This window comes from Mycobacterium sp. 050272 (assembly GCF_039023525.1).
Lineage (GTDB): Bacteria > Actinomycetota > Actinomycetes > Mycobacteriales > Mycobacteriaceae > Mycobacterium.
Map to the genome: position 1 here is coordinate 170964 of NZ_JBCHKV010000001.1, position 229453 is coordinate 400416.

General features: G+C 66.7%; 226 protein-coding genes, 4 tRNA genes and 2 pseudogenes (2 of these 232 only partly in view). 90 read left to right on the top strand and 142 right to left on the bottom strand.

All coding sequences use genetic code 11. From position 1 onward, the window contains the following. From AAHS21_RS00835 to AAHS21_RS00900, 14 genes are all read right to left on the bottom strand, one after another. A protein-coding gene (locus AAHS21_RS00835) for a hypothetical protein (RefSeq protein WP_342925855.1) crosses the window boundary here: on the bottom strand, positions 1-197 show its start. 502 nt of this gene lie to the left of the window's left edge; the window shows 197 of its 699 coding nt (coding positions 1-197); the start codon lies at positions 195-197; the stop codon falls past the left edge of the window. Next, entirely contained in the window at positions 190-2550 is a 2361-nt protein-coding gene (locus tag AAHS21_RS00840) for an arylsulfatase (RefSeq protein WP_342925856.1), read from the bottom strand. The genes AAHS21_RS00835 and AAHS21_RS00840 overlap by 8 nt, the downstream gene beginning before the upstream one ends. A gap of 140 nt (positions 2551-2690) precedes the next feature. Then, positions 2691-3020 carry a 30S ribosomal protein S17 gene (rpsQ, locus tag AAHS21_RS00845; protein ID WP_342925857.1) on the bottom strand — a complete coding sequence of 110 codons (330 nt, stop codon included), beginning with the start codon at positions 3018-3020 and terminating at the stop codon, positions 2691-2693. Next, positions 3020-3265 (bottom strand): 50S ribosomal protein L29, encoded by a 246-nt coding sequence (rpmC, locus tag AAHS21_RS00850; protein ID WP_267731980.1) that lies wholly within the window; start codon positions 3263-3265, stop codon positions 3020-3022. Before rpmC ends, rpsQ begins: the two co-directional genes overlap by 1 nt. Next, positions 3265-3681, bottom strand: coding sequence for a 50S ribosomal protein L16 (rplP, locus tag AAHS21_RS00855; RefSeq protein WP_096284779.1), 417 nt, complete (start codon positions 3679-3681; stop codon positions 3265-3267). Before rplP ends, rpmC begins: the two co-directional genes overlap by 1 nt. A 3-nt stretch (positions 3682-3684) precedes the next feature. Continuing rightward, on the bottom strand, positions 3685-4515 hold the full coding sequence (rpsC, locus tag AAHS21_RS00860) for a 30S ribosomal protein S3 (protein WP_096284777.1): 831 nt from the start codon (positions 4513-4515) through the stop codon (positions 3685-3687). Continuing rightward, positions 4515-5075, bottom strand: coding sequence for a 50S ribosomal protein L22 (gene rplV, locus AAHS21_RS00865; protein ID WP_342925858.1), 561 nt, complete (start codon positions 5073-5075; stop codon positions 4515-4517). Before rplV ends, rpsC begins: the two co-directional genes overlap by 1 nt. Next, positions 5072-5353 carry a 30S ribosomal protein S19 gene (gene rpsS, locus AAHS21_RS00870; protein WP_025738376.1) on the bottom strand — a complete coding sequence of 94 codons (282 nt, stop codon included), beginning with the start codon at positions 5351-5353 and terminating at the stop codon, positions 5072-5074. Before rpsS ends, rplV begins: the two co-directional genes overlap by 4 nt. A gap of 18 nt (positions 5354-5371) precedes the next feature. After that, positions 5372-6214: a 50S ribosomal protein L2 gene (rplB, locus tag AAHS21_RS00875; protein WP_342925859.1), complete on the bottom strand. Its 843-nt coding sequence runs from the start codon at positions 6212-6214 to the stop codon at positions 5372-5374. Positions 6215-6243: 29 nt separating this feature from the next. Then, entirely contained in the window at positions 6244-6546 is a 303-nt protein-coding gene (gene rplW / locus AAHS21_RS00880; protein ID WP_096284771.1) for a 50S ribosomal protein L23, read from the bottom strand. Next, on the bottom strand, positions 6546-7202 hold the full coding sequence (gene rplD, locus AAHS21_RS00885; RefSeq protein WP_342925860.1) for a 50S ribosomal protein L4: 657 nt from the start codon (positions 7200-7202) through the stop codon (positions 6546-6548). Before rplD ends, rplW begins: the two co-directional genes overlap by 1 nt. Beyond that, positions 7202-7855, bottom strand: coding sequence for a 50S ribosomal protein L3 (gene rplC, locus AAHS21_RS00890; RefSeq protein WP_342925861.1), 654 nt, complete (start codon positions 7853-7855; stop codon positions 7202-7204). Before rplC ends, rplD begins: the two co-directional genes overlap by 1 nt. A gap of 15 nt (positions 7856-7870) precedes the next feature. Beyond that, on the bottom strand, positions 7871-8176 hold the full coding sequence (rpsJ, locus tag AAHS21_RS00895; protein WP_003873519.1) for a 30S ribosomal protein S10: 306 nt from the start codon (positions 8174-8176) through the stop codon (positions 7871-7873). A gap of 657 nt (positions 8177-8833) precedes the next feature. Beyond that, a complete protein-coding gene (locus AAHS21_RS00900) occupies positions 8834-9439 on the bottom strand; it encodes a helix-turn-helix domain-containing protein (RefSeq protein ID WP_342926524.1) in 606 nt (201 codons plus the stop codon). A 189-nt stretch (positions 9440-9628) separates the two neighbouring features. Here AAHS21_RS00900 and AAHS21_RS00905 point away from each other — a divergent pair, with 189 nt between their 5' ends. Continuing rightward, positions 9629-11212 carry an MFS transporter gene (locus tag AAHS21_RS00905; RefSeq protein ID WP_342925862.1) on the top strand — a complete coding sequence of 528 codons (1584 nt, stop codon included), beginning with the start codon at positions 9629-9631 and terminating at the stop codon, positions 11210-11212. A gap of 1006 nt (positions 11213-12218) precedes the next feature. On the opposite strand, the gene mftG is transcribed toward AAHS21_RS00905, so the two are convergent. From mftG to mftA, 7 genes are all read right to left on the bottom strand, one after another. Further along, entirely contained in the window at positions 12219-13649 is a 1431-nt protein-coding gene (gene mftG, locus AAHS21_RS00910) for a mycofactocin system GMC family oxidoreductase MftG (protein ID WP_342925863.1), read from the bottom strand. Between the two features lie 8 nt (positions 13650-13657). Next, positions 13658-15070 carry a mycofactocin biosynthesis glycosyltransferase MftF gene (mftF, locus tag AAHS21_RS00915; protein ID WP_342925864.1) on the bottom strand — a complete coding sequence of 471 codons (1413 nt, stop codon included), beginning with the start codon at positions 15068-15070 and terminating at the stop codon, positions 13658-13660. Then, the gene (mftE, locus tag AAHS21_RS00920) at positions 15067-15798 is read right to left on the bottom strand and encodes a mycofactocin biosynthesis peptidyl-dipeptidase MftE (protein WP_342925865.1); all 732 of its coding nucleotides are present in this window, start codon (positions 15796-15798) and stop codon (positions 15067-15069) included. The genes mftF and mftE overlap by 4 nt, the downstream gene beginning before the upstream one ends. A gap of 250 nt (positions 15799-16048) precedes the next feature. Beyond that, entirely contained in the window at positions 16049-17230 is a 1182-nt protein-coding gene (gene mftD / locus AAHS21_RS00925) for a pre-mycofactocin synthase MftD (protein ID WP_342925866.1), read from the bottom strand. Between the two features lie 2 nt (positions 17231-17232). Continuing rightward, positions 17233-18426: a mycofactocin radical SAM maturase gene (mftC, locus tag AAHS21_RS00930; RefSeq protein WP_342925867.1), complete on the bottom strand. Its 1194-nt coding sequence runs from the start codon at positions 18424-18426 to the stop codon at positions 17233-17235. Then, entirely contained in the window at positions 18423-18752 is a 330-nt protein-coding gene (mftB, locus tag AAHS21_RS00935; protein ID WP_342925868.1) for a mycofactocin biosynthesis chaperone MftB, read from the bottom strand. Before mftB ends, mftC begins: the two co-directional genes overlap by 4 nt. Continuing rightward, positions 18737-18826, bottom strand: coding sequence for a mycofactocin precursor MftA (gene mftA / locus AAHS21_RS00940; protein ID WP_036466690.1), 90 nt, complete (start codon positions 18824-18826; stop codon positions 18737-18739). The genes mftB and mftA overlap by 16 nt, the downstream gene beginning before the upstream one ends. A gap of 98 nt (positions 18827-18924) precedes the next feature. On the opposite strand from mftA, the gene mftR reads away from it, so the two are divergent. From mftR to AAHS21_RS00960, 4 genes are all read left to right on the top strand, one after another. Next, positions 18925-19521 carry a mycofactocin system transcriptional regulator gene (mftR, locus tag AAHS21_RS00945; RefSeq protein WP_342925869.1) on the top strand — a complete coding sequence of 199 codons (597 nt, stop codon included), beginning with the start codon at positions 18925-18927 and terminating at the stop codon, positions 19519-19521. Continuing rightward, the gene (locus tag AAHS21_RS00950; protein ID WP_342925870.1) at positions 19518-20570 is read left to right on the top strand and encodes a DUF2332 family protein; all 1053 of its coding nucleotides are present in this window, start codon (positions 19518-19520) and stop codon (positions 20568-20570) included. Before mftR ends, AAHS21_RS00950 begins: the two co-directional genes overlap by 4 nt. A 66-nt stretch (positions 20571-20636) precedes the next feature. After that, a complete protein-coding gene (locus AAHS21_RS00955; protein ID WP_342925871.1) occupies positions 20637-21158 on the top strand; it encodes a sigma-70 family RNA polymerase sigma factor in 522 nt (173 codons plus the stop codon). Next, positions 21155-22429, top strand: a complete 1275-nt coding sequence (locus tag AAHS21_RS00960; RefSeq protein ID WP_342925872.1) for a VOC family protein — start codon at positions 21155-21157, stop codon at positions 22427-22429. Before AAHS21_RS00955 ends, AAHS21_RS00960 begins: the two co-directional genes overlap by 4 nt. Before the next feature lie 61 nt (positions 22430-22490). Here AAHS21_RS00960 and AAHS21_RS00965 read toward each other — a convergent pair whose 3' ends face one another. From AAHS21_RS00965 to AAHS21_RS01010, 10 genes are all read right to left on the bottom strand, one after another. Next, a complete protein-coding gene (locus tag AAHS21_RS00965) occupies positions 22491-23474 on the bottom strand; it encodes a D-2-hydroxyacid dehydrogenase family protein (RefSeq protein ID WP_342925873.1) in 984 nt (327 codons plus the stop codon). A gap of 4 nt (positions 23475-23478) precedes the next feature. Continuing rightward, complete coding sequence (locus tag AAHS21_RS00970) at positions 23479-24651, bottom strand: FAD/NAD(P)-binding oxidoreductase (RefSeq protein WP_342925874.1); 1173 nt, start codon at positions 24649-24651, stop codon at positions 23479-23481. Between the two features lie 25 nt (positions 24652-24676). Further along, positions 24677-25504 (bottom strand): mycofactocin-coupled SDR family oxidoreductase, encoded by an 828-nt coding sequence (locus tag AAHS21_RS00975; protein ID WP_342925875.1) that lies wholly within the window; start codon positions 25502-25504, stop codon positions 24677-24679. A gap of 79 nt (positions 25505-25583) precedes the next feature. After that, positions 25584-26408, bottom strand: coding sequence for an SHOCT domain-containing protein (locus AAHS21_RS00980; protein ID WP_342925876.1), 825 nt, complete (start codon positions 26406-26408; stop codon positions 25584-25586). A 95-nt stretch (positions 26409-26503) separates the two neighbouring features. Continuing rightward, positions 26504-27289, bottom strand: a complete 786-nt coding sequence (locus AAHS21_RS00985) for a PE family protein (protein ID WP_342925877.1) — start codon at positions 27287-27289, stop codon at positions 26504-26506. A 173-nt stretch (positions 27290-27462) separates the two neighbouring features. After that, on the bottom strand, positions 27463-28653 hold the full coding sequence (gene tuf / locus AAHS21_RS00990) for an elongation factor Tu (RefSeq protein WP_036466681.1): 1191 nt from the start codon (positions 28651-28653) through the stop codon (positions 27463-27465). Positions 28654-28753: 100 nt separating this feature from the next. Continuing rightward, a complete protein-coding gene (fusA, locus tag AAHS21_RS00995; RefSeq protein ID WP_342925878.1) occupies positions 28754-30859 on the bottom strand; it encodes an elongation factor G in 2106 nt (701 codons plus the stop codon). Positions 30860-30946: 87 nt separating this feature from the next. Beyond that, positions 30947-31417 carry a 30S ribosomal protein S7 gene (gene rpsG / locus AAHS21_RS01000; RefSeq protein ID WP_096284731.1) on the bottom strand — a complete coding sequence of 157 codons (471 nt, stop codon included), beginning with the start codon at positions 31415-31417 and terminating at the stop codon, positions 30947-30949. After that, positions 31417-31791, bottom strand: a complete 375-nt coding sequence (gene rpsL, locus AAHS21_RS01005; protein WP_007167812.1) for a 30S ribosomal protein S12 — start codon at positions 31789-31791, stop codon at positions 31417-31419. The genes rpsG and rpsL overlap by 1 nt, the downstream gene beginning before the upstream one ends. A 279-nt stretch (positions 31792-32070) precedes the next feature. Beyond that, positions 32071-32718 carry a WHG domain-containing protein gene (locus AAHS21_RS01010; RefSeq protein WP_342925879.1) on the bottom strand — a complete coding sequence of 216 codons (648 nt, stop codon included), beginning with the start codon at positions 32716-32718 and terminating at the stop codon, positions 32071-32073. A 188-nt stretch (positions 32719-32906) separates the two neighbouring features. Between AAHS21_RS01010 and AAHS21_RS01015 the strand changes: the two genes are divergently transcribed. After that, positions 32907-33284 (top strand): DUF3060 domain-containing protein, encoded by a 378-nt coding sequence (locus tag AAHS21_RS01015; protein WP_342925880.1) that lies wholly within the window; start codon positions 32907-32909, stop codon positions 33282-33284. A gap of 43 nt (positions 33285-33327) precedes the next feature. Next, the gene (locus AAHS21_RS01020) at positions 33328-33801 is read left to right on the top strand and encodes a DUF3060 domain-containing protein (protein ID WP_342925881.1); all 474 of its coding nucleotides are present in this window, start codon (positions 33328-33330) and stop codon (positions 33799-33801) included. Between the two features lie 4 nt (positions 33802-33805). Here the strand turns inward: AAHS21_RS01020 and AAHS21_RS01025 are convergent, their stop codons facing one another. The 5 genes from AAHS21_RS01025 to AAHS21_RS01045 all read right to left on the bottom strand — a co-directional run bounded on the left by AAHS21_RS01025 (position 33806) and on the right by AAHS21_RS01045 (position 39023). Next, positions 33806-34573, bottom strand: coding sequence for a crotonase/enoyl-CoA hydratase family protein (locus tag AAHS21_RS01025; RefSeq protein WP_342925882.1), 768 nt, complete (start codon positions 34571-34573; stop codon positions 33806-33808). Beyond that, positions 34570-35292, bottom strand: a complete 723-nt coding sequence (locus AAHS21_RS01030; RefSeq protein WP_342925883.1) for a PaaX family transcriptional regulator C-terminal domain-containing protein — start codon at positions 35290-35292, stop codon at positions 34570-34572. Before AAHS21_RS01030 ends, AAHS21_RS01025 begins: the two co-directional genes overlap by 4 nt. A gap of 2 nt (positions 35293-35294) precedes the next feature. Continuing rightward, positions 35295-36233 (bottom strand): crotonase/enoyl-CoA hydratase family protein, encoded by a 939-nt coding sequence (locus AAHS21_RS01035; RefSeq protein ID WP_342925884.1) that lies wholly within the window; start codon positions 36231-36233, stop codon positions 35295-35297. Positions 36234-36318: 85 nt separating this feature from the next. Further along, positions 36319-37947 (bottom strand): acyl-CoA dehydrogenase family protein, encoded by a 1629-nt coding sequence (locus AAHS21_RS01040; RefSeq protein WP_342925885.1) that lies wholly within the window; start codon positions 37945-37947, stop codon positions 36319-36321. A gap of 317 nt (positions 37948-38264) precedes the next feature. Continuing rightward, positions 38265-39023: a deoxyribonuclease IV gene (locus tag AAHS21_RS01045; RefSeq protein ID WP_342925886.1), complete on the bottom strand. Its 759-nt coding sequence runs from the start codon at positions 39021-39023 to the stop codon at positions 38265-38267. Between the two features lie 274 nt (positions 39024-39297). Between AAHS21_RS01045 and AAHS21_RS01050 the strand changes: the two genes are divergently transcribed. Beyond that, on the top strand, positions 39298-41076 hold the full coding sequence (locus tag AAHS21_RS01050) for a hypothetical protein (protein ID WP_342925887.1): 1779 nt from the start codon (positions 39298-39300) through the stop codon (positions 41074-41076). Positions 41077-41176: 100 nt separating this feature from the next. Here the strand turns inward: AAHS21_RS01050 and AAHS21_RS01055 are convergent, their stop codons facing one another. The 4 genes from AAHS21_RS01055 to AAHS21_RS01070 all read right to left on the bottom strand — a co-directional run bounded on the left by AAHS21_RS01055 (position 41177) and on the right by AAHS21_RS01070 (position 51790). Beyond that, positions 41177-45127: a DNA-directed RNA polymerase subunit beta' gene (locus tag AAHS21_RS01055; protein WP_342925888.1), complete on the bottom strand. Its 3951-nt coding sequence runs from the start codon at positions 45125-45127 to the stop codon at positions 41177-41179. Between the two features lie 42 nt (positions 45128-45169). Continuing rightward, positions 45170-48670, bottom strand: coding sequence for a DNA-directed RNA polymerase subunit beta (locus AAHS21_RS01060; RefSeq protein ID WP_342925889.1), 3501 nt, complete (start codon positions 48668-48670; stop codon positions 45170-45172). Between the two features lie 421 nt (positions 48671-49091). Continuing rightward, positions 49092-50102, bottom strand: a complete 1011-nt coding sequence (locus AAHS21_RS01065; protein WP_207768459.1) for an ABC transporter ATP-binding protein — start codon at positions 50100-50102, stop codon at positions 49092-49094. A gap of 173 nt (positions 50103-50275) precedes the next feature. After that, positions 50276-51790, bottom strand: coding sequence for a carotenoid oxygenase family protein (locus tag AAHS21_RS01070; RefSeq protein ID WP_342925890.1), 1515 nt, complete (start codon positions 51788-51790; stop codon positions 50276-50278). 94 nt (positions 51791-51884) lie between these two features. On the opposite strand from AAHS21_RS01070, the gene AAHS21_RS01075 reads away from it, so the two are divergent. Then, positions 51885-52559, top strand: coding sequence for a TetR/AcrR family transcriptional regulator (locus AAHS21_RS01075; protein ID WP_342925891.1), 675 nt, complete (start codon positions 51885-51887; stop codon positions 52557-52559). 63 nt (positions 52560-52622) lie between these two features. On the opposite strand, the gene rplL is transcribed toward AAHS21_RS01075, so the two are convergent. From rplL to AAHS21_RS01100, 5 genes are all read right to left on the bottom strand, one after another. Beyond that, positions 52623-53018 carry a 50S ribosomal protein L7/L12 gene (gene rplL / locus AAHS21_RS01080; RefSeq protein ID WP_096284709.1) on the bottom strand — a complete coding sequence of 132 codons (396 nt, stop codon included), beginning with the start codon at positions 53016-53018 and terminating at the stop codon, positions 52623-52625. 33 nt (positions 53019-53051) lie between these two features. Continuing rightward, the gene (gene rplJ, locus AAHS21_RS01085) at positions 53052-53672 is read right to left on the bottom strand and encodes a 50S ribosomal protein L10 (RefSeq protein WP_342925892.1); all 621 of its coding nucleotides are present in this window, start codon (positions 53670-53672) and stop codon (positions 53052-53054) included. Between the two features lie 327 nt (positions 53673-53999). After that, a complete protein-coding gene (locus AAHS21_RS01090; protein WP_342925893.1) occupies positions 54000-54905 on the bottom strand; it encodes an ROK family protein in 906 nt (301 codons plus the stop codon). Between the two features lie 6 nt (positions 54906-54911). Next, positions 54912-55529 carry a malonyl CoA-ACP transacylase gene (locus tag AAHS21_RS01095; protein ID WP_342925894.1) on the bottom strand — a complete coding sequence of 206 codons (618 nt, stop codon included), beginning with the start codon at positions 55527-55529 and terminating at the stop codon, positions 54912-54914. Then, positions 55526-59695, bottom strand: a complete 4170-nt coding sequence (locus tag AAHS21_RS01100; protein WP_342925895.1) for an NEW3 domain-containing protein — start codon at positions 59693-59695, stop codon at positions 55526-55528. Before AAHS21_RS01100 ends, AAHS21_RS01095 begins: the two co-directional genes overlap by 4 nt. 137 nt (positions 59696-59832) lie before the next feature. On the opposite strand from AAHS21_RS01100, the gene AAHS21_RS01105 reads away from it, so the two are divergent. The 10 genes from AAHS21_RS01105 (at position 59833) to AAHS21_RS01150 (ending at position 69780) form a co-directional block, all read left to right on the top strand. Then, entirely contained in the window at positions 59833-60429 is a 597-nt protein-coding gene (locus AAHS21_RS01105; RefSeq protein ID WP_342925896.1) for a DinB family protein, read from the top strand. 61 nt (positions 60430-60490) lie between these two features. Continuing rightward, positions 60491-61837, top strand: coding sequence for an AarF/ABC1/UbiB kinase family protein (locus tag AAHS21_RS01110; RefSeq protein ID WP_342925897.1), 1347 nt, complete (start codon positions 60491-60493; stop codon positions 61835-61837). Beyond that, entirely contained in the window at positions 61838-62755 is a 918-nt protein-coding gene (locus AAHS21_RS01115) for an alpha/beta fold hydrolase (RefSeq protein ID WP_342925898.1), read from the top strand. A gap of 95 nt (positions 62756-62850) precedes the next feature. Further along, entirely contained in the window at positions 62851-63714 is an 864-nt protein-coding gene (locus AAHS21_RS01120) for a cyclopropane mycolic acid synthase family methyltransferase (protein WP_342925899.1), read from the top strand. Between the two features lie 140 nt (positions 63715-63854). Next, positions 63855-64718, top strand: a complete 864-nt coding sequence (locus AAHS21_RS01125) for a cyclopropane mycolic acid synthase family methyltransferase (protein ID WP_342925900.1) — start codon at positions 63855-63857, stop codon at positions 64716-64718. Positions 64719-64810: 92 nt separating this feature from the next. After that, entirely contained in the window at positions 64811-65674 is an 864-nt protein-coding gene (gene mmaA2, locus AAHS21_RS01130; protein WP_342925901.1) for a cyclopropane mycolic acid synthase MmaA2, read from the top strand. A gap of 144 nt (positions 65675-65818) precedes the next feature. Next, entirely contained in the window at positions 65819-66700 is an 882-nt protein-coding gene (locus tag AAHS21_RS01135) for a cyclopropane mycolic acid synthase family methyltransferase (protein WP_342925902.1), read from the top strand. 144 nt (positions 66701-66844) lie between these two features. Continuing rightward, positions 66845-67744 carry a hydroxymycolate synthase MmaA4 gene (gene mmaA4 / locus AAHS21_RS01140; RefSeq protein WP_342925903.1) on the top strand — a complete coding sequence of 300 codons (900 nt, stop codon included), beginning with the start codon at positions 66845-66847 and terminating at the stop codon, positions 67742-67744. A gap of 110 nt (positions 67745-67854) precedes the next feature. After that, positions 67855-68553 (top strand): YciI family protein, encoded by a 699-nt coding sequence (locus tag AAHS21_RS01145; RefSeq protein ID WP_342925904.1) that lies wholly within the window; start codon positions 67855-67857, stop codon positions 68551-68553. Between the two features lie 9 nt (positions 68554-68562). After that, positions 68563-69780, top strand: a complete 1218-nt coding sequence (locus tag AAHS21_RS01150; protein ID WP_342925905.1) for a sigma-70 family RNA polymerase sigma factor — start codon at positions 68563-68565, stop codon at positions 69778-69780. Between the two features lie 135 nt (positions 69781-69915). Here the strand turns inward: AAHS21_RS01150 and rplA are convergent, their stop codons facing one another. From rplA to AAHS21_RS01210, 12 genes are all read right to left on the bottom strand, one after another. Continuing rightward, entirely contained in the window at positions 69916-70623 is a 708-nt protein-coding gene (gene rplA, locus AAHS21_RS01155) for a 50S ribosomal protein L1 (protein ID WP_096284683.1), read from the bottom strand. Between the two features lie 86 nt (positions 70624-70709). Continuing rightward, positions 70710-71138, bottom strand: a complete 429-nt coding sequence (rplK, locus tag AAHS21_RS01160) for a 50S ribosomal protein L11 (protein ID WP_090600218.1) — start codon at positions 71136-71138, stop codon at positions 70710-70712. Between the two features lie 61 nt (positions 71139-71199). Continuing rightward, the gene (nusG, locus tag AAHS21_RS01165) at positions 71200-71967 is read right to left on the bottom strand and encodes a transcription termination/antitermination protein NusG (RefSeq protein ID WP_096284679.1); all 768 of its coding nucleotides are present in this window, start codon (positions 71965-71967) and stop codon (positions 71200-71202) included. Between the two features lie 27 nt (positions 71968-71994). Further along, positions 71995-72471, bottom strand: coding sequence for a preprotein translocase subunit SecE (gene secE / locus AAHS21_RS01170; protein ID WP_342925906.1), 477 nt, complete (start codon positions 72469-72471; stop codon positions 71995-71997). Between the two features lie 138 nt (positions 72472-72609). Beyond that, a tRNA-Trp gene (locus AAHS21_RS01175) sits at positions 72610-72682 on the bottom strand. A gap of 150 nt (positions 72683-72832) precedes the next feature. Continuing rightward, a complete protein-coding gene (gene hadC / locus AAHS21_RS01180; RefSeq protein WP_342925907.1) occupies positions 72833-73348 on the bottom strand; it encodes a (3R)-hydroxyacyl-ACP dehydratase subunit HadC in 516 nt (171 codons plus the stop codon). Between the two features lie 3 nt (positions 73349-73351). Next, the gene (hadB, locus tag AAHS21_RS01185; RefSeq protein ID WP_096284673.1) at positions 73352-73780 is read right to left on the bottom strand and encodes a (3R)-hydroxyacyl-ACP dehydratase subunit HadB; all 429 of its coding nucleotides are present in this window, start codon (positions 73778-73780) and stop codon (positions 73352-73354) included. Further along, positions 73767-74246, bottom strand: a complete 480-nt coding sequence (hadA, locus tag AAHS21_RS01190) for a (3R)-hydroxyacyl-ACP dehydratase subunit HadA (protein ID WP_096284671.1) — start codon at positions 74244-74246, stop codon at positions 73767-73769. Before hadA ends, hadB begins: the two co-directional genes overlap by 14 nt. 47 nt (positions 74247-74293) lie before the next feature. Next, positions 74294-74461, bottom strand: a complete 168-nt coding sequence (rpmG, locus tag AAHS21_RS01195) for a 50S ribosomal protein L33 (RefSeq protein ID WP_003898538.1) — start codon at positions 74459-74461, stop codon at positions 74294-74296. A 35-nt stretch (positions 74462-74496) separates the two neighbouring features. Continuing rightward, positions 74497-74570: transfer RNA gene (locus AAHS21_RS01200), tRNA-Met, on the bottom strand. Positions 74571-74606: 36 nt separating this feature from the next. Beyond that, positions 74607-74679, bottom strand: a tRNA-Thr gene (locus tag AAHS21_RS01205). A gap of 86 nt (positions 74680-74765) precedes the next feature. Then, on the bottom strand, positions 74766-74972 hold the full coding sequence (locus tag AAHS21_RS01210) for a type II toxin-antitoxin system VapB family antitoxin (protein WP_342925908.1): 207 nt from the start codon (positions 74970-74972) through the stop codon (positions 74766-74768). A gap of 111 nt (positions 74973-75083) precedes the next feature. Here AAHS21_RS01210 and AAHS21_RS01215 point away from each other — a divergent pair, with 111 nt between their 5' ends. The 3 genes from AAHS21_RS01215 to AAHS21_RS01225 all read left to right on the top strand — a co-directional run bounded on the left by AAHS21_RS01215 (position 75084) and on the right by AAHS21_RS01225 (position 77449). Continuing rightward, a complete protein-coding gene (locus AAHS21_RS01215; RefSeq protein ID WP_342925909.1) occupies positions 75084-75806 on the top strand; it encodes an MBL fold metallo-hydrolase in 723 nt (240 codons plus the stop codon). 79 nt (positions 75807-75885) lie between these two features. Beyond that, a complete protein-coding gene (locus AAHS21_RS01220) occupies positions 75886-76728 on the top strand; it encodes a hypothetical protein (protein ID WP_342925910.1) in 843 nt (280 codons plus the stop codon). A 25-nt stretch (positions 76729-76753) separates the two neighbouring features. Next, positions 76754-77449: a crotonase/enoyl-CoA hydratase family protein gene (locus tag AAHS21_RS01225; RefSeq protein WP_342925911.1), complete on the top strand. Its 696-nt coding sequence runs from the start codon at positions 76754-76756 to the stop codon at positions 77447-77449. Between the two features lie 110 nt (positions 77450-77559). Here AAHS21_RS01225 and AAHS21_RS01230 read toward each other — a convergent pair whose 3' ends face one another. Continuing rightward, positions 77560-78567, bottom strand: a complete 1008-nt coding sequence (locus AAHS21_RS01230; RefSeq protein ID WP_342925912.1) for a patatin-like phospholipase family protein — start codon at positions 78565-78567, stop codon at positions 77560-77562. Then, positions 78567-79037 carry a cyanase gene (gene cynS / locus AAHS21_RS01235; RefSeq protein ID WP_342925913.1) on the bottom strand — a complete coding sequence of 157 codons (471 nt, stop codon included), beginning with the start codon at positions 79035-79037 and terminating at the stop codon, positions 78567-78569. The genes AAHS21_RS01230 and cynS overlap by 1 nt, the downstream gene beginning before the upstream one ends. Positions 79038-79210: 173 nt before the next feature. Here cynS and AAHS21_RS01240 point away from each other — a divergent pair, with 173 nt between their 5' ends. The 3 genes from AAHS21_RS01240 to AAHS21_RS01250 are packed head-to-tail and all read left to right on the top strand — an operon-like array spanning position 79211 to position 82101. Further along, the gene (locus AAHS21_RS01240; protein WP_342925914.1) at positions 79211-79411 is read left to right on the top strand and encodes a ferredoxin; all 201 of its coding nucleotides are present in this window, start codon (positions 79211-79213) and stop codon (positions 79409-79411) included. Between the two features lie 9 nt (positions 79412-79420). Further along, the gene (locus AAHS21_RS01245; RefSeq protein WP_342925915.1) at positions 79421-80800 is read left to right on the top strand and encodes an FAD/NAD(P)-binding oxidoreductase; all 1380 of its coding nucleotides are present in this window, start codon (positions 79421-79423) and stop codon (positions 80798-80800) included. A 14-nt stretch (positions 80801-80814) separates the two neighbouring features. After that, positions 80815-82101 carry a cytochrome P450 gene (locus tag AAHS21_RS01250; RefSeq protein WP_342925916.1) on the top strand — a complete coding sequence of 429 codons (1287 nt, stop codon included), beginning with the start codon at positions 80815-80817 and terminating at the stop codon, positions 82099-82101. On the opposite strand, the gene AAHS21_RS01255 is transcribed toward AAHS21_RS01250, so the two are convergent. The 4 genes from AAHS21_RS01255 to AAHS21_RS01270 all read right to left on the bottom strand — a co-directional run bounded on the left by AAHS21_RS01255 (position 82102) and on the right by AAHS21_RS01270 (position 85959). Further along, positions 82102-82860, bottom strand: a complete 759-nt coding sequence (locus AAHS21_RS01255) for a class I SAM-dependent methyltransferase (protein WP_342926525.1) — start codon at positions 82858-82860, stop codon at positions 82102-82104. 23 nt (positions 82861-82883) lie between these two features. Beyond that, positions 82884-83399 (bottom strand): nitroreductase family protein, encoded by a 516-nt coding sequence (locus AAHS21_RS01260; protein ID WP_342925917.1) that lies wholly within the window; start codon positions 83397-83399, stop codon positions 82884-82886. Between the two features lie 58 nt (positions 83400-83457). Next, the gene (locus tag AAHS21_RS01265; RefSeq protein ID WP_342925918.1) at positions 83458-84870 is read right to left on the bottom strand and encodes a CehA/McbA family metallohydrolase; all 1413 of its coding nucleotides are present in this window, start codon (positions 84868-84870) and stop codon (positions 83458-83460) included. 141 nt (positions 84871-85011) lie between these two features. Then, complete coding sequence (locus AAHS21_RS01270) at positions 85012-85959, bottom strand: class I SAM-dependent methyltransferase (protein WP_342925919.1); 948 nt, start codon at positions 85957-85959, stop codon at positions 85012-85014. 204 nt (positions 85960-86163) lie between these two features. Between AAHS21_RS01270 and AAHS21_RS01275 the strand changes: the two genes are divergently transcribed. Beyond that, positions 86164-88539, top strand: coding sequence for a flippase-like domain-containing protein (locus AAHS21_RS01275; RefSeq protein ID WP_342925920.1), 2376 nt, complete (start codon positions 86164-86166; stop codon positions 88537-88539). 8 nt (positions 88540-88547) lie between these two features. Here AAHS21_RS01275 and AAHS21_RS01280 read toward each other — a convergent pair whose 3' ends face one another. Beyond that, entirely contained in the window at positions 88548-91184 is a 2637-nt protein-coding gene (locus tag AAHS21_RS01280) for a GH92 family glycosyl hydrolase (protein ID WP_342925921.1), read from the bottom strand. Between the two features lie 277 nt (positions 91185-91461). On the opposite strand from AAHS21_RS01280, the gene AAHS21_RS01285 reads away from it, so the two are divergent. Beyond that, positions 91462-92052 carry a hypothetical protein gene (locus AAHS21_RS01285; protein ID WP_342925922.1) on the top strand — a complete coding sequence of 197 codons (591 nt, stop codon included), beginning with the start codon at positions 91462-91464 and terminating at the stop codon, positions 92050-92052. A 22-nt stretch (positions 92053-92074) separates the two neighbouring features. Beyond that, complete coding sequence (locus AAHS21_RS01290) at positions 92075-92563, top strand: hypothetical protein (protein ID WP_342925923.1); 489 nt, start codon at positions 92075-92077, stop codon at positions 92561-92563. 65 nt (positions 92564-92628) lie between these two features. On the opposite strand, the gene AAHS21_RS01295 is transcribed toward AAHS21_RS01290, so the two are convergent. Further along, positions 92629-93717 carry a galactokinase gene (locus AAHS21_RS01295; RefSeq protein ID WP_342925924.1) on the bottom strand — a complete coding sequence of 363 codons (1089 nt, stop codon included), beginning with the start codon at positions 93715-93717 and terminating at the stop codon, positions 92629-92631. After that, entirely contained in the window at positions 93714-94826 is a 1113-nt protein-coding gene (gene galT / locus AAHS21_RS01300) for a galactose-1-phosphate uridylyltransferase (RefSeq protein WP_342926526.1), read from the bottom strand. The genes AAHS21_RS01295 and galT overlap by 4 nt, the downstream gene beginning before the upstream one ends. A gap of 134 nt (positions 94827-94960) precedes the next feature. Here galT and AAHS21_RS01305 point away from each other — a divergent pair, with 134 nt between their 5' ends. The 5 genes from AAHS21_RS01305 (at position 94961) to AAHS21_RS01325 (ending at position 102386) form a co-directional block, all read left to right on the top strand. Then, positions 94961-97183 carry an FUSC family protein gene (locus AAHS21_RS01305; RefSeq protein WP_342926527.1) on the top strand — a complete coding sequence of 741 codons (2223 nt, stop codon included), beginning with the start codon at positions 94961-94963 and terminating at the stop codon, positions 97181-97183. Positions 97184-97367: 184 nt separating this feature from the next. Further along, a complete protein-coding gene (locus tag AAHS21_RS01310) occupies positions 97368-98600 on the top strand; it encodes a cytochrome P450 (RefSeq protein ID WP_342926528.1) in 1233 nt (410 codons plus the stop codon). 115 nt (positions 98601-98715) lie between these two features. Further along, positions 98716-99951 (top strand): cytochrome P450, encoded by a 1236-nt coding sequence (locus AAHS21_RS01315; protein ID WP_342925925.1) that lies wholly within the window; start codon positions 98716-98718, stop codon positions 99949-99951. Between the two features lie 66 nt (positions 99952-100017). Continuing rightward, the gene (locus AAHS21_RS01320) at positions 100018-100962 is read left to right on the top strand and encodes a DUF1214 domain-containing protein (protein WP_342926529.1); all 945 of its coding nucleotides are present in this window, start codon (positions 100018-100020) and stop codon (positions 100960-100962) included. Between the two features lie 92 nt (positions 100963-101054). Beyond that, a complete protein-coding gene (locus AAHS21_RS01325; RefSeq protein WP_342925926.1) occupies positions 101055-102386 on the top strand; it encodes a hypothetical protein in 1332 nt (443 codons plus the stop codon). Here the strand turns inward: AAHS21_RS01325 and AAHS21_RS01330 are convergent. Both AAHS21_RS01330 and AAHS21_RS01335 read right to left on the bottom strand, forming a co-directional pair. Beyond that, positions 102383-102676, bottom strand: a pseudogene (locus AAHS21_RS01330) (TetR/AcrR family transcriptional regulator); the annotation flags it as partial. The gene AAHS21_RS01325 and the pseudogene AAHS21_RS01330 sit on opposite strands and share 4 nt — an antisense overlap. An 81-nt stretch (positions 102677-102757) precedes the next feature. Next, positions 102758-103621 carry an FkbM family methyltransferase gene (locus AAHS21_RS01335; RefSeq protein WP_342925927.1) on the bottom strand — a complete coding sequence of 288 codons (864 nt, stop codon included), beginning with the start codon at positions 103619-103621 and terminating at the stop codon, positions 102758-102760. Positions 103622-104087: 466 nt separating this feature from the next. On the opposite strand from AAHS21_RS01335, the gene AAHS21_RS01340 reads away from it, so the two are divergent. The 4 genes from AAHS21_RS01340 (at position 104088) to AAHS21_RS01355 (ending at position 107544) form a co-directional block, all read left to right on the top strand. Continuing rightward, positions 104088-104678, top strand: a complete 591-nt coding sequence (locus tag AAHS21_RS01340; protein ID WP_342925928.1) for a TetR family transcriptional regulator C-terminal domain-containing protein — start codon at positions 104088-104090, stop codon at positions 104676-104678. 71 nt (positions 104679-104749) lie between these two features. Then, positions 104750-105487, top strand: a complete 738-nt coding sequence (locus AAHS21_RS01345) for a cysteine hydrolase (protein ID WP_342925929.1) — start codon at positions 104750-104752, stop codon at positions 105485-105487. Between the two features lie 15 nt (positions 105488-105502). Then, a complete protein-coding gene (locus AAHS21_RS01350; RefSeq protein ID WP_342925930.1) occupies positions 105503-106447 on the top strand; it encodes an aldo/keto reductase in 945 nt (314 codons plus the stop codon). A 92-nt stretch (positions 106448-106539) separates the two neighbouring features. After that, the gene (locus AAHS21_RS01355) at positions 106540-107544 is read left to right on the top strand and encodes a zinc-binding dehydrogenase (RefSeq protein ID WP_342925931.1); all 1005 of its coding nucleotides are present in this window, start codon (positions 106540-106542) and stop codon (positions 107542-107544) included. A 68-nt stretch (positions 107545-107612) separates the two neighbouring features. On the opposite strand, the gene AAHS21_RS01360 is transcribed toward AAHS21_RS01355, so the two are convergent. Beyond that, positions 107613-107698: transfer RNA gene (locus AAHS21_RS01360), tRNA-Tyr, on the bottom strand. Positions 107699-107778: 80 nt separating this feature from the next. Here AAHS21_RS01360 and AAHS21_RS01365 point away from each other — a divergent pair. The 4 genes from AAHS21_RS01365 (at position 107779) to AAHS21_RS01380 (ending at position 111140) form a co-directional block, all read left to right on the top strand. Then, positions 107779-108270, top strand: coding sequence for a YajQ family cyclic di-GMP-binding protein (locus AAHS21_RS01365; RefSeq protein ID WP_096284629.1), 492 nt, complete (start codon positions 107779-107781; stop codon positions 108268-108270). Between the two features lie 153 nt (positions 108271-108423). Next, positions 108424-108933, top strand: coding sequence for a hypothetical protein (locus AAHS21_RS01370; protein ID WP_342925932.1), 510 nt, complete (start codon positions 108424-108426; stop codon positions 108931-108933). Then, entirely contained in the window at positions 108930-109544 is a 615-nt protein-coding gene (locus AAHS21_RS01375; protein ID WP_342925933.1) for an RES family NAD+ phosphorylase, read from the top strand. The genes AAHS21_RS01370 and AAHS21_RS01375 overlap by 4 nt, the downstream gene beginning before the upstream one ends. 84 nt (positions 109545-109628) lie before the next feature. Then, on the top strand, positions 109629-111140 hold the full coding sequence (locus tag AAHS21_RS01380; protein ID WP_342925934.1) for an NAD(P)/FAD-dependent oxidoreductase: 1512 nt from the start codon (positions 109629-109631) through the stop codon (positions 111138-111140). A 28-nt stretch (positions 111141-111168) separates the two neighbouring features. Here AAHS21_RS01380 and AAHS21_RS01385 read toward each other — a convergent pair whose 3' ends face one another. Then, positions 111169-112620: a trypsin-like peptidase domain-containing protein gene (locus AAHS21_RS01385; protein ID WP_342925935.1), complete on the bottom strand. Its 1452-nt coding sequence runs from the start codon at positions 112618-112620 to the stop codon at positions 111169-111171. 205 nt (positions 112621-112825) lie between these two features. Between AAHS21_RS01385 and AAHS21_RS01390 the strand changes: the two genes are divergently transcribed. Then, a complete protein-coding gene (locus AAHS21_RS01390) occupies positions 112826-113851 on the top strand; it encodes an NAD(P)H-dependent glycerol-3-phosphate dehydrogenase (RefSeq protein ID WP_342925936.1) in 1026 nt (341 codons plus the stop codon). A gap of 173 nt (positions 113852-114024) precedes the next feature. Here AAHS21_RS01390 and htpX read toward each other — a convergent pair whose 3' ends face one another. Together htpX and grcC1 are read right to left on the bottom strand one after the other, a co-directional pair. Further along, positions 114025-114885: a zinc metalloprotease HtpX gene (htpX, locus tag AAHS21_RS01395; protein ID WP_096290863.1), complete on the bottom strand. Its 861-nt coding sequence runs from the start codon at positions 114883-114885 to the stop codon at positions 114025-114027. An 88-nt stretch (positions 114886-114973) separates the two neighbouring features. Then, a complete protein-coding gene (gene grcC1 / locus AAHS21_RS01400) occupies positions 114974-115981 on the bottom strand; it encodes a nonaprenyl/(2E,6E)-farnesyl/geranylgeranyl diphosphat synthase (protein WP_342925937.1) in 1008 nt (335 codons plus the stop codon). Between the two features lie 39 nt (positions 115982-116020). On the opposite strand from grcC1, the gene menJ reads away from it, so the two are divergent. From menJ to AAHS21_RS01415, 3 genes are all read left to right on the top strand, one after another. Beyond that, positions 116021-117235, top strand: a complete 1215-nt coding sequence (gene menJ / locus AAHS21_RS01405; RefSeq protein WP_342926530.1) for a menaquinone reductase — start codon at positions 116021-116023, stop codon at positions 117233-117235. Between the two features lie 72 nt (positions 117236-117307). Beyond that, the gene (locus AAHS21_RS01410) at positions 117308-117982 is read left to right on the top strand and encodes a class I SAM-dependent methyltransferase (RefSeq protein ID WP_342925938.1); all 675 of its coding nucleotides are present in this window, start codon (positions 117308-117310) and stop codon (positions 117980-117982) included. A gap of 44 nt (positions 117983-118026) precedes the next feature. Beyond that, positions 118027-118434 (top strand): DUF732 domain-containing protein, encoded by a 408-nt coding sequence (locus tag AAHS21_RS01415; RefSeq protein ID WP_342925939.1) that lies wholly within the window; start codon positions 118027-118029, stop codon positions 118432-118434. A gap of 1 nt (position 118435) precedes the next feature. Here AAHS21_RS01415 and AAHS21_RS01420 read toward each other — a convergent pair whose 3' ends face one another. Continuing rightward, positions 118436-119128 carry a demethylmenaquinone methyltransferase gene (locus AAHS21_RS01420; RefSeq protein ID WP_342925940.1) on the bottom strand — a complete coding sequence of 231 codons (693 nt, stop codon included), beginning with the start codon at positions 119126-119128 and terminating at the stop codon, positions 118436-118438. Between the two features lie 71 nt (positions 119129-119199). Between AAHS21_RS01420 and AAHS21_RS01425 the strand changes: the two genes are divergently transcribed. Further along, positions 119200-120024, top strand: a complete 825-nt coding sequence (locus tag AAHS21_RS01425; RefSeq protein WP_342925941.1) for an SDR family oxidoreductase — start codon at positions 119200-119202, stop codon at positions 120022-120024. Between the two features lie 10 nt (positions 120025-120034). On the opposite strand, the gene AAHS21_RS01430 is transcribed toward AAHS21_RS01425, so the two are convergent. From AAHS21_RS01430 to AAHS21_RS01455, 6 genes are all read right to left on the bottom strand, one after another. Next, entirely contained in the window at positions 120035-121195 is a 1161-nt protein-coding gene (locus AAHS21_RS01430) for a glycosyltransferase family 1 protein (protein ID WP_342925942.1), read from the bottom strand. Between the two features lie 76 nt (positions 121196-121271). Beyond that, positions 121272-121796, bottom strand: a complete 525-nt coding sequence (locus AAHS21_RS01435) for a DUF3592 domain-containing protein (protein ID WP_342925943.1) — start codon at positions 121794-121796, stop codon at positions 121272-121274. Then, entirely contained in the window at positions 121793-123436 is a 1644-nt protein-coding gene (gene menD, locus AAHS21_RS01440; RefSeq protein WP_342925944.1) for a 2-succinyl-5-enolpyruvyl-6-hydroxy-3-cyclohexene-1-carboxylic-acid synthase, read from the bottom strand. The genes AAHS21_RS01435 and menD overlap by 4 nt, the downstream gene beginning before the upstream one ends. A gap of 116 nt (positions 123437-123552) precedes the next feature. Then, positions 123553-124335 carry an alpha/beta hydrolase gene (locus AAHS21_RS01445; RefSeq protein WP_342925945.1) on the bottom strand — a complete coding sequence of 261 codons (783 nt, stop codon included), beginning with the start codon at positions 124333-124335 and terminating at the stop codon, positions 123553-123555. After that, positions 124332-125303, bottom strand: coding sequence for an o-succinylbenzoate synthase (locus AAHS21_RS01450; protein WP_342925946.1), 972 nt, complete (start codon positions 125301-125303; stop codon positions 124332-124334). The genes AAHS21_RS01445 and AAHS21_RS01450 overlap by 4 nt, the downstream gene beginning before the upstream one ends. Then, positions 125300-126904, bottom strand: coding sequence for an amidohydrolase (locus tag AAHS21_RS01455; RefSeq protein ID WP_342925947.1), 1605 nt, complete (start codon positions 126902-126904; stop codon positions 125300-125302). Before AAHS21_RS01455 ends, AAHS21_RS01450 begins: the two co-directional genes overlap by 4 nt. A 77-nt stretch (positions 126905-126981) precedes the next feature. Between AAHS21_RS01455 and fadD8 the strand changes: the two genes are divergently transcribed. Next, positions 126982-128583, top strand: coding sequence for a fatty-acid--CoA ligase FadD8 (gene fadD8, locus AAHS21_RS01460; protein WP_342925948.1), 1602 nt, complete (start codon positions 126982-126984; stop codon positions 128581-128583). A 63-nt stretch (positions 128584-128646) separates the two neighbouring features. Here fadD8 and AAHS21_RS01465 read toward each other — a convergent pair whose 3' ends face one another. Continuing rightward, entirely contained in the window at positions 128647-129228 is a 582-nt protein-coding gene (locus AAHS21_RS01465; RefSeq protein ID WP_342925949.1) for a TetR/AcrR family transcriptional regulator, read from the bottom strand. Between the two features lie 83 nt (positions 129229-129311). Between AAHS21_RS01465 and AAHS21_RS01470 the strand changes: the two genes are divergently transcribed. From AAHS21_RS01470 to AAHS21_RS01535, 14 genes and pseudogenes are all read left to right on the top strand, one after another. Then, positions 129312-130250, top strand: coding sequence for an aldo/keto reductase (locus AAHS21_RS01470; RefSeq protein WP_342925950.1), 939 nt, complete (start codon positions 129312-129314; stop codon positions 130248-130250). 13 nt (positions 130251-130263) lie between these two features. Further along, positions 130264-130713, top strand: a complete 450-nt coding sequence (locus AAHS21_RS01475) for a nitroreductase family deazaflavin-dependent oxidoreductase (RefSeq protein ID WP_342925951.1) — start codon at positions 130264-130266, stop codon at positions 130711-130713. A gap of 13 nt (positions 130714-130726) precedes the next feature. Next, positions 130727-131629, top strand: a complete 903-nt coding sequence (locus tag AAHS21_RS01480; RefSeq protein WP_342925952.1) for a 1,4-dihydroxy-2-naphthoyl-CoA synthase — start codon at positions 130727-130729, stop codon at positions 131627-131629. Positions 131630-131708: 79 nt separating this feature from the next. Continuing rightward, a complete protein-coding gene (locus AAHS21_RS01485) occupies positions 131709-132605 on the top strand; it encodes an SDR family oxidoreductase (RefSeq protein WP_342925953.1) in 897 nt (298 codons plus the stop codon). 74 nt (positions 132606-132679) lie between these two features. After that, a complete protein-coding gene (locus tag AAHS21_RS01490) occupies positions 132680-133087 on the top strand; it encodes a VOC family protein (RefSeq protein ID WP_342925954.1) in 408 nt (135 codons plus the stop codon). Positions 133088-133184: 97 nt separating this feature from the next. Beyond that, positions 133185-134321 (top strand): annotated as a pseudogene (locus tag AAHS21_RS01495) (inorganic phosphate transporter); the annotation flags it as partial. Positions 134322-134396: 75 nt separating this feature from the next. Continuing rightward, positions 134397-134696, top strand: a complete 300-nt coding sequence (locus tag AAHS21_RS01500) for a hypothetical protein (RefSeq protein ID WP_342925955.1) — start codon at positions 134397-134399, stop codon at positions 134694-134696. 51 nt (positions 134697-134747) lie between these two features. Continuing rightward, entirely contained in the window at positions 134748-135071 is a 324-nt protein-coding gene (locus AAHS21_RS01505; protein ID WP_342925956.1) for a DUF3349 domain-containing protein, read from the top strand. 68 nt (positions 135072-135139) lie between these two features. After that, positions 135140-136219 (top strand): o-succinylbenzoate--CoA ligase, encoded by a 1080-nt coding sequence (gene menE / locus AAHS21_RS01510; protein WP_342926531.1) that lies wholly within the window; start codon positions 135140-135142, stop codon positions 136217-136219. Further along, positions 136216-137568: a hypothetical protein gene (locus AAHS21_RS01515; protein WP_342925957.1), complete on the top strand. Its 1353-nt coding sequence runs from the start codon at positions 136216-136218 to the stop codon at positions 137566-137568. The genes menE and AAHS21_RS01515 overlap by 4 nt, the downstream gene beginning before the upstream one ends. A 6-nt stretch (positions 137569-137574) precedes the next feature. Continuing rightward, positions 137575-138816, top strand: coding sequence for an APC family permease (locus AAHS21_RS01520; RefSeq protein ID WP_342925958.1), 1242 nt, complete (start codon positions 137575-137577; stop codon positions 138814-138816). A 517-nt stretch (positions 138817-139333) separates the two neighbouring features. Beyond that, positions 139334-140590: a PPE family protein gene (locus tag AAHS21_RS01525; protein ID WP_342926532.1), complete on the top strand. Its 1257-nt coding sequence runs from the start codon at positions 139334-139336 to the stop codon at positions 140588-140590. A gap of 14 nt (positions 140591-140604) precedes the next feature. Then, positions 140605-141966, top strand: a complete 1362-nt coding sequence (locus AAHS21_RS01530) for a PPE family protein (RefSeq protein ID WP_342925959.1) — start codon at positions 140605-140607, stop codon at positions 141964-141966. Between the two features lie 52 nt (positions 141967-142018). Further along, on the top strand, positions 142019-142369 hold the full coding sequence (locus AAHS21_RS01535; RefSeq protein WP_342925960.1) for a DUF732 domain-containing protein: 351 nt from the start codon (positions 142019-142021) through the stop codon (positions 142367-142369). A gap of 159 nt (positions 142370-142528) precedes the next feature. On the opposite strand, the gene AAHS21_RS01540 is transcribed toward AAHS21_RS01535, so the two are convergent. From AAHS21_RS01540 to AAHS21_RS01550, 3 genes are read right to left on the bottom strand one after another with little or no spacing between them, the layout of a single operon-like run. Continuing rightward, positions 142529-143185 (bottom strand): DUF2064 domain-containing protein, encoded by a 657-nt coding sequence (locus AAHS21_RS01540; protein ID WP_342925961.1) that lies wholly within the window; start codon positions 143183-143185, stop codon positions 142529-142531. Beyond that, positions 143182-143838, bottom strand: coding sequence for a glycosyltransferase family 2 protein (locus AAHS21_RS01545; protein WP_342925962.1), 657 nt, complete (start codon positions 143836-143838; stop codon positions 143182-143184). The genes AAHS21_RS01540 and AAHS21_RS01545 overlap by 4 nt, the downstream gene beginning before the upstream one ends. A gap of 9 nt (positions 143839-143847) precedes the next feature. Further along, a complete protein-coding gene (locus AAHS21_RS01550; RefSeq protein WP_342925963.1) occupies positions 143848-145620 on the bottom strand; it encodes a hypothetical protein in 1773 nt (590 codons plus the stop codon). Between the two features lie 269 nt (positions 145621-145889). Here AAHS21_RS01550 and AAHS21_RS01555 point away from each other — a divergent pair, with 269 nt between their 5' ends. Continuing rightward, positions 145890-147503 (top strand): hypothetical protein, encoded by a 1614-nt coding sequence (locus AAHS21_RS01555; RefSeq protein ID WP_342925964.1) that lies wholly within the window; start codon positions 145890-145892, stop codon positions 147501-147503. 6 nt (positions 147504-147509) lie between these two features. Here AAHS21_RS01555 and AAHS21_RS01560 read toward each other — a convergent pair whose 3' ends face one another. Both AAHS21_RS01560 and AAHS21_RS01565 read right to left on the bottom strand, forming a co-directional pair. Beyond that, complete coding sequence (locus tag AAHS21_RS01560; protein ID WP_342925965.1) at positions 147510-148538, bottom strand: NAD-dependent epimerase/dehydratase family protein; 1029 nt, start codon at positions 148536-148538, stop codon at positions 147510-147512. Further along, complete coding sequence (locus AAHS21_RS01565; RefSeq protein WP_342925966.1) at positions 148535-149311, bottom strand: S-methyl-5'-thioadenosine phosphorylase; 777 nt, start codon at positions 149309-149311, stop codon at positions 148535-148537. The genes AAHS21_RS01560 and AAHS21_RS01565 overlap by 4 nt, the downstream gene beginning before the upstream one ends. 136 nt (positions 149312-149447) lie before the next feature. On the opposite strand from AAHS21_RS01565, the gene AAHS21_RS01570 reads away from it, so the two are divergent. Next, positions 149448-150320 carry a 1,4-dihydroxy-2-naphthoate polyprenyltransferase gene (locus AAHS21_RS01570; RefSeq protein ID WP_342925967.1) on the top strand — a complete coding sequence of 291 codons (873 nt, stop codon included), beginning with the start codon at positions 149448-149450 and terminating at the stop codon, positions 150318-150320. A 165-nt stretch (positions 150321-150485) separates the two neighbouring features. Beyond that, on the top strand, positions 150486-151493 hold the full coding sequence (gene fabH, locus AAHS21_RS01575) for a beta-ketoacyl-ACP synthase III (protein ID WP_342925968.1): 1008 nt from the start codon (positions 150486-150488) through the stop codon (positions 151491-151493). Positions 151494-151495: 2 nt separating this feature from the next. Here fabH and AAHS21_RS01580 read toward each other — a convergent pair whose 3' ends face one another. Continuing rightward, on the bottom strand, positions 151496-151789 hold the full coding sequence (locus AAHS21_RS01580) for a DUF4229 domain-containing protein (RefSeq protein WP_342926533.1): 294 nt from the start codon (positions 151787-151789) through the stop codon (positions 151496-151498). Positions 151790-151910: 121 nt separating this feature from the next. On the opposite strand from AAHS21_RS01580, the gene AAHS21_RS01585 reads away from it, so the two are divergent. Further along, positions 151911-152072 (top strand): hypothetical protein, encoded by a 162-nt coding sequence (locus AAHS21_RS01585; RefSeq protein WP_342925969.1) that lies wholly within the window; start codon positions 151911-151913, stop codon positions 152070-152072. 8 nt (positions 152073-152080) lie between these two features. Here the strand turns inward: AAHS21_RS01585 and AAHS21_RS01590 are convergent, their stop codons facing one another. From AAHS21_RS01590 to AAHS21_RS01625, 8 genes are read right to left on the bottom strand one after another with little or no spacing between them, the layout of a single operon-like run. Beyond that, on the bottom strand, positions 152081-153358 hold the full coding sequence (locus AAHS21_RS01590; protein WP_342925970.1) for a MinD/ParA family protein: 1278 nt from the start codon (positions 153356-153358) through the stop codon (positions 152081-152083). 38 nt (positions 153359-153396) lie between these two features. Next, positions 153397-154371, bottom strand: a complete 975-nt coding sequence (ccsB, locus tag AAHS21_RS01595) for a c-type cytochrome biogenesis protein CcsB (protein ID WP_342925971.1) — start codon at positions 154369-154371, stop codon at positions 153397-153399. Then, positions 154368-155987, bottom strand: a complete 1620-nt coding sequence (locus AAHS21_RS01600; protein WP_342926534.1) for a cytochrome c biogenesis protein ResB — start codon at positions 155985-155987, stop codon at positions 154368-154370. Before AAHS21_RS01600 ends, ccsB begins: the two co-directional genes overlap by 4 nt. A 29-nt stretch (positions 155988-156016) precedes the next feature. Continuing rightward, a complete protein-coding gene (locus AAHS21_RS01605; RefSeq protein WP_342925972.1) occupies positions 156017-156796 on the bottom strand; it encodes a cytochrome c biogenesis CcdA family protein in 780 nt (259 codons plus the stop codon). After that, positions 156793-157431 (bottom strand): TlpA disulfide reductase family protein, encoded by a 639-nt coding sequence (locus AAHS21_RS01610; RefSeq protein WP_165796296.1) that lies wholly within the window; start codon positions 157429-157431, stop codon positions 156793-156795. The genes AAHS21_RS01605 and AAHS21_RS01610 overlap by 4 nt, the downstream gene beginning before the upstream one ends. Before the next feature lie 2 nt (positions 157432-157433). Beyond that, the gene (locus tag AAHS21_RS01615; RefSeq protein ID WP_342925973.1) at positions 157434-158045 is read right to left on the bottom strand and encodes a histidine phosphatase family protein; all 612 of its coding nucleotides are present in this window, start codon (positions 158043-158045) and stop codon (positions 157434-157436) included. Then, positions 158045-159376, bottom strand: a complete 1332-nt coding sequence (hemL, locus tag AAHS21_RS01620; protein ID WP_342925974.1) for a glutamate-1-semialdehyde 2,1-aminomutase — start codon at positions 159374-159376, stop codon at positions 158045-158047. The genes AAHS21_RS01615 and hemL overlap by 1 nt, the downstream gene beginning before the upstream one ends. A gap of 51 nt (positions 159377-159427) precedes the next feature. Beyond that, positions 159428-159769 (bottom strand): hypothetical protein, encoded by a 342-nt coding sequence (locus AAHS21_RS01625; RefSeq protein ID WP_342925975.1) that lies wholly within the window; start codon positions 159767-159769, stop codon positions 159428-159430. A 79-nt stretch (positions 159770-159848) separates the two neighbouring features. Between AAHS21_RS01625 and AAHS21_RS01630 the strand changes: the two genes are divergently transcribed. Next, on the top strand, positions 159849-160244 hold the full coding sequence (locus AAHS21_RS01630) for a nitroreductase family deazaflavin-dependent oxidoreductase (protein WP_342925976.1): 396 nt from the start codon (positions 159849-159851) through the stop codon (positions 160242-160244). Here the strand turns inward: AAHS21_RS01630 and AAHS21_RS01635 are convergent. Next, complete coding sequence (locus AAHS21_RS01635) at positions 160241-161587, bottom strand: amino acid permease (protein ID WP_342925977.1); 1347 nt, start codon at positions 161585-161587, stop codon at positions 160241-160243. The two genes, AAHS21_RS01630 and AAHS21_RS01635, sit on opposite strands and share 4 nt — an antisense overlap. Positions 161588-162014: 427 nt before the next feature. Between AAHS21_RS01635 and AAHS21_RS01640 the strand changes: the two genes are divergently transcribed. Beyond that, the gene (locus AAHS21_RS01640) at positions 162015-163214 is read left to right on the top strand and encodes a PPE family protein (RefSeq protein ID WP_342925978.1); all 1200 of its coding nucleotides are present in this window, start codon (positions 162015-162017) and stop codon (positions 163212-163214) included. On the opposite strand, the gene AAHS21_RS01645 is transcribed toward AAHS21_RS01640, so the two are convergent. From AAHS21_RS01645 to AAHS21_RS01655, 3 genes are all read right to left on the bottom strand, one after another. After that, positions 163211-163951 (bottom strand): class I SAM-dependent methyltransferase, encoded by a 741-nt coding sequence (locus AAHS21_RS01645; protein WP_342925979.1) that lies wholly within the window; start codon positions 163949-163951, stop codon positions 163211-163213. The two genes, AAHS21_RS01640 and AAHS21_RS01645, sit on opposite strands and share 4 nt — an antisense overlap. 87 nt (positions 163952-164038) lie before the next feature. After that, positions 164039-165373, bottom strand: coding sequence for an MFS transporter (locus tag AAHS21_RS01650; RefSeq protein WP_342926535.1), 1335 nt, complete (start codon positions 165371-165373; stop codon positions 164039-164041). 2 nt (positions 165374-165375) lie between these two features. Continuing rightward, positions 165376-166524 carry an LLM class flavin-dependent oxidoreductase gene (locus AAHS21_RS01655; RefSeq protein ID WP_342925980.1) on the bottom strand — a complete coding sequence of 383 codons (1149 nt, stop codon included), beginning with the start codon at positions 166522-166524 and terminating at the stop codon, positions 165376-165378. A 214-nt stretch (positions 166525-166738) separates the two neighbouring features. Between AAHS21_RS01655 and AAHS21_RS01660 the strand changes: the two genes are divergently transcribed. Both AAHS21_RS01660 and AAHS21_RS01665 read left to right on the top strand, forming a co-directional pair. Continuing rightward, positions 166739-167614, top strand: a complete 876-nt coding sequence (locus tag AAHS21_RS01660; protein WP_342925981.1) for an alpha/beta hydrolase-fold protein — start codon at positions 166739-166741, stop codon at positions 167612-167614. 20 nt (positions 167615-167634) lie between these two features. Further along, on the top strand, positions 167635-169824 hold the full coding sequence (locus AAHS21_RS01665; RefSeq protein WP_342925982.1) for an acyltransferase family protein: 2190 nt from the start codon (positions 167635-167637) through the stop codon (positions 169822-169824). Between the two features lie 276 nt (positions 169825-170100). On the opposite strand, the gene AAHS21_RS01670 is transcribed toward AAHS21_RS01665, so the two are convergent. Both AAHS21_RS01670 and AAHS21_RS01675 read right to left on the bottom strand, forming a co-directional pair. Next, complete coding sequence (locus AAHS21_RS01670) at positions 170101-170796, bottom strand: GDSL lipase (RefSeq protein ID WP_342925983.1); 696 nt, start codon at positions 170794-170796, stop codon at positions 170101-170103. A 215-nt stretch (positions 170797-171011) separates the two neighbouring features. Then, complete coding sequence (locus tag AAHS21_RS01675) at positions 171012-172259, bottom strand: acyltransferase (protein ID WP_342925984.1); 1248 nt, start codon at positions 172257-172259, stop codon at positions 171012-171014. A 307-nt stretch (positions 172260-172566) separates the two neighbouring features. Between AAHS21_RS01675 and AAHS21_RS01680 the strand changes: the two genes are divergently transcribed. Further along, positions 172567-173001 carry an STAS domain-containing protein gene (locus AAHS21_RS01680; RefSeq protein ID WP_342926536.1) on the top strand — a complete coding sequence of 145 codons (435 nt, stop codon included), beginning with the start codon at positions 172567-172569 and terminating at the stop codon, positions 172999-173001. Here the strand turns inward: AAHS21_RS01680 and AAHS21_RS01685 are convergent. The 7 genes from AAHS21_RS01685 to AAHS21_RS01715 all read right to left on the bottom strand — a co-directional run bounded on the left by AAHS21_RS01685 (position 172985) and on the right by AAHS21_RS01715 (position 179209). Continuing rightward, entirely contained in the window at positions 172985-173245 is a 261-nt protein-coding gene (locus AAHS21_RS01685; RefSeq protein WP_342925985.1) for a hypothetical protein, read from the bottom strand. The two genes, AAHS21_RS01680 and AAHS21_RS01685, sit on opposite strands and share 17 nt — an antisense overlap. Continuing rightward, a complete protein-coding gene (locus tag AAHS21_RS01690) occupies positions 173242-173784 on the bottom strand; it encodes a DUF3093 domain-containing protein (RefSeq protein WP_342925986.1) in 543 nt (180 codons plus the stop codon). The genes AAHS21_RS01685 and AAHS21_RS01690 overlap by 4 nt, the downstream gene beginning before the upstream one ends. A gap of 40 nt (positions 173785-173824) precedes the next feature. Beyond that, entirely contained in the window at positions 173825-174805 is a 981-nt protein-coding gene (gene hemB / locus AAHS21_RS01695) for a porphobilinogen synthase (RefSeq protein ID WP_342925987.1), read from the bottom strand. Next, positions 174805-176475, bottom strand: coding sequence for a uroporphyrinogen-III synthase (locus AAHS21_RS01700; RefSeq protein ID WP_342925988.1), 1671 nt, complete (start codon positions 176473-176475; stop codon positions 174805-174807). The genes hemB and AAHS21_RS01700 overlap by 1 nt, the downstream gene beginning before the upstream one ends. A 32-nt stretch (positions 176476-176507) precedes the next feature. After that, positions 176508-177455, bottom strand: a complete 948-nt coding sequence (gene hemC / locus AAHS21_RS01705; RefSeq protein ID WP_342926537.1) for a hydroxymethylbilane synthase — start codon at positions 177453-177455, stop codon at positions 176508-176510. A gap of 14 nt (positions 177456-177469) precedes the next feature. Further along, the gene (locus tag AAHS21_RS01710; RefSeq protein ID WP_342925989.1) at positions 177470-178837 is read right to left on the bottom strand and encodes a glutamyl-tRNA reductase; all 1368 of its coding nucleotides are present in this window, start codon (positions 178835-178837) and stop codon (positions 177470-177472) included. Positions 178838-178948: 111 nt separating this feature from the next. Then, positions 178949-179209, bottom strand: coding sequence for a glutaredoxin family protein (locus AAHS21_RS01715; RefSeq protein ID WP_342925990.1), 261 nt, complete (start codon positions 179207-179209; stop codon positions 178949-178951). A 77-nt stretch (positions 179210-179286) separates the two neighbouring features. Between AAHS21_RS01715 and AAHS21_RS01720 the strand changes: the two genes are divergently transcribed. From AAHS21_RS01720 to AAHS21_RS01745, 6 genes are all read left to right on the top strand, one after another. Next, positions 179287-179598 (top strand): WXG100 family type VII secretion target, encoded by a 312-nt coding sequence (locus AAHS21_RS01720; RefSeq protein WP_342925991.1) that lies wholly within the window; start codon positions 179287-179289, stop codon positions 179596-179598. Then, entirely contained in the window at positions 179591-179881 is a 291-nt protein-coding gene (locus tag AAHS21_RS01725; protein ID WP_342925992.1) for a WXG100 family type VII secretion target, read from the top strand. The genes AAHS21_RS01720 and AAHS21_RS01725 overlap by 8 nt, the downstream gene beginning before the upstream one ends. A 15-nt stretch (positions 179882-179896) precedes the next feature. Further along, on the top strand, positions 179897-180529 hold the full coding sequence (locus tag AAHS21_RS01730) for an ADP-ribosyltransferase (protein ID WP_342925993.1): 633 nt from the start codon (positions 179897-179899) through the stop codon (positions 180527-180529). A gap of 316 nt (positions 180530-180845) precedes the next feature. Beyond that, on the top strand, positions 180846-181763 hold the full coding sequence (locus AAHS21_RS01735) for an HAD-IB family hydrolase (RefSeq protein ID WP_342925994.1): 918 nt from the start codon (positions 180846-180848) through the stop codon (positions 181761-181763). A gap of 45 nt (positions 181764-181808) precedes the next feature. Beyond that, on the top strand, positions 181809-182342 hold the full coding sequence (locus AAHS21_RS01740) for a MaoC family dehydratase N-terminal domain-containing protein (protein WP_342925995.1): 534 nt from the start codon (positions 181809-181811) through the stop codon (positions 182340-182342). A 10-nt stretch (positions 182343-182352) separates the two neighbouring features. Continuing rightward, positions 182353-183279 (top strand): cyclopropane mycolic acid synthase family methyltransferase, encoded by a 927-nt coding sequence (locus AAHS21_RS01745; RefSeq protein WP_342925996.1) that lies wholly within the window; start codon positions 182353-182355, stop codon positions 183277-183279. 59 nt (positions 183280-183338) lie between these two features. Here AAHS21_RS01745 and AAHS21_RS01750 read toward each other — a convergent pair whose 3' ends face one another. From AAHS21_RS01750 to AAHS21_RS01790, 9 genes are all read right to left on the bottom strand, one after another. Next, positions 183339-184418, bottom strand: a complete 1080-nt coding sequence (locus tag AAHS21_RS01750; RefSeq protein WP_342925997.1) for a lysophospholipid acyltransferase family protein — start codon at positions 184416-184418, stop codon at positions 183339-183341. Continuing rightward, complete coding sequence (locus AAHS21_RS01755) at positions 184400-185473, bottom strand: SDR family oxidoreductase (RefSeq protein WP_342926538.1); 1074 nt, start codon at positions 185471-185473, stop codon at positions 184400-184402. The genes AAHS21_RS01750 and AAHS21_RS01755 overlap by 19 nt, the downstream gene beginning before the upstream one ends. A gap of 138 nt (positions 185474-185611) precedes the next feature. Next, positions 185612-185713: an AURKAIP1/COX24 domain-containing protein gene (locus AAHS21_RS01760; RefSeq protein WP_003402602.1), complete on the bottom strand. Its 102-nt coding sequence runs from the start codon at positions 185711-185713 to the stop codon at positions 185612-185614. Positions 185714-185895: 182 nt separating this feature from the next. Further along, positions 185896-186150 (bottom strand): cell division/environmental response transcriptional regulator, encoded by a 255-nt coding sequence (locus tag AAHS21_RS01765; protein ID WP_036466538.1) that lies wholly within the window; start codon positions 186148-186150, stop codon positions 185896-185898. A gap of 140 nt (positions 186151-186290) precedes the next feature. Continuing rightward, on the bottom strand, positions 186291-187169 hold the full coding sequence (proC, locus tag AAHS21_RS01770; RefSeq protein WP_342925998.1) for a pyrroline-5-carboxylate reductase: 879 nt from the start codon (positions 187167-187169) through the stop codon (positions 186291-186293). A 35-nt stretch (positions 187170-187204) separates the two neighbouring features. Next, complete coding sequence (locus AAHS21_RS01775) at positions 187205-188029, bottom strand: thioesterase family protein (RefSeq protein ID WP_342925999.1); 825 nt, start codon at positions 188027-188029, stop codon at positions 187205-187207. Between the two features lie 25 nt (positions 188030-188054). Then, positions 188055-188897 carry a sugar phosphate isomerase/epimerase gene (locus AAHS21_RS01780; protein ID WP_342926000.1) on the bottom strand — a complete coding sequence of 281 codons (843 nt, stop codon included), beginning with the start codon at positions 188895-188897 and terminating at the stop codon, positions 188055-188057. Between the two features lie 15 nt (positions 188898-188912). Beyond that, positions 188913-189971, bottom strand: a complete 1059-nt coding sequence (locus AAHS21_RS01785) for a hypothetical protein (RefSeq protein ID WP_342926001.1) — start codon at positions 189969-189971, stop codon at positions 188913-188915. Then, a complete protein-coding gene (locus AAHS21_RS01790) occupies positions 189968-190984 on the bottom strand; it encodes a Ppx/GppA family phosphatase (protein ID WP_342926002.1) in 1017 nt (338 codons plus the stop codon). The genes AAHS21_RS01785 and AAHS21_RS01790 overlap by 4 nt, the downstream gene beginning before the upstream one ends. Before the next feature lie 128 nt (positions 190985-191112). Here AAHS21_RS01790 and AAHS21_RS01795 point away from each other — a divergent pair, with 128 nt between their 5' ends. Further along, a complete protein-coding gene (locus tag AAHS21_RS01795) occupies positions 191113-191898 on the top strand; it encodes a hypothetical protein (protein ID WP_096284494.1) in 786 nt (261 codons plus the stop codon). Positions 191899-191909: 11 nt separating this feature from the next. Here AAHS21_RS01795 and AAHS21_RS01800 read toward each other — a convergent pair whose 3' ends face one another. Then, a complete protein-coding gene (locus AAHS21_RS01800; RefSeq protein WP_342926003.1) occupies positions 191910-192629 on the bottom strand; it encodes a FadR/GntR family transcriptional regulator in 720 nt (239 codons plus the stop codon). Between the two features lie 51 nt (positions 192630-192680). Between AAHS21_RS01800 and AAHS21_RS01805 the strand changes: the two genes are divergently transcribed. From AAHS21_RS01805 to AAHS21_RS01820, 4 genes are all read left to right on the top strand, one after another. Beyond that, positions 192681-193628, top strand: coding sequence for a hypothetical protein (locus AAHS21_RS01805; RefSeq protein WP_342926004.1), 948 nt, complete (start codon positions 192681-192683; stop codon positions 193626-193628). After that, positions 193625-193954, top strand: a complete 330-nt coding sequence (locus AAHS21_RS01810; protein WP_342926005.1) for a hypothetical protein — start codon at positions 193625-193627, stop codon at positions 193952-193954. The genes AAHS21_RS01805 and AAHS21_RS01810 overlap by 4 nt, the downstream gene beginning before the upstream one ends. After that, a complete protein-coding gene (locus AAHS21_RS01815) occupies positions 193951-195822 on the top strand; it encodes a GMC family oxidoreductase (protein WP_342926006.1) in 1872 nt (623 codons plus the stop codon). The genes AAHS21_RS01810 and AAHS21_RS01815 overlap by 4 nt, the downstream gene beginning before the upstream one ends. Before the next feature lie 85 nt (positions 195823-195907). Further along, entirely contained in the window at positions 195908-196408 is a 501-nt protein-coding gene (locus tag AAHS21_RS01820; protein ID WP_342926007.1) for an NUDIX domain-containing protein, read from the top strand. A gap of 106 nt (positions 196409-196514) precedes the next feature. Here AAHS21_RS01820 and AAHS21_RS01825 read toward each other — a convergent pair whose 3' ends face one another. The 7 genes from AAHS21_RS01825 to AAHS21_RS01855 form a co-directional block, all read right to left on the bottom strand. Next, positions 196515-198386 (bottom strand): PPE family protein, encoded by a 1872-nt coding sequence (locus AAHS21_RS01825; protein WP_342926008.1) that lies wholly within the window; start codon positions 198384-198386, stop codon positions 196515-196517. A 569-nt stretch (positions 198387-198955) separates the two neighbouring features. Continuing rightward, on the bottom strand, positions 198956-199639 hold the full coding sequence (gene regX / locus AAHS21_RS01830) for a two-component sensory transduction protein RegX (RefSeq protein WP_090599796.1): 684 nt from the start codon (positions 199637-199639) through the stop codon (positions 198956-198958). 49 nt (positions 199640-199688) lie between these two features. Then, positions 199689-200918 (bottom strand): ATP-binding protein, encoded by a 1230-nt coding sequence (locus tag AAHS21_RS01835; protein WP_342926009.1) that lies wholly within the window; start codon positions 200916-200918, stop codon positions 199689-199691. Between the two features lie 162 nt (positions 200919-201080). Beyond that, positions 201081-201830: a phosphoglyceromutase gene (locus AAHS21_RS01840; protein WP_342926010.1), complete on the bottom strand. Its 750-nt coding sequence runs from the start codon at positions 201828-201830 to the stop codon at positions 201081-201083. A 117-nt stretch (positions 201831-201947) separates the two neighbouring features. Next, positions 201948-202460 (bottom strand): YbjN domain-containing protein, encoded by a 513-nt coding sequence (locus AAHS21_RS01845; RefSeq protein WP_342926011.1) that lies wholly within the window; start codon positions 202458-202460, stop codon positions 201948-201950. Next, entirely contained in the window at positions 202457-203791 is a 1335-nt protein-coding gene (mshA, locus tag AAHS21_RS01850) for a D-inositol-3-phosphate glycosyltransferase (protein ID WP_342926012.1), read from the bottom strand. The genes AAHS21_RS01845 and mshA overlap by 4 nt, the downstream gene beginning before the upstream one ends. A gap of 48 nt (positions 203792-203839) precedes the next feature. Continuing rightward, a complete protein-coding gene (locus tag AAHS21_RS01855; protein WP_342926013.1) occupies positions 203840-205147 on the bottom strand; it encodes an ROK family protein in 1308 nt (435 codons plus the stop codon). A 177-nt stretch (positions 205148-205324) separates the two neighbouring features. Between AAHS21_RS01855 and AAHS21_RS01860 the strand changes: the two genes are divergently transcribed. Beyond that, positions 205325-206086: an SDR family oxidoreductase gene (locus AAHS21_RS01860; RefSeq protein ID WP_342926014.1), complete on the top strand. Its 762-nt coding sequence runs from the start codon at positions 205325-205327 to the stop codon at positions 206084-206086. Here the strand turns inward: AAHS21_RS01860 and AAHS21_RS01865 are convergent. Next, entirely contained in the window at positions 206058-207428 is a 1371-nt protein-coding gene (locus tag AAHS21_RS01865; RefSeq protein WP_342926539.1) for an Ig-like domain-containing protein, read from the bottom strand. The two genes, AAHS21_RS01860 and AAHS21_RS01865, sit on opposite strands and share 29 nt — an antisense overlap. 51 nt (positions 207429-207479) lie before the next feature. Beyond that, positions 207480-208553 carry a UDP-N-acetylmuramate dehydrogenase gene (locus AAHS21_RS01870; RefSeq protein ID WP_342926015.1) on the bottom strand — a complete coding sequence of 358 codons (1074 nt, stop codon included), beginning with the start codon at positions 208551-208553 and terminating at the stop codon, positions 207480-207482. 26 nt (positions 208554-208579) lie between these two features. Between AAHS21_RS01870 and AAHS21_RS01875 the strand changes: the two genes are divergently transcribed. Genes AAHS21_RS01875 through AAHS21_RS01885 form a run of 3 tightly spaced genes read left to right on the top strand, consistent with a single transcriptional unit; the run spans position 208580 to position 210918 of the window. Next, positions 208580-209101, top strand: coding sequence for a DUF2505 domain-containing protein (locus AAHS21_RS01875; protein WP_342926016.1), 522 nt, complete (start codon positions 208580-208582; stop codon positions 209099-209101). A 21-nt stretch (positions 209102-209122) separates the two neighbouring features. Then, positions 209123-209965, top strand: coding sequence for a carbon-nitrogen hydrolase family protein (locus AAHS21_RS01880; RefSeq protein ID WP_342926017.1), 843 nt, complete (start codon positions 209123-209125; stop codon positions 209963-209965). Continuing rightward, a complete protein-coding gene (locus AAHS21_RS01885) occupies positions 209962-210918 on the top strand; it encodes a DUF2993 domain-containing protein (protein ID WP_342926018.1) in 957 nt (318 codons plus the stop codon). The genes AAHS21_RS01880 and AAHS21_RS01885 overlap by 4 nt, the downstream gene beginning before the upstream one ends. 55 nt (positions 210919-210973) lie before the next feature. Here AAHS21_RS01885 and deoC read toward each other — a convergent pair whose 3' ends face one another. The 6 genes from deoC to AAHS21_RS01915 form a co-directional block, all read right to left on the bottom strand. Further along, a complete protein-coding gene (gene deoC, locus AAHS21_RS01890) occupies positions 210974-211639 on the bottom strand; it encodes a deoxyribose-phosphate aldolase (protein WP_342926019.1) in 666 nt (221 codons plus the stop codon). Then, on the bottom strand, positions 211639-212070 hold the full coding sequence (locus tag AAHS21_RS01895) for a DUF2599 domain-containing protein (RefSeq protein WP_342926020.1): 432 nt from the start codon (positions 212068-212070) through the stop codon (positions 211639-211641). Before AAHS21_RS01895 ends, deoC begins: the two co-directional genes overlap by 1 nt. 4 nt (positions 212071-212074) lie before the next feature. Further along, entirely contained in the window at positions 212075-212362 is a 288-nt protein-coding gene (locus tag AAHS21_RS01900) for a DUF2516 family protein (RefSeq protein ID WP_207768449.1), read from the bottom strand. Between the two features lie 73 nt (positions 212363-212435). Further along, positions 212436-213044 (bottom strand): heparin-binding hemagglutinin, encoded by a 609-nt coding sequence (locus tag AAHS21_RS01905; protein ID WP_096290847.1) that lies wholly within the window; start codon positions 213042-213044, stop codon positions 212436-212438. 313 nt (positions 213045-213357) lie between these two features. Then, positions 213358-213765, bottom strand: coding sequence for a helix-turn-helix transcriptional regulator (locus tag AAHS21_RS01910; RefSeq protein WP_342926021.1), 408 nt, complete (start codon positions 213763-213765; stop codon positions 213358-213360). Positions 213766-213851: 86 nt separating this feature from the next. Beyond that, entirely contained in the window at positions 213852-215141 is a 1290-nt protein-coding gene (locus tag AAHS21_RS01915) for a DUF445 domain-containing protein (protein WP_342926540.1), read from the bottom strand. Between the two features lie 214 nt (positions 215142-215355). On the opposite strand from AAHS21_RS01915, the gene AAHS21_RS01920 reads away from it, so the two are divergent. After that, a complete protein-coding gene (locus AAHS21_RS01920; RefSeq protein WP_342926022.1) occupies positions 215356-216057 on the top strand; it encodes a TetR/AcrR family transcriptional regulator in 702 nt (233 codons plus the stop codon). Between the two features lie 180 nt (positions 216058-216237). Beyond that, on the top strand, positions 216238-217101 hold the full coding sequence (pcaA, locus tag AAHS21_RS01925) for a cyclopropane mycolic acid synthase PcaA (protein WP_342926023.1): 864 nt from the start codon (positions 216238-216240) through the stop codon (positions 217099-217101). A gap of 49 nt (positions 217102-217150) precedes the next feature. Here pcaA and AAHS21_RS01930 read toward each other — a convergent pair whose 3' ends face one another. The 4 genes from AAHS21_RS01930 to AAHS21_RS01945 all read right to left on the bottom strand — a co-directional run bounded on the left by AAHS21_RS01930 (position 217151) and on the right by AAHS21_RS01945 (position 221538). After that, positions 217151-218011 carry a cyclopropane mycolic acid synthase family methyltransferase gene (locus tag AAHS21_RS01930; protein WP_342926024.1) on the bottom strand — a complete coding sequence of 287 codons (861 nt, stop codon included), beginning with the start codon at positions 218009-218011 and terminating at the stop codon, positions 217151-217153. 109 nt (positions 218012-218120) lie between these two features. Further along, the gene (locus tag AAHS21_RS01935) at positions 218121-218984 is read right to left on the bottom strand and encodes a 3-hydroxybutyryl-CoA dehydrogenase (protein WP_342926025.1); all 864 of its coding nucleotides are present in this window, start codon (positions 218982-218984) and stop codon (positions 218121-218123) included. Positions 218985-219193: 209 nt separating this feature from the next. Beyond that, positions 219194-220480 carry an isocitrate lyase gene (gene aceA / locus AAHS21_RS01940; RefSeq protein WP_342926026.1) on the bottom strand — a complete coding sequence of 429 codons (1287 nt, stop codon included), beginning with the start codon at positions 220478-220480 and terminating at the stop codon, positions 219194-219196. Positions 220481-220743: 263 nt separating this feature from the next. Then, positions 220744-221538, bottom strand: coding sequence for an acyl-[acyl-carrier-protein] thioesterase (locus tag AAHS21_RS01945; RefSeq protein ID WP_342926027.1), 795 nt, complete (start codon positions 221536-221538; stop codon positions 220744-220746). Between the two features lie 163 nt (positions 221539-221701). On the opposite strand from AAHS21_RS01945, the gene ramB reads away from it, so the two are divergent. Then, the gene (gene ramB, locus AAHS21_RS01950) at positions 221702-223117 is read left to right on the top strand and encodes an acetate metabolism transcriptional regulator RamB (protein WP_342926028.1); all 1416 of its coding nucleotides are present in this window, start codon (positions 221702-221704) and stop codon (positions 223115-223117) included. Then, positions 223114-223692 carry a carboxymuconolactone decarboxylase family protein gene (locus AAHS21_RS01955; RefSeq protein ID WP_342926029.1) on the top strand — a complete coding sequence of 193 codons (579 nt, stop codon included), beginning with the start codon at positions 223114-223116 and terminating at the stop codon, positions 223690-223692. The genes ramB and AAHS21_RS01955 overlap by 4 nt, the downstream gene beginning before the upstream one ends. 4 nt (positions 223693-223696) lie before the next feature. Here the strand turns inward: AAHS21_RS01955 and AAHS21_RS01960 are convergent, their stop codons facing one another. The 6 genes from AAHS21_RS01960 to AAHS21_RS01985 form a co-directional block, all read right to left on the bottom strand. Further along, positions 223697-223972, bottom strand: coding sequence for a hypothetical protein (locus AAHS21_RS01960; RefSeq protein WP_342926030.1), 276 nt, complete (start codon positions 223970-223972; stop codon positions 223697-223699). 6 nt (positions 223973-223978) lie between these two features. Beyond that, entirely contained in the window at positions 223979-225376 is a 1398-nt protein-coding gene (lpdA, locus tag AAHS21_RS01965) for a dihydrolipoyl dehydrogenase (RefSeq protein ID WP_342926031.1), read from the bottom strand. Between the two features lie 70 nt (positions 225377-225446). Then, positions 225447-226076, bottom strand: coding sequence for a hypothetical protein (locus AAHS21_RS01970; RefSeq protein WP_342926032.1), 630 nt, complete (start codon positions 226074-226076; stop codon positions 225447-225449). Next, positions 226069-226347, bottom strand: a complete 279-nt coding sequence (locus tag AAHS21_RS01975; protein ID WP_342926033.1) for a putative holin — start codon at positions 226345-226347, stop codon at positions 226069-226071. The genes AAHS21_RS01970 and AAHS21_RS01975 overlap by 8 nt, the downstream gene beginning before the upstream one ends. Positions 226348-226365: 18 nt before the next feature. Continuing rightward, positions 226366-226854, bottom strand: coding sequence for a DUF779 domain-containing protein (locus AAHS21_RS01980; RefSeq protein WP_342926034.1), 489 nt, complete (start codon positions 226852-226854; stop codon positions 226366-226368). Next, positions 226854-228377 (bottom strand): aldehyde dehydrogenase family protein, encoded by a 1524-nt coding sequence (locus AAHS21_RS01985; protein WP_342926035.1) that lies wholly within the window; start codon positions 228375-228377, stop codon positions 226854-226856. The genes AAHS21_RS01980 and AAHS21_RS01985 overlap by 1 nt, the downstream gene beginning before the upstream one ends. An 82-nt stretch (positions 228378-228459) precedes the next feature. Here AAHS21_RS01985 and AAHS21_RS01990 point away from each other — a divergent pair, with 82 nt between their 5' ends. Continuing rightward, positions 228460-229453 carry the 5' portion of a prolyl oligopeptidase family protein gene (locus tag AAHS21_RS01990; RefSeq protein WP_342926036.1) on the top strand. Its footprint extends 1043 nt past the window's final position, so the window shows 994 of its 2037 coding nt (coding positions 1-994); its start codon is at positions 228460-228462; the stop codon falls past the right edge of the window.

The following is a 229453-nucleotide window of genomic DNA, read 5'->3' on the forward strand; positions in this document are numbered from 1 at the left end:
TCGACGCCGGGCACCGGCTCAGCCGGGTCGGACTTGCGCGGTGCGCTGGACGCCGTCGTCGAGGCGGCCGTCGTGCCGGCCCGAACGGCGTTGCCGCCCGTGGTTTTCCCGCAACCGCAGACCCCACCTACCAGCACGCAAATCACACCCGCCGTGGCGAGCGGGACAAACGCGGCTCGTCGCGATTGTTCAGTCACGCGAGAATGCAAGCGCAAGTTCGGTTTCCACGTCTTGGTAAGGGCGCCCGGACAAGTCGATGGTGACCGCGGCGATGGTGCCGCCGGTGAAGACGAACGGTGCCTTGTACCGGCTGGATACTCCGGATCCGCCGTTGCGGCCGACGGTGATGCCGGCCCCCGCCAAACCGAAGGTTCCGGGGTGGGTGGTCACATCGGCGAGCGTGCCAACTACCTCGTCATCGATGAACAGGGTGACGTCACCCAGTGGCGTATGACTGTTCGGCACCGTGCCGGTCCGCGTGTAACCGGCGCCGAAGAGGTGTCTGCCCAACGGCACCGCGTCCGACGAGGACACCAGCTGCTGGCGCTCGCCCAAGAAGTTGTAGACGTAATGCAGGCGCCCGTCCTGGATGAACAGCACATGACCGCCGTGCGCACCGCCCTGTTTGAACAACACGCCTTCGGCACCGGTGGTGTCCACGGTCACGTCGGCCAGCACGCCGAACGAGCGGCCACGGATTTCGGCGGCGGCGCCGATTCCGACGTCGGCGCAGTCGGGGTAGTAGATGTAGCTGGTCCGCTCCCCCACCAGGTAGGGCCGGGAGCGCGTCAGCGTCTCCATCAGGTTCAGGTCCGCCAGTGGCAGTCCGTTGTACTTGGCGGCCTCGGAAAACCACAGTGCCTTAAGCTCTTCCAGCTTCTCGGGTTGCTCGGCAGCCAGATCGTGGCACTGGCTGCGGTCGGCCTCGATGTGGAACAGCTCCCAGCGATCGGCGTCGAAGTGCGACCAGCCCGCCGGCGTGGCGGCGTGCACGGTGTTGGCGAACCAACCGTTGTGCCAGATCCCGCGGGTGCCCAGCATCGTGTAGAACTGGGTCTGCTTGCCGGTGTCTGCGGCCGGATCATCAAGGGCCACTTTGAAACTCACACCGTCTAACGGCTTCTGCGAAATACCTTTGACCGTGTCCGGCGCGGTCATGTCCAGCAGGTCGTAGATGGTCGGAGTGATGTCGGAAACGTTGACGTAGTTGTCGCGCACCTCTCCGTGGGCCGCAATTCCGTTGGGCCACGAGATGATTGCCGAGTCGGCAATACCGCCTTCGTGCGAGGCGTAGCGCTTATAGAGCTTGTAGGGCGTATTGAAGGCCATCGCCCAGCCGATCGGGTAATGGTTGTAGGTCGCGGGCCCACCGAGCTGATCGAAGAGCTTCATGCTCTCCTCGACGGTGTCGATGTACCCGTTGAAGAATTTGCCCTCGTTCACCGAACCGTTCGGCCCGCCTTCACCGCTGGCGCCGTTGTCGGAAATCACCACGACGATGGTGTTGTCGAGCTGGCCGGACTCCTCGAGATAGTCCAGGACGCGGCCGATCTGGGCGTCGGTGTAACTGAGGAAACCGGCGAACACCTCGGCCATCCGCGAAAACAGCATCTTCTCTTCGTCATTGAGCGAGTCCCACGGTCGAACGGTGTCCTGCAGCGGCCACGGCTCGCCGCCCGGCCCCGTGACGTCCAGATACGGGTTGATCGGGGACAGTTCGGTGTCCGGCGGCACGATCCCCAACGACTTCTGGTTTTCCAGCACGACCTCGCGGTAGCGTTCGTAGCCCATGTCGAACCGGCCGGCGTACTTGTCGGCCCACTCCTTGAAGACATGATGCGGCGCGTGTCCGGCGCCGGGGCACAGATAGGTGAACCAGGGCTTGTCGGGCGCAATCACCTTGGCATCGCGGATGAATTCGATGGTCTTGTCGGCGAGATCCTTCGACAGGTGGTAGCCGTCTTCGGGCGTGCCGGGCGGGTTCACCGGGTGGTTGTCGTAGACCAGGTCGGGGTACCACTGGTCGGTCTCACCGCCCATGAAGCCGTAGAACCGCTCGAAGCCGCGCGAGGTGGGCCAGTGCCGTTTCGTCGAGGCCATGCTGCATTCTTCGAGCGGCGTGAGATGCCACTTGCCGACACAGTAAGTGTTGTAACCACGTTCGGCGAGCACCTCGGAGATCAGCGCGGTGTCGGTCGGGATCCGGCCGTTGCAGTTCGGGAAACCGTCGGTGAATTCTTCGATGGTGGCCATGCCGACCGTGGTGGCATTGCGACCGGTCAGCAACGACGCGCGGGTCGGCGAGCACAGTGCGGTGGTGTGGAATTGCGACAGCCGGATGCCACGCTCGGCAATCCGCGTCATCGCGGGCATCTCGACCAGGCCACCGAAGCAATCCCAGGTCGCGATGCCGGTGTCATCCCAGACCAGATACAGGATGTTCGGCGAATTCTCCGGGGCGGTCGGTGCCGCATACGGGCCCCAGTCCGGCTCCGAATCGCGAATGTCCAGCTCGATCTTGCCTTGAAAGCCTTGCGCGTCAGGGGACATGCGCCGAGCGTAACCCCACTGCGAAATTTCCGACCTTTTTTCGCGGTGGGATTACGCTCGCGAACGCTGCGTGGACCCCGGCTCGCGAATGCAAAACGCCCGAGACCGCGAGGTCCCGGGCGTTGCATGCCACTCGGAAGTTACTTGGCCTTTTCCCGTACTTCGACGAGCCGCCACCGCTTGGTGGCCGACGTCGGCCGGGTCTCCATCAGCAGGACGCGGTCGCCGACGCCGGCGTCGCCGTTCTCGTCATGCGCCTTGACCTTCTTGGTCGTCCGGATGATCTTGCCGTACAGCGAGTGCCGCGTACGCTCCTCCAGCTCGACGACGATGGTCTTCTGCATCTTGTCGCTCACCACGTAGCCGATGCGCGTCTTGCGCCGGCCACGCGTCTTCGGGTTCGCCGGAGTGTGCTGCGGGCCCTTCTCTTTCGAAGCGCCATCCTTCGCAGCGGCTTTAGCTTCTGCCATCACGATTCCTTATTTCCGTCGGATCCGTCAGGACCACTGGCCAGGCCCAGCTCTCGTTCACGCAGCACCGTGTAGACACGGGCGATTTCCGAACGCACCGTGCGCAGCCGGCGGTTGTTGTTGAGCTGTCCGGTCGCCATTTGGAAGCGGAGGTTGAACAGCTCCTCCTTGGATTCGCGCAGGCGCTCGGTCAGCTCCTCGTCGGTGAGCTCGCGCAGTTCGCCAGGCGAAATACCCACTGCCATCAGAACTGATCCTCTCGGGTGATGATGCGTGCCTTGATCGGCAGCTTGTGGATTGCTCGGGTGAGCGCCTCGCGAGCGGTCTGCTCGTTGGGGTAGCTGAGTTCGAACAGCACCCGGCCCGGCTTGACGTTGACCACCCACCACTCCGGCGAGCCCTTACCCGAACCCATGCGGGTTTCGGCGGGCTTCTTGGTCAGCGGACGGTCGGGGAAGACGTTGATCCACACCTTGCCACCACGCTTGATGTGCCGGTTGATCGCGATACGAGCCGACTCGATCTGCCGGTTGGTGACATAGGCGTGCTCGAGGGCCTGGATGCCGAAGTCGCCGAAGTTCACCTCCGTGCCACCGCTGGCGATGCCGCGCTGGCGTGGATGGTGTTGCTTGCGGTGCTTAACTCTGCGGGGAATCAACATGATTCAGCTCTCCGTGCTCTGCGGTTCCGCTGCAGGCGTCGCCTCCACCGGAGCCGCACTCTCTTCGGCGCCCGCGGCTCGTCCAGCCTCAGTGCTGGTGGCCGTGGTACCCGATGCGCCACTGCGGCGTGGGCGGGTGCCCGACGGCCGTTCGCGGCGCGGACGGTCGGCGCCCGCCGGTGCGGCAGCGGCCAATTCGCGCTTGCCGCCGACGATGTCGCCCTTGTAAATCCACACCTTCACGCCGATCCGGCCGAAGGTGGTCTTGGCCTCGTACAGGCCGTAGTCGATGTCGGCGCGCAGGGTGTGCAGCGGAACTCGGCCCTCGCGGTAGAACTCCGAGCGGCTCATCTCGGCGCCACCGAGGCGGCCCGAGCACTGCACCCGGATGCCCTTGACGTTGGGCTGACGCATCGCCGACTGGATGGCCTTCCGCATCGCGCGACGGAACGCCACCCGGTTGCTCAGCTGCTCGGCAACGCCCTGAGCCACCAATTGTGCTTGCGACTCCGGGTTTTTCACCTCGAGGATGTTCAGCTGCACCTGCTTTTTGGTCAGCTTCTCCAGGTCCGCGCGGATCCGGTCGGCCTCGGTGCCGCGGCGGCCGATGACGATGCCGGGACGCGCTGTGTGGATGTCGACGCGGACGCGGTCGCGGGTGCGCTCGATCTCCACGTCGGCGATGCCGGCGCGCTCCAGACCGGTGGACAGCAGCCGGCGGATCGCCACGTCTTCCTTGACGTAGTCGGCGTACTGCTTGTCGGCGTACCAGCGGGACTTCCAGTCGGTGGTGATGCCCAGCCGGAAGCCGTGCGGATTGATCTTCTGGCCCACTAGTCTGAGCCTCCCTTCGCGTCAGAGGTCTCAGACGTCTTGGCTTCGGCTTGCGGCGCAGCCTTTTTCGCGGGCGCCTTCTTGGCGGCGGGCGCCTTCTTGGCAGGCGCGGTCGCGGCCTTCTTGGCCGGAGCCTTCGCGGCGGCCTTGCTGCCCTCGGCGCGGCGGGTGCGCGACGACTTCGAAGACTGCTGGTCCTTGCTCGGGCGGCTTTCCACCACAACGGTGATGTGGCTGGTGCGCCGGCGGATCCGGAACGCACGGCCCTGGGCGCGCGGACGGATGCGCTTGGCAGTGGGGCCCTCGTCGGCGTAGACCGAGGCGACCACCAGGGTCGCCGGGTCCAGGCCATCGTTGTTCTGCGCGTTGGCGGCAGCACTGGCGATCACCTTGGCGACCGGCTCACTGGCGGCCTGCGGCGCCCAGCGCAAGATGTCGAGCGCGTCGGCCACCGACTTGCCGCGCACCAGGTCGATAACCCGGCGCGCCTTGGTCGGCGAAACCCGCACGAACCGTGCTTTGGCGACGGCCGACGGATATTCAGTCGTCGTGGTGCTCATCGGCGCTTGGCCTTTCGGTCGTCCTTGATGTGGCCCTTGAACGTGCGCGTCGGCGCGAACTCACCGAGCTTGTGCCCGACCATCGCCTCGGTGACGAACACCGGGACGTGCTTGCGGCCGTCGTGCACCGCAAAGGTGTGGCCGATGAAGTCGGGAATGATCGTCGAACGACGCGACCAGGTCTTGATGACCTGCTTGCTGTTCTTCTCGTTCTGCACGTCCACCTTCTTGAGCAGGTGGTCGTCGACGAACGGTCCCTTTTTCAGGCTGCGTGGCATCTGTTACTCCTCGACTTCCTAGCGACCGTGCTTCTTGCCGGTGCGCCGGCGTCGGACAATGAGCTTGTTACTGGCCTTGTTCGGCTGACGGGTACGGCCCTCGGGCTTACCCCACGGGCTGACCGGGTGGCGACCACCGGAGGTCTTACCCTCACCACCACCGTGCGGGTGGTCCACCGGGTTCATCACGACACCACGGACGGTCGGGCGCTTGCCCTTCCAGCGCATACGACCGGCCTTGCCCCAGTTGATGTTCGCCTGCTCGGCGTTGCCCACCTCGCCGACGGTGGCGCGGCAGCGCACGTCGACGCGGCGGATCTCACCGCTGGGCATACGCAGCGAGGCGTAGGTGCCCTCTTTACCGAGCAGCTGGATGCTGGATCCGGCCGACCGCGCCATCTTGGCGCCACCGCCCGGCCGCAGCTCCACGGCGTGGACCAAGGTACCGGCCGGGATGTTGCGCAACGGCAGGTTGTTACCGGGCTTGATGTCGGCGTTGGCGCCGGACTCCACCACGTCGCCCTGCGAGAGTCCCTGCGGGGCGATGATGTAGCGCTTCTCGCCATCCAGGAAGTGCAGCAGTGCGATGTTGGCGGTGCGGTTCGGGTCGTACTCGATGTGAGCGACCTTGGCGTTGACGCCGTCCTTGTCGTTGCGCCGGAAGTCGATCTCCCGGTAGGCGCGCTTGTGGCCGCCACCCTTGTGACGAGTGGTGATGCGGCCGTGCGCATTACGTCCGCCGTGTCCGTGCAGCGGACGCACCAACGACTTCTCCGGCTCCGTCCGAGTGATCTCGGCGAAGTCGGAGACGCTGGAGCCGCGGCGACCGGGGGTCGTCGGCTTGTATTTGCGAATTGCCATGTCTTATCAGGTCTTTCTCTCGCGCGCGGCTAGGCCGGTGCTCCGAACAGGTCAATCGGCTTGCTGCCCGCGGCCAGGGTGACAATCGCGCGCTTGGTGCCCTTGCGCTTGCCGAACCCGGTGCGGGTGCGCTTGCGCTTGCCCTGCCGGTTCGCGGTGTTCACCGATGCGACCTTGACGGAGAAGATCTTCTCGATAGCGATCTTGATCTGCGTCTTGTTCGAATCGGGGTGCACCACGAAGGTGTACACGTTGTCGTCGAGCAGTCCGTAGGACTTCTCCGAGATGACCGGAGCCAGGATGATGTCGCGTGGGTCGGTGACGGTCGCCATCAGGCCGAAACCTCCTCGGTGCTAGCCGTGTTCGCCGCGATGTATGCGTTGAGCGCCTCGACGCTGAACACCACGTCGTCGGCACGCAGCACGTCATAGGTGTTGAGCTGACCCGGCGCCAGGATGTGCACACCCGGAAGGTTGCGCACGCTCTTGGCACCGGCCTCGTCGGTGCTGCCGATGACGACCAGCACCTGCTTGCGGTCGGTCAGCGTGTTCAGAAATGCCTTGGCGCTCTTGGTCGACGGCGTCTGACCCGACACGAGCTCGGTCACCGCGTGGATGCGGCCGTTACGGGCCCGGTCGGACAGCGCCCCGCGCAGCGCGGCCGCGATCATCTTCTTCGGCGTGCGCTGGCTGTAGTCGCGCGGCTTGGGGCCGTGCACGGTGCCACCACCGGTGAACTGCGGGGCGCGCGTCGAACCTTGCCGCGCACGCCCGGTGCCCTTCTGCCGGTAAGGCTTACGACCACCACCGCTGACCTCGCCGCGCGTCTTGGTCGAGTGAGTACCCTGGCGAGCCGCCGCGCGCTGCGCGGTGACCACCTGGTGCATCAACGCGATATTGGCTGGGGCGTCGAACAATTCGGCGGGCAGCTCGATCGAGCCGTCGACCTTGCCGTCCGGCGTCTTGACGTCAATCTTTACCGCTGCCATTACTTCTCACCTCGTTTGATCGCAGTGCGAACCACAACGAGTCCGCCGGTGCGTCCGGGGACCGCACCCTTGATCAGCAGCACACCGTTCTCGGCATCGACCTTGTGCACCAACAGGTTCTGCACGGTCACCCGGTCGTTACCCATCCGGCCCGCCATCCGCGTGCCCTTGAAGACGCGCGCGGGAGTGGCGCAGCCGCCGATGGAACCCGGACGACGGTGCACCGCCTGGGCGCCGTGGCTGGCGCCCTGGCCACGGAAGCCGTGGCGCTTCATGGTGCCGGCGAAGCCCTTGCCCTTGGAGGTACCGGTCACGTCGACATAGGCGCCGTCGGCGAAAATCTCCGCCGTCAGCTCCTGGCCGACCTCGTACTCGGCGGCCGCCTCCGGGTTGTCCAGACGCAGCTCGGCCAGGTGACGGCGCGGGTTGACGCCCGCGGCGGTGTACTGGCCGGTGACGGGCTTGTTGACTTTCCGCGGGCTGATTTCGCCGTAGGCCAACTGCACGGCGCTGTAGCCGTCGAGTTCCGGGGTGCGGATGCGCGTGACCACGTTGGGACCCGCCTTGACCACAGTCACCGGCACGACCCGGTTGTTCTCGTCGAACACCTGCGTCATGCCCAGCTTGGTACCCAGAATGCCTTTTCTTGCCATGAGTTCGTCGATCCCCTACTGGATGTTGACGTCGACACTGGCCGGCAGATCGATGCGCATCAGTGCGTCAACGGTCTTCGGCGTCGGATCAAGAATGTCGATCAACCGCTTGTGGGTGCGCATCTCGAAGTGCTCCCGCGAGTCCTTGTACTTGTGCGGGGAGCGGATGACGCAATACACATTCTTCTCGGTCGGCAGCGGCACCGGCCCTACGACGCTGGCACCCGTACGGACGACGGTCTCGACGATCTTGCGCGCCGAGGCGTCAATGGCCTCATGGTCGTAGGCCTTAAGCCTGATGCGGATCTTCTGTCCCGCCACGCTTCTCCTACCCTCACTCCTCTTGAGGCCCGGATATCCGGGCCTGGTGCCCCCGGCGCGCCGACTCGACCCGGCCCATCTGGGGCCGATCGAGCGCCGCGCCGGATACTGCGCCGCTGTTTACCTGTCGTGGTTCACCGGCCCCCGCGGTCGGGCGTGTCACCCTCACACAGCCTTGTTCGCGGCCAAAATAGTCGCTCCAAGGATGGGACCGGACGCGCCCGTTTTGGGCGCTGGTCGTATGCCCGGCCAGGCGCGAACCCGGCTCAAGGCAACCCGAACAGTATGCCCTAGATCGTGGCCCAAACAAAATTCCGCCCAAATCTCGGCCAGAATCGGTACTGCGTTAGTTCGAGCCGGTCATATCGCTGGTCTGACCTGGGGCGTAAGCTCCCTGTCTTCGCCCTTGAGCGGAGTCCCGATAGGCCCCAGCGATGCTCACTTTTCGGCGTTGGCTATCCCGCAAGTTCTATCTTTGGTCATGCCGCATCTATGAGGACTGGCACGAAGTCGAGCTCGCCTCTGGCGATGGCGAATGCATCTACTTCTGCTGCTACGGCGACCTCACGGGTTCGTGGCCCGAGCGCTGGGAGTTCCACTGCTCATGCGAAAAGCGTGAAAGGTGAAAGGACCGCGCCACGACGTTCGTCGGTGGACTCACGCACCTGCCGATTCGATACTCGCTGCGCTAGCCCTGCCCTGCGCGCGCTGAACGTGCAGGAAACCATCGACGGCCGCGAACGCGCATTCCCGATAGTCGAAATCCGGCAGGGTGGACAGACGCCCCAGCACCAGCGGGCCGATCAGCAGGGCGATGGCCCGGGATCGGTCCACCTCGCCCAGTTCCGCGGCCTCCGGACTGTCGAACAGGGCGTCGAACGGCGCCGCGTACTGCTGGGCGATGCGTTCGCGAAGCGTGGTGATCGCCGGGCTGTCGGTGCAGCTGTCGTGGTGAGGTTCTGGCATACCTTCCAGGTCGCGACCCAGCGCCAACCAGGACATGGCGGTCATCAGCGCCGGGGCCTGGGCCACCGATTCGGCTTGGGCAAGCATCAGGGCGACAAGCCGATCCCGCAGCGAGCCCTCGTCGGGCGGAGTCGGAGACGGCGGAATCAGGCTGTTGAACGCCGCGGCCAGCAAATCATTGCCACTCGGAAAGTGGCGATACAGGGTGGCTCTGGCTACGTTGGCGGTACGGGTGACCGCTTCCACGGTGACCGCGCTGGGGCCTCCGGAGTTCAGCAGCGTCGCGGCGGCTTCCAGTAAACGCGCCCGCGATCGTGCGGGGCGGGGATCCGTACTTCCCTCGGTGATTGTGACTCACCTCCCTGTTTAGAAACAAGACCATCGGTCTATCTACGAGACTATTGGTCTCGAAAGTTCGCACGCCCCCGAAGGAAGGCGCATCTCATGGTCGATGTCTTGATCCGGCCTGACCAGCGTACTGATCCAGTGAGCATTGGCGATAGCCCGCGCGCGCGAGTCTGGACCCTGGCGGTCGCGTGCATGGGGGTCGCGCTGGTGGTCGCATCCATGACCGCCCTGAACACCGCGTTGGGCGATCTTGCGGTGGCAACCTCGGCGACGCAGTCGCAGCTGAACTGGATCGTCGACGGGTACACCGTGGCGCTGGCCTGCCTGCTGCTGCCGGCCGGGGCGATCGGTGACCGCTACGGCAGGCGCGGCGCGCTGCTGACCGGCCTGGTGGTGTTCGCGCTCGGCTCGGTGACCCCTGCGATGCTGCACGCTCCGATGCAGATCATCGCTGGGCGCGCGGTGGCCGGTGTCGGCGCGGCGTTCGTCATGCCCGCGACGCTGTCACTGCTGACGGTGGCCTACCCGCGGGACGAACGGATGAAGGCCGTCGGCATCTGGGCCGGCACCGCGGGATCCGGCGGGGTCTTCGGCTTGATCGGATCCGGCCTGCTGCTGCACTTTTGGGATTGGCACGCGATCTTCTGGTCACTGGGCATCGCGGGGCTGGTGATCTTCGCCCTGGCGTGCACCGTCTCGCCGTCGCGGGACAACAACGCTCCCCGCGTCGACGCGCTGGGGGCGGTTCTGATCGGGGCCGCCGTCGCGATCGCGGTGGCCGCCATCCTGGAGGCTCCCACTCGCGGCTGGGACGATCCTCTGGTCTGGGGCGGGATGGCCGCCGGGGCCATCATCGCGGTGCTGTTCGGTGTCGTCGAATTCCGGCGGCGTCAACCACTTCTCGACGTGCGGCTGTTCGCCGATCCCAATTTCGCCACCGGGGTGGCCGCGATCGTCGTGCTGTTCGGCGCGACGTTCGGGTTCTTCTATATCGGCATGCAATACGTCCAGCAGATCATGGGTTATTCACCGCTGACGACGGCAATTGCCTTCGGCCCGTTCATGATTCCGCTGGCCATTTTCTCGGCGCTGTCGTTTTGGTATGTGCCGAAGCTCGGACTGCGACTGGTGCTGTTCATCGGCACCCTGCTGATGGCGGTTGGTTTCGCATGCATGTCCACCCTCGACCTGCACTCGAGTTACTCACAGTTCGCGTGGCCGACGTTGATCCTGGCCACCGGCATCGGGATCTGCACGGCACCAACGACTTCGGCAATCATGGGTGCGGTCCCCGACGAAAAGCAGGGCGTGGCCTCCGCGGTGAACGACACCTCGCGCGAGATGGGTGGGGCACTGGGCATCGCCGTCGCGGGTTCGATCCTGGCCGGACGGTATTCCCACGAGCTGGCGCCGCAACTGGCGAGCTTTCCGCCGGCGGTGCGGGGCCCGGCCACCGACTCGCTCGCCAAGGCCGTCGAGGTGGCAGGCCGGCTCGGGCCGCAGGGGGCCAAGCTCGCCGAGCTGAGCAAGACTGCCTTCATGACCGCCATGCATGCGTCGACGATCGTGATGGCGGTGATCGTGGCCGTGATCTCAATCCTGATCGGGCTGTGGGCGCCGGGGCGAGACGGCAAGCAGCTGCGCCTGGTGCGCCGGATCGGGCCGGTGTCAGGCCGCGGCGACGGCGGATCAGACGCTCGCGAACCGGCCGTCCATCGGTAGCCCGCCCGACCGCCGAACCAATTCGCGGGCACACCGGCCGATCACCACACCGCAGGTGCGGGCCGAAAAGCCGGGCTGCAGAACGAAAGACGGAAAACACTGGCGGCCAAGGCTCGATCCGTGCGGTCGCTGCGGGTGGCCGAAATTCACGCCCGAGAGGTACTTGAAACGGCCAATTCGTTCTGGTATCAGAGATATATATCGACAGGGACAGGTCATCTCGCAGGATGAGGTGGATGTGATGTTGATGAGTACTGACTCACGCAGACAACGAGTACGCCGGTCGTCACCGGTGCCGGGCGCCATTGCGCGGTCCGCATTGTCGAGGCTGCCACATGCAGCGCTATCGGCTCGCTGGTCGCCACACCCAGTCCGCTTGTCTCGGTGGGCAATTCGCTGTGCATCGATGCCCGCGCCGGATCGGCCGTACAGCGGGGTGATCACGTGAGCGTGGCGATTGAGCCGTGCTGCCCGGCGGTGGAGGAGGCAGCGGCCATCGTGGAGGCCGAGTGGATACGCATGCGCTGCTCGAGCGACCAGGACCGTCATGTTCCCGGTGAGCTACCCGCGCGACGGTCGTGTCCGCGTCGACCAAGCACCGTAGTGACCGTGGGACCCACGCCGCACGCGGGCTCAGTCGAGCACGCCAGGCCGGACGCACGCTGGCAGGTGAGCATGGTGTGGCCGCGCCAGCGATCGCCTCCGCTGCAATCGTGATTGCCACTGCGACAAGCCCGTTCGAGCTAAAGGAGGTGGTCTTCTAGACGAGCCATTGCACACCACGGTGATACGGCTGTCATGCCGTCCACGAATATTGCGACGCATAACTCGCGCATGACGCACCATTATCTGCGCGCGCACCGCCACTGGTCGTGGCCGTTTACGTGGAACGCATGAACGCAGTCTCATCGGGCGGGTCGCGCTCTGTCGACATCTCGGCCAGCCGAGCGCGGCCCGCCCAGCCACCGTTGCCCGGGCAACCGGAAGGCCTGGCATAGCCGCAGGTTCAGCGGACGAATTCCACGGCGCGGTGGCCGATCATCACGATGGTGGCGTGCGGACCGCGGCTGGTGATGGCGGGCAGGACGGAGCCGTCGATCACCCACAGGTTGTCCATCCCGCGCACCCGGCACCGAGAATCGACGACCGCGTGCGGGTCACCGTCGGGACCCATCGGTGCGCTGGAGCACAGGTGCTGCGATGTCGCCCATACCGGCTGCCCGACGTATGTTGCCGCACTGGCAAGTTCGCGCGCCAGCTCGCTGCCTCGGCGCAACGCGGCGATGTCTTCAGGTTCGCTGTCGTAGCGGTGCTCGATGCGCGGGGACACGGCCGGATCCGTCGACACCAGCGAGATGCGCCCGCGCGCCCGCGGCTGCATCAGCGCGACCCCAAGATGCGGCCAGTCGGGATGCCCCGCGGTGCCGTCACCGGTCATTGCGACGAACCCACCCGTGTACGGCCGGATCTCGATATCGTCGGTGGTGTTGAGCACCACCTCCAGCACGGGCCGCCCGGTGGCCACCGTCCAGTCGGTGGCCAGTACCCATTCGGGGTGATCGCGGCAGTTCATCCCCACCGGAAGCGGTGCCATCACCGGCACGCCGAGTGCCCGCAGCATCGCCTCGTCGCCAATGCCGGACAGCATCAGCAGCTGCGCTGATTGAATGGCGCCGCCACACAAGATGATTCGGTCAGCGGTCAGCGCCATCGGGCCTTGCGGGCCGACGACGTCGACCCCGACGGCAACGGTGCCGTTGAACCGTAGCCGCACTGCCCGAGTCTGCGACAGCAGGGTCAGGTTGGATCTCCGCAGCGCCGGAAGCAGATAGCCGGCACCCGACCCGATGCGGACGCCGTCGACGATGTTGAGCGGCACCGCACCGACGCCCGGTGCCGGCTCGGGACCGCAATCGTTGAGATCGGCAATCCAGGAAAACCCTGCGCTTTGCGCTGCGGCAATGAAACGCTCAGTGGTACCGGTCATTTCGTGGGTGCGGCGAACCAGGATCGGCCCGCTGTCGCCATGGGCGGGACCGGTGAAGTCCAAGTCGGTCTCGATAGCCCGGAAATGGCCGATCACGTCGGACCACGCCCAGCCCGGTATCGCGGCCTGATCGAAGTCGCGCGGCAATCCGCGGCAGAAGTATCCGCCGTTGACCGCCCCCGAACCGCCGATCGTCGCCCCCCGCACGATCGGCAGTTCGCGAACGGGCTGATCGGTGATGCGGCTCGTATAGCGCGCCACTAGCGGGCTGCCCGCCCCGATCGGCAGCTGCAACCCGTTGGCGGTTTGCGCCAGCAGCGCCGGATCAGCAAGCGCGGGACCCGCTTCCAGGACCGTCACGGTCCGCGCGGGGTCGGCGCAAAGACGTTCGGCAACAACGGATCCAGCACTTCCGGCGCCGACGATCAGCACATCGCTGTGCGTTGTCAAGGCGCCGGCTAGCTCCGGATTTGCGGTTTGAGCGCGCGCAGGTTGCGCTCGCGGACCACGCCCCACCACAGCCCGAGGCCGTACGCCAGGTCGTCGACGCGCTTGAGCAACAGATAGGTCAGCAGGCCGATCGGCTCGGCCTCGTCGCCGGTGGTGTCGCGGCGACGCAGCCAGTCGACCACGCCGTCCATCACGGCGGCCACCACGACGACGCGTCTACAGTGCCGGGACGCGATCGCGGCGAGCAACGCCACGGGCCAGTAGTGCCGGCAGATGGCCGAGGCCAACTGCAGCGCCGCCGACCACAGGCCGCGGGTCGCGATCACCACGACGTCGGAGAAAGCGGTATCGGCGCTGCGCATGGCCTTGGCGATGCGCCGGCCGGTCAGCACGGCGATCACGATCGACGCCAGCTGCGACAGGCTGGTCCCGAGCGCCATCAGGATCCAGGCCATCAGCGCCCACCCGGAGATCACCACCGGGGCGGTCTTGTCGGGGTGGCGTACCGACAGCGGGGCGGCCGAACCGCCATAGAATGCCTTGCGCGCAAGCCAATCCCGCAATTGGGTGCGGTGATCGTGCGCGACCAGCGCGATCGGCTCGTAGCGCAGCCGGGCACCCGCCTCGATCAGTCGCCAGCACAGGTCGACGTCCTCGCCGGACTGCATGGTCTCGTCGAACCCGCCGACATCAGCGAGTGCCGAGCGGCGGCAGATGATGGCCGCACTGGGCACGTAGGACACCGTGCTGTGCGGCAGCACCGGCGCTTCGCGCTGTCCGAGGTCCAGGGAGGAGTGCACCGCCTCGTACCGGGCGACCACGTTCTCGCTGTGAGCCAGGCCCACGATGCGGGGCGCCACCAGGGCCACGGTCGGGTCGCAGAAGTGGCCGAGGAGAGCTTCCAGCCAGCCGCGGCGCGGCGTCACATCCGAGTCCAGGAAGGCGACGAAGTCGGTGGTGCACGCCGCCAGCCCGGTGTTGCGGGCCGCCGCGGGCCCCTTGCTGCGAGGGTGGTGCAGCACCTCGATGTCGCAGTGCGTGCCGACGAAGTCTTCCTGATCGATGGGCGACAGCGAGCCGTCGTCCACCACGATCACGCGCAGTCCGCGCAGCGAGCTCACCAGTCGTCGCACACCAGAAACATTGTCCCGCACTGGAATTACCACGGTGACGTCGCGATGGGACGGTCCGCCGGCCGGGCGCGGATGCGCGACGGTGGCGTCCAGCAGGGTGCGGGCCAGCTGGGCACTGACGTCATCGCGGACCTTGAGCCGGCCATCCGAGAGCATGTCCTGGGCGGCGGGAGCCAGCTTGAGCAGTCGGGTCGGCGAGCCGCCCAGCAAGGCCGAGCCGTCGCCGAGTACCCGCACGCGGCGATCGACCTGAACGGCGAACCCGTCCGGCAGTCGAGGCTGACTCATGTCAGCATCCCGTCGGGGCCGGGCGCCCAACCCACGATGCGGCGCACACAACCGTCGACCATCTCCGAGAAGATGCGCCTGCCCTCGGCCGCGGTGGCGGTGGTGGGGTCTCCCAACACGCCTACCGGGCTGACTGCCGCCACTCCGCCGGTGCGCATCGCCGGGAGCAATTCGGGCAGTGGCGCCCGGTTCCCGGCGAGCCACCGGTCGGTCAGCACATCGGACGGCGAGATATGCAGCAACACCGATGTTTCGGTATGGCCGGCGTGGGCGTCGGCGCCGGCGGCCGCGCACGGGCACCAGGCGACGTCGCGGCCTTCGGTACGAAGTGTCCGCACGGCACGGTGCAATGCCTGCGTGTTGCCGCCGTGGCCGTTGACGAAGACCAGGCGCCGGGCCCAGCCGGCGGCCGACCTACCGTACTCGACCAGCAGCATCGTCAAGGCGTCGGTGCCGATGGAGATTGTTCCGGCGAAACTTTGATGCTCACCGCTGGCGCCGTAGGAGATAGCCGGCGCCACCAACCAGGCCTGCTCAAGGCTGGCCCGGGCCCCCCGGGCGACCGCCGTCGCGATGCGGGTGTCGGTGTCCAACGGCAGGTGCGGACCATGTTGCTCGGTCGACCCCAGCGGGATCATTATCGACGGCGATGTGGGAAATAGCTCCGTCGACGTCGCAGCTCCTAATTCGCCGAGTTCGGGCACTCGGTGATGGTAGGCCGAATTCACCTGGCGTGCACCAATTGTTGAGCGTTCAAAGTTAATTTTTTTCTGGGCTGTTCATCGGGGCGCCGAAATTCGGCTCGTCCGTCACGGTTGCCACGCGCGTCTCACAATTTTCGCATACGTCGATTTTCGCTCGCAATCCCGCAACCGCCTGAATTCGGCGGTGCCGCGACACGGTCAGGCGCGGCAACCGGGCCGCTAAATATGGCAAAGCCGCCCGACATGCTGCGGATTAACTCGGGCGCTGCCGAGCTCAGGCCGGCGAAACGCCGAGCGCGCGGGTGAAGCCGTCCGGCACCAGAATGTCGTCCGGGCGCAAGTCGTGAACCGAGGCATGCCCCAGCCCCATCAGCGCCGAGTCGATACCCCCGCGCAGGACGTCGAGGACGTTCTCGACGCCGGCTTGACCGTTCGCGGCCAGGCCCCACAGATAGGCGCGGCCGATCATCACCGCCCGCGCTCCCAATGCCACGGCCTTCACCACGTCGCTGCCGCGCCGGATGCCGCCGTCCAGCAACACCTCGACCTGGTCGCCGACCGCCGCCACCACCGGGGGCAGCGCCCGGATGGACGCGGGCGTTCCGTCCAGGTTGTTGCCGCCGTGGTTGGACACCGATATCGCCGAAACACCAGCATCCACAGCTCTTTTCGCGTCATCGACACGCATGACGCCCTTAAGCATGAATGGTCCGCCCCACAGCTCGCGCAGCCAGGCGATGTCCTCCCAGGTCGGCGGGGGTGTGCCCATCCATTCGCCGTAGGCCTGGAAGAACGGCGGACCGGCCTCCCCGCGCGCCGCCTGGTTCGGCACCGACAACGCCGGCGGACGCATGGTCTTGGCCCACTTCAGGAACCACCGCGGCTTAAAGGCCGCTTCCGGCGACAGCCGCAGAATAGTGCGCAAGTTCATTTCTTCGGGAATCTTGGGGCTGCCCCAGTCGCGCCCGTGCGAGAAGGACCAGTCGGTCGTGACGATCAAACCGACCGCACCGGCCGCGCGGGCCCGCTCCACCCGGTCGGCGATCGCGTCGCGCCCGCCCAGCCAGTACACCTGGAAGAACAGTTTGGAGTTTGCCGCGATCACTTCCTCGATCGGCTTGCTGGCGAACGAGGACAGCCCCATCGCCGTTCCCCGCGCCGCCGCCGCTCGCGCGACAGCAACCTCACCGTCCGGGTCGACCGCCTGAACGCCGGTCGGCGAAATCAGCACCGGCATGGAGATATCTTGTCCCATAACGGTTGTCGACAACTCGCGCTTTTCCTGCGCACCTACCACATGCGGCGCAAATCCCAGTTCGCCGAAAGCTTCGACATTGTCGGAGACCGTAATTCCTTTTTCGCTGGCCGCAACGAGGGCCGCATAAACGGATTTCGGCAACCGGCGCTTTGCGCGCTGCTGCGCGATGGCGACTGTTTCAAACCACTCGTCGGCCACGACTACACGGGGCTTTCGTTACACAGCCGCGCCGGCGGGTGCTGCGGCGGCCGCACCGATAGCGTCAGCGGCACCGGCTGGCGGACCTGCTGGCCGCGCGAGTGGTCGGCCCGCGGGCGCGGAGTCTCCCGATCCCGGGCCAGTGCCGACTCGCTGTACCCCTGGACGCATTCGGGATCCGGTCCATCCATCGGCAGGCCCGTGAAGAACTTGGCCGCCATGCAACCACCACGGCAGCTGTCGTAGTGCCCGCAACTTCCGCAGGCGCCCGCCGATTGGGGCTCGCGCAGCTCGCGGAACAGCGCAGCATTCTTCCAGACGTTGTCAAAACCACCATCGGACAAAACGTTTCCGGCCAGGAAGCGGTCGTGGATGGCGAACGGGCAGGCGTACACGTCGCCCACCGGATCGATCAGGCACACCACCCGGCCGGCTCCGCACATGTTCAAGCCGGACAGGGCGCCGGACGCGCCCAGCGGGGCCAGATGGAAGAAGGAGTCGCCGGTGAGCACCCCCTCCCCCTTGGCGACCAGCCAGTCGTAGAGCGCAACCTGCTGGGCCGCGGTCGGGTGCAGTTCTTCCCAGACGTCCGCGCCACGCCCGGACGGACGCAGCCGGGTGATCCGCAGGGTCGCGCCGTAACGGCTTGCCAGGGCTGCGAATTCGTCGAGCTGGTCGACGTTGTGCCGGGTGACCACGACGGAGATCTTGGCGTCGGTGAAGCCGGCGGCGGCCAGGTTCTCCAGCGCGCGCACCGCCATCGCGAAGGACCCCGGCCCGCGGACCGCGTCGTTGACCTCGGCGGTGGCGCCGTCCAGCGAGATCTGGACATCGACGTAGTCGCTGGCCGCCAGTCGCGCGGCGACCTCCGGGGTGATGCGGACCCCGTTGGTCGAGAACTTCACCCCGACGTGGTGCGCGGTGGCGTAGTCGACCAGCTCCCAAAAGTCCTGGCGCACAGTCGGTTCGCCGCCACCGATGTTGACGTAGAACACCTGCATGCGTTCCAGCTCATCGATGATGTCCATGCACTGTCGGGTGGACAGCTCGCGTGGATCGCGCTTGCCCGACGAGGAAAGGCAGTGCACGCAGGCCAGGTTGCAGGCGTACGTGAGTTCCCATGTCAGGCAGATGGGCGCGTCCAGCCCGTGCTCGAACTGCTCGATGAGCCGGGGTACGGGGGCCGCTGTTGTCATTGATGGTCCTCCTGGGGCACCAGCATGCGGGAATCGACCAACACACCCAACGCGTGCAGGTATGGGCCCTGCGCTGAGTCGTCGACTCCCTCGGCCCGCAGGGCGGACCGGACGTCGGGGTGGTCGGCCAGCGACTGCACCACCGCAAGGATGGTGCGGTTCTTCAGAAACGAAAGCTTGCGGGTGCCGAAGTGATAAAGCAGTGCGCCGAACGGTTCTGGACGAACCGCGACCTGCGGGTGCAATCGCCAACCGCGATCAGCGTCGAACCGGCTTTCGGTCGGTCGAGCCTGCGCGGACGCAGGCACGGTCAGTAGACCCCGCACATGCCGTCGATGGACACCTCTTCAACCAGAGTCTCGGTGACGAGCTCGGCGTCGGTTTCGATTTCGCGGTCCATTTGAATTGCCTCTCCTACGCTATCGACAACGATGGTCGATCTTGTCAGAATCGTCGTCAGAATATGGCGTCGAGTGCCGAAATGGAAGGGCGGGTCTGATGCATCCGCAGGCGCGGGTCGGCCGGCGCCGCTCGACGACGCCGGACCACATCACCGACGTCGCCATCGCGTTGTTCACCGCGCGGGGATTCGCCGAGGTGAGTGTCGACGACGTCGCCCAAGCCGCCGGGATCTCGCGCCGCACGTTGTTCCGCTACTACGCCTCCAAGAACGCCATCCTGTGGGGCGACTTCGACAGCCACCTCGCGCATCTTCGCGAGCTGCTCGACGCCGTCGGCCCGCGAGTTCGGTTGGGCGAGGCATTGCGGGCAGCACTGTTGGCGTTCAACACCTTTGACGATTCCGAGACCGTCCAGCACCGCCAGCGGATGCGGGTCATCCTGCAAACCGCCGAACTGCAGGCGTATTCGATGACGATGTACGCCGGCTGGCGCGCGGTGATCGCGGAGTTCGTCGCCCGGCGCTGCGGCGCCGAGACGACCGACTTGGCGCCGCAGACCGTGGCCTGGACGCTGCTGGGGGTCGCGCTCTCGGCCTACGAGCATTGGCTGCGCGACGAGGCCGTCACGCTGCAGGCCGCGCTCGGCAACGCCTTCGACGTCGTCGGTGCCGGACTGAACACGCTGACGCCATGACCGCCGACCGCGCGCACCTGGTGCACACCCTGCGCTCGCAGGGGCGGTTCTGCGGTATCTCCGGATCCCCGATGTACGACGAGCTGTTCGAGCTGGTGGCCACCGATGTCGAAACCGGTGGGATCTTCGCGGCGATCCTGTCCGGTCGCGAGGACGAACCGGCGCGCGCGGCGGTGCCGCTGCGGCTGCTGGGCGGCCTGCACCGGTTGGTGCTCGACGGACGGGCCGAGGTGTTGCGCCAGTGGTATCCCAGTACCGGCGGCACCTGGGATGCCGCCGGCGCGTGGCCCGAGATCAAGCTCGCCGCCACGGCCCATGCCGAGTCGCTGCGCACGGCGCTGGGGCAGCCGCCGCAAACCAATGAGGTGGGCCGATCCGCCGCACTGATCGGTGCGCTGCTGCGTATCAATCACGAAACCGAGTTACCGATAAGGCTTTTCGAGATCGGGTCGAGCGCCGGGCTGAACCTGCGGGCCGACCGATACCACTACCGCTACGGCGGCGGGCAGTGGGGACCCATCGACTCGCCGGTGATCATCGACGACGCATGGCTGGGCCGGGTGCCGCCGCCCGGTTCGGTGCGGATTGTCGAACGACGGGGCTACGACATCGCTCCGGTGGATGTCACGGGCACCGACGGCGAGATGACCGCGCTGAGCTACGTCTGGCCCGACCAGTCCGCGCGGCTGGAGCGGCTGCGCGGCGCCATCGCGGTCGCCCGCAGGGTGCCCGCGCTCGTGGTGCGGCAAAGCGCCGGCACCGCCGTGGGCGGCCTGACACTGGCCGACGGCGCATTGACGGTGCTGTGGCATTCGATCACGTGGCAGTACCTGTCGCAGGACGAACGCGTCGCCGTACGCGATGGGATAACCACGCTCGGCGAACGAGCCGACGCCTCAGCGCCGTTCGCGCACCTGACGATGGAACCCGAGCGCGACGGTCCGGGCGGCCCGCTGAAGTTCCTGGTGCGCGCCCGTCGCTGGCCCGGCGGCGAGGTTGTGGTGCTGGGTGAATGCCATCCGCACGGGCCACCGGTGAACTGGCGATAGCCGCAATCAGAAGAAATTTCTCCCGCTACCCGTCGGAGTTCGCGGTGCCGCGGCGACGATAAGGGTGTGGGCGCCGGCACGGATCACCAATCCGACCCTCGACGCGCGCTTTTGGCGCTCTACGACGAGGCGTTGCCGGTGGTTTACGGGTACTTCGTGCGACGTTGCGGCGAACGTGCCGCGGCGGAGGACCTGACGTCGGAGACCTTCCTCGCGGCGATGGACGCCGCACGCCGGCCCGAGCCGCCGCCGATCTCGGTCGCGTGGTTGGTCGGCGTGGCGCGACACAAATTGGCCGACCATTATCGGCGCGGGCAGGACCGGCTCAGCGTGCCGGTGGCCGAGCTGCCCGAAGCCGTCGACACCGTCGACGACTGGGACGCCGAGCTGGATCGTATGGTCGCCGAAGCCGTCCTCGCCCGGCTGGCCGAGCCGCACCGCACAGTGCTGGTGCTGCGCTACATGGACGACCGCAGCGTCGGCGAATGCGCCGAGCTGATCGGGCGCACGGTGCATGCCACCGAAGCGTTACTGGTCCGCGCGCGCCGCGCCTTCAAGAAGCACTACCCGGAAGGAGGCACGTCATGAACCAGCGCGACCATAGCGACCCGCTGCGCGTACTGCGCTCCGATGACCTTCCGGTTCAACCTGATCCGGCCTTTGCCGCGCGGTTGCGCCGGCAACTGGAATCCGCACTGTCGCTACCCGAAGGAGTTGTCATGAGCGGCACCACGACTGCCCTTGCCGACCTGTCCGAACCCGTTGCGCCGCAGCGGCCGCGGCCGGCGGCGTTGCCCTACCTCAGCGTGGCGAACGCACGCGCGGCCATCGACTGGTACGCCGACGCATTCGGCGCCGTGGTGGTCGGCGACCCAATCGTGATGGACGACGGGCGCATCGGGCACGCCGAGATCGCAATCGGTGACGGCGTGCTGTACCTGGCCGACGAGTATCCCGAGATCGGCCTGAAAGCACCCGCCGCCAAGGCAGTTTCGGTCAGCCTGATGTTGCACGTCGCCGACACCGACACCGCCCTGCAGCAGGCGCGCGACCACGGCGCGACCGTGGAGCGGGAGATCTACCAGAATTACGGAACTCGCAACGCCACGATCGTCGACCCGTTCGGGCACCGCTGGATGTTGGCGGGGCCGACAGCCGTGCCGGTTTCGGTCATTGTGCACGGCGACATCGGATCCATCTCGGTGTGGACTCCGGATGCCGATCGCGCGGCCGCCTTCTACGGGCACGTCCTGGGCTGGACATACGACCCATCGTCACACCGGGTGACCAATACCGACCTGCCGACCGGCATCGTCGCCACCGACGAACCCGCCACCTTGTTCTGCTGCTACGCCGTCGACGACCTGCGGGCTGCCCGCATCGCGATAGCAGAAGCCGGCGGCGTTCCCGGCGAAATCCGGGACACCGACTACGGCGTCCTGCTGGAGGCCACCGACCCGCAAGGTACGGCCTTCGCGGTGCACCAACCCATCGCCGGCCGAAAGCGTCCGGAAATCAACGGTTCTGGGCCCGGTGAACTGTCTTATGTCACCTACCAGGTGCCGGATTCGGCGGCGTTCCGCGAATTCTATGGGCGGCTGCTGCGCTGGACCTTCGAGCCGGGCCGCATCGCCGACGGCTGGCAAGTAGTGGACACGCATCCGATGGCCGGCGTTGCCGGTGGCAGTGCGCGTCCCAGCATCGTGCCGATGTGGACGGTGGCCGATATCGATGCCGCGGTCGCGCGGGTGCGCGAAGCCGGCGGCACCGTGCTCGATGAGCCGACCCGCCAGCCCTACGGCATCAGCGCCGAGTGCACCGACGATCAGGGCGCGCGCTTCTACCTGGGCGAATTCTGAGTTGACGGGATCTGCCAGCCTCGCAGCCAAACTGCTTGTGCCCCCGCGGTTCTGCAGAGGTCTAGCTCAACACCTCGGGATTGGCGATCCGGATCGGCGCACCGTCCAGCCAGGCCACCACCGCTTCGATGCTGTCCGAGTAGAAGGCACTCAGCATCTCGCGGGTGGCGTACCCCAGGTGAGGGGACAACGTCACGTTCGGCAGAGCGCGCAGCGGGTGGTCGGGCGCGGGAGGTTCGACGTCGAAAACGTCGAGACCGGCTCCGGCGATACGACCGGTCCGCAGCGAAGTGATCAGTGCCGCCTCGTCGACGATCGGGCCCCTGGACGTGTTGATCAAGTAGGCGTGCGGCCTCATCAGGGCCAGCTCGGGTTCGCCGACCAAACCTCGGGTCCGCTCGGAGAGCAGCAGATGGATGGAGACCACATCGGAGGATTCGAACAATTCCGCCTTTTCGACCCGGCGTGCCCCGGCCGCCGCCGCGGCCTTATCGGTCAGGTTTTGGCTCCACGCAACGACTTCCATGCCGAACACCCCGGCGTACTCGGCCATCCGTTTGCCGGTCCTGCCCAGGCCCAGCAAGCCGAGGGTCTTACCGGACAGCGTCACGCCGACGCTGCTCTGCCACCCCCCATCGCGCATCCGGCGGTGCTCTTCGGCCAGGTTGCGCACCGTCGCGATCAGCAAGCCCCAGGCCAGTTCGGGGGTGGCGTCGCGGACCGTGCGGAACCGGGGGTTGGCGAAATCCGAATGGGCAACCAGGACACCGGATTCGCTGGCCGCCACCATGTCCAGGTTCGGCAGGCTCATGCCCACGATCGTTATCAGTTTCAGATTCGGCAGCCGCTCAAGCAGCGTGCGCGGCAACGCCATCCGTTCGCGCATCGTGCAGATCACGTCGAACGGTTGCAGGACCTCTACCGCTTCCGCTGGACCGAGATGCCGATCGAAGACGGTGATCTCGGATCGGCGCTGCACCGCTGACCAGTCGGCGAGCTCAAGTGCCAAACCGGCATAGTCATCGAGTATCGCCACCCGGTGCATGACGTCAGCCTAGCAGCTCCGAAATCGGTACTGCCGCAGCGATTTTGCCGCGGGCCTTCATGACTTTGCCCGGCAAACCGCCACCGACCACGCCCACTACCACCCCGTCGCGCTCGTAGTAGGCCAGGAACTTTCGTCCGTCGTCCTCGACCAGGTGCACGATGTCGGTGGCTTCCGGCTCGCCCAGGCACTGGATCTTGACGTCGTACTGGTCGCTCCAGAAGTACGGCACCACCGTGATAGCAGGCACCTCTTGACCAAGCATCGCGGGCACCACGACTCGAGCCTGGTCGGCGACGTTGCTCCAATGCTCCACGCGCGCTTGATGTCCTGTCGCATTACGCCAAGAGGCGACATCTCCGAGTGCCCACACGTTGGGCGCACTGGTGCGCCCGGCGTCATCGCAGATGACACCGTTGTCGACCTCGACGCCGCTGCCCTGTAGCCACTCGGTGGCCGGACGCGATCCGATACCGACGACGACCAGGTCGGCAGCCAACTCGGTGCCGTCGCTGAGCACCACGGTGTCGACATGGCCTTCACCGCGCACCTCGGCCACCCCGATGCCGGTGCGCACGTCGACGCCCTCATCACGATGCAGCCGCGACACCAGCTCACCGATCTGTTCCCCGAGCACCGACGCCAACGGCGTCGGCTGCGGCTCCACCAGCACCACATCGACCCCCATGCTGCGCAGGCTGGCCGCGACCTCGCAGCCGATGAAACCGGCTCCGACGACCACGGCGTTGCGTGCCTTGCAGGCGTGCTCGCGCAACGCCATGCTCTCGTCGAACGACCGCAGCACGCGAATACCCTCGAGATCCGGGAACGCGGGAATGCGCCGCGGGACCAACCCGGTCGCAATCACCAGCTCGTCGTAGCCGAGCGAGGTTCCGTCGGAGAGGGTCAGGGTCTGCGCGGCGGTGTCCAGGCCGGTCGCCGCCGCACCGAGGCGCAACGTGATGTTGTTCTCGTCGTAGAACTCACGCGGCTTGAGTGCGACGTCGTCGACCTCTTTGCGCAGCACTTCCTTGGACAACGGCGGCCGGTCATACGGCAGGTGGACCTCGTCGCTGACGATCGTGACGGGCCCGGTGTATTCCGACCGCCGTAATTGCTCGGCCGTGCGGGCCGCGGCCAGCCCGCCTCCGACGATCACGATTCCGTTATTGCTCACGTGGAGTTCATAGCACGCGGGACGCTCAGTACTTTAGGGCGCCCTTATCGACGGGGATCTGCATGCCCGTCACGGTGGCCGCGCCGTCGCCGGCCAACCAGGCGACGACGTCGGAAACCTCTTCGGCCGCCATGAATCCCTTGTACTGCATGGGCATTGGCGGGAAGCTGTGCACGAAGCGGGGATGCTTGGCGAAGATCTCCATCATCGCTTCCGGTTCGATCATCGGGGTGTCGATCGAGTAGGGGTGGATCGAGTTGACCCGGATACCGTATTCGCCGAGCTCGATCGCCAGTGTGTTGGTCAGCGCGGTCAACCCGAACTTGCTGGCCGAATAGTGGCCGTTGCCGGGGGTGGCCTTCAGGCCGGCCGACGAGCTCACCACCACAATCGATCCGCCGTTGCCGGCCTCGATCATCGCGGGGATCGCGGCGCGCAGGGTGCGCCAGGTGCCGGTCAGGTTGACCCCGATCACGGTGTCCCACTGCTCGTCGGTGAGTTCCCAGACCCGGCCCCAGCCCAGCACACCGGCGTTGGCCACCACGACATCGAGCCGGCCGAACTGCTCCACGCCGTCGGCCACCAGCTGACGCACGGTGGGGTCGTCGCGAATGTCGCCGGCGCGAGCCAGGATCTTGCGGCCCTCGGCCTCCACCAGGCGGACGGTCTCACCGAGATCTTCGGGGGTGGCCGGCGGGTACGTCACGGTGTCCGACACCGACGCGCAGATGTCGAGCGCGATGATGTCGGCACCCTCGCGGGCCAGCCGCACCGCGTGCGCGCGCCCTTGCGCGCGAGCGGCGCCGGTAACGAATGCCACCCGTCCCTGCAGTGATCCTTCACGTCCCGACACGGCACGCCCCTTTCGCCGAATCACAGGCTAGCAGCGAAACTGAAACGTGTTCTAACTTGGTTCGCCGACGCGAACGGGCTCAGATCTCCGAGATGATCTGGGTCCGGCGTGCGTTGTATTCGTCGTCGGTCAAAGCGCCACTGGCGCGCAGTGTCTCGAGCTGTTGGAGCCGATCGGCGATCGAGGCCTGCGGCGGCGTGGCGACCGGTGCCGCCCCGGCCGGAGCCCCCTGTGCCGCCGGCGCCTGGGCGGCGGCGCGGCGCACCACCGCCTGGATCTGTTCGCGCAGCGCCGGGTTCGACCGGATATCGACCATCCGGTTGAGCGCAACGTTGTTGTCCTTGAGGATCTGCAGGATCTCCATCAGCGGCCCGGCTTGCCCGCTGAGGTCATAGGTTCGGTTGTCCTCGGCCACCGTAAACTGTGCGGGCACCAGCCCGTTGACCAAAGCGCTTCGCTCCCAGTCGATTTGGTATTCCTGTGTCGTAGGGTCAAGCAGTACCACGAGCTTTCGCGCGGTGAGGTTGCCCAACCGGGTGACGTTGGCGATGACGCGGTCCTGACTGTCGAACGCCGTGAAGCCGGGTCCCTCGATGTGCAGGTCGACCTTCACCAGCGGCTGGTCGTTGATCCGGGTTCCCGTCTCGGAGAGCCCGACGATTTGGGCGAGCGCCAGCACCCCGTGCTGTTCCAGCAGCGCGGATTTGGCCGCCGATTTCGCACCGTAGTTGGTCAGCGCGAGCGCGATGAGGACATCGGCCACGGTGATGAGTAGGCCGACGTAGAACATCCATTGCAGCAGGTTGCCCAGCCCCAGGGTGAAGTAGACGACCAGAAAGATCGGCCCGACCAAACCACCGCACAGCAAAACGACCAACTGTGTCTTCAGATACCGCGCCAACACGTGTTTCTCCTCGCCTCGCCCGGAAGGTTCGTGTCAGATTAGCGCTGTCGCGTGCGCCGTATCCATAGCCGGCGTGCGGGCATCGGCGCTGGCAGTCAGCGCGACGGCTTCGGTGGTGCGCCTTTGGGAGAGGTGGGCGGCGGCGCCATGGCCGGCCCGTTAGACAGTGGCATCGCCGCGGGCAGCATCGTGGCAGACGACAATTCCGCGGCCGCTGCATCCGCCGGGGCGGTAGCGGCGGTCGCCGGGCCGGCGACGTCGGCTGCCGTCGCTGCGGGAGCCGCCGCTGCTGTCGGCGCCGCCGCCGCTGCATACGCCGACGTTTCTGAGTGGGGCGCCGTTGCCGAAGACCCGGCCGGGGCCGCCGCCGTGGTGGTTGCCGCCATCGGCGTGACGGTAGCCGCTGCCGGAGCGACCGTGGGCGTCGCCACGGCGGCCGGCGCCGCTGCGGCCGGTTGCACCGCCGCTGCCACCGGGGCCCCGGATGCCACGCCGCCCGCCTGCGCCGCGGCGCCGATGAACTGCTGACTGCTCATTGCCTGGCCGGATACATTGGCCGCACCCGCCACCGCCTGCGGGGCGACCGTCAACGGCTCGGCGTTGACGACCTCGGTGTCCGCATATTGCTGCGCCCCACCGCTCATGAGCTGCACAAACTGGTTGTGGAACAACGCCGCCTGCGCGCTGATCGCCTGATAGGCCGCCGCGTGCACGCCGAACAGGTGCGAGATGCTCGCCGAAACCGCGTCGGCGCCGGCGGCCTGAACAACCGACGTCGCGCCGGAGGCCATCGAGTTGGCGTAGTTGATCGCCGTACCGATTTTTTCCAGGTCTGATGCCGCGGCCGCCACATACTCCGGCGTCGCATTTACGAACGACATCCGAACCTCCCGGCCAGGCCAAGACGGTCAAATTCCCGAACCGTCAATTTCAGACTGGACATCGCAAGATCTTACCGGAAATTCGCTGACCAGGTGTGCAGCTTTCGGGCGGGCCAGAAAGCACAAGACCCGGACCGCCGAGATCGGCGAGTCCGGGCCTGGTGCTGTGCGAACTAGTTGATGATCTTGACGACCCGGCCGGCGCCGACGGTGCGGCCACCCTCGCGGATGGCGAACCGCAGACCGTCGTCCATGGCGACGGGCTGGATCAGCTTCACCGAGATGTTGGTGTTGTCACCGGGCATCACCATTTCGGTGCCCTCCGGCAGCGTCACCACACCGGTCACGTCGGTGGTGCGGAAGTAGAACTGCGGACGGTAGTTGTTGAAGAACGGCGTGTGCCGACCGCCCTCGTCCTTGGACAGGATGTAGACGCTGCCCTCGAACTCGGTGTGCGGGGTGGTGGTGCCGGGCTTGACCACAACCTGACCGCGCTCGACGTCCTCACGCTTGATACCACGCAGCAGCAGCCCGACGTTGTCGCCGGCCTGGCCCTGGTCAAGCAGCTTGCGGAACATCTCCACACCGGTGACCGTGGTCTTCGTGCTGGTGGGCTTGATGCCGACGATCTCGACTTCCTCGTTCACGTTGATCACGCCGCGCTCGACACGACCGGTGACCACGGTGCCACGGCCGGTGATCGTGAAGACGTCCTCGACGGGCATCAGGAACGGCTTGTCGGTCTCGCGGACCGGGTCCGGAATCGACTCGTCGACGGCGTCCATCAGGTCCTCGACGGACTTGACCCACTCCGCGTCACCCTCGAGCGCCTTGAGCGCCGAGACGCGGATGACCGGGGCCTCCTCGTCGAATTCCTGGGCGGCCAGCAGTTCGCGGACCTCCAGCTCGACGAGCTCGAGCAGCTCTTCGTCGTCGACCATGTCGGCCTTGTTCAGGGCTACCAGGATGTAGGGCACCCCGACCTGACGCGCGAGCAGCACGTGCTCGCGGGTCTGCGGCATCGGGCCGTCGGTCGCGGCGACCACCAGGATCGCGCCGTCCATCTGGGCCGCACCGGTGATCATGTTCTTGATGTAGTCGGCGTGACCCGGGGCGTCGACGTGGGCGTAGTGACGCTTGTCGGTCTGGTACTCCACGTGGGAGATGTTGATCGTGATACCGCGCTGACGCTCCTCGGGCGCGTTGTCGATCTGGTCGAAGGCGCGCGACTCGTTGAGGTTCGGGTACTTGTCATGCAGGACTTTGGTGATCGCCGCGGTCAGGGTTGTCTTGCCGTGGTCAACGTGACCGATGGTCCCGATGTTGACGTGCGGCTTCGTCCGCTCGAACTTCGCCTTCGCCACTTGTGTGTCCTCCTGGACTGATTGGTGCTTTTGAAAAGCAGTGTTGATGTTGTTGTAAGTGCCGCGGTGGTAACCGGGCTAGGTTACTCCGAGCTGGTGTTCACTCGCCCGTCGCCTTGGCGATGATCTCCTTCGAGACGTTCGCCGGGACTTCGGCATACGAGTCGAACACCATGGAGTAGTTCGCCCGGCCTTGTGTCTTGGACCGCAGGTCGCCGACATAGCCGAACATCTCCGACAGCGGGACGTGCGCCCGAACGACGCGCGCACCCGCCCGCTCCTCCATGGCCTGAATCTGGCCACGGCGGGAGTTCAGGTCGCCGATCACGTCACCCATGTAGTCCTCGGGTGTGGTCACTTCGACCGCCATGATCGGCTCGAGGATCACCGGCTGGGCTTGCTGCGCAGCCTTTTTCAGCACCTGTGAACCTGCGATCTTGAACGCCATTTCCGAGGAGTCAACCTCGTGGTAGGCACCGTCGAGCAAGGTGACCTTCAGGTTCACCAGCGGGTAGCCGGCCAGCACGCCGTACTGCATGGCGTCCTGGGCACCCGCGTCCACCGACGGGATGTATTCCCGCGGGATGCGACCACCGGTGACCTTGTTCTCGAACTCGTAGGTCGCACCGTCCTCGCCGGTGAACGGCTCGAGGTTGATGATCACCTTCGCGAACTGGCCCGAGCCACCCGTCTGCTTCTTGTGGGTGAACTCGACGTTGTTGGCCGCCCGCTTGATGGTCTCCTTGTAGGCCACCTGCGGCTTACCGACGTTGGCCTCGACCTTGAACTCGCGGCGCATGCGGTCCACCAGGATGTCCAGGTGCAGCTCGCCCATGCCGCCGATGACGGTCTGGCCGGTCTCCTGGTCCAGGTGCACCTTGAAGGTCGGGTCTTCCTCGGCGAGCTTCTGGATCGACAGCGACAGCTTCTCCTGGTCGCTCTTCGTCTTGGGCTCGATGGCCACCTCGATGACCGGGTCGGGGAAGGTCATCGACTCGAGCACGATCTGCTGGTTCGGGTCGCTCAAGGTGTCACCGGTGGTGGTGTCCTTGAGGCCGATCACCGCGTAGATGTGGCCCGCCGACGCGGTCTCCACCGGGTTCTCCTTGTTGGAGTGCATCTGGAACAGCTTGCCCAGCCGCTCCTTCTTACCCTTGGTGGCGTTGATGACCTGGCTGCCGGAGTCGACCTTGCCCGAGTACACCCGGACGTAGGTCAGCTTGCCGAAGAACGGGTGCGTCGCGACCTTGAAGGCCAGCGCCGAGAACGGCTCGTCGGTCGACGGCTTGCGGGTGATCTCCTCGTCTTCCTTGCCCGGCGCGTGGCCGACGGCCGGCGGCACGTCCAGCGGCGAGGGCAGGTAGTCGATGACCGCGTCCAGCATCGGCTGCACGCCCTTGTTCTTGAACGCGCTGCCGCACAGCACCGGGTAGGCCTCCGAGCTGATGGTCAGCTTGCGGATGGCGCCCTTGATCTCGGCGACACTGAGCTCTTCGCCGCCCAGGTACTTCTCCAGCAGCGCCTCGTCCGTCTCGGCGACGGCCTCGAGCAGCTTGGTGCGGTACTCGTCGGCCTTTTCCTGCAAGTCGGCCGGGATGTCGACGACGTCGTACTTCTCGCCGAGCTTGGCTTCGGCGCTCCAGACCTTGGCCTTCATCTCGACCAGGTCGACGACGCCTTCGAAGTCGCCCTCGGAGCCGACGGGCAGCTGGATCGGAATGACGTTGGCGCCCAAGCGCTCTTCCATCGTGCGGACCGAGAAGTAGAAGTCGGCGCCGATCTTGTCCATCTTGTTGACGAAGCAGATCCGCGGCACGTCGTACTTGTCGGCCTGACGCCACACCTGCTCGGACTGCGGCTCGACGCCCTCCTTGCCGTCGAACACGGCAACAGCACCGTCGAGCACGCGCAGACTGCGCTCCACCTCGACGGTGAAGTCGACGTGCCCGGGGGTGTCGATGATGTTGATCTGGTTGTCGTTCCAGAAGCAGGTGGTGGCGGCGGAGGTGATGGTGATCCCGCGCTCTTGCTCCTGCTCCATCCAGTCCATGGTGGCAGCGCCGTCGTGGACCTCACCGATCTTGTAGCTGATACCGGTGTAGTAGAGGATGCGCTCCGTCGTCGTCGTCTTGCCGGCGTCGATGTGCGCCATGATGCCGATATTGCGGACCTTGGTCAGGTCGGTCAGCACGTCCTTCTGTGCCACAGAAGTCTTCCCACTCTTTCGATTGCGTTGTTAGTTCGCTGTCGGTTTACGCCCGGCCACGCTGCCAGTTTGGCGCCCGTTCGGGCTCTACCAGCGATAGTGCGCGAAGGCGCGGTTGGCCTCGGCCATCTTGTGGGTGTCCTCACGCCGCTTGACGGAAGCCCCGAGGCCATTGCTGGCGTCCAGGATCTCGTTCGCCAGCCGCTCGATCATCGTCTTCTCCCGACGGGCCCGGGAGAAGCTGACAAGCCAGCGCAGCGCCAGCGTGGTGGACCGGTCCGGACGCACCTCGACGGGCACCTGGTAGGTCGCACCACCCACGCGGCGGCTACGCACTTCCAGGGCGGGCTTGACGTTGTCGAGAGCGCGCTTGAGCGTGATCACCGGATCGGTACCGGTCTTATCGCGAGCCTGCTCGAGCGCACCATAAACAATGCGCTCAGCGACCGATTTCTTCCCCTGCAGCAGGACCTTGTTGACCAGCTGGGTCACCAGCTGCGATCCATAGACCGGGTCGTTGACCAGCGGACGCTTCGGCGCGGGCCCCTTGCGCGGCATTAGCTCTTCTCCTTCTTGGCGCCGTAACGGCTGCGAGCCTGCTTGCGATTCTTGACACCCTGGGTGTCCAGCGAACCGCGGATGATCTTGTAGCGCACACCGGGCAAGTCCTTCACCCGGCCGCCACGCACCAGCACCATCGAGTGCTCCTGCAGGTTGTGGCCCTCACCCGGGATGTAGGCGGTGACCTCGACCTGGCTCGTCAGCTTCACGCGCGCGACCTTCCGAAGTGCCGAGTTCGGCTTCTTCGGGGTGGTGGTGTACACGCGGGTGCATACGCCACGGCGCTGCGGGCTGCCCTTCAGGGCCGCGGTCTTGACCTTGGCGATCTTGTCGCGGCGACCCTTGCGGACCAGCTGCTGAATGGTTGGCATCTACTGGCTTTCTGTGTTCGAAGTCTTCTTGCTGCTGTTAAGTCTCTGTACTGCAGTTTTTCCCCACCGCACTACCCCGCGGCCGGGTGTGTCGCACCCGCTCAGCACCGGAGTCATCCGATACGTGGTGGACATGCGAATTCGCCCGGCATCCACTTCCTTACGTCAGGCGCCGTAAGCCGCCAGGCACGAGCCACCACAATACCCGCCGCTGGTCGAACAGGTCAAAGCGGCCGCTGGACGCAACCGCCCAGCCCGACGCGCGCTCGCGGTGGACGGCTATTTCGACGCGGCGCCGCCCGGCGCGGTGCGCCTGTCCAGGCCCGCTGCCAGCCGCAACACCATTTCGGTGAACAGTGCATCGGTGTCGATGTCGTCCATGACACCGGTCATTTCCAGCAAGACAAATCCGTGCAGGGCGGACCAGAATTCGAGCGCGGCGAAAAACGCCTCCTCCCCGTCGAGGCCATACGAGGACAACACCGCGATCACCGGCGCGGCCGCACCCCGGGTTGCCGCGGTGTATTCAGGGTCATCGCCGCCCAGCGGCATCCGGGTGAAGGCCGAGTACCGCCCGGGGTGGTGATGGGCATAGCTGCGGTAAGCGCCGGCCATGACCAGCACCGCATCATCGCGGGCCCGCCCCTCCCCAACCCGGTTCAGCATCATGATGATGTCGTCGATGACCCGGATGCGAACGGCGCGACGCAGGTCCTCCAGGCTGTCCACGTGGTTATAGAGCGACGGCCCCTTGGTGCCCAACTGTGTCGCCAGCGCGTTGATGGTCAGCGAGTCCCAGCCCTCGCGGTCCAGGAAGGTCAGTGCGCCATCGACGATGCCGTCCCGGCTCAGCTTTCCCGGCCGGGATCCGGACCTGCCGCCACGCTGGCGCCCTCCCGCCGTCGGCTGTTCCGGATGAACTGCCATGGCGGTCGCCCCTCGATTGCGGTGAATAGGTGAAGGTCAACTAATGACTCTAGTTGACAGAGTCGCCAATCTACTCGGACGTAACCCGAGCGGCTCGCAGTTGGCCGGGGGAAAATTATTTGCCATCCAGCAGGCAAATGCACGTAGGCTCAGTCCAGCAGATACCCGCCGACACGAAGGGGGCCGCGGTGCACCGGAGAACCGTCACCGGGTCGCTTGCAACCTGTGTCATCGCGATTGCGGCCGCGCTCGCCGCGGCGCCGCCCGCCGCGCACGCCAAGAACGGCGACACGCACGTCATTGGGCAGAACACCACGCAAACCCTGGATTGCAACGACGGAACCCTGATCGTCAACGGCACCGGGAATTCGGTCAACGCGCTCGGCAACTGCTGGGCGGTGACGGTGATGGGCTCTGGCAACACGATCATCGCGGACTCGGTCACGCACGACATCACGGTGTACGGCTACGACCAGACCGTCTTCTTTCACAACGGTTCGCCGATCCTCTGGGACCGCGGCCGGGAACTGGGAATGGTAAACCGGCTGCAGCAGGTGCCTGCCTGAGTCACCGCGACTTCCAGTTGGGGACACCGAGGAGGGGAACACATTGCGCGTCCACATCACTGACCGATCGCCGCGGCTCGCGGTACTCGCCGTCGCGGCAGTAGTGCTGTCCGGTTGCAGTTCGACCGCTAACCCTCCGGGAAACCCCAGCTCGTCGACGAAGAGCAGCACAACCACCACGACCACGGGCGCGGCCGCGCCGACGACGTCGGGTAGCGAAAGCACCACGGCGTCCGTCGAAATCGGGAACACCCTGAACTACGGCTCGATGGGGACGACGGCCACCCTTGACTGCGCCACCGGCAAATCGCTGAATGTCGCTGGTTCCAACAACACCCTGACGGTCACCGGCAACTGCCAGACGGTCAATGTCGGCGGCGCCAACAACAAGATCACCATCGACAAGGTCGATACCCGCATTACGGTGCTGGGGCTCGACAACACGATCACTTACAAGGATGGTGAACCGAAGGTCGACAACCTCGGCTCAGGCAACACCATCAACAAGGCGAGCTGACCGGCTAGCTAGCCGGCGCGCCGTGCCGCCCGGCGCCGGCCGCGAACCGCCCGGCTCCCTCGTTGGCTTCCGCGGCAACTTTGGCGATACTGGCGAATTCCTGTTCCATTGCCTGCGATTCCGACAGGCCCCACTGTTGTAATGCCGAAAGCCGGTCCGCTCGCAGGCACTGCTGGGGCAGGGCGGCCAACTCCGCGGCCAACTCCTCGGCGGCCTGTCGCGATTCGCCTTTGGGGACAACGCGATTAGCCAGTCCCATCGCGAGCGCTTCGTCGGCTTTGACACCGCGGCCGGTCAGGATCATGTCCATTGCCCGGCTGTGCCCGATCAGGCGCGGCAGCCGCACGGTGCCACCGTCGATCAACGGCACTCCCCAGCGACGACAGAACACCCCGAACACGGCATCCTCCTCGGCCACCCGCATGTCGCACCAGAGAGCCAGCTCCAGTCCCCCCGCGACGGCGTAGCCGCTCACCGCGGCAATCACGGGTTTGGACAACATCATTCGCGACGGGCCCATCGGGCCGGGACCGGTCGTGTGGACCGAGTTGGCCTCCGACGTGCCGAATGCCTTCAAATCGGCTCCCGCACAGAAGGTTCCGCCGTCGCCCCACAGCACGGCCACCGACGCGGAATCGTCGCGGTCGAACTCGTCGAAAGCCTCGTACAGCGCTGCGGCCGTCGGGCCGTTCACGGCGTTACGCGCGGCCGGCCGGTTCAGGATCACCGTCGTCACCGGGCCCTTACGCTCCACTCGCACCGGATCGGTCATCTCACCTCCAGAAGTTGAGTTGTATCGCGCCGGTCCAACAACTCGGTCGCGAAGTCGTGGTAGACACTGCGCAGCCGCACGCCCGGCCAATCGTCGGGCAGCAGTTCGGCGGGCAGCATCGGGTCGGTCAATAGGTGCCGCACGATCGCCGCGGCCACCATGAATCGGCCGGGAATGTCGCAGGCCGCGGCCATTTCGTCGACCAAGTGTTGCCCGGCCTGCGACCATGCGGGCAGGTCCCACAGTTCGGCGACCAGCTGCTCGGGTGCGTCGTCGCGAGCCTTGAGCACCCGGACCCGATCGGCTACGTCGGGCTCCAAGTCGAGGTCCAGGTTGTCGGGCCGCATCCAGACGCCCTCGCGAAGTTCACCGAAACGCTTGCGGTACATGCTGGCTCGCTGCGCGGCCCGGGTGCGGGCATCGGTGCCCACACTGGTGACGATCACGACGTGCCAGTCTCCGTGCCAGGCCCGGGTGTGCGGTCGCATCGCCTCATCCTGGCGAGCCTGGCGGGCCAGCAGCCGATCCGAGAGCCGGTACCCGTCGGCCGAGCGAATCAGATCGCCGGCACCGACCATGCGGGTCAGCGCGACCCGCAGCGTCGTTTCCTTGATCCCGAAATCGGTTGTCAGCCTGATCAAGTCGCTCGCGGTCGCCCAGGCGGGGTGCGCGCCGAGTAGCACGCTCAGTACCACCGACCGGGCCGTCATGTTCGGCATGGCTACACTCCGGAGGCGCGCCGGCCGTAGTCGCCGAACGGCTCGTCGCGATGCCGCACCGCTTCGCGGAAACCGTGCTCGACGGAGTCGGCGACGAAGTCATGTCCCTCTTGGGTATGCCGGGCGACACCGTCGAATACCGTGCTCACCATCCGGCTGGTGGCCACACCCTGCTGCAACAGAGCGGAATTCAGCGCGAGTTTGACCATGATCAGCTGATTGACCGGAACCGCCGCGATGCGCTGGACCAGCCGTTCGGTGCGCTCGTCGAGGTCTTCCGGGTCCGGGGCCTCGACCGCCAGCCCCCACTGGGCGGCCTGTGCACCGGTGATCGAATCCCCGGTGAACAGAAGACGTTTGGCGCGCTGATCACCGAGGCGGTGGGCCCACAGGCCTGCCGCCGGCACACCCCACACCCGGGTCGGCGGGTAGCCGATCTTGGCGTCGGCGGCGGCGATCACCTGGTCGGCATGCAGCGCGATATCGGTGCCGCCGGCCACACAGTACCCGTGGATCTTGACCACCGTCGGCTTGTCGGCGTGCATCAGGCTGGAGAACCCGCGCACGAACCGGCTCATCATCTGGTAATCGATCATCGGATCCCACGGGCGATCCGGCATGTGGTTGATGCCCTGGGTCCTACCGTCCAGCACGGTGCCCTCATAGGCGCCGGTGCCGCCGGCCGAGCCGGTGCGGTCGGCGTAGGCGGACAAGTCGAAGCCCGCGCAAAAGCCTTCCCCGCGACCGGATACCAGAATGACGTGCACTCCTGGATCGAGGTCGGCGCGCTCGACCAACGCCGAGAGTTCCAGCGGGGTGTCCGCGACGATCGCGTTGCCCTTTTCCGGCCTATTGAAGGTGATCCGCGCAACCCGGTCGGTGACCTCATAGGTCATCGTTTTCAGATTGTCGAAATCGACCGGCCTGATCGCGTGTGTCACGGGCGCCGCTCTCCCCCGCAAGCGGGTGGTGCCCCCACCTCATCGCTCATTTCTCTATTGTCGACGGCGCGGTTCATGTTGTGGCTCAGCCCTTTACCAGCGCCCGCTCCAAGATGGGTGCCAGATCGAGTCCGGTCGGCATGGTGCCGAACGCGCCGCCCCACGCACCGCCGAGGCGGGTCGCCAGGAATGCCTCGGCCACGGCGGGATGGCCGTGGCGCACCAGCAGCGAGCCCTGCAGGGCCAGACAGATGTCCTCGGCGACCTTGCGGGCGCGGTAGGCGATGGTCTCCAGGTCGCTCAGGTCTTGGCGCAGCCGTTCGACATGGCTGCCCAGCCGCGGATCCTGGCTCGTGCTCTCGTCCAGCTCGGCGAACAGCACCTCGACGCATTCGGGCCGAGTTGCCATGGCGCGCAAGGTGTCCAGCGCACTGACATTGCCGGATCCTTCCCAGATGCCCATCAGCGGTGCCTCGCGGTACAGCCGCGGCATGCCGGACTCTTCGACATAACCGTTGCCGCCCAAACATTCCAGCGCTTCGGCAGCGTGCGGGGTGGAACGCTTGCACACCCAGTACTTGCTGGCCGCCAGGCCGATCCGGCGCAGCAGCGCTTCCTTCTCGTCGCCGCGCAGCGCGTTGTCGGTGGCACCGGCCATCCGCATCGCGACGATCGTGGCGGCCTCGGCCTCCACGGCCAGGTCGGCCAGCACGTTGCGCATCAGCGGCTGGTCAATCAGATACGCGCCGAACGCTTTCCGGTGCTGGGCGTGATGGATGGCGCGCGTGAGCCCGGTCCGCATGCTGGTGGCACTGCCCAGGGTGCAGTCCAGGCGGGTCAGATTGACCATCTCGATGATGGTCGGCACGCCGCGGCCCTCCTCGCCGACCAGCCAGGCCGTAGCGCCGTCGTATTCGACTTCGCTCGAGGCGTTGGCGTGGTTGCCGAGCTTGTCCTTGAGGCGCTGCAAGAACATCCGGTTGCGGGTGCCGTCGGGCAGGATGCGCGGCAACATGAAGCACGACAGGCCGCCGGGAGCCTGCGCGAGGACCAGGAAGATGTCACACATCGGCGCCGAGGTGAACCATTTGTGACCGACCAGGCTGTAGGTGCCGTCGCCGTTGGGAGTCGCCTGCGTGGTCCCGGCGCGCACGTCGGAGCCACCCTGCTTCTCGGTCATCGACATGCCTGCGGTGATGCCGGCCTTCGTGGTGGCCAGCTTGAGCTCCGGGTCGTACTCGCGACTGGTCAGCAGCGGCTCGTAAACGGCCGCCAGCTCGGGGTTGTAGCGCAGCGCCGGGACGACGGCGTACGTCATCGAGATCGGGCAGACGTGGCCCGGCTCGACGTTCCAGGCCGACGTCTTGGCGGCGCGCACCACATGCGCGCCCGGGCGGTCGTCGGCCCACGGCGCCGCGTGCATGCCGTGCGCGATCGCCGCACGCATCAACTCGTGGTAGGCCGGGTCGAACTCGACCTCGTCGACACGGTGCCCGGTGCGGTCGTGGGTGTGCAGGATGGGCTGATTGCGGTCGGCGAGCTCGCCCCAGCGCTGGGCCTCGTGACTGGCCGACAACGCCCCGACCGCGTGCACCTCCTCCATGCCCCACTGGCCGCCCTCGCGGATCAGGGCCTCGACGAGCATCGGTGACGTCGCGGGGTTGTAGTTCTCGAGCGGAGGAACCTGGTTGGTGACGACATGCGTGTCTGACATGCCGCTTATATTACATTTTTCCAACAACCGCACAAGAGGTGTAATACGGGTTGATATGCGGGCCTCTAAGCTGTCTCACGTGAGGATCAAGCGGCTAATCGCCGGTTCATTGCTAACGGGTGCTCTCGGGATCGCCGCCTCGGGCTTCGGTGCCACAGCCGCGAGCGCCGATCCGCCGCCGGCTGACCCTGGACAACCGGGTACTGCCGTCCCCGGCCCGGACGCACCGGTCGAGACGCGACTGGAAAGACCAACCCTGCCGCCCAGGGAGTTCATCCCCCCACCGCCGCACTTTTAGCGTCGCGGGATCGGCAACGTCAGCCCGCGGTCTTGTCTCGCAGGAACGCGATGTCGTCCTTACGACCCTCGTCGGAGGTTTCACAGATCACCGGCGCCCCGGCGGCGTTGACCACCGCGACCAGCAAGTCGGGATCGATCTGGCCGGTGCCCAGGTTGGCATGGCGGTCCCGACCCGAGCCGGCCTCGTCCTTGGAGTCGTTGCAGTGCACCAGATCGATCCGGCCGGTGATGGCCTTGATGCGCTCGACCGCACCCACCAGAGCTTCACCGGCCGCCCAGGTGTGGCAGGTGTCGAGGCAGAAGCCAATTCCGCTGTCGCCGATGACATCCCACAGCCTGGCGATGGTGTCGAAGTGGCGAGCCATCGCGTGGTCGCCGCCGGCGGTGTTTTCCAGATACACCGGCACGGTGGATTCCAGCTGGTCCAGCGCCTTGCGCCAGCGCACAAAACCCTCGTCGAGGTCGTTGTCGTCGGCGACATGGCCACCGTGCACGATGACGGCCGCCGCGCCGATGTCGGCGGCCGCGTCGCAGGTCTGCTGCAAGATTTTGCGCGACGGAATCCGTACCTTGTTGTTGGCCGACGCGACGTTGATCAAGTAGGGCGCGTGCACGTAGATCGGCAGCGCCGCGGCCTTCAGTACGGCCGCGTCCTCGCGGGGCTTGGGGGCTTTCCAGCTCTGCGGGTTGCCGAGGAATATCTGTACAACGTCAGCGCCCTCGGCCTCCGCTGCGGCCAGCGGGTCTTGCGGACTGACATGCGAACCGATCAGCACGTCGGACAGTCTACGTTTCCGGGCCCGGCCGCCGGGAACTGCGCTGGACCGCGGGGCCCGGACGTGAGATCGTCGGAGCTAACACGGATGCTCGACCGATTCGGCGGTGGATTCGATTGCCTTGCACGCACCAGCTCGACGAATCCGAACTCATCCGCAATCCTCGCGCCTGCTCGCTGGACGCGGTCGTTGCCGATCGGAGGTTCGGTTCCCTTCCGGCAGAGACGCTTTCGAAACTGGTCGAGCTGGCGATCGCCCGACCGGCGGAGCCGGTATGACGTCGGCGGACGCGGACGCCGCGCTGGATCTGCTGCTTCCTGCCCGCATTCGTGAACTCATCGAACGCAATTACTACTCGAAGGTGAACGCGAGCCTGACCCTCGAAGAGGTGGCGAAGGATCCGAGCTTTCTGGATGACCCGATCAGCCACCTCGCGCTGTTCACCGATCACGGCGTGATGCACATGCGTGACGTCGCCCGGCGGATCGTCGACATGATCGACAACGTGTCGGGAGTCAAGATCGCCGAGCGGCCACCGCGTCGCCTGGATTTCATGACGAGCTACGGCTGTTTACTCGCCTACGTCCACGACATCGGGATGTCGGACCTGAATCCCTTTGGGCGGGCGGTTCATGCGGAGTTCGGCGCACATGAGGCTTTCGGCGGGGTCTTCGACGAGATCGTCGACATCCTGTGGGAGGAGAATGTCGGGAATCTGGCGTGGCGGGTGCTGCGGCTGACCAACGCCGGTGTATTCGACGGACCCCCACAACGGATCCTGCGTGAGCTGGCGTCGCTGGGCTATGCGCACAGCAAGAGCTCCGTGCCCGCGGCGGTGCTCGACGACACCGCGGCGCTGCGCGACCGGATGCTGCATATCCTGGGCCATCCGCTGGAGGCGCTGTACCACGCGAAACAGCTGGGAAAGAGCCGCGGCGACGACCGTCGTGCACATCACGAGACCGCGCTGCAGCGCGCGGCCGCGCCTGAGTCATTGGATGAGCACCGGGCGCAGCTGCTGGCGCGCCATTACGAGGACTTCGAGAACACAGCCTTTGGATGGCTGAAAGTCGTTGTGCCGCAAGCCCAAGAATTCGTCGCCGATGTCGTGGACACCATCCGCTGCCTGCGGTGCGCGGATGCCCTGCGACAGCGCGGCACCCATCTGAGGACGTCGGGCAACTATCAGATTTTCATCGATCAGCGCACGGCAAACGCGGTCTACGCCCTGCACGACCGGGAGGGGCGAACCTACCTCGTCGAGGGCGACAATCCGATCAATGCCGGCGAGGCCAACCTCGAGATCTGCGAAGTCACCCACGACGGCGACCTTCGTTTCGCCTTCTTCCGGGGCAGCTTCGGATCGGAAGAGGCGGTACGCCGCGCCGCGCACAACGCGTCGGTCATCGTCGACGACATACAGGCCGACGTCGTCGACAGCTTCATCGGCGGCACCGGCGAGAACGGCGGTCGGCGCACCTCCCTGCTCCTCGAACACACCGAGGACAATCCCGAATTCGCGCCGCTGGTAGCCGAATTGGTGATCGCCCGGGCTCCGTCGCTGGCCGATCGCGTCGTCTGCGTACCCGCCCTGCGCAACGCTCCCGAATCGGAGCGGCGGCGCTTCCTGGCGGCCAGCGCTGTCGACTGGGACCTTGCGGAACGCATGGCGTTGCTGCGCAACGTCGCGAGCCGCGGCTACCGCACCGACCATATCGACCCCGAACTCGGCTTCAAAAGCACTCGCCTGGGCCACCTTTCGCCCGGCGAATGCCTGACCGAAGTCGGCGCCCGGGCGAGCTTTGTGTATGTCCCGCTGTCGTCCGGTCTGCGCGGCCGGCCCTCGGGCGGCTACGACTACTTTCGCGTCCATCCCTGGGAGCCGCTGGGCGTTACCGGTGTCATCCGCGGCGATTTCCGAAACTCCACGGTCGTCGCCGAGGACGAGGTGGATGTGCTGATCCTGCCGAAGGACGTCTACCTCCGGCACTGGCACCGCAACTACACGCCGGCGGAGTTCTCCGAGCTGATCCGCACGATGCGACACGACTGAGCGCGAACGCGAAACCAACTTCACGTTCGGCGGCCGACCGGTGCCAACGAAAAAGCCCCGGGCCTCTTTGATTCGGGCCCGGGGCTTTTTCGTTTGTTGACTAGCGGTAGTCGCTGTAGCCGTAGTCGTCCAGCGGAACCGCGGCTCCGGTGGCCTGACCGAAGTCCGGGCTGTAGTACTGATCCTCGTAGGACGGGATCGTGTACGCCGCGGCGCGGGCTTCCTCGGTCGGCTGAACCTGGATGTTGCGGTACCGGTTGATTCCGGTCCCGGCCGGGATCAGCTTTCCGATGATCACGTTCTCCTTCAGACCGTTGAGCTTGTCGCTGCGGCAGTTGATCGCCGCATCGGTCAGCACGCGAGTGGTCTCCTGGAACGACGCCGCACTCAGCCACGAGTCGGTGGCCAGCGACGCCTTGGTGATACCCATCAGCACCGGACGACCGGCGGCGGGCTCGCCGCCCTCGGCCACCACCCGGCGGTTCTCCGCCTCGAACTCCGCACGGTCGATCAGCGAACCGGGCAGGAACTCCGTCGCACCCGAGTCGATGATGGTGACGCGGCGCAGCATCTGGCGAACGATCACCTCGATGTGCTTGTCGTGGATCGACACACCCTGTGCGCGGTAGACCTCCTGGACCTCGCGGACCAAGTGGATCTGCACCTCGCGGGGGCCCTGCACGCGCAGCACCTCGTGCGGGTCGGCCGAGCCTTCCATCAGCTGCTGGCCCACCTCGACGTGGTCGCCGTCGGAAAGCACTCGCTCGGAACCGTCTTCGTGCTTGAACACACGCAGCCGCTGCCGCTTGGAGAGCTTGTCGTAGACGACTTCCTCGCCGCCATCGTCGGGGACGATGGTGATCTTGTAGAAGCGCTCACCATCCTCGAGCTGAACCCGCCCGGTGACGTCGGCGATCGGCGCCTTGCCTCGCGGCACCCGGGCCTCGAACAGCTCCTGCACCCGCGGCAGACCACCGGTGATGTCCTCACCGACACCACCCTGGTGGAAGGTACGCATGGTCAGCTGGGTACCGGGCTCACCGATGGACTGCGCGGCGACGATACCGACGGCCTCGCCGATGTCGACGAGCTTGCCGGTGGCCATCGAACGCCCGTAGCAGGTCGCACACACACCGGTACCGGTGGTGCATGTCAGCACCGAACGGACCTTGATCTGCGTGATGCCCGCGGCCAGCAAGGCCTCGATCGACGGATCGCCCAGGTCTTCGCCACGAGCGACGACGACGTTGCCGGCCTCGTCGACCGCGTCGGCGCCCAAAGTCCGTGCGTACGCCGAGGTTTCGATGTACGGGTCACGGATCAGAGTGCCGTCGGGCTGACGCTCGGCCAGCTCGACGATGATGCCGCGCTCGGTCTCGCAGTCGTGCTCGCGGACGATGACGTCCTGGCTCACGTCCACCAGACGACGAGTCAGGTAACCCGAGTCCGCGGTACGCAACGCGGTGTCGGCCAAGCCCTTTCGAGCGCCGTGCGTGTTGATGAAGTACTCCAGCACGGTCAGGCCCTCGCGGAACGACGACTTGACCGGACGCGGGATGAACTCACCCTTCGGGTTGGTCACCAAACCCTTCATGCCGGCCAGCGTTCGGGTCTGGGTGAAGTTACCCGTGGCACCCGAGTCGACGATCGTGATGATCGGGTTGTCGGCCGGGTAGTGCTCACGCAGCGCCTTACCGACCTCGTCGGTGGCTTCCTTCCAGATCTCCACCAGCGCTTCGTTGCGCTCGTCGTGGTTCAAAGCACCACGCTGGAACTGCTTTTCGACCTTGTCGGCCCGGTCCTCGTAGTGGTCGAGGATCTCCTTCTTACGCGGCGGGACCAACACGTCGGCCATCGAGACCGTGACGCCGCTTCGGGTCGCCCAGTAGAAACCGGCGTCCTTGAGCTTGTCGACAGTCTGTGCGACCACGATCATCGGGTAGCGCTCGGCCAGGTCGTTGATGATGGCAGCCTGCACCTTCTTGTGCATCTGCTTGTTCACGAACGGGTAGCCCAACGGCAGCAGCTCGTTGAACAACACCCGGCCCAGGGTCGTCTCGGCCATCCAGGCATCGCCTGGCTGCCAACCGTTCTGGCCGAACAGCTCGGCCTCGACCTCGGCCGGCGGACGCAGCTGCGTCAACCGCACCTTGATCTGGGCCCGCACCGAGAGCAGACCACGGTCGGACGCCATGATCGCCTCGGCCGGTGAGGAGTACGCACCCTGCTCCGGCTGGTCATCGGCGGCCGCGCGGTATTCACCTTCGGCCCCGGCCACCTCGGTGGTCAGGTAGTACAGCCCGGTCACCATGTCGAGTCGCGGCATGGCCAACGGGCGGCCGGACGCGGGCGACAGGATGTTGTTGCTCGACAGCATCAGGATGCGAGCCTCGGCCTGCGCCTCGGCGCTCAGCGGCAGGTGCACGGCCATCTGGTCGCCGTCGAAGTCGGCGTTGAACGCCTCACAGACCAGCGGGTGCAGCTGAATGGCCTTGCCCTCCACCAGCATTGGCTCGAAAGCCTGAATGCCGAGCCGGTGCAGGGTCGGCGCGCGGTTCAACAGCACCGGGTGCTCGGCGATGACCTCCTCGAGCACGTCCCACACCTGGGGACGCTGGCGCTCGACCATGCGCTTGGCACTCTTGATGTTCTGCGCGTGGTTGAGGTCGACCAGCCGCTTCATCACGAACGGCTTGAACAGCTCCAGCGCCATCAGCTTGGGCAGACCGCACTGGTGCAGCTTGAGCTGCGGACCGACCACGATGACCGAACGGCCCGAGTAGTCGACACGCTTACCGAGCAGGTTCTGACGGAACCGGCCCTGCTTACCCTTGAGCAGATCCGACAGCGACTTGAGCGGACGGTTACCCGGTCCGGTGACCGGGCGGCCACGGCGGCCGTTGTCGAACAGCGCGTCCACCGACTCCTGCAGCATCCGCTTCTCGTTGTTGACGATGATCTCGGGCGCACCGAGGTCGATCAGCCTCTTGAGGCGGTTGTTGCGGTTAATCACGCGGCGGTACAGGTCGTTCAGGTCGGAGGTGGCGAACCGGCCACCGTCGAGCTGAACCATCGGGCGCAACTCCGGCGGGATCACCGGAACCGCGTCGAGCACCATGCCCATCGGCGAGTTGCCCGACTGCTGGAAGGCCGCGACGACCTTCAGTCGCTTCAGCGCACGAAGCTTCTTCTGCCCCTTGCCATTTCGGATGACGTCACGCAGGATGTCGGCCTCGGCGTCGATGTCGAAGTTCTCGATCAGCTTCTGGATCGACTCCGCGCCCATGGCCCCGGTGAAGTACTCGCCGTAGCGGTCGACGAGCTCGCGGTAGAGGTTCTCATCAACGATCAGCTGCTTGGGAGCCAGCTTGGTGAACGTCGTCCAGATGTCCTCCAGCCGGTCCAGCTCGCGCTGGGCCCGGTCACGCAGCTGGCGCATCTCACGCTCGCCACCGTCGCGAACCTTGCGCCGCGCATCGGCTTTCGCGCCCTCGGCTTCCAGCTCGGCCAGGTCGGCCTCCAGCTTCTGCGCACGGGCCTCCAGGTCGGCGTCGCGCTGGTCCTCAACGGCCTTGCGCTCCACCACCATTTCGGCCTCGAGCGTCGAGAGCTCGTTGTGGCGCATCTCGTCGTCGACCGCGGTGATCACGTAAGCGGCGAAGTAGATGATCTTCTCGAGATCCTTCGGCGCCAGGTCGAGCAGATAGCCCAGCCGGCTCGGCACACCCTTGAAGTACCAGATGTGCGTGACCGGCGCGGCCAGCTCGATGTGGCCCATCCGCTCCCGGCGCACCTTGGCCCGAGTTACCTCGACGCCGCAGCGCTCACAGATGATGCCCTTGAAGCGAACTCGCTTGTACTTGCCGCAGTAGCACTCCCAGTCGCGAGTCGGTCCGAAGATCTTCTCGCAGAACAGGCCGTCCTTCTCAGGCTTGAGCGTGCGGTAGTTGATCGTCTCCGGCTTCTTGACCTCGCCGTAAGACCATTGCCTGATGTCTTCCGCGGTGGCCAGGCCGATACGGAGTTCATCGAAGAAGTTGACGTCGAGCACGTAACTCCCTTTCCCCTTGCGGGTTTAGTAACAAATGACTAGTTAAGCCAAGTCCTCAACGGACGCAGATTCATTGCGGGACAAGTTGATTCCCAGGTTCGCGGCAGCGCGCTCCAGGTCTTCGTCCTCGCCCTCGCGCAGTTCGATCGCCGCACCATCCGACGACAGAACCTCAACGTTGAGGCACAGCGACTGCAGCTCCTTGAGCAACACCTTGAACGACTCGGGGATACCCGGCTCGGGGATGTTCTCGCCCTTGACGATCGCCTCGTACACCTTGACCCGCCCGACGGTGTCGTCGGACTTGATGGTCAACAGCTCCTGCAGCGTGTACGCGGCGCCGTAGGCCTGCATGGCCCAACACTCCATCTCACCGAATCGCTGTCCACCGAACTGCGCCTTACCACCGAGGGGCTGCTGGGTGATCATCGAGTACGGACCGGTGGACCGGGCGTGGATCTTGTCGTCCACCAGGTGGTGCAGCTTCATGATGTACATGTAGCCGACGGTCACCGGGTACGGGAACGGCTCGCCACTGCGGCCATCGAACAGCCTTGCCTTGCCGTCTGCGTTCACCATGACGTCGCCGTCGCGGTTGGGCAGCGTGCAGGACAGCAGCCCCTGCAGCTCCTCCTCCTTGGCACCGTCGAACACCGGAGTCGACACCGTCTGGTCCGGCTGTGCGTGCCGGAGGCCTTCGGGCAGGTTCGCCGCCCACTCGGGCTCGCCCTCGATGTTCCAGCCCGCCTTGGCAACCCAGCCGAGGTGGGTCTCCAGGATCTGGCCGATGTTCATGCGTCGCGGCACACCGTGGGTGTTCAGGATGATGTCCACGGGGGTGCCGTCGGGCATGAACGGCATGTCCTCGACCGGCAGGATCTTGCCGATGACGCCCTTGTTGCCGTGGCGTCCGGCGAGCTTGTCACCGTCGGAGATCTTCCGCTTCTGGGCCACGTAAACGCGGACCAGCTCGTTGACACCGGCGGGCAGTTCGTCGTCGTCCTCGCGCGAGAACACCCGAATGCCGATCACCTTGCCGGACTCACCGTGCGGCACCTTCAGCGAGGTGTCGCGGACCTCGCGGGCCTTCTCACCGAAGATCGCCCGCAGCAGCCGCTCTTCCGGCGTCAGCTCGGTCTCACCCTTCGGGGTGACCTTGCCGACCAGGATGTCGCCGTCACGAACCTCGGCACCGATACGCACGATGCCGCGCTCGTCCAAGTCGGCGAGCACCTCGTCGGAGACGTTCGGGATGTCCCGGGTGATCTCCTCGGCGCCCAGCTTGGTGTCGCGGGCATCGATCTCGTGTTCCTCGATGTGGATCGAGGTGAGCACGTCCTCCTCAACCAGGCGGTTGGAGAGGATGATCGCGTCCTCGTAGTTGTGGCCTTCCCACGGCATGACCGCCACCAGCAGGTTCTTGCCGAGCGCCATCTCACCGTTCTCGGTGCACGGACCGTCGGCGATCACCTGGCCGGCCTCGACGCGGTCTCCCGCGTCGACGATCGGCGACTGGTTGGCGCAGGTGCCGTGGTTGGACCGGGCGAACTTGCGCATCCGGTAGGTGTGCCGGGTGCCGTCGTCGGCCATCACGGTGATGTAGTCGGCGGACACCTCCTCGATCACGCCGGCCTTCTCGGCCACCACCACGTCGCCGGCGTCGATCGCGGCGCGCAGCTCCATGCCGGTACCGACCAGCGGCGCCTCGCTGCGCACCAGCGGAACCGCCTGGCGCTGCATGTTGGCACCCATCAGGGCCCGGTTGGCGTCGTCGTGCTCGAGGAACGGAATCATGGCCGTGGCCACCGACACCATCTGGCGCGGCGACACGTCCATGTAGTCGACCTCGGACGACGGCACGTACTCGACCTCGCCGGCCTTACGGCGAACCAGAACCCGCGACTCCTCGAAGCGGCCGTCGGCGTCGATCGGCGAGTTGGCCTGCGCCACGACGTGGCGGTCCTCCTCGTCGGCGGTCAGATAGTCGATCTGGTCGCTGACCACACCGTCGACCACCTTGCGGTACGGCGTCTCGATGAACCCGAACGGGTTGACCCGCGCGTACACCGACAGCGACCCGATCAGACCGATGTTCGGCCCCTCCGGGGTCTCGATCGGACACATCCGGCCGTAGTGCGACGGGTGCACGTCACGAACCTCGAGGCCCGCGCGCTCACGCGACAGACCACCCGGTCCCAGCGCCGACAGGCGGCGCTTGTGGGTGAGCCCCGACAGCGGGTTGTTCTGGTCCATGAACTGGGACAGCTGGCTGGTGCCGAAGAACTCCTTGATCGCGGCGACGACCGGCCGGATGTTGATCAGGGTCTGCGGCGTGATGGCCTCGACGTCCTGCGTGGTCATCCGCTCGCGGACGACACGCTCCATCCGGGACATACCGACCCGGATCTGGTTCTGGATCAGCTCGCCCACGGTGCGCAGACGACGGTTGCCGAAGTGGTCGATGTCGTCGGTCTCCACCGGAACCTCGGTGCCGCCGGGAACCGTCATGGTCGGCTGGCCCTCGTGCAGGCGCACCAGGTACTCGATGGTGGCGACGACGTCCTCTTCGGTCAGCGTCGACGACGTGATCGGCTCACCGGCGTTGAGGCCCAGCTTCTTGTTGACCTTGTAGCGGCCGACGCGGGCCAGGTCGTAGCGCTTCTCCTTGAAGAACAAGTTCTCCAGCAGGGTCTGCGCGGACTCCTTGGTCGGCGGCTCGCCCGGACGCAGCTTGCGGTAGATGTCCAGCAGCGCCTCGTCAGTGCCGGCGGTGTTGTCCTTCTCCAGCGTCGACATCATGATTTCGGAGAAGCCGAACCGCTCGTGAATCTGCTCGTTGGTCCAGCCCAGCGCCTTGAGCAGCACGGTGACCGGCTGACGACGCTTGCGGTCGATGCGCACACCGACGGTGTCGCGCTTGTCGACGTCGAACTCCAGCCACGCACCGCGGCTCGGAATCACCTTGACGCTGTGCAGCAGCTTCTCGGTCGACTTGTCGATCGACTCGTCGAAGTACACACCGGGCGACCGGACCAGCTGGCTGACCACGACGCGCTCGGTCCCGTTGATGATGAACGTGCCTTTTTCGGTCATCATCGGGAAGTCACCCATGAAGACCGTCTGGCTCTTGATCTCACCGGTGTTGTTGTTGATGAACTCGGCCGTGACGAACAGCGGAGCCGCGTACGTCATGTCCTTGTCTTTGCACTCGTCCACCGGCGCCTTGACTTCGTCGAAGCGCGGGTCGGAGAACGACAGCGACATCGAGCCCGAGAAGTCCTCGATCGGTGACAACTCGTAGAGCACCTCTTCTAGGCCACCGACCGGGTTGACGTCCCCGCGGGCGGAGGCGATCTCGCGCCAACGCGGCGAGCCGATCAACCACTCAAAGGAGTCGGTCTGCACGTCGAGAAGCCCCGGAACCTCGAGCGGTTCGCGGAGCTTGGCGAAAGATACTCGGTCAGGTGCTCCAGGCACGGAGTTGTTAGAAGAGGAGTCCGTCTTGCTCTGGCGAGAATCTGCCAAGATGCATCCTTCCAGCACCTCATGCGACTCACCGGACCACCGGACCTGCTCGCCGCAAAATTATTTCGGTTTAAAGCCGGCGAACGAACTGCTCGAGCCTCACGCGCGCAACGAATAGCTGAACCGCAGAGGGGGCTCAGGCTAAGACCACGGTGTCAGGTGGCGGAGTGAGGTGGGCAGGAAGTAGCCAGCGCAACGTCCAACAATAGCGCAGGCGCGCGCATTCCTCAACTACCCACCCAGGGGAGGTCGACGCTGGCTGGCATCTCGAATTTCCCGTGGGTACATGCTGCCCAACAGATTGACCTGTGCACGCCTTTTCGTCAAGAGGAAGGGTCGGCAAGTTGTTACCGAATTCCTCGGTCAACGCCTGCGGATGCGCACGACCAGGCCCGACCACGGCAAGCCATGGTGATCGGGCCTGGGGATCAGCCGATTGTTAGTCGCCGAACTCGTGCGCTTGGTACTTGTGGGTGCCCTCAAGGTCGTCGAGGATCGCCGTCTGAGCCTTCTTCGGCAGCGTATGCAGCATCTCGCGCACGCGGGCCTGGCGCCGGGCCACACCCTTGCGCTCCGGCATGCCCGGCGTCGCGGTGATCTGCGGCGGAACGCCCTCGATCTCCTCGGTACCACCGGCGTGGTGACCGGCGTCGAGCAGCGCCTGCTCTTCGGCCATGGTCGCCTCGTCCTTCTCTTCGGACATACCGATCGGACCGATGCGGCGGCCGTTGAGGAACTGGCGCACCACCGGCTCGTCGCTGGTCAGCAGCACTTCGCGCGGGCCGAACATCACCAGGTGCTTGCGGAACAACATGCCGATGTTGTCCGGCACCGTACGGGCGATGTTGATGTTGTGCGTGACGATCAGGATGGTCGCGTCGATCTGGGCGTTGATGTCCAGAATCAGCTGGCTCAGGTACGCGGTACGGACCGGGTCGAGACCGGAGTCGGGCTCGTCGCAGAGGATGATCTGCGGGTCCAGCACCAGGGCGCGGGCCAGGCCGGCGCGCTTGCGCATACCACCGGAGATCTCGCCGGGGAACTTCTTCTCGTCGCCGCCGAGGCCCACCATCTCGAGCTTCTCCATGACGATGTCACGGATCTCGCCTTCCTTCTTCTTGGTGTGCTCACGCAGCGGGAACGCGGTGTTGTCGAAGAGGTTCATCGAACCGAACAAAGCACCGTCCTGGAACAGCACCCCGAACAGCGTGCGGATCTCGTAGAGCTCCTTGGCCGAGCACTCGATGATGTCGGTGCCATCGATGACAATCGAGCCACGTTCGGGACGAAGGAGGCCGATCAGCGACTTCAAGAACACGGACTTGCCGGTACCCGACGGGCCCAGCAAAACGCTGACCTCCCCGGCGGGGATATCCAGGGTCACGTCTTCCCAAATCCTGGAGGCTCCAAAGGACTTGGTCAGACCACTGACCTCGATAGCGACGCCCATAGGGAATCCTTCCGTCGACGCATGCTGCCACCTGCCCCTTTGTGTGGCATGAGTCACTGTAGCGCACGCCTGGGACCACACAGCATGGTTGCACAGCACCGCAGCGAAAAATTCGCTGACCTGAGACCCACCCCTGCAGGCAGGCTAACGGGCCTGGCAGGAACGGTAAAGGGTCAGACGGCCGGCGCCCAGTTGCCGTGGAAGCCCATCGGCACCCGCTGCGGCAGGTGAACCGTGGCAACCGACTCGAGGGTCTGGGCGTCCAGCAACAACAATTGCCCCTCATCACGGCCACGGTGATAGGCGTAACCCATCAGCACGCCGTCGTCCTCGGCGCGCTCTGCCGAGCCGTTCGTCGGGTTGGGCACAAAGCACATCTCGCCGAGCAAAAGGCCCGGATCCAGCGGGGCGACGCTGCTCGAGGCTGTCGCGTAGTCGTGTTTGTAGAGCGCCGAGGTCATCTCGGCGGTGCCGCCGGACAGGTAGCCGCCATCCAATCCGACGGCGTAGCCGAACCTGTGCCGACCGCCCAGCAACGACTCGTCGATGCGGGGAAACTCCTGCGGACGGTCGTCGCGGCGTTCGGTGGCAACCGCGCCGGTGGTCAGGTTGATCGTCCAGCGATCCAGTGTCGGCCGGCTGTCGCCGGGGCCGCGCAGATCGCGGTCGAACATTCGCGCGTAGCCGACCACGTCGAGCACTAGCACCTCGGAGCCGCTGCGGGTCTCCGAGTAGGCGTTGAGCGGGTGGTAGACGTAGCAGGGCTCGATGTCGAACCAGCGCACATCCTTGTTGCCGCCCTCGCGAGGCATCACCCCGATGCGGGCCGGGTAGCTGTCCTTCCAGCTGTAGGGCATCCGGTGCATCGGCTGCCGGTTGCTGTTGACAGCCGCCATCACCGGGTTGGGGATGCGGACCCGGCCGAGCACCGACTGCACCACCAGGCGCGCCGGCGCGCTCAGCCAGCGCGGCACGTTGGCCGGTGCCACCTGCATCGGGTCGAACGTCACCGGCAGGTCGTAGATCACCACATACTTATCCGTCAGGGAGAAGTCGTGCATCATCGGCGACCCGGTGACGTCGATATCGACGGTGCGCCGGGCGCGGCCCGCGGTGTCGATCACCGAGTACTGCACGGTGCGACCGCGGCCGAAGGAATAGGACAGCGCGTGCAGTTCGCCGGTGCGCGGGTCCCGGTGCGGGTGGGCCGTGTAGCCGCCGAACAGCGTCCCGTCGAAGTCGCACGGTCCGATGGTGTCGAGCTCCTCGGTGAGCTCGTAGTTGGCACCGCCGCCCTCGACGAGCGCCAGGGTGCGCCCGGCGTGGGTCAGCACGTTGGTGTTGGGGCCGACCGACAGCATCCCGGCGCGCGGGTTCAGCCCGCGGGGCTCGGGCTCGCCGAGTGCGGCGCACGCAGGCGGCGTGCGGACCCAGCGGTTGCGGTACCAGCAGGCCCGTCCGTCGCGCAGCGCGACGCCGTGCACCATGGCATCGCCGGTGAACCAGTGATAGGTCGCCGGGTCGACCTCGGCGGCCGGGTTGGGCCCGTTGCGCAGGTAGCGGCCGTCCAGGTGTTCCGGGATCTGGCCGGTGACCCGCAGATCGGTTGCGGTCACTTCGGCGCCCACCGGCGCCAGGAAGTCTTCGAGATAGGGGTTCTCGGATTTGGCTGTCTGTACGGAAGTCATTGCCGAGCTCCTATAACATTGATATTTCAGCGTTATTGAGACCGTACGCCGACGGTGAGAAGATGGCAAGGCCTCATCAGAGATGGTTGGAGAGATGACTTCGGAACTTCAGCGCAGCGTTCGCGACGAGATGTTGCACGCCGCGGTTGGCCTGCTCGACGAGCACGGGCCCGACGCACTGCAGACCCGCAAGGTGGCCGGCGCAGCGGGGACCTCGACGATGTCGGTGTACACCCACTTCGGCGGGATGCAGGCGCTGATCGCGGCGGTCGCCGAGGAAGGTTTGCGACAGTTCGAGGAGGCGCAACGGGTGCCCCAGACCGCGGACCCGGTCGCCGATCTGTTCGTCACCGGCGCCGCCTATCGCCGTTACGCCATCGAGCGGCCACACATGTATCGCCTGATGTTCGGCAGCACCAGCGCGCACGGCATCAACGCGCCGGCCGGCAACGTCCTGACGCTCACGGTCGCCGAGATCGAACAACATCACCCCAGCTTCGCGCATGTGGTTCGGGTGGTGCGCCGGTGCATGCTGGCCGGCCGGATCACCGTGGGTAGCGCGGACGACGACGCCAGCGTAGTGGCCACCGCGGCCCAATTCTGGGCGCAGATCCACGGATTCGTGATGCTGGAGCTAGCGGGTTACTACGGCGACGACGGCTCGGCCGTCGCCCCGGTGCTCAACACGCTGACGTCGAATCTGCTTGTCGCCCTGGGAGATACAGCCGAGCGGGTGGCACAGTCCGTCAGGTCGGCGTTTTCCCGATGAATACAGGAAACCCCCCGGGACTGCAGCCACTAGGGCTCCCGGGGGGTTCTTGCGCGCGTTGAACTACTTGACGGTGACGGTCGCGCCGGCGGCCTCGAGCTTGCCCTTGGCTTCCTCGGCGGCTTCCTTGGCGACCTTCTCCAGCAGCGGCTTGGGTGCGCCGTCGACCAGGTCCTTGGCCTCTTTCAGGCCCAGGCCGGAGACGATCTCGCGGACGACCTTGATGACGCCGATCTTCTTGTCGCCGGCGGCCTCGAGGATGACGTCGAACTCCGACTGCTCCTCGGCGGCTTCGGCGGGCGCACCACCGGCGGCGGCGCCACCGGCAGCGGCAACGGCGACCGGGGCGGCCGCGGTGACCTCGAAGGTCTCCTCGAACTTCTTCACGAAGTCCGAGAGCTCGAGCAGGGTCATTTCCTTGAAGACGTCAAGCAGGTCTTCGGTGGAGATTTTTGCCATGGGTGTGGGTCCTTCCTGGTGTGGGTTTTTGGGTTATTCGGCGTCAGCCGGTGTCTCGGCGGGTGCTGCCTCGGCGGGTGCCTCCGAAGCGGCTGCCTCGGGAGCGGGTGCTGCGGCCGGAGCCGCTGCGGCAGCCGGGTCGGCCGCCTTCTTCTCTTGCAGGGCGGCCGCGAGGCGGGCGAACTGCGAGACCGGCGCGTTGAACAGGCCGGCAGCCTTGGCGAGGTTGCCCTTCATGGCACCGGCCAGCTTGGCCAGCAGCACCTCGCGGGATTCCAGGTCGGCGATCCGCTCGACCTCGGCCACCGTCAGCGCGTGGCCATCCATGTAGCCACCCTTGATGACCAGCGCCTTGTGCTCCTTGGCGAAGGTCTTGATGGCCTTGGCGGCGTCGACCGGCTCGCCGCGGACGAACGCGATGGCCGTCGGGCCCGCGAACAGCTCGTCGAGACCCTCGATCCCGGCTTCGGTCGCGGCCCGCTTGATCAGCGTGTTCTTGGCCACGGTGTAGGTGGCCGAACCCGCCAGCGAGCGACGCAGCTCGGCCAGGTTGGCGACGGTCAGGCCGCGGTACTCGGTGATGACGGTCGCGGTCGAGGCGCTGAACTGCTCGACAATGTCCGCTACGGCGGTGGCCTTGTCGGCTTTGGCCATGCATAACCTCCTCGGTGAAAAGTGTCGTCTGCGCTTCCCCCGAGGAACGACGAACGCCCCGGCGCAGGAAGCAGCACGGGGCGTTGAAGTACACCGGCGCGAACGCCGGCGGTAATGCCTCGTCCTCCTGCGTGGGCCGCCGGGATGTTTCCCGGACCTTCAACCGATTGCTCGGTGACCGACGGTCTTCGGTGGATCGGCACCAAGGATAGCGTCACAACACGCGGTCGGCCAAAACGGCGGATCTGAGGTGCGGCGACGCTCAGCAGAGCAAATGCGCCAGCAGCCAGTGCAGACCGTTCCACGATACGCACGCGGCGCGGTCGGTTAAGCCCCTGCCAGCCGGGCCGCGCCGACCAGGCCGGCTTCGCCGCCAAGCTCGGCCGGCACCACCCGCAACCCGGCCAGGAAATCCAGCCCGGCGTAGTCGGCCAGCACCGCGTGCAACGGGTCGAACAACACGGGGCCGGACTTGGCGACTCCTCCCCCGATGACGACGAGGTCCAGGTCGCAAACCGCCGCCACCGAAGCGATCATCGCCGCCAGCCCGGTGGCGCCTCGCCGGAATGCCCGCAGCGCTACCGCGTCCCCATCCGCTGCTGCGGCGGACAGCTCGCGAGCGCCGGCTGCAGGCGGGGCTGACCACCCGTTGGCCCGCGCCCAGCGCACCAGCCACGGACCTGCCGCGACCGTCTCGACGCAGCCGCGGCCCCCGCACGCGCACCGCTCACCGCCCTCTTCGACCACCACGTGACCGACATGCCCGGCATTGCCGGTGCGCCCGGTGTAGGGCGCGCCGTTGAGTACCAATCCGCCCCCGACGCCGGTCGACACCACCATGGCCAACAGAAAGCCCGCACCCCGCCCCGCGCCCTGCCAGTGCTCTCCCAGGGCCATGCACAGTCCGTCACCGCCCAGCCGCACCGGCACCCCGGGCACCGCTGCCGCGACCCGGTCCCGTAACGGAAAGCGTTGCCAGCCTTTGATATTGATCGGGCTGACGGTTCCGCTGCGCAAGTCGATGGGCCCGGCCGAGGCGATCCCCACCGCGCGGACCGCGCCGCCGGCCGCCCCCAGGGCGTCAGCGACCATGGCGGCGACCACCTCCCACACCTGTTCGGCCGAACCGCCGGGCGGGGTGGGCCGGGTCGCGTTGTACACCAGTGCACCGTTGGAATCCACAAGTCCCGCAGCGATTTTCGTGCCGCCGATGTCCAGACCGAGAGTAAGCATGGCCGATCAGTGCCGATGGGTGTTGTCGGGTTGGCGGGGGTCACCGGGATGCTCGTAGCCCGCGGCGAGCTGAACCAGGGCGGCGCGGCGCTCGTCCAGCCACAGCCGAAACGCGCGCCGGCGCGCGGCGCCGCGCAGATGCTCGGCGACCGCGGAGCGCACCTGCACCAGCGGCGGCTCGACAGTCGACGGCGCGCGCCAGCCGTGGCGGTCGGGGCTCGCCGCGGCGAACCGCAGCGGATTGCGGGCGTGATAGTCGGCCACCTGTTGATCGCTGATCCGGACCGCGGCCGTCACGTCGACGAACAGCGCTCGCGCCCGGGGGTCCGCCAGCGCCGCCGCAGCCACACTGCCGATCTCCAGCCGGGCCGTCACGTCGGGCAGCAGCTCGGCCTCGGCCGGCGCGTCGGCGACGCTCAATCCGCGGGCGGCCACCTCGGCGTCGACCACGCGTTCGGTCACCAGAAGTTGCGTGAGCCAGCGCCGCAGCTGGCGGCCCTCGCTGGTGCCGCGCGCGGGCAGCGCCGCCGCGTGTGGGCCGCTGCGCAATCGCGCCTCGGCCGCGTCGACCTCCTCAACCGCGACGGGCGCGCCCGCGACGGTGGCGACCGGGTGCAGGCTCATGTCACGGTCACCCGCACCGCCGGCGAGTAGACCAGCCGTCCCGCACAGCCCACCCGGATCAGTGCCCACCATTGACCGGGTTCCAGCCACGGTGGTGGGCTGACGTCGAAGCCGAACTCGACGGTGCCCCGGGCCGGCAGCACCGCACCGACCGAGGCCGGGCCGATCCATTCCCAGGTTCCCCAGGGGCTGATCAGATGGGCCTCGGCCGACAGGTCTGCCGCACCGTGACTGCCGATCGTCACGGCCACCCGGCCCGTCTCGCCGGCCCGCAGTGAGATCTCCTCGGGCCCGTCGACGAGGTAGATCAGCTCGGTGTCCTGGTCGGCGCCGACTTCGACGATGCTCACGTCCTCCACGGTCTGCTGCCAGGCGGCCGGGATGTGGTCGCCGAGGAGGCGCAGCTGCGCCCGGACCGGATAGAGCCCGGGCGCGGCATCGGCCGGGATCGTCAGCACCACGTCGGCCTCCCGGTGCTCGCCGCTGCCGAGCCGCAGTGGGAGCTCGGCGGGTTTCGCGGACCAGCCGTCCGGGCACGCGAGCGCGACCACGCCGTGCAGCTCGGTGTCGGTGCAGTCGCTGGCCGCGGTGAGCCGCAGGGTCAGCTCGCCGCTCGGCTCGGCGCTCGCCCGCTGGGGATGCAGGTGCGCGACGGCCGGCAGCCCGCCCAGCGGCGCGGGCCCGCGATTGTGCAGCCAATAGCGCGCGTACAACGGCTGGGCGGTCTCGGCTTCCGGGGCCAGCGCGCTGGGCTCGTCGAATGCCTTGGGGATCTCGAGCCGGGCCAGCACGGTGGCGACCTGGTAGCCGTGCAGCTCGATCGATCGCTTGCGCCCCTGCGGATTCTCCAGCAGGTCGGCGAGGTGTAGCGAGCCCAGCTTGCCGAGCGTGGAGTTGAGCGAGACGCGGGTGCGCGCGCCGGTGGTTTCGACCAGCCGCAGCGTGACCGCGCCGGGGTCGACGGGCTCGGCGCGACCGGCCGTCAGCGGGTTGCCGGCCGCCTTGAACGCACCGAGCTGCACGGTGTCGTCGGGCTCGACGCGCAGCATCGACCCGGTGGACGCCAGCTCGCCTCGCCGTTGATCGGGGAAGACGGCGCGCAGCGGATGGGAGAACTGCGCGCTGCGGTTCGGGATGTCGGCGTGCCGCCAGTCGCCGTCGCCGCTGGTGAGCGCGTAGTCGAAATGGTGTGTCCAGTGCTGCAGTTGGAAGTTTGACCCGTCGGGCGCGGTGCGGCGTGGTTCGTCGATCCAGGTGCCCGACGGCCAGCCGGTGCAGGACCGTAACAGCGCAGTGTGCAGCGTGCCTTCGGTGTCGACGGCGAAGCTCGGCACGCCGCGGTTGAGCAATGCGACCGTGCGGGATTCGAAGGCTTCCGCGCCTGACGCGGCGCGCTGTTTGACGACGATCTCAGCGTCGTCGAGATCGTCTGCCACCGCGGCTATTTCGGCGTCGAGCCGCTTCTCGTCGCTGCCGTCGATCACCAACACGGGCAGCACGCGCACCCCGCTCAGGTCGACTCCCGGCACCCACGCCTGCGTTAATGACTTCGCCGCGGGCACCCACACCCTGGCCCGGCCCCGCTTCGACAGCTGGCGCTCGAGTTCCTTGGCGTACTCCGGATCGGCTTCGGCGAGCACCGCTTTGGTGAAGGCGTTGCGGTCAGGCCCGCCCAGCGCGATGCGAACGTCGGGCAGGTTGGAGTCGACCGCGAGGTTGCCGTAGCGCGGCCGGTCCGCGCCGCTGCAGGTAGCCGTCACGCCGGCGCGGACCAGGGCGACCATCAGCTCGCGCGCCAACGGTCCCGACGATGCTTCCGACGGCGACACCACCTCGGCCACGGACAGCGCGCGAATATCGTTGCTTCCCAACCTAACCCGCGCAGCCGACGATAGGCCGAACCAGCTGTAGGCCGGGTTGTCCAACGTCCACGGCAAGTGCTCGGTGTCCACCGATTCGGGTCCGTCGTGCAGCAACGCGAAACCGCGGCCGACGACGGCGTCGCCCACCTCGCTGACCGGCATGGCGCCCGGCACCGGACAAGGCCAGCGCAGCCGCAGCAGGCGATCCGCGCCGGTGAAGTCGTCGATCGTGGTGCGGCAGTCCACTCGCGCCACACCATTCCACAGCGTCAATGTCTGTGTGTAGCGGAGCAATTCGCTTATCCGGCCGTGCACGACCAGCCGCTGACCGAGCGGCCCGCGGTAAGCCTGCACCTGCGCGGGCGATTCCGAGGAGCCCACCACCGGCCCCTTGGGCAGCAGATGCCAAGGTCCCTCGCCCTGCGTCGGGTGAGCCGGGTATTCGTCGTAGACGGCGAGCTCGTTGCCCACCCGCCCGTCCGCGATCAGCTCACGGCCATCGTGAACCAACGACACCACCGCCCCACCCCGGGCCGGATCGACCGTCAACCGGTAGTGCTCGTTTTGGATCTGGTGTCCGGCCAGCGATTCCCAGCCGGTCGCCGCATCGGCCGCAATCAGCCGATACGACCGCCAGCCCAGCGACGGGATGTCGCGGGCGAGCCAGGTGACCGACCGCCCGTCGTGCTCGACCATCGCGGGTAACTCGGCGCCGTCGGCGTCGCGCACCCGCACCCCGGCGGGCAGCGGCGGATCAACCCGCGCGGTGACGATGTCGGTGCGCCGATGCGTCAGCGAATTCCAGACGACCACGTCACCGGCCGCAGGACGCAACGCACTCGACAACAGCGCCAGGGAGTTGTCGCGGGCCGCGCTGCCCAGCTCCCACGCGTCACGCCAACCGGTCAGCAGGTCGAGGTAGACCTGGTCGGATTCCGAGCCGGTGATCGCGTCATGATGCGCGCCGTAGGCCAGCTGCACCCACGCCTTGGCCAGCGCGGCCTGCGGGTAGTCGGCGCCGGTCAGCAGCGCGGCGAACACCGCGTAGCGCTCGGCGTCGAGGACCGCGTTTTCGGCGGCGCGGTTGGCTTGTTTGGTGTCGATGTAGGAGACGTCCTTGCCGGTGTAGATCGGGTTCATGTCGCGCGTCTGCGGGGACGGCACCGACCCTCGCTCGTCCAGCTCGGCACGCACCGCGGCGAAGAACTCCTTCGGCAGCGCGCACACGAACCGCGGCCAGGTGTAGCGCGCGGCCCAGTCGCGGTGGATTTCGGTGACCCACTTGTTCGGCGGGGTGTAGTCGGTGCCCACCGGCAACAGCACGTTGCGAGTCAACGCGACCCTCTTGAGCTGGTCGAACACCGCATAGGTAGCGTCGCGCGCCTCGGCCAGCGATGCCGACGAATCCATCCCCCAGCCGGCCCCGTAATGCGCCGGCATGTAGTGCGTGAGCAGCCCGCGCCCCGACGGAGAAATCCATTCGAACTCGCTGCAGAACTGCATACCCTCGACACCGCCCGAGTGCGTCGGGCCCCACTGGTGGTGTGGTCCGCGGGCCCATGAACTCGACGTCAGCCCGGCATCGGCAGCCATCCCGGGGAACTGCGGGTCGTGGCCGAACACGTCGAGCTGCCAAGCCGTGGCCGGATCGGCGCCCAGCACCTCACGCTGAAAACCAATGCCGTGCACCAGGTTTCGGATCGTCGTCTCGGGGCTGGTGAGGTTGGTGTTGGGTTCGTTGTAGGTGCCGCCCATGATCTCGACCCGGCCTTGGGCGATGAAGCGGCGCAGATCGGCGCGGTCTTCGGGGTGGGTGTCCCAGTACGGCTTGAGGTAGTCCACCTCGGCCAGCACGAATTTGTACTCGGGCTCGCGGCGAGCCATTTCCAGATGCGCGTGCACCAGTTCGAAACCGTTGGTCTGCCGGCCTTTGCCCGGCGGGTCTTCTCGCCATTCACTGGTGTAGGCACCCTGCGTGTTCCACCACACCGGGTCGTAATGGAAATGGCTGACCATGAACATCGTCCAGCCCGGTTCGGCGACGGTGAACTCGAACGCAACACTGTTGTCGCCGGCGTGCACCCGAGCGGGCCGGCGCTCGCCGACGATCGGGCGCCGCACGGTCACCACGATCTCAACGGTCTCCGCGCCGGCCTCGGCGATCGCCTCGCCGTGCAGACCGTCGCCGTCGATGGCTAGCGGCGTCGGCCCGGTCACCCCCTCGACAGCGACCCGGGCCAGCTGTAGCGGCGTGTCGTGCGGCCCGACGAATAGTTCGGTCGACTGCGCCGAAATCAGCTGCATGCCCGCACCTTAACGCGCGACGGCCCGGCACCGGGGGTTAAGCCGTCGGCGCAGCGCAAAGCTGTCACCGGTAGCTGGAAAACTTGGCCTGTGCGACGTTGCGCACATCGACCAACCGTCAACCAGGAGGATTGATCATGCCAGCCCTCGCCGCGCCGGTAACCGACGAGCGCAGCGCCCTGCGCGAATACCTGGCGTTCCACCAAAGCTCCTACTTCGCGGTGTCCTACGGCCTCACCGACGAGCAGGCCCGCTCGTCACCGTCGGCCAGCGCACTGTCGGTCGGTGGGCTGGTCAAGCACGTCACACGGATGCAACGCAGCTGGATGGCACGGGTCGCGGCCGCACCGGAGGCGGCGCCGAAAGATCCCCGGCCGTTCGACGCCGAGGCGTTCGCGGACCAGCACGTAATGCGGCCCGACGAGACGCTGGACGGGTTGCTGCGGGATTTCACGGAACAGAACGCGGCGTCGCTGCGCCTGGTGGAAACCGCCGACCTCGACGCCCCGGTGCCGGTGCCACACGATGTTCCGTGGTTTCCCAAGGACCTGGATGCCTGGTCGGTGCGGTGGGTGATCCTGCACGTCATCAACGAGCTGGCCCGCCACGCGGGGCACGCCGACATCGTCCGGGAGACCATCGACGGAGCCACGATGTACGACCTGATCGCGGGATTGGAAGGCTGGGCAATCGAGGGGTGGGTCACGCCGTGGAGCACCGGGCCGGATCGGTAAAACGCCTGCTCACCGGACAGCGAATTGGGCCTTGGCAGCTCCGGTTTGGCAGACTGCTGGGATGAGCTCTACCAAACACCGAGACGTGGCCAAGCTCGACCGGGTGCCGTTGCCGATCGAAGCGGCCCGAGTCGCGGTCACCGGTTGGCAGGTCACTCGCTCCGCCGCTCGCGTCGTCACCAAGCTGCCGGGCCGAGGCCCGTGGCAGCAGAAGGTGATCAAGCAGCTCCCCCAGACCTTCGCCGACCTGGGGCCGACGTATGTGAAGTTCGGCCAGATCATCGCGTCCAGCCCGGGCGCGTTCGGCGAGTCGCTGTCCCGTGAATTCCGCGGCCTGCTGGACCGGGTCCCGCCGGCCGACTCCGAAGAGGTGCACAAGCTGTTCGTCGAGGAGCTCGGCGCCGACCCGGCCGACCTGTTCGCCAAGTGGGACGAGACGCCGTTCGCCTCGGCGTCCATCGCACAGGTGCACTACGCCACGCTGCACAGCGGCGAGGAGGTGGTGGTCAAGATCCAGCGTCCGGGCATCCGTCGCCGGGTGGCCGCCGACCTGCAGATCCTGAAACGCTTCGCCCAGGCCGTCGAGCTGGCCAAGCTGGGCCGCCGGCTCTCGGCACAGGACGTGGTCGCCGACTTCTCCGCCAACCTGGCCGAGGAGCTGAATTTCCGTCTCGAGGCGCAGTCGATGGAGGCCTGGGTCTCGCATCTGCACGTGTCGCCGCTGGGCCGCAACATCCGGGTGCCGACCGTGCACTGGGACTTCACCAGCGATCGGGTGCTGACGATGGAGCGGGTACAGGGCATCCGCATCGACGACGTCGCCGCCATCCGCAAGGCCGGGTTCGACGGCGTCGAACTGGTGAAGGCGCTGCTGTTCTCGCTTTTCGAGGGCGGGCTGCGGCACGGGTTGTTCCACGGCGACCTGCACGCGGGCAACCTGTACGTCGACGACCAGGGCCGCATCGTGTTCTTCGACTTCGGCATCATGGGCCGCATCGACCCGCGCACCCGTTGGTTGCTGCGCGAATTGGTGTACGCGTTGCTGGTCAAGAAGGACCATGCCGCGGCCGGCAAGATCGTCGTGCTGATGGGAGCCGTCGGCACGGTCAAGCCCGAAGCCCAGGCCGCCAAGGACCTGGAGCGATTCGCCACCCCGCTGACCATGTCGACGCTGGGGGACATGTCGTATGCCGACATCGGCCGGCAGCTGTCCACGCTGGCCGATGCCTACGACGTGAAGCTGCCGCGCGAGTTGGTGTTGATCGGCAAGCAGTTCCTCTACGTCGAGCGGTACATGAAGCTGCTCGCGCCGAAGTGGCAGATGATGTCGGACCCGCAACTCACCGGGTACTTCGCCAACTTCATGGTCGAGGTCAGCCGCGAGCATTCCTCCGACGTGGAGGTCTAGGTGGAGATCCGCACCGGCTATGCGACGGCCGGACCCGCGTCCAGCGACCTGAAGCTCTACTACGAAGACATGGGCGACGTCGACGACCCGCCGGTGTTGTTGATCATGGGCCTCGGCGCCCAGCTGCTGCTGTGGCGCACCGAGTTCTGCGAGCGGCTGGTCGGCCACGGCCTACGGGTAATCCGTTACGACAACCGGGATGTCGGACTGTCCAGCAAGACCGAGCGCCGTAGCGTCGGGCAGTCGCTGGTCACGCGATTGGGCCGCTCCTGGGTGGGCCTGCGCAGCAGGGCGACGTACACCCTCGAGGACATGGCCGACGACGCGGCGGCGGTCTTGGACCATCTGGGCATCGAGGCGGCGCACGTCGTCGGGGCATCGATGGGCGGGATGATCGCGCAGGTCTTCGCCGCGCAATTCGCCCATCGCACAAGGACTCTCGGGGTCCTCTTCTCGAGCAACAATTCGGCGTTCCTGCCCCCACCGGCACCGCGCGCATTGCTGGCGCTGATCAAAGGTCCGCCGCCAAGCTCGCCCCGCGACGTGATCCTCGACAATGCGGTCCGGGTGAGCAGGATCATCGGCAGTCCGGGTTACCGCATTCCCGACGAGCAGGTTCGCGCGGAGGCCGCCGAAGGATACGACCGCAGCTACTACCCGCAGGGCATCGCCGGGCAGTTCAGCGCGATCCTGGGCAGCGGCAGCCTGCTTCACCACGACCGGCGCATCAAGGCACCGACGGTCGTCATCCACGGTCGGTCCGACAAGCTGATGCGGCCTTTCGGGGGACGTGCGATCGCGCGCGCAATACGCGGGGCCCGATTGGTGTTATTGGACGGAATGGGACATGATCTGCCACAGCAGCTGTGGGATCCGGTGATCGGTGTTTTGACGAGCAATTTCGCCGAAGCCAGCTGAGCCGGAGTCGAGCAGGCGGCTTAGGCTGTTTTTGTTCGTCGCAACTTTCGCACGAGAGCTCACAGAGTTGTAGCGTTGATACTTGGGAGGACGCGATGGTCGCGAAATTGAAGCCGTATTACGAAGAGTCGCAGGCTACCTACGACATTTCGGATGACTTCTTCGCGTTGTTCTTGGACCCCAACATGGTCTACACCTGCGCATACTTCAAGAACGACGACATGACGCTGGAAGAGGCCCAGCTCGCCAAGCTGGATCTGGGTCTGGACAAGCTGAAGCTCTTGCCGGGAATGACGCTGCTCGACGTCGGATGCGGTTGGGGCGGAGCGCTGGTCCGTGCGGTGGAGAAGTACGACGTCAATGTCGTCGGCATCACACTGAGTCGAAATCACTACGAGCGCAGCAAATCTCGTCTTGCCGCGCTGGGAACCACGCGCCGGGCCGAGGCCCGGCTGCAGGGCTGGGAAGAGTTCGATGAACACGTCGACCGGATCATCAGCTTCGAGGCCTTCGACGCGTTCAAAAAAGAGCGGTGGCCGGCGTTCTGGGACTGGGCCTACGAGGTGCTGCCTGACAACAGCCGGCTGCTGATGCACAGCATCTTCACCCATCCGCAGTCGTACTGGAAAGAGCACGGCATCCCGATCACGATGACCGATCTGCGCTTTCTGCGATTCCTCGGCAAGGAGATCTTCCCCGGCGGCCAGATGTGCGGTGAACCCGACATCGTCGATCTCGCGCAAGCCAGTGGTTTCGCGCTTGAGCAGACTCAATATCTGCAGTCGCACTACGTGCGGACGCTGGACATGTGGGCCGCCAATCTGGAGGCCAATCGCGAGCGCGCCATCGCCATCCAGTCCGAAGAGGTCTACGACCGCTACATGCGCTACCTCACCGGCTGCGCGGGCCTTTTCCGCAAAGGCATCTCCAATGTCGGACAGTTCACCCTGACCAAGTAGCGCGACACGCCCGACATGACAGTCGGGTTGAACTGCGAGGTTTCGCCGTTCGTCAATACGGGCAGATGCTGAGTAATAAAATTTTGCCCACTCGGGCTCGGGGGATGTTCGATGCGTTTTTGCGGGGAGGGCGCACGCTGATGGCTCAAAAACTGGAACCACACTTCGACGACGTACAGGCGCACTACGACCTGTCCGACGACTTCTACCGGCTGTTCCTGGATCCCAGCCAGACCTACAGCTGCGCCTACTTCGAGCGCGACGACATGACGCTGGAACAAGCCCAGCTCGCCAAGATCGATTTGTCGCTGGGCAAGCTGGGCCTTCGGCCCGGCATGACGCTGCTCGACGTCGGCTGCGGATGGGGCGCCACCATGCGCCGCGCGATCGAAAAGTACGACGTGAACGTGATCGGGCTGACGCTGTCGAAGAACCAGGCCGCGCACGTGCAGAAGGCGTTCGACGAAATGGACAACCCCCGCAGCAAGCGCGTGCTGCTGGCCGGCTGGGAAGAGTTCGACGAGCCGGTGGACCGCATCGTGTCGATCGGCGCGTTCGAGCACTTCGGCCACGACCGCTACGGCGACTTCTTCAAGATGGCCTACCACGTGCTGCCCGGCGACGGTGTGATGCTGCTGCACACCATCACCGACTTCACCAAGCAGGAAATCATCGACCTGGGCTTGCCCATCTCCATCGACTTGCTGCGCTTCATCATCTTCATCCAGCGGGAGATCTTCCCCGGCGGGCGTTTGCCGAAAATCCCTATGGTGGAAGAACATTCGCGCGATGCAGGTTTCACGTTGACTCGCCGCCAGTCGCTGCAGCCGCACTACGCCAAGACGCTGGACCTGTGGGCGGCGGCCTTGCGGGCGCGCAAGGACGAGGCGATCGAGATCCAGTCCGAAGAGGTCTACGAGCGCTACATGAAATACCTGACCGGTTGCGCCGACAAATTCCGGCAAGGCTACGTCGACGTCAACCAATTCACGCTCGCGAAGTAACCCACCGGCACTGACCACCGGGATCGAATAGTCGGTCCCGGGGCATGCGCGGGGTATCTTTAGGTGCGTTTTCGTCAGGAAGGCAAACGGACATGGCTCGGAAACTGACACCGCACTTCGCCGATGTGCAGGCGCACTACGACCTGTCCGACGACTTCTTCCGGCTATTCCTGGATCCCAGCCAGACCTACAGCTGCGCCTACTTCGAACGCGACGACATGACGCTCGAAGAAGCCCAGCTCGCCAAGATCGACCTGGCGCTGGGCAAGCTGGGCCTGCAACCGGGCATGACCCTGCTCGACGTCGGCTGCGGCTGGGGTGCCACGATGCGCCGCGCGGTCGAGAAGTACGACGTGAACGTCGTCGGCCTGACGCTGTCGAAGAACCAGGCCGCGCACGTGCAACAGTCGTTCGACGCCATGGACAACAACCGGAGCAAGCAAGTGCTGCTGGCCGGCTGGGAGCAGTTCGACGAGCCCGTGGACCGCATCGTGTCGATCGGCGCGTTCGAACACTTCGGCCACGACCGCTACGACGACTTCTTCACGATGGCCCACAGCGTGCTGCCCGACGACGGCGTGATGTTGCTGCACACGATCACCGGATTGACCGGGCCACAGATCGTCGAACGGGGCATACCGCTGACGTTCGAGATGGCCCGTTTCATCAAGTTCATCGTCACCGAGATCTTCCCGGGCGGGCGGCTGCCCTCCATCGAGAAGGTGGAGGACCACTCGTCGAAGCACGGCTTCCGGTTGACCCGGCGCCAATCGCTGCAGCCGCACTACGCCAGGACCCTCGATCTGTGGGCAGCGGCGCTGGAATCGCACAAGGACGAGGCCATCGAGATCCAGTCCGAAGAGGTCTACGAGCGCTACATGAAATATCTGACCGGCTGCGCCAACGCGTTCCGGGTCGGCTACATCGACGTCAACCAATTCACCCTGGAGAAGTAGCGATCGCGTCCGCTCCGGACCGGTGCGGGCCGCCGATCGAGAAACCCGCCGGCATCGCAGCTCAAATCCGAGCGATACGTCCGGCCGGGTGTAGGGTCCCCCAGATGGCCTCCCCGCCGGGAGCCATGTCCACCGGGGGGACATATGTCTGAAAGTTCAGCGGGTGCCACGCGGACGCGGTCCAACGAGGCCGATGTCCGGGCGCACTACGACCTATCGAACGAATTCTTCGCCCTGTTCCAGGATCCGACCCGCACTTACAGCTGCGCATACTTTCCCCACGAGGGCATGACGCTGCACGAGGCGCAGGTCGCGAAGCTGGATCTGACACTCGACAAACTGGCGCTGGAGCCGGGGATGACCCTGCTCGACATCGGTTGTGGCTGGGGTTCGATGATGAAGCGCGCCGTCGAGAAGTACGACGTCAATGTCGTCGGGGTGACCTTGTCCAAGAACCAGGACGCCTACTGCCAGCAGGTGCTCGGCACGCTCGACTCCAAGCGCTCACACCGGGTGCTGCTGACCGACTGGGCGGATTTCACCGAGCAGGTCGACCGCATCGTCATCATCGAAGCGCTCGAGCATTTCGGCTTCGAGCGCTACGACGACTTCTTCGAATTCGCCTACGGCGTCCTGCCGGACGACGGGGTGATGCTGCTGCATTCGATCACCGCCTTGCATCCCACGCAGATGACGCAGCGCGGCATTCCGGTGACGATCGAGATGGCGAAGTTCATCCGGTTCATCCTGACCGACATCTTCCCGGGAGGCCGCCTGCCGTCCATCGAGAAGGTGCAGGACCACAGCGTCAAGGCGGGTTTCGACGTCACCCGGCGCCAGTCACTGCAGTCCGACTTCGCCCGCACCCTGGACCTGTGGGCCGATGCCCTCACCGCTCATAAGGACCAAGCCGTCGAAATCCAGTCCGAAGAGGTCTACGAGCGATACCTGAAATTCCTGACCGGCTGCGCAAACGCGTTCCGGATGGGCTATATCGACTGCAACCAGTTCACCCTGGAAAAGTAGACTGATGGGTCGGGCCGCGGGGGGCCGCACGTCAAGCGCCACCGACAGTTAAGCAGCCCGATCGGGTGTGGGTATCGTTGCTGGTCAATCGGGCGAAGATGGGCAACGTGTTTGAAAGCAGTGAATTCAGGAGACTAAACGCAAATGGCAGAGCAACCGACTAGTGCGACGAAGATCCGAACGCGTTCGGAGGACATCCAGGCGCACTACGACGTCTCCGACGATTTCTTCGCCCTGTTCCAGGACCCCACCCGAACCTACAGCTGCGCGTACTTCGAGCCGTCCGACCTGACCCTCGAAGAGGCTCAATACGCCAAGATCGACCTCAACCTGGACAAGCTGGACCTCAAGCCCGGCATGACCCTGCTCGACATCGGCTGCGGGTGGGGTACCACCATGCGCCGCGCCGTGGAGCGCCACGACGTCAACGTCATCGGCTTGACCCTGTCGAAGAATCAGCACGCCCGCTGCGAGCAGGTGCTGGGTGCGATCGACACCAACCGCTCCCGTGAGGTGCGGTTGCTGAACTGGGAAGACTTCAACGAGCCCGTCGACCGGATCGTCTCGATCGAGGCGTTCGAGCACTTCGGGCACGAGAACTACGACGACTTCTTCAAGCGGACGTTCGACATCATGCCCGACGACGGCCGCATGACCGTGCAGAGCAGCGTCAGCTATCACCCGTACAACCTGAACGCCCGCGGCAAGAAGCTGACCTTCGAGACCGTGCGCTTCATCAAGTTCATCGTCACCGAGATCTTCCCGGGCGGCCGCCTGCCGACCACCGAGATGATGGTCGAACACGGCGAGAAGGCGGGTTTCGTTGTCCCCGAACCACTTTCGCTACGGTCACACTATGTAAAGACATTGCACATCTGGGGTGACACGCTGGAGTCCAACAAGGACAAGGCCATCGAGGTCACGTCCGAAGAGGTCTACGACCGCTACATGAAGTACCTGCGCGGCTGCGAGCACTACTTCGGTGACGAGATGCTGGACTGCAGCCTGGTGACCTACCTCAAGCCGGGCGCCTCAACCCAGTAGCGGCGTCGTTGGGCCCGATTTCCTGCGCGCTGTCGGATTAGGGCTGCGTCGTTCGTCGGATGGGTAGAGAGTGGAGCACGAGGCTTCGCTCGCTATCGGAGGTGACGAACATGCAGTATTTCGCGCTGTTGATCAGCAAAGAGCAGGACCGCACACCCGACGACCCGGCCACCGCGATGGCGGCGTGGCAGAGCTTCCACGCCAAAGCCGGCCCGGCGATCAAATCCGGTGACGCGTTGGCACCCGCGGCCGGCGCGGCGGTCATCACCGGCGGCCCCGACACCCGGGTGGTCACCGACGGCCCGTTTGCCGAGTCCGCCGAGGTGGCCTGCGGCTACTACGTGTTCGAAGCGGAGAATCTCGACGAGGCGCTGGCTTTGGCGCGCGACATCCCGCTGGCCAGCTATGGGGCCGTGGAGGTGTGGCCCGCGGTCCACGCGCTGGAACCGTCCCGCCCGCTCACCGGTAACGACTGGCTGGCGCTGCTGCTGGAACCGGCCGAGAAGGCACACACCCCCGGCACGCCGGAATGGGACGCGGTGGCTGCCAAGCACGCGGACCTGCACGCCGCCGCCGGCGATCACATCGTGGGCGGCGCCGCGTTGCACGATCGGTCCACCGCGACGACCGTGCGGGTGCGCGACGGCGAGGTCCTGATCACCGACGGGCCCTACGTGGAGGGCGCCGAAATCGCCACCGGGATCTACCTATTGGGTGCCGCGGATCGCGACGAGGCCATCAAGATCGCGTCGATGATTCCCGCTTCGACGGTGCAGCTACGGCAGCTCGCTGGAATCTCGGGACTCTAACCGCCCGCAATGACCAACCTGGACGGCGTCTTCCGCCGGGAATGGGGTCCCGCCGTCGCCGCGCTCGCGCGCTGGTCCGGCGACCTCACCGTCGCCGAAGACGCCGTCCAGGAGGCCTGCGCCGAGGCGCTGCGCAGCTGGCCCCGTGACGGTGTGCCTGAGCGCCCCGGCGGGTGGCTGGTAACCGTTGCCCGCAACCGTGCCCGGGATCGGCTGCGCCGCGAATCCGTCCGTCCCGGAAAGGAATTGGCGGCTTTCGTGGACGAGATCAGGGCACGCACCGAGCACACCGACCCGCATCCGGTTCGCGACGACGAACTGCGGATGATGTTCACCTGTGCCCATCCGGCGCTGGACCGCCAATCGCAATTGGCGCTGACGCTGCGGCTGGTGTCCGGCTTGACCGTCGCCGAGATCGCCCGGGCCCTGTTGCAGACAGACACCGCCGTCGGTCAACGAATCACGCGCGCCAAGAACAAGATTCGTCACGCCAACATCCCGCTGCGGGTACCGCCGGCACAGCTGCTACCCGAGCGGACACCGCATGTACTCGGTTGTATCTATTCGGTGTTCACCGAGGGGTATTGGTCGACTGGGGGTTCGTCGGCGATTCGCGACGAACTATGCGACGAGGGCGTCCGGTTGGCCGGCGAGTTGTGCGCGCTGATGCCCGACGAGCGCGAGGCCCACGCCTTGGCCGCGCTGACGCTGCTGCACGACTCTCGGCGAGCGACGCGGATCGACGACAACGGGATGCTGGTGCCACTGCAAGACCAAGACCGCGGCAAGTGGGACCGCGGCCGCGTCGCGCGCGGCCTGCACCGGTTGCGGCTGGCCGAGGGTTCGACAGGACCCTATCTGCCCCAGGCCGTGATCGCCGCGGTGCACGCGACGGCGCCGTCATGGGAGCAGACCGACTGGGTCACCATCTGCGCGGCCTACGACCGGCTGCTGGAATTGACGGGTTCGCCGGTGGCACGCGCCAACCGCGCTATGGCGGTGGGCCTGCGCGACGGCCCCGACGCCGGGCTTCGCGCGCTGGACGAAGCCGCGCGTGATCCCCGACTGACCCACTCGAATCTGGTCGCGACGGTAAGAGCCGATCTGCTGCGGCGCGCCGGACGGCCCACCGAAGCACTCACCTGGTATCGAATCGCGTTGGACTCTAACGGTTCTGAGCCGGGGCGCGAATTCCTGCGGCGACGTATCGCCGAGTGCGGTGGGTAAAGCAACCGCCGTCACAGCCGCCCCACTGGCCCCCAAGAAGTTGCTCCATGCATTTTGCCCGCCTCCGAGCGACAAACGGCTGTCGCTATGAGGCGGGCAAAACGTCAGATCGTTCCAAGCCCGGCGAGGCCGGGACTACGCTTCGGTGAAGTTGCGGGTGACGGCCGGGTCGACCGGAATGCCCGGGCCGGTGGTCGTCGACACGGTGATCTTCTTCAGGTAACGACCCTTCGACGACGACGGCTTGAGCCGCAGCACCTCGTCGATCGCGGCGCCGTAGTTCTCCGCGAGGTTCTTCTCGTCGAACGACGCCTTGCCGATCACGAAGTGCAGGTTGGCCTGCTTGTCGATGCGGAAGTTGATCTTTCCGCCCTTGATGTCGTTGACGGCCTTGGCGATGTCGGGCGTCACCGTGCCGGTCTTGGGGTTCGGCATCAGGCCGCGCGGGCCCAGGATGCGCGCGATGCGCCCGACCTTGGCCATCTGGTCCGGCGTGGCGATCGCGGCGTCGAAGTCGAGGAAACCGCCCTGGATCTTCTCGATCAGGTCGTCGCTGCCGACCACGTCGGCACCCGCGGCGGTGGCCTCTTCGGCCTTGTCGCCGACGGCGAACACCGCGACCCGGGCGGTCTTACCGGTACCGTGCGGCAGGTTGACCGTGCCGCGGACCATCTGGTCCGCCTTGCGCGGGTCGACGCCGAGCCGGATCGCCACCTCGACGGTCGAGTCCTGCTTGGTCGACGCGGTCTCCTTGGCGAGCTTGGCGGCCTGCAGCGGGGTGTACAGGTTGTCGCGATCCACCTTTTCGGCGGCGGCGCGGTATGCCTTGCTGTTCTTGCTCATTGATCAATCCAATCTGGTGTTGGGGTCGTGGTTAATTCGGGCCGAAGCCAGCCCTCCCACGGGGTGGAGCTGAGGGTTATGCAGACCTATTCGACGGTGATCCCCATCGACCGGGCGGTACCGGCGATGATCTTGGCGGCAGCGTCGATGTCGTTGGCATTGAGGTCGGTCTTCTTGGTCTCGGCGATCTCGCGAACCTGATCCCAGGTGACCTTGGCGACCTTGGTCTTGTGCGGTTCGGCCGAGCCCTTGCCGACGCCGGCGGCCTTGAGCAGCAGCTTGGCGGCGGGCGGCGTCTTGAGCGCGAAGGTGAAGCTCCGGTCTTCGTAGACCGTGATCTCCACCGGGATCACGTTGCCGCGCTGGCTTTCCGTCGCGGCGTTGTATGCCTTGCAGAACTCCATGATGTTCACACCGTGCTGGCCGAGCGCGGGTCCCACCGGCGGCGCAGGGTTTGCCTGTCCCGCCACGATCTGGAGCTTGATCAGCCCAACGACCTTCTTCTTCGGGGCCATGAGATTTCGACGTTCCTTCCTGGTTTATGCATCCAGCCGTTCCCGCGAACGGGATGGCTGGCTAGATCTTGGAGACTTGGGTAAAGGTGAGTTCCACCGGTGTTTCGCGGCCGAAGATCGACACCAACACCTTGAGCTTCTGCTGTTCGGCGTTGACCTCGTTGATCGTGGCCGGCAACGTCGCGAACGGCCCGTCCATGACCGTCACCGATTCGCCCACCTCGTAGTCGACCTCAACGACCGGGCGTTCCAGCCCACCGGCCTCGGTCGTGGCGGCGGCAGCGGTGGTGCCACCCTTGACGGGCTTCTTCGCCGAACCCGGCGGCAGCAGGAACTTCACCACGTCGTCGAGCTTGAGCGCCGAGGGACGCGACGTCGCGCCGACGAATCCCGTCACGCCGGGGGTGTTGCGCACCGCGGCCCACGAGTCGTCGGTCAGGTCCATGCGCACCAGGATGTAACCCGGCAGCACCTTGCGGTTGACCTGCTTGCGCTGGCCGTTCTTGATCTCGGTGACCTCTTCGGTGGGTACCTCCACCTGGAAGATGTAGTCGCCGACATCGAGGTTCTGCACCCGGGTTTCGAGGTTGGCCTTCACCTTGTTCTCGTATCCCGCGTAAGAGTGGATGACGTACCAGTCGCCGGGCTTGCTGCGCAGCTCCGCCTTCAGGGCAGCGGCCGGATCAGCCTCGTCGGCCGACTCCGCGGGGGTTGCCGGGGCCTCGATGGCCGCGGGCTCCTCGGTGGTCTCAGGGGCCTCGACGACCTCGGCAGGCTCTTCTACGTCGACCGCTTCACCGGCGGACGTGTCACCGTCGAAGGTAGTCACGGTTTTCAGTCCTCTCTATCTCTACGCTCAGCCGAACACCAGCAGCACGAGCTTGGTCAAGCCGAAATCAGTCAGGCCGACCAGCGCCACCATGAAGGCGAGGAACACCAGCACCACGGAGGTGTAGGTGAGCATCTGCTTGCGGTTGGGCCAGATCACCTTCCGCATCTCCGCAACGACCTGCTTGAGGTAGTTGTAGACGAAGACGAGGGGGTTGGCCGTCCGGTCCCCGGGTTTCTTCGGCTTCTTGGCCTTCTTGTCGGCTCCGGCCTTCTTGGCCGGAGACTTCTCCTTGGAGTCCTCGCTCTCCTCCGATGACTCGACGTCGACGTCGTCGCCGGCATCGGCCACCCGCTGCCGGGACCGCTTGCCCGTTGGCCGTTGCGGACGCGCCACAGGCTTGGTCACCACGGCCGTCCGACCGCCGCTGGTGCTGTCGTCGGTGTCACCGCCGTCGCGTGCGGCGTCGTTGGCACCAGGGACGTCGAGGCCCTCGTCGCTCACCGCATGCTCCTTTGTTCGCTAGCTATCGCGCGATTCGTCCCGCGCTGACCGGTTAGTGTCCAGCATGGCACGTTTCCCATTGTCCAACTCCTCCGCAGGCCGATAGGGCCTGCGTCGTCGTCGGACGTTCGCCTTGTGCAGGGGCGACAGGACTTGAACCTGCAACCTGCGGTTTTGGAGACCGCTGCTCTGCCAGTTGAGCTACGCCCCTTCGCGGTTGGCAGGCCAACCTGCGCTTACCTTCCGGGGCCTACATGACACGCGCGCTCTCCGTTCGGTGATCGCCGAACCTGTGGACAGCGCGCTGTAATGGGAAAACCCCGAGGTCCGAGTGTACATCGGCACGGGAGTCAGATACTAATTACGCGGTTCTGACGACCTGCCCGGATTCGTGGTCCCATCTGAGCTTGACCGGATCGTCGTCGTTCGATTCTTCCCGGTACTGCCCCATCAACGTCGTGTAGGCCTCCATCACGACCTCGCCGTTGTCGTCGGTGCAGATGTTCTTGGTGACTACGATGTCGGCGCCGAATCGCTCGTTGACCGACTCGACGTCCATCCGCCCCCACAGCTTGTCGCCGGCCTGGATCGGCCTGTTGAACACGAAGCGCTGCTCGACCTGGACGATCACCAAGCTCTCCATGCCCAGGTCGACGTGCCGGAAGAAATCCAGCTGCACGTACTTGGCGAAGATCGTGACGAGGGTCAGCGGCGCGAGGATCGAGTCGTAACCGAGTTCGGCCGCCGCGGCCTCCTCGAAGAAGGCCGGGTGATCGTTCTTGATGGCCCGGGCGAACTCCCGAACCTGCTCGCGGCCCACCACGAAGTAGTCCGGATACCGCCAGATCATCCCGCGGATATCAGTCTTGAGCGCCATGGGTTACGCCAACTTGGCCGACGCGATTGCCCGTCCGAAGATCTTCTTACCGCCGGTGGTGGCGCTGATCGCGATGGTCACCGACTTCGTCTCCGGGTCCGCCGACTTCACCCGGCCGCTGAATACCAGCTCGGCGCCCTTGCCGTCGTTGGGCACCGGCACCACGGCCGTGAACCGCACGTTGTACTCGGTGACCGCACCGGGGTCCCCGACCCACGAGGTGACATACCCGCCGCCGATGCCCATCGTGAGCATGCCGTGCGCGATCGCGGTGTCCAGCCCGACGACCTTGGCGATCTCGTCGTCCCAGTGGATCGGGTTCAAGTCCCCCGAAACTCCCGCGTAGTTCACCAGATCCTGGCGCGTCAGCGGGTAGGTCTTTTCCGGAAGCTGGTCGCCCACCTTCACCGAGCTGAACTCACGCAGTGGCATCAGAAAATCCCTCTTCTCCGTTCTCACCGGCACGGCCCGCCAGGGTCGTGTAGGTCTCCTGCACGATGTCACCGGCCTCGTCGGTGATGATGTTCTTGGTCACGACGATCTGCGTGCCGTGCGAAATGCGCATCGAGTCCACGTACACGTCGCAGTACAGCCGGTCGCCCGCCACCAGCGGCTTGAAATACTTGAGCACCTGGTCCACCTGGACGATCTGCGCATCGGTGACCGCGATGTTGGCGTGCTTGAAGAACGCCGACTGCGCCTGGTAGCCGAACACGCAGCAGAACGTCAACGGCGCCAGCAGCCCCTTATAGCCGAGCTCGGCAGCGGCCTCCTCCTGGGAGAAGTACGCGTCGTTGTTCTGCACGGCGACCGCGTACTCGCGGATTTTCTCCCGCTCCACCTCGTAGTAGTCGGGATAGCGGTAATGCATCCCGACTAGGTCTTTGGTCAACGGCACGGCTTCAAAACCTACCTGGTCAATTTCGTCTAAACGGCTAGAGATGATTAGCGCGTCTCGCGGTGTGCCTGGTGCTTGCCGCAGTTCGGGCAGAACTTCTTCAGCTCCAGCCGGTCCGGGTCGTTTCGCCGGTTCTTCTTGGTGATGTAGTTGCGGTGTTTGCACACCTCGCAGGCCAAAGTGATCTTCGGCCGCACATCGGTACTGGAAGCCATTTCAATTCTCTTTCACACGTCACGTTGTTGTGTTGTAGCGATGGCCGGACTCGAACCGGCGACCTAACGATTATGAGTCGTTCGCTCTAACCGACTGAGCTACATCGCCTCTGGTACGCGCCGTCCGCCTGTTCGGCGTCCGCCGAGCCCCCTAACGGAATCGAACCGTTGACCTTTTCCTTACCATGGAAACGCTCTACCGACTGAGCTAAGGGGGCCTGGAACCCGTAGCGAACAGTCTTGCCTCGGGCCTAAAAGAGGGTACAGCGCGACGCGCGACGGCACCAAACCACGCCGCAGACGGTCAGTCCTCTGCGCTGTTGCGCTTCGGCTGCCACGCGCTGAGGTCGCTGAATTCGTCGTAAATGTCGTCCTGGTCGCCGTGGGCGTCCGAGTCGAGCAGCGTCCGCAACGCGAGGTGGACGGCCTCGCGCGCATCGGCCACGTGATAACGACGGATTGCCTCCTGGACCAGATCGTCGTCGATCTCCATCTCGACCTTCTTCAACATGGAGCAACAATACCCACGCGGCACCAGCCGAACCGTCCGGCGAAAGCGCGGTTGACGAGCTGTGATGCGCCCGAAATGCCAGGTCGGTTCGCCGGGTCATAGTCTGATGCGGTGACAGATTCGTCCGCGGACCGACTGTATTTCCGGCAACTGCTCTCCGGTCGCGACTTCGCCGCCGGCGACATGATGGCCGCCCAAATGCGCAATTTCGCGTATCTGATCGGCGACCGTCAGACCGGCGACTGTGTGGTGGTCGACCCGGCCTATGCCGCCGGCGAGCTGGTCGACGCGGCCGAAGCCGACGGTATGCACCTGTCCGGTGTCCTGGTCACCCACCATCACCCGGACCACGTCGGCGGCTCGATGATGGGCTTCGAGCTCAACGGCCTGGCCGACCTCTTGGAGCGGACCAGTGTGCCGGTGCATGTGAATACCCACGAGGCACTGTGGGTTTCGCGGGTTACCGGGATTGGTGTCGACGACCTGACCCCGCATGAGCACGGCGACAAGATCAGCATCGGCGCTATCGAGATCGAGCTGCTGCACACCCCGGGCCATACGCCGGGTAGTCAGTGCTTCCTGCTGGACGGCCGGCTGGTCGCCGGGGACACGCTCTTCCTGGACGGCTGCGGACGAACCGACTTTCCCGGCGGCGACTCCGATGAGATGTATCGCAGCCTGCAGCAGCTGGCGGCGCTGCCCGGTGACCCGACCGTTTTCCCGGGGCACTGGTATTCCACCGACCCCAGCGCGTCGCTGGCCGAGGTCAAGCGTTCCAACTACGTGTATCGCGCCAACAACCTCGATCAGTGGCGAATGTTGATGGGCGGCTGAGTAATAGCCACGGTCATTGCGATTCCGCAGTCGGGCCAGCAGAATTTCGGGTGCATATCGCTGTGATATAAGCGGAGGGATGGATTCCATGGGGTGGATCCAGGGCAGCTGGCACGGGGTCACCGATGTTGAGTCCAGCACCTGGTTGGCGTGGGCGGCGTGGGCGGCGATTGCGCTCGGCGTGATCGCCCTGATCTTCGCCAACCACCAGATCAGCCGCAACCGCCGACTGGCCGCCGAGCAGACCCGGCCCCATGTGGGCATGCTGATGGAGCCGCACGCCGCGGACTGGCACGTGATCGAGCTGGTCGTCCGCAATTTCGGCCGTACCGCCGCCTACGACATCCGCTTTTCATTCTCGAGTCCGCCGACGGTGGCCGAATACGAGAATTCCACCGACGGCTATGCCGAAGTGGTCGAATTGCAGTTGCCCAGCGAATTGCCGGTACTCGCGCCCGGCCAGGAGTGGCGGATGGTCTGGGATTCCGCACTGGACCGCGGCGAAATCGGTGGCGGCATCGAGTCTCGCTTCACCGGGAAGGTCGTCTACTACGACCGCCCCGACAAGCCGCGCGGGTGGCGGTTCTGGGAGCGCGAGCGCCAGCCGCTGGAGACCAACGTGGTGCTGGACTGGGATGCCTTGCCACCGGTGCAGCGCATCGAGTTGATGACCACGCACGACCTGGCCAAGCGGGAAAAGCAGAAACTGGAACTGTTACGCAGCCTGTTGACCTACTTCCACTACGCGAGCAAGGAAACGCGCGCCGACGTGTTCCGCACCGAGATCGACCGAATCAACAGCGCAGTGGCCGAAACTCAGGATCGCTGGCGAGCCCGTCAGCTCGATGCACCCACCGATGTGGGACTGCGCTGGGGCAACTCCCAAGACGACCTCGGTAAACACCGCGGCGAGCACGTCTGAGCGTCCACGTCCGAAGGAGTAACGCATGAGTGGTCCGGTCACCTACAGCCTCAACGACACCGTCGCGACCATCAGGATGGACGACGGCAAGGTCAACGCGCTGGGCCCGACCATGCAGGCGGCCCTCAACGAGGCGATCGACCGGGCCGACAGCGACAACGTCGGCGCGCTGGTGATCACCGGTAACGAGCGGGTATTCAGCGGCGGATTCGACCTGAAGATCCTGACCTCCGGCGAGACGCAGCCCGCGATCGACATGCTCAGGGGCGGCTTCGAGCTGTCCTACCGGCTGTTGTCCTACCCCAAGCCGGTGGTGATCGCCTGCACCGGGCACGCCATCGCGATGGGCTCGTTCCTGTTGGCTTCCGGCGATCACCGGATCGCCGCCCACGCCTACAACATCCAGGCCAACGAGGTCAAGATCGGCATGACGATCCCCTACGCCGCGCTGGAGATCATGAAGCTGCGGCTGACGCGTTCGGCGTATCAACAAGCCACCGGGCTGGCCAAGACCTTCTTCGGTGAAACCGCCCTTGCCGCAGGCTTTGTCGACGAGATCGTGTTGCCCGAGATGGTGGTCAGCCGCGCCGAGGAAGCCGCGAAGGAATTCGCCGGCCTGCACCAGCACGCGCACGCCGCAACGAAATTGCGTGCCCGCGCCGACACGCTCAAGGCGCTGCGCGCCGGAATCGACGGCATCGAAGCCGAATTCGGTCTGTAGGGAGGAGGCGATGCGATTGCCCGGGCAACCGCCTCCCCTCCAGTCGCCTCCTCCACCGCAGAGTGTGGCACCGCGGCGAGCGGCCGTCACTTCACCCTGAGACCACAGCGTCAGACGGCCCAGCGGAACCGTTTGAGGTACGCCGCCCAGTCCCACGTCAGCAAGAACTCCTGCGCCGCTTCGTAGCCCTTCTGATACAGCGCCTCGAGGCGATCCGCGGCGATATCGAAGTCAAGGACGCCCACATCGGTCGACTCGACCGGGATCGCGCGGGCTGCGACCCACGGCTGGTTGAGGTGGGTCTGATCGTGGCCGGTCAGCATCGTGGTGAGCAGGCCTTCCAGCAACGACGTCTGTTCGAAAAGCCGCAGCGGTTTCAGCGCGGGCATCACCGCGCTGAAACCCTCGTTCAGCCGGGGCAAGACGGTGACGCCGAATGTCGGCCACCGCGGCACTTTTCCGTCAAAGCGGTCAAACGTGTCGATCGGAAAGTTCGACAGCACCCCGCCGTCGACGAGGGTGGACGTTGCCCCGGTGACGCTGCGCAGCTTGACCGGGGGGTAAAAGAACGGGATCGCCATCGACGCGCGCACGGCGTCGGCGACCAACTGCTCATTCGGGTCCAGCCCGTAGAGCCGTCGGTAGTCCCAAGGCAGCCGCACCAACTGCGCCGCGGTCACGTCGGCGACGGTAACGACCAGCCTGTGACGCGGCTTCTCGGGCATCGTGTGCTCGTCGAGGAGCAGATCTCCGAAGTAGGTGACGCCCAGGTTCTTCAGCTCCCCGCGAATCCAGTCGTAGGCGGCGTCACCCCGAAACATGCTGGTGTCCCTGACAAGTCCCCATGCAGCACCGAGAATCGGGACGGGTCCCGAGTCGCGCCACTTGCTCAGCGGCGCAGACAGTGCGAGCTCCTTGACCTCTTCGCTCGTCAGCTGGTCGTCCTTGGACGCGGCCGCCAGAATCGCACCGACCACCGATCCGGCCGACACGCCCGATACCCGCGGGAACGTATAGCCCGCGTCCATCAGGGCGACGATGGCGCCCACCAGACCGATGAACTTGACGCCCCCGCCGGAGAGAACGAGATCAGCGGATTTCGACTGCCGGCTCGCCATCACTCGCCTTGCGCCGAAACCCAGTCGTAGGCAAGGTATTTGCCGTCGAAAGTCACGACGACGCGATCGCCGGCGGGGTGCGGCTTGCGCTGCAGGTCGACGCTGAAGTTGATCGCGCTCATGATGCCGTCACCGAACTGCTCGTGGATGACTTCCTTGATGGCACCGCCGTACACCTGAAGCGCTTCGTAGAACCGGTAGATGGTGGGGTCGGTCGGCACTGCGCCGTTTGCGAAGGCGCCCTGTCCCCCGCGCAGCGGCGGGGCGGCCAGCACCGGTACCGCCGACTCCTCGAGACCCAGCATCTCGACCAGCACCTTGCCCAGCTCCGGCGGAATCGGATGCTGGCCGAGCAGCGCCGACGTGGTCCACAGCAGCGGCCGATCGATCGCGTCGGCCAGCTCCTGCCACGTGAGGCCCTTCGTCAGTCGGGCAACGACGATCTGTTCGGTGATCTCGTTTCTGTTCATGAACCCAGCATGCACTAGCCGTCCTGTCGCCACGAGCCGCGAAGAAGACTTCACAGCGCAGCGATATGCGACGCGTCCCCGCGAAAGGGTTACGCAAACACCGTGATTGGCCTCACCTGGGAGAGGTACGCTGCCAGGCGTCGGATCTTGGGCCCCGGGGGATCGGAGGCGCTATGCGGATCGTGGTCGACCTCAACCGTTGTCTGGGGTACGCGCACTGCGTACCGCTGGCCCCGGAGGTGCTCAAGCTCAACGGGGAAGAAGCCCTCAGCTACGACCCCAACCCCGACGACGATCACCGCCAGCGGGTGCTGCGGGCGGCGGCCGCCTGCCCGGTGCAGGCGATCATCGTCGACAAGCTCGACGGGCAATAGTGGCCGGCCGTGAATCCGAAGGACTTCAAGGACACCGGACGCATCGTCATCGTCGGCGCCTCACTGGCCGGACTGCGTGCCGCCGAAGCGCTGCGCGAAGAGGGTTTTCGGGGTGAGCTGACTATCGTCGGCGACGAGCCGGACGAGCCGTACGACCGGCCGCCGTTGTCCAAGCAGGTCCTCAAGGGCTGGGTGGCAGCCGATCACACCAAGCTGCCGCGGCTGCGTGCGGTGGATGCCCACTGGCGCCTCGGCGTGGCCGCGACCGGCCTGGACCGGGCCAACCAGGTGGTCCGCCTTGCCGACGGCAGTGAGATATCGGGTGACAGTCTGCTGATCGCCACGGGTGTGCGGTCGCGGCGGTGGCCCAACCCGGACGAGGCCGCGCTGCAAGGCGTCTACACGCTGCGCACCAGGGCCGACGCCGCCCGAGTGCAGGCCGCGTTGGCCGCCCGCCCACGCCGCGTGCTGATCATCGGTTCGGGGTTCATCGGATCGGAGGCCGCCTCGGTCTGCCGCGAACTCGGCCTGGAGGTCACGGTCACCGAGCGGGGTCCGGCGCCGCTGAGCGGTCCGCTGGGCGGCGTGATCGGCGCGATCGCTGCCGAGATGCAGCGCGACGCAGGGGTGGACCTGCGCACTGGGGTGTCGGTGCTCGCGCTGGACGGGGATGCCGAAGGGCGGGTACGGCGCGCCCGGCTCTCCGATGGCAGCACGCTCGACGTCGACGTGGTGCTGACGTCGCTGGGCTCGATCCGCAATGTCGAGTGGCTCGAGGGTGCCGGGTTAGCGGCCGGGTTCTGGGGCGTGGGATGCGACGCCGGGTGCCGCGCGTTCGACATCAACGCCGTGGTCACCAACCGCATCTTCGTGGCCGGCGACATCGCCCGGGCTCCGCATGTCCTTTACGACTATGAGTTCCTGGCGATGGAGCATTGGGACAACGCCGTGCTGGGCGCGCGGGTCGCGGCACACAACATGGTCTGCGACGAGGTCGATCGCTGGGCGCACCTGCTGGTCCCGCAGTTCTGGTCGGCCCAATTCGGCGTCAACATCAAATCCGTCGGCGTGCCGTCATTCGGCGACGAGATCGTCTTCACCCAGGGCTCGGTCAGAGCGCGCCGGTTTGCCGCGGCCTACGGCCGCCGCGGACGCATCGTCGGCGCGGTCACCTTCAACCACGCGAAATGGATCGACTTCTACCGCGACCAGATCGCGCGCTCGGGACCGTTCCCGCCGCATCCGCCGGGTTTCGACTTCCCGGAGAACATGCGGGTGATGCCGGCCGACTTTCCCGCGCGCGGCGTGCCGACCGAGACCCCCGACGTGGTGTTGACGGGACACGACCCCAGCGAACGGCGCGCGGAATTCCGGCCCCGGCAGCGATGAGTGAGGACCTGCGCATGACTCCCGAGGAAGCATTCGACGCCGCGATGCGGCACGAAAACCGCGCGAATCCCTATCCGTACTTCGACGAGCTGCGCAAGACGCCGGTGGTGCGGGTGACCAATGGCATCTACGCGGTCACCGGGTACGAGGAGCTGATGGCGCTGGCCCACGACCCGCGGGTGAGTTCCGACCTGCGCAAGGGACGCCCGGCGGCCGTCGGCCGCAACCGGCTGGGCGCGGACGAGCCGGCGGCCGAGATGGCCTCCGAAATCACCGGGGGCTACGGCCGGGAGCCGAGCTTCATCGCGCAGGACCCGCCCGAGCATGACCGGGCGCGCCGCCAGTGCATGCGATTTTTCGGGCCACCGGCCGCGCCGGACCTGATCCCGGGCCAAGAGCTGTTTTGCCAACAGCTCGTCAACGAAATGCTCGACAAGGCAACGGGTAAGACCCGGATGGATGTGGTCGACGATTTCGCTTATCCGTTGCCGGTCAATGTGATCTGCCGCATCATGGGCATACCTGTCGAAGACGAACCCCAGTTTCACGCGTGGGTCACCGACATCGCTTCCGGCATCTTCGATCTCGGCCCCGACATCCAAACCGAGGAGGGGCAGGCCCGGCGCGCCAAGGGTGAAGCCGCCGACGCCGAACTCAACGATTACATCGTCGGGCTGGTCGAGAAGGCCGCGAAGTCCCCTGGGCCCGGTATGATTTCGCAGTTGGTCCACGATGACGGACCGGACGGCCAGATGTCGACGAGTGCGATCGTCAACAACACCATCCTGTTGTTCGTCGCCGGTCACGACTCAACGGTCAATCTGATCTCGCATTGCATTCTCACCGTGCTGCGCAACCCGTGGTCAATCGAATTGCTCTGCGACAAGCCGGAATTGATTCCCGGTGCCATCGAAGAAGTGCTGCGACTGCAGTCGTCGGTGCAATTCTTCCCGACCCGTTCGGCGCTGGCCGACATCGACATCGCCGGCACGACGATCCCCAAAGGTGCGCCCATCTATCTGATGTACGGCGCCGCCAACCGGGATCCGCGCCGCTTCTCCGACCCCAACACGTTCGACCCGCGGCGGCCCGACAACGAGCACGTGGGTTGGGGCCGCGGCATTCACGTGTGTTTCGGTGGCCCGCTGGCCCGGCTCGAGGTGAACACCGCATTCGAGGCTTTCCTGCGCCGGGTGAAAGGTCCACGGCTGGTTGAAGATCCACCGCCTTATCGCATCAGCCAGGTGTTCCGCGGCCCGCGGCATCTGCTCGTCGACTACGACGAGATCCTGAGTCGGTAATCAGCCGGGCTTGGTCGCGGTGACCACGCGCGTCGCGAACCAGGGGCCGCCGTACCACATCCGCCATCCGAGATTGCGCCGCCGCACGTCGTGCCAGCCCAGTCGACGCAAGTAGCCGGCATGGCGGTTCGTTTCCCACAGGTCGGCGATCGCGAGTCGACCACCCGGACGCAGCACCCGAATCGCCTCTTGCAGCGCCTTTCGCCGGCCCTCGTGAGTCGCGATGTTGTGGATGGCCAAACTGCTGACGATCGCGTCGACGCTCTCGTCGGCTAACGGCAGCGCGGTCATGTCGGCGGTCCGCACCTCGACGCGGTCGGCGACGCTTTCCAGATCCGCGTTGGACAGCGTGGACTGTTGCGAATTCTTGGTCTGGTCCGCCCGCCATAGGTCGACACCTATCGCACGGCCCCGCGGCACCCGCTTGGCCGCGGCCAGCAACACCGCGCCGCGCCCACACCCGAGATCGAGCACGGTTTCGTCGCCTTGCAGCCCCAACTCGTCGAGTATCCGCTCCCACACCACGAACTTGCCGCTCCTGGTGGCGTAGATATACGACGCGGCGGTCGCGAGAACCTCAACCGCCGAGGCTGCGCCGAGTACCGCCGCCAGCCGGTTACCGCGGGCCAGGGCTACTCCGGCGCCCGCGAACAGGGCGGTGGAGATACCGACCACGCCGGCCACCTGCGCTACCGGCGAGACGTTGTGAAAAGACCCGTCGTATCCGTATTCGCCGCGATGCTGGCGCGCCAGCTCCATGTCCGCTGCCACGATGCCCGCCCTCACCAGCGTCCGCGGTGGACGACTTCGTCGAACGGGCGCCGGTCCGGCTTGCGGATCGGAGCAATCGGACGATCGGCCGGATATCCGACGCCGAGCATGAAAGCCACCAGATAGTCGTCCGGAACGCCCAGGATCGAGCGCGCCTTCTCCTGGTCCCCCACCGACGAATGGCCGGTGCCGATGCCCAGGTCGGTGGCCGCGATCATCATCGCCATCGTCGCCTGGCCGACGTCGTAGTTGTCGGTCACCAGCCGACGCTCGTCCGGCGGCACCGGAACCACCAGCACGATCGCGGCCGGGGCCGACGCGATATGACCGGCACCGCGCCAGACCGTGGACAGCTCCTTCAGCTGCACCGGGTCGGTGACGATCACAAAGTCCCACGGTTGGCGATTTTTCGCCGACGGTGCCCGCCATCCGGCCTCGACGATCCTATTCAGGTCGTCGTCCGGCACCGGTTGCGGTTGGTACTGGCGGACATTGCGTCGCGCACAGATCGCGTCCCAGGTTTCCATCTCGTTCCTCTCCTCAGCGCGCGCCGATGCCGCGAATGCCGCTGTGCTTGGCCTCTTCTCAGGCTAGCCACACCGGATTCGTCAAGGCGACCATCGCGCCGAGCCGGCCCCGCCGCCCGTCGCGGACTTCGAGCCGGGCAAAACGCGCGGACGCGGCGTCGAGCTCCCACTGCAGCCTGCTCCCCGCCGAGGCTACCGGCGCCCGGCCGGCGCAGCCCGCCGCGGTGATCAGGGCGGCGGTGGTGCCGGGAGCGCCACTGATGACCGCGGTGACCGTGACCGCGTCACCGGCCGGCACCCGCAACCGCTGCCCGGGCCCGGCCACGTCGCCGCTCGGACCGGACGCGGTCAGCTCGCATGCGACATCGCGTGATCCCGCGATGTACGAGCGGCCCCGGCGCAGCCCGTCGATGATCGCCGTCATCGACAGTTCGTCGGCGTGCACGGCGGTCTGCGGGGCGCCGACCACTTGCCGTTTGGCGTGCGAGTCGCTACCACCGACGGCGACGATGCGTCGGCCCTGTCGCAAGAGCCGTTGCCAAATACGCAGGGAGACTTCATCATCGACGTTCCAGCGGCCGTTCCACACCTCTAGCGCGTCCACGTCGGCGAAGCCGAATTCCCACGCCGAGCCCGGCAGTGGCGCGGCGGGATGAGCGGCGACCACCAAGCCGCCGGCCTGGCGCACCTCGGCCGCGAAGCGGCCGAACACCCCATCGCTCGGCCCGTATCGCCAGTCGACCCAACCGCCCGGGGGCAGGCCCGCTGCGAGCCAGTGTCCATGGCGTGTGGTGACCTCAACGCCGGGAATGACCAACAGCGATCCGGTGCGGCAGGTGGGCCATACCCGGTTGGCCGAATTGGTGTTGTGCTCGGTGGAGACGATGAAATCGAGCCCGCCGGCGTGCGCGGCCGACACCAGTTCAGCGGGATCGCGCTCGCCGTCGGAGTGCTCGGTGTGCAGATGCAGATCACCCCGGTACCAGCGCGCTCCGACGGAGGCGGGTGTGAACGCCGTCGATGTGCTCTGCGTCGCCGGCGGCCCGACCGGCGGCTGATAGTCCAAGGCGACCCTCACCTGCCAGGCCATCCCCCACGGGCTGAGGACCACCGGGCCCAGCGCCACCGCCCACTCGCCCGGTTCGATCGGACCTGCCAGGTACCCGGGCGTGGCATAGGCGCTGGAGATCATGAACTCCTCGCGAGCCCCGCCCGACCAGCCCCGGAATCCGGCGGCATTGCCCAATTCGTGGCCCGCGGCCCCAAACATTCCCAGGTCCAACACATTTCGCGCCGGCCCGCCGATGCCGGAGTCATGCGAGGTGGTCACCCGAATTTGTTGCACACCCGGTGGTACCTCGAACGGCAGATAGGCCCAGCGGTAGATACCAAACCCAAACCGTCCCGAAAAGGCTATTTCGATTGCCTTGCCCGCGATGATGGCATCGGGTGCGACCTTGGCAATGCTCATGGCTTCTCCTGTCGGCGCGTGGCCTTCCGACCGATTCCAACGAAGGCGTCGGACCCGCCCACAGCATTCGCCATGAAGGTCTAACCAGCCGTTACATCGACACGAACAACCGCTGTAGGGCTGATGAGATCGCGCCGCGAATCACGCCCCCGAGCGCTGCGCGGCCACGAACAGGTTCCCGGGCACGTCGTTCTCGACCTCTGGCGCCGGCCGGCGGCCATAGCCGGCCATCAGGTCCAGCGACGGCGTCACCGTGACGTCCCAGCCGTGGCGGCCGAACCACTGGCCCACGTCTTCGCGCTCCTCGAAATACCACAGTTCGTCGGTGGTAGGGACCTGGCGCTGCGGGTCGACTTTCGCGAACACCTCGCGGACGCGGTCCATCCGTGCCCGCCGGCGCGTCCGGGCTTCGGGATCGAGAAACTTCGGCCCCAACGCCTCCACGCCTACCCGGCTGCCCGGGACGGTCAGCGCCTGCACGCGTTCGAACAAAAGCTCCTGGGCCGCGGCCGGCAGATAGGGCATCAGCCCCTCGGCCGACCAGACGCTCGGCCTCGATGCGTCAAAACCGGCCTCCCGCAACGCCGTCGGCCAATCCTGGCGCAAGTCCACCGGGACCGCGACCCGGTTGCAGGCGGGCTCGGCCCCGTGCTCGGCCAACGTCGACGCCTTGAAGTCCAGCACTTTGGGCTGGTCGAGTTCGTAGACCGTGATGCCGTCCGGCCACGGCAACCGCCAGGACCGCGAGTCCAGGCCGGCCGCCAGGATCACGGCCTGGGAAATGCCCGCCGTGGTGGCATCGACGAAGAACGCATCGAAAAAGGCAGTCCGGGAGGCCATGTAGCCGACCATCGCCTTCATTTGCTGAGCCAGATTGGGTTCGGTTTCGCGCAGCTCGTCGGGTAACTGGGCAGCGGAGTACCAGTTCCACACCCCGTCGCCGGCCGCGTCGAGGAACACCCGCGCGAACGGGTCGCGGATCAGCGGGTCGTCGCTCTCGGTCTCCGCCGCACGGGACGCCGCGACGCCCAGCGCCGTCGCCCCCACGCTCTCGGTGATCTCCCAGCTGTCGTTATCGGTCCTGGCCACGCTCACGTCCTCCCGGTTGAATCCCGCCTTCGGCGACCCTACGCGAGCAAGCTGTCCGCAGGCTGTGCCCGGCTTGGCCGCCCGCTACCGTTTACCTGCAGGTGAACAAGCTTTCCGTCAGGTTCATGCACGCTTGCCCGAAGGTATCCGGTTAAGTTGTCGGCGGGCGGCTAACGGCGTGGCCCCGATCCGAAGGATCCTGACATGCGAGTTGACGGGCGCGACATCAGCGTCTCTGGCAGCTTGCTGCAACCGGTCAATCGGCGCACCAATGACATTCTGCGGCTGATCCTGGCCACCGCTTTTCTCGCAACGGTGATCACTGGTTCGCTGGTCACCCGCAGCCGCTGGATTCTGCTGGAGAAATCCATCTCGCGGATCGTCGGGGTCTTGTCGCCTACCCAGGCCGATGTGGTTTACCTGCTGTACGGATTCGCGATTTTGGCGCTGCCGTTCATGATCCTGATTGGCCTGGTCGTCGCCCGCCAATGGAAGCTGTTGGGCGCCTACGGGGCTGCCGCGATTCTGGCGGCACTGCCGTTGTCGATCAGCAGCAACCGTCTCGCCGCACCCCGGTGGCACTTCGATGTCTCGGATCGGCTGAGTACGCTGCCGGCGCAGTTCCTCGACGATCCGCGCTGGATCGCGATGCTGGCCGCGGTGCTGACGGTTTCCGGTCCCTGGCTGCCCGCGCGCTGGCGGCACTGGTGGTGGGCGCTGCTGCTCGCGTTCGTCCCGATTCACCTGTTGATCAGCGCGATCGTGCCGGCCCGATCCCTGGTGGGGCTGGCGGTGGGATGGTTCGTCGGAGCGCTGGTGGTGCTGGCCGTCGGAACGCCGGCGCTGGAAGTCCCGCTGGCGGCCGCGGTGCGAGCGATGGCCAAGCGCGGGTTCGTCGTGTCGCGGTTGATGGTGGTCCGCCCCGCCGGGCCGGGTCCGCTGGTGCTGTCGACCGATTCCGGGGATCCGGACTCGACGGCGGCAATCGAGTTGTACGGCCCGCACCAGCGCAGCGGCGGCGCACTGCGCGAGCTGTGGCGCAAGCTGCGGCTGCGCGACGCGGAGACCGCGCCCTTCCAAGCCTCGATGAGCCGCGCCGTCGAGCATCGCGCGTTGATGGCCATCGCGATCGGCGAAGCAGGCGTGGCGAACACGTCGACGATCGCCTTCGCGGCCCTGGACCGGGGCTGGACGTTGTACGCGCACAAGCCCGTTCGGGGGATCGCACTCGACGAATGCACCAAGACCACGCCGGTGTCGCGGGTATGGGAATCGCTGCGAAAATTGCACGATTATCAGATCTCGCACGGCGACCTGCGCTGCCACGAGATCACGGTCGAGGACGGCAAGGTGCTGTTCGGCGGGTTCGGCAACGCCGAATACGGTGCCACCGACGCACAGCTGCAGTCCGATCTGGCACAGCTTCTGGTGACGACGACGGCGCTCTACGACGCGAAGTCGGCGGTGCGCGCGGCGATCGACACCTTCGGTAAGGACGCCATCTTGACCGCGTCACGTCGGCTCACCAAATCCGCCGTGCCCAAACGCGTGCGCAAGTCGGTCGGCGATGCGTCCGCCGTCATCTCGGCCGCCCGCGCCGAAGTCAAGTCCCAGACCGGTGCGGATCAGATCAAGAAGGAAACCATCACCCGGTTCACCCGGAGCCAGGTCATCCAGTTGGTCCTGCTCGGCGCGCTGGTCTATGTCGCATACCCCTTCATCAGCACCGTGCCGACGTTCTTTTCCGAACTGCGAACGGCGAACTGGTGGTGGGCGCTGCTGGGGCTGCTCATCTCGGCGTCGACGTACGTGGGTGCGGCAGCGGCCTTGTGGGCGTGCACGGACGGCACGGTGAACTTCTGGAAGCTGTCCATCGCTCAGGTGGCCAACACCTTTGCCGCGACCACCACCCCGGCCGGGGTGGGCGGCCTGGCGCTGAGCACCCGGATCTTGCAGAAGGGTGGCCTTTCCGTGATGCGGGCCACCGCCGCGGTGGCATTGCAGCAATCGGTGCAGGTGATCATGCACCTGGTGTTGCTGATCTTGTTCAGCACCGTGGCGGGCGCGTCGATGGACCTTTCGCATTTCGTTCCGGATGCCACGGTGCTCTATCTGCTCGCGGGTGTGGCGCTGGGGATCATCGGGACGTTCTTGTTCGTGCCCAAACTCCGCAGCTGGCTATCGACGGCGGTGCGCCCGCGGCTGCAGGAGGTGGCCGAGGATCTCGTCGAGCTGGTCCGTGAACCTCGGAGGCTCTCGCTGATCGTAATCGGTTGTGCGGGAACAACTCTCGGCGCAGCACTGGCGCTGTGGACCAGCGTGCAGGCCTTCGGCGGCGGCGCGACGTTCGTCACCTGCACCGTCGTGACGATGGTCGGCGGCACGCTCGCCTCAGCCGCCCCGACACCCGGCGGTGTGGGCGCCGTCGAGGCGGCCCTGATCGGTGGGCTGGCGGCCTTCGGGGTACCGGCCGCCGTCGGGGTCCCGTCGGTGCTGCTGTACCGGGTGCTGACCTGCTGGGTACCGGTGTTCATCGGCTGGCCGGTGATGCGCTGGCTCGCCGACAACGACATGGTGTAGGGACACGCTCAGAATTCGTCGCTTTCGGAACGCACCATCACGAGCACCGTTGCCCGCCGGACACTTTCGCCCACGATGGCGGTGAGGTAAACGAAGTGATAGCCCTCGGGCACCGATCGCGCCACCGCGATGGGGACGGTAACCGCCGATGACCCGTCTGCGGCGAACTGACCCGACACCGGTGTCGTGGTGATCCCATCGGTAGTGGAGACCCCGGCGAGGCGGTAGCCGCCGACATCGTCGACCATTCGTTGGGCGTCGACGTTGACGCCGGCCGTCCCTCCGGGTGCAATCGTGACGACAGGACGCGGCGCGCTCAGAGTCATCGCCGAACTGCCCACGCCGAACGACGGTGGCGCCGAGTCGTTATCGACACCCCAATCCATGTCCGGGTGGACGGCCAACGAGAACACCAGATCGCCGCCGGTACGGACGATCGAATCGGGAACAAAGGTGCGGTCGGTGGGCTTGCCGTCGACGGTCAGGCTGCTGATGTATTTCAGGTGGTTGGGTCCGGACGCCCCCGGCGCGGATATCCGGATGGAATTGCCTGCCGGAAGCCTGATTACGATGCGATCGAACAGCGGGGCGTTGAGCGTGAGGGTCGGCGTACCGGGAGTCTCCGGATACAGGCCGAGCGCTGCCCAGACATACCAGCTGGACAGCGCCCCCAGGTCGTCGTTGCCGGGCGCACCGTCCGGTGTGGGCCCGAACAGCCCGCGCACCCGGTCGACGGTGAGCTGAGTCTTCCACGGCTGACCGAGGTAGTTGTAGAGCCACGGCACCCCGAAGCCCGGCTCATTGCCGACCCACAGGTAAGGCTCATTGGGCCCCTCGTTGAGTTTCCTGGTGAAGCGGTCGAGCCGGCTGGCCACTGTCTGGCGACCGCCCAGCGCCGTCACCAGGCCGGCCACGTTGTGCGGTACCCACCAGAGGTATTGCTCAGCGTTGCCCTCGTCGTACCCGATCTGACCGAAAGCTGAAGGAGAATCTACGAATCCGGGACCTTCGCTGAAGAAGCCCATCTGGTTGCGGGGAGAAACGTAACGGGTGGTCGGATTGAAGAGGTTCTGCCAGTACTGGGACCGATTCTGGAATTGGGCCGCGATGGGAGCATCGCCGAGCGAGTCTGCGAATCGGGAGATGGCGAAGTCATCGACCGACCATTCGAGCGTGATGGACGCGTCGGCGATCCACCCGTCGGTGTGAAACTCGTAGGTGAACGGCGCATAACCGAGCTGGCGGTAGGTGGAGATGCCCGGTCGTTCCACGTAGCCGTTGAGACCGATGCCGCCGTTAATCGCCGCATTCACCATGTAGCGCAACGCCGTTCGAGTATCGAAGTCTTTGGCGCCATAGGTGTACAGATTGACGATGAGCGGCACCACGTTGTCTCCACTCATCTCACCAGTTGCCGCGTTCGCGAAGGACCAGCGTGGCAGCGATCCGCTTTGTTCGGCGTCGTTGACGAGTGACTGCGCCATGTCGCTGGCTTGCTTGGGAAAGAGCAGTCCCTGCAGGGGCGCCAGGCTGCGGTAGGTGTCCCAGTCGGAGAAGTTCGCATACTGGGTGTGCCCCGCGGCGACCTGATGGATCGAACCGTCGAATCCGATGTAGCGCCCGTCCGCGTCATTGAAGGTGTTGGGATGCAACAGAGATCGGTAGAGCGAGGTATAGAACGTGTCGATGTTGGCGGTATTGCGGCCGGCCACGGCAATACACGACAACGCCGCGTTCCACTGCGAGCTTGCCCCGGCACGTACCTCGTCGAAACTCGCCGCTGCGTCGGCGGCCAGGTTGGCGCGCGCCCCGTCGATGCCGACGTAGGAGATCGCGGTGCGGACCTGCACCGCCGATCCGGCCGGGAACTCGACGTAACCTCCGCTAAACGGTGAAACCGCAGCGCGCAAACCCGGGTAGACCGCATACCCGTCCCAGGTGCCGTAGGAGGTGAACGGCTGGCTGAACTTCATCGCGAAATACACTGTGTACGTGTTGTTCTTGCCACAGAATCCACCGCTGGTCGCCCATCCGGTGATGGTGGTGTTGTCTTCTCCGATTTGGATGGCCGCGCGGGAATTGCCGGCCAACGAGGCACCGGAGCGTACGTGGAACACGGCCGGCCGTCCGTTGTGCGGGTAGCTGAATCGACCCACGCCGGTGCGGGTGGTGGCGGTAAGTTCCGCCTTCACTTCGGTATCGGGAAATCGCACCGTGTAGTAACCCGGCTCGCCCCGCTCCGTGTCATCGTGGGCGATCCGCTCCCAGGCGTTCCACGGTTGCGAGTAGGGGCGCGTGGTGGTCGGCAACATTGAGATATCGCCGAATGCCGCACAGCCCACCGATGCGTGGGTCATGCTGAACCCCGTCGAGCGCGGATTGTGGTAGTTGTAGCCGGCGTAGTTGTCGACGGTGTCCGGCGAATACTGCACCATCCCGAAGGGCACGGACGCGCCGGGAAAGTCGTTGATCTCTCCCACCGTCTCGCCACCGGTGCCCGTTCCGATAAGCGTGTCGACATGCTCAACCGGATTCGCGACGAACGCCGGTTCACCGTCGTAGGCGATGGGCGGGGCGGCCGCGACAAAAGTCATGAAGACAGCCGTCACCGCAACGAGTGCGATGAGGATCCTTCGCGACTTCATAGCTGTCTCTTACTGCATAACCCTGCCTTCGCGTAGATCTTTTGCAAATGCCGGCCGGCGCGACGCCGAGCGCAGACCAATCCGTCGCCGACGACCGAGCCCCTAGAGTGGGGCGATGCCACGACGCCGGCTCGCCATCGCCGTAGCCGCAGCGCTGCTCGCGTGCGGCTGCCATAGCGCGAAGCCGGGCCCGAGCAGCCCCGGCGCCAGCGCGACCCCGCGTCCCAATCCCCTCTGCGGCGAGGTACACGGGGCATGGGACGGAAAACAATGCAAAGTGAGCAGAGACGTCAACGGCGCGCACCTCGAGGTGACCGCCGCGTACCCCGTCGATCTCGTCGACAACCCACCGACCGGCCCGGTGCTGACACCGTTCATCCGGAAATTCTTCGCCGACTACGGCGAAACGGATGCCAACGGGAAGGGCGACGCCAACCTGCGCGCGCAGGTTCTCACGCACGCGGGAATGACGAGAACGGTGGTATTCCAGTCAGATTGGTACTTCAGCAGCATGCCCCACCCCAGTGCCGCGATCACCACGTTCACCTTCGACGCGAAACGTCAGCTGCAACTTGCCGACCTGCTCTGTCCCGGGACGGATCCACTGACGGCGATCCCGCCCATCGCGCATCCCTATGTGCAGCAGGCGCTGGATGGGTTGCCGTTGCAGGTTGAGCAGTTCGAACCCGACCACCCCGAGGGCGCACTGGTCGACGGCTACCAGGCCTGGGCATTGGACGGCGAAGACCTCATCCTCTACATGCCGGCCGAGCGCGGCCCCGGCGGGATTTCACCCGGTGCCGTCGCGCCCCACATTCCGCTGGCCCAGCTCGCCCCGATCCTGCGCGGAAAAGGCTGCTCAACGTAGCGATTGGCCTTACGGTGTGTGCATGGCAGAAGAGCCGTACGCGATCGATGCCGGGCATCCGCCCTCGTTCCTGCTCAAACTCATCAACCCGATGCTGGGTTTTCTGCTGCGCACCCCGCTGGCCGGCCCGGCCCGCAAGCAGCTGATGGTGCTGAGCTTCACCGGCCGAAAGACCGGTCGCCCCTTCACCCTTCCGGTGAGCGCGCATGTCATCGACAACGATCTGTATGCGCTGACCGGTGCGCCGTGGAAGCAGAACTTCCGCGGCGGTGCACCCGCCCAGGTGGTCTACGACGGCAAGTCGACCGCGATGAACGGCGAGCTGATCCGGGACCGCGCGATCGTCTCCGATCTCTACCGGCGCTGCGCCGAGGCGTATGGCCTGCGGCGTGCGCAAACGATGATCGGGCTGAAGTTCCGCGACCAGCGGATCCCGACGCTCGAGGAGTTCGGCGAGGCGGTCGACCGCATGCACCTCGGCGCGGTCAAGCTGACCCCGGTTCAGTCCTGACTTCGCGTGTGCAACGACGGCGTCGAGTGTGCACCAGGGGCGCCCAGCACGCACACTCGAGGCCCTCAGCTAACGCCGGCTCCCGCGGCCGCGCGGGTTCGGGTGATCGCCGGTAGCTGGAAACCGGCGTCCGACACCGCCTGTCGCACCGCGTCGCCGATCGCCTCAGCATGGTCGGTCGGCACCAACGCGATCACGCAGCCCCCGAACCCGCCGCCGGTCATCCGGGCACCCAGGGCACCCGCGCGCACCGCGGCGTCGGCGATCAGATCCAGGTGCCCGGTGGTGATTTCGAAATCGTCGCGCATCGACGCGTGTGACTCGGTCATCAGCCGGCCCGCCGCGATGAAATCCGAATCACCCAGCGCGGCAACGAAATCAAGAACTCGCCGGTTCTCCGTCAGCACATGACGAGCCCGACGCACGTCGAGGGGATCGCTTACCCCGGCCAGCACCGCGGGCCCACGGTCTTGGACCTCGCGCAGTGACGACACCGCGAGCTCGGCGGCCGCCCGCTCGCACGACGCGCGCCGAGCCGCATATTCACCGCCGGCATGCCGATGCCGCGCCCGGGAGTCGATCAGGAGAAGTGCGACACCGCGGGCATCGGGGTCGAATGCCACCGTCTCAACGGTGACATCGCGAAAGTCGATCAGCAGCGCGCTCGACGGTTCCCCGAACACCGCGGACAGTTGATCGAGCAAACCCGTTGGGGCGCCGACATATTCATTCTCAGCTCGCTGAGCCAGCCGGGCTTGGTCTTTTCTGTCGAGCGCGACGCCGGCGACCGAGGTGATCGCGCCCAGTACCGCGCACTCCAGGGCCGCCGACGACGACAGGCCCGACCCCATCTCCACGTCGCTGGTGATCGACATCGCCCCACCCGGCACCGGATGGCCCGCCTGGCCCAGCGCCCACATCACCCCGGCCACGTAACTCGCCCAGCCGCCCAGATCGCCGGGGGCCGTGGTCAGCGGAATACGCACCGCGGCGTCGGCGCGGTCGCTGGTCACGGTGATCGCGTCACCGCCGTCAGGAGTAAAGGTCACCGTGGTGCGCCGCGGAAGTGCGATCGGCAGCGCGAATCCGAGGTTGTAGTCGGTGTGCTCCCCGATCAGATTGATCCGGCCGGGTGCCGCGTACCGGACCGTCATACGAGTTCACGCAGACGCTCGGCCACGCTTTCGGGCATGACGTCGCCGATGAACGCGCCCATCGCCGACTCGGAGGCCGCCAGATACTTGAGCTTGGTCGCGCTGCGCCTGATCGACATCAACTCGACGTGGAAGTAGCCGTCCGCCTGTGCCTCGGTTTCGGCGTACTGATGCAGTGCCGAAATATAAGGCAGCGGAGCCGAATACATCCGGTCGAACCGTCCGAGGACGTCGAGGTACAGCCGCGCGAATCCGTCGAGCTCGTCGTCGGTCAAGTCGAGCAGGTTGCGCACGAACCGGTTCGGGTAAATGTGCACCTCCACCGGCCAGCGCGCCGCGAACGGTACGAACGCCGTGAACAGCTCGGTGCGGGCGACGACGCGGCTGCCGTCGGCGACCTCATGCCCGAGTAGGGCGGCAAAGAGGTTGTCGCCGTGACGCTTTCGATGCTCTCGTGCCTGCTGCAGCATCGTGGCGGTGCGCGGCGTCAGATACGGGTAGCCGTAGATCTGCCCATGCGGGTGGCTCAGCGTGACCCCGATTTCCTCGCCACGATTCTCGAAGCAGAAGACCTGCTCGATACCCGGGGTGGCCAACATATCGGCGGTGCGGTGCCGCCAGGCGTCGATCACCAGCCGAGCGTGCGCCGGCGGTAGCTGGGCGAACGAACCGGTGTGGTCACTGGAAAAACAGATCACCTCGGTGCGGCCGTGGCCGGGTGCGCAGACGAAGCCGTCGCCGGCGGGTGCACCCAGCGGCCGGCCGGCGCCGGACAGGCTGGGGAACCGGTTCTCGAAGACGACGACGTCGTAGTCCGGCGCGGGCACCTCGCTGGTCAGTCCGGTGGGACCCGGACACAGCGGGCACTGGTCGGCGGGCGGCTTGTAGGTGCGGTCTTGTCGCAGCGCGGCGATGATCACCCACTGCCCGGTCGAGCGGTCGAACCGCAACTGCGACTGGTCTGGGTTGCGCTGCGGCAAGGGTCTGCGGTCGGCCACCGGCTCCGGCGGGTGCCCCGGCAATGCGAAGAACAACAGGTCACGGCCGTCGGCCAGTTTCGCCCGCGTCGGCGCTGTCACGAGTTCGAAGACTAGCCTGGTCGCAAGCAGTCACGCAGTTGACGCGGCAAATGGGGCGAGCAGCAGAGAGGCGGTAACGGGTGTCGGGTGGGCGCGAGGGCCACGAGCGTGGTCTCGGCGATACCCGAAATCTCGACGCTGCCAGCGGGCTGCGCGCAGCCACGATGGAGCACTACGAGCGAGCGCGAAACTGGTGGATCGGCTCCGATCCTGGGCTGTTGCGACTGCGGATGGCGTCGCGCACGACGGCCGCGCTGGCCTGCTCGCTGGGGATGCTTTTCGTGCTGACTCGGGCGACGGGGCAGCCGCTGACCGTCGCGTTGCTGGGCGTCGTCATCACGATGATCGCGGCCCGATCCGTCAACGAACCGGACCCGCGCCAGCAGCGCATCACGATGGCGCTGCTGCCAGTGCCCGCCGCCCTGTCCATCACCGCCGCCGCGGTGCTCGCGCCATACCCGGTGGCCGCCGACGTCGTGTTCGTGGCGGTCGTCTTCGCCGCGGTCTACGTCCGCCGCTTCGGACCTCGCGGCCGAGCACTCGGCATGGTCGCGTTCATGGCCTTTTTCTTCACTTTGTATCTGCGAGCAAGCCTTTCAGAGTTGCCGTGGATGATCGGCGCCGTCGTGGTGGGAACGGTGTGTACGTTCGTGATGAGCACCTACGTCATGCCCGATCGGCCAGAACGCGTGCTGCGCGCCACAATTCGGGCGCTGCGTGCTCGGATGGCCATCCTGGTCGACACCACCGCCGAGGTGGTTCGGACCGGCCGGCTCGACGAACGCCGACGACGCCACATGCGGGCCCGCACAATTCGGCTCAACGAGACCGCGCTGATGGTGCAGAGCCAGATTGAGGATAAAGCCGATCCCGCCGTCCTGTGGCCGGGAGTGACCAGCCAGCAGCTGGCGCCGTGGTTGTTCGACGCCGAACTCGCCATCGAATGGGTCGCCAATGCCGGGCGGACCGTGACAGCGGTCGCCGCGGAAAATCCGGCCGCCATCCCGGAGGGCACCCGCCTCGAACTGGTCGGGGCGCTGAACGAACTCGCGCGAGCGATCCGGATTCCCGCGCCCGGCGGTCTGCAGGAGGCCGCGAAACACGCTCAACGGATCCTCGACCAGCAGCCCGGGCCCACCGCCGACGACGATGCCGGCGAATTTGCGGTGCGCCGCCTTGCGCTGGCAATCATCAACGCCGCCAACGCAACTGCCGAAGTCCGCGCAATCGTCGAGCACGCCACCACTGGCGCGGTGGCCGGCCCCGGCAGCACCGAGCCGCCCGAACCCGAAGACGACGCGAACGACGACGACGCCGGCACAGCCGACAGCGGACTGTCGCAGACCACCCGGCAAGCCATTCAGGTGACGATCGCCGCGTCATTGGCCATCATCACCGGCGAGTTGGTTTCGCCGGCCCGATGGTTCTGGGCAGTGATCGCGGCGTTCGTGATCTTCGCCGGCACCAACTCCTGGGGCGAAACCCTGACCAAGGGCTGGCAGCGGCTGTTCGGCACCTTGCTCGGCGTGCCCTGCGGCATGCTGGCAGCCACGGTGTTCGCCGGCGACAAGACCGCATCGCTGGCCGCGATCTTCGTCTGTCTGTTCTGCGCCTTCTATTTCATGACGGTCACCTACAGCCTGATGACCTTCTGGATCACCACGATGCTGGCGCTGCTGTACGGCTTGATGGGCCAATTCTCTTTCGGCGTACTGATGTTGCGAATCGAAGAGACCGCGATCGGCGCGGTGATCGGCGTCGCGGTGGCGATCCTGGTGCTGCCGACCAACACCAGAACCGCGATCCGCGACGAAACTCGGACCTTCCTGCAGGCGTTGAACTCGCTGATCGAGATCTCCACCGCGACGATGTTCGGTGAGGACGAGGCCGTCAGCCCGACCGAGCAAGCACGCCAGCTGGACCGCAACCTGCAGCAGTTCCGGGTCACCGCCAAGCCGCTGTTGGCCGGGGTGGCCGGCCTTGCCGGGCGCCGCAGCATTCGGCGTGGCCTGCGCATCTTCAGCGCGTGCGACCGCTATGGGCGACGCCTTGCGCGCAGCAGCGAGCGCTACCAGGACCCCGTTGGATCGCAGCGGCTCGCGGACGCCTTCACCGCCGCCGCCGATCAGACCCGGCACAACATCGACGCGCTGATCGCTCTCGTCGACGGGGCAACCGCGGTGACGGTCAACTCGACGACCGATGCGCTTGACGCCGCCGAGGCACTGGCCCGCCACCAAGACGGCGAGGACGGGCCGCATCCCGACACCCGGCGCTTCCTCACCGCGGTGCACGCGCTTCGCCAGATCGAACGCGCCATCATCACCGCCGCGACCAACCTCGGCGCCCACGACACCCCGAAGCTGTCCAGCTCGACGACGAGCTGAGCCGGGACCTGGCGCCCCATGCGCGGAGTTGCGAGTCTCTCGCCACACCAGGAAGGCGCAAGCGCCTGAACATCTCCGGCGACCCGCACCGGGGAATAGCCGACATTCGCCGCCGATATGTATGCCCAGGATCGGGTGAGCGCTAGCATCTCCTCACAGCTCGTGATTCCCGAGGAGCACATTCATCGCCAGTGTCAACCTGCCGCCGGGGTTCGACTTCACCGATCCCGACATCTACGCCCACCGGTTACCGGTGCAGGAGTTGGCGGAACTGCGCCGTGCGGCGCCGATCTGGTGGAATGAGCAGCCGCTCGATCGGGGTGGGTTCTCCGACGGCGGCTACTGGGTGGTGACCAAGCACCGCGACATCCGCGAGGTGTCGCTGCGCACTGACGTGTTTTCGTCGGCGTCGAAATCCATCGTGCCGCGCTACCGGGAAGACCAGGCGCAGGGGCAGATAGAAGCCGGCCGCGCGTCGATGATCATGATGGACGATCCCGAACACAGCCGGCTGCGAAAGATCGTGGCGCGCGGCTTCACCCCGCGGGCCGTCGAGCGGCTGCGCACGGACCTCAATGAGCGGGCGCGGCAGATCGCCCAGCAGGCCAAGGCACAAGATTCGGGCGACTTTGTGTTGCAGGTGGCCTGCGAGTTGCCGCTGCACGCCATCGCTGGGTTGCTCGGAGTGCCGGCCGAGGACCGCGGCAAGCTATTCGACTGGTCCAACAAGATGATCGGCAGCGACGACCCGGAGTTCGCCGATTACGACGCCCTCACCTCGGCGGGCGAATTGATGTGGTATGCAATGCAATTGGCGGCCCGTAAGACGGAGAACCCGGGCGACGACATCGTCACGGCGCTGGTGGCTGCCGGCGCCGACGGGGATGGGCTTTCCGACGCGGAGTTCGGCATGTTCGTGGTCACGCTGGGAATCGCGGGCAACGAGACCACTCGTAATTCGATCACCCAGGGGATGATGGGTTTCACCGACCACCCCGACCAGTGGGAGCTGTTCAAGGCGCAGCGACCCAAGACCGCGGCTGACGAGATCATCCGGTGGGCCACCCCTATCACCGCATTTCAGCGCGCCGCGCTGACCGACACCGAGCTCGGCGGTATCGCGATCAAGAAGGGTCAGCGGGTGGTGATGTTCTACCGCTCCGCCAATTTCGACGAAGAAGTCTTCGAGGACCCCTACGCGTTCAACGTCTTACGCAGCCCGAACCCACATTTGGGATTCGGTGGTACCGGCGCGCACTACTGCATCGGCGCCAACCTGGCCCGCATGACGATCGACATCATGTTCAACGCGATCGCCGACCACATGCCCGATCTGGTCTCCGCGGGAGAGCCGCAGCGGCTGCGGTCACCGTTCATCAACGGCATCAAACACTGGCAGGTCGACTACACGCGTTGAGCCCGAAGGCCTCGAGTGCCATGCGCCTCGTTGACACTCGTTCGACGTGGCCATACATTATTCGGAAGTTGTCCGCGAGCTGCGTGCACCGCGGATTCCGGCTAAGGAGACCGCCATGGTCGTCGGTACCGCTGCCCCAAGTGTTTTCGATGCTGACCTCCCCACGCTGAGCTACGACGCCGCGGAAACTCCCGCGGATGTCTACCCGCGCATCGAAGCGGTCCAGCAACAAAGCCCCATCGCGATCGGACCGTTCGGACCCGAGGTGCTCTCGTACCAACTCGTGCGCACCGTCCTTCGCGACACCCGGTTCCAGATCCCGCCCGGCATCAATCTGCTGGTCCAGGGCATCACGTCGGGCCCGTTGTGGGACAAGGTGGTCAACAGCCTGCTGTGCCTGGAAGGCGCCGAGCACCATCGGCTGCGGAGTCTGACGTCCAAGGCGTTCACCCCCAAAGCGACCCTTCGCCTGCACGACACGATGGCGGATTTGATGAACGAACTCGTCGATCAGGTCGCCGGCGCGAGGCGCTGCGACGTGGTCACCGATATCGCCCGCCCCTACCCCGTCCCGATCATCTGCGCGCTACTCGGTGCGCCACGTGAGGATTGGCAACAGTTTTCACGGTGGGCCGACGAGATCTTCAAGGCCTTCACTTTTAGTGCCGACATTCGCGAACTCGAGCCCGGCGTCATGCGCGCGTGGGCCGAGCTCGACGACTACGTCGACGACATGGTGGCCCGGCGCCGGCACAGCCTGACCGACGACCTGCTGTCCGACCTCATCCGCGCCGAGGACGACGGCGATCGCCTCAACGCCGCCGAACTGCGCATGCTTGCCGGAGGTCTGTTGTTGGCGGGGACGGACACCACCCGCAACCAGGTGGGCGCCTCGGTGCAAGTCCTCTGCGAGCACCCTGAGCAGTGGAACTTGCTCAAGCAGAATCCCGAGTTGGCCATGCGCGCGGTCGAGGAGACCATGCGCCACTCACCGATCGCCTGCGGGACTCTGCGTCTGGTAGTAGAGGACGCCGAACTCGACGGCTATCTTTTCCCGGCCGGCACCATGGTGTTGGTGAATACCGCTGCGGCCAACCGCGATCCCGATGTGTACGACGCCCCGAACCGCGTCGACATCACCCGCGAGGGAGCACCGCCCATCCTCACCTTCGGCGGCGGAGTTCACTACTGCCTGGGTGCCAACCTGGCCCGCCGCGAACTCGCCGAAGCGCTGACCGTGCTCAGCCAGCGGATGGCCAACCCACGCATCACAGGTCCGGTGCCGTGGAAGCCGATGGTGAGTTTGAGCGGGCCGACGAGCGTGCCGATCGAGTTCGACATCCAGCGATAGTCAGCACTGCGCTGCGCGCGTAGGGTCCGAATGGTGGCAGAACGGACGGCACCCGACGGGGCGGCGATACTAGTCTCACCGGACAACTTCGCCAGGGCCGAAAGCGACTTGTACTTCGGCAATATCGTCAGCGGCGGCGGGTTCGGAAAATTCATGCACATCCGGGAGCTGACGCCGCTGGACAACCAACTGGTGGTGCGGGCCAACCGTGACACCTTGTACTCCGCGGGTATCTTCGACCTCGACGCCGCGCCGGTGACGATCGTGCTGCCCGACCCCGCCGGCCGATTCATGTCGATGCAGGTCATCACCGAGGATCACTATGTACCCGCCGTGTTCTACGGGCAGGGCGAACACACCCTCACCCGCGACGACATCGGCACGCGATATGTCGCCGTGGTGATCCGCACTCTCGTCGATCCCAACGACGACGCCGACCTCGACGAGGTCCACCGGCTGCAAGATGCGGTCGCGGTGCACCAGCAGGCCAGCGGCACCTTCGAGATTCCGCACTGGGATCCGGTCAGCCAACAGGCGGTTCGCGAGGCTCTGGTTGCGCTGTCGGCGACGTTGCCCGACTCCCACCGGATGTTCGGCACCCAAAACGCCACCGACCCGGTGCGCCACCTGGCCGGTTCGGCCTCGGCGTGGGGCGGCAATCCGGAAAAAGATGCGATCTATTTCAGCTTCCATCCCGCCGAAAATGACGGCGCCACCGTTTACCGGCTGACCGTGGGCGAGGTGCCGGTGGACGGGTTCTGGTCGGTCACCGTCTACAACAAAGACGGCTACTTCACCCCGAACCCGCTCAACGCCTATTCGCTGAACAACATCACCGCGCGACGCGACGACAGCGGCGCGATCACCATCCAATTCGGCGGTTGCGATACCGCCACAGCCAACTGCCTGCCGATCACCGCGGGCTGGAACTACCTGGTCCGGCTCTACCGGCCGCAACAGAGGATCCTCGACGGGCAGTGGACATTCCCCGAGGCCCAACCGGTTTCGTGATTGCGCGATTGTGAGAAAGAGCGCCACGAGTCGCGGCCCTAGCGAACCCGCCTTACGCTCCTTGGTTACACGAAGTTAACGGGGGTTCACTGATGCGTGGGTTCAAGGGCCGAAGTGTGCCCAGACACCGCCTGCTCGGGACGGCAATCTGCCTCCTCGTTGCCTCGTGTTCGGAGACGGCGTCCCCACCAGCCGCAACGCCGACGACCTCGACTGCAACTTCGACGACCTCCACCAGCTCGGCCCCACCACCGCCGCCGATCACCGGCCCGCTGGAGAAAGACTGGAAAAGTTACGGCGGAACGGCTTACTTCGGCTGTCCCGAGGAATTCTCGGTCAGCAAATCCGCACTCGACGACATTCGCCCCAAAATATTCGATACCAAATCAGGACAGTACGTAGCGCCGTCCCTGCCGACGATCCCCGCCGGCGAAAACGTCACCGGCGCCATCTGCGCGCTTTCGGGCACCGCGGACGACATGAAAGTCATCTATGTGGTGACCACCGTCAAACCGGCGCAGGCGCCGGCACCCGAGGTCACCAAGACCACCGCCTACAGCTTCGACTTCAAGACCGGAAAGTCGGCCGCGACGAAAGAACTGCAACCACCCACTCCCGAATTGAAATTGAGTGAACCGAAGCAATGGCGGCTTGGCGCAACGACATCCGGCGCCGCATGGCTCAACGCCTTCACCGACGGGCATGCGACCGCGTCGCCGCCACGAACCGTCATTCTTTCCGGCACCGACCTGGCCATGCCGTGGAACGACCCCGAACCCGGTCGAGTCTGGCCGGATGTCTTGTCGTTTCAACGAAACACCCCACCCGGCAAGGCCGCTGGGGCGCAACTGCGCCGTCCGTCGGGAGAACCGATCTATCAGGACAACGATGCAGTAACCGTGGATGCCGAATTATCCGATGGGCCAGACAAATTGGTGAAGATCACTCATCGTGACTCCCCGGCCGCGGTGTCGACCATGTTCTTCGACCTGAATTCCAAAGCCATCATCAAGGTCGGCGACGCCGACCGGCTCTCCGGCGGCGGATTGACAGCGACGTTGTCGGACGGACAGCTCTTCGTCGACGGCCGGGATTCGGCCGATTCGCAGTTCGGCTTCGGAGTGTGGAACCTGCGCACCCAGCACTGGGACCTGCTGAAGAACCGAGACGAGGCCAAGAAGATGCCGATCGCCAAGATGGCGTTCTTCGGCAACCACCTCTACATCTCGAACATCGGCGGAACGTATTCGGTGCTGGCCCTGCCCGCTCCGGACCCGGTCGCGACCAACTGGTCCATCCGGCCGTTCGAACGGATATCGGGATGGACGCTGGTCTGCCGCGGCGAGACCACGGCGGGTGGAGAGTGCAAGGAAATCGTCATGGTGCAAGACCAGGAAGGCCATTACCCCGGCCCTTGGTTCTAGCTCTCCGGCCGGCCCTTCTCGTAGGCCGCGGTCAACCAGTACACCGCACGCTCCAGTCCGGGGACGATCTCGGTGACATCGATTTCGCCCTGGGTGAATCGGGCGAGGAAGCCGTATACGACGCCGGTGAGAATCAGTTCGAGGTCGCTGGCGAAACTCTGATCAGCTTGTGCCAGAACAGCTCTGGCGACGGGCACCACCGCGGCAACGCCGCGTTCGATGAGTCGCTCGCCACCGGGTCCGGACCTCGCGCGAAAGTAGGATTTCAGCATCTGCGGGTGCTGGCCGAAAGCGAATCATGAGCAGGCTCGCGTCCGCCGTTGCGTGTGCACTGAAGGCAACGGAGCAGTGCGCGCTCGTCCTGAGCGAAATCAACCGGCGGACAACAGGTTCAAATAGCCCTGCGGGGCCCCGGCCTCGACCGCCTTCCGGCGCTCCAGCAGCTGTAAACAGCGCAGCGCGAGATCGAACGATCGATAACAGTAGTGCGCGATCAGGGCGAGATGCTTGAGTTGTTCGTCACTCATCTTCTCCGCATGGATGAAGTCCCGCACGTAGACCATGTCGGCTTCCAGGAGTTGGTTGATGGGCTGGCGCGGATCCACACACGGCGAAATCGGCCACAGCTTGATCTCGCGGAAACCGTGCGGAATAAATCCCTGGCCGCGTAGCTCGGAGTCGATATCGCCCAGCGTTGGCTGGTCCTTGTACAGCGTCACGAATGGAATCTCGGTTTGTATCGCGACCGTCTCGGCGAGTCTCGCTGTGCCGCCGCGAAATACCGCGAGTTCGCTTCCTTGAACGTCTATTTTCAGAAAGTCGATGTGTTCAATCTCAGATATGTCATCGAGCTTGTGCGCTTGCACGGGTACCCGCTCGACCACTCGCCCCGGCAGCTTGAGGTACTCGAACACGTCCAGCGACGCCGGGTCCGGTTCGAGCAGGCTCGTCATTCCGGATCCGTGACACACGTTGAGCGTATGCGCTTTGCCATCGCCCACGGCATAGGGCAGATACCGCTCCGGCAAGCCTTCGCGGCTCTGCAACGTTCGTAGCGGATCGCCCTGCGGCTCGAATCCCGTTACCCGACATAGTCTCGCGGCCAGCATCGACGTATAGGGCGGCTCGGAATCGATCGGATTCGCACCGACGTCGACGATCTCAGTAATGCGTTGTGGGACAACAAGATTCCAGAAATCCGCAATCTTGCTGGTGCCATCCGGAACGTCTGCCATAACCACGAAATCAAGTATTCGGCATTTCGCCGCGCGCCGTCTAGGCCACGACGAACACCGAAATGGCCCGGCCGCATTCGCTGCACTATGTATCAAATATGTTTCGGTTGAGCTGCAGTAGTGTCGCCCTGCGTTTACGGTTGTAAAACTCTCGGCGCGCCAAGGCGCCGCAACAATGGCGGCCCGGTAATTTTGATTGAGGTCGCCCACCGTTGGACGATTCCCCCGCTCCGCTGGATGGAGGACGCCAATGTACAAACGTGAAACCGAAGAATGCCGAAAGTGCCGGGGCCAAGCCGACGCGCTGGTCTGGTATCAGTACTCCTCACGGGGGAACACGGTCGGACGCGTCATCTACCGGATGCGCTGCCGCAGTGGCTGCTCAGGCTTGGTGGTCGACGGGCCCGGCGCCCGCTGCTAGCACCGTCGCCAAAAGATAGGTGACCGGTCGGCTAATATTGGTGGCATGCCGCGGCCGCCGAACCCCGACGTGCGCCGCCGCCTGCTTGCGGCAGGACTCGAACTCGTACATGCGCGCGGTTTCGCCGCCAGCGGCGTCAAGGACATCACCGATGCGGCCGGCGTACCGAAGGGCTCTTTCTACGCGTACTTTCCGAGCAAAGAAGCCTTCGCCGCGACAATACTCGACCACTACTGGTCCGACATAGAAACGCGGCTGCTGCCGATTCTCAACGGAGAAGGATTGGCCCAGCAACGCATTACCCGGTTCTTTCATGCCCTCGCCGACGAACATGAATCGGGCGAATTCCTGCTTGGCTGCCTGGTCGGCAACTTGTCGCTCGAACTTGCCGGGTCCAGCGAACCGGTACGCGCCGAACTCGCCCGCATTCTGCAGCGCTGGGATACGGCCTTGACCGCGTGCGTGCGTTCCGGCCAGGACGGCACCGGCGACATCCGACCCGACCTCGACGCGGCCGAACTCGCTTCCCTGCTGATCGAATCTTGGGAGGGCGCGGCCCTGCGCGGGAAGGTGACCCGCAGCCGCGCCCCGTATCAGCGGTTCGAGACGATCACCGTGCCCGCGCTCCTGCGCTGATTTCAGCGTTCTATTTCCTTCTGGAAGACAGGTCTTGATTTATAGACGACTGGTCATTTATTATCGGAAACATGACGCCCACGTCCGGGTACGACGAGCTTCGCAATCCGGGGTTACCGAGCTCGAACTTCGAGTTCGATCCTCGGCATGCCGCCCTCGTCGTCACCGATCCGCAGATCGATTTCTTGAGCCCCCAAGGGGCTTCGTGGTCGGTGTTCGGTGCCAGCGTCCGCGACCACAACACCGTCGCGCACATCGGCGAACTATTCGACGCGGCGAAGCTTGCGGGCATCACCGTCGCGGTGTCGCCGCACTACTTTTATCCCACCGACAGCCAATGGCGGTTTGGTGATCCGCTCGAACAGTTCATGGCCAACGCCGGCATGTTCGAGCGCCGGGGCGCCTACACCACCGACGGCTTCGACGGCTCCGGGGCCGATTTCCTGCCCGAGTATCTGCAGCACATTCACGACGGGCAGACCGTCATTGCGTCACCTCACAAGATCGTCGGCCCGGAGTCGAACGACCTTGTGCTCCAATTGCGCAAGCGGGGAGTCGGCCAGGTCGTCTTGGCGGGAATGGCCGCCAACCTCTGCGTCGAAGGCCACCTGCGTGAACTGATCGAGCAGGGCTTCGAGGTCGTCGTCGTCAAGGACGCCACGGCCGGCCCACGCCTGCCCGAAGGCGACGGCTATCTGGCCGCACTCGTGAACTTCCGATTCCTCGCCAGCGCCGTGTGGACCACCGCCGAGGCGGTCGTCCAGCTGAAGAAAACCATTGGCGCCAAGCCTCTTTCGCGTCAACTTTAAAGGAAGGCGATCGACATGAAGACAATCGAGAAGCTGTACCAACACAAATTCGCGTTGCACAACGGCGCCGAAATCCCGGCGCTGGGGTTCGGCACTTCCCTATCCGATCGCAGCCAAACACGCGATGCCGTCAAGACCGCGGTCGAGGTCGGGTTCCGCCACCTCGACGCCGCCGAACGGTATCGCAACGAAGCGGAGGTCGGGGCGGCGCTCAAAGAGTTGTTCGCGCAGGGAACGGTCCAGCGCGAAGAACTCTTCGTGACCACCAAACTGTGGAACAACAACCACCGACCCGAACGGGTCAAGCCCGCGCTGCAAGCCAGCTTGAACAGACTCGGGCTCGACGCTGTCGATCTTTACCTGGTGCACACGCCTTTTGCGTTCCGGCCGGGCGACGACCAAGATCCCCGCGACGTGCACGGTGCTGTCATCTATGACGACGGTGTCACGTTGGAAGAGACGTGGGCAGCGATGGAAGGACTTGTCGACGAAGGGCTTACCGGCGCGATCGGGCTGTCCGACGTCGGCGTCGAGGACACCCGAAGGATCGTCAACGCCGCACGGATCAAGCCCGCGGTCGTCGAGGTGGAGTCGCATCCCTATCACCCGCAATGGGAACTGCACGAGCGGTGCAAGTCCGACGGCATCATCCTGCTGGCCTTCGCGTCGCTGGGGCATGCGCTGGAACCGCGCCTGCTCGATGACCCGCTGATCGTCGACATGGCGCGGCGTTACGGCAAGACTCCTGCACAAGTGTTGCTGGCCTGGGGAATTCAGCGCGGTAGTGCCGTCCTGACCTCGTCCGTCAACCCCCGGCGCATCAGCGAGAACTTCGAGGTGTCGGCATTGCCCGAGTACGCGGTCCGCGAGATCAACGAGCGTCTCGACACTCGCTACCGGTTCAATTCGGTTGCGGATGCGGGAGTACCGGGATTCGCCGAAGTGCCGACGGGCAGCTGAGCCGCCGGACCCGACCGCCGCAGCCCTTCCGCGCGTTGAAATTACGGTGTAATTATTATGTGATTTAACGTACAGACGGGCTGGGGAGCGACGTGAAAGCTTGGCAAGTCCACGGAAGCGGTGAGCCGACGGACGTCTTGTGCCAAGTGGACCGGGAGCTGCCCGAGCCCGGCGCCGAGCAGGTAAGAATCCACGTCGCCGCGGCCGGGATCGGATTACCGGATGTGCTGATGTGTCGCGGCACCTACCCGCTGACTCCCCCGCTGCCGTTTACGCCCGGCCAGGAACTGGTCGGCACTGTCACCGCGGTTGGGCCGGGCGTCGACATCGCAATCGGCACCCGCGTAATGGGCGTCAGTGACTTTGTCAGCGGCAACGGGTCCTTCGCCACCGAAGCGCTCGCACACGCCGGCACCGTCTTCCCCGCTCCCGCCAACATGGACGACCGCGCCGCGGCCGGCTTCTGGATCCCGAACATGACGGCATGGATCGGCCTGGTCGATCGTGGCGGACTCCAGGCGGGAGAACGGCTCGCGGTGCTGGGCGCAGCGGGCGGCAGCGGCATCGCCGCCGTCCAACTCGGTAAGGCCAAGGGCGCTAAGGTGCTGGCCGTCGTCAGCGACGAGAAGAGGGCCGAATACTGCCGGTCCCTGGGTGCCGACCATGTCGTCGTCGCCCACGGCGAAACCGCTTCTGACCGAACACCACTGGCGCACGCGCTGCGCGCAGCGACCGACTGGGCCGGTCTGGACGTGATCTTCGATCCGGTCGGCGGCGCGCAGGGCACCGCGGCCATGGGTGCCCTGGCCCGCGACGGCCGGCATCTGGCCGTCGGCTTCGCCAGCGGCACGTGGACGACCCCCGACGTGCCCATGATGGTCATGACGAACACCACACTGGTCGGCGTGCTCGCGGCGGGCTACAGCCGCGAGCATCTCGAAGGGATCCGGCGCGGCCTCGAGGAACTGGTCGACGCCGGGACCATCGCGAACACGGTCACCGAAAGCGTGTCGTTCAACGACATCCCCGAAGCGCTCGCGCGACTGGGCGAGCGCAAAGTTCTCGGCAAGATCGTCGCCGAAATCGACTGCGCCTGACGCTGGGGCCGACGCGCCCGGCCCGGGGGCCAAACCCGTTGCGGTGCGCGAAAATAGCTCCTGACCTGTGGTGGCAGGTACTGGATTCGAACCAGTGTAGGCGTAAGCCGACGGATTTACAGTCCGCTCCCATTGGCCGCTCGGGCAACCTGCCGCCTAGCAGGGTACAACGAGCGGGTAGACAATTCACAAACGGCTAGGAGCAACCCGGAACCAACACGGAAGGGCGTTCGCATGGCGGACTCATCGTTCGACATCGTCAGCAAGTTCGATCGGCAAGAGGTCGACAACGCGCTTAACCAGGCCGCCAAGGAGTTGGCCACCCGGTTCGACTTCCGCGGCACCGACACCACGATCGCCTGGAAGGGCGAAGAGGGCGTCGAACTGACCTCCTCCACCGAGGAGCGCATCAAGGCCGCCATCGACGTGTTCAAGGAGAAGCTGATCCGCCGCGACATCTCGATGAAGGCCTTCGACGCCGGCGAGCCGCAGGCCTCCGGCAAGACCTTCAAGGTCACCGGCACCCTCAAGCAGGGCATCGACAGCGAGAACGCCAAGAAGATCACCAAGCTGATCCGCGACGACGGACCCAAGGGCGTCAAGACCCAGATCCAGGGCGACGAGATTCGGGTCAGCAGCAAGAAGCGCGACGACTTGCAAGCCGTCCAAGCACTGCTGCGCGGCGCCGACCTCGACGTGGCGCTGCAGTTCGTCAACTACCGCTAGCGCCGCCGTCAGCAGCTGAGCCGCGTCGAGCGTAAGCACCCGGCGACATCGCCCTCGCTTTTTCGCGGTGCGTTTACGCTCGCACCAGCGAACCCGCCGCCGTTCGGTTCGTGCAGTAAACTAGACCGCACGAACCGAATGTAGGAGCTGGTCATGACCCCCACGGTCGCCGAGCTGGACGCCGCTCACCGGCGGCTCCGTGAGAGCGCCCACGCGGTAGGTGTCGCCCTGTCGTCGGTCACCGGTTACACCGAGCCCGCCGTCGCGCGGGCCGTGCAGGCCGAGCTGAACCTGTATGCCCGCATCGCGGCCGAGTTCGGGATGCTGACCAGTACCGAAGCCGGCAAGCGGATGGGGTCGCGGTCGAGCGCGCCGCGTAACCTGGCCACCACCGCACGCCGCAACAAGACGCTGCTCGCGGTCCGCCAGGGCAACTATCTGTCCTACCCCGGTTTCCAATTCGGGCCGGACGGCAAGCCGCTGCCCGTGATCGCCAGCCTGCTCGCGCTGGCCGACGACAGTGGCTGGTCGGAGGCGGGCCTCGTGCAGTGGCTCTGCTCCCCCACCACCTACCTGGACGGAGACCGGCCCGTAGATCACCTCGTCACGGATCCGGATCGCGTCGTGGCGGTCGCCGGGGAGGCGCTGAACGTTTCGTGGTGAGACGTCCGCCGGACCCCTTCGACCCGGCAACCGCCACGCTGCCGGAGGGCCATCTGCTCTACCGGGTCCTGTCGGCCACCCGAACCGCCACCGACTTCAACCCCGGTTTCGGCGCGCGGACCCGGTTCGGCTTCTTCGGCAAGCCGGCGGTGCCGATCATGTACGCGGCGGACACCGAAGACGCGGCCATCGCCGAGACGTTGCTGCACGATATTCCGGTCGACGGCGGTCTGCTGCCCTACGACCAATACGCGACCAAGGTGCTCGTCCGGCTCAACGTCGAGCAGGAGTTGCGCCTCGCCGTGCTGCACGGCACCGGGCTGCGCCGGCTCAAGGTCACCGCAGGTGAACTCACGTCCAGCCCGGCGTCGAGCTACGCGACCACGGTGCGCTGGGCGCAGGCCGCCCATGACTCGGGGTTCGACGGCTTGGTGTGGATGTCGCGGCAATGCAACGACACCAAGGCATACGTCTTCTTCGGCGACAGGTGCGCGCAGGGGTTCAGCCAGGATCCGTCGCACGCGCGCATCTTCGCCAGCCCGGCCGACCAAATCTGGCTGATCGATCGCTGCGCGCCGCTGCACGTCGACGTGCTGATGGAGCCCTCCTAACCCGCACAGATCCGGCCTGCTGGCTCCACCAACCAGTCGGTGCCTAATGTAGTGACGAGTCCCACACTGCAAGCGAGGTTCACGATGACCGTGACTCCCCAGGAAGCCACCGGCCACCCACCGGCCAAGGCCGGCTACTTCGACGTCGTCATCATCGGCGCCGGGATCTCCGGCATCGACGCGGCGTACCGGATCGCCGAGCGCAACCCCCAGATGACGTACGCGATTTTGGAGCGCCGCGAGCAGATCGGCGGCACGTGGGATCTGTTCCGGTACCCGGGGGTGCGCTCGGACAGCAGCATCTTCACGCTGTCGTTTCCCTTCGAGCCCTGGACCCGCAAGGAAGGCGTCGCCGACGGCGTGCACATCCGCGAATACCTGGCGGCCACCGCACACAAGTACGGCATCGACCGCCACATCCAGTTCAACAGCTATGTCCGGTCCGCGGACTGGGATTCGTCCACCGACACCTGGACGATCACCGTCGACCGCGGTGACTCCACCACGATCTACCGCAGCCGGTTCGTGTTCTTCGCCTCCGGCTACTACAACTACGACGAGGGCTACACCCCGGAGTTCCCCGACATCGAGCGGTTCGCAGGCACCGTCATCCATCCCCAGCGCTGGCCCGAGGACCTCGATTACGACGGCAAGAAGATCGTGGTGATCGGTAGCGGCGCCACCGCGGTCACCCTGCTTCCCTCGCTGTCGGAGCGGGCCGCGAAAGTGACCATGCTGCAGCGCTCGCCGACCTATCTGGTCTCTGCAACGAAGTATCGAACAATCGACGCCGTCATTCGTGCTCTGTTGCCCCGCAAGGTATCTCACCTGGTAATCCGGATGTACACCGCCCTGACCGAGGCCGTGTTCTTCTTCTTGTCCCGCAAGCTGCCCGGTTTGATCAAGCGGCTGTTACGGCGTCAGGCAGTGGACAATCTGCCCGACGGGTACGAAGTCGACGTCCACTTCAAACCGCGATACAACCCGTGGGACCAGCGGATGTGCATGATTCCCGACGCGGACCTGTACAACGCGATCAGCGAGGGCCGCGCCGAGGTGGTGACCGATCAGATCGACCACTTCGATGCCACCGGCATCGCGCTGAAGTCCGGCGCGCACCTCGACGCCGACATCATCGTCACGGCCACCGGCTTGCAACTGCAGGCGCTGGGCGGCGCCACAATCAGCCTGGACGGTGAAAAGGTCGATCACCGTGAGCGTTTCGTCTACAAGGCGCACATGCTCGAAGACGTGCCGAACCTGTTCTGGTGCGTGGGCTACACCAACGCGTCGTGGACGCTTCGCGCCGACATCACCGCCCGTGCCACCGCAAAACTGCTGGCGCACATGGCTTCTCACGGGTACACGCACGCCTACCCGCACCTGGGCAACCAGCCGATGACCGAGAAACCGTCCTGGGACATCAACGCCGGCTACGTGTTGCGTTCCGCGCATCAGTTACCCAAGTCGGGCACCAAGCGGCCGTGGAACGTGCGGCAGAACTACCTCGCCGACGCCCTCGACTATCGGTTCGACCGGATCGAGGAGTCAATGGAATTCGGCCGCGCCGCTGACCGGGCGCCGGTAGCGGGTTAGCCCCCGTGGGGCCCAAACGGTCTGGGCGTCAGAATAATTGGCCGGTTTCCGCCTCGGGTTGCAAGAGTTCGATGTGCTTGCCACAGCTGGGACAGAACTTTTCGGCGGGGTGGTGCTGGGCTCCACAATTGGCGCAGTAATGCGGCTCCGTCGCAGTCACATGAGGTTCGGCGACCGGGCTATCGACGCGTTCATGCCTGCCGACGACCTCGGGCAAAGCCGCGACACCCGCTTGGGTGCCACGCTGCCGACGGCTCTTGAGCACCATGAATGCCACCCAGCCGCCGACGACGAGCAACATCAGAATCCCGCTGACGATGTACCACAACAGGTTTGAGGTATGGAACACCGACACGTCACCATACTGCTGGCGCAGATTCACCGCACTCGTCTTGAGATCGGCCAACCCGGGATAATCGGGTGACAACGCCGCGGCCTGGTCGAAGTTCTTGATCGCATCGCTGTAGCGGCCGGAGTAGTAGTTGCTGAGCCCTTTGCGGTAATACACGTCGGCGGGACCGAGCTCCGGCTTGACGGCCTTGCCGGCCAGCATCGCCGCCAGACGATCTACCGGGGCGATGAAGTTGAACGCCTGCGGCTCGCCGACGGGGGCGAAACTGTTCACGCCGATCACCCTGCCGTCCAGGGCGATCGTCGGGCCGCCGCTCATGCCTTCCGAAACGGCGGCGTCGATCTCGTACTCCGGCATGGTCTGGATCGCCGACTTCTTATTCACCTTGCCGCTCTTGTTCGTTGGATCCAGCGAGGGGCCGGTGACCCGTTGGGTGGTTTCGGGGAAACCGACCGCGAGAATCGGGGTGCCGATGTTGACATCGGCGTCACTGGCCAGCTCGGAGGACGGCATGCCGTGCCTTTCCACCTTGAGCAACGCGACGTCACCCTTGCCGAGGGGCCGGAAATCGACCACGCTCGCGGGCAGCTTGCCGGTGAGCTTGGTCCCCGCACCGTAGAGCACCGTGAGGCTGACCTCGGGACCCCGGTCGGGGCTCTTACCTTCTATCCGCGCGTTCTTGCGCAGCCACTCCGCTGTGGCGACGGGATCCTTGCCGGTGGGCGAGTCGGGAAACTGTTCGATGTAGGCGTCCGCGGCACTCTTGGCGATGAAATCTTTCGCGTTCTCCGGGTCGACGCAGTGGCCGGCGGTAGCGACCCAACCGTCGGGGTTGACGACGAAACCGGTGCACGACCAGTTCGCATCGAAGGGAAGATTCAAGCCCCCGCCGAATGGAGACAACGTCTGCCCGTTGGGCAGACGCACCTGGCCGACGGTTTCGACGTCGAGATAGACCACGGCGGGCCGTATCAGCGCTGCCGCCCTCTCCTCCGGGTTGGCCTGGGGCCGTGCGCCATCGGCGGCGGCGATGCCCGGCGATCCGGCCAGCACCACCAGAGCAACCGCGAACGCCCGGCTGCCGCGGGACACGAACCCTGTACTCGCCAGGTCCGCTCGTCGGGACATGATTCCTCCTCGATGAAGCGTTGACCTTGACGATCCGGCGCCGGGGCGCCATCGGGTAGGGACCGAAGTCCCCTGCTCGGAGGTCGTTGGTTTTGACTTCACCCGCAGGCCGCCGCGTTCGGTGTGTGCGCGCGGAACCCGGCGCCGGCCCACACTCCGAGTGAACTGCTACTAAATGTGAGGTTTCAGCAATACGCTGAGCTTCATGGCAGCCGAGAAGCGCGAACCCAAAGTCGTTGTCCTTGGCGGTGGTTCCTGGGGAACTACCGTGGCGTCCATTTGCGCGCGCCGAGGACCGACGCTGCAGTGGGTGCGCTCCGAAGAGACCGCCAATGACATCAACGAGCAACACCGCAATACGCGCTACCTCGGTAACGACGTGATCCTCAGCGAGACGCTGCGAGCCACGACCGATTTCGCCGAGGCCGCCCACTGTGCTGACGTTCTGGTGATGGGCGTGCCCTCGCACGGCTTCCGCGGCGTGCTGACCGAACTGAGTAAGGAACTGCGACCCTGGGTTCCGGTGGTGTCGTTGGTCAAGGGGCTCGAGCAGGGCACCAATATGCGGATGTCGCAGATCATCGAGGAGGTGCTGCCGGGTCATCCGGCGGGCATCCTGGCCGGACCCAACATCGCGCGCGAGGTGGGCGAGGGCTATGCGGCCGCGGCGGTGCTGGCGATGCCCGACCAGCATCTGGCGACCCGGCTGTCGGGGCTGTTCCGCACCCGGCGTTTCCGCGTCTACACCACCGACGACGTCGTCGGCGTCGAGATGGCGGGTGCGCTGAAGAACGTCTATGCGATCGCGGTCGGGATGGGCTACTCGCTGGGCATCGGCGAGAACACCCGTGCGCTGGTGATCGCGCGGGCGTTGCGCGAGATGACGAAGCTGGGCGTGGCACTGGGCGGTGATCCGGAAACCTTCCCGGGGCTGGCCGGCCTGGGTGATCTGATCGTCACCTGTACCAGTCAGCGCAGCCGCAACCGCCACGTCGGTGAACAACTCGGTGCGGGCAAGCCCATCGACGAGATCATTGCGTCGATGAACCAGGTCGCCGAGGGGGTGAAGGCTGCCAGCGTGATCATGGAGTTCGCCAACGATTTCGGCCTGAGCATGCCGATCGCCCGCGAAGTCGACGGCGTCATCAATCACGGCTCGACAGTCGAGCAGGCCTACAGCGGCTTGATCGCCGAGGTGCCTGGGCACGAGGTGCACGGCTCCGGGTTTTGATCGAAGCCGAAAAGCCTTGTGGTGGTGGGCAATTCGCGGCCGCTGAGCTTTGTGTGTGCGCTGCCGGCGCCGAGTGTGCGTTCAGGGCGCCGACACGCCGACACGGCCCGCCGTGAGTGCACGCTGAGAACCCTGAGTGCACTCGCGGGCCGATGCTCTAACCGGCCGATGCTCTACCCGCGCGCCATCGCCTCCAGCCGGCGGATGCGATCTTCGATCGGCGGGTGCGTCGAGAACATCGAGCCGATGCGCTCGCCGGCACGGAACGGATTGGCGATCATCAAATGGGCCTGGCTGGCCAGCTGCGGCTCGGGCGGTAACGGAGCCGCCTGCACACCGCCGGAAATCTTGCGCAGGGCCGACGCCAAGGCCAGCGGGTCGCCGGTCAACACCGCGCCGGACTCGTCGGCCTGGTACTCGCGGGACCGCGAGACGGCCAGCTTGACCACCGTCGCCGCGATCGGGCCCAGCAGCGAAACCAGCAGCAGCGCAAAGGGATTCTCGCCGTCGCGGTTGCCTCCGAACAGGCCGGCCCACATGGCCATGTTGGCCAGGGCGGTGATCACGCCCGCCAGTGCGCCGGCCACACAGGAGATCAGAATGTCGCGGTTGTAGACGTGCGAGAGTTCGTGGCCCAGCACGGCGCGCAGCTCACGCTCGTTGAGGATGTCCAGAATGCCGGTGGTGCAGCACACCGCGGCGTTGCGCGGGTTGCGTCCGGTCGCGAACGCATTTGGGGCGTTGGTGTCGCTGATGTACAGCCGGGGCATCGGCTGGTGTGCGGCGGTGGCCAGCTCGCGCACGATCCGGTAGATCACCGGAGCCTGAAGTTCGGACACCGGCTGGGCATGCATCGCGCGCAGCGCCAGCTTGTCGCTGTTGTAGTAGGTGTACAGGTTCATGCCGATGGCGAACATCAGCGCCAAAAACATCGCCGTCCTGCCGAACAGCGACCCCACGAACACGATCATCGCGGACATACCGGCCAACAGCAGGAAGGTCTTCAGCTTGTTGGCATGCGGATGCCAGGTCATCGGGTTGTCCTCCCCTGAGAAGAACTCGGTCGTTGCTTGACTGTTGTCAATTGAACGCCCCGGACGACCTTCCGGGTTCCATGACCCGCTAGCCGTGCCGGCTGATCGTGTAGTCGACCAACGTCTCCAGCGCGCGCCGACCGGCGACATCGGGCAAAAGTCCCAGCTCATGACGGGCCTTCGCGGCATACTGCGCCAGAAATTCCTTGGCCTGGGTCATGCCCGGCGACGCCCGCAACAGCCGCAGCGCCTCAGCCACCTCGTCGTCGTCCTCGACGGGACCGGACAGCAGCTCGCGCAGCCGGTCGCCGTCCGGCCCGGGTCGTTGCAGCGCGAAGACCATCGGCAGGGTGTGTACGCCCTCGCGGATGTCGGTCCCGGGCAGCTTGCCCGACTCATGCGAGTCGCTGTCGATGTCGATGATGTCGTCGGAGATCTGAAACGCGGTGCCCACGATGCCGCCGAGCCGGCTCAGTCGGGCGACCTGCTCATCGTCGGCACCGGAAAACATCGCGCCGAATTGTCCGGCCGCCGCGATCAGGCAGGCCGTCTTCTCGTAGATCACCTTCAAGTAGTGCTCGATCGAATCCGCGCCTTCGGCCACCCCGCGGGTTTCCCGCATCTGCCCGGTGACCAGCTGAGCGAATGTGTCGGCGATCAGCCGCACCGCGTCGGGGCCCAGCCGCGACACCAGCCGCGACGCGGTCGCGAAGAGGTAATCGCCGGCCAGGATCGCGACGTTGTTGCTCCAGCGCATATTGGCGGTCTGAGCCCCGCGGCGCACCTCGGCCTCGTCCATCACGTCGTCGTGATACAGCGTGGCCAGGTGCACCAGCTCGATCACCGCACCGGCGATCGTCACCTCGTCGGCGTCCGGGCGCGGGCCGACCTGCGCGGACAGCACGGTGAACAACGGGCGGAACCGCTTACCGCCGGCTTTGAACAAATGGATGAGCGAATCGGTCATGATCTCGTCGGCGCTGCGCAGCTCGGCGTCCATCAGCTGCTCGATCTTCGCGACGCCGTCGCGCACCGTCGTGGCGAACGCGGCGTCGCCGAAGTCAATGCCCGCGACCACCGTCGCCGGAGTACTCACGCGACCAACATACTGGTGAGCGTGGAGACCGGGCTTGGCGTGGGGGCCGACGTGGTGGTCGTGGGGGCCGGACCTGCCGGTTCGGCGGCCGCCGCCTGGGCGGCTCGCGCGGGGCGCGACGTGCTCGTCATCGACTCCGCCAGCTTTCCCCGCGACAAGCCGTGCGGCGATGGCCTGACCCCGCGCGCCGTCGCCGAGCTGGAACACCTCGGACTCGGCGACTGGCTGGACACCCGCATCCGGCACCGGGGCCTGCGGATGAGCGGGTTCGGCGGCGAGCTCGAAGTGGATTGGCCGGGGCCGTCGTTCCCGTCCACCAGCAGCGCGGTCGCCCGCCTCGAACTCGACGACCGGATCCGCAAAGTCGCCGAGGAATCCGGGGCACGTATGTTACTCGGCACCAAAGTTGTTGGTGTACACCATGACTCGTCACGCAGGGTGACCTCGCTGCTGTTGGCCGACGGCACCGAGTTGGGCTGCCGGTACCTGATCGTCGCCGACGGCGCGCGCTCCCCGCTGGGCCGCAAGCTGGGCCGGCGCTGGCATCAGGAGACGGTGTACGGCGTCGCGGCCCGCGGGTATCTGACCACCCCGCGCAGCGAGGACCCGTGGCTGACATCGCATCTCGAGCTGCGCTCCCCCGACGGCGCCGTGCTGCCCGGCTACGGCTGGATCTTCCCGCTGGGCAACGGCGAGGTGAACATCGGCGTCGGAGCACTCTCGACGTCCAAGCGGCCGGCCGACCTGTCGCTGCGACCCCTGATCTCCTATTACACCGACCTGCGCCGACAGGAGTGGGGCTTTACCGGTGAACCGCGGGCGGTCTCCTCGGCGCTGCTGCCGATGGGCGGCGCCGTTTCGGCCGTGGCCGGGCCGAACTGGATGCTGATCGGCGACGCCGCGGCCTGCGTGAACCCGCTCAACGGCGAGGGCATCGACTACGGGCTGGAAACCGGACGGCTGGCCGCCGAGTTGCTGGACTCGGGTGACCTATCGCGGGCATGGCCGTCGCTGTTGCAAGACCACTACGGCCGCGGATTCTCCGTCGCGCGCCGGCTGGCGCTGCTGCTGACCTTCCAGCGGTTCCTCCCCGCCACGGGCCCCGTCGCGATGCGCTCGACCACGCTGATGACCATTGCCGTGCGGGTGATGGCGAATCTGGTCACCGACGACGACGCCGACTGGGTGGCGCGTGCGTGGCGCGGCGGGGGCCGATTCTCGCGACTGCTGGATCGCCGAACGCCATTCAGCTGAACCAACTTCTCGTCTGGTCGCTTTATATCAACTTGATTGACATGCATCAGGTCGATTGATATATCTGGAGACATGACTCAGCCAACTGATTTCGAGTTCGAGACGGCCTACCGCGGTGAATCCGCCGAGTTTGGCGAGGGATCGCGCCCGCCGTGGAGCATCGGCGTTCCGCAACCCGAGCTGGCCGCGCTGATCGAGCAGGGCAAGTTCCACGGCGACGTGCTCGACGTGGGTTGCGGTGAAGCCGCCATCTCGCTGACGCTGGCCGCCCGGGGCCACACCACGGTGGGCCTGGACCTGTCGCCGACCGCGATCGACCTGGCCCGCCAGGAAGCCGCGAAGCGTGGCCTGACCAATGCCACCTTCGAGGTCGCCGACATCAGCACGTTCACCGGATATGACGGCCGGTTCGGCACCATCGTCGACAGCACCCTGTTCCACTCGATCCCGGTCGAGCTGCGCGAGGGCTACCAGCAGTCGATCAGCCGGGCCGCCGCTCCCGGTGCCACCTACTTCGCCCTCGTTTTCGACAGGGCGGGGGCACCCGAAGGTCCCGTCAACGCGGTGACCGCCGACGAACTACGCGACGCCGTGTCCAACTACTGGGTCGTCGACGAGATCCGGCCGGCCCGCATCCATGCCAAGCTGCCTGAGGAGTCCCCAGAGATGCCGTTCGTCGGACTCCGCGACGAGCCCAACGGTTTGAGGTCAGCGAGCGCGTGGCTGTTGATTGCTCATCGGGACTGATCATCGGTGAGACCGAGTCGTTATCGAGGTGTATAGTCCGGCTAATGAGGGGTATCAAGCTGCTGTCCGGCGCCGCCGTTGCGGCTGCCGCTATTTCGCTGGGCGCACCGGCATTGGCCGATCCGACGACGCCGCCGTTGCCACCTCCGGCTCCGACGCCGCTGCGGACCCCGTCGCCGCCTAGCGACTACGACGCCCCGTTCAAGCAGACCGTCAACGGCTTCGGCATCTACCAGCCGCAGGACCAGCTCGCGTGGCTGGGCAAGATCGCCTGCGATCGGCTGGGCCGCGGCGTGGACCACGACGCGTACCAGTCGGCCACCTTCATCCAGCGCAACCTGCCGCGCGGCACCAGCCAGGGACAGGCGTTCCAGTTCCTCGGTGCGGCCGTCGACCACTACTGCCCGGACCAGGTGGGTGTGGTGCAGGCCGCGGGCCAGCACCCGAACTGAGTCAGCGCAGGGGCTTGTGCCCCGCGTGTAGGGCCACGATTCCGCCGGTCAGATTGCGCCACCGGACGCCCGACCATCCGGCTTGTGCCATCTGCGCTGCCAGTGCGGCTTGATCGGGCCAGGCCCTGATCGTTTCCGCGAGATACACGTAGGCATCGGGGTTGCTGGACACCGCCTGCGCCACCCGTGGCAGCGTCCGCATCAGATATTCCTTGTAGACGGTGGCGAACAGCGCGTTGGTGGGTGTGGAGAACTCGCACACCACCAGGCGTCCGCCGGGCCGGGTGACCCGGGCCATCTCCCGCAGCCCCGCCAGCGGGTCGGCGACGTTGCGCAACCCGAAACTGATTGTCACGGCATCGAATACGCCATCGGCGAACGGCAGCTTGGTGGCGTCGCCGGCGACCTTCGGCACCTTGCGCGTACCGCCGGCGGCGAGCATCCCGACCGAGAAATCGGCCGCCACACACCAGGCCCCGGATTTCGCCAGCTCCACCGTGGACACCGCGGTGCCCGCGGCCAGGTCCAGCACCTTGTGGCCAGGTCCGATCCGCAGTGCGGAGCGGGTGGCGCGCCGCCAATAGCGGTCCTGCCCCAGCGACAAAACGGTGTTGGTCAGGTCATAACGACGGGCGACGCCGTCGAACATCGACGCGACCTCCCGGGGATCCTTGTCCAAGGCCGCACGACTCACGACGAAGACGCTACCCGGCTCCAGTCTCCCCACTCGGGAATGGTGCGCCGGGCAGCGCGTTACACAACTGCGTGAGCGAAAAAGTTTGGTTTATCACCGGTACATCACGTGGATTCGGGCGCGAGTGGACCATTGCCGCGCTGGAGCGGGGCGACAAGGTCGCCGCCACCGCTCGCAACACTGCGGCGCTGGACGACCTGGTGGCCAAGTACGGCGACGCCGTGCTGCCGATCGGGCTGGACGTCACCGATCGCGACGCGGATTTCGCCGCCGTCAAGCAGGCACACGACCACTTCGGTCGGCTGGACATCGTGGTGAACAACGCCGGCTACGGGCACTTCGGATTCGTTGAGGAACTGTCCGAGCAAGACGCGCGCGATCAAATCGAAACGAATGTGTTCGGCGCGCTGTGGATCACCCAGGCCGCATTGCCCTACCTGCGCGAACAGCGCAGCGGCCACATCATCCAGGTGTCGTCGATCGGCGGCATCACCGCGTTCCCGCTCGTCGGCATGTACCACGCGTCGAAGTGGGCGCTGGAGGGCTTCTCCCAGGCGCTGGCTCAGGAGGTCGCGCCGTTCGGCGTGCACGTCACGCTGATCGAACCGGGTGGCTTCGACACCGACTGGTCCGGCTCGTCGTCGCGGCACAGCGAGCCACTGCCCGCCTATGCCGAGGTGCGCGCCGCCGTCCAAGAAGAGCGCGGTCGGCGTTGGGCGAGTCCCGGCAATCCGAAAGCCTCGGCGGCCGCGCTGCTGAAGGTGGTAGACGCCGAGGAGCCGCCGCTGCGAGTGTTCTTCGGTGCTTCACCGCTGCAGACCGCAAAGGCCGACTACGAGAACCGGTTACGCACCTGGGAGCAGTGGCAGCCGGTCTCCGAGCTGGCGCAGGGCTAGCGGCGCAACGTCACTCGCCTTGCGCGAGTTTGCGTTGCGCGTTGCGGGCGCGTGCCCTGGCGATAGGGGATTGCACGGCGGTGTAGTGGCCGAGTAGCTCGTCACAGATGGCCGGCCAGGTACGGGCGAGGACGCTCTTGCGCGCGGCTTGTGAATAGCGTGGCCGCTCAGCCAGCAGATGCCCCACCGCCTCGGGTAGCCGCTGCTCGAATTCGGGAACGGGCAGCAGCAATCCGGTGCGCCACGGCGTGACGAGGTCGCGCGGTCCGCCCGCGTCGGGCGCGATCACCGGCAACCCGGACGCCAGCGCCTCCTGCACGACTTGGCAGAACGTCTCGTGCTCGCCGGTGTGGACGAAGACGTCCATGCTGGCGTACGCCGCGGCGAGCTCGGCGCCGTACATGGCACCGGTGAATCGCGCTGTGGGCATTGCCGATTGGAGCTTTTGCTGGTCGACGCCGTCCCCGACGATCACGAGCTGCACGTCACCGGCGGCGGCAAGGCCGGCCAGGCGTTCCACATGCTTCTCCGGCGCCAACCGGCCCACGAAGCCGACAATCGGCTTGCCTTCGGGCGACCAGTGCCGGCGTAATGCCTCGTCGCGCGCCGACGGCGCATATCCCATGATGTCGACGCCGCGCGCCCAGTGATGAACACGCGGGATTCGATGGGCGACAAGCGATTCCATCGTCGCCGTGGAAGGCGCCAACGTGCGGTCGGCGAGGCGGTGTAGGTGGCGGAACCACGCCCACGCCGCGCGCGTCGTGATCCCGATGCCGTAGCTCTCGGCGAAACCCGGTACGTCGGTTTGATAGACGGCGACCGTCGGCACGCCGAGGTAGCGCGCGGCTCGCACGCCGCCGTAGCCCAGCAGCGCGGGCGATGCGAGATGCATCACATCGGGCTGGAATCCGCGCAGCACCTTGAGCAGGCGCGGCCGGGGCACACCAAGCGGCAGCGTGGTGACCTTCGGGAACATCCGCGACGGCACCCGGTGTACCCGGATGCCGTCGTGAATGCGCTCGGCGGGCGGTTCACCGGGCGGGGTGTCGGGCGCGATCACCAGAGCTTCATGGCCCGTTCGGCGCAGATGCTCTAGTACGCGGATTACTGAATTACTGACACCGTTGACATGAGGCAGAAAGGATTCTGCGACGATCGCAACGCGCACAAGGCCATAGTGTCAGCACTGCCTGTCTCGAAGGTTGCCGACTGGCATACAGGGCGCGAAATTTGCTGCTGAAACGTTATATGTCTTTGCTACCCGCACTTTTGGCCACGTCACGACGGTCCAGTTGCTTGTCTATCAGCGCCAGGCCCACCAGCACAACCAGTGCGACGAGCCAACTGACGACCGCGATCGACCCCGCCGGGATGATCGCCAACCCGGCGTTGCGGTGCTGGACTCGCACCAGGTTCGGATCATTTTTGTTGTATTCGACGTATATCCGCATACCCGTGGCTAATTCGGACGGGTATAGCACGCCGAGCTCGGGTCGGTAGGTGACTCGCTCAGGTGTGACGAATTCGATCGTCGACCGGCGGGGCCCCGCACTGAGCACCTCCGCCTGCGCCACCCCCATGTTGTGCCGGATCGCGAGATCGTTGCGCCAGGCGCCGGCCACCAGCAACACCGACTGCAGCGTCACCAGGCCGGCGATGACCAGCACCGCGATCCGGGTCAGCCGCAACGTAATCCGCGCCGGCGTGGTCGGCGGTTCATCGCTGCGGCCGTGGATCACAGTGCGCAGCAATGCTTTTGGTGACTTCACAAGGCGGCCTTGATGGCGGCATGGAGTCCGCGCAGCGACGACCGGTCCGCCTTGACCTCCAGCACCCGCATGCCGGCGCCGGATTCGTTGAGTGCCGCGTCCAGCTCGTCGACCTCGATCTGCCGGCTTTCGACGTGGTAGGCGCGGCACAGTGCACCGACGTCCACATCGTGCGGGGTGCCGAAGATCCGTGCGGACACGTCCGAGAACCTCGGGTCGCCCTGCTCCAGCAATTCGAAGATGCCGCCGCCGTTGTCGTTGGACACCACGATGGTCAGATGCCGCGGCGTCGGCTCGGTCGGACCGATCAGCAGCCCGGAGCTGTCGTGGACGAACGTCAGGTCGCCGATCAGGGCGACAGTGCGGGCCGGGTTCTCGGCCGTGCCGTTGCGTTCGTGCGCCAGCGCCGCACCGATCGCGGTGGACACGGTGCCGTCGATGCCGGCGACGCCGCGGTTGGACCGGACCCGGACGGCGGTCGTGTCGAGCCCCACCAGCGCGGCGTCGCGGACCGGGTTGGACGCGCCCAGCACGAGCTGATCGCCCGGCCGCAGCGCATCCGCCACGGCGGCGGCGACGTGCAGGCCGGTGGTCAACGGATGCGCGGCCAGCTGGCCGCGCACCGCCGCGACCGCGTGCCGGTTCATCTGCGCGCAGCGATCCAGCCACGCCGGATTGGGTGTCCCGGTGGTGACGGCCCGGGTTCCGGTGGCCTGCGAGTTGCCCGAGACGTCCGGCCAGCGCGGTCCGGTGGTCAGTGCGTACACCGGCACCTGCGGGTCGGCCAGCAGCGTCGAGACCGTGCGATGCAGCGTCGGACGGCCGAGCATGATCACCTGCTTCGGGCGCAGCAGCGGCAGGGCCAGCGGGTGTAACGGGGTGACCGCCGCCGGCGCGGTCGGTTCGGCCACCGTCGGCAGCTGCGCGAGGGCGGGCTGCGCGCCGGCGCCGTGGCCGGCGATGACGACGGTGTCCGGCGACAGGTCGATTTCCAGCGGCTGGTCGAAGGTGACCGGCGGCGTGTAGGTCCACGGCCTGCCGTCGGGCCGCCCCGGCGGCGTCGTCACACTGTGCGGATCGGGCACCAGCGGCTCGCGCAGCGGGATGTCGAACTGCACGGGCCCGGCGTTGGCGGTGCGAGAGCCCGTGGCCGACGCCAATACCCGGCAGGTGGCCGACCGCCAGGTGGCGTTGAGCGCATCCAGTCGCTCCGGCGCATCCTCGGCCAGACCCAGGCTGATCGTGGCGCGAACCTGGGTGCCGAAGTAGCCCAGCTGCTCCATGGTCTGGTTGGCCCCGGTGCCCAGCAGTTCGTAGGGCCGGTTGGCGGACAGCACGATCAGCGGCACCCGCGCGTAATTCGCCTCGACGACGGCCGGGCCGAGATTGGCGACCGCGGTGCCCGAGGTCATCGCCACACAGACGGGCGCGCCCGCCGCGATCGCCAACCCGATGGCCAGATAGCCGGCGGTGCGTTCGTCGATGCGCACGTGCAGCCGGATCCGGCCGGAGCGATCGGCGTCCTGCAGCGCGAACGCCAGCGGGGCGTTGCGCGAGCCGGGGCATAACACCACGTCGCGCACGCCGCCGCGGACCAGCTCGTCAACGACGACGCGAGCCTGTGTCGTCGAGGGATTCACTCCTACAGGGTGTCACAGCGCGCTGACGATGCCCGCCGCGCTGCGTCGGATGAGGAAGCGCGCCATCAACCCCCGCGCCGACGACGCCCGACGCGCTGCGTCGTCGGACGAGGAAATCAAACGTCGGTGAAGAACTTCAGCGCCACGCTGTTGACCGCCTCGGGCCGCTCCAGGAAGCCGAGATGGCCCGCGTCGGGGATCTGCACGTAGCGGCCGTTGGGCAAGGCGTCGGCGACCTCGCGCCCCAGGTGCGGCGGGGTGATGACGTCGTCGGCGAAGCCCATCACCAGCACCGGGGTATTGATGCCGCGGTAGGCCGCGAGCCGGCTGGTCTGCGGGGACACGCTGAGCTGGGTGCGCAACCCGGGCGTGCGCTTGACCGGCCAGGCCCGGAACATGGTGATCCAGTCGGCGACCAGCACGTCGTCGTTGATTGTCTTGCGCGAAAAGTTCTCCAGCACACGGACTTTCGCCTCGTAAGCGGGCGGTAGTTCGGTGTTGGAAGCGTAGAGCTCCTGCTCGCCCTCGTGGAAACCCTGACGGGCGCGGTCCAGGCGGCCGCGGGTGGCCATCAGCACCGCGGCCTTCACCAGCTCGGGGCGCGCCACCATCAGCTCCTGGGCGATGAACGCGCCCATCGACACCCCGACGATGCGCGCTGGGGCAGCACCCAGGGACTCGATCAGCGACGCGGTGTCGTTGACCATGGTTTCCGTTGTGAACCCCTCGGCGTTTTCGGTGGCGCCGATCCCGCGATTGTCGAAGGTGATCACGCGATAACCCGCGGACACGAATGCCGGGACCTGATGCGGCAACCAGGTGCGTCCGGGGCCGCCGCTGCCCGAGATGAAGACCACGGGCTCACCGCTGCCGCGGTCGTCATACGCCAGGTTGATCACTCGATCGACGGTACAAGGAGCGGATAGCACGCCTTGACCCGGTCGATCCACCATTGCCGGCGCTGCGGCGATGCCCGCAGCGCGTGCAACCGCTCCGGATCGGGTGCAACCGGCCTGACGGGCAGGTGGCCGTCGACGGCCGCGGCGGGTGCGGCGACGTCTTCGGCGAACAGCCCGCCGGTGCCCAGGCCGCAGGCGTGCCGCAGTTGCGGCAATGCCGCCGCGGCGGTCAGCCCGGCGGCGATGCCGACCGCCGAGTCGAGTGCGCTGGAGACCACGACCGGGATGTCGATCTGCGCGGCAATGTCCAGCAGGGCCGAAATCCCGCCCAGCGGAGCGACTTTGAGCACCGCGATGTCGGCGGCGCCAGCGCGGACCACCGCCAGCGGGTCGTCGGCCTTGCGGATGCTTTCGTCGGCGGCGATCGGAACGTCGATCCGCCGCCGCAGCTCGGCCAGTTCGTCGATGGTGGCGCAGGGTTGTTCGAGGTATTCCAACGGGCCGTGGACGGTCAGCACGGCCGCGGCCAGCATCGCCTGGTCGATCGTCCAGCCGCCGTTGGCGTCCACCCGCACCGTCGGGACCAGTTCGCGCACCGCGTTGACCCGGGCGACGTCGTCGGCCAGCGTCTGACCGGGTTCGGCGACCTTCACCTTGGCCGTGCCGGCGCCGGGAAATCGGGCCAGCACGCCCGGCACTTCGGCCGCGGCCACGGCGGGCACGGTGGCGTTGATCGGGATGCGGTCGCGGTGCACCGGCGGCGGCTGCCGGTAGGCGCCCTCGATGCCCGACGCCAGCCACGCCGACGCCTCGGCCGGCCCGTATTCGACGAAGGCGCCGAACTCGCCCCACCCCGCCGGTCCCTCGATCAGCGCGACCTCGCGGGTGGTGATGCCGCGAAACCGCACCCGCATCGGCAGCGCCACCACGTGCAGGCGCTCCAGCAGCTCGCCTACGGCGGGCTTCACTGGCTGTAGACCTGGCGGCCCGCCAGATAGGTCGCCCGCACCTCGAGATCGGCGATCTGCTCGGGCGGCACCGTGCGCGGATCGGCCGACAGCACCACCAGGTCCGCGTACTTGCCGACCTCGAGCGAGCCGATGGCGTCGTCGGCGAACAGCTGCCAGGCGGCGTCGATGGTCTGCGCGCGGATCGCCTGCTCGACCGTCAGCCGCTCTTCGGGGGCCAGCACCCGACCGCTGGGCGCGGTGCGGGTCACCGCGACGCTGATGTTGCGCAGCGGCTCCTCGGGCGTGACGGGCGGGTCGTTGTGCAACGAGATGCGCATCCCGGTGGCCACCGCCGAACCTGCCGGCATCCAACGGGATCCGCGCTCCTCGCCGAACAGCCCGTCGACGATGACGTCGCCCCAGTAGTGGATCTGGTCGACGAAGATGCTGCAGGTCACGCCGAGGTCGTGGGCGCGTTGCAACTGCTCGGGCCGGATGGCCCCGACATGCTCGAGGCGCAGCCGGTGGTCGTCGCGGGGGTTGCGCTTGAGGGCCTCCTCGTAGACGTCGAGGATGGTGTCCACGCCGGCGTCGCCCTGCACATGGCAGGCCATCTGCCAGCCCAGCGGGTAATAGGCGCCGACGATCTCGCGCAGTTGCTCGGGGGTGTAGTTGGCGCAGCCGCACGAACCCGGCGGGATGCCGACGGTGCGGGTGGCCTCGGTGTCCAGGTAGGGAAAGGACAGCGCGATATTGCCGATCCAGGGCGAGCCGTCCACCCAGATCTTGATGCCGACCTGACGCACCATGTCGTCGCCCTGGCCGGGCGTGGCGGCGGTGGCCATCCGCGGGTTGGAGACCTCGTAGGTGCGCAGCCGGACCGTCAACCGGTCGTGCAACCGCGCCACCATCGGCCCGAAGTTCGGGTCGAATGCCATCTCCGAGCAGGTGGTCAGCCCGGCCCGGTTCAGCCGGGCGCACTCGGCCAGCAGCATCGCCGGGTAGCTGTCGGCCGAGATGGCGCCACCAAGCAGGGGGAACACCGCGGCGATCTCCTCGGCGGTGCCGTCCAAGTCGCCGTTGGCATCGCGGCCGTACTTGGCGCCCTTGGGGTCTGGGGTGTCACGGGTCAGCCCGTTGAGGCGCGCGGCATGCGAGTTGAAGAAAGCCTTGTGCCCGGAGTTGTGGATGATCACCAGTGGTCCGTCCGGGGCGATGTCGTCGAGCCACGCCAGCGTCGGGGTGGGCAGGCCGGACTGCAGCAGCGCGTCCCAGCCGTTCAGGTAGGCGCCCGCCGATCCGCGCCGGGCGACCTCGCGACGGATCGCGGCGACGACGTCGTCGGGGCCGGGGATGGTTACCGGCCGGATGTCGACGATCCGGTCCGACAGCGCGACGGCCTCCATCAGCGGATGTCCGTGTGCCTCAACGAATCCCGGCATCACGCAGCCGTCGCCGATGTCGATCGTCTCGGTGGCCGGGCCGATGAGCGTCTCGACCTCGGACCGGTCGCCGACGGCGACGATGCGGCCATCGGCGATGGCGAGCGCCGCCGCGGTGGGCTTCGCTTCATCGACGGTGAGGATGGTTCCGGTCACGACGAGATCTGCCTGCGCCATGGGCAGAAAGCCTAGTGCTGCCGCCGCCCGCCGAGGGGGTGGCAGACAAGAATTGCAACACGTTCTAGTCTTGCCCCATGAGTGACGATCTGTTGCGCCATCCCATTCATTCCGGACACCTGACCGTCGGTGCGCTCAAGCGCAACAAGGACAAGCCGGTGCTGCATCTCGGCGACACGACGCTGACCGGTGGACAGCTCGCCGAGCGCATCAGCCAATACATCCAGGCGTTCGAGGCGCTCGGTGCGGGCACCGGCGCGACCGTCGGGCTGCTGTCGCTGAATCGGCCCGAGGTGCTGATGATCATCGGCGCCGGGCAGACCCAAGGCTATCGGCGGGTGGCGCTGCACCCGCTGGGCTCGCTGGACGACCACGCCTACGTGCTGGGCGACGCCGGCGTGACGTCGCTGATCATCGACCCCAACCCGATGTTCGTCGAGCGCGCGCTGGGCCTGCTGGACAAGGTGCCCGGCCTCAAGCAGGTCCTGACCATCGGCCCGGTCCCCGAGGCGTTGGGCGATTCCGCAGTGGACCTGGTGGCCGAGGCCGCGAAGTATTCGCCGAAGCCGTTGGTGGCCGCGGACCTTCCGCCCGACCACATCGGCGGGATGGCCTACACCGGCGGCACCACCGGCAAGCCCAAGGGCGTGCTGGGCACCGCGCAGTCGATCACCACGATGACGACAATCCAGCTCGCCGAGTGGGAGTGGCCCGAGAACCCGCGCTTTTTGATGTGCACCCCGCTGTCGCACGCCGGGGCGGCGTTCTTCGTGCCGACCATCATCAAGGGCGGCGAGCTGGTGGTGCTGACCAAGTTCGATCCGGCCGAGGTGCTGCGGGTGATCGAGGAGCAGAAGATCACCGCGACCATGCTGGTGCCGTCGATGATCTACGCCCTGATGGACCACCCCGACTCGCACACCCGCGACCTGTCCTCGCTGGAAACCGTCTATTACGGCGCCTCGGCGATGAACCCAGTGCGGCTGGCCGAGGCCATCCGCCGGTTCGGGCCGATCTTCGCCCAGTACTACGGGCAGTCCGAAGCCCCGATGGTGATCTCGTATCTGGCCAAGGCCGATCACGACGAGAAGCGGCTCACCTCCTGCGGACGGCCCACCCTGTTCGCCCGCACCGCACTGCTGGACGCCGACGGCAACCCCGTGCCGCAGGGCGAGGTCGGCGAGATCTGCGTGTCCGGGCCGCTGCTGAGCGGCGGGTACTGGAACCTGCCCGAGGAGACGGCCAAGACGTTCAAAGACGGCTGGCTGCACACCGGCGACATGGCCCGCGAGGACGAGGACGGCTTCTGGTTCATCGTCGACCGGGTCAAGGACATGATCGTCACCGGCGGGTTCAACGTGTTCCCGCGCGAGGTCGAGGACGTCGTCGCCGAGCATCCGGCCGTCGCGCAGGTCTGCGTGATCGGCACGCCCGACGAGAAGTGGGGCGAGGCCGTCACCGCGGTGATCGTGCTGCGCCCCGACCATCCCTCCGACGAGGAGGCGGTGGCGCGGGTGACCGTCGAGATCCAGTCCGCGGTCAAGGAGCGCAAGGGTTCGGTGCAATCGCCCAAGCAGGTGATCGTGGTCGAGTCGGTGCCGGTGACCGCGCTGGGCAAGCCCGACAAGAAGGCCGTCCGCGCGCGGTTCTGGGAGGGCGCCGACCGCTCGGTGGGCTAGTTCTTCGCCTTGGGCGCGAACGTGACGCTGCAGTCACGGTCGAGGCCCAGCGTGACTGTGCCGTCACGTTCGGGGAGGCCGCGCGGAGTCTGAGCCCTGGGCAGTGATCCCGGCGACCAGCAGGTCGAGCATGCGGCCGGTCTGCTCCGGTGAGCCGGTGGCCAGAAAGATTCCGATCAGGCTGCTGACCACGTCGTCGGCCCGGACGTCGGCGCGCAGGCTGCCGTCGTCGGCTCCGGCCCGCAACAACCTCTCGACGGCACCGACGATGCTGTCGCGGGTGTGGCCGGGTTCCATGGCGCCGGAGTCGAAGATCGCGTGCAGCGTCTCGGCCATACCGCGCTTGGCGGCCACGAACCCGGCGTAGCGATCCATCCAGCGCCGCAGGGCGATTCGGGGCGGGTGGGTGTCCAGCAGCTGCTGAGCGGCCGCGGCCACGTCGGCGAGCTCGGCGCGGAAAATCGCCTCGACCAGCGCCTCCCGGCTCGGGAAATGCCGGTACAGCGTGCCGATGCCGACGCCGGCGTCGCGCGCGATCGACTCCAGCGACACCGCGCGCCCGTCTGCGGTGGCGAACGCCGCGGTCGCCACCTCGAGGAGCTTTTCACGATTCCGGCGCGCGTCGGACCGAGTGCTGCCAGCCAAGCGGAGGGTCCTCCGTTTCTGCTACTCTCGGTCAAGCGGAGGAGCCTCCGCATTCTCCAGTGTCTCACGGGATAAGGAGCACCATGACGGACAAACCACAGCCCGGCGGCCTCGGCAGCATCGGCACGGCGGCGGTCGCCCGCGTCGGGTACGGCGCCATGCAGCTGTTCGAGACCTCGCCTGAGGACGCCGCCGCGGTGCTGCGTCGCGCCGTCGAACTCGGCGTCAACCACATCGACACGGCCTCGTTCTACGGCCCCGGCGAGGTGAATCGCCGCATCCGCGCGGCGCTGGCCCCCTACCCCGACGACCTCGTCATCGTCAGCAAGGTCGGCGCGCGCTACACCGGCGACGAACCGATTCCGCTGGCCGCCGCGCAACGGCCCGCCGAGCTGCGCGCCGCCGTGGAGGACGACCTGAGCCAGCTCGGCCTGGACCGTGTGCCGGTGGTCAACCTGCGCCGGATGGACCTGGGTCCCGCAGTCGGCGCCGAGGGCGACCAGATCGTCGACCTCGACGACCAGCTGGCCGAGATGATCGCGCTGCGCGACGAGGGCAAGATCGGCGCGATCGGCATCAGCAGCGTGCCCCTCGAGGTGCTGCGGCGCGCCCTGCCCGCCGGGATCGTCTGCGTGCAGAACGCCTACAGCCTGCTGGACCGCTCCCAGGAGGAGATGGTCGACGTCTGCGTGGCCGAGGGCATCGCGTGGGTGCCGTATTTCCCGCTGGGCTCGGCGTTCCCGGGCTTCCCCAAGGCCACCGACAACGCCGTCGTGGTGGATATCGCCGGCGAACTCGGCGCCACCCCGGCGCAGGTCGGGTTGGCCTGGATCCTGGCGCATGCGCCGAACTCGTTGCTGATTCCGGGTACCCGCTCGATCGGGCACCTCGAGGAGAACATCGGCGCGGCAGACGTCACGCTGGATGCGGACGCCCTGAACCGGCTGGATGCCGTCGCCACCCCCGGCGACGACCTGTGGGCGCACGGCGTCGAACGCTTCTTGGAGGCGCCGCAGAGCTGACTACTGTGGTCGCATGGGCAAACCGATCAAGCCGCCGTGGTGGCTGAAGCCGGCGAACAAACTCTTCATCCAGATGTCGCGGCTGGGAGTGAATTTCGGCGGCGAAAGCCCTGTCGTGCTGACGGTGCGGGGACGCAGATCGGGACGTGAGCGCGCGACGCCGGTGACACCGATGACCGTCGACGGCAAGCAGTACGTCGTCGCCGGATTCCCCGGTGCCGACTGGGTGGCCAACGTGCGGGCGGCCGAACAGGCGACCGTGGCCCGCGGCCGCCGTACCGAGCGGGTGCGGATGGTGGAGTTGTCCGCGGCCGACGCCCGGCCGATTCTGCGCGTGTTCCCTCGAGAGGTGCCCACGGGTGTGGGATTCATGAAGCGGGCCGGACTCGTCACCGAGGGCAGTCCCGACGAGTTCGAGCGTCTGGCGGGCCGCTGCGCGGTGTTCCGCCTGGACCCCGTATAGGAGTTGAACAGCCTTGACTGACAACCCATTTGATGCGCAGGTCTGGCGAGAAGTCGACGGCTTCGGCGATCTGACCGACATCACCTACCACCGCCACGTCGACGACGCCACGGTCCGGGTGGCGTTCGACCGCCCCGAGGTGCGCAACGCGTTTCGGCCGCACACCGTCGACGAGCTGTACCAGGTTCTCGACCACGCCCGGATGTCCCCCGACGTCGGCGTGGTACTGCTGACCGGCAACGGCCCGTCCCCCAAGGACGGCGGCTGGGCGTTTTGCTCCGGCGGCGATCAGCGCATCCGCGGGCGCTCGGGCTATCAATACGCCGCCGGCGAGACCGCCGATACCGTCGACGCCGCCCGCGCCGGAAGGCTGCACATCCTCGAGGTGCAGCGACTGATCCGGTTCATGCCCAAGGTGGTCATCTGTCTGGTCAACGGGTGGGCCGCCGGCGGCGGGCACAGCCTGCACGTGGTCTGCGACCTGACGCTGGCCAGCCGCGAGCATGCGCGCTTCAAGCAGACCGACGCCGACGTCGGCAGCTTCGACGGCGGCTACGGCAGCGCGTATCTGGCCCGTCAGGTCGGCCAGAAGTTCGCCCGGGAGATCTTCTTCCTGGGCCGCCCTTACACCGCCGAGCAGATGCACCACATGGGCGCGGTCAACGAGGTCGTCGACCATGTCGACCTGGAACGCACCGGCATCCAGTGGGCGGCTGAGATCAACGCCAAATCCCCACAGGCGCAACGGATGCTCAAGTTCGCGTTCAACCTGCTCGACGATGGCCTGGTCGGCCAGCAGCTGTTCGCGGGCGAGGCCACCCGGCTGGCCTACATGACGGACGAGGCGGTCGAAGGCCGTGACGCGTTCCTGCAGAAGCGCGATCCGGACTGGAGCCCTTTCCCCCGCTACTTCTAGCGGGTCACGCTGGCGTGACGCTCGAGGCCAAACGCCACGATGGCGTGACGCTCGGCGCCCCCACCTAGACTCGCGTCCCGTGGGTAAGAGTCCGCTTCGCCGAATCACCGACCAGCTGGTCCTGGCCACCATGCGGCCCCCGATATCGCCGCAGATTCTGGTAAACCGCCCGCCGATCAAGCCGGTCGAGCTCGCCGGCAAGCGCATCCTGGTGACCGGGGCGTCGTCGGGCATCGGCGAAGCCGGCGCCGAACGGTTGGCCGAGCACGGCGCCACCGTGGTCGTTGTCGCCCGGCGCCAGGAACTGCTGGATGCGCTGGCCGCGCGGATCACCGACGCGGGTGGTGACGCCATCGCCGTCCCGTGCGACGTCTCGGACATGGACGCCGTGGACGCCCTGGTCGCCGACGTCGACAAGCGGCTCGGCGGAATCGACATCCTGATCAACAACGCCGGCCGGTCCATCCGCCGGCCGCTGGCCGAGTCGCTTCAGCGCTGGCACGACGTCGAGCGGACCATGGTGCTCAATTACTACGCTCCGCTGCGGCTGATCCGTGGTTTCGCGCCGGGAATGCTGGAGCGCGGCGACGGCCACATCATCAACGTTTCGACCTGGGGCGTGCTGTCCGAAGCGTCGCCGTTGTTTGCTCCGTACAACGCATCCAAAGCGGCGCTGTCCGCGGTGAGCCGGGTCGCCGAAACCGAGTGGGGCCGACGGGGTGTGCACTCGACGACGCTGTACTACCCCTTGGTTGCCACGCCGATGATCGAGCCGACGAAGGCATATGACGGGTTGCCCGCGCTGACGTCCGAAGAAGCCGCCGAGTGGATGGTCACCGCCGCCCGCACCCGGCCGGTACGGATCGCCCCGCGGATGGCGATCGCGGCCCGGGCACTGGACACCATCGGGCCCCGCTGGGTGAACACCCTGATGCAGCGCCAGAACCTTCAGCCCAATCGCGAAAACGGGAGCTGAGCGCCCTGGTCGGAGTGTTGGCGTTGGCCGCGCTGCCAGGCTGACGCGCGGCGACGACGTGATAGACACGAGCTATGGAGATCCTGTTCAGCCGAATGCTGCTTCGGCCGGCTGATTATCAGCGGTCGTTGACGTTCTACCGCGACGAAATCGGCCTGGCCATCTATCGCGACTATGGCGCTGGCACAGTGTTTTTCGCGGGCCAGTCTTTGCTGGAACTGGCCGGCTGGAGCGATACCGACGAGTCCCGCGGACCATTCCCGGGGGCGTTGTGGCTGCAGGTGCGCAACATCGAGGCAACCCAGGCCGAACTAATCGGTCGCGGGGTGCCGATTGCCCGCGAGGCCCGTACCGAACCGTGGGGCCTCAAAGAGATGCATGTGACCGATCCGGATGGCGTTACGCTCATCTTCGTCGAGGTGCCGGGTGACCACCCGTTAGCCCGCGACAACCGAGGTGAACAGCAGGGAACGACCGGTTAACTGACAGGTAACATCTGGCGACGGTTCATAAATTACCTGAGTTTCACCCGTGCCAGCATTCGACAATTTAATCCCCCTACCACCAGAATCAGGCGCTGTGGACATACAACTGTTCCTCCTAATCATTGTCGTAGTCACGGCATTGGCATTCGATTTCACCAACGGCTTCCATGACACCGCGAACGCCATGGCGACCTCGATTGCCAGTGGCGCGCTGAAGCCCAAAACAGCCGTCGCTCTCTCCGCGGTGCTCAACCTGGTGGGCGCATTCCTGTCGACCACCGTTGCGGCGACCATCGCCAAGGGCCTCATCGATTCCAGCATCGTCTCGCTGGAATTGGTGTTCGCCGGCCTGGTCGGCGGCGTCGTCTGGAACCTGCTGACCTGGCTTCTCGGTATCCCCTCGAGCTCGTCGCACGCGCTGATCGGAGGCATCATCGGTGCCACGATCGCGGCCGTCGGCGCGCACGGGGTGATCTGGTCGGGCGTGATGTCCAAGGCGATCATCCCGGCCGTCGTGTCGGTGTTCGTCGCCCTGTTGGTCGGTGCCTGCGCGACCTGGGCGGTCTTCCGGATCACCCGGGGCCTGGGGAAGGAGCGCACCGAAGCGGGATTCCGACGCGGCCAGATCGGCTCGGCGTCGCTGGTCTCGCTGGCGCACGGGACCAACGATGCCCAGAAGACGATGGGCATCATCTTCCTGGCGCTGATGTCCTACGGCTCGGTCAGCAAGAGCGCCGCGGTCCCGCCGATGTGGGTCATCGTCTGCTGCGCCATAGCGATGGCCACAGGCACCTACCTGGGCGGCTGGCGGATCATCCGCACGCTGGGCAAGGGACTCGTCGAGATCACGTCGCCGCAGGGCATGGCCGCCGAATCCTCCTCTGCCGCGGTGATTCTGCTGTCCGCTCACTTCGGCTACGCGCTGTCGACCACCCAGGTCTGCACCGGCTCGGTGATGGGCAGCGGGCTGGGCAAGCCCGGCGGTGAGGTCCGCTGGGGCGTCGCCGGCCGGATGGCCGTCGCCTGGGTGGTGACGCTCCCGCTGGCCGGTCTCGTCGGCGCGATCACCTACTGGATCGTCCACTACATCGGTGGATACCCCGGCGCCGTCGTCGGCTTCGGGCTCCTGGTCGCCACCTCGGCCGCCATCTACATCCGGTCTCGCAAGAACAAGGTCGACCAGCACAACGTCAACGACGAATGGAAGGGCGATCTGACCGCCGGACTCGATGAGAACAGCCCGTCCGGTGGGGCCAAGGTGGGCGCCACGACCGGTTCCGACGATGTGAGTGTGGGGTAGCCTCCGATGAGCTCATTGGGTGAATGGTTCAACTACGAAGCAACCCTGAAGATTCTGCTCTTCAGCATGCTGGCCGGCGCGTTCCTGCCTGGGCTGTTCGCCGTGGGGATCCGGCTGCAGGCGCTCGGCTCCGGCCACGCCGGCGCCGACGGCAGCACCTCGCAGCCGAACCCGATGCTGTCGGCTCTGGCCTGGTTGATCTACGCACTGGTGGTGACGGTGATCATCGTCGGCGTGTTGTTCATCGCGCGCGATTTCATTGCGCACCACACCGGGTATCCCTTCCTGGGGGCCAAGCTTAAGTAGCATCGAATCGTCGTCCACCGAACTACCGAGCCCCCGGGCGGAGTTGATCGAATGAACCGATTCCTAACCTCGGTCGTCTCGTGGTTGCGCGCGGGCTATCCGGAGGGCATTCCCCCGACGGATACCTTCGCCCTGCTGGCGCTGTTGGCCAACCGACTGTCGAACGACGAGGTCCGACTTGTGGCCAACGCGCTGATGGATCGCGGCGATTTCGACAACATCGACATCGGCGTGATGATCAGCAAGCTCACCGATGAGCTGCCGTCGCCCGAGGACATCGAGCGGGTGCGGGCGCGGCTGGCCGCCCAGGGCTGGCCGCTGGACGATCCGCATGACGACGAGCTCGACGACCTCGATGGCGGAGCGCACGCATAGCTGTTCTGCGTGCGCTGTTTGTCTCGCCCGGCTCCGCGGCCGCAGTGTTGCTGCCCGCGCTGGAGCGGGTGCTGGCCGGTCGTGACTCGGCGTTCGTTGCGGCGCAACAAAATTACGACCTGCACGCGCTGCGGGTCGGCGAGGCCATCGACGACGACGTCGCCTTGGTGGTGACGACATCGGGGACCACCGGTAAACCCAAGGGCGCCTTGCTGACTGCCGCGGCCCTGACCGCCAGCGCGGCCGCCACCCATGACCGTCTCGGCGGGCCGGGCAGCTGGCTGTTGGCTCTGCCGCCGCATCACATCGCCGGCATCCAGGTGCTGGTGCGCAGCCTGCTGGCCGGTTCGGCGCCCGTCGAGCTGGATGTCTCCCGCGGGTTCGACGCCGGCGAATTGCCGCGCGCGGTAAGCACATTGAGCGCCAGCCGGCGATACACGTCGCTGGTCGCCGCCCAACTGGCCAAGGCGTTGGCCGATCCCGCGGCAACGGCCGCGCTCGCCGAATTGGACGCCGTATTGCTGGGCGGCGGACCCGCACCCCGACCGGTGCTCGATGCCGCGGCGGCCGCGGGAATCACGGTGGTGCGCACCTACGGGATGAGCGAGACAGCGGGCGGCTGCGTATACGACGGCGTCGCACTGGACGGCGTAGAGCTGCGGGTGGACGACGGGTGCATCGTAATCGGCGGCGCCACGGTGGCTAAGGGCTATCGCAACCCGGTTGATCCGGACCCGTTCGCCGAGCCGGGCTGGTTCCGCACCGACGACCTGGGCGCGATCGACTCCGGTGTGCTGACGGTGCTGGGCCGCGCCGACGACGCGATCAGCACGGGCGGGCTGACGGTGCTGCCCACGCCGGTCGAGGCCGCGCTGTGCGCCCACCCCGCGGTCGAAGACTGCGCGGTGTTCGGTCTCGCCGACGACCGGTTGGGCCAGCGGGTGGCCGCGGCGATCGTGGTGCGTGACGGCTCCCGACCGCCGACGCTGGATGCGCTGCGCACACACGTGGCCGGCATCCTGGACACCACCGCCGCGCCGCGCGAGTTGCACATCGTCGACGCGTTGCCCCGCCGCGGCATCGGCAAGGTCGACCGGGCGGCGCTGGTGCATCGGTTCGGTGCCGACCAAGAGGCCGGCCGATCGTGAGGGTCGCCCGCCGGGAAATGCTGGCCGTCGCGGCCGGTGCCGGCCTGGTTGCCGCCGCGGTGGTGCTGCCGTCGCTGGATTGGGGTGTGCGCCCGCGCCTCGACCTGGGTCCGGAGCGCTTTGCCACCAACGCCGAGTCGGAACCGCTGTTCGGCGCGTGGGAGGTGCACGCCAGCTGGGGAACCGGCCCGGCGATACTGCTCGCGGTTGCCGCAGTGGTGTGGGGACCAGTTGTCGCACAACGCCTTTCGTGGCGGACGCTGACGCTGGCCACCTGGGCGGCGTCCTGCGGGTGGGCATTCGCGCTGGCGATGATCGACGGCTGGCAGCGCGGCTTCGCGGGGCGGCTGACCACCAGGGACGAATATGTGACCCAGGTGCCCAGCATCGACGACATTCCGGCGACGGTGCGCACGTTTACCACCCGGATTCTCGACTACCAGCCCAACTCCTGGATCACCCATGTGTCCGGGCATCCGCCGGGCGCGCTGCTGTCGTTCGTCTGGCTGGACCGCCTCGGTCTGCACGGCGGCGCGTGGGCCGGCTTGTGGTGCCTGCTGGTCGGCTCCAGCGCGGCAGCGGCCGTGGTGATCGCCATACGCGCTTTGGCCGACGAGCAGACCGCGCGGCTGGCCGCTCCGTTCGTCGCGATAGCGCCGACGGCGATCTGGGTGGCGGTCTCGGCCGACGGCTACTTCGCCGGCGTCGCGGCGTGGGGCATCGCGCTGCTGGCCGTGGCCGTACACCGACAGGTTCGTTTCCCGGCGCTCATCGCCGCTGCCGCCGGGCTGCTACTCGGCTGGTGCGTCTTCCTCAGTTACGGCCTGGCGCTGCTGGGCTTGCCCGCCGCGGCCGTGCTGGTTTCGGCCAAGGATTTTCGCCCGGCGCTACGGGCACTGGGCCCGGCCACCGTGACCGCGTTGGCGGTCGCGGTGACCTTCGCCGTCGCCGGGTTCTACTGGTTCGACGGCTACACCCTTGTCCAGCAACGCTATTGGCAGGGGATCGCCCACGACCGGCCATTCCAGTATTGGTGGTGGGCAAACCTGGCCTGCGTGGTGTGCGCGATCGGCCTCGGCGGTGTCGCGGGCATTACCCGGGTGTTCGACGGCGCCGCCATCCGCCGTCGCTCCGGCTTTCATCTGCTGTTGCTGGCCATGCTGGCCGCGATCGTCTGCGCCGACCTGAGCATGCTGAGTAAGGCGGAGGTGGAACGGATTTGGCTGCCGTTCACGATCTGGCTCACCGCTGCGCCCGCGCTGCTGGCGGTGCGCTCGCACCGCATGTGGCTGGCGATCAACGCCGCCGGTGCACTCCTGGTCAATACCGTCATGGTCACCCACTGGTAGGCGGACATGGAAGATCAACCCGAACTGGCGCGCCGACTCAACACGACCGACGCGGTCGTCATCGGATTGGGTTCGATGATCGGGGCCGGGGTGTTCGCCGCGTTCGGCCCGGCCGCGCGCGCCGCGGGCGCGGGTCTGCTGATCGGGCTGGCGCTGGCCGCGGTGATCGCCTACTGCAATGCCACCTCGTCCGCGCAACTGGCCGCGGAGTATCCGACGTCGGGCGGGACGTACATCTACGGCCGGGAACGCCTCGGCCCGTGGTGGGGCTTCATCGCGGGGTGGGGATTCGTGATCGGCAAGACGGCGTCGTGCGCGGCGATGGCGCTCACCGTCGCCGCCTACGCGGTTCCCGGGGCGCCGGTGTGGTTGCAGCGAATCGTCGGGATCGCCGCCGTTGTCCTGCTGACCACCCTGAACTACCGCGGCGTCACCAAGACCGCGATGCTGGCCCGAATTTTGTTGGTGTGCACCCTGATTGCGCTGGCCGCTGTCGTCATCGGCATCGCGATGAGCAAGCCGGATTTCGCACAGCTGAGCGGCTCGTGGTTCACCGGCTCGATTTACGGGGTGCTGCAGTCGGCGGGGCTGCTGTTCTTCGCGTTCGCCGGGTATGCCCGCATCGCGACGATGGGTGAGGAGGTGCGCGACCCGGCCCACACCATCCCCCGCGCGATTTCGGTTGCCTTGGCGATCGCGGTGGTGATCTATCTGGTTGTCGGGGTGGCCGCACTACTGGCCGCGGGACCCGACCGGCTCGCGAATGCCGTTGCCCCACTGGCCGAGGCGGTGCGCGCGGCCAGCGCCCCAGAGTTGGTTCCGGTGATCTCGGTCGGGGCAGCGCTGGCCAGCCTTGGCGCGCTGCTGGCACTGATCGCCGGGCTCGGGCGCACCACCCTGGCGATGGCCCGGCACCGGGATTTGCCGGCCTGGCTGGCGGCGGTGCACTCCGAACACCGGGTGCCACACCACGCCGAGATCGCGATCGGCGTGGTGGTCTGCGTCCTGGTGAGTGCGGTGGATCTGCGTGGAGTGATCGGCTTTTCGTCGTTCGGGGTGCTGATCTACTACGCGATCGCCAACGCCGCCGCATATACGTTGCGTCGGCGCCGGCTGGTGAATGGTGTCGGACTGGCCGGGTGCCTGCTGCTGGTCGCCACCCTGCCGTGGGAAGCGGCGGCCGCGGGTCTGGCGGTTTTCGCCGTCGGGATCGCCGGGCGCGCGGCCGTGTTGAGCCGACGCGACTGAGGCCCTCGGCAGTTAACCACGGCCGGGCCGGTCAGCCGGCTCCCACCGGCCGATGTGGTGCCGATTTTAGCCATATGTTGCCCGCGTATCGCGCCGTTCAACTGGTCTTTGCCGACGCGGAAAGGCCCGTGGCGGGTGTCGGATCTGCCGTCACGGCGGCAGGGCGCGGGGTACGCACTAACCGTTCGGCACGTTTGCTGGTGAGAACTCGAATTATTGGTGGGGAGATTTAAATTAACGACATCGTCGATCGCTATACGTCGAGTGTGTGTTTTATATGTGTTCACCCTGCCGAGCTTCGGCGTTAACGCGAGGTAGACGGGTTCATCGGCGCCTCGCTGTGGCCGGCCGTCGAATCCGCACCCGTTTCCAGGCACCGTTACGACGGCCGAAGGGCGCGACAAGTTTTCCGCCAGGGCTGGCTAGCGTACTGGCCACGAGAGCAGCTCAATGAAGTCGCTCAATGTTGTTGACGTTCAACAATGTCGGCGATCAGGGGGCCGGCGGAGGGAAGGCAATGGATTTCGGGGCGTTACCTCCGGAGATCAACTCCGGCAAGATCTACTCTGGGCCGGGGTCGGCGCCGCTGTTGGTCGCCGGAACTGCCTGGGATGGGTTGGCCAGCGAATTACGTTCAACGGCAGCGTCTTACGGTTCCACAATCGCCGAGCTGCTCAGCGGTTGGCTTGGCCCCTCGGCGACGGCGATGCTCGCTGCCGCAGCGCCGTACATCGCGTGGCTGGAAAGTACTGCCGCACAAGCCGAGCAGACGGCACTGCAAGCCAAGGCCGCGGCCGCCGCGTTCGAGGCCGTCTTCGCGGCTACCGTCCCACCCCAGGTGGTCGGGGCCAACCGGGCGTTGTTGGCGACGCTGATCGCGACGAACATCTTGGGTCAGAACACGCCGGCGATCGCGACCACCGAGGCTCAGTACGCCGAGATGTGGGCCCAAGACGCCGGCGCGATGTACGGCTACGCCGCGGCCTCCGAAGTGGCGACCCGGCTGACTCCGTTCACCGCACCCCCAACGACGACAAACGAGGGCGGGACGGCCGACCAGTCGGCGGCGGTCGCCGCCGCGGCCGAGTCGTCGGCTGCCTCCGATGTGGAATCGGCGCTGTCACAAGCATTGGTTCAGGCTCCGGCCGCGGTGCAAGCCCTCGCCGCGAACGCCACCGTGAACGCGGCAGCGGCCGAGGTCCCGTTGGGCATCAAAGACATCACCGGGATTCTGAAGACATTCAACGGCTTCATGACCAACTTCGTGGCCGGGCCCTACAACCCGCTGGGGATCGCGGGCCTGTTCAGGAACTGGTACCAGGTCGCCATCAGCATCCCGTCCGTGGGCACGGGCATCCAGGGAATCGGCCCGCTGCTGCACCCCAAACCACTGCTCGGGGTGCTGGCGCCGTTGCTGCACAGCGACCTGCTGACCGGGGCCGGCGCATTGCACCCGGCGGGGGCGGTGGCGGCCGCGGCGGGTCGTGCCGGCACGGTCGGCGCGCTGTCCGTGCCGGCGAATTGGGCGGCGGCCGTTCCGGCGATCAGAACGGTTGCCTCCGAGCTGCCCGAGACCATGCTCGAGGCGGCTCCCGCGGTGGCCGCCAACGACGGCATGTTCGCCCCGACTGCGCTGTCGAGCCTGGCCGGCCGCGCTGTCGGTGGGGCTGCCACCCGTGCCGTTGCACCCGCCGTGCGTGTTCCCGGTGCGGTGGCACTCGACGACATCGCGACGACCTCGACGGTCATCGTGATCCCGCCGAACGCGAAATAAGGAGAGTCACGGCAATGGTTTTCGCGGATTTCGCAGTGCAGCCACCGGAACTGATCTCCGGTCTGCTCTACTCTGGCCCGGGCTCGGGCTCCTTGTTGGCCGCCGCAGCGGCATGGGACGCGCTGGCCGCCGAGTTGCATACCACCGCGGCCTCGTACGGTTCGGTGATTTCCGAACTGGTCAGCGAGTCGTGGGCGGGTCCGTCGTCGGAGGCCATGGCGGCGGCAGCGGCACCGTATGTGACGTGGACGTCGACCACGGCGGCTCAGGCCGAAGAGGCCGCGTCCCAGGCGCTGGCCGCGGCGCGCGCCTACGAGGCCGCGTTGGCGGCGGCCGTGCCGCCGGCGCTGATCATCGAGAACCGTCTCGAACTGCAAGAGCTGTTGGCGACCAATATCCTCGGCCAGAACAACGGGGAGATCGCGGCCAACCAAGCCGAATACGGCGAGATGTGGGCTCAGGATGTCGAGGTGATGTTCGGCTACGCCAGCGCCTCGGAATCCGCCGGTGAGCTGACGGCGTTCCGCGAGGCGCCGCAAACCACCGCCGCGACCGCGCAGGCGACTCAAGCGGCCGCGGCGGCCGCGGCACCGCCGCAGTCGTTGTCGTCATGGCTGACAGAGCTGGAGAACTACATCAACTCGCTCACCGGCCAGTACGCGACATTTTGGCAGCAACTGATCACCGGAGTGACGGGGAGTTCGGATGTCGCACCGATGTGGGAGGCGCTGTACTCGGCTATTTCGTCGATCGGCAGTCAGGGCACGTGGACCAACGTCGTCAACGCCAGTATCGGCCTTGGTGTTTCGCAGTGGAAGAACTTCTTCATCTACGCGCCGTGGAGTGCCGCGATGGCCAAGTCGTCGCTGGGCGCCGGTCTGGCGTCGCCCGGACATCTAGCCGCCGTCGGCGCGGTGCGGCCGGTGTCGGCGGTGCTGGGCGGCGCGCCGACGGTGGGATCGATGTCGGTGCCGCCAAACTGGGCGACCGCCACCCCGGCGATCAGGCTGGCCTCGACCGCACTGCCGGCCGGCGTGGCAGCGGCTCCCGCGAGCCTGGATGCCGGCCTGATCAACGAGGCGACCCTGGGCAGCCTGTCCGGTGGTGCGCTGGGCAGCCCGGTTTCCCGCGTCGTCAGCTCAACCGGCATTCAGGCCCGCGCGATCACCGGCGAGCGCCGCGTGGGTCCCGTCAAACTCGACCGCGTCATCGCGCAACTGCAAGAGCAGCCCGACCAGGTGCAGCATTGGAGTGTCGACGAAGCCGGGCTCGACGACTTGGTTGCCAGACTGACGACCACGCCCGGCGTCCACGCGGTGCACGTCACCGACGATGCGGGGACGCCAGCCACTGCGACCGAATCCAAGCTCGGATAGCGGCGGGAAACCATTGCGGCGCAAGAACATCAGCACACGACAGGGAGGAATCATGAGACTGCTACTAGCCGTTCTCGGCATCGCGATGGGATTCGTCGTCGCGGCGCCTGCCTATGCCGAAACCGGCGTCGACGAGGCGGCCGTCGATGACAACAACGACGTCTTCCTGGCAGACCTGCACGCCGTGGGAATCAGCTTTCAGGACCCGGGCCAAGCGATAACCGCCGGAAAATCGGTGTGCGGGTTGATTTCTCGCGGCGTATCCGGTCTGCAACTGCTCAACGACCTCAAGGAAAACAACCCCGCGCTGACCACCAGCGGCGCCGCCCAGTTCGCGACGATTTCCGCGAAATCGTACTGCCCGAAACAACTCGAGGAAACCGGTAAGGGCGGAAAGAGCTAGACCGCCAAGCACTAGGCGACCGGTCGGGCGCGACTTCGACTGTGCGGCAATGACTTTGATTGTGCAGCAATGATCTTGAGTGTGCGGTGGCGGGGGGAAATGTGCCGAATTTCCGCCCAGGATGCACGCCGGCCGCCCGGAGCGCACACCCGAGAGCGCCTACAGTCCGGCCGCGCGAGTTGCCCGCGCGAAACGACTCGCCGGCCCGCAGGCTTCTCGTACCGCGGCGACATCGGCAACGACGTCGAAATCGCTGAGCCGCTGTACCGTAAGCACGTCAATATCGTTGTCTTCCAGAGCTTTTAGCGTGAGCTCGCCGGTGTCGGGTTGAGACATCGGCACGGCGCGCAGGCATTCGGCCATCGCAGGGTTCTGCACACCGAGCAGCCACCAACCACCATCGTCGGCCGGGCCGAGCACAGCCGGCGCATTCAACAGCCGGCGCGCGCAGTCGGTCAACAGCTCGGCGGTCACCTGCGGGGTGTCCATGCCGATCTGCAGCACCGGAGAGCCGTTGGCCGCGTCGGCGTGGGCGTTGGCCAGCCGGTCGGCGAAGTCGTCACCGCGTTGCTCGATCACCGTGAACGACTCGAGCCGCTGCCGGAGCTGCGCCGCGCCGGCGGCCGCATCCAGGTCGCCGGTCAGCGCCACCACCCGCGAGCTCACCGCGGCGGCGGCCACCGCGTCGAGTGTGTCCAGCAACGCCGCCGCGGCGATCTCGGCCGCGACCCGATCGCCGACCGAAGCCGCCAGCCGGGTCTTGGCCAGGCCGGGCTCCGGCGCCTTGGCGACGACGAGCAGCGTCACCGGGATCATGAAATCACTTTCCAGAAGTCCAGGATCGCGGTGATACTGCCCCGCAGAGATCCGCTGACCTTCGACTTGCCCCCGGTGCGGGGTCCGTAGCTGACGTCGAGCTCGACGACCCGCCAGCCGGCCGCCGCGGCACGCACCAGCAACTCCAGCGGATACCCGGAGCGTCGATCGACGACGCCAAGACCCAGCAACGCATCCCGACGGACGACCCGCATCGGTGCGATGTCGTGGACCGGCAGGCCGTGACGCGTGCGCAGCCGCCAGCTCATCACCACGGTGCCCACCCGGGCGACCCACGGCCAATGCAGCCCGGCAACGGGCCGCCGCCGGCCAGTCGCCAGGTCCGCGCCCTGCTCGAGCGCGGCGACCAGCCGCGGTAAGTCGCCGGCATCCATCGAGCCGTCAGCGTCGATGACCGCCACGATCGGAGTCGTCGCGGCGACCACGCCGGCGTGCACCGCCGAGCCATACCCGGGCCGCGGTTCGGCGACGACGTCAGCGCCGTGCCTGATGGCGACGCCCGCGGTGTCGTCGGTGCTGTTGTTGTCCACGACCAGTGCTCGATAGCCCGCGGGGATGGCCGCCAGCACCGCCGGCAACGACTCCTCCTCGTTCAGACACGGCAGCACCACCGTCACCAGATCGCCGGGCATGAGCCGCGATCAGAACCCGGAAGACGAGTGGCCGCCCCCGCCACTGGATGGCGGCTTGGGCGCCACGGTCTGCGGCGGCGGCTTGGGCGCCGCGGTCTGCTGCTGCGTGGGCGGCTTCGGCGCCACGGTCTGCTGCTGCGTCGGCTGGACGGTTGGCTGCTGGGTCGGCTGGACCGTCGGCTGCTGCGTCTGGGTCTGCTGGGTCTGGGTTTGCTGAGTCGGCGCCTGCGTCGTCGGAGCGACCGTGGTGGGCGCGACGGTCGTCGTCGGCGTCGGTGGCGTGTACGTCGTCGTCGTCGGCGGGACGGTCGTCGTCGGCGTGTACGGCGTGGTCGTCGGCGTCGGTGTCGTCGTCGGTGGCGTGTACGGGGTCGTCGTCGGCGTGGTCGGCGTCGTCGGCGTGCTCGGCGTCGTCGGTGTGGTCGGCGTCGTCGGTGTGGTCGGCGTGGTCGGCGTGGTCGGTGTCGTGTACGTCGGCGGCGTATACGGCGGATACCAGGGATGTGGCCGCCAGCCCGGGTACGGGACGATGATCGGCACCGGTATCGGAATTGGCCCGTCGGGGTTGGGCACCAAGCCTGGAACAACCGGTGCGGCCGGCGCTTCCGGAACGGGACCGACCGGTGCCGGACCCACCGGTGCCTGCGGCACAGCCGGAATGACGCCGCCCTGGTAGCCCGCGTTGGGCGCTTGCGGCGGCGGCGGGGGCACCGGCGCCTGCTGCTGGGTCGGCAACAGCGGCATGAACTTGCCCGGCGCGGCGTTCTGGTGTCCCACCACCGGCTCCTGTGCCGCGGTCGGCCGGACGGCAACCACCACCGCGACGGCCAGCGAGGCCACCCCGATGACCGCGAACGCGATCACGGCATTGCCGACCAGCAACGACCGGCGGCTCAGTTTCAGCGGGCCGGTCTCCGCGTCGGGGTCGTCCTCGTAGAAGTCGTCGAAATCGTCGACCTCGCCCGCGAACAGGTCGTCGTCATCGTCGGTCATTGAGTAGGCCAGCTGGTCGACCGCGGCAGGATCGGTCAACCCGGCGGACGGGGCCATCGCGGTCGCGTCGCCGGTCAGCCCGGCCGCGGGCGCCATCGCCGTCGCATCGCCGGTCAGCCCGACCGCCGGGGCCATCGCGGTGGAGTCTGCGGCCGGCGGTGCGGCCGCGATCGCGGCACCGCGGGCCAGCGCGAAGGTGGGGTCTTCGGGAATCTGTACCCGCATCGTCGCGTCGCGCAGCTGATCGGCGACCCCGGTCAGATCGGACGAGGCGCCCACCAAAAACACGTCGTTGGTGGCGTCGGGGTGCTCGCCCAGCCGGGCCATCATCGTGTCCAGCGTGCCGGTGGCGTCGCCGCCCAGCAGCTCGCTGGCCAGCATGGTCGGCGGTGCGTCCGGATCCCCGTCGGCGGCGCCCACCACCGACAGCGTCGCCGTGTTGTCATCCACCACCAGCGCGCCGCCGGACCGGCCCGCCGCGCGCATCAGGGCCGTCACCGCCTGCGACTGCGACAGCACCGCGACGTTGTGAACGCCGGAATCCTCCAGCGCCTGTCGCAGCTGGTCGGCGCTGGGATGGTCGGTCCAGCACAGCCGGGTCCCGACCAGCCGGTGGTTGTCGTTCGCCAACAGCCGATTGGTGCCCACCACGGTTTCGGTGAGTTGTTCGATGGGGTTGTTAGCCAGGTCGACGACGGATTGGTCGATCACGTCACTACCGGCACCCGCTCCGACAAGCGCTAAGCGGGCGACGGGGCCGGTGACAGCGACCCCCAAAACGACGTCCATACCTGCTCTCCTTCGGCTGGCCGACCCCGCAACCAGCTTGTCCCGGCATCATTACACTTCGGTACCGTCGGCAGTAACAATCATTCAGGCGACCCCGTTCGCCTACAGGCGCAGCGTAACCGCGTTCCCAGACCGGACGGTCACTCCCGCGTCGTCCGAACGGAGATTATGTTTCCAAGTAAGCAACGAAGTCGCCACGGCAGGGGGTTCCCCGGCCGCCTGAGCGAATGTGCGCCGTCCGTAACCGTCCGCGATACCCGGGGGGAACCGTGAGCCAGAGCAGCGACGAGGCGCCTACCGGCCCCATCAGAGGTGTGCCGGCCGCGGGCCCGCAGGTTGCCGGGGCGCCGGCCCCGCGACGCAACGTCGTGGCTGACCTGAGCGCTGCTGTCTTGCTCCTCGCCGCGGCGCTGCTGCCGTGGAACCTGTATTTCGGCATCGCGATCGCGGACAGCAACACGTCGGTGTTCGCGACCCTGATCGGGGTGACGCTACTTTCGCTGATCGCCATCGCTTTGCCCGGTTCCGGGCGGACGGTCAGCATGCTGCGGCTGGCGCTCAACGTTCCCTATTTGCTGCTGGTGCTCGCCTTCGTCGGGTTCGACGCGTTCGAGACCGTCCGCTTCGGCGGGACCGTGACCGTGCCGGGCGGTGTCGGGCCGGGCGCCTGGCTGGGTGTGGCCGGCGCGGTGCTAAGCACGCAGTCGGGCGGTCACGCCGCCGCGCCGGACGACGACACCGCGGATGGGCGGCACCGCTCCGCCCAGATCATCGGCGTCGTCTCGATGGTGGCCGCGGCATTGAGCTTCGGCTTCACCCTGTACTGGCGGGTGAAGTACGCGCTGGGCGACTCGGGCGGCGACTTCGGTAAGCAGAACATCGCGGTCATCGTGACGGCGACGGTGTACGGCCTGGTCGCGTTGATCGCGGTGCTCGTCGCCTCGCGGTGGCTGCTCAGCGGCACCAGGGCCGCTCGGTTGGCGATGATCGCGCTGGGAGCCTCGACGCTGGTCGCCGGGATCATCGTCTGGCTGCTACCCGTCGGCCGTGACATTGACGCGTTCCACGGCATCGCGCAGAACACGTCGACGGCGGGCGTCGGGTTCGAGGGCTATCTGGCGTGGGCCGCGGCCGCGGCGATCTTCGTGCCGCGCACGCTGTTCGGGCGCGCCCGAACGGTGGCGTCCGAGGAGGGCGCCTGGCGGGCGGCGGCCCGAACCGGCCTGTTGCTCATCGTCATGTGGAGCCTGGGATCGGTGGCGATGCGGATCACCGACCTGGCCGTCGCGGTGAGCCTGAACTACCCGTACTCGCGTTACGACAGCGTGGTGCTGGCCGCGTTCGACGTGGTCACCGCCGCGCTGGCCATCTGGTTGCGGATCAGCCTAGGCCAGGCGTCGGCCTCCGCCCGACTGATCACGACGCTGTGCGGACTTGTTGCCACACTGAGCATTTCGCGGGTCATCGTGGGCGTCGTGCTGGCGCCGCGGTTCCAGGAGGCGCCCAATGCGGTGCAAAACCCGGTCTACGGAAACGATCTCGCCCAGCAGATCACCAGCACCTTCGACGTGGCGCTGTCCGCGCTGGCGGTGTGCATTCTGGTGGCGGCGATCATCACCGGACACTTCAGCCGGCTGCGGCGTCGTCGCCGCGCCGCGCGCAGGCGTGCCGTCGCGCAGAATGCCGAGGCGCCGACGACCCACATCCCGACCGGCGCGGCGCCGGCCGATGTGACGACCCGGATCCCCACCGGCGAATCACCCACCACCGCAATACCGCAACTGGCCGGCTCGCCGCGGATCTTTCGCGGTGACGATTCGGCCACCAGCCAGATCCCGGTCGCCAAGCCGCAGATCTACCGGCCGCCGCACGACCCCTCGTAGCGCTAGTCAGCGCAGCGGCGCGAACGCGAACTCACGCAGGCCGTCGCGTGGATCGATCGCCGCGCGGAAGCCCAACACCTCGGCGGCGCGCGCGGGGTCGGCGACGATGTGGCGCACGTCGCCGCTGCGGTACTGCCCGGTGATCACCGGGGACACCGCCTCGTTGCGCGCCTCGCAGATCGCGGTGGCCACCTCCAGGATCGAGATCGGCCGGCCCGAGCAGACATTGACCGCGGTGAAGCCGTCGCGCTCAGCGGTGGCAGCGAGGTTCGCGGCCGCCACATCGTCGACGTGGACGAAGTCACGCATCTGGCCGCCGTCTTCGAAAACCCTTGGCGGCTCACCCTTTTCCAGCGCCGAGCGGAAGATCGCCGCCACTCCGGAGTATGGGGTGTCGCGCGGCATGCCGGGACCGTAGACGTTGTGGTAGCGCAACGCCACCACCGAGCCGCCCGTCGACTCCGACCACGCCAGCGCGTAATGCTCCTGGGCCGTCTTGCTGGCGGCGTACAGGCTGCGCGGGCGCAGGGCGGCATCCTCATCGACCAGCCGCCAGGCCAGCTCCTCGCCGCCGCGCGGGCAGCGGTGCTCGAAGGTCCCGGCGTCGAGGTCGGCGCGCCGTCGAGGCAACGGGTCGACCTCCCCGTGCCGCGGGCAGCCGTAGCGGCCCTGCCCGTACACCACCATTGACGACGCCAGCACCAGGCGAGAAACCCCGGCGGCGAACATCTGCGCCAGCAGCACCGTGGTGCCGTAGTCATTGTGGCCGCCGTAGGCGGGCGCGTCGGCCGCGTCGACGCCGGCGCCCACCATCGCGGCCTGGTGACACACCAGATCGACACCGTCGAGCAGCGGGGCCAGCGCCTCGGCATCCCGGATATCAACCCGACGGCATCCGTTGGGCAGCAATGCTTTTGGACCGTGCGCCGCAGGCAACAGCAGATCGACGCCGATCACCTCGTGACCCGCCGCGCGCAGCGCCGCGTCCACCCGCGACCCGATGAAACCGGCCGCGCCGGTCAGCAGCACCCTCACGGCAGCTCGAACGGCAGCGTGACACCGGTGTGCGACAGGCAGTGCGTGCAGTCGCGCTCGACGGCCACCCGGCCGATAGTCTCGCGCACCAGCGTCTTGAACGGCTCGATGTTCTTCTCGAATTCCACCATCACGTCGACCGTCTTCACCCCCTCACCATGGCTGACACCCGCGTCCAGATCGGTCACCAAAGCAATTGCCGCATAACATATTTCAAGCTCACGAGCCAGCACCGCCTCCGGATATCCGGTCATGTTGACCAGCGTGAAACCCGCCGCGGCGAACCAACGGCTCTCGGCGCGGGTGGAAAATCGCGGGCCCTGGATCACCACCATGGTGCCGCCGTCGACCACGTCGGGCAGGCCGGTGGCCGCCTCGCGCAAAACCGGGCAATACGGGTCGGCGAAGTCGACGTGAATCGCGCCGGAGTCGAAGTAGGTGTCGGCGCGGCCGTTGGTGCGGTCCACCAGCTGATCGGGCACCACGATCGAGCCCGGTCCATAGGCGGGATTCAGACTGCCCACCGCGCACGGCGCGAGTACCCGCCGCACCCCCAGCGAGCGCAGCGCCCACATGTTGGCGCGGTACGGCACGGTGTGGGCCGAGTACTCGTGCTGGGCGCCGTGCCGGGGCAGAAAGACGACCTCGTGCTCCCCGACGGTGCCCACCGTCAGCGGGGCACTGGGCGGGCCGTACGGGGTCTGGGGGGTGACGTGGCGAACGTCGGAGCCGAAGAACGTATAGAAACCGCTGCCGCCGATCACTGCGAGCATTTACGCCGCTTCCTCTCCCCCGCAAGCGGGTGGGGGTACCTCCCCCTTGTGGGGGCGTGCCCCCACATCGCTGTTTTGCTCTGCATCGTCACCGGCGGGCATTCGCCCATTGTGGTGCATAGGGCAGGATGCCCTGGTGGCCACTTTTGCGCAGTGGATATCGGGGGCCCGGCCGCGGACGCTGCCCAACGCGATCGCACCGGTCGTCGCGGGCACCGGTGCGGCGGCATGGCTGCACAGCGCCGTGTGGTGGAAAGCGCTGCTGGCGCTGGCCGTCGCCGTCGCGCTGACGGTCGGCGTCAACTACGCCAACGACTACTCCGACGGCATCCGGGGCACCGACGACGTCCGCACCGGCCCGGCACGGCTGGTGGGCTCGAAACTGGCGACGCCACGAGCGGTGCTGACCGCCGCGGTGGCCTCGCTCGCGGTGGGCGCGGCGGCCGGTCTGGCGCTGGCCCTGCTGTCCGCGCCGTGGCTGATCGCGGTCGGTGTCGTGTGCATCGCGGGCGCCTGGCTGTACACCGGCGGCTCGCGGCCCTACGGGTATGCGGGGTTCGGCGAGGTCGCGGTGTTCGTGTTCTTCGGCCTGGTCGCGGTGCTGGGCACGCAGTACACCCAGGCACTGCGGGTGGACTGGGTAGGCATGGAGCTGGCGGTGGCCACCGGCGCGTTGTCGTCGTCGGTGCTGGTGGCCAACAATCTGCGGGATATCCCGACCGACGCGCAGGCCAACAAGATCACCCTCGCGGTGCGCCTCGGCGACACCTACACCCGGGTGTTCTACCAGGGGCTGCTGGCGACCGCCGGGGTGCTGACCCTGGCGTTGATGTGGGCGACGCCGTGGTGTGCGGCGGGCCTGGTCGCCACGCCGTTGGCGCTGCGCGCTGCCGGGCCGGTGCGATCCGGGCGCGGCGGCCCCGAGCTGATCCCGGTGCTGCGCGACACCGGACTGACGATGCTGGTCTGGGCGGTCGCGGTGGCCGCCGCACTGGCGCTGGCCCATTGACGCACCCAGCGTCGGTGCGCGCTCAAGGCTTCGAGGGTGCAGCTACGGCGGGCTCACGCGACACCCGATAACGCGATTCCTTCACGAAGAGGTCGTCGGATTCCGGCAACACACGTTAGCGTCGGTGTGACAGCCCTTACACCGCTAGACCGAGCGAGGAGCGCAATGCAGCAGATCGCCGCGACCAGTGGGCCCAGGAACATCGGACTGCTCAGCGTCGGCGCGTACCGCCCCGAACGCGTGGTCACGAACGAGGAGCTGTGCCGCAACATCGACTCGTCCGATGAGTGGATCTACTCGCGCACCGGCATTAAGACCCGCCGCTTCGCCGCCGCCGACGAATCCGTCGCGTCCATGTCGATCGAGGCCAGCCGGGAAGCGATCGCCAGGGCGTCGCTGGAGGCGACCGATATCGACGGCGTCATCGTCGCCACCAGCACCCAATTCCTGCAGACCCCGGCCAGCGCACCGGCGGTCGCTTCGGCGTTGGGCGCAGCCGGTGTGCCCGCATTCGACGTCTCGGCCGGATGCGCCGGCTTCGGCTACGCGGTCGGCGTCGCGGCCGACATGATCCGCGGCGGCAGCGTGGCCAAGATGCTGGTCATCGGTTCGGAGAAGCTGTCTCCCACCGTGGACATGCTCGACCGCAGCAACTGCTTCATCTTCGCCGACGGCGCCGCCGCGGTCGTGGTGGGCGAGACCCCCGAGCAAGGTATCGGGCCGACCGTGTGGGGCAGCGACGGCGAACAGGCCATGGCCATCCGTCAGGACATCGATTGGATCGCCTACACCGAGAACCCGACCGGCCCGCGCCCGTTTCTGCGCCTGGAAGGCAGCGCTGTATTCCGTTGGGCCGCATTCGAAATGGGCAAGGTCGGGCGGCAGGCGATGGACGCCGCAGGCGTGCGGTCCGATCAGATCGACGTGTTCATCCCGCATCAGGCCAACGCCCGGATCAACGAGGTACTGGCCAAGAATCTGGACCTGCGCTCGGACGCGATCGTCGCCAATGACATTGAGCACACCGGGAACACGTCCGCGGCGTCCATTCCGCTGGCGATGGCCGAGCTGCTCGCGACCGGGGCGTCCCAGCCCGGCGATCTGGCGCTGCTGATCGGTTACGGCGCCGGCCTGAGCTATGCCGCGCAGGTCGTGCGGATGCCCAACTACTGAGCTCAGCTCTCGGGGGGCTCGTCGTCGACGGCCTCACCGCGCAGCCGGGCCTGCAGGTGTTCGCGTTCGGCGCGGCGGCGTTCGCCGGACACCGCGAGCGAGGCCGTGGCACGCCGGCGCAGCGGGGCGAACACCCAGATACCCAAGGGCATCGCGATGATCAACGCGAACAGCGCCGCGACGACGATCGGGATCTGGTTGACGCCGAGCAGCCGCGCCACGAGATAGATCACGGCGGTGAGCACGACCGCGAGCAGCAGCCGCGCCGCCGCGTAAAGCAAAACATCGACAACCACGCGGTCTCGAGTGCGCTGCTGCGCACCGTCCGGCGGATGGTTCCCAGTGCTGTTGTCGCTCGGCCCTTCTGACACAGCTCGAGCCTACGGCGCGAGTATATTCGCTCACAGGAGGTGTGCAGTGCTCTACCTGGTGGTCGTCCTGGTGTTGGGGACGCTGATCTACATTGGCTGGCACGCGGCGCGATCACAGGCGCACCGGCCGAAGACGCGCGTCATCGGGCCCGACGACGATCCAGACTTCATGCGGCGGTTGGGAAGCGGGGACGACAACCCCCGCTGACCCCTCCGTCAGACGATGCCGAGGTTTGGCTGGTCTCCTGGAAACCCTTCGGCGACAACGGCAGCCAGGCCGGTGAGTGCTTCGCGGGTCTCCCGCCGCAGCTGATCCAGGTGGATCTCGGCGCCCTCGTCGAGATGAGCGTCGTAGGGCACCAACCGCACCGCGCGGCAGCGCCGCGAGAAGTGATCGACCACCTTGTTCATGTCGACCTTGCCGGTCCGCGGGCGCACCGCGTTGATGACCGCGATCGAATTGCGCACCAGCGCTTGGTGGCCGTGCGCGTCCAGCCAGTCCAGCGTCGCCGACGCGCTGCGCGCACCGTCGATGGAACCAGAACTCACCACGATCAGAACGTTGGCATTCTCCAGCACAGACGACATCGCCGAGTGCAGCAAGCCCGGCCCGCAGTCGGTGATCACCAGGCCGTAGTAGCGCTCGAGGATGCCCAGGGTGCGGGTGTAGTCGTCGGCGTCGAATTCCTCCGACACCGCCGGATCACTGTCCGACGCCAGCACTTCCAGCCCGCTCGGGCCCCTCGAGGTGTAGCGGCGGACATCGCTGTAGCGCTCGACGGTTCCGGCGTCGTGCAGAAGTTGACGCACCGTTCCCGCGGTCTCCAGCGGGACCTTTTGACTCAGGGTGCCGCGGTCCGGGTTGGCGTCGACGGCCACCACCCGATCGCCGCGGATCTCGGCGAACGTGGCGCCCAGGGTGGCGGCGATCGTGGTTTTGCCGACGCCGCCCTTCAGGGAGATCACCGCGATCCGGTAGGAGCCGCGCAGCGGCCGGTTGACCGACGCCACCAGGTTGTTCTGCCGGGCGGCCCGAGGGCTCTCCCCCAGGTTGATCGTCCGGCCGGACAGCACGTACACCAGCCGCCGCCAGCCCTCCGAGGGCGGCGGCTTGATCGGGCGCAGCAGCATGCCGGTGGACAGCTCCGGATACGGCGTGTGCGGCAGGTGCTCGCGGCGGTACGGGGCCGGGGCTTGCGCGGGCGCGTCGGCCTGGCCGTTGTAGTAGGCGCCGTATGCGGTCGGGTCGACGCGCGGGATGCCGGTCACGGGCGTGGAATCCCAGGGCGGCATCGCGCCCGGGGGCGGCGCCGGTGCTTCGCGCCGCTCGGTTGCCGGCTGCCGACCCTGGGCGCGGAAGCCCGCGAAGGCCCTCGTCGGTGCCTCGGTGTTGGGATCGGCAGACGTCTCGCCGGCCGACTGCTGCTCCTGCGGGTTCAAATCAGCCGTCGGATGTTCGGGCGCCCCCACGCCACTCGATGACTGCTCAGCCACGTGCATTTCCCCCTTGTTGCGGTGTCGCTTCCTAACTGTCAGCCCACGCCGGCATACGAATGCAGGCCCACGGTGACCAGGTTAACGAAGAACAAATTGAAGACCATGGCCACGAAACCGACCACGTTGACCCAGGCGGCCTTTCTGTCACGCCATCCCGCGGTCGACCTGGCATGCAGGTACGCCGCGTATACCACCCAGGCGATGAACGAAACCGTCTCCTTGGGATCCCAGCCCCAATATCTGCCCCAGGCCTCCTCAGCCCAGATGGCTCCGAAGATGACCCCGAAACCGAAGACCGGGAACGCGAAGATCGTGGTGCGGTAGGCGATGCGGTCCAGGGTCTGTGCGTCGGGCAGCCGATGCACGATGCGGGCCACCACTCCCTCGGCGGCCGGGTCGCCGAACCGCGAGGTGCGCAGCAAAAACAGGATGCTGGCGATGCCGGCGACCAAAAACACCCCCGAGCCCAGGCTGACCACCGACACGTGGATGGGCAGCCAGTAGGACTGCAGCGCCGGCATCACGGGAGCGGCATTGGTGTAGAGCCAGCGCCCGGACACCGTGAGCAGGATCAGCACCGGCAGCAGCAGGAATACCCACAGCGGGCGGAACTGCGGTCGGCGCAGCACGATTGCGCCGGCGATCAGCCCGCACAGGCAGGTGAGGTTGATGAACTCGTACATGTTGCCCCACGGCACCCGCATGGTGGCCAGACCGCGCAGCACCAGGCAGGCCAGCAGCAGGCCGATGCCGAGGTAGACGACCGCCAGTCCGGCTCGCCCGGCGCGTTCGTCGACCGGCCGCCGGTCGACGTCCTCGACGATGCCGGGCGTGGCGCTGTCGGCGCGCACGCCGGCCAGTACCCGCTCGCGGTTGTCAGATCGCCTGCTGCCGACGTAGGCGAGCTCGAAGGCCAGCAGCAGCAGCGCGACGACCAGGGCCACCACCGCCGAGGTGAACGCCCAGTCGGAGTAGCGCGCCAAGCCGATATTGACATGTGTGGTGTTCACGTGACGTCCACCTCAGAACTCCTTCTGGACGCTGGGTTTGGGGCCTGCCCCGGGGCGGCGGATTCGTCGAGCCCGCTCAACAAGCGCTCGGTGAGCCGTTCGAACTCGTCACCCCAACCGGAGTTGTCGGTGCGGGCCAAGCCGCCCAGCTCGACGTTGACCGTACCGGGAGCCGATTCCACCGGCATCAGACGAACCCATACCCGGCGCCGGCGCACCAGCAGCGAGACCAGCAGCCCGGCCATCATCGTGATCGCGAAGACCAGCACCCAGGCCTGGCCGGGGTCGTGGGAAACCTGCAGGTTGACGAACGGCACGGCACCATCGAACCGGATCATGGTGCCCGCGCCGGGACCCTGGTCGATGCGCACCTCCTGGCCGGCACGCAGGTTGACCCGCTTCTCCTTGGTCAGCCGGCCCTGCTCGATGAGCCGCGGATCCAGGGTGAACAACGACTGCGGGCGCCCGGTGTCCAGGCCGGTGTCGCCGCGGTAGATGTCGACGGCCACCGCCGGGGCGTCCAGCGCCGGGAACCGCGACGACAGCAGCGCGCCGTCGAGTTGCGCGGTCGGCGCCAGCAGGCCCTGGATCGCGATCTGGTGCTGGCGGCGCTCCGCGGCGTTCGGGAAGCTGCCGGCCGGCGGGTCGATGCGCGCCACCCCCGACGAGAGCAGGGTCTGCGGATTGTCGGGGCGCCACTGCACGGTCGACGTCCGCTGCTGCCCGTCGGGAAAGGTCACCGTGAAGGTGGGCGCATAACCGTGGCCCTGCAGGTACACCCGGTCGCCGCCGACCCGCAGCGGGTGGTTGACCTCCAGCCGGTAGGGCCGCCAGCTGTTGGCCGCCAGGTCGCGACCGTCCTGGTAGTCGATGTCGGCGGCGAACGACGTGGCCTGCCCGGACGGCAGGTAGTGCGCCTGAAAGTCGTTGACCCGTACGCAGATCGGGTGCAACGAGGTGCCGTCGACGGTGTTGCCGGCGCGGAACGAGTCGAACGCGGCCGGTGAGGCCGAGCAGAAGCCGGGGCCGCCGTCGGCGATGACGATGACGTTGCCTTCGTAGCCAAACAGCTTGCCGACGGCCACCGCGACCAGCAGGCCCAGCAGCGAGAAGTGGAAGACGATGTTGCCGAATTCGCGTAGGTAGCCCTTTTCGGCCGAGATCTCCACGGCGTGGTCCTCGTGGCGGATCGCGGTGCGCCAGCCGTTCAGCCGCCCGGCGATGCTGTTCGCCACGGCGTTCAGGTCCGCCTCGTCGGCCAGGGTGAGCTGCGAGCTGGCGTGCTTGGGTAGCCGGGCCAGGTTGCGGGGGGCGGCGACGGGCGTGGCGCGCAGGCTGCGGGCGTGCTCGATCATCCGCGGGGTCAGGCAGCCGACCAGGGAGACGAACAGCAGCACGTAGATGGCGGTGAACCAGAAGCTGGAGAACACCTCGAAGGCCTGCAGCCGATTCAGCCACGGGCCGATGGTCGGGTGGGCGGCCAGATACTCGTCGACCTTGCCCTCGTTCAGGCTGCGCTGCGGCAGCAGCGCTCCGGGGATCGCGCCGAGCGCCAGCAGGCACAGCAGCACCAGCGCGGTGCCCATCGAGGTCAGCGCGCGCCAGGTGTTGCGCATCTTGGAAACCAGCACTGCGAGAAGCTGTCTCAAATCGGCAACCTCACGTCGCTGACGAACGCGTCGCGCAGCCAGGAGATGAAGTCGTTCCACACGCCGGTGACCAGCAGCACCCCGACGGCGATCAGCAGCGCGCCGCCGAAGACCTGGATGGCCCGGCTGTGCCGGCGCAGCCAGCCGAGGCCGGCGACCGCGCGCGCCGAGCCAAAAGCCAACAGCACGAACGGGATTCCCAACCCCAGGCAGTAGGCGATCACCAGCAGGATGCCGCGCGGAACATTCGCGCCTTCGGTGGCCGAGGCCACGGTGATCACGCCGGTCAGCGTCGGGCCCAGACACGGCGTCCACCCCAGCGCGAACACCGCACCCAGCACCGGCGCCCCGGCGACCGTCGTCAGCTGTTGCGGGCTGAACCCGACCTGGCGCTGCAGAGCGGGAACGAGCCCGACGAACACCAGGCCCATCACGATGGTCAACACGCCGCCGGCGCGCTGCAGCAGCAGCTGGTTGGTGATCAGCGTCGTCGTCATCCCGAGCACGGCGACGGTGCCGAGGACGAACACCGTGGTGAATCCGGCGACGAACAGGGCCGCCGATCCGGCGACGCGCCACCGGGCCGTGGGCGGGGCTTTGACCACGCCAGACCCCGGCTGGTCGTCCACTCCGACCACCGCGGCCAGATACGACAGGTAGCCGGGCACCAGCGGCACCACGCAGGGCGAGGCGAACGACACCAGCCCCGCCAGCACGCAGGCACCCAGCGCCACCAGCAAGGGCCCGGCGGCGGCCGTCTGTGCGAAACCGGTCATCGAGACGAACCCTGCTGCCCCGGCGCCTGCACGCCCGGCGGCGCTTCCCGCGTCAGCTGCTGCACCACCGGGCGCAGATCGGACGCCAGCAACTCCCGCAAGAACACCGCCGCGACCCGGTGCTGGCGATCCAGCACCAGCGTCGACGGGATGACGGTGGTCGGATACTTGCCGCCGAACGCGATCAGGGTGCGCATCGCCGGGTCGTAGATCGACGGGTAGGTGACGGCCCGGTCGTTGACGAAGTCCAGGGCCGCCTGGCGATTGTTGTCGCGCACGTCGATGCCGAGGAATGACGCCCCCGATTCGCGGGTGGCGTCATACACCTGCTGCAGCTGCGTGACTTCGGCGCGGCACGGCCCGCACCACTGGCCCCAGACGTTGATGACGACGACGTTGCCGGAGAAGATCGAGTCGTCCAGCGACAGGGTGTGCGACGGGTCGGCCAGGTCCGGTCCGGACAGGGGGCCGGGGCGGCCGCGACTCGACGGCGGGTCGTAGAAGATGTCGGTTTTGCCTCCGGGAGAGACGAATTCGAAGGTGCCGCCCTGCGCGACGGCGTCATGACCAGCCGAGCAGCCGGTCAGCAACCCGGAGATTGCCAACACAGCCACGGCGATCATCGACCGAAGCACGCTCAAGTGCCCCGCGCCGGTTGGGAGTACTCGACGTCGACCAGCCGGTCGCCGTCGTAGACCAGGGTGGTCAGCGAGGCGAGGTCGCATTCGCGCCGCCGCGGGTCGTGCCACAGCCGCTGGCCGGTCAGGTGCAGCCGCAGCGTCCACACCGGCAGCTGATGGCTGACGCACACCACCTCGTGGCCCGCGCCGCGGGCCCGCGCCTTGTCCACCGCGGTCGACATGCGCTGCGCGATCTCGCGATAGGGCTCACCCCAGGACGGCGTGAACGGATTGCGCAGCTGCCACCACACCCGTGGGTCGCGCCAGGCGCCGTCACCGGGACTGACCCGCCGGCCCTCGAAGAAGTTCGCCGACTCGATCAGATCGGGATCGGTGTCGATGGGCAGGTTGAGCCCGGACGCGATGGGCGTCGCGGTCTCCTGCGCCCGCTGCAGCGGCGAGGCGACGACCGCGACGATGTCGCGGCCGGCCAGCGCGTCGGCGACCGCCGCCGCTTGCGCTTTCCCCCGGTCGGACAGGTGAAATCCGGGCAGCCGCCCGTACAAGATGCCGTCGGGGTTGTGCACCTCGCCGTGGCGCATCACATGCACCCGGGTTTGTTCGGCCATCAAGCTTCTCCCTCGTGGGTCGCGCTCGCGGCAGCGCGCGCGGCACCGGGCAGCGCGGCCGCGATTCGCTCGAACGCGGTGTCGTCGAGTGCCGTCGAAACGAACCACGCCTCGAACGCGCTGCACGGCGGGTAGACCCCCGCGTCCAGCAGGGCGTGGAAGAACGACGGATAGCGCCACGTCTGACTGTTGCGAGCCGACCCGAAGTCGGTGACCGGCGTGTCGCTGAAGAACACCCCGAGCATATTGCCCGCTCGCGGAATCTGATGTGGCACACCAGCATTGGTGAGCGCTTCGGAGAACAGCCCGGCCAGGCGGTCGGCGTTGGCGTCCAGCGCCGCGTAGACGGCATCGTCGGAGGCACGCAGGGTGGCCAGCCCGGCGGCCATCGCCACCGGGTTTCCCGACAAGGTGCCGGCCTGATACACCGGCCCCAGCGGCGCCAGGCGCTCCATCACCTCGACCCGTCCGCCGAACGCGGCGGCGGGCAGACCGCCGCTCATCACCTTCCCGAACGTGAACAGGTCGGCGGCGACGGGATCGATTCCGTACCAACCGCTTCGGCTGACCCGGAAGCCGGTCATCACCTCGTCGACGATCAGCAGCGCGCCGTGCTCGGCGGTGATCGCCCGCAGCGCCGCGTTGTAGCCCGCACCCGGCGGGACGACACCCATGTTGCCGGGGCTGGCCTCGGTGATCACCGCGGCGATCTGGTCGCCGAACTGCGCGAAGGTCTCCCGCACCGCGTCAATATCGTTGTAGGGCAACACAATTGTGTCGGCCGCGGCGGCGCCGGTGACACCGGGCGAGGACGGCAGTCCCAGCGTCGCCACCCCGGATCCCGCGTCGGCGAGCAACGCGTCGGCGTGACCGTGATAGCAGCCGGAGAACTTGATGATCTTGGCCCTGCCGGTGAAGCCGCGGGCCAGCCGCACCGCGCTCATCGTGGCCTCGGTGCCGGAGTTCACCAGCCGCAGCCGTTCGACCGGTGCGACCCGGCCGATGATCTCGGCGGCCAGCTCGGACTCCGCCGGGGTGGGCGCCCCGAACGACAGACCGTTCGCCGCGGCCTTGGTGACCGCGTCGACCACGGCGGGGTGCGCGTGGCCCAGGATCATCGGACCCCAGGAACAGACCAGGTCGACGTAGCGATTGCCGTCGGCGTCGGTGAGCCAGCAGCCGTGCGCTTCGGTGATGAAGCGCGGCGTGCCGCCCACCGCGGTGAACGCGCGCACCGGCGAGTTCACCCCGCCGGGGATGACCTTGCAGGCTTCGTCGAACAACCGCGCCGAGGTGCGCACCGACGCGGTCGCCTGATCAGTGCTGCCCATGCCGACCAGTGTCCCAGCCTTCGCCGATCGCTCAACTACAGGGTGTAGCAGTCAGGCGTCCTGTTGGTCGGATTCCTGCGCGGCCATCAGGTCGCGGCGGGCCGCCGCGCGTTCTCGTTCCCCCGCACGCCGGTGCGCCTCGACATCGCCGAGACCCTCCCGAACAGCGAGCTCCTCGATCTCGGCGGCGCGTTCGTGGGCAGCGCCGGCCTCGTAGTGGCGCAGCAGCTCGCGGTCGCGGGCCTGCTGGTCGCGCACCTGGGCGCGGGCGGCACGCTCGGCCGCGCGCTCGGCGTCTTCGGGCGTGACGGCCTTGCGTTCCGCGAGCTCCGCGCCGCGCTGCAGCAGCTCGCGGGCGCGTTGGGCGGCTTCATCGCCGGGTGAGGCGGCCATGCAATGAACCTACGCCGTTTGCGCCGGATTAAGCGGCGACGCCTTGAAGTCGCCCGCCGACGAAGAGTTGGATGGTGCCATGAAACTTCCCCAAGGCCTGGCCCGGTTCAACCGGCACGTCACCAACCCCATTCAGAAGATGTGGGCCGGCTGGGCCCCGTCCTTCGCCATCATCGAGCACACCGGGCGCAAATCCGGCAAGGAGTTCCGCACGCCGGTGAGCGCGTTCGAGGCCACAGTCGACGGCAAACCCGGCATCGCGGTGCTGCTGACCTACGGCCCGGATCGCGACTGGCTGAAGAACCTCAAGGCCGCCGGCGGCGGGAAGATGCGCCGCCACGGCAAGACCTTCGGCATCACCGACCCCCAGATCGTCAGCCGCGACGAGGCCGCCGAGCATGTCAGCGGCGGAGCCCAGAAGGTCTTCGGGCGGCTGCCGTTCGAGCAGGCGGTGCTGTTCACCAAGACGTCCTAGGCGGCGCGGCGCACCCGCGCGCGCATCACCCCGTACAGCCCCAGCACGAACGCCCAGGACAACAGCGACAACCAGAGCTGGCTGCGTGCCGAATGGTCGAACGCCATCTGCACCAGCACGGCGGTGATTGCGGCCAGCGTGAGGATCGACAGCACCGGGAAGAACCACATCTTCAATCGAAGCTTCTCCGGGGGAGTGCGCCGACGCAGGATGATCTGCGACAGGGCGATCAGCCAGTAGACGAACAAGATGATCGCGCCCGAGGAATTGAGCAGGAAAAGAAACACCGTGCGCGGCGCCAGCCAGGACATCAGCACGCACAGGAACCCGATCGCCGACGAGAACAAGATGGCGAAGTGCGGCACACCGCGCCCGCTGAGTTTGACCAGCCGCATCGGCGCCTCGTTGCGCGCGGCGAGCACGAACAGCATGCGCGATGCGGTGTAGAGGCCGGAGTTCAAACACGACAGCACCGCCGTGAGCACCACCGCGTTCATCACCTGATCCGCACCGGCCAGGCCCATCTGCTTGAACGCCGCGACATACGGCGAAGCACCGAGCTCGACCGAGTGCCACGGCAGGATGACCACGAGCAGAAAGACCGAGCCGACGAAGAAGATCGCGATGCGCACGACCACCGAGCGGGTCGCCCGTTGCACCCCGAGCGCCGGGTCGCGGCTTTCGGCCGCGGCGATCGTGACGATCTCGGCGCCGACCATCGAGAAGATCACCACGACGATCGCGGCGAAGACCGCGCCGATGCCCTTGGGGAAGAATCCGCCGTGAGCGGTCAGGTTGGCGAACCCGCCGTGATGCCCCGGCCACAGGCCGAGCACGAATGCCGCACCGATGCCGAGGAATGCGATGATGGTCGCGACTTTGATTCCGGCGAACCAGAATTCGAACTCGCCGAACGATGTCACCGAGAACAGATTCGTCGCGGTCATCAACACCATCAGGCACAGCGACAGCAACCACAGTGGCGCGTGGAACCAATAGTTGAGGATTTTGCCGCCGGCGACCGCCTCGAACCCGACGACGATCACCCAGAAGTACCAATACAGCCAGCCCACCGAAAACCCGGCCCAGCCGCCCAACGCGTTGGCCGCGTAATCGGCGAAGGATCCGGTCGACGGGTTGGCGGCGGCCATCTCGCCGAGCATCCGCATCACCAGGACGACCAGCACGCCACACAGCGCGTACGTCAGGAACGCGGCGGGACCGGTGTCGCGGATCACCACGCCCGACCCGACGAACAACCCGGCGCCGATCACACCGCCGAGCGCGATCATGCTCAGCTGCCGCTGCGAAAGCCCTTGGCGCAGCTCCGCAGTGCTACTCACGTCTTGCATGTCTCGGGCCTCCCGGCGCGCCCCAGCTAGTCTTGAAAATTAACCACAGCACATGGTGGCTGATGCATCAACCAGAGGCGCCCGACGACTGGCGCTCAGGTTACGCGGCCAGTCGCCACGCCGCAGGTATGCGAGCGGCGCCCGATCACCCTAAGCCGGACCCGCGATGTGTCAGGCCGAGCTACCCGGATTCGACGTGGGTTCAAAAATATCTCGTGAAATGCTGGGAGAGAATGCAATTCAAACCCTCAGGTGCGCGGAATTCCAACAGCAGAAAGGTTTTCACGCATGAATCCCGTGGTCTATAACGGAGCTTAAGCACGCTGTCGCCGCGCGTTTACGTGCGCGGCGTTAGATCCTCTGCGCATGCATGTAGCTAAGTAAAAAACACGCTTATGGCCGAAAAGAGGCTCATGCCATGGATTTCGCGCTGCAGCCACCGGAGGTCAACTCCGGACTCATGTATACCGGCCCCGGGGCGGGACCGATGCTGGCGGCGGCAGCGGGTTGGGATGCGGTGAGCGCTCAGCTGGAGGTGGCCGCGAGTGACTGCACCGCGCAGGTCGCGGAGCTGACCGGCCACTGGCGGGGTCCTTCGTCGCTGGTGATGGCGAGCGCGGCCGCACACCAAGTGGGATGGCTGCACGCCACCGCCGCTCAGGCCGCGAAGACTGCCGCACAGGCCTACGCCGCCGCAGCTGCGTACGAGGCGGCGTACGCGATGACGGTGCCCCCGCCGGTCATCGCGGCCAACCGTGCCCAGCTGACGGTGTTGGTGGCCACCAACTTCCTGGGACAGAACACGCCGGCGATTGCGGCCACCGAAGCCCAGTACATGGAGATGTGGGTCCAGGACGCCACCGCGATGTACGCCTACGCCGCCGACTCCGAGACCGCCAGCGCACTGCAACCCTTTGAACAACCACAACAGACCACCCGGCCGGACGGGCGGCTGGACCAGACTCGCGCTGTGGCTCAGGCCGCCGGCAACACCACCAGCGCCCGCACCCAATCCCTGGTACAGCTCAGCTCGAATACCACCACACAACAACTCAACTCGAGCGGCGTCACGAACCAGATCGTCTCTAGCGCCGCCGCCGACGCCGACCCCGCCATCGGTCCCGGCTCCTACACCGTGACGACCACTCTCGATGAAACAAGCGTGGCGTTCGTCGGGGCGCAAGCCGACTCCACTGTTACGGTCACCCTCCAAGGCGGCAACGGCGTCATCCTGGTGGGGGACGGCTTCGTAATACCTTTGGAGCAGGGCGCCGCGACCGTAGTCCAGCCAAACGCCCCGGTGATGCTCAGCGCCGGCAGCTCCGCCCTCGTCGAAGTCGGGGGCGGCACGGCCAACATCAGCGGTGAGGGATTCGCGATCACCTCCCTGAGCCCGGTCGCGACGCCCATCGCCCCCAGCACGGCCCCGGTGGCACCGGCGACCGCGGTCGCGAGCGGCTCACCGGGGTTGGCGGGCACCTCGGGAATCCAGCCCCAGCTCAACGCCAGCGCGCTGTTGGGCGAGACCGTCTGCACGCCGACCCGCGCCGGCCTGCTGGGCCAGGCCGACGCCGGTGTCCCGATGCCGTTGCAAGCGCCCGCCCTTGAACCTGTTTAGTCCAGGCGGGTGGCCACCACGGACCACGCCGGAAGGTGCACCCGGTGGTCTTCCAGGAGCGGGTCGATCACGCCTAGTCGATGCACCAGCGGTCGCATCTTCTCCAGAATCTCGCCCTGCTGGTCGGACGCAAACGTTTTCATCGCGTCGAACGTCTCCTTGAGGAAGCGGGCCTGATAGGTCGTTGCACCCAGGTAGTCGATACGCCACCCGCTGCCACCGAGGACCCGCTCGAAATTGTCGGCCGGTATACCCGTCCACTGCAGGCCGTTGACGTTGTGGGGGCTGAATTCGAACATGTACAGACGAGCCCCGGGCTTGGTGGCCCGGTGCAGCGCTTGCGCGTACCGGGTCTGGATGTCCTCGTCATTCAAAAACACGTGATAGAACGCGCTGTCGACCACGGTGTCGAATCGGCCGTCGAAACCTTCCAGCCTGGTGGCGTCGGCCACCTGGAAATCGACTTGGACCCCGGCCTGTTCGGCGTTTCGTTTGGCGCGCTCGATAGCCGACGGCGACTCGTCGATCCCTGTTGCCGAATACCCTTGCGCCGCAAAATGAATGGCGTGGTAGCCGGGACCGGTGCCGGGATCGAGCACCTCGCCGCGGATCCCGCCGTAGGCCACCAGTTGCTCAACGGCCGGCTGCGGGCCGCCGATGTCCCAGGGGATCCGCCGGTCGGTGTGCTCCGCCTGGTCGTACAACGACTCGAAACCGGCGACGTTGGCGTCAGTCACTTGTCTTCTCGCTTCCTCGGCGGCTGCCGACGGGGAACGACAACTCCAGTAGTGCAGCCTACTGAGGAAAGCGACTGTGCAGGGGGCTTAGAGGTAGAGATCTTGGTCGCGGATCAACGCCGTGGCGATCACGCTAATCACCGCCGTGGCAACCAGATACCCGCACGCCAGCCACGGCGTGCCTCCGGTCGCGGCGATCAGCGCGGTCAGGATCATCGGCGTCACCCCGGAGGCATAGATGCCCGAGAACTGGTAGACGAACGACAAGCCGGTGTAGCGGGTCCGGGTCGGGTACAGCGACGAGAACAGCGTGCCCTGCGCGCCGTAGAACAGCGCGTGCACGACACCGAACACGATGACCATCGCCAGCCCGAACAACACCAGGTTCTTGGTGCCGAACAGAGCGAAGACCGGGAAGGTCACCAGGCCGTAGCACACCACGCCCACCAGGTAGACACGCCGGGCGCCGTATCGGTCGGTCAGTGCACCCGACACCGGCAACAGCACCGCCATCACCAGGGCGGCGATGGTCACCACGACCAGGACGGACACCTTGTGCAAGCCCAGCGCCCCGGTGGCATAGCTGATCGCGAACACGCCCCAGGTGTTGAACGCCGAACCCTCGGCCCACCGAGAAAGCAGTCCCAGCAAGGTGTTTCGCCTGGATCGGCCGCCGCGGAAAATCTCGCGGATCGGCACGGTGGAGGCCGCCTCGAGGTCGCGCAGCTCCTGGAACGCCGGTGTCTCGTCGACGCGCCAGCGCACCAGGACGCCGACCACGACCAGCACCAGGCTCAGCAGGAAAGCGATCCGCCAGCCGTAGGCGAGGAACTCCGCCGAACCCAATTCGACCTGCAGAAGCGCGAAGATGCCGGTGCCCAGCGCCAGGCCCAGGGCCAGGCCGATTTGCGGGATCGCCCCGTACCGGCCGCGCTGGTCGCCGGGGCTGTGTTCGACGGCCAGCAACACCGCACCGCCCCACTCGCCGCCGAGTGCGAAACCCTGCAGCACGCGCAACACCAGCAGCAGGATCGGCGCCCACACCCCGATGGCGGCGGCGCTCGGCAGCGCGCCGATCAGCGCCGTCGCACCCCCCATGATCAGCATCGTCAGCGCCAGGCTGCGTTTGCGCCCAATCCGGTCACCGATGTGGCCGAACACCAGGCCACCGACGGGCCGCATCACGAACCCCACGGCGAACGTCGCGAACGCCAGCAGCGTGCCTACCAGCGAGCTGGCGTTGGGAAAGAACAGCTTGCTGAACACCAGCCCGGCGGCGGTGGCGTACAGGAAGAAGTCGTACCACTCCACCGTGGTGCCGAGCAGGCTCGCCGCGACGACGGTGCGCAGGCGCCGGCGCCGGTCGGCGTCGGATTCGTCGAGGTTATCCGCCGGTGCGGGGGCGGGCAGCGTCGTCGCCATGGCTATTGCGCCGACGCGGCGGCGAACGGCGTCGACGAGGCCGGCTGCCGGGTCTTGCGAGTGGGGTGCTGCCACACACCCCGGCGCTCCAGCAGGGGCAGCACGCCCTCGCCGAACCAGTACGCCTCTTCCAGGTGCGGGTATCCGGACAAGATGAAGTGGTCGATGCCGAGGTCTGCGTATTCGATCAGTCGCTGCGCGACCTCTTCGTGCGACCCGACCAGCGCGGTGCCCGCACCGCCGCGCACCAGGCCGACGCCGGCCCACAGGTTGGGCGCGATCAGCAGCTCACTGCTCTTGCCGCCGTGCAACTTCAGCATTCGCTGCTGTCCCTCGGACTCGCTGCGGGCCAGGCTCGCCTGCACGCGTTCGACGTCTGCCGGGTCGATCGCCTCGAGCAGCCGATCGGCTTCGGCCCAGGCCTCCTCGGCGCTCGGGCGGCTGATCACGTGGATCCGCAACCCGAATTTGAGGGTCCGCCCGACATCGGCGGCCAGCCGGCGCACCCAATCCAATTTCTCGCCGACGGCCGCCAGCGGTTCCCCCCAGGTGAGGTAGACGTCGGAGTACTTCGCCGCGACCGGCCCGGCCGGCCCTGACGAGCCGCCGAAGAACACCTCGGGAATCGGGTCGGGCGGATTGTTCAGTTGTGCGCCCTCGATGTGAACGTGCTCACCGGCGAACGTCACCGGTTCCTTCGAGGTCCACAATTGCCGCACCACGTCGAGGAATTCGGCGGTGCGGGCGTAGCGCGCCTGCTTGTCCAGAAAATCTCCGTAGGCCCGCTGCTCGTGGGGTTCGCCACCGGTGACGACATTGAGCAACAGCCGTCCGTCCGAGTGGCGCTGGAAGGTGCCGGCCATCTGTGCGGCCAGGGTGGGGCTCAGCAGTCCCGGGCGAAAGGCGACCAGGAACTTCAGCGTCTCGGTGCGCTCGATCAGCGTCGCCGTCGTCAACCAGGCGTCCTCGCACCACAAGCCGGTCGGTGTGAGCACCGCCTCGAAACCGTTGTCCTCGGCGGCGGCGCAAATCTGGTGCAGATACCGCAGCGTCGCGGGCCGGTCGCCGTGCATCGACGTACCGTGCCCACCGGCGACGAGGTTGCGCGAATCCCCGTACGTCGGCAAGAACCAGTGAAATGCCAGAGTCATCGAATCCTCTTCCGTTCTTGATCAGCATTCATTTCGAAACCATGCACGAAAGCTCCAGCCTCGCGAAGCGCGGTGCGCCGCGCGAGGGTTGAAACCTCGCAGATTCCATCCGCCGGACTGTGATGCGCCGCACGTCACTGCTCGATGACTGCCGCATTACAAAGCCCTTCCAAACTCCGCGACGGGGTCGGAATGACGCTGTGCGCGCGGCATTATGACGCTCGTGCCTGAACCGAACCGCCGCGCGGTGCTGCGAATGGGCGCCAATGCCACCGTTGCGGCCGCTGGCGCGTGGGCGTTGAGCGCCTGGCTGGATCCGCTGAAACCACGGGCGGCGCCACTGCCCTCCCCGTTCGAGCCGTCGACCGCGAGCAGCAACCTGCCCAACAAACTGACGGGCTCGTTCATCTCCAAGGCGCGCGGCGGGGTCAAGACCAATTGGGTGATCGCGCTGCCGCCCGGGCAGATGTCGCAGAGCGGGCCGCTGCGGCCGGTAATCGCGTTGCACGGCAAGGACGGCGACGCGAACATGATGCTGGACTGCGGTGTCGAGGACGCGCTGGCCCGGCTGGTCAAGGAGGGCAAGCCGCCGTTCGCGGTGGTCGGTGTCGACGGCGGCAGCGACTCCTACTGGCACAAGCGGGCCGACGGCACCGACTCCGGGGCGATGGTCCTCGACGAGCTGTTGCCGATGCTGGGCTCGATGGGCATGGATACCTCTCGGGTGGGCTTCATGGGCTGGTCCATGGGTGGATACGGGGCACTGCGTCTGGGCGCCAAGCTGGGGCCGTCGCGGACCGCGGGGATCTGCGCAATCAGCCCGGCGCTGTACCCGTCCTACGCCGACTGCGCACCCAAAGCGTTTGACAGCGAAGAGGACTGGATGACCAACAGCGTCATGGGCCTGCCGGCGCTGTCGCAGATTCCGCTACGGGTGGACTGCGGGACATTCGACCGGTTCTATCCCGCGACACGCCAATTCGTGAGCCAACTCAAAACGCCTCCGGCGGTAAGCTTCACCGTCGGAGGCCACGACATGACGTGGTGGCGTTTGCAATTACCCGGCGAGCTTTCCTGGCTGGCGACCTAGCGAGGCATCCCAACAAAGGCATGGCAGTCCGGCAGGAAACCGCGTCGAGCCCGCCCTCACCAGCGGGCGATAGCCCCACCCGACAAATTCCCCGACGCGGGTTCCGCCCCGACATCGAGGGCCTGCGGGCCGTCGCGGTCGTCGCGGTCGTGCTCTACCACGCGGGCATTCCCGGTACCGCCGGCGGCTTCATCGGCGTCGACGTCTTCTTCGTCATCTCCGGCTTCCTGATCACCGGCCTGCTGTGGCGCGAAGTCAGCACCGCGAAAACCATTGCGCTGGGCCGGTTTTACGGAGCACGGGCCCGACGGCTGTTGCCGGCCGCGGCCACCGTCGCCGTCGTCACCGCCATCGCGGCGGCCGCCGTGCTGCCGCCGTTGCAGGCCCGAAGCGTGTTCCTCGACGGCATCGCCAGTGCGCTTTACGTCGGCAACTACCGGTTCGCGCAGCAGGGCACCGACTACCTGAACGCCGAGGCGCCCTCGCCGTTCCAGCACTACTGGTCACTCGGCGTCGAGGAGCAGTTCTATCTGGTATGGCCGGTGTTGATCATCGGCACCGCGTGGCTGGCCGGACGCGTGCGGCGCGACGCTCCTGCCGATTCCAAAGCCAATCCCACGGCTAAGGCGGCGCCGTACGCGGCGGTGCTGACGTTGGTCGCCGCGGCCTCGCTGGCGGCGGCCGTGGTGTGGACCCGTAGCTCGCCGCCGTGGGCCTTCTTCTCGTTGCCCACCCGGGCCTGGGAGCTGGCCGTCGGCGGGCTGGTCGCGCTGTCGATCGAGCAGTGGCGCCGGCTGCCGCTGCTGCCCGCGGCGGTCGCCGGCTGGGGCGGTCTGGCGCTGATTCTGCTGACCTGCACCCAGCTGGGCCCCGCTACGCCCTACCCGGGCACCGCGGCGCTGCTGCCGGTGCTGGGCACCGCGCTGGTGATCGGCGGTGGCTGCGTCACCCGCAGCCTGGGGGTCGGCCGGCTGCTGTGCCGGCCGGCGATGCGCGCGATCGGGCGGGTGTCGTACTCCTGGTACCTGTGGCATTGGCCGGTGCTGCTACTGATGCCGCGGCTGCTGGGCGAAGCCGGCCTGGCGGCCCGATTGGCCGCGACGGCCGTCTCCGCCGGGCTGGCGGTGATCACCTTCCATCTGGTGGAGAATCCCGGCCGGTTCGCCGCCGCGCTGCGCCGGTCGGCCAAGACGAGCCTGGCCGTAGCCGGGATCGCCAGTGCCGCCACCGCATCCGCCTGCGTGCTGCTGCTGACGGTGATACCAGTTCCGGTCGGCCACGGCCCGGCCGCGGCGAAGGCCACCATCATGGCTTTGCCCACCGCCGCCCCCAACGCCGGTGCGCAGCAGACGGCCGTCCAGCAGGCCCTGGCGCAGGTGCGCGACGCTGTCGCGCAAGCAGCCGGCCTGCGTGCCGTCCCGTCGAATCTGGATCCGCCGCTGGCCCAGGCGCCGGCCGACAAGGCCGCCGTCTTCGTCAACGGCTGTGTGCGCTCCTGGCGCGACATCGGGCAAAGCGAGTGTGCCGCAGGCGACATCGGCTCGCCGACGACGGTCGCGCTGATCGGCGACTCGCACGCGGCGATGTGGAACCCGGCCTTTGCGCAAGTCGCCGAGCAGCGGCACTGGCGACTGGAAACGATGGCTAAAGTGACCTGCCCGATCCAGGACCTGCCCATCGACAGCCCGTATCTGGGCCGCGAGTACACCGAGTGCGAACAATGGCGCGCGCAGGTGCTGGCCCGGGTGGCTGCCGAGCATCCGCGGCTGGTCGTGCTGGACATGAGCCGGCGCTACGGCGGCGATTTCGGCTTCGTGTCGTACGACCCGGCGTGGATCGAGACGCTGGGTCGCACCGTCGCACAATTGCGCCGCACCGGCGCGACCGTCCTGGTGCTCGGCCCCGCCCCGGATCCGCAGTCCCCGGTGCCCACCTGCTTATCCGGACACCTGGACGACGCCACCGCCTGCGCGCCAAGCCGTTCGGTCGCGGTCAACGACGGCGGTATCTCCGCGGAGCGGGCCGCGGTCACCGGCAACGGCGGCCATTACGCCGACCTCACCGACCTGTTCTGCACATCGCAGCGTTGCCCCGTGATCGTCGGTAACACCCTGGTGTTTCGCGACGACAACCACGTCACAACCGAATATGCGCAGTTGTTGGCGCCAGTGATGGGCGCACTCGCAGACGGAGCCATAACGGACGGATGACGTTGCGATGACTTTCTTTGCGAATGAACCCCGCCGCGAAAGCGAACGTGTTACGAATGTAAGGGTTTTGGAGGTTTGAAATGTCCCCGCTGTTGTTGGTCTGCATCGCGGCTGCTACGCCAGTCGCCGGAATCGGCTTGATGCAGCTACAAGCACGCCTGGAGCAGTGGGACTACGAACGGCACGCAGAAGACTAAGCGCTCAGGGTTGGCGCGTAAAGCCTTGCGCGGCTGGCGTTTTGAGGGGGGCCAGCCCGCCGAAACTTTCGGCGCCTCGCTATCTGAACAGCTGCGTGCGAATCAGCGGCGCAATCTTGTCAGCCATGTATCGGTGCCCGGCGTCGTTGGGGTGCACGCCATCTGGGCCGATCAGGTCGGGCCGGTCGACGAACCAGTGGGCGCCGATCGGGTCGACGAACGCCGCGCCCGCAGCCCGCGCCTCGGAGTTGAGCACATCACGGATCTGCAACACGGATTCGGGCACATCGGCGGTCGGCCACGGCGGTCCGATCACCAGGAATCTCGCCGTCGGTGCCAGGATGCGCGCGACTTGAAAGGTATCGCGCGCCCGGCCGGCCAGCATGCCCGGATCGGTGCCCTGGTCGTTGCGGGAGCCGAAGAACACCACCAGCACGTCGTCGGCCTTGACCGACCTGACGGTGAGATCCTCGAAGATGCTGCCGTGGTCACCGGGTACGGCATAACCGGCCCTGCCCTCGGCCGCCACCTCGGCGTCGATCTGCAGGCCGCGCTTGGTCAGCGTTTGCCAGGCTAGGGCGGTCCACGCGTTCGGGCCCAGGCCGCCCTCGTCGGTGCCGGTCGTGTAGGAGTCGCCGACCACCGCGATGTGGGTCAGCCGGCCATCCAGAGTCAACGCCTGGTAAGGCCGCGCGTGTGCCGGGTGTGCCACGACTTCAAAACTCACGCCGACCAGCAGAGCGAGGTTGACGACGAACGCGGCCAGACGACTCACTCTTACCTCCCCCTGTGCACTGCATGGCCCGGTAATGCACCCAACCAACGGAAATCGTACGAATAACCGACGCGAACCGGCCGTCAACGCGCTGTTTCACAGCTGCGATCCACGACCGGGGTCGATCAGCATGTCCCAAGCTACCAGTGCGGCGCGGCTAACACTGCGAACTCCTGGTCCGAGAGGGCATGGGGCACAGCATGATTCGCCGGTACTCAGGAAGCCGTGCGCTCGGCGATCGGTTCCAGTCCACCGTCGATCTGATGAACCCTGGCCGCGGCCGGCTCGCTGGCCTCGGTTGGCTGGGCCGCGGGACGCACGTCGACCATCCTGCGCATCCAGCGCCGGGCGGGTTCCTCCACGACGTGATAGAGCAGGCTGGACAGCGCCAGAGCGATCGCCAACAGACCCAGCACGTTCCATTTCCAGGGGGAATCGGACTGCCACGGCGTGAGCTCGAATTGTTCGACCGCCCATCCCCAGGACGTGTGCACCAGCTCATGCACCATGTACAGGCAGAACGAGATCTGCCCGCCGTAGACCATCACCCGGGTGGACAGCAGCCTGGGCAGGCTGCCCAGGCCGACGGCCAGCGTGATGACCAGGGGGACGAACAGCACGTCGACCAGCCCGCCGCTGTCGTTTTCCACGACCCCGCTAATCGGATGGACGTTAAACCAGTACAGGACGGCCACCACCGCGGCCAGCAGCAACAAGGAGAGGTATCCGGCGAAGTGGCGACCGCGATCGGTCAGCCGCAACCGTCGCACGGCCGCGCAGGCCAGCGCCCCCGCGACGAACTGCGTCACGATCCGCGGCAGCCAGCTCCACGGTGTGTAGAAGTGACCGCTGGCCAACAGCATTACCACCGGTGGCAGCGAGGCCGCGACGGCCAGCCACATCAGGGTCCGCGCCCGGGTGGCCAGCTTCATCCGGAACACGACCAGGGCGAGCACGCCGAAAAGGAGGTAAGCCAGCCATTCCGCGCTGATCGACCAGGCCGGTCCGTCCCAGCTGGTTCCGTCGAAGAACGGCTCGAACCACAGCTGCACGAGCAGGACCTGACGGATGTAGCTGACCGCGGTGAGGTCGTTCGCCTCCGGCAGCGGCACGTGGCCGACGTGGAGCGACAGGATCACCAGCAGCGCGGCCAGGTGCATGGTGACCAAATACACCGGCCAGACCCGGGCCAGCCGCAGCCACAGGAAGTGCAGGGTCTCGCGCGTCGACCAGGAACGGCCCATCCGGTCGAGGTAGTTCCAGGTCAGCACGAACCCGCTGAGAATGAAGAACAGGTCGACGCCTTGGGCGCCGCTATTGAGCACGGGCGCCAGGTTTTCGCGGAAATCGGGCGAGATGTCGCTCAGCATCGGCCGGAAATGAAACAGCACCACCCACACGGCGGCGATGATGCGGAGTCCCGTCAGGGCCTTGATCTCACCCTTGATCTCTGCGCTGCGCACGACGCTCTTTCGCTCTGGACCCTTGCGGTTTTCGTTGCCTTCTCACCCGGCTGACCGGGCATTTCGCCCTATCCCAAGCCCCCCGACTCGCAACCGGTAGCCAGAGCAGCCTAACAGCGCGGCGGCCCGGATCGTGTGACGGCGACGGTGTGCCCGCCGACGTGCCGCCGCGGACCGCCACTCGGTCAGCTTTTTAGCAAACAGTTAGACGTAACTGTCGGTCTCCTTAAGTTTGGCGGGCACCGTGGTAATTAGCTTGGTCGGCATTGCGGGCGGCCTTCGCACCACCACCGAAATGGGGGCGTTCATGACGATCGCGATGACCACGGCTCGACAGGGCGGCCTCGACTGCGGTGGAGCCGAAGTTCGGGCTCACTGCCGCCACCTCGCCACGGTGGTGACCATCTGGGGAGAGGTCGACGCCGTCAATGTCGACCGGGTCAGCAGGTGCGTCCGCCGTTTCATCGTCGGTGAGAATCCCCTGGTACTCGACATCAGCGCCGTGACCGACTTCGCCGGGGCCGGCTTGTCGTTGCTGGACACATTCGACGAGGATTGCCGCCGCGCCGGGGTGGAGTGGACGCTGGTCGCGGGCGCCGACGTGATCGAGCGGCTGGTCGCCGGTAGCGGTGATTCGGTGTTTCCGCTCGCCGGCTCGGTGCCCGAGGCATTCGGCGCCCTGGCCGACGCGGTCGTCTGCCGCCGCCGGCTGGCAATGCCGCTGTTCAGGAAGACGGCGTAGCGGCGCTGCGAGCGCGCCACAGCCTAGCGATTCCCAGGACGGCCAGCACTCCGGCGACCAGCGCCAGCAGCAGGGCCAGCAGCAGCAGCTGCGGGTTGTACACCAGCGCCGTCGTGGACGGCTGGCCCTCGGTGATCGGCGCGACGTTCACGATATGGCGCGCGTGCAGCCAGCTCACCCCAACACCAACCAGCGCCACGCCGGCGACGACGAGTTCGACCACGGCTCGGTAGCGGGCGATCACAGCTGAGGCTCATCGTCGTCGATGTCCCAGACGTCCGATCGAGCCGGCTCCACGCGCTCCTGCACCAACGGGGTCAACGCTTCCCGAAGACGACGATGGCGTTTGGCCCAGGCCTGCGCGGTGCGACCCCCGGTGAGCTTGAGGCCGATTCCGGTCCGGCCGCGCGGCACCCCGAACAGTTCGCCGAGCGCCCGAGCCGACTGCCAGCGCGCCAACTCCCTGTCGGAATTCGCCGGATTCTCCGGCTCGGGGTACACCTTGATGATTTCGCGAACCAGGATCGTCTCGGTGCCCTGACGCAGGGCGTCCTGGGTCAGTTCGACCGACACGTGGATGCGCGCCGCCTTGATCTGCAGCGAGATGAACGCCGACACCATCACCAGGAAGATGGCCGGGACCCACAGCGATATCGCTGCGCCACTCCACATTTCGATCAGGATCATCGACACCGCCGCGGCCGGGCCGCTCAACACCCAAAGCCAGCTGGCGCCGGGTTCGTAGAACAACGGCCCGGGATCGACGTCCCTCGTTGTCGTCATGGAAGCCTCATCCCCTGATTGTCTACCGCCGGTGTGGCCGCTAGGAAAGCCAACCCGCCGCCTCCGCGGCCCAATAGGTCAGCACGATGTCGGCACCGGCACGGCGAATACTGATCAGCGATTCCAGGGCCGCGGCGCGCTTGTCGATCCAATTATTGGCTGCCGCAGCACAAATCATCGCGTACTCCCCCGACACCTGATAGGCGGCCACCGGCACTGGCGAGACTTCCGCCGCAGCGGCCACCACGTCGAGGTAACTCATCGCGGGCTTGACCATGATGATGTCGGCGCCCTCGTCGATGTCCAACTCGATCTCACGCACCGCTTCTCGGACGTTGCCGGGTTCCTGCTGGTAGGTCCGACGATCGCCGGACAGGCTCGAGCTCACCGCTTCCCGGAACGGGCCGTAGAACGCCGATGCGAACTTCGCGGCATAGGCCAGGATCACCACATCGGTGTAGCCCGCTGTGTCCAGGCCGTCGCGAATGGCGCCCACCTGCCCGTCCATCATGCCGCTCGGACCCACCACCTGCGCGCCCGATTCCGCTTGCGCTACAGCTAATTTCACGTATCGCCTCAGCGTGGCGTCGTTGTCCACCCGGCCCCGGGCGTCGAGAACGCCGCAATGACCGTGGTCGGTGAATTCGTCGAGGCAGGTGTCGGCCATCAACACCGTGGCGTCACCGAGATCCTTGGCCAGGTCTCGAAGCGCGACGTTGAGAATCCCGTCGGGGTCGGTACCGGCCGAACCAGTAGCGTCCTTGTCCTCCTCGAGCGGCACACCGAACAGCATCAGCCCGCCCACGCCGGCTGCCACCGCATCGGCGGCCGCGCGGCGCAGCGATTCGCGGGTGTGCTGCACAATGTCAGGCATCGACGGGATCGGTCGTGGTTCGTCGATCCCGTCGGCGACGAACATCGGCAGCACCAAATGCCTTGGCTCCAAAGACGTTTGCGCCACCAAGCGACGCAACGCGGGGGTGGAACGGAGCCGACGCGGGCGCTGCCGCGGGTAGTTCACTAGCGCCTGCGGCTCTTCTTACGCGGAGGTGGCAGCGCGCCCTCGGCGCGCAACCGCGCGGCGTGTTCGGCCAGCGCGTCGACCAGTGGGCCGATGGCAGCGGTGTCGGGCTGCACATCCACCCGCAGGCCGAACTCGGCAGCGGTTTCGGCCGTCTTGGGGCCGATGCAGGCGATGATGGTGCGCGCGTGAGGTTTACCGGCGATGCCGACCAGGTTGCGCACCGTCGAGCTGGACGTGAAGCACACCGCGTCGAAGCCACCCGTCTTGATCATTTCGCGGGTGGACGCCGGCGGAGGCGCCGCACGCACCGTCCGGTACGCGGTGACATCCTCGATCTCCCAACCACGTTCGCGCAGGCCTTCGGCCAGCGTCTCGGTGGCGATGTCGGCACGCGGCAGCAAAACCCGGTTCACCGGATCGAAAATGCTGTCGTAGGGCGGGAAGTCGTCCAGCAGACCCAGCGAGGACTGCTCCCCGGCCGGCACCAGCTCGGGGCTGATCCCGAAGGCGCGGACCCGGTCAGCCGTCGACTCGCCCACGCAGGCGATCTTGACGCCGGAGAATGCGCGGGCGTCCAGCCCGAACTCGCCGAACTTCTCCCACACCGCGCGCACGGCGTTGGTGGAGGTGAACACCACCCACTGGAACCGGCCGTCGACCAATCCCTTGACAGCACGCTCCATCTGGGCGGGGCTGCGCGGCGGCTCGACCGCGATGGTCGGGACCTCGACCGGCAGCGCGCCGTAGGAGGTAAGTCGCTCGCTCATCTCACCGGCCTGGTCCTTGGTGCGCGGCACCAACACGGTCCAGCCGTACAGGGCGCGACTCTCCCACCAGTTCAGCTTCGACCGGCTGTTGACAGTCTTGCCGATGGTCACCACCAGCGGTCCGGTCAACGGGCCCGCCGGGTCGCCGGCGCCGGCCACGACGGCCGCGTCGGTCAGCCCCTGCAACGTGGTCTCGATCGAACGCTGCTGACAGGTCGTGCCCTGAGCGGTCACCACGCACGGGGTGGTCTCGGCCAGCTCATGGTCGATCAGCGTGCGCGCCGCGTCGGCCAGATGCGTCGGCGTGGCCTGCAGGATCAGCGGGCCGGGAGCCGCCGCCAACGCCTCCCAATCCACCTGTGGGTCGCGCACGTCGGCCACGGTGTGCGAGGAGCCCAGCGGCAGACCCGCATACGTCGGCACCGCGCTGGTCGCGGCCAGGCCCGGCACGATCTCGATGTGCAGGTGAGTCCGCGCGACGGCGTTCACCTCGCTGATTACCGCGTCGAGCGTCAGCGGGTCACCGGACACCAGCCGCACGACGTCGACGCCCGTGCGGGCCTCGGCGGTCAGCGTCTTGGCGACCTCGGCCGGCTCGCCGAGCGCCGGGCGGATGTCGGCACCACCGGACAGCACCGTCGGCGCCGCCGGTGGCGGATCCGCGTCGGCTGACCCATCGCTGGTCGCGGGTGGTGGTTCGGCGGGTGCCGGGCCCGAAACGGGCGGCAGGTCCTTGCCGATCAGCGCCAGCACCGGTTCGGGTACGTCGGGATCGGTGAACACCAGAGCCGCATTGGCCAGCACTGTGGCCGCCCGTGTGGTCAACAATCCCGGATCACCCGGGCCGGAACCCACGAACGTGATGCGGCCCGGTCTCGGCTTGCGCCCTCGCGTCGTCATTGTCGCTCCCAACACATCCCTTTTGACGTCATTCAGTTCTCGTGCGCGGGGTTTTGCCGCGCTCCCCCAATCAGCTCTCCCGCGCCCAACTCCAACAGCTCCGCCGCCACCGAGAGCCCTAGCTCTCGGGCCCGCTCGGGAGCGCCGATGCCGGACGCGCGGATCACATCGGATCCGTCGAGCGCCGCGACGCAACCGCGCAGCGACAGCTCGTCGAAGACCCGGCCGTCCTCATCAATGGACTCGACCACCTCGGCGATCGCTCCCACCGGTGCGGAGCAACCCGCCTCCAGTTCGGCCAACAGGGCTCGCTCCGCGGTGACCGCTGCGCGTGTGTCGGAGTCGTCCAACTCCGCCAGCACTGCCGCCAGCCCGCCGTCATCGGCGCGGCATTCGACGGCAAGCGCACCCTGAGCCGGTGCTGGCAACATTTGCACCGGCTCCAGCGTCTCGGTGACATCAGCGAGCCGGCCCAGGCGGGCCAGTCCGGCCCGGGCCACCACGATGGCGTCTAGATCACCACTACTTACCCTGTTCAACCTGGTATCTAGGTTGCCTCGTAGGGGGCGGATTTCCAAACCGAGACCCAATGCCCTAAGCTGCGCGGCCCGGCGCGGGGATGACGTGCCGACCAGCGAACCCGCCGGCAACTCCCCGAGCACCAGCCCGTCGCGCGCAACCAGTGCATCGCGCGGGTCATTCCGTGCCGGGATGGCCGCGATGTGGAACCTCGGGTCGTCGGCGGTCGGCAAATCCTTGTGAGAGTGCACGGCAGCGTCGACCCGGCCGTCCACGATCGCCTCGCGCAAAGCGGTGGTGAACACGCCCACACCCAGGCTTTCGATGGGCGCCGACGACTGGTCACCGGCCGTGCTGATGATCACCAACTCCGCGGGGTGTCCGTTGGCGATCAGAGTGTCTCGAACGACGGAGGCCTGGGTGGTGGCGAGCAGACTGCCCCGCGTGCCTAACCGGATCACATGCGCCAATCGGGTTACTCGGCGGATTGCTGCGTGCCGGCGTCGAATCCCATTGGGACTACTGGCAATTCACCCGCAGCCACGGCATCGACGGCGGTTTGGTCGAGTTCGAAAAGCTCACGTAGCGCCTCGGCGTAGCTGTCGCCGCCGGGGGCGCTGGCGAGTTGTTTGATTCGCACGGTCGGAGCGTGCAGCAGTTTGTCCACCACGCGCCGGACGGTGCGAGCGACCTCTTCGCGCTGGGCGCTCTCGAGGCCGGGCAGCCGGTTCTCCAGCCGCAGCAGCTCGGCTTCCACGACGTCGGCGGCGCGCTGGCGCAACGCGGTCACGGTCGGGGTCACCTCGGCCATCCGCTGCCCGGCCAGGTAGGCGGCAACCTCGGCGGCCACGATATGGCGTGCGGCGTCGACGTCGCCGGCGGCGGCGTGCGCCGAGGGCTCGTGCTGGATGCGCTCCACGTCGACGACCCAGACGCCGGGCAACCCGGCCACCGTGGGATCGACGTCGCGCGGCATGCCCAGGTCGCAGATCAACAGCGGGCGGCCGGTGTCGTCACGCTGCGCGGCGGCCAGCGCGTTGTGCACGTCGGCCAGCGACACCACCGGACTCACCGCACCGGTACAGCTGACCACCACGTCGGCGTCGGTCAGTGCGTCGGCAAGCCGGTCAAGCGTCATCGCCTGGGCGCGCACGCCCGATTCGCGGATCTTGCGGACCAGTCGTTGTCCCCGGGACAGCGACCGGTTGAGGACCAGGATGTGGTCGACACCGGACCGGATCAGGTGGGCCGCCGACAGCGCGCCCATCGCGCCGGCGCCGACGACGACCGCGGTCTTGCCCGCCAGCCCGTCCACCTTGCGTTCGGCCATACCCAGCGCGACCGACACCACCGAGGCGCCCGCGGCGTCGATCGCCGTTTCCGAATGCACCCGCTTGCCGACCGACAGCGCGCGTTGAGCGAGCTCGTGCAGGACCCGCCCGACCGTGCGATTCGACTCGGCGGCCGCGTAGGCCCGGCGCACCTGCCCGAGCACCTGCTGTTCGCCGATCACCGCGGAGTCCAGACCGCTGGCGACGGCGAACAGGTGCTCGACGGCGGCCTCGCTGTAGCGCACGTACGCGTGTTTGGTGAGCTCGCCCATCGACATACCGGAGTATTCCGACAGCACCTGCCCGATCACGGCCAAACCGCCGTGGAACGCGTCAACCACCGCGTAGACCTCGACCCGGTTGCATGTCGACAGCACCAAGGCCTCGGTGACCAGCGGCGACTGCAAAACCCGGTCGACGATCTTGTTGCGATCCGATTCGTCGATGCTGAGTTGTTCCAGAACGGAGACCGGCGCACTACGGTGCGAAACCCCGAAGAGCAAGATGCTCACGGCAGCATCACCTGGCCAGCTCCCTCGCTACTCCAGTAACTGAACTGCCATCTACGGTAAACGTTTATTCGGTGGGCTACCAAATAATGAGTCCGCGCCCACTACGCAGCGTCATCGAGTGAGGTCCGCGCGCAGCCTCGGCTCGTCGATCTCCCAGTAACTGTGCTCGCGGCCGTCCAGCAAAATCACGGGCAGCCGATCGCCGAACTCGGCCCGCAGCCCCGGGTTGCCGGCTGCCGCCGCGGCGTCGACGTCGGTGGTGGCCAGGTCGAAATTCAGCTCCCCGGCCAACTCCGCCAGGCGTGCGTGGGCCCGCTCGCAGATGGTGCATCCGGCGCGGGTCAGCAGCTCCACCTTGGGGCGCTCAGTCATGGCACCAGTGTGGCATCGGCCGAGCCGCACCCCGCGACTGAATTGTGGGTGGCCACCGCAGAGATTAAATTTCGGCCATGGCCGCAAACGAGAATCTGCGTGTCGACCCCGAGGTGATGCAGGGGTTCGCGCAGGGCTTACTCGGTGCAGCCGAATCTCTTCGGAATCAATTGTCGGAACTCGACGGTCAGGTCGGCGAGATGTTGGGCGGCTGGCAGGGCGGATCGGGAAGCGCCTACTCGGCCGCGTGGGAGCTGTGGCACCGCGGGGCTACCGAGGTCGAGCAGGGTTTGTCGATGCTCGCCAAGGCGGTAGACCGGGCTGGCAAGGGATATCAGCACAACGAGGCCGCCTCCGCGCAAGCGATTCGGCAGGTTCACAATGGCTGAGGCGTTTCGGGTGGATCCGCAGGCGTTGGCGGATGCCGTCCAGCGGATGTCCGAATTTCAACGCTATGCCGAAAGCATGCTCTCCGAAATCGATTCTCTGGTAAGCAATCTGCACACGACGTGGACGGGCGAGGGGGCGGCTGCCCATGCCGAAGCCCATCAGCTCTGGGCACAAGGCGAGGCGATGATGCGCGCGGCGCTGATGCAGTTGCGGAGCGCCGCCCATACCGCGCATGGCAACTACACCGGCGCCATGTCGACGAATGTGGCGATGTGGTCGTGAGCGAGGGGCGAGGCATTGGACGCATCTATTCAAGCGCGCGTCGACGCAGTCAATCGAGCGTTGGACAAGCTTCCCATCTACGACGGTGTCGGCGTTCGAGGCACGAACGTCCCACCCGAGGTGCTCGAGCGGTATCAGCCCGGGCGGGTAGTTTCCGAATCCGCGTTCGTGAGCACCTCGACAGACCCGGCTGCGGCACGATCCCCCGCGTTTCCCGGCAACACCGAATTCCGGATTCTGTCCACCAGCACCGGACGTGATATTTCCGCTTACTCCGTACACCCCGGTGAGCGGGAATTGTTATTTCCGTCAGGCTCGAAGTTTTACATCTTGAACAGAACGACAGAACCGCAAACTGGCCGGATTATCGTCGAAATGATGGATGTCAACCCACGGCACGATCCGCACAGCGAACGAGCGGAAGGCGCATTTGCGACGAGCGAGAAAATCGCTGGCAAAAACTTCTTCACGCCCAAGGAAGCCGGGGTCACGCCGCCGGCACGCGCGGAGATGACCCGCGCAAGAAGGGCTTTCGACCAATTTCAAATCAAGGTGGACGCCGTCTCGCCGGAGGATATTGTTCAAGAAGTATCTTCAAAATTCTGGGACGATATTTCGGGCACCGAGTACGACCCGAAAAATCCCTGACTCGCCGCGCGTCTCACCCATGAGAAACCTGCCGCATCACACCGGCCAATGGTAACTTTGCGCAGCATAGATTCGTGGCAGCAAAATGCTACTCCGCGCGCCGCCGCCCCTGACCGGAATCGAGGTCGGGCACATGAGCCAAATCCTCTGTCCGACAGGGCAATTCACGCACACTCTCAAAGCCTTGCGAACAGACGGCCGGCGTGACACCAACCCATGTCAGAGGCGTGAAACCGACCATCAAACCTGCCGGATAGGGTTGATAGCGGCCGCAGACCGGCCACCGGAGTGGCCCGGCGATCCAGGAGGTGTGGCGATGACTTCCTCAGAGTCGGATGAGTCGGACAACGCCGAGCCCGCCGTTCGAGTTGACCTGGAGTCGGTAGCGGCCAATGCCAGCGCCGCCCGCGCGCTCGAGGGCCTGCAGGAGGCGACCGCCGCCCAGGGTGGCCCGCAACCACCGATCGACCTGACCGCCGCGGCGTTCTTCGACGTCGACAACACATTGGTGCAGGGCTCTTCCGCGGTGCATTTCGGACGCGGTCTGGCCGCGCGCAACTACTTCACTTATCGCGACGTGATCGGATTCATCTACGCGCAGACCAAGTTTCAGCTACTGGGCAAGGAGAACAGCAACGACGTCGCCGCCGGCCGACGCAAAGCGCTCACCTTCATCGAGGGCCGCTCGGTCGAAGAGCTGGTCACCCTCGGCGAGGACATTTACGACGAGATCATCGCCGACAAGATCTGGGCCGGCACCCGGGAGCTCACCCAGATGCATCTGGACGCGGGCCAGCAGGTGTGGCTGATCACGGCGACGCCGTACGAGCTTGCCGCGACCATCGCGCGTCGGCTCGGCCTGACCGGCGCGCTGGGCACCGTGGCGGAGTCGGTGGACGGCGTCTTCACCGGTCGGCTCGTCGGCGACATCCTGCACGGCCCGGGCAAGGCGCACGCCGTTCGGTCCCTGGCGATCCGCGAGGGCCTGAACCTCAAACGCTGTACGGCCTACTCCGACAGCTACAACGACGTGCCGATGCTGTCGCTGGTGGGCACGGCGGTCGCCATCAACCCTGACGCCCGGCTGCGCAGCCTGGCCCGGGAACGCGGATGGGAGATCCGCGACTTCCGGACCGCTCGCAAGGCCGCGCGGATCGGGGTGCCGTCGGCACTGGCCCTCGGCGCCGCAGGCGGTGCGCTGGCCGCGTTGGCGTCCCGGCGCCAATCCCGCTGATAGGCTGCGCCGCTGAGCAACGATTAGTGGGGAGCCCGCAACGCCATGACAACATCAGAGGGGGCCACGACCCTTCCCGAGGGGACCCAAGGCCTGATCGGCAGCCATTACCGGGCACCGGACTACTTCGAGGTCGGCCGCGAAAAGATCCGCGAGTTCGCGGCCTCGGTGCAAGACGACCACGCGACGCACTTCAGCGAGATTGGCGCCGCGGAAGCCGGGTATCCGGCCGTGGTGGCTCCGCTGACCTTCCTGGCAATTGCCGGACGCCGGGTGCAGCTGGACATCTTCACGAAGTTCAGCATCCCGATCAACATCGCCAGGGTGCTGCATCGCGACCAGAAGTTCACCTTTCACCGGCCGATCCTGGCCCACGACAAGTTGTACTTCGATACCTATCTAGACTCGGTCATCGAGTCGCACGGCACTGTGATCGCCGAGATCCGCAGTGAGGTGACCGACGCCGACGGCAAACCGATCGTCACCAGCGTCGTGACCATGCTCGGGGAAGCCTCACATCCAGACGCGCGCGCTGAAGAAACCGTCGCCGCGATTGCATCAATATCTGCACGAAAGTAGGGTCGATTTGATGACGTCCCAGGGGGAAGCCGGTGGCACCCAGCTCAAGCCACCGGTCGAAAAAGTCCGGTCCCATTACGACAAGTCGAACGAGTTCTTCAAGCTCTGGCTCGACCCGTCAATGACCTACAGCTGCGGTTACTTTGACGAAAATCCAGACCCGCAGAACCTCACCAAGACGCTCGAAGAGGCGCAGTACGCCAAGCGCAAGCTCGCCCTGGACAAGCTGAACCTCGAGCCGGGTATGACACTGCTGGACATCGGCAGCGGCTGGGGCTCGACCATGCGGCACGCGGTGGCCGAGTACGACGTCAACGTCATCGGCCTCACGCTCAGCGAGAACCAGCATGCCCACTGCGTGGCGGAGTTCGAGAAGATGGACAGCCCCCGCCGCAAGGAGGTGCGCATCCAGGGCTGGGAGGAGTTCCCCGACGAGCCGATCGACCGCATCGTGTCGCTGGGGGCTTTCGAGCATTTCGCCGATGGCGCCGGTGACGCCGGGTACGAGCGGTACGCCACGTTCTTCAAGAAGTACTACGACCTGCTGCCCGACGACGGCCGCATGCTGCTGCACTCGATCGTGGTCCCCAGCCGCGAAGAGGGCAACGCGATGGGCCTGAAGGTGAACATGACCCTGCTGCGGTTCATCAGCTTCATCCTGAAGGAGATCTACCCGGGCGGGAAGCTGCCTCAGGTGGACCTGGTCGACAAGTACTCGACTGATGCGGGCTTCAAGATCGAGCGCCACCACTTCATCGGCAAGAACTACGTCCCGACGCTGACCGCTTGGGCCGATGCCCTCGAGGCGCACAAGGAAGAGGCGATCGCCCTGAAGGGTCAGGAGACCTACGACATCTACTTGAAGTACTTGCGCGGCTGCTCGGACCTGTTCCGCGACGGCTACACCAACGTCTGCCAGTTCACGCTGGTCAAGTAACCCGTACGCAAGACGCCCCGGTGCCATTGGGCCCGGGGCGTCTTCGTGTGTGCTCGACGCTAACCGAGAAAGACGTTGCGACGGCCGGCCAGCAAGCGGTACAGCGTCTGCTGGATGGTCTCGCGCACCTGATCAGTCAGCTCGAAGGTGACCATCGGGTCCTCGGCGTCGGACGCGGCGTAGTCGTTGGTGTAGATCGGCTCGCCGAACGCGATACGCCACTTCGACGGCAGCGGCACCAGGCCGGCCGGCCCGGCCAGCGGGAACAGCGGGGTGAGCGGGAAGTAGGGCAGGCCGAACAGGCGCGCCAGCAGCTTCACGTCGGTGAGCATCGGGTAGATCTCTTCGGATCCGATGATCGAGCACGGGATGATCGGCGCCTTGGTGCGCAACGCCGCCGTCACGAAGCCACCGCGACCGAATCTCTGCAGCCGATAGCGATCCTCGAAGCGCTTGCCCAGGCCCTTGTAGCCCTCCGGGAACACCGCGGTGAGCTCGCCCGCGGCCAGCAGCCGGTGCGCGTCCGTCGTGCAGGCCATGGTGTGACCCGCCTTGCGGGCGGCTTCGCCGACCAGAGGTAGGTCGAACACCATGTCGGCGGCCAGCAGCCGCATGTCCCGCTGCGCCGGATGCTCGTCGTGTACCGCTACCGACAACATCAGTCCGTCGAACGGCAGCACCCCGGCGTGATTGGCCACCAACAGTGCGGCGCCCTCGGTCGGCAGGTTCTCGATTCCGCTGACCTCGACGCGGAACCAGTTCTTGAAAAAGAATCTCAGCAAAGGCCGAACGATCGCGTTGTTGAAGTGCGGATCGAAGCCGAATTCGTCGACTGTGTAGTCGCCCGTCAGACGCTGCCGGAAAAATCCGGCAACCGAGGCGACCTGCTGCGCAAACTCGTTGAGCGGAGCCTCCGTTGACGAAGTCCCACCCCCGACGCGCCGGTGCTCGTCGATTTCGCGGACCACCGCGGCGATCTGTTCGGCAGATGTATGGCCGTGCGGATCGGACAGCAAGGAAGGATGCTGACGCGATGCTTCGGCTCTCCGGCGAGCTGCGACGCGACCCCGATTACTGTGCAGGGGAATGACATTCGCTCTGGTTTCACCCGCCACGATATCTACCTGACCCCACCCCATGGAATTGGATTTCGGCTTCCCCAGCGCTGCGCTAAGGCTATGGCGCGACCCTCCAAGGAGCGTACCCGATGTGGGTCGATTATGGGAGTCAGGCCGCGGCCACGAACGTAGTCGTCAAACGCCTCCGCGGTCGACCACTTCGGCTGGTAGCCGAGCTCGGTGCGCATCCTCGAGGTGTCCATGACCCGGCCGTAACTCAGGTAATTGAATTGTTCCCGATTGATCTCGGTATAGCGATTGGCTCGCCTCAGCGAATCCAGCGCCCACACACCGAAACCCGGCACCGGCAACGGAATCCGGCCCGCGCGCCGGATCGCCTGCGACAGCATGATGATGCCGTCGGCGCCGATGTTGAAGGTGCCGGCCTTGCCGGCCATCGCCGCACGCTCCAGCGCACCCAACGCGTCTTGCTCGTGTAGCAACTGCAATCGCGCGTCCCGGCCGAACATCGTCGGGACCACCGGACCGGCCAGATACCGGGACAGCGTGGTGTCCATCGCGGGGCCAATCATGTTGGCCAGCCGCAGAATCGTCACCGCGATATCTGGACGACGCCGCCCCAGTCCGCGCACGTATCCCTCGATGTCGAGGGAGTCCTTGGCGAATCCACTGCGCAGCGGGCGACGGCTACTGCTGTCCTCGGTGAACATCACCGGGTCGTGGGGGCTTGACCCGTATACCTCGGAGGTCGACTTCAGCACGACGCGCCGGACCGAGGGCGCTTTCTGGCAGGCCGCGAAAAGCTGCATCGCGCCCATCACGTTCAGTTCTTTGAGCGCCGCCGTGCCGCCGGAGCGTGGCGCGTATGACGCCGCTGCGGCATGTACCACCGTGTCGACGTCGCCGTTGCGAATCACCTTGGCTATGAAGGGATTACGAATATCGGCGCGGACGAACTCGGCCCGCCCCATCCGGCGCAGCATGTCCTTGCTCGGCGCAATCGCGTCCACCGCGATAACCCCTTGGATCAGTGGGTTCTGCGCCAGCCGGGCAATCAAGTAGCCGCCGAGAAACCGGCACGCACCGGTCACCAGCACCACCTTGGGGTAGTGCATCGTGTTATCCGCGTTGTCGCCGGTTCCGGCACCGCCTCCGCTCGACGAATCCACCCGAACAGCCTAGCGGCCGAGATGGCGCCGCGGCGCTATGGCCGCGCGGTGGTCGGCGAGTTCGTGAGTGCGGCGAAGCGGGGCTTACTTGCCAAGTTTTCTGCGCTGCACTCGCGTGCGGCGCAGCAGCTTGCGGTGCTTTTTCTTCGACATACGTTTGCGCCGCTTCTTGATTACTGAACCCATGAACTCCGCTATCTGACCTGTGACCGCTTCTTAAGGACTGCTGAAGTAATTGAAAACTTCGGGGTCACTTTACCCGGCGGGCCGCACCGAACACCAAACCGCCGGTCGCGCGGCCGCTTGAACGACCACGTCCCACGCGTCGGTCCCGATCCGCCCGCCGGCGTCTCGCGGCGGGGGTGGGCTCAGCCGGCGTCGAAGTAGGACGTCTCCAGCATGTCGTGCACCGCCTTGGCGTGCACGCGGAAGGACCGGCCCACTCGTACCGCCGGCAGCTCTCCGTTGTGCACCAAGCGGTAAACCGTCATCTTGGAGACCCGCATCAGGGCCGCCACCTCGGCGACGGTGAGAAATTGTGTCCTTGCCTGGCTATCGGCCGAAGCTGTGTCCCGCGGCTTACCTGCGGAATCTCGCGCCGATGGCCCGTTGGTAGACGTCATCGCAACCCAATCGTGTCAGGCCCGCGCAACGCCAGCGGCTTCCCCTCCGCTGGCACCCACACGGGCATACAGAAAGGAGAATAGCGGGACTAGTGGGGTTACTGGTACTGGTGGGGGACAATCAATTTGAAATCTTTAAATTATTCCGATGTAATTCTCAGCTGCTCAGAGCGCGTTTTTGCGGCCTGAACGGCCGCGTCGACGGCTGTGCGCAGCCCCCCTCGTTCGAGTTCTCGCAGCGCAGCGGCGGTCGTACCGCCAGGTGAGGTCACCATGGCCCGAAGTTGCGCGGCCGTGGCATCCGATTGCTTGCCCATTGCCTCGCTGTCGGCCGGCCCCGGCCCCTGATCCAGCCGCTCCAGCAGCAGCGCCGCCGACCCGGCCATCGTCTGTGCCGTCAGGTCTGTCGCCACGCCCCGGCTCAGACCCGCCGCGACGCCCGCGTCCACCAGCGCCTCGACCATCAGAAAGAAATACGCAGGCCCCGAGCCAGACAGTGCGGTCACCGCATCCATCTGGGATTCGGGCACGGTCAGCACGCCGCCGACGGCGTCGAACAGCGCCGACACCTCCTGGAGCTGCGGCGGGGTGACGAAACGGCCCTTGGCCAGCGCGGTCACCCCCGCGCCCACCACTGCGGCCGCATTCGGCATCGCCCGGACCACCGGCGTCCCGGCAGGCAATTTGGCCTCGAAGGAGGCGAGCGTGATCCCTGCCGCGACGGTGACGAAAACCTGCTCGGCGCTGTCGCCTTCGACCGCGGAAGCTGCTTTGCTCAGCTTCTCCATCACCGACTCGACGTCGGCGGGCTTCACCGCGACGACGATGAATGTCGCGCCGCTCACCGCATCGCCTACCGACGAGGTGACCAGTACCGAATACGTGTCGGCCAGGTACTTGGCGCGTTCCGGGACACGTTCGGCCACCACCAGGTCCTTGACCTTTCGCCCGGACCGAAGCAGACCCGACAGCAGGGCCTCGCCCATGCTGCCACCACCGATGATCGCGATTCTCGCCACGGAGAAAGCATCGCAGACGGCCGGGCTTCGACTGGCTACCGGGGCGCGGGCACCAACGCCAGTTGCCGGGACTGCACGACGAGCCGGCCCAGGCTGTCGACGACGATGTGGTCCTCGTCGAACCAGTCGTGCCCGATCTCCAGGCAGGTACAGATCACGCGCAGCCAGCCGTCGGCGGGCAGGGCGCGAAGGAAGGCGGTCAGCTGGATCGTGGGCGCCCATCCGGTGCGCTCCACGGCGAACGTCACCGGTGCGGACAGATCCCCACACATCAGCGCGAACAGGCCGTCAGGAGCGACACCGCGTGGCCGCGCCCACATCTGCAGCATCGGGGGCCGCCCGTCGGTGCTGGGCGCCAGCGTCGACAGCAGCGGCCGTACATCGCAGCCCTCGCCCAGGTGCACCAGGCCGGCCAGCGGGTGTCCGGGCCCGATCGGTTCGATGTCGTCGGGCGGTTCCGGCGCCATCAGGTCCAGGACCGGATTCGACGACAACAGCGGCGCGGTGTCGCCGCCGGGTTCGAAGTGCTCCGGCTCGCCGAGGTTGACCACCGCGTGGACGGCGGTGCGATCGCCCTGCGTGAGTTCGACGTCGACGACGCTGATCCGCCGGCCGCGCTTGCGGATCGACGTGATCAGCCGCATCGGCCCCGGATCGGGTGCCCACAGGAAGCTCGCCGACACCGCCACCGGTTCGTGCCCCGCCTCGGCGCAGGCCTGACGCGCGGCGTTGGCACACAACGCCAGCATCGCGCCGCCGTGCACCTTGGGACCGATGGTCCAGTGCTTGTTGAGCTCTCCCTCGAATACCCCCGGATCGACCTGCCGCAGCGTCATTGCGGTGGTGAATAGCGCGGTCATGGTCTCCTGAGGGGTCACTGCGCGGTCAGCGCATCAGATGCGTGCGGGCGAACTGCAGCGATTCGGCGAGCATGGCTTCGCGCTCGCTGGCCGAGCGGGCGCTGGACGTGGACACCTCGAGGATGGCGTGGCCGGCGAAATGGCCGGCCGCCAGCAGCTGGCACACCTCGGCGGTGGGTTGGGTGCCGCGCCCGGGCACCAGATGCTCGTCGGCGGGCAGGCCGCTGCCGTCGCACAGATGCAAATGCACCAACCCGGCGCCCATCCGCTCGGTCATTTCCAGCGCATCGGTGCCGGCGGTCGAGGTATGCGACAGGTCCAGCGTGTAGTGCGCGTGGTTGCCGTCCAGCGGGTCGTACGACGGCGAAAATGCCGAAATCGCCGGCCCCGGTCCGCCGCCGCGCCGGCGCATCCGCTCCCGTGACTGGTCGGTCCCGAAGAATCGGTCCGCCCGGAACGGGAACATGTTCTCCACCGCGACCATCACGTCGCTGGACGCTTCCAGGGCGATCACCTGTTCGCTGAACCCTTCGGCGTAGCGCCGCTGCCAGCGGAACGGCGGGTGCACGACGACGGTTTGCGCGCCGAGCTCCTCGGCGGCGCGCACGCTGCGTTCCAGCTTGGGAATCGGATTGGAGCCCCACACCCGCTGTGAGATCAGCAGGCAGGGCGCGTGGACCGAAAGGACCGGCACCTGATAGCGCTGCGACAGCTTCTTGACGGCGGCGATGTCCTGGCTGACCGACTCGCTCCACACCATCAGCTCGACGCCGTCGTAGCCCAGCCTGGCCGCGTACTCGAATGCGGCCTCGGCCCTCAATGGGTAGACCGAGGCCGTGGACAGGCCGACCTTGATTGCTGGGCGCACTGTTGCGGGTGACGCCTAGCCGGACTGCATCGATAGCGCCAGCGGTCCCAGGGTGATCAGCGCCCCGACTGCCACCGCGATCAGCGTGCTCGCGATGTCCTCGGTTTTGCGCACCACCCGCACTCCGGCCACCAGGCCGAGGATGACCAGCACCGACAGCACCAGGGCCACCAGGCTATTCCATCGCCACAGTTGGTCGAACGCGATGAAGAGCCCGGCGCCGAATGCGACGGCCAGCATCGACTGCAACACGATCAAGCTGCCGCGCCAGAGCGCCTCGAGTTTGCCGGGCGCCGAGTCCTTGGGTTTGTCCGCACGCGCGACGTCGACGCCGGCCTCGGCGGGCGCCTCCTGCGTGGTCGGCGAGTCCGCGTCGGCGCCCTCGCGCTGGTCGCTGCGCCGCCGGGCCACCTCGTCGGCGAGCGTCTGTCCGCCGAACAGCGTCGAATCCGACGTCTGCAGGTAGGAGCGCACGTAAGCGGAATCCTCGGTCGCGGGTTCAGCTTCGCGCACGTCGGAATCCATGACGTCCACCGGGATGTCGGCGTAATGGTCGACCGGGTCCGGGCTCATGTCCTCGGCGCCGGCGGGTGCCGCGGGCTTTCCGGCGGGCCCGGTCGGTTTCTCGGCCGGCGGTTCGGCCCCGGGTGTACCGGGACGGCGCGTGGGCCGGGGGTAGGCGCTGCGCTCGGGCCCCACCCGGGGCGGCTGCGGCGGCGACTTGGGCCACGGGGCCTCCGGCCGGGCCGCCGGCTTGGGCCGGTCCTCGGTGACCGGTTCGGCCACGACGGCTTGCGTGACGGGTTCTGGCGCCACTTCGACCCCGGCCTCGGGTTCGGCGACCTCGACGGCCCCATTGGCCTCGGCTGTTGTCTCGCCGTGCTCTTCGTCGTCACGGATGACGGGAATCTCGCCGGTCAGCTCGGCGACGGTGACCGTGTCGCTGTCGCCGCGCCGGCGGCGCCGTCGCCGGGTGACCGCCGGGGCGCCGATGGTCCCATTCCTGGCCAGCAGTTCGGCCACCGAGATGGGCCGAGTGCCGGGGCTCTCGGTCTCTGGGTGTGGTCCGGTCATGGTTTGTCGCCTCTCGATCGGTTGGCGTTCCGATCTACTGCCTGACCTCCAGCATTGCGCACCGAAGTCTCTACGAGGGCTGTTCCGTCGGCTTCGCTGTCGAGCTTGCGCAAGATGAGACCTTCCCGTAACGCCCACGGGCAGATATCCACTGTTTCGATCGACAGCGCTCGCATACTCGCCTCCGCCACCAAAGCGCCCGCCACGATCTGCGGCGCCCGCTCGGCGCTGACTCCTTCCAATTCCGCCCTGTCAGCGGTGGTCATCCTAGATATGAAAGATATGAGTTGCCTGAGGCCGTTGGCCGTCAGCGTCCGCTTGACCCGTGGTCCGGCGGCCGAGGGCGCCGCACCGGTGAGCCGGGCCAACGACCGGAACGTCTTCGACGTTGCCACCGCGAGGTCCGGGCCGCCAGCTTCGAGCACCGCGACGCTGGCGTCGGCCAGCTCGGCGTCCAGCCAATCGCGCAGCATCGCCACCCGGCGCCGCCCGGGCGGATCGTCGGGCAGCCACTCGCGGGTCAGCCGACCGGCACCCAGTGGCATCGACAAGGCGACTTCGGGTTCTTCGTCGACGCCACTGGACAGCTCCAGCGAGCCGCCGCCGATGTCGAGGTTGATGATCCGCCCGGCGCTCCATCCGTACCAGCGGCGCACCGCCAGGAAGGTCAGCCGCGACTCGTCCACCCCGGTCAACACCTGCAGCGCGACACCGGTCTCTTTGCGCACCCGGCTCAGCACGTCGTCGGAATTCTCGGCGTCGCGGACCGCGGAGGTGGCGAAGGCCATCAGCTCGGCGCAGCCGGAGCTGACGGCGATCTTGGCGAACTCGTCGATCGTGGAAATCAGTTTTTCGGCCCCCCGCTTGGTGATCTTTCCCGAGCTGTCGGTGGCCTCGGCCAAGCGCAAGGTGGCCTTCGTCGAACTCATCGGGGTGGGGTGCCCACCGCGGTGGGCGTCTACCACCAGCAGATGGACCGTATTGCTACCCACGTCGAGCACGCCTAATCGCACGAAAACAAACTAGCGGGGCAACGATGAGCGGTGGGTTGCGCCCCGCTGAGGAGAGCGGCAATTCACACCTGTGCCGGCTCGGGTGTCAGCGAAGCGAACAGCAGGAATATTGGTCTAACGTTGCATCCGTGGCGAATTCGCACCCCGAGCCCGGGCAAGAAGTGGAATTGGATTTTGCCCGTGAATGGGTGGAGTTCTTCGATCCGGACAATCCGGAGCATTTGATCGCGGCCGACCTGACCTGGTTGCTGTCGCGCTGGACGTGTGTGTTCGGTACCCCGGCCTGTCGCGGCACGGTCGAGGGACGCCCGGACGACGGGTGTTGCTCGCACGGCGCGTTCCTGTCCGACGACGACGACCGCGCAGGCCTGGACGACGCCGTCAAACAACTCACCGACGCCGACTGGCAATTTCGCGAAAAAGGTTTGGGCCGCAAGGGTTATCTCGAACTCGACGAGCACGACGGTCAACCGCAGCACCGCACCCGAAAATACAAGGGCGCGTGCATTTTCCTGAACCGCCCCGGCTTTCCCGGCGGCGTCGGCTGCGCGCTGCACAGCAAGGCCCTCAAGCTGGGCGTGCCGCCGCTGACGATGAAACCCGAGGTGTGCTGGCAGCTGCCGATCCGGCGCAGCCAGGAGTGGGTGACGCGTCCCGACGGCACCGAGATCCTGAAGACCTGGATCACCGAATACGATCGCCGCGGCTGGGGCTCTGGTGGTGCCGACTTGCACTGGTACTGCACCGGCGATCCGGCCGCGCACGTCGGTGCCAAGCAGGTGTGGGAAAGCCTCGCCGACGAGCTCACCGAGCTCCTCGGTTCCAAGGCCTATGCCGAATTGGCGGCAATGTGCAAGCGCCGCAGTCAATTAGGGCTCATCGCCATCCACCCGGCGACGCGAATCGCGGAGTAGCCCCCCGCCGTTCAGGTCGTCTGCGACCGGTACGCCGAGACCATGCGCAGCGCGCTGGCAAGCAGATACGCTTCGACAGCCGCGGCGGCCGCGGTGTCGTCGCGCGCCAGCACCGCCTCGGTGATCGCCCGCAAATCGGCTATCACCGGCTCAGGCTCGTCGTAGGCCGGGGTGAGCTCATGCTCGCGACCGCCGAAGGAGTGGTCGACCCAGCGATACAGCAACCCCAACGCACGGTTACGGGTGCCGTGGATGAGAACCCGGAAGAAGGCTAGGTCGGCCGCCTGGCGCGCTTCGGCGCTGTCGGCGTCACGCACGTCGGCCAGTGCGGCCCGCAACGCCTCGTCATCCTCGGGACCGCACCGTTGCGCGGCCAACCGCCCGATCAACGGGCCCAGTGCCGCGCGGATCTCGAGGAGCTCAACCAAAAACTCGGGACCCAACTTCCGTATCAACGCTTCGACCACAGCGGGGTGGGTGAGTTGCTGAGGATCCCGCACCACGTTGCCGCTGCCGTGCCGGGCCTCGATCAGGCCCATCTGCTGCAGCCGCGCCAGACCCTGTCGCAGCGACGTGCGGTTGACCCCGAGCTGCTCGGCCAGCTCCCGCTCCGGCGGCAGCACCGAGCCCGGCGGGAACGCGCCATCGAGGATCGCGTCGGCAATCGACGCGGTGATCTGTTCGTCCACCCGCTGGCGGTCGGGTGGCCGAAGCACATTTGACTGGTTCATTGGTTCAACCAATATAGTGGACGAAACCGATGATGTGGCGGAGGCGACGCGGTGGACGAGAAACTATTGGCCGCGGCTGCGCGCTGGCGGGGCAAGGCGGGCCGGCTGGAGGTCTGGTACGCCACCCTCTCGGACCCGTTGACCCGGGCCGGCCTGTGGATTCACTGCGAAACGGTTGCACCGAGCGACGCCCGCCCCGCGTACGCACACGGCTGGGTGACCTGGTTTCCGGCCGACGGCCCACCGCACACCGAGCGTTTCGGACCCGAGCCGGTCCAACCGGCGATCGGCGCCTGGTTCGACGCGGCCGGGGTGCGCGCGGCTCCCGAAGAACTGACCGGACGCGCCGGTGCCCTGGCCTGGGAACTGGCGTGGAAAGACGCCGGCGCGCCGCTGTGGACCTTCCCGAAGCCGGTGTGGGACCGCGAACTGCTGCCCGGGGCGCAAGTCGTTCTCGCCCCGACCGCCGACTTCACCGGCGCACTGACCGTGGGCGGAGTCACCCATCACGTCGACGGCTGGCGGGGCGGCGTCGCTCACATCTACGGACACGGCAACGCCAAGCGGTGGGGCTGGATCCACGCCGACCTCGGCAACGGCGACGTCCTGGAGGTCGTCACCGCGGTGTCACACAAACCAGGCTTGCGCAGGCTGGCGCCGATGGCGTTCGTTCGCTTCCGTATCGACGGAAAGGATTGGCCCGCAAGCGCATTGCCGTCACTGAGAATGCGCACCACCCTCGGCCTGCGGCACTGGCAGCTGGCCGGACGCATCGGCGGTCACCGCGTGCTCATCCGCGTCGACCAGCCGCCGGAGCGCTGCGTGAGCCTGGGTTATACCGATCCCGACGGCGGCACGGCGGTATGCACCAACACCGAACAGGCCGACGTCTATGTCGAGGTCGACGACCGCCGGTGGTCGGTGCTGGGCACCGGCCACGCCGAAGTCGGCCTGCGCGGCAGCCAGGCGCCCGCCCTCAACGAAAGGACCACGACATGAGCTTTCTGCTCGACCCGCCATTGCTGTTCGCCTCCGGAATTCTCATCGAGCGGCAACTGCCGCCGGATCGCCGCGATGCCGCCGAGGCCGCCACGCTGGGCGTTTTCTTCGGCGGATCGTTCGGCCTCTACCACAACGTGCCCGGACTGGGCGTGTTGTGGCGCCCCTTCCGTGCCCGCAATGGTCGCGATTTCATGTGGAACAGCGGGGTTTTCGGCGTCAAAACCGAGGAGGCGGGCTGGCCGCAGCACGCGGCGGCAGGGGCCATCTTCGCGACCTACCCGTTCTTCATCAAATTGGGCCGCCGGCTCGGGCGTTCGATATGAGCCGTCGGGCCGCACGGCGAACCGCGTTGGTCTCGTTCGGCACCGCGCTGCTGCCGCAGGAGCACGGTGGCCCGCCATCGGCTCAACTGGTCGAGCGCGTCGAGCGCTACCTCACGCAGCTGCCCGCGACGACACGGCTGGCGGTGCGGGCCGGACTGCTGTGCACGAGTGCGGCAAGCTACCTCACCACCGGTCGCTCGAATTCGCGTCTCAACGCCGACCAGCGTGCTCAAGTGCTGCGCCGGCTCGCCGCACTCGGCCCGGATACCGCCGTGGCCGTCGAGGCGATGAAGGCGATCGTGCTGCTTGCCAACGGCGCGGATACCTTTGCCCCAGAGCTACTTTCGCGCGCACAGGCGCTCGATACGGCGCGCCCCGATGGGTGCCTGACCGTTATCTCCTCGGCCGATAGCGGCTCCGTTGTGACCGCCGATGCGGTGATCGTCGGCTCCGGCGCCGGCGGCGCCATGGCGGCGCGCACCCTGGCTCGAGCCGGCCTCGACACCGTGGTACTCGAGGAGGGACGCCGTTGGACGGTTGAGGAGTTCCGCACCACCCATCCGATCGACCGATATGCCGGGTTGTATCGCGGCGCCGGCGCGACCGTCGCACTGGGACGCCCGTCCATAGTCCTGCCCCTGGGCCGAGCGGTCGGCGGCACCACCGTCGTGAACTCCGGAACGTGTTACCGGCCACCGCTTTCGGTGCAGCGGCGCTGGCGCGACGAGTTCGGGCTCGACCTGGCCGACCCGGACCGGCTGGCGCACCATCTCGACGATGTCGAGCGCACGCTGCAGGTCGCGCCGGTGCCCCTGCAGATCATGGGTCGCAACGGGCGCTTGTTGCTCGATGCCGCCGCGACGCTGGGATGGGATGCGGCACCGATCCCCCGCAACGCGCCGGGCTGCGAAGGTTGTTGCCAATGCGCGATTGGCTGCCCGCGCAACGCCAAGTTCGGTGTGCACCTCAACGCGCTGCCGCAAGCCTGCGCGGCGGGCGCGCGGATCATCTCGCAGGCGCGCGTCGAACGGATACTGCACCACAACGGCCGGGCCCGCGGTGTGCGGGCCCGACGTCCAGACGGCACCACGCTGGACATCCTCGCCGAGTCGGTGGTGGTTGCCGCCGGCGCCACCGAGACACCGGGATTGTTGCGGCGCAGTGGATTTGGCGCGCATCCGCGCCTCGGCCGAAATCTCGCGCTGCATCCGGCGACGATGCTCGCCGGGCGCTTCGCCGATGACGTGTACGCCTGGCACGGTGTGCTGCAGAGCGCGGCCGTGCACGAATTTCACCAGTCGGACGGCGTGTTGATCGAAGCAACCTCGACGCCGCCGGGTATGGGGTCGATGGTCTTCCCCGGCTACGGCGCCGAGCTGCTCGGCTGGCTCGACCGCGCAGCTCAAGTCGCGACGGTCGGCGCCATGGTCGCCGACCGCGGAGTCGGCTCGGTCTTCGCGGTGCGCGGCGAGACGGTGATGCGCTACAACATCTCTCGTGTCGACAGCGCCAAGCTGATGACCGCCGTCGAGGCGATGGGCCGGCTGTTGTTCGCGGCGGGTGCGGTCGAGGTGCTCACCGGCCTGCCGGGCGCACCGACGGTGACGTCGCTGCCCGCGTTGCAGGATGCGCTGAGCCGCAGCAATCCCAGAAGCCTGCACCTGGCCGCCTTCCATCCCACCGGCACCGCGGCAGCCGGCGCCAACGAACAGGTCTGCCCCGTCGACAACGCAGGACGGCTACGCGGCATCGACGGAGTGTGGGTTGCCGACGCGTCGATCCTGCCCAGTTGCCCCGAGGTGAACCCGCAGGTGTCGATCATGGCGCTGGCGCTGGCGGTCGCCGACGAGGTGGTCGCGGCCCGCTGATGCGGTGTGCCTCCTCGGAGTCGGGTGTGCGGCGCGGGCGCCGCCGGCGCACACATGGCGTCGCCACTCGTGTAGGAAAGGTTGAGTGCCGGTTCCCGACTTCATCGTTGAGCTGCGTCGCGCGATCGGCCATGCGCCGTTATGGCTGCCCGGCGTCACCGCCGTCACCATTCATGAGCACAAAGTGCTATTGGTGAAGCGCTCGGATAACGGCGCCTGGACAGCGGTGACGGGGATCGTGGAACCGGGCGAGAACCCGGCGGATTGCGCTGTGCGTGAAGTGCTCGAAGAAGCCGGAGTTCATGTGCAGGCTGTCAGACTGGCCTGGGTCAAGGTGGGCCAGCCGACGGTGCACGCCAACGGTGATCACGCGCAGTACCTGGATCACATATTTCGGATGAAGTGGCTATCCGGGGAGCCGTATGCGGCCGACGACGAGAGCACCGAGGCGAGGTGGTTCGACCTCGACGAGCTGCCGCCGATGACAGCGAACATGCGCCGGCGCATCGAGGTAGGCGCGTCCGACGAGGAGCGGACCCTGTTCGACTCCTCGCGCGGCGACGACTGGGCGCCGCGGGCCCCGTAACGGTGCCCTTGCGGACTGCGCGCTGGGGCTGGATTCACGCCGACCTCGGCGGTGGCTAGTCGGTTTGCGCTAACCCCGTGAGCCCCGGGGCCGGCCGCCGCACCGGTTACTCAACACCGCCGAGAACATCCAGCACACCATTAACACCGATGTCGGGTTGGATTCCCGAGAGACCCGACAGACCTGCGTTTCCGGACAGGCTTGTCGCACTCGACACACTGCTGAGTGATCCGAGAGCCGGCGCCGACGATGCGCCGGCCGAGCTGGCGGAGCCGGCCGAGGCGACCCCGAGGCTGGGGTCGACACCCGCGACGACGGTGCCGTCGGCGAACACGGTGGTAACACCGGTCTGGCTGACGGCGAGGCCGTTGTCGATCGCCAAACCGCCTTGGACAGTACCGTTTCCGACTGCGAGGGTGACGTCATGGGGGACGGCGAGGACGCTGGCCTTGAGAGCCATTGCGCTTTTCGGGGCGACCGCGAGGTGCGCGTGTGAACCTACGGCGAGGCTGCTCTTGAGGGCGCTCAGGTTGCCAACGGCGTCGAGGCTGCCCTGCGGGGCAATGGTGACAGAGCTGTAGCTGAGGTCGACGGTGGCGCCGGAGCTAGTGCCGTAGGACAGCCCGCCCCCGACCGAGAATTGCGCGGAGTCCCCGACGGAGACGGAAGAGCCCGAGCCGACGGTGAACGAGCTCGAGGCCATCGTGCTGTCGGAGCCGACACTCACCGACCCCGAGGTGACGGAGACCTCGCCGCCGGGGGCGACGGTGACCGAGCTGCCGGGGCCGACGGAGATCGAGCCCGATCCCACCGAGACAGAGCCAGGGGCCCCGGTGGTGCCCGATACCGTGGTGACGTCCGAGCCGACACTGAGGGAACCGCCGGACGCGACCTGGACGGAACCCGAGCCGACGGAGACGGAGCCGGATCCGATGGTGACGGAGGAGCCCGGGGTGGTGCCGATGGTGACCGGACCAGAACCGGTGACTGAGCTGGAGGCCAGCAAGGCGGAACTGTTGGGGCCGGCGGTACCGACGGTCAATGACCCACCTTGGCCGATGCTGAGGGCGCCCACTGAGCTCCCCTGGCCGACGGTGACCGAGCTGGCCTGACCGATGGTGAGGGCACTGCTCTGGCCGAGGCTGAGGGAGCTGGCCTGGCCGATGACCAGTGAGCCGCCCGGGCCGACGCTCAGCGTGCTGCCGGGGCTGAGGGCGAGGCTGGCGCCGGGGCCGAGGCTGACGGTGCCGCCGGTGGCGGGGACCGTAGCAGTGAGCGTGCCGCTACTGGCATTGATGACCTGGATGTTGGTGTTGACCGTCTGCGAGCTGAGGATCTTGCTGAGCTCTGCTGCATCGCTCAAGCCCAACTGCAGCACTTTCTGGGTTTGAGCACCGGTGGCGTTGCCGGCGGCCTGGGCCGTAGCGGCGGCCTGGTCGGCGGCCCCGGCCGGGTTGGTGGTTTGCGGCGGTTCGTCGAACGGTTTCAGCGTGCTCAGCGGCTCAGAAGCACTGGCGTAGCTGTACATCGCGGTGGCGTCCTGAACCCACATCTCTGCGTACTGGGCTTCGCAGGCCGCGATCGCCGGGGTGTTCTGACCCAAGAAATTGGTGGCTACCAACACCATCAACTGCAACCGGTTGGCCGCGACGAGCTGCGGGGGCACCGTCATCGCGAACGCCTCGTCGTAGACTGCGGCCGCTGCGTAGGCCTGCGCCGCGGTTTCCCCAGCCTGAACGGCGGCAGTCGACAACCAGTCGACATACGACGTGGCCGCGTTGCTCATCATCATCGACGACGGGCCCAACCACGTTTGGCCGGTCAGCGCCGAGACCTGCGACGCGCAGCCGCTCGCGGTCGACTCGAGCTCGACGGCCACCGCGTCCCAGCCCGCCGCGGCGGCCAGCATCGGTCCCGACCCGGGGCCGCTGTACATGAGACCGGAATTGACCTCTGGAGGCATCAACGCAAAGTCCATGGCTTTTCTCTTTTCGAGTTAAGCGCGGCGATTTTCGACACGAGTACATTAACGCGGCGCACGTGAACGCCCGGTGAAAGCATGCTTAAGCTCCGCGGTAACCATCGGGTAGACCCGTGAAATGCTTGGTGGCACTGCAATTTCGGAGACGATCGCCAGCGGTCCGCACGGAGTTTGATGCCGTGTTACGCATTTTTAAGTAATATTTCTTCTGGCTTATTCCTGGTGCCGCGCCGTCGATTTTCCCGTTACCGAAAGCTAAACAGCGAGCTTCGATCTATTGGCGGCATTCAAGTCCGCGCAGCCTGGGGCAACCAACTGTCGCGTGGGTCCGGGCACGGCACACCCGCAGTGCAGAGCCGACTCCGGCAAGCTCGGCCGCCACGGCAATCAACAGCGCGCGGTCAACCTCTGGGCCACAACATGTTTGAGATCCGTGCTGTACCCATCCGAACGACTAGCGCGCGAATCGGATCGAAATCGTTGAGCGGCAACGTAGCTGTGTCACCACTGGCCGACACGACGCCGGTCCCGCCGTCGCTACTTGAAGCTGTACAGCAGACGAATGCCTACCCTTCGAGCTTGTAGCCCAGCCCGCGCACCGTTACCAGGTGCACCGGATTGGCCGGGTCGGCTTCGATCTTGGACCGCAGCCGCTTGACGTGGACGTCGAGCGTCTTGGTGTCGCCGACGTAGTCCGCGCCCCACACCCGATCGATCAGCTGTCCACGGGTCAGCACCCGGCCGCTGTTGCGCATCAGGTACTCGAGGAGGTCAAACTCCTTGAGCGGCAACGTGATTGTGTCGCCGTTCACCGAAACGACATGCCGCTCGACGTCCATCCGGACCGGACCGGACTCCAATACGCCGTCACTGATCTCGGAGTCGTCGTCGCCGCCCCGGCGCAGCACCGCCCGGATCCGGGCAATCAGCTCGCGGGCCGAATAGGGCTTGGTCACATAGTCATCGGCGCCGAGCTCCAGGCCGACCACTTTGTCGATCTCGCTGTCCCGGGCCGTCACCATGATCACCGGCACGCTGGAGCGAGCGCGCAGCTGCTTGCAGACGTCGGTGCCCGACATGCCCGGCAGCATCAAATCAAGCAGCACGATGTCCGCGCCTGCCCGGTCGAACTCGGACAGCGCCGCTGACCCATCGGTCACCACGGTGGCTTCGAAGCCCTCCTTGCGAAGCAGGAAGGCCAGTGGATCGGCAAGCGACTCCTCGTCCTCCACGATCAGCACACTGGTCACGGGCGCCACTCCTGTTCATCGCTGCGCTCTGCATCGTCGTATGCGCGGGTCATCGACTTAGTTCTTCCTCTCGTTGGGACCTGTTGGGCCGCACTTCGCGGGCCCGGGGTTGCTCGGTTTCTTCGTCGCTATCGGTGTCCTGATAGGCCGGGATCGACAAGGTGAACGTCGAACCGGTTCCCGGCTTGCTCCACACGCCGATGCTGCCGTCGTGATTGGCCGCAACGTGTTTGACGATCGCCAGCCCCAGCCCACTGCCGCCGGTGGCTCGCGAACGCGCCTTGTCCCCCCGGAAAAACCGCTCGAAGACCCGCTCCTGGTCTTCTAGCGCAATCCCGATCCCGCGGTCGGTAACCGCGATCTCGATGTTGTCGCCACGACGGCGACGGCTGATCGACACCGGCGAGCCCGGCGGCGAGTAGGCGATCGCATTAGAGACCAGATTGGCCAATGCGGTCACCAGCAGCGTTTGATCCCCCAGCACCCGCAAACCGGTGGGCGCGTCGGTGCGAATCTCGATCTTGGCATTGTCGGCAGCCACCTTGTGACGTGAAATTGCTTCGGCCACAACGGTATCCACCTCGACAGCGACGACATTGGGCAATCGCTCGGCGCCTTGGAGCCGGGAGAGCTCGATCAGCTCGGCGACCATGTCGCCCAGCCGGTTGGCCTCGATCAGCACCTTCTCGGCGAAGCGGCGCACGGTTTCGGAGTCGTCCGCCGACGCCAGCAGGGCCTCGGCCAGCAGCGCCATGGCGCCGACCGGGGTCTTGAGCTCGTGGCTGACGTTGGCCACGAAGTCGCGCCGCGTGGCTTCCATGCGCGCATGGTCGGACTGGTCGTGTACGAAGACCACGGCGAACCGGCGGTCTTCCTCACTGAGCAGCGTTGCCTGCCCGTGCACCGATATCCCGGACCGTCCGGCGGCCCCGCGCTTGCCGGGCTGTAGGTCGAACTCGACGACCTCCCCGCCCAGCGCCTGCTGCGCCGCTTGCCAGGCTTGGTCGTCGAGCTGCCGATCGCGCACCAGGCCCAATTCCTTGGCCCGCTCGTTGAGGTAGACGACGTCGCGATGGGAATCCACGACCGCGGCGCCCAGCGGCATCAGGGTGACGATTCGTTGCAGCATCTGCGCGACGGTGATGCCGGTCGACTCGGTGGCCACTCGCTGTCGCCGTAGCACCACCCGTGCGGACAACCGAGTGCCGACCGCCACTCCAACGGTCAGCGCCAGCAAGGACAAGACCCCGGCCAGCAACAGCGCCGAGAACACAGTCACGAACAAAATCCTACAAATCTGGTGAACGCAGCCCTAGCGGAACGAGGCCAAAATCGGACAAGTCACAACTTGCGCTACAGGTGTTCGGCTGTCGTTCATGCGGAATTTGGCCTACGGGCTTTCGGCGCTCAAAAGCGGCGAAAATTGAGCCGCGCGTCGATCCTACCGGGCACCCTGGCTGGCTACCGCCGCGGCGCCCGCGGCCGCCGCTTCCGGGTCCAGGTAGGTGCCGCCGGGCACTACCGGTCGCAAATCAGCGTCCAGGTCGTAGCGAAGCGGAATTCCGGTCGGAATGTTCAGCTCGGAGATCTCGTCGTCGGAGATCTGGTCGAGGTGTTTGACGAGGGCGCGCAGCGAGTTGCCGTGGGCAACGATCAGCACCGTCTTGCCGAAGCGCAGATCCGGGACGATCACGTCGGTGAAGTACGGCAGAAAACGCACCACCACGTCGGCCAGGCATTCGGTGAGCGGGCCGCCGCTGATGTCGGCGTAGCGCGGGTCGCCATCCTGGCTGAACTTGCTGCCCTTCTCGATCGGCGGCGGCGGGGTGTCATAGCTGCGCCGCCAGGCCATGAATTGCTCGTGGCCGTAGCGGGCCTTGGTCTCGGCTTTGTCCAGGCCCTGCAGCGCCCCGTAGTGGCGTTCGTTGAGCCGCCAGCTGCGTCGCACCGGCAGCCACAGCCGGTCGGCGGCGTCCAGCGCCAGGTGCGCCGTGGTGATGGCGCGGCGCAGCAGCGAGGTATACAGCACGTCGGGCAGCAGGCCGTGCTCGGTCAGCAGCTCGCCGCTGCGAACCGCTTCGGCCCGCCCCTTTTCGGTCAGCCCGACGTCGACCCATCCGGTAAACAGGTTCAGCGAATTCCATTCGCTTTCGCCGTGGCGAAGCAGTACCAGCGTCGCAGTGTCACCCATGTCGGTCAGTCTCTCACGCACTCACTCAGGGTCGCCGAGCGTAACGCCACGGCGAAATTTGGGACCGAAAATCGGCAGCCACGTGACGCTCGCGGAAAATGTCCCCAGCCCACGTGGCTAGTCGTCTTCGTCGTCGTCGATCAGGTGGGCGAACGCCTCCAGATTCTTCAACGATTCGCCCCGTGATACCCGCCAATCCCATTCCTTCTGTATCGACGAGCGAAAACCCAACTCCAGCAACGTATTGAAGTCCGAATCCACCGCTTCGAGCACTTGCCCGAGCACCCGGTCGATCTCCTCGGCGTCCACCGAGGCCAGCGACATCCGGCCGACCAGGTAGATGTCGCCGACGTTGTCCAGCGTGTAGGCGACTCCGTACAGCCGGCGGTTGCGCTTGAGCAGGAACCGGTACACGCCCTCGTGGTTCTCGTCGGGCTTGCGGCACACGAACGCCTCGACGCGCACCGAGTGCTCGCCGATGCTCAGGATCGTGTTGGTTTTGAGCCGGCGCTCGCCGGGCAGCTCCACTACCAGACCCGGCAATCCGCCATGTGCGCCTTCGTGTTTCGAGTACGTCAGCTCGCTGGCATCGAGCGCGCGCTCGATCACCTGCTGCACGGACGGGCTCATGCGCCAACCCCGCGACGCGGCGTCCAACGACGCGGTTTACGCGCCGCCACCCGGTCGCGCACCCGGCGCTGCCGTGCGGCGGTGAAATCGCCGATGGCCCGCCGATAGCTGGCCAGCAACGCGTCGGTGGTGTGCTCCCACGAGAACGTCGCCGCGTGCGCGGCCGCGGCCCGGCTCATCGCCGCGCCCCGCGCCGTGCCGTCCAGCCCCAGCAGCTCGTCGAGCGCGCGGGCCCAGTCGTCGACGTCATGCCCTGGCACCAGCGAGCCGGTGACACCGTCGCGCACCGCGACCGGCAGACCGCCGACCGCTGCCGCCACCACCGGCGTGCCGCACGCCTGCGCCTCGACGGCGACCAAGCCGAAAGACTCCGAATAGCTGGGCACCGCAACAAGATTCGCGGCCTGGAACAGGGTCGCCAGGTTCGGCCGGGACTGCGGCGGCAGGAACGTCACCCGCTCGCTGATCCCGAGTTCGTCGGCCAGGCGAACCAGTCCGTCCGGGGTGGCCAGACCGCTGCCCGACGGGCCGCCGGCCACCACGATGCGCACGCCCGGCAGTTTCGCCGCTGCCCGCAGCACGATGTCGGGTGCCTTCAGCGGCTGGATTCGTCCGACGAACACCACGATCTGTTCGTCGAGCCCAAGCCCCAGCGCGGCACGGGCCGCCCGGCGTTCGCCCGGGCGGAACACCTCCAGGTCGACGCCGGGATGGACCACGTCGATCCGCTCGGGGACGGCATGGTGGATCGAAACCAATTGCCGCGCTTCGTCTTCGGTGTTGACGATCAGCCGGTCCGCCTCATCGACGACCTGCTGCTCCCCCACCGTGCGCAGCGGCGGCTCGGGCGTGTCGCCGGCGGCCAGTGCGGCGTTTTTCACCGCGGCCAGGGTGTGCGCGGTGTGCACCAGCGGCACCGCCCAACGGTCGCGCGCCAGCCAGCCGACCTGTCCGGACAGCCAGTAGTGCGAGTGCACGATGTCGTAGTAGCCGGGCTCATGCGACGCCTCGGCACGCAGCACCCCGGCCGCGAACGCGCACAGCTGGGTGGGCAGATCGTATTTGTCCAAACCCTCGAACGGCCCGGCCACGACGTTGCGCACCAGCACGCCGGGCTCAACCTCGACGACCGGCGGATCCGCCGAGGCGGTGGCCCGGGTGAAGATCTCCACCTCGATGCCCCGCCGGGCCAGATGCAACGCACTTTGCAGCACGTACACGTTCATCCCGCCGGCATCACCGGTACCCGGTTGAGCCAGGGGCGAGGTGTGCACTGCCAACAGCGCGACCCGGCGCGGATCGCTGCGCAGGAGGACGTCGTCGTGCCGCACTCTTTCATCTTTACAGCACGGCCCGGCCGGCGGCCTAAGGCGTTCGCGTTAGGCGGACGACTCGTCGACCACGTCCGGGATCCGGGAGCCGATCACCCCGGCGCGCCGCATCGCGCCCAGCGGGTCGGCGTAGAGCCCGCCCAGCGACACGATGCCCGCCCCGGCCTCTTGCACGCGGTTGCCGAAGGCCGTGACGCGAATATCCCGCGGCGGCAACACCGAACGCTCGGCGAATGCCGCCTCCACCTGCTCCATCGCCTCGGGATACTCGGTGAATGCCTGGCCACCGACCACCAGTTCGTCGGGGTTCAGCAAGTCGCGCAGCAGCGCGACCGCCTCACCCAGGACTCGGGCGCGCTCCGCGAGCAGATCCTTGGCCGGCTGGTTGCCGGCTCGGGCCAGGCGCAGCAGATCGGTGATGCCCGTGGCGGGACCATTCGCGCGCCCGGCCGGGGCCGGGGGCAGGATGCGCAGCCGGCGAGCCGCGGCCAGCACCGCCTCGTCGCTGACCGTGGACTCCAGCTGCCCGGTGCCACCGAGCAATTCGGAGTGCGCGGGCAGGCCCGCGATCGTGCCCGGACCGCTGGACGGGCAGTGCACCCGTCCGCCGATCACCAGCGCGTAGCCCACGGTCTCGCGGGCGTAGACGTACAGGCTGGTCGGCGAGCTCGGCGCAAACCGCCGCATACCCAGCAGCAGCTCGGCGCCGGCCATCGCGTCCACGTGCGACGCCACCGACACCGGCAGGCTCAGCGCGTCGGCCAGCACCGGCCCGACCGGCGCTTGCCGCCAGCCCAGCCGCGGGTGGTCGACGTGGCCGGTGGCGCCGTCGACAGTGCCACCGATGGCGACCCCGACCCACAACGGCCGCCGGCGGTGCCAGCGCCGCAGATAGCGGGTCGCGCTTTCGGCCAACGACGTCAGTGCGGCGGCCGGCGGGCTCAGCGGCGTCGGTGTTTCCACCGTGTCCAGCGTGCGGCCGAACAGGTCGGTGGCCACGATGCTGGTAGTCCGCGCGCCGATGTGGATGCCCAGCGCCACAAAAGGTTCGTGGTTGAGCTCCACCGGAACCCGCGGGCGTCCGATGGCCCCGGAGACGGCCAGGTCTGCGCGTTCCCGCAGCAGGCCCGCGTCGAGCAGGGCGATGACCTGCCGGTTCACCGTCGCGATGCTCAGCGAGGTGACCCCGGCGATGACATCGCGGCCGACCGGGCCGCGCAGCCGGACCGCCCGGAACACCGAGGCCGCGGCGGAGTCGGAGATGTGCAGCGACGGCGGCAGGATCTGGCGGTGCAGCCGCAGGTGGCCCGTACGGCTGGGCGAATGATGGGTGTGGGTGAGAGAAGTCGAGCGCACGAGCGTCCTTTGTCCGAGTTCCAATGGCCGGTCTTGGCCACAACCTGTTTTGGGTTCAGGCGCGGCAAAGTGCGCGGCAACAACACGCACATGCCGCGCAAAGACACGCGGCAGTGTTGTTGAACAGGGCGCTGTGGTGCACCTCAGGAATTTAGCACGTTTATTAGAGTTGGCTCAGTGAGTTCAAATAACCTGCATCAACGGGTCGCGGTAGTGACCGGTGCCAGTTCCGGGATCGGCGAAGCAACAGCCAAAACCCTTGCCGCCCTTGGGTTTCACGTCGTCGCTGTGGCTCGGCGCGCGGACCGGATTACTGCCCTCGCGGAAGAGATAGCCGGCACCGCAATTGTGGCTGACGTCACAGACGACGCCGCGGTGGAGGCGCTCGCCAGCAAACTGGGCCGGGTCGATGTATTGGTCAACAACGCCGGCGGCGCACGCGGGTTGGCGCCCGTCGCCGACGCCGACCTCGAGCACTGGCGCTGGATGTGGGAGACCAACGTGCTTGGCACGCTGCGGGTCACCCGCGCACTGCTGCCCAAGCTGATCGACTCCGGCGACGGCCTGATCGTCACCGTCACCTCGGTGGCCGCACTCGAGGTGTACGACGGCGGCGCCGGCTACACCGCGGCCAAGCACGCTCAAGGCGCGGTGCACCGCACGCTGCGCGGCGAACTGCTGGGCAAGCCGGTGCGCCTCACCGAAATCGCCCCGGGCGCAGTGGAAACCGAGTTTTCGCTGGTCCGATTCGACGGCGATCAGGAACGCGCGGACGCAGTTTATGCCGGCATCACACCGCTGACGGCGACCGACGTGGCCGAGGTGATCGGGTTCGTGGCGTCACGGCCGTCCCACGTCGACCTGGACCTGATCGTGCTCAAGCCACGCGATCAGGCCAATGCGATGCGGTTTAACCGCCGGGGCCAGGCGAGGACGTAGTCGTCGTGGTCGTGGTGGTCGGCGTCCCCGACAGACTCGGCGCCGTCGACGGCGTGACCGGCGCGGTGACGGGGATCTGACTGGCCGGCGGGTGCGCATTGGGAGGCGGTAGGGCCGACATGGCCACCCAGGTGTCCCAATCGACGGCCCAGTCCCAGATGTCGCCGTCGGAGTAGGACAACTGGATCGAGCTGCCGGTCACCTCGACCGGGTCGCCGTACATCGCGGTCGGGTAGTACTCCGCGGCGTCCTCGGTCGACAGGTTGATGCAGCCGTTGGTGACGTTCGTGTTGCCTTGTGCGCCAGCGCTCATCGGGTTGGCGTGAATGAACTCGCCGTTGTTGGAGATCCGCACCGCCCAGCGTTCGTGCACGTGGCTGTAGCCGGCCGCGGGGTTGGACATGTAGAAGTCCGCGTACTTCTCGGTCACCACGTGGATGCCGTTGCGGGTGACGTTGCGCGCCTTGTCGGCCTCGCCGTAGCTGCACGGGAAGTCCATGATCACGCCCGCGTCGGTGACGACCTGGATGCGGTGCGACGACACCTCGGCCTTGACGACCTGCTTGCGGCCGATCTGAATCTTCAACGACATGTCCTGCAGGCCGTAGGCGCCGTCGCCGAACGGCAGGCCGTAGAACTTGGCGTCGACGCTGACGGTGGTGCCCGCCGGGTAGTACTCGCGCGGCCGGTAGTGGATGCGCGCGCCCTGCTGCTCGTCAGGCAGCCAGGCCCAGCTGCCCTCGACGGGCGGGTTGGTGGTGATGGTCAGCGCCCGTTCGACGGCAGCCTTGTCGCTGATCGGCGCGTCGAACTGGATGATGATCGGCGCGGCGACGCCGACCGTCTGGCCGTCGGCCAACTGGAATCCGCCGTCAATCTTCTTGGTGGGCGCGACGGTGGTTAATTTGCCCGTCACGGGAACGGTCTTGCCGTCGTGGCCGACGACCGAGCCGGTCCAGCTATAGCTGGTGTCATAACCCAACGGCTCGGTGGTCGTGTAGACGGTGCGGTCGGAGTTGAACGCTCCGGCAACGACCTTGCCGGCCGAATTCGTCAACGCCACCTTCTGGAACCAGCCGTCGCTGACCGTGACGCTGACCGGCGCGATGGGAACCACATCGGCAGCGGCCCCCTGGTTGTCCAGGGCGGGCTGGTATTTCAGACTCGGCGCCGACTGCTCCTTGTTCTTCTGCGCTTGCTTGGCCGTGGGGCCGCTGCAGGCGGCCAGCACGCTCGGCGCGAACACACCCAGCCCAAGGGCTGCCAACGCCAGCCGCCGATTAATCGGCGGCTGTTCGGGGGATGTGCTCACGACAATAAAAGATACCGGCAGTACCGACACCGCTTGCGCCACGACGAGTCGCGAAAGCCTACAGACACACCGAATCCACAGCTAAAGGCGGCAGCCGAGCAGCACCGGTTCGGGTTCCAGTGTGATGCCAAACACGTCACGGACCCCGTCGCGGATGGTTCGCGCCAGGGTGATCACATCCGCCGTGGTGGCGTGGCCCCGATTGGTCAGAGCAAGCGCGTGCTTGGTGGACAACCGGCAGGGCGCGGCCGGGTCGTCGGGATAACCCTTGCCGAAGCCCGCATGCTCCACCAGCCACGCGGCGGCCAGCTTGACGCCGTCGGGCGCCGGGTAGTTGGGCACCGGCCCGTCGGTACGCCCGGCCAGCGACTCGTAAACCTGCGGCGCGACGACCGGGTTGGTGAAGAACGAACCCACGCTCCAGGTGTCGTGGTCGGCCGCGTCGAGCACCATGCCCTTGCGCGCACGCAGGGCCAGCACCGCCTCGCGCACCGCGCGCGGGTCCGCACGCTCACCGCTGGCCGCATTCAACGCCGCGGTGAGCTCGCCGTAGCGCAACGGCGCGCTGCGGCCGGAACCGTCCAGTGCGAACTCCACTTCCAGCACCACGCCGGGCGCCTGCTGACCGGGCCGCTTGAACCTGCTGGTGCGATAGCCGAAGGCCAGCTCGTCGCCGGGTATCCAACACACCGCACCGCTGCCGCGATCCAGCACCCGCACCCGGGTGATGGTGTCGGACACCTCCGCGCCGTAGGCCCCGACGTTCTGCACCGGCGTGGCTCCCGCCGATCCCGGTATGCCGGACAGGCACTCGAGGCCGCCCAGCCCGTGCTCGATCGCCGCGACGACCACGTCGTCCCACACCGCCCCGGCCTCGGCGCGCAGCAGGTGGCCGTCCACGGTGATCCCGCGGGTGGCCACGTGCACGGCGGTCAGGTCGGTCAGGTCGTCGGCGATCACCAGATTGGAGCCGCCGGAGAACACCAGCACCGGCCCGTCACATGCGCCGTCCAACTCGGCCAGCACGGCGACAACCTGTTCGCTGCGGGTGCAGGTGATCAGGCGTTGTGCGACCGGTCCGACGCGCAACGTGGTCAGCGGCGCCAGCGGCACCGCCTCAGCGACGCGCGCGCCAGCGAAGAGCGATCCGGTCACGGCCCGTAACGGTAGCCTGACCTGCTATGCCCCGCTCATTCGACTTGTCCGCCGACTATCAGGACAGCGTCGAAGACCTGCACCGGGTGTTCGCCGAGCCCGACTACTGGCGGGCCAGGCTGGCCGACATTCCGGTCGACAAGGCGCGGTTGGAGTCGATCCGCTTCGGAGGGGAATCCGGCGACGACGGCACCATCGAAGTGGTGACGCTGCAGGAAGTGCACAGCCATAACCTGCCCGCGATGGTCACCCAGCTGCACCGGGGCGACCTGTTCTTCAGACGCGAAGAGACGTGGGGGCCCGTCACCGACGGCATCGCCACGGCGTCCATCAAGGGCTCGATCGTGGACACCCCGGTGAACGTCCTGGGCACCGCCGAGCTGTCGCCGATTGACCGCGGCGGCGCCCGCTTGACGTTCCGGGTCAGCATCCACGTCCGGATTCCGCTGATCGGCGGCAAGGTGGAGAACATCATCGGCACGCATCTGGCCGATCTGGTGAGCAGGGAGCAGCGCTTCACCACCGAATGGATCACCAACAACGCGTGATTCGCTTCTAAGCTGGCGGCCATGCGAATCGCGTTGGCGCAAATGCTCAGTGGCAGCGATCCGGCGGCCAATCTGCAACAGGTGCGCGACTACACCGCCCGGGCCGCCGACGCCGGCGCGACGCTGGTGGTGTTTCCCGAAGCGACCATGTGCCGGTTCGGCGTCCCGCTGGCACCGATCGCCGAGCCCCTCGACGGACCGTGGGCCGACGGGGTCCGGCAGATCGCCTCCGAGTCCGCCGTCACGGTAATCGCCGGCATGTTCACCCCGGCCGGCGACGGACGCGTGACGAACACGCTGATCGCGGCCGGGCCCGGCACACCGAATCAGCCGGACGCCCACTACGACAAGATTCATCTCTACGACGCGTTCGGCTTTACCGAGTCACGCACCGTCGCGGCGGGCCGGGAACCGGTGGTGATCACCGTCGACGGCGTCGGGGTGGGGTTGACCGTTTGCTACGACATCCGCTTCCCCGAGCTCTACACCGAACTGGCCCGGCGCGGCGCCCAGCTCATCGCGGTCTGCGCGTCCTGGGGTTCGGGTCCGGGAAAGCTCGCGCAGTGGACCTTGCTGGCCCGCGCCCGCGCGCTGGACTCGATGAGCTACGTCGCCGCGGCCGGCCAAGCCGATCCCGCTGACACACTGGTGGGCTCGGGGTCTCCCGCGGGCGCGCCGATGGGCGTCGGCGGCAGCCTGGTGGCCTCGCCGCTGGGCGAGGTGGTCGCCTCAGCAGGTCCCGACCCACAACTGGTGCTCGCCGACATTGACACCGCCTTGGTCGCGAAGGCTCGCGAAAGCATCGCGGTGCTGCGCAACCAGTCCGACTTTGCTCGTAGCGATAGGGCAGAATCGGTTGGGTGACGAACCCGCAAGGACCACCGCACGAGGGCCCGTCAACGGCGGCTTCCAGCGAGGATCACGGTCCGTTCGGCCCGACCTCCGCCCCGACCGAACCGCACTATCCCGCCGGCGCGGACACCCAGCAGGCCAGCTACGCGCCGCCGCCGCTGCCACCCCTGAGCCCCACCGAGCGGGTTAGCCGGCCCAGCGAGCAGCCCGAACCGCCAGCGAAGAAGAAGAGATTCCGCGACCCGCTGTCCATTGTTCTGATCTGCGTCATCGTGGTGTCGCTGCTGCTCGCGGGGCTGATCGGCGGCGAGCTGTACGCCCGCCACGTGGCCGACACCAAGGTCGCCGAGGCGGTGGCCTGCGAGGTCCAGGACCAGGCCACGGCGTCGTTCGGAGTCGCGCCGCTGCTGCTGTGGCAGCTCGCGACGCAGCACTTCACCAACATCTCGGTGTCGACGGCCGGCAACCAGATCCGCGATGCCAAGGGCATGAAGATCGACATCGTCATCAAAGACGTCAAGCTGGACCGGACGTCGTCGTCCAAGGGCACCATCGGATCGCTGGACGCGACCATCACCTGGACCAGTGACGGCATCAAGGATTCGGTGCAGAACGCGGTCCCGGTGCTGGGCCCGTTTGTCACCAACAGCGTGACCACCCATCCCGCCGACGGCACCATCGAACTGAAGGGGATGCTGGACAACATCACGACCAAGCCCGTGGTGTCCGGCAAGGGAATTCAGCTGCAGATCCAGAGCTTCAACGCGCTGGGCTTTACGCTGCCTCGCGAAAGCGTCCAGTCCACCCTCGATGCGTACACCGCGAAGCTGACCGCCGACTACCCGCTGGGTATTCACGCGGACAGCGTGCAAGTGACGCCGACCGGCGTGACGAGCCATTTCTCGACCCAGAACGCCTCGATTCCGGCTGGTGAAAACAACGATTCCTGTTTCGCCAACATCTAGGGCTTGCCCGGCTGGGCGTTGCCGCACGCTGCAGGGCCGCCGCTAGGCGCCGGCGTCAGCCCAGCCCGTCGAGAACGGCCCGCGTCCCGGATAGGCCGAGCCGGGTCGCCCCGGCCTCCACCATGGCGACCGCGTCGGCAGCGGTGCGAATGCCGCCGCTGGCCTTGACCCCCAGGCGACCGCCGACGGCCTCGGCCATCAGCGCGACGGCCCGCACCGACGCCCCGCCCGCGGGGTGAAACCCGGTCGAGGTCTTGACGAAGTCCGCGCCGGCCTCTTCGGCTGCCCGGCACACGTTGGTCAGCGTGCGCCCGTCCGAATCATCGAGCAGCACAGCCGATTCCACGATCACCTTGAGAACGGCGCCGGGTATGGCCGCGCGCACCGCGGCGATGTCGGAGCGCACCGCGTCCAACTCGCCGGCCAGCGCGGCGCCGATGTCGATGACCATGTCGACTTCACTCGCCCCGGATGCCACCGCCCGGGCGGCCTCCTGCGCCTTGATCGCCGAGACGTGCTTGCCGGACGGAAAGCCGGCCACCGTCGCGACCCGGACTCCGCCGGCCGCAGCGGCTACCGGAACCATCGACGGTGATACGCACACCGCGTAGACGGCCAGGTCCGCGGCTTCGGCCAGCAGCGCGACCACGTCGGCACCGGTGGCCTCGGGTTTGAGCAGCGTGTGGTCGACGAGTGCCGCGAGCTGTTCTCGACGCATCATCAGTTGGGTTCCTCCGGGCCGCCGGGATTGCAGCCGGACGCGACCATCTCGGCGTCGTCGACGACGGGCCGCCATGGTTCGAGATTCCAGCTCGTCTTGCCGGGTTGCGCCATTTCGGCGAATTGCCAATGGCAGATGAATTGGGCATACATGCCGGGGGTGTCAGCGTTCGGGGCCATCGCCAACACCTCGGCCCAGGCCTCGTCGGCCGCACTCGGGTTGTTGGGTTGGCGGGAGGCCAGCCGCCCCGATGGCGTCGGAAACACCCGCAAGCTGGCCAGCCGCCCCCACTGCGTCCACCCGGTGTGATCGACAAACGGAGGGGCGGGGTTGACCGCGCCGGTGCCGGGATCGGCCCACGCGATGCCCCGAACGGGCCCGACCGGCACCCAGACCAGCAGCGCGACCAGCGCAGCCAGCACGGCCTTCATCGCGTCAGCGCGACTTGCCCTGAATTTCGAGAAGTTTGGGCCGCACGTCGACCAGATAGACACCCGCCGCGCACGCGGAGATCGCCATGCCGAGCACGCCGAAAACGAAGCTCAGGATCGATGTCAACGCGACGGCCAGGCCTAGGATCACCAGCCACACCGGCTTGGTCAGCTTGTCCGCAGCGGTGTAGGCGTCGGGTCGCTGCATCGCCGCATGAATGAATGCGTACACCGACATCACCAGGACGCCGATCTGCAAGACCAACATGACGGTACCCACAGCATGATTCACGACTCAAGGGTATGCGGGCCGCGTCGTAAACGTCGAATCCGAGTTGCCCCGAAGGGCAACTCGGTATCCGAAACTACTTCTGGGTGACCTTCTTGGCGGGAGCCTTCTTGGCCGGAGCCTTCTTGGCCGGCGCCTTCTTGGCCGGAGCCTTCTTGGCCGGGGCCTTCTTCGCCACTGCCTTGGTCGCCGACTCCGCCTTCTTGGGCAGCTCGATGCCGACCAGCTTCGCGGCCCGCTCGCCGACCGCGCGGGTCTGGTTGGCCACGGTGCCCAGCGCTTCCTGGGTCAGCTCGACGGCCTGGTCGACGTAGCCCTCGGCGCGCGCCTGGGTCTCCTCGAACGGCCGCTGGCTGCGCAGCCGCTGCAGCGCGGCCTCGCCGCGCTCGACCAGCTCGTTGTAGCGGTTGGTCGCGGCGTCCAGGTAGCCCTCGGCGGCCTTACGCAGTTCCTCCGGGGTGAAGCGCTCGCGCAGCTCGGTGAACTGTTCGGGCAGGTCTTCCTGCAGCTTGGCGATGCGAGCGCGGCTCTCCTCGACCCGGCTGCGGGTGTCGGTGCGGGTGTCCTCGGCGCGGTCACGCAGGCTGCCGATGAGCTCGTTCACGGTGGCCAGGGCCAGGTCTGCTGCGCCCAGGGCCGCCAGCAACGGCGCCCGCAATTCTTCGATGTTCGTGTTTTCAGCCATGGTGTTTCCTTTCATGGTTCGTTGTCGTTCTCAGGGTTGAAGTGTTTGGTAGGGAAGTCGAGGCAAGCGTCGGCTCCTGGTGCGTGGAGTGGTCAAGACCCGCGGATTGACCTGGCACGCGACTTGCCGAAAAACCTCCTGGTTGGTCGGGTCGGGTTGACGATCGAGTGGGATAGGGCGCAGCGTCGCGCCGCGTAATCAGTGGGAATCGGTGCATCCTTCCCTTCTGGGTAACCCAGCGGCCGTTGGGCTATACGTCACCAACTCGTGCTCAGGCGTTTGTCGCAGCTGAGCCGGCCCGGGGCGGGCTACCTCACTCGTGGTTGTCGGATTCGGGCGAACACTCCTCATGGATCGATTCGTTTTGCTGGGCAAATGAGGTATAGATCTCGAGCAGAATCTGCTTCTGACGCTCGGTGATCGCCGTGTCGGTGATGACCGCGTCACGCACTTGGCTCTTGTCGCTCGGCTCCAGGATCCCGGCCCGCACGTAGAGGACCTCGGCGGAAACCCGCAGCGCTTTCGCGATCTGACTCAGCACGTCGGCAGAAGGTTTGCGCAGTCCGCGCTCAACCTGGCTCAGATAGGGATTGCTGACACCGGCCAGCTCGGCAAGTTGTCGTACCGAAACCTGCGCGAGTTCACGCTGGCTTCTGATGAAGCTGCCGATGTCGGAGGCCGCCGTCGACACCTTGGCGGAGAGCGTCTCCTCCGGTGGCATTGCGTGCTCCTACGGTCCGATGGCTGACCTTGACAGCAACGAGCGTACGGACATGTGCTTGCATTTGCAAGCAGTAGTTAGCACCCCTAGAAAAACAGCTGCGCGATGGTGTAGATCACCAGCCCGGCCAGCGATCCGACCACAGTGCCATTGATCCGGATGAACTGCAGGTCACGGCCCACGTGCAGCTCGATGCGCCGGCTGGCCTCCTCGGCATCCCAGCGTTCGATCGTGTCGGTGATGATCGCGGTGATCTCGACCCCGTACTGCGAGACCAGATGCTGAGCCGCCCGCACGATCCAGCCATCGACCTTGTCGCGCAGCTCGGCGTCGTCGCGCAGCGACTCCCCGATACGCACGACGCTGTCCGCGATACGGGTGCGCAACGCGCTGGAGGGATCGTCGACGCCCTCGAGTACCAGCCGCTTCAGCGTCTTCCACGCCGTAGCGGCCGCGTTGGCGATTTCGTCGCGTGCCATCAGCTGATCTTTGATCGCGTCGGCGCGCGCGATGGTGTCCGGGTCGTTTTGCAGATCGTCGGCGAATTCGAACAGGAAGCGGGTCGCCGAGCGGCGCAACTCGTGGTCCGGATTGCGTCGCACTTTGTCGGTGAAGTCCATCAGCTCGCGGTGGATGCGATCGCCGACCAGATGGTCGATGAACCGCGGCGACCAGGTCGGCGAATCACGCTCGACCACTCGCTGGATGATCTCGCCCGCATTGAGCGACCACTGAAAGGCCCGGTCCGCGAGCAATTGGATCAGGGCTTCCTGCCGGTTTTCGGCGAGCAGCGTCGCCAGCACCCGGCCCACCGGCGGCCCCCACTGCGGTTCGGCGATTCGCCGCACGATCATCCGGTCGATCACCTGCTGGACGTCTTCGTCGCGCAGCAACTCGACGAGAACACGGAGCACGGTCGCGGCCTCGCTGGCTACCCGCTCGGCATGCGCCCGCTCCGAGAGCCACTTACCGAGCCGGCCCGGCACCTCGGCGTCGAGCAGCTTGGTTTCGACCACCTCGGGCGACAGGAAGTTTTCTCGCACAAAGGTGCCCAGGCCCTCGCCGAGCTGGTCCTTCTTCCGCTTGATGATCGCGGTGTGCGGGATCGGGATGCCCAACGGGTGTTTGAACAACGCGGTCACCGCAAACCAGTCCGCGAGCGCACCTACCATGCCGGCCTCGGCGGCCGCGCCGACGTAACCGACCCAGGCGCCCGCGCCGCCGTGCGCCTGGGCCCATCGGCAGGCCAGGAACACCACCGTGGCACCGACCAGGAAGCTCAGTGCCACCAATTTCATCCGGCGAAGCGCCACCCGGCGCTGCGCGTCCGCCTCGGGATCGGCGCCGGCAAACGACTCCGCGAAGGACGTACGAATCCGGCCCGCCGCGGCCGTGGGCGTGGTCGGCTCCGGCCGTGATGCGACCGGATGCGATCCCTCGGCTCTATGTGACACCCCACCATCATGTATCGCTGCGGCGAGTTCGTGTTGGGACACCGCCGCTGGAGCCCCTCACACCGGGCGTCCCGTCCGCCAAACAGGCCCCCACGCCGTAGTATCGAGAACGTCTAGTGAATGGGAATCGTCGACAGTGACAGAGCAAATCCCGGCTGTGATCGTGAAGACGGACGGTCGTAAGCGGCGCTGGCACCAGCACAAGGTGGAACGGCGTAACGAGCTGGTTGACGGCACGATCGACGCGATCCGCCGACACGGCCGCTACCTCAGCATGGACGAGATCGCTGCCGAGATCGGGGTTTCCAAGACGGTTCTGTATCGCTACTTCGTCGACAAGAACGACCTCACGACCGCGGTGATGATGCGCTTCGCGCAGACCACGCTGATTCCGAACATGGCCGCCGCGCTGACATCCAATCTCGATGGCCTGGACCTGACCCGCGAGGTCATCCGCGTCTACGTGGACACCGTGGCGAACGAACCCGAGCCCTACCGGTTCGTGATGGCCAACAGCTCGGCCAGCAAGAGCAAAGTGATCGCCGACTCCGAGCGGATCATCGCGCGCATGATCGCGGTGCTGATGCGCCGGCGCATGCTGCAGGCCGGGATCGACACCGGCGGCGCGGAACCGTGGTCGTACCTGATCGTCGGCGGTGTGCAGTTGGCCACACACTCGTGGATGTCGAATCCGCGGATGACACGAGACGAACTCATCGACTACTTGACCATGCTCAGCTGGAACGCCCTGTGCGGAATTGTGGAAGTCGGCGGATCGCTGGAGAAGTTCCGCGAGGAGCCGCATCCGTCGCCGATCGCGCCACCGCGGGAGCCCTAAACCGCCTCTGGCGTGCGACTCGTTTGTGAATTGCGGGTGTCTCGTGTGACCCTATGTGACGGCCGCGCGCATGAACTGCGCCGACCGAACCCGCTAGCATGCAGAGGGCATGCACCGGAGGCCGATGGGCATTCCCCAGTTCGTCCCCGCCTCCTGGGATACAGAAAGGCTTCTTTCGTTATGGCCGTACAGCTCACGCCGCATTTCGGGAACGTGCAGGCGCACTACGACCTGTCTGACGACTTCTTCCGCCTCTTTCTGGACCCGTCCCAGACCTACAGCTGCGCGTACTTCGAGCGTGACGACATGACGCTGCAAGAGGCGCAGCTCGCCAAAATCGACCTGTCACTGTCCAAGTTGGGCCTCGAGCCGGGAATGACATTGTTAGACATCGGCTGCGGCTGGGGCGCCACGCTGCGGCGCGCCATCGAAAAATACGACGTCAACGTCGTGGGCCTGACCTTGTCGGAGAACCAGGCCGAGCACGTTCAGAAGTCGTTCGACCAGCTCGACACCACGCGCACCCGGCGAGTACTGCTGGAGGGCTGGGAGAAGTTCGACGAGCCGGTCGACCGGATCGTCTCGATCGGCGCTTTCGAGCACTTCGGCCGCGCCCGCTGGGCCCGCTTTTTCGAGATGGCCTACTCGGTGCTGCCGGCCGACGGCGTGATGATGCTGCACACCATCGTGCGCCCCGCGTTCAAGGAAGCCAGGGCCAAAGGCCTGCCGCTGACTCACGAGGTCGTTCACTTCACGCAGTTCATCCTGGCCGAGATTTTCCCCGGCGGCTGGCTGCCGACGCCGGCGTTGGTGGAAGAGCACGCGGCCGATGCCGGCTTTAGACTCACCCGGACCCAGTCCCTGCAGCTGCACTACGCGCGCACGCTCGACCTGTGGGCGGCCGCGCTGGAAGCCAATAAGGACACGGCGATCGAGATCCAGTCGCAGAAGGTCTACGACCGCTATATGAAGTACCTGACCGGCTGCGCCAAGCTGTTCCGTCAGGGCTACACCGACGTCGACCAGTTCACGCTGGAGAAGTAAACGAAAAGCGGGCCGGACAAATGGTCCGGCCCGCTTCTCCCGTCGGTCTCTACTTCACGCAGGTGAATTGCCCTACGTTGCAGATGCCCTTGCGGAAGAAGTTCTCACAGCCCGTCAAATAATGCATATACCGGTCGTAGATCTCTTCGGACTGGATCTCGATCGCCTTGTCCTTGTTGGCCTCGAGGTTGGCGGCCCACATGTTCAGCGTCCGGGCGTAATGCGGCTGCAGCAATTGCACCTGTTCGACCGAGAATCCGGCATCAGGTGCGAGCTTCAGCAGGTCCTCCACCGCCGGCAGCTGGCCGCCCGGAAAAATCACCTCGCCGATGAACTTCATGAATCGGATGTCGTTCATCGTCAATTTGACGCCGTTTTCGTGCATCTGCTTCTGCGTGTAAGCCAGAATTGTGTGAAGCAACATCCGGCCGTCGTCGGGCAGAATGTTGTAGGCACGGTCGAAGAACGCGGGATAACGCTCCGACTTGAAGGCTTCGAACGCGCCGATCGTGACGATCCGGTCGACCCGGTCCTCGAATTCTTCCCAGCCCTGCAACCGAATCTCGACGGTGCGGTCGGTGGGGATCTTGGCCATCCGCTTCTTGCTGTACTCGAACTGGTTGCGGCTGAGCGTGATTCCGATGACGTTGACGTCGAACTTCTCGACGGCGCGTTGCAGCGCTCCGCCCCAGCCGCAGCCGATGTCGAGCAAGGTCATCCCGGGCTCGAGGTTCAGCTTGCCCAGCGCCAGATCGAACTTCGCGTTCTGTGCTTCTTCCAGCGTCATGTCGTCACGCTCGAAGTAAGCGCAGGTATAACCCATCGTCGGGTCAAGGAACAAGGCGAAAAACTCATCCGACACGTCGTAGATGGACTGCGACTCTTCGTAATACGGCCGGAGCTGCGTCATGGGGGATAGATACCTCTCGCGTTGGTGATCGCGGAAATGATACCTGACGCTGGCTTATGGCCCTGACAACGGCGGTGCGAAAGTCAGCACAACGACTTCGCTTTTCGGCTCAGTACGTGTAGAAACCCTGACCCGATTTTTTGCCCAACATGCCCGCCTCGACCATGCGGAGCAGCAGTGGCGGCGGGCCGTAGTGGGGCTCCTTGAATTCTTCGAACATCTTGTCGGCGATCAGTTTGAGTGTGTCCAATCCGACAAGATCCGACAGCCGCAGCGGACCCATCGGGTGCGACAGGCCGGCGACGACGGCCTTGTCCACATCCTCGACGGTGGCGAATCCCGCCTCGACCATCCGGACGGCCGACAGCAGGTAGGGCACCAACAGAGCGTTCACCACGAAGCCGGACCGATCCGAACAGCGCACCACCTGCTTGCCCAGCACCGAGCTCGCGAACTCCTCGGTGCGCGCGGCGGCGGCTTCGTCGGTGACCAGGGTGCTGACCAATTCGACGAGCGGCAGCACCGGCACCGGATTGAAGAAGTGCAGGCCGAGCACCCGCTGGGGGTTCTTGGTGGCGGCCGCGATCTTCATGATCGGAATGCTTGAGGTGTTCGACGCGAGCACCGCGTCGGGATCGGTGATCACCTCGTCGAGTTTCGCGAAAACCTCGGCCTTGACGGCGTCGTCCTCAATGATCGCCTCGATGACCAGCTGACGGTCGGCGAGGTCCGACAGGTCGGTGGTGAAGGTGAGCTGGCTCAGAGCGCGGTCACGTTCGCGCTCGGTCACCTTGCCGGCGCTGACGCCACGCTCTAGCGATTTCACGATGCGGTTTCGGCCCGCGGTGATCAACGCCTCGGTGGTCTCGTACACCGTGACCGCGACGCCGGCGCGGACCGAGACCTCGGCGATTCCTGACCCCATCTGGCCGGCCCCGACAACCCCAACCCGCTGAATTCCTCTGTCGCTCACTGCGTTTCTCCAGTCGTATGGTCTTAGACCGCAATAGGCCCCGCCCAGGATCGCCGGGCGGGGCCTATGCTACTTCAGCCCTGGTTAGGCCGAGATCAGTGACTTCACCTGTCGGTTTCACTTCCTCCTCGCGGACTTACGCCCGCTCAGACTCAGTGACTTCACCTGTCGATTTCACTTCCTCCTCGCGGACTTACGCCCGCTCAGACTCAGTGAAACTGACCCTCTTCGGTCGAGCCGGTCAGCGCGGTGGTCGACGACGTCGGGTCCACCGTGGTGGCGATGCGGTCGAAGTAACCGGCACCGACCTCGCGCTGGTGCTTGGTCGCGGTGTAGCCGCGCTCCTCGGCGGCGAACTCGCGCTCCTGCAGCTCGACGTAGGCGCTCATCTGGTTGCGGGCGTAGCCGTAGGCCAGATCGAACATCGAGTAGTTCAGTGCGTGGAAGCCGGCCAGCGTGATGAACTGGAACTTGAAGCCCATTGCGCCAAGCTCTTTTTGGAACTTCGCGATGGTGGAATCGTCTAGGTGCTTCTTCCAGTTGAAGGAAGGCGAGCAGTTGTAGGCCAGCATCTGGTCGGGGAACTCGGACTTGACACCCTCGGCGAACTTGGCCGCGAGCTCGAGGTCCGGGGTCCCGGTCTCCATCCAGATCAGGTCCGAGTACGGCGCGTAGGCCTTGGCCCGCGCGATGCACGGCTCCAGGCCGTTCTTGACGCGGTAGAAGCCTTCCTTGGTCCGCTCACCGGTGATGAACGGCTGGTCGCGCTCGTCGACGTCGGAGGTGATCAGGGTGGCCGCCTCGGCGTCGGTACGGGCGATCACGACCGTCGGCACACCGGCGACGTCGGCGGCCAGACGCGCCGAGGTCAGGGTGCGGATGTGCTGCTGAGTCGGGATCAGCACCTTGCCACCGAGGTGGCCGCACTTCTTCTCCGACGCCAGCTGATCTTCCCAGTGCGACCCCGCGACGCCTGCGGCGATCATCGCCTTCTGGAGCTCGTACACGTTGAGAGCGCCACCGAAACCGGCCTCGCCGTCGGCGACGATCGGCGCCAGCCAGTTCTCCACCGACCGGTCGCCTTCAACCTTGGCGATCTCGTCGGCACGCAGCAGCGCGTTGTTGATGCGACGGATGACCTGCGGCACGGAGTTGGCCGGGTACAGGCTCTGGTCGGGGTAGGTGTGGCCGGACAGGTTCGCGTCACCGGCGACCTGCCAACCGGACAGGTAGATGGCCTTCAGGCCGGCGCGCACCTGCTGCACGGCCATGTTGCCGGTCAGGGCGCCCAGAGCGTTGATGTACTCCAGGTCGTGCAGCTGCTCCCAGAGCACCTCGGCGCCGCGGCGGGCCAGGGTGTGTTCCTCGACGACGCTGCCCTGCAGGGCCACGACGTCCTCAGCGGTGTAGGTGCGGCTGGTGTCCTTCCAACGGGGGTTGGTGTCCCAGTCGTGCTGGATCTGCTCGGCGCTCTTCGGGGTGCCAACAACAGACATTGGGCTTACTCCTTTGATTCTGAATTCTGAGCCGGACCGCGTGTCTTGCGATGATTAAGGCTCAACTTCGCTCGTGTGCTAACACGACCATGGCACAGGCTGTTGATGCTGGTCCACCCAATTTCATTGCCAATTTTGGCCACGACTACGCGCCCATTTTGCAAAGTTTGCAAAGATGTACGGCAACTGAACCGTTACAGAAGCTACCCGCCAGTAACCGGTATCCGCAGGTCAGCCAGCGATTTACCAGGACGCTTGTCCGGTTAGAGATTGAAGAGCGAAGCGACCGCTTTCGTCTCGTCTCCGACCGCATATGTGAGCGTTCTAACAGGGCGGTCGGCAAGTCCGGCTCCGAACTGCTCGGTCGATCCGGCCGGATGAATGTGCGAGATGATCTCCAACTTGTCGCCCAGCGCCACCGGCGCCTCGTGCTCGATCGTGATGCGCAGCGGCTCCCGCATCAAGTCCACGTGCGACGCCAGGTAGTCCTCGATGACGCTCCAGTAGACCGAGTTGTTCACGTGGTCGAACAGATCGATGTCGGTGACCCGGATCGGGAACTCATGGATCTCGGCCGCGTCGTCGCGGCTGCCCGGCTTCAGGTAGCCCTTCCACCGCAACCGGTCGACGGAAGTGGTCTTGTGCAGTCCCTCGAGGAAGTCGTCGGAGATGCGCGACGGCATCTGGGTTTCCCGGTTGATGTTGATCCAGAAGGCCTCGGATTCGATTAGGCCGCCCTTGCGTCCGTCCACCCGGACCCGCATCTCGCACCACCGGTTAGAGGTGCCCGAACACCAGCGCCGGCAGCGCAGCATGTCCTGAAACTCGATCGGCCGAAGCAGGTCGAGCATCGTGCGCCGGACGATCCACAGAGGATGGGTCTCCTCAAATCCCATCTCGCGCAGCTGGTCCTGGCCGATGTCCTGAATGTGCCGGCAGGCGGCGTCCAACCGCAGCCGTCCGGTGCGGTCGATGTCCCCGACCCGCAGCGGCCACTCCCGGTCGAACACGTCTGGGTGACCGTCGGGCACCGGCATCATTGATTTGTCCAGGCTCACGACTTCGCTCCCCAATTGCCTTACGTGCGGAATCCCGGGGTTTTACCCGAGACCCCGAGGCGAATCATGCCAACGACCGCGGACAAACGCCAAACCTGACGACGCCGATTCACGATTGCCAAGTCTGCAAACCCATTCTTCGCAGCCTGGGTAAGCTGGCAAAATGTCCAAAACGTTTGTTGGGTCGCGCGTTCGCCAGCTGCGCAACGAACGCGGGTTCTCCCAGGCCGCGCTGGCCCAATTGCTCGAGATCTCGCCGAGCTACCTCAACCAGATCGAGCACGACGTTCGTCCACTCACGGTGGCCGTGCTGCTGCGGATCACCGAGGTGTTCGGCGTGGACGCGACCTTCTTCGCGTCCCAGGACGACACCCGCCTGGTCGCCGAGTTGCGCGAGGTGACCATGGATCGCGATCTGGACATCAACGTCGACGCGCCCGAGGTCGCCGAGATGGTCAACGCCCACCCGACGCTGGCCCGCGCGGTGGTCAACCTGCATCGGCGCTACCGGCTCACCACCGCCCAGCTGGCCGCCGCCACCGAGGAGCGCTACTCCGACGGCAGCGGCAGCGGATCGATCACGATGCCGCACGAGGAGGTGCGCGACTACTTCTATCAACGGCAGAACTACCTGCACGAGCTGGACACCGCCGCCGAAGACCTGACGGTCCACACCCGGCTGAACCACGGCGACCTGGCCCGCGAATTGACCCGGCGACTCACCGAGGTGCACGGCGTCCACATCAACAGGCGCATCGACCTGGGCGACACGGTCCTGCACCGCTACGAGCCCAAGACCAAAACGCTGGAGATGAGCAATCACCTGTCGCTGGGCCAGCAGGTCTTCAAGATGGCGGCCGAGCTGGCCTACCTCGAATTCGGCGACCTGATCGACAGCATGGTCGCCGAGGGCAAATTCACCAGCGACGAGTCGCACACGCTGGCCCGGCTGGGGCTGGCCAATTACTTCGCCGCCGCCGCGGTGCTGCCCTATCGCCAATTCCACGACATCACCGAGAATTTCCGCTACGACGTCGAGCGCCTGTCGGCGTTTTACTCGGTGAGCTACGAGACCATCGCGCACCGGCTCTCCACGATGCAACGGCCTTCCATGCGGGGAGTGCCGTTCTCGTTCGTCCGGGTGGATCGCGCCGGCAACATGTCGAAGCGCCAGTCCGCCACCGGTTTTCACTTCTCGTCCAGCGGCGGCACCTGCCCGCTGTGGAACGTCTACGAGACGTTTGCCAACCCGGGCAAGATCCTGGTGCAGATCGCCCAGATGCCCGACGGACGCAACTACATGTGGGTGGCCCGCACCGTGGAGCGCCGCGCTGCCCGGTATGGTCAGCCAGGTAAAACCTTCGCGATCGGGCTGGGCTGCGAGCTGCGGCACGCGCACCGGCTCGTCTACTCGGAAGGACTGGACTTGTCCGGAGACGTTGCCACACCCATCGGCGCGGGTTGCCGTGTCTGCGAACGCGATAACTGTCCACAGCGAGCCTTCCCCGCTTTGGGCCGCGCCCTCGACCTCGACGAGCACCGCAGCACGGTGTCGCCGTACCTGGTGAAACAGTCATGAGCGGCACGCAGACCGGCCGCGTCGCCCGCATCCCGTCGTCCACCAAGTTTCGCCGGCTGGGTCCGATCAACTGGCTGCTAGCCAAAGGCGCCGCGCGTAAATTGCAGGCACCCGAGATGCATCTGTTCACCACCCTCGGTCAGCGCCAGGGGTTGTTCTGGGCGTGGTCGCTCTACGGCGGCCGACTGCTGCGCGGCCGATTGCCGCGGGTGGACACCGAATTGGTGATCCTGCGCGTCGCGCATTTGCGTTCAAGCGAATACGAGCTGCAGCACCATCGCAAGATGGCACGCCGATTCGGTCTGGACGCTCACCTGCAGGAGACGATCTTCGCGTGGCCCGACGCCCCGGACGGCGACGGTCCCCGGGTGATACTGAGTGCGCGGCAACAGGCGCTGCTGAACGCGACGGATGAGCTGATCAAAAACCGGTCCATCAGCGAGGAGACCTGGCGACAACTCGCGATGCACCTCGACCGACATCGGCTCATCGAATTCTGCTTGCTCGCAACGCAATACGATGGGCTGGCCGCGACGATATCCGCGTTGAACATCGAGTTGGACAACCCGAGATAGTGCCTCAGGCGTAGACGTCGGCCAGCACAGCCAGCGTCAAAATCACCGGCAGTATTGGCAAGTCGAAGGCGAACGCTGCCCACAGGTACTTGCGGCGCCGGCGTAGCACGAAGCCCCCGATCGCGGCGAAAACTCCCAGCAGCACCGAGCCCAGCAACACCAGTGGACCCCAGTGGCCTGCCGTCGCATTGTCACCGACAAGCGAAATGGCAACCAGCCACAGCACGTAACCGGTCGCCGCACCGGCCAGGGCACCGAGAATGGTCTCGCCACGAATCATCGGCGCTCAGAAGTTGATCATGTGGCCGGTCAGGCCGTGGAAGCACTCCTGCAGCGCCTCGGACATGGTCGGGTGGGTGTGCACGTTGCGGGCCAGCTCGGTGGCGGTCAGGTCCCACTTCTGCGCCAGGGTGAGTTCGGGCAGCAGCTCGGAGACATCGTGGCCGACCAGATGGCCGCCCAGCAATTCGCCGTACTTGGCGTCGGCGACCAGCTTGACGAAACCGCTAGGGTCGCCCACGCCATGCGCTTTGGCGTTGGCGGTGAACGGGAACTTGGCCACCACCACGTCGTAGCCTTCCTCGCGGGCCTGCTCCTCGGTCAGCCCGAAGCTGGCGACGTTCGGCTGGCAGAACGTCGCACGCGGCAACATCCGGTAGTCGCCGAGCGCCAAAGTCTCTGCGCCGGCGATGGTTTCGGCCGCCACCACGCCCATGGCCTCGGCAACGTGGGCCAGCATCAGCTTTCCGGTGACATCGCCGATCGCGTAGATGTGGTCGACGTTGGTGCGCATGTAGTCGGTGATCCCGATGGCCTTGCGGTCGGTCAGCGCGACCCCGGCCTTGTCCAATCCATAGCCGTCGACGTTGGGCGCGAAACCGATGGCCTGCAACACCTTTTCGGCTTTGAGCTCCTCCGACTTACCGTCCTTGCTGATCGCCACGCGGACCACGGACCCGTCGTCGGAGATGGACTCGACTTTCGTTCCGGTCAGGATCTTGACGCCCAGTTTCTTGAACTGCTTCTCGACCTCCTTGGAGACTTCGGCGTCCTCGTTGGGCAGCGCGCGCGGCAAGAACTCGACGATGGTGACGTCGACGCCGTAGTTCTTCAGCACGTAGCCGAACTCCATGCCGATGGCGCCGGCGCCGGCGATGACGATCGACTGCGGCAGCTCCCGCGTCAGGATCAGTTCTTCGTAGGTGACCACGTTTTCCGACAGCGACGTGCCCGGCACCAGGCGGGTGCTGCTCCCGGTGGCGATAATGACGTTGTCGAACGTGACTGTTTCGCTGCCACCGTCGTTGAGGTCGACCGACAGCGTGTGAGCGTCGGTGAAGCGGCCGTACCCGTGGATCTCGGTGATCTTGTTCTTCTTCATCAGGAAGTGCACGCCGGCGACGCGGCCCTCGGCCACCTTGCGGCTGCGGTCGAACGCGACCCCGTAGTCGAAGGTCGCCTCGCCGCTGATGCCGAAGGTCTTGGCTTCTTTGGTGAAGATGTGCGCGAGTTCGGCGTTGCGCAGCAGCGCCTTGGACGGGATGCAGCCGACGTTGAGGCAGACTCCACCCCAGTACTTCGGTTCGACGATTGCGGTGTTCAGGCCGAGCTGCGCGGCGCGAATCGCTGCGACATATCCGCCGGGACCAGCTCCAAGGACAACGACGTCATAGTGAGAAGTCACGAGCCCACACTAGTGGGCGAGGACTTCTTCCCGCACGACACCGTGGGCCACTCGACCTACCCTTGTTGCGTCAATACGGGATGACGCCGATCAGACAATGACCCGTTCGTGCGCAGTAGTAATAGCCGTACAGTGGTGCCGCGGCGGCGACGGAGGCAAACGGTCCGGACATCACCGCGATGGACAGCGCCGCGATCATCGGCCGGCCCTGAACCATCGCCAGCATCACGCCGCCGACGGTGCAGGCGACGACGTAGACCAGCGCCATGAAGACCGCCGGCGTCTTGTCGATGGTGTGGAACCACCAATAGAACAGGCTCAGTCCGACCTCGGCCGTCGCGGCCCACACGCCGAGGATCACCAGCGCCAATTTCCACCACTTCAGGTACTGGTAGCGGCCGGGGACGGTGACGGACTGCACCGGTGCAGCGGTCGGCTCGGCATCGGCTTCGGCTTCGGAGGCAACGGCGGGCGCCTCGACGGGGGCTTCGACGGCTTCGGATTGAGCCGGCTTCTTCGCGGCGACGGGGATGAGCTGCACGCCGGTGTCGTCGAAGTTCGGCACGAACGGCACCGAATGCTCACCGGTGTCCTCGAAATCCGGGACGAATCCCTGCGTGCCGGTGTCCTCGAAATCCGGGACGAACGGCGCCGTCCCGGGACTGGTCGCGGGGTCGTGCTCGGCCTTTTTGTCAGGCACGGGAGGTCACCTCGAGGGCGACCAGCACCCCGAACCAGCCGGGACCGATGGCCAGAATGAACGCGCCCAGCGTCGTGACCCATCGACGTCCCGAGAACAGGATCGTCAGCAACCCGATCACACCGGGCAGCCCGACCACCAGCGCGATGACGACGTCGGGCCGCACCGGGGTATGGACCAGCACCGTCAACGCCACCCCCGCCAGCAGCCCGACCGCGGTGCCGATCAGCATCGCGCTGGCCAGCAGCCAGGGCCGGGGTAGCGGTATCACCTCATCGAGGGTACTGAGTCACGGACTACGAGGCGGGCACGTTTCCGGCACGGCTTCGTCAATCACCGGGCCCCGAATCGACGGCCGCTCGCCGCGTTCATACGCGGCGCCGGTGATCACCGGGACGGCGTCGAGCTGGGCTTTCTCCTGGTCGGTGAAGACGCGGCCGCGACTGAGAAACCGCACACCCTCGGGTGCCTCCAGGCTGAATCCGCCGCCGCGGCCGGGCACGACGTCGATCACCAGCTGGGTGTGTTTCCAGGCCGCGTACTGCGGGCCCGAGATCCACACAGCGACGCCGTCGGCTCCCACGTCGAGGACGCCGAGCAGCACGTCGCGGTCGCCGACGAGGAAGTCGCCACGCGGGTAGCACATCGGTGACGACCCGTCACAGCAGCCGCCGGACTGGTGGAACATCACCGGCCCGTGCCGCTCCTGCAGCCGAGCCAGCAGTTCGGCGGCGGCCTCGGTGATGACGACAGCTGCCGGGGCCGCCGTCACGCCCATCAGAAGAAGCCCTGCGCCTTGTCGGCGTAGGACACCAACAGGTTCTTGGTCTGCTGGTAGTGGTCGAGCGCCATCTGGTGGGTCTCGCGGCCGAACCCGGATTGCTTGTAGCCGCCGAACGCCGAGTGCGGCGGGTACATGTGGTAGCAGTTGACCCACACCCGGCCGGCCTTGATCTCGCGGCCGGCGCGATAGGCGGTGTTGCCGTCGCGGCTCCACACGCCGGCACCCAGGCCGTAAAGGGTGTCGTTGGCGATCCTCATCGCGTCGTCGAAATCGGCGAACGACGTCACCGTCACCACCGGCCCGAAGATCTCCTCCTGGAAGACCCGCATCTTGTTGTTGCCCGAGAAGATCGTCGGCTGCATGTAGTAGCCGCCGGACAGATCACCGCCGAGTTCGGCTCGCTCACCGCCGGTGATGATCTTGGCGCCCTCGCCCTTGCCGATCTCGACGTAGGACAGGATCTTCTCCAGCTGATCGTTGGACGCCTGCGAACCGATCATGGTCTCGGTGTCCAGCGGGTCGCCTTGGCGCACCGCCTTGGTCCGGATAGCGGCCAGCTCCAGGAACTCGTCGTGAATGTCGGACTGGATCAGGCTGCGCGACGGGCAGGTGCACACCTCGCCCTGGTTGAGGGCGAACATCGTGAAGCCCTCGAGAGCCTTGTCCTGGAAATTGTCGTGGGCGGCCATCACGTCGGAGAAGAAGATGTTCGGGCTCTTGCCGCCGAGCTCGAGGGTGACCGGGATCAGGTTCTGCGATGCGTACTGCATGATCAGCCGGCCGGTGGTGGTCTCCCCGGTGAACGAGACCTTGGCGATGCGGTCGCTGGACGCCAGCGGTTTGCCGGCCTCGACGCCGAATCCGCTGACGATGTTGACCACACCCGGCGGGATCAGATCGGCGATCAGCGACATCAGGTAGAGGATCGACGCCGGTGTCTGCTCGGCGGGCTTGAGCACCACCGTGTTGCCGGCGGCCAGCGCCGGCGCCAGCTTCCAGGCGCCCATCAGGATCGGGAAGTTCCACGGGATGATCTGGCCGACGACGCCGAGCGGCTCGTGGAAGTGGTAAGCAACGGTGTCTTCGTCGATCTGCGACAGCGAGCCTTCCTGGGCGCGAATCGCGGCGGCGAAATATCGGAAATGATCGGCGGCCAGCGGGATGTCGGCGGCCAGCGTCTCGCGGATCGGCTTGCCGTTCTCCCAGACTTCGGCGACTGCCAACGAATCTCTGTTCGCTTCAATGCGATCCGCGATCTTGTTCAACACCGCGGCCCGCTCGGCCGGTGACGCCTTACCCCATGCCGGGGCGGCCGCGTGTGCGGCATCGAGCGCCTTGTCGACGTCGGCCTCGTCGGACCGCGCCACTTCGCAAAAGGTTTGTCCGGTCACCGGCGTCGGGTTCTCGAAGTAGAGGCCCTTAGCGGGGGCGACCCACTCACCCCCGATGAAGTTGTCGTACCGCGATTCATACGACATCAGGGCCCCGGCCGAACCCGGGCGTGCGAAGACAGTCATCAGCTCGACTCCTGTTCTGCTTCACCTGTAATACAGCTCACATTACCGCTGGGACCACAATGGCTTCCATGACAGGGCTTGCATGACAGCGACAGATCCCGGCTCCGACGACCCCTACCTGTGGCTCGAGGACGTCACCGGCGAAGCGGCACTGGATTGGGTGCGCGCGCGCAACAAGCCGACGCTGGCGCAGTTCTGCGGGGGCCGGTACGAGGCGGACTTCGAACGGATGCGCGCCGAGGCGCTGGAGGTTCTCGACACCGACGCCCGCATCCCCTATGTGCGCCGCCGCGGCGAGTACCTCTACAACTTCTGGCGCGACGCGGCCAACCCGCGCGGGCTGTGGCGGCGCACCACGCTCGACAGCTACCGCAGCGACTCCCCCGAATGGGACGTGCTGATCGATGTCGACGAACTCGGTCGCACCGACGACGAGAAATGGGTGTGGGCCGGCGCCACGGTCATCGAGCCCGAGTTCACCCGCGCCCTGGTCAATCTCTCCCCCGGCGGCTCGGACGCGGTGATCGTCCGCGAATTTGACATGATCACACGAGAATTCATCCCCGACGGGTTCGCACTACCGGAAGCCAAGTCGCAGATCGGCTGGGCCGACCCGGATACGGTGCTGGTCGGCACGGACTTCGGCCCCGATTCGCTGACCGAATCCGGATACCCGCGCATCGTGAAGCGATGGCATCGCGGCACCCCGTTGAGCCAGGCCGAGACCATCTTCTCCGGCACCCGCACGGACGTCAGCGCCGGGGCGAACGCCGACCGGACGCCGGGCTTCGAGCGCAGCTTCGCGGGCCGTTCCATCGACTTCTGGAATTCGGAGCTCTACGAAATACGCGGATCGGAGCTGATCCGCGTCGACGTGCCCACCGACGCGAGCACGTCGATCCACCGTGAATGGCTGTTGATCGAGCTGCGCAGCGATTGGACGCTCGGTGCCGCCACCTACCGCGCCGGCTCGCTGCTGGCGGCCGACTACGACGAATTCCTCGCCGGCACAGCCGATGTGCAAGTGGTCTTCGAACCAGACGAGCACACCTGCCTGCACCAGACGGCGTGGACCC

Coding starts and splice junctions, on each gene's coding strand:
- AAHS21_RS01680 (WP_342926536.1), top strand. CDS start 172,567: ATGACGATCGCGATGACCACGGCTCGACAGGGCGGCCTCGACTGCGGT.
- aceA (WP_342926026.1), bottom strand. CDS start 220,480: ATGTCTGTTGTTGGCACCCCGAAGAGCGCCGAGCAGATCCAGCACGAC.
- AAHS21_RS01475 (WP_342925951.1), top strand. CDS start 130,264: ATGGGCAAACCGATCAAGCCGCCGTGGTGGCTGAAGCCGGCGAACAAA.
- AAHS21_RS01040 (WP_342925885.1), bottom strand. CDS start 37,947: ATGTCAGACACGCATGTCGTCACCAACCAGGTTCCTCCGCTCGAGAAC.
- AAHS21_RS01230 (WP_342925912.1), bottom strand. CDS start 78,567: ATGGCGAGCCGGCAGTCGAAATCCGCTGATCTCGTTCTCTCCGGCGGG.
- AAHS21_RS01825 (WP_342926008.1), bottom strand. CDS start 198,386: ATGGACTTTGCGTTGATGCCTCCAGAGGTCAATTCCGGTCTCATGTAC.
- mftF (WP_342925864.1), bottom strand. CDS start 15,070: ATGAGTCAGCCTCGACTGCCGGACGGGTTCGCCGTTCAGGTCGATCGC.
- AAHS21_RS01350 (WP_342925930.1), top strand. CDS start 105,503: ATGAAGACAATCGAGAAGCTGTACCAACACAAATTCGCGTTGCACAAC.
- AAHS21_RS01630 (WP_342925976.1), top strand. CDS start 159,849: ATGAAACTTCCCCAAGGCCTGGCCCGGTTCAACCGGCACGTCACCAAC.
- AAHS21_RS01640 (WP_342925978.1), top strand. CDS start 162,015: ATGGATTTCGCGCTGCAGCCACCGGAGGTCAACTCCGGACTCATGTAT.
- AAHS21_RS01410 (WP_342925938.1), top strand. CDS start 117,308: ATGACTCAGCCAACTGATTTCGAGTTCGAGACGGCCTACCGCGGTGAA.
- rplW (WP_096284771.1), bottom strand. CDS start 6,546: ATGGCGACCGTCACCGACCCACGCGACATCATCCTGGCTCCGGTCATC.
- rplV (WP_342925858.1), bottom strand. CDS start 5,075: ATGAGCACCACGACGACTGAATATCCGTCGGCCGTCGCCAAAGCACGG.
- rplJ (WP_342925892.1), bottom strand. CDS start 53,672: ATGGCCAAAGCCGACAAGGCCACCGCCGTAGCGGACATTGTCGAGCAG.
- rplL (WP_096284709.1), bottom strand. CDS start 53,018: ATGGCAAAAATCTCCACCGAAGACCTGCTTGACGTCTTCAAGGAAATG.
- AAHS21_RS01250 (WP_342925916.1), top strand. CDS start 80,815: ATGACTCCCGAGGAAGCATTCGACGCCGCGATGCGGCACGAAAACCGC.
- AAHS21_RS01455 (WP_342925947.1), bottom strand. CDS start 126,904: ATGGCGCAGGCAGATCTCGTCGTGACCGGAACCATCCTCACCGTCGAT.
- AAHS21_RS01655 (WP_342925980.1), bottom strand. CDS start 166,524: ATGACTCTGGCATTTCACTGGTTCTTGCCGACGTACGGGGATTCGCGC.
- AAHS21_RS01490 (WP_342925954.1), top strand. CDS start 132,680: ATGGAGATCCTGTTCAGCCGAATGCTGCTTCGGCCGGCTGATTATCAG.
- AAHS21_RS00840 (WP_342925856.1), bottom strand. CDS start 2,550: ATGTCCCCTGACGCGCAAGGCTTTCAAGGCAAGATCGAGCTGGACATT.
- AAHS21_RS01120 (WP_342925899.1), top strand. CDS start 62,851: ATGGTCGCGAAATTGAAGCCGTATTACGAAGAGTCGCAGGCTACCTAC.
- AAHS21_RS01110 (WP_342925897.1), top strand. CDS start 60,491: ATGAGCTCTACCAAACACCGAGACGTGGCCAAGCTCGACCGGGTGCCG.
- rpsS (WP_025738376.1), bottom strand. CDS start 5,353: ATGCCACGCAGCCTGAAAAAGGGACCGTTCGTCGACGACCACCTGCTC.
- AAHS21_RS01520 (WP_342925958.1), top strand. CDS start 137,575: ATGGAAGATCAACCCGAACTGGCGCGCCGACTCAACACGACCGACGCG.
- AAHS21_RS01985 (WP_342926035.1), bottom strand. CDS start 228,377: ATGACTGTCTTCGCACGCCCGGGTTCGGCCGGGGCCCTGATGTCGTAT.
- AAHS21_RS01145 (WP_342925904.1), top strand. CDS start 67,855: ATGCAGTATTTCGCGCTGTTGATCAGCAAAGAGCAGGACCGCACACCC.
- AAHS21_RS01625 (WP_342925975.1), bottom strand. CDS start 159,769: ATGGCCGCCTCACCCGGCGATGAAGCCGCCCAACGCGCCCGCGAGCTG.
- AAHS21_RS01125 (WP_342925900.1), top strand. CDS start 63,855: ATGGCTCAAAAACTGGAACCACACTTCGACGACGTACAGGCGCACTAC.
- AAHS21_RS01880 (WP_342926017.1), top strand. CDS start 209,123: ATGCGAATCGCGTTGGCGCAAATGCTCAGTGGCAGCGATCCGGCGGCC.
- AAHS21_RS01810 (WP_342926005.1), top strand. CDS start 193,625: ATGAGCTTTCTGCTCGACCCGCCATTGCTGTTCGCCTCCGGAATTCTC.
- AAHS21_RS01075 (WP_342925891.1), top strand. CDS start 51,885: ATGACTTCGGAACTTCAGCGCAGCGTTCGCGACGAGATGTTGCACGCC.
- AAHS21_RS01380 (WP_342925934.1), top strand. CDS start 109,629: ATGACCGTGACTCCCCAGGAAGCCACCGGCCACCCACCGGCCAAGGCC.
- AAHS21_RS01345 (WP_342925929.1), top strand. CDS start 104,750: ATGACGCCCACGTCCGGGTACGACGAGCTTCGCAATCCGGGGTTACCG.
- AAHS21_RS01700 (WP_342925988.1), bottom strand. CDS start 176,475: ATGACGACGCGAGGGCGCAAGCCGAGACCGGGCCGCATCACGTTCGTG.
- AAHS21_RS01415 (WP_342925939.1), top strand. CDS start 118,027: ATGAGGGGTATCAAGCTGCTGTCCGGCGCCGCCGTTGCGGCTGCCGCT.
- fabH (WP_342925968.1), top strand. CDS start 150,486: ATGCAGCAGATCGCCGCGACCAGTGGGCCCAGGAACATCGGACTGCTC.
- AAHS21_RS01365 (WP_096284629.1), top strand. CDS start 107,779: ATGGCGGACTCATCGTTCGACATCGTCAGCAAGTTCGATCGGCAAGAG.
- AAHS21_RS01955 (WP_342926029.1), top strand. CDS start 223,114: ATGAGCGGCACGCAGACCGGCCGCGTCGCCCGCATCCCGTCGTCCACC.
- AAHS21_RS00960 (WP_342925872.1), top strand. CDS start 21,155: ATGAACCAGCGCGACCATAGCGACCCGCTGCGCGTACTGCGCTCCGAT.
- AAHS21_RS01960 (WP_342926030.1), bottom strand. CDS start 223,972: ATGATTCGTGGCGAGACCATTCTCGGTGCCCTGGCCGGTGCGGCGACC.
- AAHS21_RS01255 (WP_342926525.1), bottom strand. CDS start 82,860: ATGGAGCTGGCGCGCCAGCATCGCGGCGAATACGGATACGACGGGTCT.
- rpmG (WP_003898538.1), bottom strand. CDS start 74,461: ATGGCTTCCAGTACCGATGTGCGGCCGAAGATCACTTTGGCCTGCGAG.
- rplB (WP_342925859.1), bottom strand. CDS start 6,214: ATGGCAATTCGCAAATACAAGCCGACGACCCCCGGTCGCCGCGGCTCC.
- AAHS21_RS01505 (WP_342925956.1), top strand. CDS start 134,748: ATGAACCGATTCCTAACCTCGGTCGTCTCGTGGTTGCGCGCGGGCTAT.
- AAHS21_RS01265 (WP_342925918.1), bottom strand. CDS start 84,870: ATGAGCATTGCCAAGGTCGCACCCGATGCCATCATCGCGGGCAAGGCA.
- AAHS21_RS01220 (WP_342925910.1), top strand. CDS start 75,886: ATGGATTCCATGGGGTGGATCCAGGGCAGCTGGCACGGGGTCACCGAT.
- cynS (WP_342925913.1), bottom strand. CDS start 79,037: ATGAACAGAAACGAGATCACCGAACAGATCGTCGTTGCCCGACTGACG.
- AAHS21_RS01280 (WP_342925921.1), bottom strand. CDS start 91,184: ATGAAGTCGCGAAGGATCCTCATCGCACTCGTTGCGGTGACGGCTGTC.
- AAHS21_RS01650 (WP_342926535.1), bottom strand. CDS start 165,373: ATGGCGACGACGCTGCCCGCCCCCGCACCGGCGGATAACCTCGACGAA.
- AAHS21_RS01875 (WP_342926016.1), top strand. CDS start 208,580: ATGCCCCGCTCATTCGACTTGTCCGCCGACTATCAGGACAGCGTCGAA.
- AAHS21_RS01760 (WP_003402602.1), bottom strand. CDS start 185,713: ATGGGTTCAGTAATCAAGAAGCGGCGCAAACGTATGTCGAAGAAAAAG.
- AAHS21_RS01100 (WP_342925895.1), bottom strand. CDS start 59,695: ATGCAGCTGATTTCGGCGCAGTCGACCGAACTATTCGTCGGGCCGCAC.
- hadB (WP_096284673.1), bottom strand. CDS start 73,780: ATGCCACTGCGTGAGTTCAGCTCGGTGAAGGTGGGCGACCAGCTTCCG.
- rplP (WP_096284779.1), bottom strand. CDS start 3,681: ATGTTGATTCCCCGCAGAGTTAAGCACCGCAAGCAACACCATCCACGC.
- hemL (WP_342925974.1), bottom strand. CDS start 159,376: ATGGGCAGCACTGATCAGGCGACCGCGTCGGTGCGCACCTCGGCGCGG.
- mftA (WP_036466690.1), bottom strand. CDS start 18,826: ATGGACCGCGAAATCGAAACCGACGCCGAGCTCGTCACCGAGACTCTG.
- AAHS21_RS01090 (WP_342925893.1), bottom strand. CDS start 54,905: ATGCTTACTCTCGGTCTGGACATCGGCGGCACGAAAATCGCTGCGGGA.
- AAHS21_RS01800 (WP_342926003.1), bottom strand. CDS start 192,629: ATGAACCAGTCAAATGTGCTTCGGCCACCCGACCGCCAGCGGGTGGAC.
- AAHS21_RS01315 (WP_342925925.1), top strand. CDS start 98,716: ATGGTCGTCGGTACCGCTGCCCCAAGTGTTTTCGATGCTGACCTCCCC.
- AAHS21_RS01530 (WP_342925959.1), top strand. CDS start 140,605: ATGGTTTTCGCGGATTTCGCAGTGCAGCCACCGGAACTGATCTCCGGT.
- AAHS21_RS01335 (WP_342925927.1), bottom strand. CDS start 103,621: ATGGCAGACGTTCCGGATGGCACCAGCAAGATTGCGGATTTCTGGAAT.
- AAHS21_RS01605 (WP_342925972.1), bottom strand. CDS start 156,796: ATGACCGGTTTCGCACAGACGGCCGCCGCCGGGCCCTTGCTGGTGGCG.
- AAHS21_RS01095 (WP_342925894.1), bottom strand. CDS start 55,529: ATGAGCCTGCACCCGGTCGCCACCGTCGCGGGCGCGCCCGTCGCGGTT.
- AAHS21_RS01735 (WP_342925994.1), top strand. CDS start 180,846: ATGACTTCCTCAGAGTCGGATGAGTCGGACAACGCCGAGCCCGCCGTT.
- AAHS21_RS01030 (WP_342925883.1), bottom strand. CDS start 35,292: ATGCCGAACATGACGGCCCGGTCGGTGGTACTGAGCGTGCTACTCGGC.
- AAHS21_RS00965 (WP_342925873.1), bottom strand. CDS start 23,474: ATGCACCGGGTGGCGATACTCGATGACTATGCCGGTTTGGCACTTGAG.
- AAHS21_RS01550 (WP_342925963.1), bottom strand. CDS start 145,620: ATGGACGTCGTTTTGGGGGTCGCTGTCACCGGCCCCGTCGCCCGCTTA.
- AAHS21_RS01535 (WP_342925960.1), top strand. CDS start 142,019: ATGAGACTGCTACTAGCCGTTCTCGGCATCGCGATGGGATTCGTCGTC.
- AAHS21_RS01295 (WP_342925924.1), bottom strand. CDS start 93,717: ATGACGGTCCGGTACGCGGCACCCGGCCGGATCAATCTGATCGGGGAG.
- mftC (WP_342925867.1), bottom strand. CDS start 18,426: ATGACAACAGCGGCCCCCGTACCCCGGCTCATCGAGCAGTTCGAGCAC.
- AAHS21_RS01370 (WP_342925932.1), top strand. CDS start 108,424: ATGACCCCCACGGTCGCCGAGCTGGACGCCGCTCACCGGCGGCTCCGT.
- AAHS21_RS01775 (WP_342925999.1), bottom strand. CDS start 188,029: ATGACCGCGCTATTCACCACCGCAATGACGCTGCGGCAGGTCGATCCG.
- AAHS21_RS01755 (WP_342926538.1), bottom strand. CDS start 185,473: ATGCACTACCCCAAGGTGGTGCTGGTGACCGGTGCGTGCCGGTTTCTC.
- rplC (WP_342925861.1), bottom strand. CDS start 7,855: ATGGCAAGAAAAGGCATTCTGGGTACCAAGCTGGGCATGACGCAGGTG.
- AAHS21_RS01690 (WP_342925986.1), bottom strand. CDS start 173,784: ATGACGACAACGAGGGACGTCGATCCCGGGCCGTTGTTCTACGAACCC.
- AAHS21_RS01815 (WP_342926006.1), top strand. CDS start 193,951: ATGAGCCGTCGGGCCGCACGGCGAACCGCGTTGGTCTCGTTCGGCACC.
- AAHS21_RS01050 (WP_342925887.1), top strand. CDS start 39,298: ATGACGTCGGCGGACGCGGACGCCGCGCTGGATCTGCTGCTTCCTGCC.
- AAHS21_RS01980 (WP_342926034.1), bottom strand. CDS start 226,854: ATGGGCGTGACGGCGGCCCCGGCAGCTGTCGTCATCACCGAGGCCGCC.
- AAHS21_RS01905 (WP_096290847.1), bottom strand. CDS start 213,044: ATGGCTGAAAACACGAACATCGAAGAATTGCGGGCGCCGTTGCTGGCG.
- rplA (WP_096284683.1), bottom strand. CDS start 70,623: ATGAGCAAGAACAGCAAGGCATACCGCGCCGCCGCCGAAAAGGTGGAT.
- AAHS21_RS01740 (WP_342925995.1), top strand. CDS start 181,809: ATGACAACATCAGAGGGGGCCACGACCCTTCCCGAGGGGACCCAAGGC.
- AAHS21_RS01010 (WP_342925879.1), bottom strand. CDS start 32,718: ATGGCAGTTCATCCGGAACAGCCGACGGCGGGAGGGCGCCAGCGTGGC.
- AAHS21_RS01135 (WP_342925902.1), top strand. CDS start 65,819: ATGTCTGAAAGTTCAGCGGGTGCCACGCGGACGCGGTCCAACGAGGCC.
- AAHS21_RS01150 (WP_342925905.1), top strand. CDS start 68,563: ATGACCAACCTGGACGGCGTCTTCCGCCGGGAATGGGGTCCCGCCGTC.
- AAHS21_RS01225 (WP_342925911.1), top strand. CDS start 76,754: ATGAGTGGTCCGGTCACCTACAGCCTCAACGACACCGTCGCGACCATC.
- AAHS21_RS01665 (WP_342925982.1), top strand. CDS start 167,635: ATGGCAGTCCGGCAGGAAACCGCGTCGAGCCCGCCCTCACCAGCGGGC.
- ramB (WP_342926028.1), top strand. CDS start 221,702: ATGTCCAAAACGTTTGTTGGGTCGCGCGTTCGCCAGCTGCGCAACGAA.
- AAHS21_RS01210 (WP_342925908.1), bottom strand. CDS start 74,972: ATGTTGAAGAAGGTCGAGATGGAGATCGACGACGATCTGGTCCAGGAG.
- mftR (WP_342925869.1), top strand. CDS start 18,925: ATGCATCCGCAGGCGCGGGTCGGCCGGCGCCGCTCGACGACGCCGGAC.
- AAHS21_RS01895 (WP_342926020.1), bottom strand. CDS start 212,070: ATGAAGGCCGTGCTGGCTGCGCTGGTCGCGCTGCTGGTCTGGGTGCCG.
- AAHS21_RS01390 (WP_342925936.1), top strand. CDS start 112,826: ATGGCAGCCGAGAAGCGCGAACCCAAAGTCGTTGTCCTTGGCGGTGGT.
- AAHS21_RS01565 (WP_342925966.1), bottom strand. CDS start 149,311: ATGCTCGCAGTGATCGGCGGCAGCGGTTTCTATACGTTCTTCGGCTCC.
- fadD8 (WP_342925948.1), top strand. CDS start 126,982: ATGAGTGACGATCTGTTGCGCCATCCCATTCATTCCGGACACCTGACC.
- AAHS21_RS01275 (WP_342925920.1), top strand. CDS start 86,164: ATGCGAGTTGACGGGCGCGACATCAGCGTCTCTGGCAGCTTGCTGCAA.
- AAHS21_RS01305 (WP_342926527.1), top strand. CDS start 94,961: ATGGAGCACTACGAGCGAGCGCGAAACTGGTGGATCGGCTCCGATCCT.
- pcaA (WP_342926023.1), top strand. CDS start 216,238: ATGGCCGTACAGCTCACGCCGCATTTCGGGAACGTGCAGGCGCACTAC.
- htpX (WP_096290863.1), bottom strand. CDS start 114,885: ATGACCTGGCATCCGCATGCCAACAAGCTGAAGACCTTCCTGCTGTTG.
- rpsL (WP_007167812.1), bottom strand. CDS start 31,791: ATGCCAACCATTCAGCAGCTGGTCCGCAAGGGTCGCCGCGACAAGATC.
- deoC (WP_342926019.1), bottom strand. CDS start 211,639: ATGATGCGTCGAGAACAGCTCGCGGCACTCGTCGACCACACGCTGCTC.
- AAHS21_RS01500 (WP_342925955.1), top strand. CDS start 134,397: ATGAGCTCATTGGGTGAATGGTTCAACTACGAAGCAACCCTGAAGATT.
- rpsG (WP_096284731.1), bottom strand. CDS start 31,417: ATGCCGCGCAAGGGGCCCGCGCCGAAGCGTCCGCTGGTCAACGACCCG.
- rpsQ (WP_342925857.1), bottom strand. CDS start 3,020: ATGGCAGAAGCTAAAGCCGCTGCGAAGGATGGCGCTTCGAAAGAGAAG.
- AAHS21_RS01470 (WP_342925950.1), top strand. CDS start 129,312: ATGACGGACAAACCACAGCCCGGCGGCCTCGGCAGCATCGGCACGGCG.
- AAHS21_RS01290 (WP_342925923.1), top strand. CDS start 92,075: ATGGCAGAAGAGCCGTACGCGATCGATGCCGGGCATCCGCCCTCGTTC.
- AAHS21_RS01615 (WP_342925973.1), bottom strand. CDS start 158,045: ATGGCCGAACAAACCCGGGTGCATGTGATGCGCCACGGCGAGGTGCAC.
- AAHS21_RS01385 (WP_342925935.1), bottom strand. CDS start 112,620: ATGTCCCGACGAGCGGACCTGGCGAGTACAGGGTTCGTGTCCCGCGGC.
- AAHS21_RS01785 (WP_342926001.1), bottom strand. CDS start 189,971: ATGACCGGACCACACCCAGAGACCGAGAGCCCCGGCACTCGGCCCATC.
- mmaA4 (WP_342925903.1), top strand. CDS start 66,845: ATGGCAGAGCAACCGACTAGTGCGACGAAGATCCGAACGCGTTCGGAG.
- AAHS21_RS01745 (WP_342925996.1), top strand. CDS start 182,353: ATGACGTCCCAGGGGGAAGCCGGTGGCACCCAGCTCAAGCCACCGGTC.
- AAHS21_RS01750 (WP_342925997.1), bottom strand. CDS start 184,418: ATGGGGTGGGGTCAGGTAGATATCGTGGCGGGTGAAACCAGAGCGAAT.
- AAHS21_RS01540 (WP_342925961.1), bottom strand. CDS start 143,185: ATGATCCCGGTGACGCTGCTCGTCGTCGCCAAGGCGCCGGAGCCCGGC.
- AAHS21_RS01525 (WP_342926532.1), top strand. CDS start 139,334: ATGGATTTCGGGGCGTTACCTCCGGAGATCAACTCCGGCAAGATCTAC.
- AAHS21_RS01720 (WP_342925991.1), top strand. CDS start 179,287: ATGGCCGCAAACGAGAATCTGCGTGTCGACCCCGAGGTGATGCAGGGG.
- AAHS21_RS01065 (WP_207768459.1), bottom strand. CDS start 50,102: ATGGGCGTCGCTATCGAGGTCAGTGGTCTGACCAAGTCCTTTGGAGCC.
- AAHS21_RS01600 (WP_342926534.1), bottom strand. CDS start 155,987: ATGCGCAACACCTGGCGCGCGCTGACCTCGATGGGCACCGCGCTGGTG.
- AAHS21_RS01070 (WP_342925890.1), bottom strand. CDS start 51,790: ATGACTTCCGTACAGACAGCCAAATCCGAGAACCCCTATCTCGAAGAC.
- AAHS21_RS00950 (WP_342925870.1), top strand. CDS start 19,518: ATGACCGCCGACCGCGCGCACCTGGTGCACACCCTGCGCTCGCAGGGG.
- AAHS21_RS01725 (WP_342925992.1), top strand. CDS start 179,591: ATGGCTGAGGCGTTTCGGGTGGATCCGCAGGCGTTGGCGGATGCCGTC.
- AAHS21_RS01325 (WP_342925926.1), top strand. CDS start 101,055: ATGCGTGGGTTCAAGGGCCGAAGTGTGCCCAGACACCGCCTGCTCGGG.
- rpmC (WP_267731980.1), bottom strand. CDS start 3,265: ATGGCAGTGGGTATTTCGCCTGGCGAACTGCGCGAGCTCACCGACGAG.
- AAHS21_RS01025 (WP_342925882.1), bottom strand. CDS start 34,573: ATGACCGATCCGGTGCGAGTGGAGCGTAAGGGCCCGGTGACGACGGTG.
- rplK (WP_090600218.1), bottom strand. CDS start 71,138: ATGGCCCCGAAGAAGAAGGTCGTTGGGCTGATCAAGCTCCAGATCGTG.
- mmaA2 (WP_342925901.1), top strand. CDS start 64,811: ATGGCTCGGAAACTGACACCGCACTTCGCCGATGTGCAGGCGCACTAC.
- AAHS21_RS01260 (WP_342925917.1), bottom strand. CDS start 83,399: ATGGAAACCTGGGACGCGATCTGTGCGCGACGCAATGTCCGCCAGTAC.
- AAHS21_RS01660 (WP_342925981.1), top strand. CDS start 166,739: ATGACGCTCGTGCCTGAACCGAACCGCCGCGCGGTGCTGCGAATGGGC.
- AAHS21_RS01840 (WP_342926010.1), bottom strand. CDS start 201,830: ATGGGTGACACTGCGACGCTGGTACTGCTTCGCCACGGCGAAAGCGAA.
- AAHS21_RS00985 (WP_342925877.1), bottom strand. CDS start 27,289: ATGTCGTTCGTAAATGCGACGCCGGAGTATGTGGCGGCCGCGGCATCA.
- rplD (WP_342925860.1), bottom strand. CDS start 7,202: ATGGCAGCGGTAAAGATTGACGTCAAGACGCCGGACGGCAAGGTCGAC.
- AAHS21_RS01845 (WP_342926011.1), bottom strand. CDS start 202,460: ATGAGCCCGTCCGTGCAGCAGGTGATCGAGCGCGCGCTCGATGCCAGC.
- AAHS21_RS01930 (WP_342926024.1), bottom strand. CDS start 218,011: ATGACGCAGCTCCGGCCGTATTACGAAGAGTCGCAGTCCATCTACGAC.
- AAHS21_RS01240 (WP_342925914.1), top strand. CDS start 79,211: ATGCGGATCGTGGTCGACCTCAACCGTTGTCTGGGGTACGCGCACTGC.
- hadC (WP_342925907.1), bottom strand. CDS start 73,348: ATGGCGCTCAAGACTGATATCCGCGGGATGATCTGGCGGTATCCGGAC.
- AAHS21_RS01910 (WP_342926021.1), bottom strand. CDS start 213,765: ATGCCACCGGAGGAGACGCTCTCCGCCAAGGTGTCGACGGCGGCCTCC.
- AAHS21_RS01340 (WP_342925928.1), top strand. CDS start 104,088: ATGCCGCGGCCGCCGAACCCCGACGTGCGCCGCCGCCTGCTTGCGGCA.
- AAHS21_RS01545 (WP_342925962.1), bottom strand. CDS start 143,838: ATGCCCGGCGATCTGGTGACGGTGGTGCTGCCGTGTCTGAACGAGGAG.
- AAHS21_RS01765 (WP_036466538.1), bottom strand. CDS start 186,150: ATGACGTCTACCAACGGGCCATCGGCGCGAGATTCCGCAGGTAAGCCG.
- AAHS21_RS01715 (WP_342925990.1), bottom strand. CDS start 179,209: ATGACTGAGCGCCCCAAGGTGGAGCTGCTGACCCGCGCCGGATGCACC.
- AAHS21_RS01105 (WP_342925896.1), top strand. CDS start 59,833: ATGCCAGCCCTCGCCGCGCCGGTAACCGACGAGCGCAGCGCCCTGCGC.